Source organism: Priestia koreensis, assembly GCF_001274935.1.
Taxonomy (GTDB): domain Bacteria; phylum Bacillota; class Bacilli; order Bacillales; family Bacillaceae_H; genus Bacillus_AG; species Bacillus_AG koreensis.
In genome coordinates this window covers 173015-400500 of the sequence record NZ_LILC01000023.1, presented here as the reverse complement: position 1 = coordinate 400500, position 227486 = coordinate 173015, and the positions used below count along the sequence as shown (strand labels likewise).

231 protein-coding genes, 1 tRNA gene, 1 other RNA gene, 8 pseudogenes and 1 riboswitch (1 of these 242 cut by a window edge) are annotated in these 227486 nt (G+C 40.0%); of the genes and pseudogenes, 183 read left to right on the top strand and 58 right to left on the bottom strand.

Features of this window, described 5'->3' with window-relative positions; genetic code table 11:
* Positions 1-34: 34 nt before the first annotated feature.
* From AMD01_RS24275 to AMD01_RS17995, 40 genes and pseudogenes are all read left to right on the top strand, one after another.
* Positions 35-379: a hypothetical protein gene (locus AMD01_RS24275; RefSeq protein WP_425415151.1), complete on the top strand. Its 345-nt coding sequence runs from the start codon at positions 35-37 to the stop codon at positions 377-379.
* A gap of 4 nt (positions 380-383) precedes the next feature.
* Positions 384-641, top strand: a complete 258-nt coding sequence (locus tag AMD01_RS18200; RefSeq protein WP_053402866.1) for a hypothetical protein — start codon at positions 384-386, stop codon at positions 639-641.
* A gap of 167 nt (positions 642-808) precedes the next feature.
* Positions 809-1096: a hypothetical protein gene (locus AMD01_RS18195; protein WP_053402865.1), complete on the top strand. Its 288-nt coding sequence runs from the start codon at positions 809-811 to the stop codon at positions 1094-1096.
* A 57-nt stretch (positions 1097-1153) separates the two neighbouring features.
* The gene (locus tag AMD01_RS18190; RefSeq protein ID WP_053402864.1) at positions 1154-1387 is read left to right on the top strand and encodes a hypothetical protein; all 234 of its coding nucleotides are present in this window, start codon (positions 1154-1156) and stop codon (positions 1385-1387) included.
* A gap of 405 nt (positions 1388-1792) precedes the next feature.
* Positions 1793-2248: an immunity protein YezG family protein gene (locus AMD01_RS18185; protein ID WP_053402863.1), complete on the top strand. Its 456-nt coding sequence runs from the start codon at positions 1793-1795 to the stop codon at positions 2246-2248.
* Positions 2249-2436: 188 nt separating this feature from the next.
* Positions 2437-3105, top strand: a complete 669-nt coding sequence (locus AMD01_RS24810; protein ID WP_245638975.1) for a hypothetical protein — start codon at positions 2437-2439, stop codon at positions 3103-3105.
* Between the two features lie 583 nt (positions 3106-3688).
* Entirely contained in the window at positions 3689-4648 is a 960-nt protein-coding gene (locus AMD01_RS18175) for a hypothetical protein (protein ID WP_053402862.1), read from the top strand.
* Positions 4645-4905: a hypothetical protein gene (locus AMD01_RS24805; RefSeq protein WP_053402861.1), complete on the top strand. Its 261-nt coding sequence runs from the start codon at positions 4645-4647 to the stop codon at positions 4903-4905. Before AMD01_RS18175 ends, AMD01_RS24805 begins: the two co-directional genes overlap by 4 nt.
* The gene (locus AMD01_RS18165) at positions 4905-5165 is read left to right on the top strand and encodes a hypothetical protein (RefSeq protein ID WP_053402860.1); all 261 of its coding nucleotides are present in this window, start codon (positions 4905-4907) and stop codon (positions 5163-5165) included. The genes AMD01_RS24805 and AMD01_RS18165 overlap by 1 nt, the downstream gene beginning before the upstream one ends.
* A 156-nt stretch (positions 5166-5321) precedes the next feature.
* Positions 5322-5883: pseudogene (locus tag AMD01_RS23715) on the top strand (HNH endonuclease).
* A 17-nt stretch (positions 5884-5900) separates the two neighbouring features.
* Positions 5901-6368 (top strand): DUF2004 domain-containing protein, encoded by a 468-nt coding sequence (locus AMD01_RS18150; RefSeq protein ID WP_053402857.1) that lies wholly within the window; start codon positions 5901-5903, stop codon positions 6366-6368.
* Between the two features lie 767 nt (positions 6369-7135).
* On the top strand, positions 7136-7558 hold the full coding sequence (locus tag AMD01_RS18145; RefSeq protein ID WP_053402856.1) for a hypothetical protein: 423 nt from the start codon (positions 7136-7138) through the stop codon (positions 7556-7558).
* Between the two features lie 26 nt (positions 7559-7584).
* Positions 7585-7947 carry a YxiF family protein gene (locus AMD01_RS24610; protein WP_425415150.1) on the top strand — a complete coding sequence of 121 codons (363 nt, stop codon included), beginning with the start codon at positions 7585-7587 and terminating at the stop codon, positions 7945-7947.
* Between the two features lie 20 nt (positions 7948-7967).
* Entirely contained in the window at positions 7968-8477 is a 510-nt protein-coding gene (locus tag AMD01_RS18135) for an ankyrin repeat domain-containing protein (protein ID WP_053402854.1), read from the top strand.
* 63 nt (positions 8478-8540) lie between these two features.
* Positions 8541-9047 (top strand): hypothetical protein, encoded by a 507-nt coding sequence (locus AMD01_RS18130; protein WP_053402853.1) that lies wholly within the window; start codon positions 8541-8543, stop codon positions 9045-9047.
* Positions 9048-9555: 508 nt separating this feature from the next.
* Entirely contained in the window at positions 9556-9972 is a 417-nt protein-coding gene (locus AMD01_RS18125) for a hypothetical protein (RefSeq protein ID WP_053402852.1), read from the top strand.
* A 457-nt stretch (positions 9973-10429) separates the two neighbouring features.
* Positions 10430-10798: an HNH endonuclease signature motif containing protein gene (locus AMD01_RS18120; RefSeq protein ID WP_053402851.1), complete on the top strand. Its 369-nt coding sequence runs from the start codon at positions 10430-10432 to the stop codon at positions 10796-10798.
* Positions 10785-11255 (top strand): SMI1/KNR4 family protein, encoded by a 471-nt coding sequence (locus AMD01_RS18115; RefSeq protein ID WP_053402850.1) that lies wholly within the window; start codon positions 10785-10787, stop codon positions 11253-11255. The genes AMD01_RS18120 and AMD01_RS18115 overlap by 14 nt, the downstream gene beginning before the upstream one ends.
* A 409-nt stretch (positions 11256-11664) precedes the next feature.
* Positions 11665-11868 (top strand): hypothetical protein, encoded by a 204-nt coding sequence (locus AMD01_RS24550; protein ID WP_053402849.1) that lies wholly within the window; start codon positions 11665-11667, stop codon positions 11866-11868.
* A 194-nt stretch (positions 11869-12062) separates the two neighbouring features.
* On the top strand, positions 12063-13211 hold the full coding sequence (locus AMD01_RS18105) for a suppressor of fused domain protein (protein ID WP_053402848.1): 1149 nt from the start codon (positions 12063-12065) through the stop codon (positions 13209-13211).
* A gap of 280 nt (positions 13212-13491) precedes the next feature.
* Positions 13492-13836 carry a GH-E family nuclease gene (locus AMD01_RS18100; RefSeq protein WP_083446604.1) on the top strand — a complete coding sequence of 115 codons (345 nt, stop codon included), beginning with the start codon at positions 13492-13494 and terminating at the stop codon, positions 13834-13836.
* A 19-nt stretch (positions 13837-13855) separates the two neighbouring features.
* Positions 13856-14272: a hypothetical protein gene (locus AMD01_RS18095; RefSeq protein WP_053402846.1), complete on the top strand. Its 417-nt coding sequence runs from the start codon at positions 13856-13858 to the stop codon at positions 14270-14272.
* Between the two features lie 11 nt (positions 14273-14283).
* Complete coding sequence (locus AMD01_RS18090) at positions 14284-14706, top strand: hypothetical protein (protein WP_053402845.1); 423 nt, start codon at positions 14284-14286, stop codon at positions 14704-14706.
* Between the two features lie 242 nt (positions 14707-14948).
* On the top strand, positions 14949-15410 hold the full coding sequence (locus AMD01_RS18085; protein ID WP_053402844.1) for a toxin-antitoxin system YwqK family antitoxin: 462 nt from the start codon (positions 14949-14951) through the stop codon (positions 15408-15410).
* 1 nt (position 15411) lies between these two features.
* A complete protein-coding gene (locus tag AMD01_RS18080) occupies positions 15412-15801 on the top strand; it encodes an immunity 22 family protein (RefSeq protein ID WP_053402843.1) in 390 nt (129 codons plus the stop codon).
* 761 nt (positions 15802-16562) lie between these two features.
* A pseudogene (locus tag AMD01_RS18070) lies at positions 16563-16792 on the top strand (SMI1/KNR4 family protein); the annotation flags it as partial.
* A 990-nt stretch (positions 16793-17782) separates the two neighbouring features.
* Positions 17783-18277, top strand: a complete 495-nt coding sequence (locus AMD01_RS18060) for a hypothetical protein (RefSeq protein ID WP_053402842.1) — start codon at positions 17783-17785, stop codon at positions 18275-18277.
* An 80-nt stretch (positions 18278-18357) separates the two neighbouring features.
* Positions 18358-18741: a ribonuclease toxin immunity protein CdiI gene (cdiI, locus tag AMD01_RS18055; RefSeq protein ID WP_053402841.1), complete on the top strand. Its 384-nt coding sequence runs from the start codon at positions 18358-18360 to the stop codon at positions 18739-18741.
* Between the two features lie 465 nt (positions 18742-19206).
* Positions 19207-19681 (top strand): annotated as a pseudogene (locus AMD01_RS18050) (immunity protein YezG family protein).
* A 141-nt stretch (positions 19682-19822) separates the two neighbouring features.
* Complete coding sequence (locus AMD01_RS18045) at positions 19823-20233, top strand: hypothetical protein (RefSeq protein ID WP_053402840.1); 411 nt, start codon at positions 19823-19825, stop codon at positions 20231-20233.
* A 257-nt stretch (positions 20234-20490) separates the two neighbouring features.
* Positions 20491-21000 (top strand): Imm6 family immunity protein, encoded by a 510-nt coding sequence (locus AMD01_RS18040; RefSeq protein ID WP_053402839.1) that lies wholly within the window; start codon positions 20491-20493, stop codon positions 20998-21000.
* Positions 21001-21382: 382 nt separating this feature from the next.
* Complete coding sequence (locus AMD01_RS18035; protein ID WP_053402838.1) at positions 21383-21673, top strand: barstar family protein; 291 nt, start codon at positions 21383-21385, stop codon at positions 21671-21673.
* A 47-nt stretch (positions 21674-21720) separates the two neighbouring features.
* Entirely contained in the window at positions 21721-22206 is a 486-nt protein-coding gene (locus tag AMD01_RS18030) for a DUF6985 domain-containing protein (RefSeq protein ID WP_053402837.1), read from the top strand.
* 214 nt (positions 22207-22420) lie between these two features.
* Positions 22421-22906 carry an immunity protein YezG family protein gene (locus AMD01_RS18025; protein WP_053402836.1) on the top strand — a complete coding sequence of 162 codons (486 nt, stop codon included), beginning with the start codon at positions 22421-22423 and terminating at the stop codon, positions 22904-22906.
* 21 nt (positions 22907-22927) lie between these two features.
* Positions 22928-23455, top strand: a complete 528-nt coding sequence (locus tag AMD01_RS18020) for a hypothetical protein (RefSeq protein ID WP_157052786.1) — start codon at positions 22928-22930, stop codon at positions 23453-23455.
* A 25-nt stretch (positions 23456-23480) separates the two neighbouring features.
* A pseudogene (locus AMD01_RS24545) lies at positions 23481-23889 on the top strand (hypothetical protein); the annotation flags it as partial.
* A 69-nt stretch (positions 23890-23958) separates the two neighbouring features.
* Positions 23959-24258: pseudogene (locus AMD01_RS18010) on the top strand (contact-dependent growth inhibition system immunity protein).
* Between the two features lie 264 nt (positions 24259-24522).
* On the top strand, positions 24523-24774 hold the full coding sequence (locus tag AMD01_RS18005; protein WP_053402834.1) for a hypothetical protein: 252 nt from the start codon (positions 24523-24525) through the stop codon (positions 24772-24774).
* A 489-nt stretch (positions 24775-25263) separates the two neighbouring features.
* Positions 25264-26079 carry a DUF4397 domain-containing protein gene (locus tag AMD01_RS18000; RefSeq protein ID WP_053402833.1) on the top strand — a complete coding sequence of 272 codons (816 nt, stop codon included), beginning with the start codon at positions 25264-25266 and terminating at the stop codon, positions 26077-26079.
* Between the two features lies 1 nt (position 26080).
* Entirely contained in the window at positions 26081-26689 is a 609-nt protein-coding gene (locus tag AMD01_RS17995) for a class F sortase (protein WP_169775988.1), read from the top strand.
* A 624-nt stretch (positions 26690-27313) separates the two neighbouring features.
* On the opposite strand, the gene AMD01_RS17990 is transcribed toward AMD01_RS17995, so the two are convergent.
* A complete protein-coding gene (locus AMD01_RS17990; protein ID WP_053402831.1) occupies positions 27314-27790 on the bottom strand; it encodes a GNAT family N-acetyltransferase in 477 nt (158 codons plus the stop codon).
* 136 nt (positions 27791-27926) lie between these two features.
* Between AMD01_RS17990 and AMD01_RS17985 the strand changes: the two genes are divergently transcribed.
* The 7 genes from AMD01_RS17985 to AMD01_RS17955 all read left to right on the top strand — a co-directional run bounded on the left by AMD01_RS17985 (position 27927) and on the right by AMD01_RS17955 (position 32461).
* Positions 27927-28325, top strand: a complete 399-nt coding sequence (locus tag AMD01_RS17985) for a hypothetical protein (RefSeq protein WP_053402830.1) — start codon at positions 27927-27929, stop codon at positions 28323-28325.
* Positions 28326-28363: 38 nt separating this feature from the next.
* Positions 28364-28657: a hypothetical protein gene (locus AMD01_RS17980; RefSeq protein ID WP_157052785.1), complete on the top strand. Its 294-nt coding sequence runs from the start codon at positions 28364-28366 to the stop codon at positions 28655-28657.
* Positions 28658-29318: 661 nt separating this feature from the next.
* Positions 29319-29717 (top strand): YwqH-like family protein, encoded by a 399-nt coding sequence (locus tag AMD01_RS17975; protein WP_053402828.1) that lies wholly within the window; start codon positions 29319-29321, stop codon positions 29715-29717.
* Positions 29714-29992, top strand: coding sequence for a YwqI/YxiC family protein (locus AMD01_RS17970; RefSeq protein WP_053402827.1), 279 nt, complete (start codon positions 29714-29716; stop codon positions 29990-29992). Before AMD01_RS17975 ends, AMD01_RS17970 begins: the two co-directional genes overlap by 4 nt.
* 26 nt (positions 29993-30018) lie before the next feature.
* Positions 30019-31446, top strand: a complete 1428-nt coding sequence (locus AMD01_RS17965) for an LXG domain-containing protein (RefSeq protein ID WP_053402826.1) — start codon at positions 30019-30021, stop codon at positions 31444-31446.
* 24 nt (positions 31447-31470) lie between these two features.
* Complete coding sequence (locus AMD01_RS24540) at positions 31471-32190, top strand: hypothetical protein (RefSeq protein ID WP_211263406.1); 720 nt, start codon at positions 31471-31473, stop codon at positions 32188-32190.
* The gene (locus AMD01_RS17955; RefSeq protein WP_053402824.1) at positions 32183-32461 is read left to right on the top strand and encodes a DUF4176 domain-containing protein; all 279 of its coding nucleotides are present in this window, start codon (positions 32183-32185) and stop codon (positions 32459-32461) included. Before AMD01_RS24540 ends, AMD01_RS17955 begins: the two co-directional genes overlap by 8 nt.
* Before the next feature lie 173 nt (positions 32462-32634).
* Here the strand turns inward: AMD01_RS17955 and AMD01_RS17950 are convergent, their stop codons facing one another.
* Positions 32635-32976: an SdpI family protein gene (locus AMD01_RS17950; protein WP_053402823.1), complete on the bottom strand. Its 342-nt coding sequence runs from the start codon at positions 32974-32976 to the stop codon at positions 32635-32637.
* Between the two features lie 248 nt (positions 32977-33224).
* Here AMD01_RS17950 and AMD01_RS17945 point away from each other — a divergent pair, with 248 nt between their 5' ends.
* Positions 33225-33659: an SMI1/KNR4 family protein gene (locus AMD01_RS17945; RefSeq protein WP_053402822.1), complete on the top strand. Its 435-nt coding sequence runs from the start codon at positions 33225-33227 to the stop codon at positions 33657-33659.
* A 124-nt stretch (positions 33660-33783) separates the two neighbouring features.
* Here the strand turns inward: AMD01_RS17945 and AMD01_RS17940 are convergent, their stop codons facing one another.
* Positions 33784-34332 carry a TetR/AcrR family transcriptional regulator gene (locus AMD01_RS17940; protein WP_053402821.1) on the bottom strand — a complete coding sequence of 183 codons (549 nt, stop codon included), beginning with the start codon at positions 34330-34332 and terminating at the stop codon, positions 33784-33786.
* Between the two features lie 226 nt (positions 34333-34558).
* On the opposite strand from AMD01_RS17940, the gene AMD01_RS17935 reads away from it, so the two are divergent.
* From AMD01_RS17935 to AMD01_RS24790, 6 genes are all read left to right on the top strand, one after another.
* Positions 34559-35314, top strand: coding sequence for a carboxymuconolactone decarboxylase family protein (locus tag AMD01_RS17935; RefSeq protein ID WP_053402820.1), 756 nt, complete (start codon positions 34559-34561; stop codon positions 35312-35314).
* A gap of 111 nt (positions 35315-35425) precedes the next feature.
* Positions 35426-36289 (top strand): aldo/keto reductase, encoded by an 864-nt coding sequence (locus AMD01_RS17930; RefSeq protein ID WP_053402819.1) that lies wholly within the window; start codon positions 35426-35428, stop codon positions 36287-36289.
* Positions 36290-36339: 50 nt separating this feature from the next.
* Positions 36340-36750, top strand: a complete 411-nt coding sequence (locus AMD01_RS17925) for a cupin domain-containing protein (RefSeq protein ID WP_053402818.1) — start codon at positions 36340-36342, stop codon at positions 36748-36750.
* Between the two features lie 268 nt (positions 36751-37018).
* Positions 37019-37720: a hypothetical protein gene (locus AMD01_RS17920; RefSeq protein WP_053402817.1), complete on the top strand. Its 702-nt coding sequence runs from the start codon at positions 37019-37021 to the stop codon at positions 37718-37720.
* A gap of 123 nt (positions 37721-37843) precedes the next feature.
* Entirely contained in the window at positions 37844-38119 is a 276-nt protein-coding gene (locus AMD01_RS24795) for a hypothetical protein (protein ID WP_245638972.1), read from the top strand.
* A gap of 30 nt (positions 38120-38149) precedes the next feature.
* A complete protein-coding gene (locus AMD01_RS24790; protein ID WP_245638977.1) occupies positions 38150-38326 on the top strand; it encodes a DUF4367 domain-containing protein in 177 nt (58 codons plus the stop codon).
* A gap of 168 nt (positions 38327-38494) precedes the next feature.
* On the opposite strand, the gene AMD01_RS17910 is transcribed toward AMD01_RS24790, so the two are convergent.
* A complete protein-coding gene (locus AMD01_RS17910) occupies positions 38495-39664 on the bottom strand; it encodes an MFS transporter (RefSeq protein WP_053402816.1) in 1170 nt (389 codons plus the stop codon).
* 281 nt (positions 39665-39945) lie between these two features.
* Here AMD01_RS17910 and AMD01_RS17905 point away from each other — a divergent pair, with 281 nt between their 5' ends.
* Positions 39946-40836 (top strand): LysR family transcriptional regulator, encoded by an 891-nt coding sequence (locus AMD01_RS17905; RefSeq protein WP_053402815.1) that lies wholly within the window; start codon positions 39946-39948, stop codon positions 40834-40836.
* Between the two features lie 35 nt (positions 40837-40871).
* A pseudogene (locus tag AMD01_RS17900) lies at positions 40872-41189 on the top strand (SMI1/KNR4 family protein); the annotation flags it as partial.
* A 97-nt stretch (positions 41190-41286) separates the two neighbouring features.
* On the opposite strand, the gene AMD01_RS17895 reads toward AMD01_RS17900, so the two are convergent.
* On the bottom strand, positions 41287-42126 hold the full coding sequence (locus AMD01_RS17895) for a nucleotidyltransferase domain-containing protein (protein ID WP_053402813.1): 840 nt from the start codon (positions 42124-42126) through the stop codon (positions 41287-41289).
* A 447-nt stretch (positions 42127-42573) separates the two neighbouring features.
* Here AMD01_RS17895 and AMD01_RS17890 point away from each other — a divergent pair, with 447 nt between their 5' ends.
* From AMD01_RS17890 to AMD01_RS17880, 3 genes are all read left to right on the top strand, one after another.
* The gene (locus tag AMD01_RS17890) at positions 42574-43038 is read left to right on the top strand and encodes an SRPBCC family protein (protein WP_053402812.1); all 465 of its coding nucleotides are present in this window, start codon (positions 42574-42576) and stop codon (positions 43036-43038) included.
* 19 nt (positions 43039-43057) lie between these two features.
* Complete coding sequence (locus AMD01_RS17885) at positions 43058-43753, top strand: endonuclease V (protein WP_053402877.1); 696 nt, start codon at positions 43058-43060, stop codon at positions 43751-43753.
* A 206-nt stretch (positions 43754-43959) separates the two neighbouring features.
* Entirely contained in the window at positions 43960-44919 is a 960-nt protein-coding gene (locus tag AMD01_RS17880; protein WP_342667004.1) for a GGDEF domain-containing protein, read from the top strand.
* Positions 44920-44983: 64 nt separating this feature from the next.
* Here the strand turns inward: AMD01_RS17880 and AMD01_RS17875 are convergent, their stop codons facing one another.
* Both AMD01_RS17875 and AMD01_RS17870 read right to left on the bottom strand, forming a co-directional pair.
* Positions 44984-47578 (bottom strand): polynucleotide kinase-phosphatase, encoded by a 2595-nt coding sequence (locus AMD01_RS17875; protein WP_053402810.1) that lies wholly within the window; start codon positions 47576-47578, stop codon positions 44984-44986.
* 2 nt (positions 47579-47580) lie between these two features.
* On the bottom strand, positions 47581-48933 hold the full coding sequence (locus tag AMD01_RS17870) for a 3' terminal RNA ribose 2'-O-methyltransferase Hen1 (protein ID WP_053402809.1): 1353 nt from the start codon (positions 48931-48933) through the stop codon (positions 47581-47583).
* Positions 48934-49358: 425 nt separating this feature from the next.
* Between AMD01_RS17870 and AMD01_RS17865 the strand changes: the two are divergent.
* From AMD01_RS17865 to kynA, 3 genes and pseudogenes are all read left to right on the top strand, one after another.
* Positions 49359-49634 (top strand): annotated as a pseudogene (locus tag AMD01_RS17865) (amidase); the annotation flags it as partial.
* A gap of 117 nt (positions 49635-49751) precedes the next feature.
* Positions 49752-51026, top strand: a complete 1275-nt coding sequence (kynU, locus tag AMD01_RS17860; protein ID WP_157052784.1) for a kynureninase — start codon at positions 49752-49754, stop codon at positions 51024-51026.
* 24 nt (positions 51027-51050) lie between these two features.
* Positions 51051-51899, top strand: coding sequence for a tryptophan 2,3-dioxygenase (gene kynA / locus AMD01_RS17855; RefSeq protein ID WP_053402806.1), 849 nt, complete (start codon positions 51051-51053; stop codon positions 51897-51899).
* 35 nt (positions 51900-51934) lie between these two features.
* Here kynA and AMD01_RS17850 read toward each other — a convergent pair whose 3' ends face one another.
* From AMD01_RS17850 to AMD01_RS17840, 3 genes are all read right to left on the bottom strand, one after another.
* Complete coding sequence (locus AMD01_RS17850) at positions 51935-52195, bottom strand: hypothetical protein (protein WP_053402805.1); 261 nt, start codon at positions 52193-52195, stop codon at positions 51935-51937.
* 21 nt (positions 52196-52216) lie between these two features.
* Complete coding sequence (locus AMD01_RS17845; protein WP_053402804.1) at positions 52217-52441, bottom strand: hypothetical protein; 225 nt, start codon at positions 52439-52441, stop codon at positions 52217-52219.
* Positions 52442-52955: 514 nt separating this feature from the next.
* A complete protein-coding gene (locus tag AMD01_RS17840) occupies positions 52956-54452 on the bottom strand; it encodes a UDP-N-acetylmuramoyl-L-alanyl-D-glutamate--2,6-diaminopimelate ligase (protein WP_053402803.1) in 1497 nt (498 codons plus the stop codon).
* A gap of 444 nt (positions 54453-54896) precedes the next feature.
* On the opposite strand from AMD01_RS17840, the gene AMD01_RS17835 reads away from it, so the two are divergent.
* Together AMD01_RS17835 and AMD01_RS17830 are read left to right on the top strand one after the other, a co-directional pair.
* Positions 54897-55472 carry a TetR/AcrR family transcriptional regulator gene (locus AMD01_RS17835; protein ID WP_053402802.1) on the top strand — a complete coding sequence of 192 codons (576 nt, stop codon included), beginning with the start codon at positions 54897-54899 and terminating at the stop codon, positions 55470-55472.
* 21 nt (positions 55473-55493) lie between these two features.
* A complete protein-coding gene (locus AMD01_RS17830) occupies positions 55494-58634 on the top strand; it encodes a bifunctional cytochrome P450/NADPH--P450 reductase (protein WP_053402801.1) in 3141 nt (1046 codons plus the stop codon).
* A 58-nt stretch (positions 58635-58692) separates the two neighbouring features.
* Here the strand turns inward: AMD01_RS17830 and AMD01_RS17825 are convergent, their stop codons facing one another.
* Positions 58693-59277, bottom strand: coding sequence for a GNAT family N-acetyltransferase (locus AMD01_RS17825; RefSeq protein WP_053402800.1), 585 nt, complete (start codon positions 59275-59277; stop codon positions 58693-58695).
* Positions 59278-59488: 211 nt separating this feature from the next.
* Between AMD01_RS17825 and AMD01_RS17820 the strand changes: the two genes are divergently transcribed.
* The 3 genes from AMD01_RS17820 (at position 59489) to AMD01_RS17810 (ending at position 61472) form a co-directional block, all read left to right on the top strand.
* Positions 59489-60514, top strand: coding sequence for a YjgB family protein (locus AMD01_RS17820; RefSeq protein ID WP_053402799.1), 1026 nt, complete (start codon positions 59489-59491; stop codon positions 60512-60514).
* 109 nt (positions 60515-60623) lie between these two features.
* Entirely contained in the window at positions 60624-60833 is a 210-nt protein-coding gene (locus AMD01_RS17815; RefSeq protein ID WP_053402798.1) for a hypothetical protein, read from the top strand.
* A 15-nt stretch (positions 60834-60848) separates the two neighbouring features.
* Positions 60849-61472, top strand: a complete 624-nt coding sequence (locus AMD01_RS17810) for a fumarylacetoacetate hydrolase family protein (RefSeq protein ID WP_053402797.1) — start codon at positions 60849-60851, stop codon at positions 61470-61472.
* 40 nt (positions 61473-61512) lie between these two features.
* Here AMD01_RS17810 and AMD01_RS17805 read toward each other — a convergent pair whose 3' ends face one another.
* Together AMD01_RS17805 and AMD01_RS24270 are read right to left on the bottom strand one after the other, a co-directional pair.
* Complete coding sequence (locus AMD01_RS17805; protein ID WP_053402796.1) at positions 61513-62445, bottom strand: aldo/keto reductase; 933 nt, start codon at positions 62443-62445, stop codon at positions 61513-61515.
* A 299-nt stretch (positions 62446-62744) separates the two neighbouring features.
* Positions 62745-62894: a hypothetical protein gene (locus tag AMD01_RS24270; protein ID WP_157052783.1), complete on the bottom strand. Its 150-nt coding sequence runs from the start codon at positions 62892-62894 to the stop codon at positions 62745-62747.
* 241 nt (positions 62895-63135) lie between these two features.
* Between AMD01_RS24270 and AMD01_RS17800 the strand changes: the two genes are divergently transcribed.
* From AMD01_RS17800 to AMD01_RS17750, 10 genes and pseudogenes are all read left to right on the top strand, one after another.
* Entirely contained in the window at positions 63136-64560 is a 1425-nt protein-coding gene (locus AMD01_RS17800) for an amino acid permease (RefSeq protein WP_053402795.1), read from the top strand.
* Between the two features lie 181 nt (positions 64561-64741).
* Positions 64742-67174, top strand: a complete 2433-nt coding sequence (locus AMD01_RS17795; RefSeq protein ID WP_053402876.1) for an S-layer homology domain-containing protein — start codon at positions 64742-64744, stop codon at positions 67172-67174.
* A 209-nt stretch (positions 67175-67383) separates the two neighbouring features.
* Positions 67384-68184 (top strand): ATP-dependent sacrificial sulfur transferase LarE, encoded by an 801-nt coding sequence (gene larE / locus AMD01_RS17790; RefSeq protein ID WP_425415149.1) that lies wholly within the window; start codon positions 67384-67386, stop codon positions 68182-68184.
* Between the two features lie 37 nt (positions 68185-68221).
* Positions 68222-68992 (top strand): nickel pincer cofactor biosynthesis protein LarB, encoded by a 771-nt coding sequence (larB, locus tag AMD01_RS17785; RefSeq protein WP_053402793.1) that lies wholly within the window; start codon positions 68222-68224, stop codon positions 68990-68992.
* Positions 68989-70422 (top strand): annotated as a pseudogene (larC, locus tag AMD01_RS24785) (nickel pincer cofactor biosynthesis protein LarC). The gene larB and the pseudogene larC overlap by 4 nt, the downstream one beginning before the upstream one ends.
* 29 nt (positions 70423-70451) lie before the next feature.
* Positions 70452-72209, top strand: a complete 1758-nt coding sequence (locus AMD01_RS17770; protein ID WP_053402790.1) for a sigma-54-dependent Fis family transcriptional regulator — start codon at positions 70452-70454, stop codon at positions 72207-72209.
* A gap of 199 nt (positions 72210-72408) precedes the next feature.
* Entirely contained in the window at positions 72409-73710 is a 1302-nt protein-coding gene (locus AMD01_RS17765) for a four-carbon acid sugar kinase family protein (RefSeq protein ID WP_169775986.1), read from the top strand.
* A 60-nt stretch (positions 73711-73770) separates the two neighbouring features.
* The gene (locus tag AMD01_RS17760; protein ID WP_053402788.1) at positions 73771-75036 is read left to right on the top strand and encodes an MFS transporter; all 1266 of its coding nucleotides are present in this window, start codon (positions 73771-73773) and stop codon (positions 75034-75036) included.
* 21 nt (positions 75037-75057) lie between these two features.
* Complete coding sequence (gene pdxA / locus AMD01_RS17755; RefSeq protein ID WP_053402787.1) at positions 75058-76062, top strand: 4-hydroxythreonine-4-phosphate dehydrogenase PdxA; 1005 nt, start codon at positions 75058-75060, stop codon at positions 76060-76062.
* 63 nt (positions 76063-76125) lie between these two features.
* On the top strand, positions 76126-77370 hold the full coding sequence (locus AMD01_RS17750; protein ID WP_053402786.1) for a nickel pincer cofactor-dependent isomerase, group 22: 1245 nt from the start codon (positions 76126-76128) through the stop codon (positions 77368-77370).
* A 37-nt stretch (positions 77371-77407) separates the two neighbouring features.
* Here the strand turns inward: AMD01_RS17750 and AMD01_RS17745 are convergent, their stop codons facing one another.
* The gene (locus AMD01_RS17745) at positions 77408-78019 is read right to left on the bottom strand and encodes a YitT family protein (protein WP_053402785.1); all 612 of its coding nucleotides are present in this window, start codon (positions 78017-78019) and stop codon (positions 77408-77410) included.
* Positions 78020-78220: 201 nt separating this feature from the next.
* Between AMD01_RS17745 and AMD01_RS17740 the strand changes: the two genes are divergently transcribed.
* The 4 genes from AMD01_RS17740 to AMD01_RS17725 all read left to right on the top strand — a co-directional run bounded on the left by AMD01_RS17740 (position 78221) and on the right by AMD01_RS17725 (position 81881).
* Complete coding sequence (locus AMD01_RS17740) at positions 78221-78667, top strand: Lrp/AsnC family transcriptional regulator (protein ID WP_053402784.1); 447 nt, start codon at positions 78221-78223, stop codon at positions 78665-78667.
* 173 nt (positions 78668-78840) lie between these two features.
* A complete protein-coding gene (locus tag AMD01_RS17735) occupies positions 78841-80013 on the top strand; it encodes a hypothetical protein (protein WP_053402783.1) in 1173 nt (390 codons plus the stop codon).
* Between the two features lie 37 nt (positions 80014-80050).
* On the top strand, positions 80051-81256 hold the full coding sequence (locus AMD01_RS17730; protein WP_053402782.1) for a M20 metallopeptidase family protein: 1206 nt from the start codon (positions 80051-80053) through the stop codon (positions 81254-81256).
* A 127-nt stretch (positions 81257-81383) separates the two neighbouring features.
* Positions 81384-81881: a DinB family protein gene (locus AMD01_RS17725; RefSeq protein ID WP_053402781.1), complete on the top strand. Its 498-nt coding sequence runs from the start codon at positions 81384-81386 to the stop codon at positions 81879-81881.
* 45 nt (positions 81882-81926) lie between these two features.
* On the opposite strand, the gene AMD01_RS17720 is transcribed toward AMD01_RS17725, so the two are convergent.
* Together AMD01_RS17720 and AMD01_RS17715 are read right to left on the bottom strand one after the other, a co-directional pair.
* Complete coding sequence (locus AMD01_RS17720; RefSeq protein WP_053402780.1) at positions 81927-82940, bottom strand: AI-2E family transporter; 1014 nt, start codon at positions 82938-82940, stop codon at positions 81927-81929.
* Between the two features lie 128 nt (positions 82941-83068).
* Positions 83069-83659, bottom strand: a complete 591-nt coding sequence (locus AMD01_RS17715; RefSeq protein ID WP_053402779.1) for a TetR family transcriptional regulator C-terminal domain-containing protein — start codon at positions 83657-83659, stop codon at positions 83069-83071.
* Positions 83660-84049: 390 nt separating this feature from the next.
* On the opposite strand from AMD01_RS17715, the gene AMD01_RS17710 reads away from it, so the two are divergent.
* The 8 genes from AMD01_RS17710 (at position 84050) to AMD01_RS17675 (ending at position 91590) form a co-directional block, all read left to right on the top strand.
* Positions 84050-85696 (top strand): M4 family metallopeptidase, encoded by a 1647-nt coding sequence (locus AMD01_RS17710; RefSeq protein WP_053402778.1) that lies wholly within the window; start codon positions 84050-84052, stop codon positions 85694-85696.
* Positions 85697-85870: 174 nt separating this feature from the next.
* A complete protein-coding gene (locus AMD01_RS17705) occupies positions 85871-86224 on the top strand; it encodes a preprotein translocase subunit YajC (protein ID WP_053402777.1) in 354 nt (117 codons plus the stop codon).
* Positions 86225-86237: 13 nt separating this feature from the next.
* Positions 86238-86444 carry a hypothetical protein gene (locus AMD01_RS17700; RefSeq protein WP_053402776.1) on the top strand — a complete coding sequence of 69 codons (207 nt, stop codon included), beginning with the start codon at positions 86238-86240 and terminating at the stop codon, positions 86442-86444.
* A gap of 3 nt (positions 86445-86447) precedes the next feature.
* A complete protein-coding gene (locus tag AMD01_RS17695; protein ID WP_053402775.1) occupies positions 86448-87998 on the top strand; it encodes a glycosyltransferase family 2 protein in 1551 nt (516 codons plus the stop codon).
* A gap of 74 nt (positions 87999-88072) precedes the next feature.
* Positions 88073-89518, top strand: a complete 1446-nt coding sequence (locus AMD01_RS17690) for a glycosyltransferase family 2 protein (RefSeq protein WP_053402774.1) — start codon at positions 88073-88075, stop codon at positions 89516-89518.
* 58 nt (positions 89519-89576) lie between these two features.
* The gene (locus tag AMD01_RS17685) at positions 89577-90284 is read left to right on the top strand and encodes a DUF554 domain-containing protein (RefSeq protein WP_053402773.1); all 708 of its coding nucleotides are present in this window, start codon (positions 89577-89579) and stop codon (positions 90282-90284) included.
* A gap of 164 nt (positions 90285-90448) precedes the next feature.
* Positions 90449-91093 (top strand): TetR/AcrR family transcriptional regulator, encoded by a 645-nt coding sequence (locus AMD01_RS17680; protein WP_053402772.1) that lies wholly within the window; start codon positions 90449-90451, stop codon positions 91091-91093.
* A 74-nt stretch (positions 91094-91167) separates the two neighbouring features.
* A complete protein-coding gene (locus AMD01_RS17675) occupies positions 91168-91590 on the top strand; it encodes a hypothetical protein (RefSeq protein ID WP_053402771.1) in 423 nt (140 codons plus the stop codon).
* A gap of 219 nt (positions 91591-91809) precedes the next feature.
* Here the strand turns inward: AMD01_RS17675 and AMD01_RS17670 are convergent, their stop codons facing one another.
* On the bottom strand, positions 91810-92226 hold the full coding sequence (locus tag AMD01_RS17670; RefSeq protein ID WP_053402770.1) for a hypothetical protein: 417 nt from the start codon (positions 92224-92226) through the stop codon (positions 91810-91812).
* Between the two features lie 177 nt (positions 92227-92403).
* Here AMD01_RS17670 and mutT point away from each other — a divergent pair, with 177 nt between their 5' ends.
* The gene (gene mutT, locus AMD01_RS17665) at positions 92404-92799 is read left to right on the top strand and encodes an 8-oxo-dGTP diphosphatase MutT (RefSeq protein ID WP_053402875.1); all 396 of its coding nucleotides are present in this window, start codon (positions 92404-92406) and stop codon (positions 92797-92799) included.
* A gap of 113 nt (positions 92800-92912) precedes the next feature.
* Entirely contained in the window at positions 92913-93233 is a 321-nt protein-coding gene (locus AMD01_RS17660) for a hypothetical protein (RefSeq protein ID WP_053402769.1), read from the top strand.
* 181 nt (positions 93234-93414) lie between these two features.
* Here AMD01_RS17660 and AMD01_RS17655 read toward each other — a convergent pair whose 3' ends face one another.
* Entirely contained in the window at positions 93415-94053 is a 639-nt protein-coding gene (locus tag AMD01_RS17655; RefSeq protein ID WP_053402768.1) for a nitroreductase family protein, read from the bottom strand.
* A gap of 60 nt (positions 94054-94113) precedes the next feature.
* Positions 94114-94548, bottom strand: a complete 435-nt coding sequence (locus AMD01_RS17650; RefSeq protein ID WP_053402767.1) for a MarR family winged helix-turn-helix transcriptional regulator — start codon at positions 94546-94548, stop codon at positions 94114-94116.
* Positions 94549-94782: 234 nt separating this feature from the next.
* Here AMD01_RS17650 and AMD01_RS17645 point away from each other — a divergent pair, with 234 nt between their 5' ends.
* On the top strand, positions 94783-95778 hold the full coding sequence (locus AMD01_RS17645; RefSeq protein WP_053402766.1) for a LacI family DNA-binding transcriptional regulator: 996 nt from the start codon (positions 94783-94785) through the stop codon (positions 95776-95778).
* A gap of 96 nt (positions 95779-95874) precedes the next feature.
* On the opposite strand, the gene AMD01_RS17640 is transcribed toward AMD01_RS17645, so the two are convergent.
* From AMD01_RS17640 to AMD01_RS17625, 4 genes are all read right to left on the bottom strand, one after another.
* Positions 95875-97488 carry a HEAT repeat domain-containing protein gene (locus AMD01_RS17640; protein WP_053402765.1) on the bottom strand — a complete coding sequence of 538 codons (1614 nt, stop codon included), beginning with the start codon at positions 97486-97488 and terminating at the stop codon, positions 95875-95877.
* Between the two features lie 80 nt (positions 97489-97568).
* A tRNA-Ala gene (locus tag AMD01_RS17635) sits at positions 97569-97641 on the bottom strand.
* Between the two features lie 93 nt (positions 97642-97734).
* Positions 97735-98253: a hypothetical protein gene (locus tag AMD01_RS17630; RefSeq protein WP_053402764.1), complete on the bottom strand. Its 519-nt coding sequence runs from the start codon at positions 98251-98253 to the stop codon at positions 97735-97737.
* A complete protein-coding gene (locus AMD01_RS17625) occupies positions 98250-98723 on the bottom strand; it encodes a hypothetical protein (RefSeq protein ID WP_053402763.1) in 474 nt (157 codons plus the stop codon). Before AMD01_RS17625 ends, AMD01_RS17630 begins: the two co-directional genes overlap by 4 nt.
* 180 nt (positions 98724-98903) lie before the next feature.
* Between AMD01_RS17625 and AMD01_RS17620 the strand changes: the two genes are divergently transcribed.
* Complete coding sequence (locus AMD01_RS17620) at positions 98904-100433, top strand: alpha/beta hydrolase family protein (RefSeq protein WP_053402762.1); 1530 nt, start codon at positions 98904-98906, stop codon at positions 100431-100433.
* Positions 100434-100474: 41 nt separating this feature from the next.
* Here AMD01_RS17620 and AMD01_RS17615 read toward each other — a convergent pair whose 3' ends face one another.
* A complete protein-coding gene (locus AMD01_RS17615; RefSeq protein WP_053402761.1) occupies positions 100475-101479 on the bottom strand; it encodes a DUF3231 family protein in 1005 nt (334 codons plus the stop codon).
* Between the two features lie 166 nt (positions 101480-101645).
* Between AMD01_RS17615 and AMD01_RS17610 the strand changes: the two genes are divergently transcribed.
* The 4 genes from AMD01_RS17610 to AMD01_RS17595 all read left to right on the top strand — a co-directional run bounded on the left by AMD01_RS17610 (position 101646) and on the right by AMD01_RS17595 (position 105334).
* On the top strand, positions 101646-101885 hold the full coding sequence (locus AMD01_RS17610) for a hypothetical protein (protein ID WP_053402760.1): 240 nt from the start codon (positions 101646-101648) through the stop codon (positions 101883-101885).
* A 128-nt stretch (positions 101886-102013) separates the two neighbouring features.
* A complete protein-coding gene (locus AMD01_RS17605; RefSeq protein ID WP_053402759.1) occupies positions 102014-102745 on the top strand; it encodes a TspO/MBR family protein in 732 nt (243 codons plus the stop codon).
* A 211-nt stretch (positions 102746-102956) separates the two neighbouring features.
* Positions 102957-104327 (top strand): PTS transporter subunit EIIC, encoded by a 1371-nt coding sequence (locus AMD01_RS17600; protein WP_053402758.1) that lies wholly within the window; start codon positions 102957-102959, stop codon positions 104325-104327.
* Positions 104324-105334, top strand: coding sequence for a MupG family TIM beta-alpha barrel fold protein (locus tag AMD01_RS17595; protein WP_053402757.1), 1011 nt, complete (start codon positions 104324-104326; stop codon positions 105332-105334). The genes AMD01_RS17600 and AMD01_RS17595 overlap by 4 nt, the downstream gene beginning before the upstream one ends.
* A 29-nt stretch (positions 105335-105363) precedes the next feature.
* Here the strand turns inward: AMD01_RS17595 and AMD01_RS17590 are convergent, their stop codons facing one another.
* Entirely contained in the window at positions 105364-105894 is a 531-nt protein-coding gene (locus AMD01_RS17590; RefSeq protein WP_053402756.1) for a GNAT family N-acetyltransferase, read from the bottom strand.
* 141 nt (positions 105895-106035) lie between these two features.
* Here AMD01_RS17590 and aldA point away from each other — a divergent pair, with 141 nt between their 5' ends.
* The 5 genes from aldA to AMD01_RS17570 all read left to right on the top strand — a co-directional run bounded on the left by aldA (position 106036) and on the right by AMD01_RS17570 (position 110675).
* Complete coding sequence (gene aldA / locus AMD01_RS17585; RefSeq protein ID WP_053402755.1) at positions 106036-107487, top strand: aldehyde dehydrogenase; 1452 nt, start codon at positions 106036-106038, stop codon at positions 107485-107487.
* A gap of 141 nt (positions 107488-107628) precedes the next feature.
* Positions 107629-107772, top strand: coding sequence for a hypothetical protein (locus AMD01_RS24265; RefSeq protein ID WP_157052782.1), 144 nt, complete (start codon positions 107629-107631; stop codon positions 107770-107772).
* Between the two features lie 113 nt (positions 107773-107885).
* Positions 107886-108353 carry a GNAT family N-acetyltransferase gene (locus tag AMD01_RS17580; RefSeq protein WP_053402754.1) on the top strand — a complete coding sequence of 156 codons (468 nt, stop codon included), beginning with the start codon at positions 107886-107888 and terminating at the stop codon, positions 108351-108353.
* A gap of 112 nt (positions 108354-108465) precedes the next feature.
* The gene (locus tag AMD01_RS17575) at positions 108466-109185 is read left to right on the top strand and encodes an N-acetylmuramoyl-L-alanine amidase family protein (RefSeq protein WP_053402753.1); all 720 of its coding nucleotides are present in this window, start codon (positions 108466-108468) and stop codon (positions 109183-109185) included.
* Between the two features lie 257 nt (positions 109186-109442).
* Entirely contained in the window at positions 109443-110675 is a 1233-nt protein-coding gene (locus AMD01_RS17570; RefSeq protein WP_053402752.1) for an L-lactate MFS transporter, read from the top strand.
* Between the two features lie 46 nt (positions 110676-110721).
* Here AMD01_RS17570 and AMD01_RS17565 read toward each other — a convergent pair whose 3' ends face one another.
* The gene (locus AMD01_RS17565) at positions 110722-111903 is read right to left on the bottom strand and encodes a CapA family protein (protein WP_245638970.1); all 1182 of its coding nucleotides are present in this window, start codon (positions 111901-111903) and stop codon (positions 110722-110724) included.
* A 326-nt stretch (positions 111904-112229) separates the two neighbouring features.
* Here AMD01_RS17565 and folD point away from each other — a divergent pair, with 326 nt between their 5' ends.
* Complete coding sequence (gene folD / locus AMD01_RS17560) at positions 112230-113087, top strand: bifunctional methylenetetrahydrofolate dehydrogenase/methenyltetrahydrofolate cyclohydrolase FolD (protein ID WP_053402751.1); 858 nt, start codon at positions 112230-112232, stop codon at positions 113085-113087.
* 39 nt (positions 113088-113126) lie between these two features.
* Here folD and AMD01_RS17555 read toward each other — a convergent pair whose 3' ends face one another.
* Positions 113127-113393, bottom strand: coding sequence for a hypothetical protein (locus AMD01_RS17555; protein WP_053402750.1), 267 nt, complete (start codon positions 113391-113393; stop codon positions 113127-113129).
* Positions 113394-113590: 197 nt separating this feature from the next.
* Between AMD01_RS17555 and AMD01_RS17550 the strand changes: the two genes are divergently transcribed.
* The 18 genes from AMD01_RS17550 (at position 113591) to AMD01_RS17475 (ending at position 133935) form a co-directional block, all read left to right on the top strand.
* On the top strand, positions 113591-114832 hold the full coding sequence (locus tag AMD01_RS17550; RefSeq protein ID WP_053402749.1) for an EAL and HDOD domain-containing protein: 1242 nt from the start codon (positions 113591-113593) through the stop codon (positions 114830-114832).
* Positions 114833-114903: 71 nt separating this feature from the next.
* Positions 114904-115137: a YuzF family protein gene (locus AMD01_RS17545; protein ID WP_053402748.1), complete on the top strand. Its 234-nt coding sequence runs from the start codon at positions 114904-114906 to the stop codon at positions 115135-115137.
* A gap of 196 nt (positions 115138-115333) precedes the next feature.
* A complete protein-coding gene (locus AMD01_RS17540; RefSeq protein ID WP_053402747.1) occupies positions 115334-116230 on the top strand; it encodes a manganese catalase family protein in 897 nt (298 codons plus the stop codon).
* A 99-nt stretch (positions 116231-116329) separates the two neighbouring features.
* The gene (locus AMD01_RS24260) at positions 116330-116473 is read left to right on the top strand and encodes a hypothetical protein (protein WP_157052781.1); all 144 of its coding nucleotides are present in this window, start codon (positions 116330-116332) and stop codon (positions 116471-116473) included.
* Between the two features lie 217 nt (positions 116474-116690).
* Entirely contained in the window at positions 116691-117449 is a 759-nt protein-coding gene (locus AMD01_RS17535; RefSeq protein WP_053402746.1) for a DeoR/GlpR family DNA-binding transcription regulator, read from the top strand.
* On the top strand, positions 117446-118360 hold the full coding sequence (gene pfkB, locus AMD01_RS17530; protein ID WP_053402745.1) for a 1-phosphofructokinase: 915 nt from the start codon (positions 117446-117448) through the stop codon (positions 118358-118360). Before AMD01_RS17535 ends, pfkB begins: the two co-directional genes overlap by 4 nt.
* A gap of 13 nt (positions 118361-118373) precedes the next feature.
* Complete coding sequence (locus tag AMD01_RS17525) at positions 118374-120248, top strand: PTS fructose transporter subunit IIABC (protein WP_053402744.1); 1875 nt, start codon at positions 118374-118376, stop codon at positions 120246-120248.
* A 177-nt stretch (positions 120249-120425) separates the two neighbouring features.
* The gene (locus tag AMD01_RS17520; protein ID WP_053402743.1) at positions 120426-121808 is read left to right on the top strand and encodes an aspartate kinase; all 1383 of its coding nucleotides are present in this window, start codon (positions 120426-120428) and stop codon (positions 121806-121808) included.
* Positions 121809-121952: 144 nt separating this feature from the next.
* On the top strand, positions 121953-122516 hold the full coding sequence (locus AMD01_RS17515) for a superoxide dismutase family protein (protein WP_053402742.1): 564 nt from the start codon (positions 121953-121955) through the stop codon (positions 122514-122516).
* Between the two features lie 184 nt (positions 122517-122700).
* On the top strand, positions 122701-122841 hold the full coding sequence (locus AMD01_RS24535; RefSeq protein ID WP_169775984.1) for a hypothetical protein: 141 nt from the start codon (positions 122701-122703) through the stop codon (positions 122839-122841).
* A 180-nt stretch (positions 122842-123021) separates the two neighbouring features.
* The gene (locus tag AMD01_RS17510) at positions 123022-123993 is read left to right on the top strand and encodes a S8 family peptidase (protein WP_053402741.1); all 972 of its coding nucleotides are present in this window, start codon (positions 123022-123024) and stop codon (positions 123991-123993) included.
* A gap of 152 nt (positions 123994-124145) precedes the next feature.
* Positions 124146-125648: a phytoene desaturase family protein gene (locus tag AMD01_RS17505; protein WP_053402740.1), complete on the top strand. Its 1503-nt coding sequence runs from the start codon at positions 124146-124148 to the stop codon at positions 125646-125648.
* A 132-nt stretch (positions 125649-125780) separates the two neighbouring features.
* Positions 125781-126746: a nucleoside hydrolase gene (locus AMD01_RS17500; protein WP_053402739.1), complete on the top strand. Its 966-nt coding sequence runs from the start codon at positions 125781-125783 to the stop codon at positions 126744-126746.
* A gap of 24 nt (positions 126747-126770) precedes the next feature.
* Positions 126771-128264 (top strand): histidine ammonia-lyase, encoded by a 1494-nt coding sequence (hutH, locus tag AMD01_RS17495; protein ID WP_053402738.1) that lies wholly within the window; start codon positions 126771-126773, stop codon positions 128262-128264.
* Between the two features lie 6 nt (positions 128265-128270).
* Positions 128271-129932 carry a urocanate hydratase gene (gene hutU, locus AMD01_RS17490; protein WP_053402737.1) on the top strand — a complete coding sequence of 554 codons (1662 nt, stop codon included), beginning with the start codon at positions 128271-128273 and terminating at the stop codon, positions 129930-129932.
* Complete coding sequence (hutI, locus tag AMD01_RS17485; protein WP_053402736.1) at positions 129929-131185, top strand: imidazolonepropionase; 1257 nt, start codon at positions 129929-129931, stop codon at positions 131183-131185. The genes hutU and hutI overlap by 4 nt, the downstream gene beginning before the upstream one ends.
* The gene (hutG, locus tag AMD01_RS17480) at positions 131182-132120 is read left to right on the top strand and encodes a formimidoylglutamase (protein WP_053402735.1); all 939 of its coding nucleotides are present in this window, start codon (positions 131182-131184) and stop codon (positions 132118-132120) included. Before hutI ends, hutG begins: the two co-directional genes overlap by 4 nt.
* A 102-nt stretch (positions 132121-132222) precedes the next feature.
* On the top strand, positions 132223-133935 hold the full coding sequence (locus AMD01_RS17475; protein ID WP_053402734.1) for a methyl-accepting chemotaxis protein: 1713 nt from the start codon (positions 132223-132225) through the stop codon (positions 133933-133935).
* A gap of 315 nt (positions 133936-134250) precedes the next feature.
* Here the strand turns inward: AMD01_RS17475 and AMD01_RS17470 are convergent, their stop codons facing one another.
* On the bottom strand, positions 134251-135561 hold the full coding sequence (locus AMD01_RS17470; RefSeq protein ID WP_053402733.1) for a MerR family transcriptional regulator: 1311 nt from the start codon (positions 135559-135561) through the stop codon (positions 134251-134253).
* 281 nt (positions 135562-135842) lie between these two features.
* Between AMD01_RS17470 and AMD01_RS17465 the strand changes: the two genes are divergently transcribed.
* A complete protein-coding gene (locus AMD01_RS17465; RefSeq protein ID WP_053402732.1) occupies positions 135843-136655 on the top strand; it encodes an HAD family hydrolase in 813 nt (270 codons plus the stop codon).
* A gap of 66 nt (positions 136656-136721) precedes the next feature.
* Here the strand turns inward: AMD01_RS17465 and ssrS are convergent.
* A non-coding RNA gene (gene ssrS, locus AMD01_RS23700) (6S RNA) lies at positions 136722-136902 on the bottom strand.
* Between the two features lie 212 nt (positions 136903-137114).
* Here ssrS and AMD01_RS17460 point away from each other — a divergent pair.
* The 4 genes from AMD01_RS17460 to AMD01_RS17445 all read left to right on the top strand — a co-directional run bounded on the left by AMD01_RS17460 (position 137115) and on the right by AMD01_RS17445 (position 138809).
* Positions 137115-137456, top strand: coding sequence for a YunG family protein (locus AMD01_RS17460; RefSeq protein ID WP_053402731.1), 342 nt, complete (start codon positions 137115-137117; stop codon positions 137454-137456).
* 122 nt (positions 137457-137578) lie between these two features.
* The gene (locus AMD01_RS17455) at positions 137579-138154 is read left to right on the top strand and encodes a TetR/AcrR family transcriptional regulator (RefSeq protein WP_053402730.1); all 576 of its coding nucleotides are present in this window, start codon (positions 137579-137581) and stop codon (positions 138152-138154) included.
* Positions 138155-138160: 6 nt separating this feature from the next.
* Positions 138161-138493 (top strand): DMT family transporter, encoded by a 333-nt coding sequence (locus AMD01_RS17450; RefSeq protein ID WP_053402729.1) that lies wholly within the window; start codon positions 138161-138163, stop codon positions 138491-138493.
* Position 138494: 1 nt separating this feature from the next.
* Positions 138495-138809, top strand: a complete 315-nt coding sequence (locus tag AMD01_RS17445; RefSeq protein ID WP_053402728.1) for a DMT family transporter — start codon at positions 138495-138497, stop codon at positions 138807-138809.
* Between the two features lie 35 nt (positions 138810-138844).
* On the opposite strand, the gene AMD01_RS17440 is transcribed toward AMD01_RS17445, so the two are convergent.
* Positions 138845-139297: a hypothetical protein gene (locus tag AMD01_RS17440; protein ID WP_157052780.1), complete on the bottom strand. Its 453-nt coding sequence runs from the start codon at positions 139295-139297 to the stop codon at positions 138845-138847.
* Positions 139298-140037: 740 nt separating this feature from the next.
* Between AMD01_RS17440 and AMD01_RS17435 the strand changes: the two genes are divergently transcribed.
* On the top strand, positions 140038-141564 hold the full coding sequence (locus AMD01_RS17435; protein ID WP_053402726.1) for an MDR family MFS transporter: 1527 nt from the start codon (positions 140038-140040) through the stop codon (positions 141562-141564).
* Between the two features lies 1 nt (position 141565).
* Positions 141566-142231, top strand: coding sequence for a PadR family transcriptional regulator (locus AMD01_RS17430; protein WP_425415148.1), 666 nt, complete (start codon positions 141566-141568; stop codon positions 142229-142231).
* 13 nt (positions 142232-142244) lie between these two features.
* Here the strand turns inward: AMD01_RS17430 and AMD01_RS17425 are convergent, their stop codons facing one another.
* A complete protein-coding gene (locus AMD01_RS17425) occupies positions 142245-142844 on the bottom strand; it encodes a hypothetical protein (protein WP_053402725.1) in 600 nt (199 codons plus the stop codon).
* A gap of 267 nt (positions 142845-143111) precedes the next feature.
* Between AMD01_RS17425 and AMD01_RS17420 the strand changes: the two genes are divergently transcribed.
* The 3 genes from AMD01_RS17420 (at position 143112) to AMD01_RS17410 (ending at position 146317) form a co-directional block, all read left to right on the top strand.
* Positions 143112-143342 carry a DUF2187 family protein gene (locus AMD01_RS17420; RefSeq protein ID WP_157052779.1) on the top strand — a complete coding sequence of 77 codons (231 nt, stop codon included), beginning with the start codon at positions 143112-143114 and terminating at the stop codon, positions 143340-143342.
* 159 nt (positions 143343-143501) lie between these two features.
* Positions 143502-144389 (top strand): ATP-binding protein, encoded by an 888-nt coding sequence (locus AMD01_RS17415; protein WP_053402723.1) that lies wholly within the window; start codon positions 143502-143504, stop codon positions 144387-144389.
* Positions 144390-144400: 11 nt separating this feature from the next.
* Positions 144401-146317 (top strand): vWA domain-containing protein, encoded by a 1917-nt coding sequence (locus AMD01_RS17410; RefSeq protein ID WP_053402722.1) that lies wholly within the window; start codon positions 144401-144403, stop codon positions 146315-146317.
* Between the two features lie 233 nt (positions 146318-146550).
* Here the strand turns inward: AMD01_RS17410 and shc are convergent, their stop codons facing one another.
* On the bottom strand, positions 146551-148404 hold the full coding sequence (shc, locus tag AMD01_RS17405) for a squalene--hopene cyclase (protein WP_053402721.1): 1854 nt from the start codon (positions 148402-148404) through the stop codon (positions 146551-146553).
* A 111-nt stretch (positions 148405-148515) separates the two neighbouring features.
* Between shc and AMD01_RS17400 the strand changes: the two genes are divergently transcribed.
* Both AMD01_RS17400 and AMD01_RS17395 read left to right on the top strand, forming a co-directional pair.
* Positions 148516-149571: a C45 family autoproteolytic acyltransferase/hydrolase gene (locus AMD01_RS17400; protein WP_053402720.1), complete on the top strand. Its 1056-nt coding sequence runs from the start codon at positions 148516-148518 to the stop codon at positions 149569-149571.
* A gap of 116 nt (positions 149572-149687) precedes the next feature.
* Positions 149688-151754 carry a putative bifunctional diguanylate cyclase/phosphodiesterase gene (locus tag AMD01_RS17395; protein ID WP_053402719.1) on the top strand — a complete coding sequence of 689 codons (2067 nt, stop codon included), beginning with the start codon at positions 149688-149690 and terminating at the stop codon, positions 151752-151754.
* Between the two features lie 33 nt (positions 151755-151787).
* Here AMD01_RS17395 and AMD01_RS17390 read toward each other — a convergent pair whose 3' ends face one another.
* Positions 151788-152306, bottom strand: a complete 519-nt coding sequence (locus AMD01_RS17390; RefSeq protein WP_053402872.1) for a hypothetical protein — start codon at positions 152304-152306, stop codon at positions 151788-151790.
* A gap of 202 nt (positions 152307-152508) precedes the next feature.
* Here AMD01_RS17390 and AMD01_RS17385 point away from each other — a divergent pair, with 202 nt between their 5' ends.
* From AMD01_RS17385 to AMD01_RS17340, 10 genes are all read left to right on the top strand, one after another.
* Positions 152509-154644 (top strand): Z1 domain-containing protein, encoded by a 2136-nt coding sequence (locus AMD01_RS17385; protein WP_053402718.1) that lies wholly within the window; start codon positions 152509-152511, stop codon positions 154642-154644.
* A 110-nt stretch (positions 154645-154754) separates the two neighbouring features.
* A complete protein-coding gene (gene bluB / locus AMD01_RS17380; protein ID WP_053402717.1) occupies positions 154755-155411 on the top strand; it encodes a 5,6-dimethylbenzimidazole synthase in 657 nt (218 codons plus the stop codon).
* Positions 155412-155559: 148 nt separating this feature from the next.
* Positions 155560-156945 carry a hypothetical protein gene (locus AMD01_RS17375; protein ID WP_053402716.1) on the top strand — a complete coding sequence of 462 codons (1386 nt, stop codon included), beginning with the start codon at positions 155560-155562 and terminating at the stop codon, positions 156943-156945.
* Positions 156946-157062: 117 nt separating this feature from the next.
* The gene (locus AMD01_RS17370) at positions 157063-158109 is read left to right on the top strand and encodes a M42 family metallopeptidase (RefSeq protein WP_053402715.1); all 1047 of its coding nucleotides are present in this window, start codon (positions 157063-157065) and stop codon (positions 158107-158109) included.
* A gap of 72 nt (positions 158110-158181) precedes the next feature.
* Positions 158182-158667 carry a DUF4825 domain-containing protein gene (locus AMD01_RS17365; protein WP_053402714.1) on the top strand — a complete coding sequence of 162 codons (486 nt, stop codon included), beginning with the start codon at positions 158182-158184 and terminating at the stop codon, positions 158665-158667.
* Between the two features lie 104 nt (positions 158668-158771).
* Entirely contained in the window at positions 158772-159608 is an 837-nt protein-coding gene (locus AMD01_RS17360; RefSeq protein WP_083446599.1) for a hypothetical protein, read from the top strand.
* A 185-nt stretch (positions 159609-159793) separates the two neighbouring features.
* The gene (locus AMD01_RS17355) at positions 159794-160855 is read left to right on the top strand and encodes a M20 family metallopeptidase (protein ID WP_053402712.1); all 1062 of its coding nucleotides are present in this window, start codon (positions 159794-159796) and stop codon (positions 160853-160855) included.
* A gap of 70 nt (positions 160856-160925) precedes the next feature.
* Positions 160926-161705, top strand: a complete 780-nt coding sequence (locus AMD01_RS17350; RefSeq protein WP_053402711.1) for a transglutaminase-like domain-containing protein — start codon at positions 160926-160928, stop codon at positions 161703-161705.
* A gap of 184 nt (positions 161706-161889) precedes the next feature.
* Complete coding sequence (locus AMD01_RS17345) at positions 161890-162822, top strand: peptidylprolyl isomerase (protein WP_053402710.1); 933 nt, start codon at positions 161890-161892, stop codon at positions 162820-162822.
* A 17-nt stretch (positions 162823-162839) separates the two neighbouring features.
* Entirely contained in the window at positions 162840-163571 is a 732-nt protein-coding gene (locus AMD01_RS17340; RefSeq protein WP_053402709.1) for an N-acetylmuramoyl-L-alanine amidase, read from the top strand.
* 41 nt (positions 163572-163612) lie between these two features.
* On the opposite strand, the gene AMD01_RS17335 is transcribed toward AMD01_RS17340, so the two are convergent.
* Both AMD01_RS17335 and gpmA read right to left on the bottom strand, forming a co-directional pair.
* Positions 163613-164947 carry a TIGR00366 family protein gene (locus tag AMD01_RS17335; protein ID WP_053402708.1) on the bottom strand — a complete coding sequence of 445 codons (1335 nt, stop codon included), beginning with the start codon at positions 164945-164947 and terminating at the stop codon, positions 163613-163615.
* 136 nt (positions 164948-165083) lie between these two features.
* Positions 165084-165830, bottom strand: a complete 747-nt coding sequence (gene gpmA, locus AMD01_RS17330; protein WP_053402707.1) for a 2,3-diphosphoglycerate-dependent phosphoglycerate mutase — start codon at positions 165828-165830, stop codon at positions 165084-165086.
* A gap of 338 nt (positions 165831-166168) precedes the next feature.
* Here gpmA and AMD01_RS17325 point away from each other — a divergent pair, with 338 nt between their 5' ends.
* Both AMD01_RS17325 and AMD01_RS17315 read left to right on the top strand, forming a co-directional pair.
* Positions 166169-167695 carry an NCS1 family nucleobase:cation symporter-1 gene (locus tag AMD01_RS17325; protein ID WP_053402706.1) on the top strand — a complete coding sequence of 509 codons (1527 nt, stop codon included), beginning with the start codon at positions 166169-166171 and terminating at the stop codon, positions 167693-167695.
* Between the two features lie 667 nt (positions 167696-168362).
* Entirely contained in the window at positions 168363-168563 is a 201-nt protein-coding gene (locus AMD01_RS17315; RefSeq protein WP_053402704.1) for a cold-shock protein, read from the top strand.
* 98 nt (positions 168564-168661) lie between these two features.
* On the opposite strand, the gene AMD01_RS17310 is transcribed toward AMD01_RS17315, so the two are convergent.
* Complete coding sequence (locus AMD01_RS17310; RefSeq protein ID WP_053402703.1) at positions 168662-169156, bottom strand: CarD family transcriptional regulator; 495 nt, start codon at positions 169154-169156, stop codon at positions 168662-168664.
* A 217-nt stretch (positions 169157-169373) separates the two neighbouring features.
* On the opposite strand from AMD01_RS17310, the gene AMD01_RS17305 reads away from it, so the two are divergent.
* The 11 genes from AMD01_RS17305 (at position 169374) to AMD01_RS17255 (ending at position 180188) form a co-directional block, all read left to right on the top strand.
* Entirely contained in the window at positions 169374-170597 is a 1224-nt protein-coding gene (locus tag AMD01_RS17305; RefSeq protein ID WP_053402702.1) for an acyl-CoA dehydrogenase family protein, read from the top strand.
* A 15-nt stretch (positions 170598-170612) separates the two neighbouring features.
* Positions 170613-171386: an SDR family oxidoreductase gene (locus tag AMD01_RS17300; protein ID WP_053402701.1), complete on the top strand. Its 774-nt coding sequence runs from the start codon at positions 170613-170615 to the stop codon at positions 171384-171386.
* 68 nt (positions 171387-171454) lie between these two features.
* Positions 171455-172030, top strand: coding sequence for a TetR/AcrR family transcriptional regulator (locus AMD01_RS17295; RefSeq protein ID WP_053402700.1), 576 nt, complete (start codon positions 171455-171457; stop codon positions 172028-172030).
* A gap of 59 nt (positions 172031-172089) precedes the next feature.
* Entirely contained in the window at positions 172090-172968 is an 879-nt protein-coding gene (locus tag AMD01_RS17290; protein WP_053402699.1) for a 3-hydroxyacyl-CoA dehydrogenase family protein, read from the top strand.
* Complete coding sequence (locus AMD01_RS17285; RefSeq protein ID WP_053402698.1) at positions 172968-173747, top strand: enoyl-CoA hydratase; 780 nt, start codon at positions 172968-172970, stop codon at positions 173745-173747. Before AMD01_RS17290 ends, AMD01_RS17285 begins: the two co-directional genes overlap by 1 nt.
* 11 nt (positions 173748-173758) lie before the next feature.
* Complete coding sequence (locus tag AMD01_RS17280; RefSeq protein ID WP_053402697.1) at positions 173759-174184, top strand: acyl-CoA thioesterase; 426 nt, start codon at positions 173759-173761, stop codon at positions 174182-174184.
* Positions 174185-174186: 2 nt separating this feature from the next.
* Positions 174187-175242 (top strand): phosphotransferase family protein, encoded by a 1056-nt coding sequence (locus tag AMD01_RS17275; protein WP_053402696.1) that lies wholly within the window; start codon positions 174187-174189, stop codon positions 175240-175242.
* Positions 175243-175252: 10 nt separating this feature from the next.
* Positions 175253-175981, top strand: coding sequence for a 2-phosphosulfolactate phosphatase (locus AMD01_RS17270; protein WP_053402695.1), 729 nt, complete (start codon positions 175253-175255; stop codon positions 175979-175981).
* Complete coding sequence (locus tag AMD01_RS17265) at positions 175978-177723, top strand: acyl-CoA dehydrogenase family protein (protein WP_053402694.1); 1746 nt, start codon at positions 175978-175980, stop codon at positions 177721-177723. Before AMD01_RS17270 ends, AMD01_RS17265 begins: the two co-directional genes overlap by 4 nt.
* Positions 177724-177735: 12 nt before the next feature.
* Positions 177736-178488 (top strand): SDR family NAD(P)-dependent oxidoreductase, encoded by a 753-nt coding sequence (locus AMD01_RS17260; RefSeq protein WP_053402693.1) that lies wholly within the window; start codon positions 177736-177738, stop codon positions 178486-178488.
* Between the two features lie 29 nt (positions 178489-178517).
* Entirely contained in the window at positions 178518-180188 is a 1671-nt protein-coding gene (locus tag AMD01_RS17255; RefSeq protein ID WP_053402692.1) for a long-chain fatty acid--CoA ligase, read from the top strand.
* A gap of 36 nt (positions 180189-180224) precedes the next feature.
* Here the strand turns inward: AMD01_RS17255 and AMD01_RS17250 are convergent, their stop codons facing one another.
* Positions 180225-181280, bottom strand: coding sequence for a lactonase family protein (locus AMD01_RS17250; RefSeq protein ID WP_053402691.1), 1056 nt, complete (start codon positions 181278-181280; stop codon positions 180225-180227).
* Positions 181281-181439: 159 nt separating this feature from the next.
* Here AMD01_RS17250 and AMD01_RS17245 point away from each other — a divergent pair, with 159 nt between their 5' ends.
* Entirely contained in the window at positions 181440-182090 is a 651-nt protein-coding gene (locus AMD01_RS17245; RefSeq protein ID WP_053402690.1) for a peroxiredoxin, read from the top strand.
* Positions 182091-182101: 11 nt separating this feature from the next.
* On the opposite strand, the gene AMD01_RS17240 is transcribed toward AMD01_RS17245, so the two are convergent.
* Together AMD01_RS17240 and AMD01_RS17235 are read right to left on the bottom strand one after the other, a co-directional pair.
* The gene (locus tag AMD01_RS17240; protein WP_053402689.1) at positions 182102-182587 is read right to left on the bottom strand and encodes a hypothetical protein; all 486 of its coding nucleotides are present in this window, start codon (positions 182585-182587) and stop codon (positions 182102-182104) included.
* Positions 182588-182591: 4 nt separating this feature from the next.
* The gene (locus AMD01_RS17235) at positions 182592-183371 is read right to left on the bottom strand and encodes a hypothetical protein (RefSeq protein WP_053402688.1); all 780 of its coding nucleotides are present in this window, start codon (positions 183369-183371) and stop codon (positions 182592-182594) included.
* A 196-nt stretch (positions 183372-183567) separates the two neighbouring features.
* Between AMD01_RS17235 and fumC the strand changes: the two genes are divergently transcribed.
* A complete protein-coding gene (gene fumC, locus AMD01_RS17230; RefSeq protein WP_053402687.1) occupies positions 183568-184956 on the top strand; it encodes a class II fumarate hydratase in 1389 nt (462 codons plus the stop codon).
* A 39-nt stretch (positions 184957-184995) separates the two neighbouring features.
* Here the strand turns inward: fumC and AMD01_RS17225 are convergent, their stop codons facing one another.
* Both AMD01_RS17225 and AMD01_RS17220 read right to left on the bottom strand, forming a co-directional pair.
* Positions 184996-185439, bottom strand: coding sequence for a threonine/serine exporter family protein (locus AMD01_RS17225; RefSeq protein ID WP_053402686.1), 444 nt, complete (start codon positions 185437-185439; stop codon positions 184996-184998).
* 21 nt (positions 185440-185460) lie between these two features.
* On the bottom strand, positions 185461-186219 hold the full coding sequence (locus AMD01_RS17220; RefSeq protein ID WP_053402685.1) for a threonine/serine exporter family protein: 759 nt from the start codon (positions 186217-186219) through the stop codon (positions 185461-185463).
* A 244-nt stretch (positions 186220-186463) separates the two neighbouring features.
* Here AMD01_RS17220 and AMD01_RS17215 point away from each other — a divergent pair, with 244 nt between their 5' ends.
* Entirely contained in the window at positions 186464-186850 is a 387-nt protein-coding gene (locus AMD01_RS17215; protein WP_053402684.1) for a DUF948 domain-containing protein, read from the top strand.
* A gap of 119 nt (positions 186851-186969) precedes the next feature.
* Here the strand turns inward: AMD01_RS17215 and AMD01_RS17210 are convergent, their stop codons facing one another.
* Together AMD01_RS17210 and AMD01_RS17205 are read right to left on the bottom strand one after the other, a co-directional pair.
* Positions 186970-188469 carry a sodium:solute symporter family protein gene (locus AMD01_RS17210; protein WP_053402683.1) on the bottom strand — a complete coding sequence of 500 codons (1500 nt, stop codon included), beginning with the start codon at positions 188467-188469 and terminating at the stop codon, positions 186970-186972.
* Entirely contained in the window at positions 188466-188672 is a 207-nt protein-coding gene (locus AMD01_RS17205) for a DUF3311 domain-containing protein (protein WP_053402682.1), read from the bottom strand. Before AMD01_RS17205 ends, AMD01_RS17210 begins: the two co-directional genes overlap by 4 nt.
* 415 nt (positions 188673-189087) lie before the next feature.
* Here AMD01_RS17205 and AMD01_RS17200 point away from each other — a divergent pair, with 415 nt between their 5' ends.
* The 5 genes from AMD01_RS17200 (at position 189088) to AMD01_RS17180 (ending at position 192924) form a co-directional block, all read left to right on the top strand.
* On the top strand, positions 189088-190413 hold the full coding sequence (locus AMD01_RS17200) for an extracellular solute-binding protein (protein WP_053402681.1): 1326 nt from the start codon (positions 189088-189090) through the stop codon (positions 190411-190413).
* Between the two features lie 53 nt (positions 190414-190466).
* Complete coding sequence (locus AMD01_RS17195) at positions 190467-191348, top strand: carbohydrate ABC transporter permease (RefSeq protein WP_053402680.1); 882 nt, start codon at positions 190467-190469, stop codon at positions 191346-191348.
* Positions 191345-192166, top strand: a complete 822-nt coding sequence (locus tag AMD01_RS17190) for a carbohydrate ABC transporter permease (RefSeq protein WP_053402679.1) — start codon at positions 191345-191347, stop codon at positions 192164-192166. The genes AMD01_RS17195 and AMD01_RS17190 overlap by 4 nt, the downstream gene beginning before the upstream one ends.
* A gap of 167 nt (positions 192167-192333) precedes the next feature.
* Complete coding sequence (locus tag AMD01_RS17185) at positions 192334-192531, top strand: helix-turn-helix transcriptional regulator (RefSeq protein WP_053402678.1); 198 nt, start codon at positions 192334-192336, stop codon at positions 192529-192531.
* A 3-nt stretch (positions 192532-192534) separates the two neighbouring features.
* Entirely contained in the window at positions 192535-192924 is a 390-nt protein-coding gene (locus AMD01_RS17180) for a hypothetical protein (protein ID WP_053402677.1), read from the top strand.
* Between the two features lie 86 nt (positions 192925-193010).
* On the opposite strand, the gene AMD01_RS17175 is transcribed toward AMD01_RS17180, so the two are convergent.
* Entirely contained in the window at positions 193011-193535 is a 525-nt protein-coding gene (locus AMD01_RS17175; protein WP_053402676.1) for a type 1 glutamine amidotransferase domain-containing protein, read from the bottom strand.
* 139 nt (positions 193536-193674) lie between these two features.
* On the opposite strand from AMD01_RS17175, the gene rpsN reads away from it, so the two are divergent.
* A complete protein-coding gene (gene rpsN / locus AMD01_RS17170; protein WP_053402675.1) occupies positions 193675-193944 on the top strand; it encodes a 30S ribosomal protein S14 in 270 nt (89 codons plus the stop codon).
* A 31-nt stretch (positions 193945-193975) separates the two neighbouring features.
* Here the strand turns inward: rpsN and AMD01_RS17165 are convergent, their stop codons facing one another.
* The 6 genes from AMD01_RS17165 to AMD01_RS17140 all read right to left on the bottom strand — a co-directional run bounded on the left by AMD01_RS17165 (position 193976) and on the right by AMD01_RS17140 (position 198993).
* Positions 193976-194158, bottom strand: coding sequence for a FeoB-associated Cys-rich membrane protein (locus AMD01_RS17165; protein ID WP_053402674.1), 183 nt, complete (start codon positions 194156-194158; stop codon positions 193976-193978).
* Between the two features lie 3 nt (positions 194159-194161).
* Positions 194162-196156: a ferrous iron transport protein B gene (gene feoB, locus AMD01_RS17160; RefSeq protein WP_053402673.1), complete on the bottom strand. Its 1995-nt coding sequence runs from the start codon at positions 196154-196156 to the stop codon at positions 194162-194164.
* Positions 196156-196386 (bottom strand): FeoA family protein, encoded by a 231-nt coding sequence (locus AMD01_RS17155; protein WP_242175471.1) that lies wholly within the window; start codon positions 196384-196386, stop codon positions 196156-196158. The genes feoB and AMD01_RS17155 overlap by 1 nt, the downstream gene beginning before the upstream one ends.
* Positions 196387-196486: 100 nt before the next feature.
* Positions 196487-197284, bottom strand: coding sequence for an ABC transporter ATP-binding protein (locus tag AMD01_RS17150; protein ID WP_053402672.1), 798 nt, complete (start codon positions 197282-197284; stop codon positions 196487-196489).
* A gap of 105 nt (positions 197285-197389) precedes the next feature.
* The gene (locus AMD01_RS17145) at positions 197390-197752 is read right to left on the bottom strand and encodes a P-II family nitrogen regulator (protein ID WP_053402671.1); all 363 of its coding nucleotides are present in this window, start codon (positions 197750-197752) and stop codon (positions 197390-197392) included.
* Between the two features lie 14 nt (positions 197753-197766).
* Positions 197767-198993 (bottom strand): ammonium transporter, encoded by a 1227-nt coding sequence (locus tag AMD01_RS17140; protein WP_053402670.1) that lies wholly within the window; start codon positions 198991-198993, stop codon positions 197767-197769.
* A 421-nt stretch (positions 198994-199414) separates the two neighbouring features.
* Between AMD01_RS17140 and nhaC the strand changes: the two genes are divergently transcribed.
* Positions 199415-200818 carry a Na+/H+ antiporter NhaC gene (gene nhaC, locus AMD01_RS17135; protein ID WP_053402669.1) on the top strand — a complete coding sequence of 468 codons (1404 nt, stop codon included), beginning with the start codon at positions 199415-199417 and terminating at the stop codon, positions 200816-200818.
* Positions 200819-200846: 28 nt separating this feature from the next.
* Here the strand turns inward: nhaC and AMD01_RS17130 are convergent, their stop codons facing one another.
* Both AMD01_RS17130 and AMD01_RS17125 read right to left on the bottom strand, forming a co-directional pair.
* Complete coding sequence (locus tag AMD01_RS17130; RefSeq protein ID WP_053402668.1) at positions 200847-201497, bottom strand: GntR family transcriptional regulator; 651 nt, start codon at positions 201495-201497, stop codon at positions 200847-200849.
* Positions 201498-201766: 269 nt separating this feature from the next.
* Positions 201767-202579, bottom strand: a complete 813-nt coding sequence (locus AMD01_RS17125; RefSeq protein WP_053402667.1) for a hypothetical protein — start codon at positions 202577-202579, stop codon at positions 201767-201769.
* Between the two features lie 139 nt (positions 202580-202718).
* On the opposite strand from AMD01_RS17125, the gene AMD01_RS17120 reads away from it, so the two are divergent.
* On the top strand, positions 202719-203270 hold the full coding sequence (locus tag AMD01_RS17120; RefSeq protein WP_053402666.1) for an HD domain-containing protein: 552 nt from the start codon (positions 202719-202721) through the stop codon (positions 203268-203270).
* A 31-nt stretch (positions 203271-203301) separates the two neighbouring features.
* Here AMD01_RS17120 and AMD01_RS17115 read toward each other — a convergent pair whose 3' ends face one another.
* The 3 genes from AMD01_RS17115 to AMD01_RS17105 form a co-directional block, all read right to left on the bottom strand.
* Positions 203302-203712: a DUF4183 domain-containing protein gene (locus AMD01_RS17115; RefSeq protein WP_053402665.1), complete on the bottom strand. Its 411-nt coding sequence runs from the start codon at positions 203710-203712 to the stop codon at positions 203302-203304.
* Positions 203713-203739: 27 nt separating this feature from the next.
* Positions 203740-204159: a DUF4183 domain-containing protein gene (locus AMD01_RS17110; RefSeq protein ID WP_053402664.1), complete on the bottom strand. Its 420-nt coding sequence runs from the start codon at positions 204157-204159 to the stop codon at positions 203740-203742.
* Positions 204160-204271: 112 nt separating this feature from the next.
* Positions 204272-205480, bottom strand: a complete 1209-nt coding sequence (locus tag AMD01_RS17105) for a DUF4183 domain-containing protein (RefSeq protein WP_053402663.1) — start codon at positions 205478-205480, stop codon at positions 204272-204274.
* Positions 205481-205748: 268 nt separating this feature from the next.
* Positions 205749-205848: riboswitch (purine riboswitch) on the top strand.
* 215 nt (positions 205849-206063) lie between these two features.
* Here AMD01_RS17105 and AMD01_RS17100 point away from each other — a divergent pair.
* The 5 genes from AMD01_RS17100 to AMD01_RS17080 all read left to right on the top strand — a co-directional run bounded on the left by AMD01_RS17100 (position 206064) and on the right by AMD01_RS17080 (position 211885).
* Positions 206064-207131 carry a BMP family lipoprotein gene (locus tag AMD01_RS17100; protein ID WP_053402662.1) on the top strand — a complete coding sequence of 356 codons (1068 nt, stop codon included), beginning with the start codon at positions 206064-206066 and terminating at the stop codon, positions 207129-207131.
* Between the two features lie 101 nt (positions 207132-207232).
* Complete coding sequence (locus AMD01_RS17095) at positions 207233-208762, top strand: ABC transporter ATP-binding protein (protein WP_053402661.1); 1530 nt, start codon at positions 207233-207235, stop codon at positions 208760-208762.
* Positions 208759-209820 (top strand): ABC transporter permease, encoded by a 1062-nt coding sequence (locus AMD01_RS17090; protein WP_053402660.1) that lies wholly within the window; start codon positions 208759-208761, stop codon positions 209818-209820. Before AMD01_RS17095 ends, AMD01_RS17090 begins: the two co-directional genes overlap by 4 nt.
* On the top strand, positions 209817-210776 hold the full coding sequence (locus AMD01_RS17085; RefSeq protein ID WP_053402659.1) for an ABC transporter permease: 960 nt from the start codon (positions 209817-209819) through the stop codon (positions 210774-210776). The genes AMD01_RS17090 and AMD01_RS17085 overlap by 4 nt, the downstream gene beginning before the upstream one ends.
* A gap of 146 nt (positions 210777-210922) precedes the next feature.
* The gene (locus tag AMD01_RS17080) at positions 210923-211885 is read left to right on the top strand and encodes a quinone oxidoreductase family protein (RefSeq protein ID WP_053402658.1); all 963 of its coding nucleotides are present in this window, start codon (positions 210923-210925) and stop codon (positions 211883-211885) included.
* A gap of 47 nt (positions 211886-211932) precedes the next feature.
* Here AMD01_RS17080 and AMD01_RS17075 read toward each other — a convergent pair whose 3' ends face one another.
* Positions 211933-212355, bottom strand: coding sequence for a pyridoxamine 5'-phosphate oxidase family protein (locus AMD01_RS17075; RefSeq protein ID WP_053402657.1), 423 nt, complete (start codon positions 212353-212355; stop codon positions 211933-211935).
* Positions 212356-212625: 270 nt separating this feature from the next.
* Here AMD01_RS17075 and AMD01_RS17070 point away from each other — a divergent pair, with 270 nt between their 5' ends.
* From AMD01_RS17070 to odhB, 10 genes are all read left to right on the top strand, one after another.
* The gene (locus tag AMD01_RS17070) at positions 212626-212865 is read left to right on the top strand and encodes a hypothetical protein (protein ID WP_053402656.1); all 240 of its coding nucleotides are present in this window, start codon (positions 212626-212628) and stop codon (positions 212863-212865) included.
* Between the two features lie 127 nt (positions 212866-212992).
* Complete coding sequence (locus AMD01_RS17065) at positions 212993-213439, top strand: OsmC family protein (RefSeq protein ID WP_053402655.1); 447 nt, start codon at positions 212993-212995, stop codon at positions 213437-213439.
* Between the two features lie 281 nt (positions 213440-213720).
* Positions 213721-214899 (top strand): branched-chain amino acid ABC transporter substrate-binding protein, encoded by a 1179-nt coding sequence (locus AMD01_RS17060; RefSeq protein WP_053402654.1) that lies wholly within the window; start codon positions 213721-213723, stop codon positions 214897-214899.
* 109 nt (positions 214900-215008) lie between these two features.
* The gene (locus AMD01_RS17055) at positions 215009-215995 is read left to right on the top strand and encodes a branched-chain amino acid ABC transporter permease (RefSeq protein WP_053402653.1); all 987 of its coding nucleotides are present in this window, start codon (positions 215009-215011) and stop codon (positions 215993-215995) included.
* Between the two features lie 9 nt (positions 215996-216004).
* Entirely contained in the window at positions 216005-217288 is a 1284-nt protein-coding gene (locus AMD01_RS17050; RefSeq protein ID WP_053402652.1) for a branched-chain amino acid ABC transporter permease, read from the top strand.
* Between the two features lie 10 nt (positions 217289-217298).
* A complete protein-coding gene (locus tag AMD01_RS17045) occupies positions 217299-218072 on the top strand; it encodes an ABC transporter ATP-binding protein (RefSeq protein ID WP_053402651.1) in 774 nt (257 codons plus the stop codon).
* 11 nt (positions 218073-218083) lie between these two features.
* Positions 218084-218791: an ABC transporter ATP-binding protein gene (locus AMD01_RS17040; protein WP_053402650.1), complete on the top strand. Its 708-nt coding sequence runs from the start codon at positions 218084-218086 to the stop codon at positions 218789-218791.
* Between the two features lie 166 nt (positions 218792-218957).
* Entirely contained in the window at positions 218958-219896 is a 939-nt protein-coding gene (locus AMD01_RS17035) for an extracellular catalytic domain type 1 short-chain-length polyhydroxyalkanoate depolymerase (protein WP_053402649.1), read from the top strand.
* A gap of 365 nt (positions 219897-220261) precedes the next feature.
* The gene (sucA, locus tag AMD01_RS17030; RefSeq protein WP_053402648.1) at positions 220262-223144 is read left to right on the top strand and encodes a 2-oxoglutarate dehydrogenase E1 component; all 2883 of its coding nucleotides are present in this window, start codon (positions 220262-220264) and stop codon (positions 223142-223144) included.
* Between the two features lie 24 nt (positions 223145-223168).
* Positions 223169-224443, top strand: coding sequence for a 2-oxoglutarate dehydrogenase complex dihydrolipoyllysine-residue succinyltransferase (gene odhB / locus AMD01_RS17025; RefSeq protein WP_053402647.1), 1275 nt, complete (start codon positions 223169-223171; stop codon positions 224441-224443).
* 162 nt (positions 224444-224605) lie between these two features.
* On the opposite strand, the gene AMD01_RS17020 is transcribed toward odhB, so the two are convergent.
* Positions 224606-225850: a glutamate-5-semialdehyde dehydrogenase gene (locus tag AMD01_RS17020; RefSeq protein ID WP_053402646.1), complete on the bottom strand. Its 1245-nt coding sequence runs from the start codon at positions 225848-225850 to the stop codon at positions 224606-224608.
* The gene (gene proB, locus AMD01_RS17015) at positions 225843-226970 is read right to left on the bottom strand and encodes a glutamate 5-kinase (protein ID WP_053402645.1); all 1128 of its coding nucleotides are present in this window, start codon (positions 226968-226970) and stop codon (positions 225843-225845) included. Before proB ends, AMD01_RS17020 begins: the two co-directional genes overlap by 8 nt.
* Before the next feature lie 427 nt (positions 226971-227397).
* Between proB and AMD01_RS17010 the strand changes: the two genes are divergently transcribed.
* On the top strand, positions 227398-227486 hold the beginning of the coding sequence (locus AMD01_RS17010; RefSeq protein WP_053402644.1) for an ABC transporter ATP-binding protein. Its footprint extends 928 nt past the window's final position; 89 of the gene's 1017 nt are visible here — the first part of the coding sequence; its start codon is at positions 227398-227400; its stop codon lies beyond the right edge, outside the window.

Genomic DNA, 227486 nt, shown 5'->3' with positions numbered 1-227486 from the left:
ATTCTAAGAATCTCAAGATGCCTCAAAGGCGAGTATTCAGAGTAGGATCTGGAATTTAGATAGTGGTGGGGTTAAGGATACAAATAAAGCTACTTCTAAACATAGCAACAGGAATATAAAAGATATAGACGCTTATGATGATATTGAAAACTTCTTAGGTAAAGGAAAACAAATAGATATCAATCCTTTTACTGGAAAAAAAGACATGGATAGAATATTTGTGACACAAAAGGATGGTTCTGTCCGTGCTTTTAGGATTGGTGACCATGAAATGAGAAGTCCTAATAATCACCATTACCATTTAGAGCAATGGGATAAAAATGGTAACTTCATTAGACCAGACCAATCTGTAAAAATTAATAATTCAAAGAAGAGGTGACCAAATGCTAGAGGAAATTGATGGTGCCAAAGTAATTAAATATACAGAGACTGATGAATTTGGTTTTATTGAATATGAAGATGGAGAAAAAAAAGACATCCTAACACTAGCAATATGTAATTATGATAATAAAGAAGAATATTATTTGTTTGCATGTGATAAGCAATTCAATGTATTAGGAGATACTCTGCATGGTTCGGTTGAGGAAGCAATGGACTTTGCTAAAAGATACTATGAAAAAGAAATGATAGATTGGAAGTAATTAACAAATAACAAACCCTTGATTGGCTATACGCCTTTCAAGGTTCTTTTTTGTGGGGCTACCCAGTACCGAACAAACGACCTTTTGCACAGAGAGTACACATAACCCGTGTACTCTCTGTACAATATTTTTATGAATTATCTTGTCCGTAAAATTTGTCTGAAAATATGTCCTATTTAATACTTTTTACTTTTCGTAATGTTGATAAATTTAATATTGAAGACGCATATGTCAAACCAAAGCATTTATCAACACCTAAAGGTAATGGAGCTAAGTTTTTAGGGAATTCTAAAGGTGCTGCCGAGCAAATATTGAAGGATTCAATGAAAAGTAGAACAGTCCAGTCAATAACAGATAATGGATTAACTAAAATGGGAAAACAGAGTTATTCAGTAATAATTGACGCTGGAAAAACTATAGGAACACAGGGAAAAAACTTAATTAAAGTTGTATGATCAGAAGATGGAGGCATGTTATCAGCTTATCCAATAAAATAGAAAGGTGAGATTATTATGAATGTTTTAAAAGGATTTTTGCAGGCAGAAATTAATACACAGGAATTATATAAAGATATAATGTCTTTTATAACTTCATATCATATCAGATGTGGAGAATTTGAAGGAAACGAATATATAATAAAAAAAATGGATCAAACAAATTTTATTTTATTTCCGGAATATATAGATGCAGATGGTGAAAGAGAAATACACGGAGCAATATCAGTTTATAGAAATACAAGTAATTGATGTAAATTAGTAGTATCTAAGAAATGATTACAGTTCGAAAACGTAATCTCATTGAAAAGAGTAACCCTCATTAGTAAACTTTCATGAGTGTACCCCATAGGGTGAATTTTCGAATAATCCTATTTAACTAATTAAAAGCAAGAAAAAATAATAGCGTGTTTGAAAATATATACTTCATGAGGGTAGTACCATCATGGAGTTTTATTTTAATACAAGGCTAGGAAGAAAAGTGTGAGAATTTGGCGAGATAACATTTTACAGGGCAAGGGTACTTATACTTATACATGGAATGGCTAACAAACTAACAAGAATTACAAAGCTTGTGGGGGTAACAATGGGTAACGTGTAAGACTGTTTCTTATACTGCTTTGGCATATAAATTAATCTAAGGAGTGGAAAAGTAGTATGAAAGAATTTGAGGATGAATTTAGTGAATTACAAGCAGATATGATATCCATATGTATGGAATATGCTGAAGATCGAGCTGATAAAGTCTATGTTTATGCTTCATGTGAGGAAAGTATTTTTTCGAGCAAGTTCTTTTATTTAGTTAACAATAAGTATGTAAAGCCTCATAAAATGAATGATGCATTGGAGGACGGTGATGAAAGATACGATGTGTCAACAGAGCGCCAGTTTATGGTTTTAGATATACTAAATGAAGATATCGAAAAAATTAAAGTATTGTGTAAAGAATATGAAAGAGACATGCCAACAGAGATGAAATTAATTTATGATGTTAAGAGTGGAAACTTCAAAGCTGAATACAAGTATGAATTAGTTTATACGCATGATGAGATTAAAACGGCAACTCATATTTTTAATGATTGGTTTGAGGAAGTAGAAAATAATAATCTTTAGATTGTTTGTAGTTAAAGATATGCTTGAATTTGTGAATGATGCTTGAAGGTTATACCATCCTGAAGTTATATAACTATGTTCTAAGGAAATTAAACATGCCTGTTGCTATGAAAATAGGTTTAGAAATGAATTGATTTATATAGTTAACTAAAAAACACTTGCATAATGAGAAGGGATTTTTCAACTATTTGGATGCCAATGGAATTCCATATAAAGTGGAGAAAAAGGAACCATATCCTTCTGTCTCGGGTGTATACGATGTGTATTACAAGATAGGAAAACAAGAACGTGGTGTATATACAAGTGAATTTAAAGCATCAACTCATAAAAAGACAGTTTACGATGAAAATGTGTTTACTGATGAACAAATGTATAAATATTGTCAAGTGGCAATGGATAACGGTACTGAATATTTAACTAGAGGTGGGCAACAGGTAATACAAGGCACATCAAATGGATTAAAATTCGAAGGATGTAAAAATCCAACTACAGGAGAAATAGAAAGTGTATACCTTAGGAGGGGTTGCATGTTAATAGACAAGCAGCCAGTCATCCAAGATTTTTTTTCTTTTTTGAAGAGTGATTTACTCTATGTACTAGAGTGTTTATCCAGGGGAGAGCCGTGGCAAGATCATATGATGGGATATGAACTTCCAGAGCATTCTGAGGAGATTGAATTTAAAGAAGGCATAATGATATTCATTAACACAGCATCATATAAAGAAATTATTATGAACAGTTCTGATTTCTATGGTTGTTTGAAAGAAATCTGTATGGAATTTGTTGGTGAAAATCAAGAACAGAAAATCCAAGTGTATGTACTTATGGACAAGATAAAGACTGTTTTAAATTTGTGAAATTTTCACACTGAGTTGATTAAACCTATCAACCTACCAAAATACATGAAAAATAGGGAAGTCTACTTGAAACAAACTCTGAGAGCACCGGATTTTATGAATTTCCGTCAAAGAAATAGATGAACCAGATTTTAAGAGGGGAATTGTAACCTTTTAATCCTTGATTGGCTATATTGTCACTCCCGAGAAGAACAGAATGGACCAAATGAACAATAATTGTTTAAGAATCAAGACTTTATGAAGTGCTATTTTAACGCTAATGTAATAAGAACGAGAATAGGCGAGATGACATTTTACTTATATGGGACCACTTATGGATGTCAGAGGGATGAAACACACGAGGTTAAACAAGTTAAAGGGTTTAAACGTTACGTTTGCTATGTGGTAAAAAAGATATCATACTGTCAATACTAAACTAACTTATAAAACTTGCAAATATTTATAAACTTAAAGCACTTGATTGTCTATAACAGGCGACAAGTGCTATTTTATACTTTCCAAATCCTTATTTCTTTGTGTTTTGTTCAGTGCAAGCGAAGTCTATCAGCTCACAAAAAGGGCCGATGCTGAGGATGTCGCGTATGTGAAGAAAAAGAAAGCCGAGCGCAAAGCGCACGCTGACCGTGTTAAAGCCAAAAAAGAGGCGGCCCTTGAGAAAAAGCGCTTAGCGGAAGAGGCGAAGTTAAAAGAGACATTAGGGGTTCTTGCGCCGGGTGTGGATGCGATGAATGCGATTGCAAATAAGTGGAATGATCCCACAAAAACCATCTCAAAAAAATGGGATGACGCATGGTATGATATCTATGAATGGCGAGACAACACAAAGAAGGATTTTCAAGAGGGCTGGAAGAGTCTTCAATATGGTACGGGTGATGCAGTAGAAGAAACCTGGAATGACCTTAAGCATACGGTTCTGCATCCAGTGGACACGTACAACGCAGTCAAAAAAACGATTGAAGTCATTGCACATGATCCTCTTGCTTCCGGTCAAGCTGTGTGGGAAGAAGTTAGCCAAAATTTCCGGGAAAAGGTGATCAAAGGTGATGCCAATGACCGCGTTGAGTACATCACACATGCTCTAACCGGCCTTGGAATCTCAGCTGTTGGTGGAAAAGGCTTAGACAAAGTCGTCAAAGGACTAAAAGCGACCAAATCAGGGGATAGTGAGTCCTCTCATTCGTCTAAAAACCGCCTACATCAGCACGTCCAATCCATTTCGCATCGCACACAATATGAACTAGAGCGGATCTTGCAATCACCATTCGCCTACGCTGGAAATACACGACCGATTAGCGGTACCAAAGACTTGATTGAACAAGTGGATAAGAAATCGGTGATGGTTGAGTCTAGGGGTGAGGGTACGGGTAAGAATGATTATGTGGAAGAAACAGGTCGCCTTGGTGGTAAACACTATAGTGAAAAAGACTTGAGACTTTTAGGCAATTATCTTGAAAAAAGAGGAGTAAAACTCAAGGTTGGAGATGAGTTTTTGCCACAGGAAAAGGAGGAGGCTTTAACTATAATACTGGGGAACTGGTATTGAAAAGTAACCCCACACTATATGAAGTTTGGCATGAATTGTCACACTATATTCAATATAAACAAATCGGGAAAGAGGCTTATTCAAATTTGCCTCGTACTAGCGGACCAGTTCCAATGAATGATTTAACAAAATTCAATGCTCCTGAGCAATTTGTTTATGATATGTTATCAAATAACCCAAAAAGATGGAATTCCTTAAACGAAGCTGAGCAACTACATGCTAACTGGTATATAACACAATATGGAGGTATTCGATAATGAAGTTATCGAGAGAAAGAGCAGAACAACTGGCGCTTGAATATGTAAATAAAGATAGGAATGAAAACTTCAAATTAGAACTAATAGGTGTGGGAATATCTAGAATTTATCCGAAATATTGGGCTGCTACTTTTGAAGTTAGAACTTCACAAGGGGATATTTTAGAGGGGCCTTTACTTATACTTGTGGATGATGATTTAGAAAAAGCAATGAGTTTAGAAGAGGCTGTCGAATCTCACATAGCTAATAGAGATAAGTAAAGTAGCCTTTCAGAACCAAATTGAATGAACCTTGATTGGCTAAATGCCTTTCAAGGTTTTTTACTTTAATATTATAATAAATCAGCTGATATTTGTATGAGATAATAAGAAAAATTAAGTAAGTTATCTAAGGGTACGGGTAATAGTAGTGCCGACATTCCGCCAACCTTCAAGTAAGAGAAATTTGCTAGTTCCTATGAATCAAAGGGTTAATCAGACGTTTGCACAGGTTAATCCGAGGGTTGAATTTGAAGGAATCAGAGGAGAATCTTTATGTACACTTAAACCACCACCAGATCCAAAATTGAAACGTATATTCGATGAGGCGGGTATTGAAGGTATCCAATATAAAAATGGAGTTCCTGATTTTTCGCCAGTATTAAAAGCACAGTTGGAAATCGATCATATGTTAGGTGGGAATGGAAAGCGAGGAACAGATGTTAGAAGGGCTAATTTTGCTCAAGTAAATTAAAAGCTAGCAGACGAGCTTAATAATTCTCCTGAGATGGCTCACGAATTTGGAATGCAATCTGCTGAAATTAAAGCCAGGGATATAGAAAGATATGAAAAAAAATACAAATTAACATGGCACGAATTGAATGATGTTAAAACAATACAGCTTGTACCATCAGTGATCAACAGTAAATTTGGACACATCGGTGGAGTAGGAGAGATAAACGCAGGAGCCTTTGGGCCCGAGGGGTTTGCCAATAAATAAAAAAGGAGAATTTAATAATGAAAATAAATGATGTGGTTTTTGGTGAGCTTGAATATAATTATGGATGGGTTAAGTACACTACCATTGAATTTTGTGGAAAAGAAGCTGAAATAGCATTAATGGTTAAAGGTGAAGAAGACGGTAAGTTTGATGAAGAACAATATAGTGCTTATACCTCATTAGTGCAAAATTGGGAACGATTACAGCAAGGTTTTTTACAAGCAATAGTAGACTCTTACAAACTAGAGCGTCAAGAACTAGGGTATGACATTGAAGTTAATGAAAATTATCCGCAAATCGAAACAACTAATCAATTACTTGAGATGATAACTTTAGTTGGAATTGTTGTTCCGTATGGAGATATTAATGAAGATCGAGATATTGGGATAACCTTCGATTGTACATGGGACACAGAAAATGGGCTAGGGCTTCGTCTATTAAATGAAAAAGTAGCTGAAGTGGGTTACCAAGATGTTGCAATTTGAAATAAGCTGTTAAAAAGTAAAAACTCATAATGGTTGTACCGTCAGGGAGTACTGAGCGTAATGATAGAATAGAAAAACGGAGTACGAGCTTAGGCGAGATGACAATTTATTTACAAGGACCACTATGGATGGCATAAGCAACAAACACACGAGGTTAAACAAGCTAAAGGGTTTGAACCTTACACTTTCCATGTGGTAAAAAAGATATCATACTATCAATACTAAACTAACTTATAAAACTTGCAACTATTAATAAACGTAGAAATTTTATAAACCTAAAGCACTTAATTGTAAATTAAAGGAAATAAGTGCTTTTTTGTGTTTTAGCGTAGAAGTAAGTTGGTATAAGGGTTGTATTCTTTTTTTTAGTCGTCGTAAAAGTACGTTTTAAAGGGTTTACGTTACGAACATGTTATCCGGACCGTATAAAAGCCAAAAAAGAGGCATCCATTGAGAAAAACCGGTTAGCGGAAGAGGCGAAAAGAAGAGAAGAGAAGAGTTAGGGTTCTTTGCGCCGTTTGCGGATGCATGGGATGATTAAGCACAAAACAGCCTACAAATTACCGATAGTGCAAGAAAAAAGAAGTAGTTTAATAGGGTGGTAACATGGTTGATTTTTTTATTTATAAGAAAATACCATAACCAAGCATAAGGTTCAAAATGGACTGCACAGATAAAAATCGGAAATTAACAGCTAAAATTAGATGGAACATGGACAAAAAATCAATCTTTAAATGGGGTTCATATTCCGATAGAAGGGAAAAAATATGGATATGAATGAAATTAAGAATCTACCTGATAGAATACCAACTGAAACACTAATATCAATGTTTCAAAATGTATTAGATCAATTTAGAAATAATAAAATTCCAAAAAATATTTTTTTATTAATGCTTAGTCAACTAACAGACAGGCAAGTTATGACATACGAGTTATTAAGAAGTGATATAAGAAATGATATTGATAGAACTCTCTCTAAATTATGGAATACAGATTCCTATGATGAAGTAGATATTATTCTTTCTATTGTAGTAAATCTCGGTCTGGAAATTTGCTTCAATAAAATAAAAGAATCACTGGAACAGTATAAGGATATAGATACATCAATCCTAGATGAAATACAGGAAACAATAGATGAAGTAGGTGAGAATATCTCTAATCCGTATGATAGTTTGGAAAAATTTAAATAGTCTGTTGCGCTTTTTGAAAAAATGAAATAGAAGCAGTATTGGTTAATGTTAATGAAGTATTTAGTTACTTAAATGAAATCATGGAGTTAACAAAGTTTTTAGTTGGATATGGAGATTTTATTCTAGTTGCAGAAGATGAAATTCAGCCGGGTGGTAAAAAGAGTGGGCCTGCCACGATACTTACAGATCCTAATACGGGAACGAAATTTCGTATTCATGCAACACCAGGAGAAGGTACACTGTATTTCAAGGTGCAAAATAATGGTGGAAACTATTTAAACCAAACGGGTGGTTTCCCTTCAAATGCGACTAAAAAAGAATTAGGAACTCGTGAAAAAATGGTTGAAATGCTTAAACTACTAGGTGAAGAAGCAGCATCAATGAAATAAAGATATTTTAGGAGGTTTCGATGGATAATAAAGAAAAAGTAATAAAAATCTATGATTTAATTAAGAATGGTGATATAGAACAAGCAAAAGAGATAATTATTACTAACAAAAGTTTACTTAATTTTGTAACACCTTTTGGAACGTGGCTACATGTTGCGACTAGAGCTGGTGAACTGGATATGATAAAATTTCTAGTTAAATCTGGTATGGATATTAACATAAACGAAGGTGTACCAAAGTCAGCGCCTATTGCACATGCGGCTAGTGAAGGTGAAATTAATATTGTAGAGTACTTATTTGATAAGGGTGCAATATTAGATGTTGGTGACCCGAATAGGAATCCTTTATTCTCAGCGATTTATGGTGGGCATCTTGATGTTGTAAAGTATCTTATTCAGAATGGTATTGACATTACTGTTAAGTATACAGGAGATACTATGAAAGATATGGGAGCTTATGAATTTGCTATTGAAAGAGGACAAGTAGAAATTGCTGAATATTTGAAGCAGAAGATGGATGAAAAAGAATAAAAAAACAAATTTTCCCCATTTTCCTTATGTTCCAAGAAAATAAATATTAAGTAGGTGAGATACTTGAGTAATTTGTTGTATCATGCATATTTGCCTGAAAATCACAAACATCATGTTTCTCTGGAAGAAATCATGAGTGGTGGCATTAAATATTCTACTAAGTCAAATAATAGATATAGTAATGGTGGCAGAGTGAAATTTGAGATAACAGAACTATTAAGACCTTCCAATACACCTGATTGGCTTAACTTTAAAGAAGCAATAGGTGTTGATATAACCAATCGTTTTTCCAAATCGTTTTGCTTTCCTATATTTACGGGTAAAATCCTAGTATTTGATGGTGATATTTCCCTTTCGATCTATGACCAAGCATTCTATGAGGATTTTAAAGACTTTGATGAGGAAGCTTTAAATTTTGATACTGGAGAAACTATTGAATATTGGATTAAACAATACTGGAAAAGTATGATGACACTTGAAGACTATTTGATAAAGAAACCCTATTCAAAGCCACAAGTGTTACTTTTTGAATCTGTACCAAAAGAAATTATTCAAGTATGTGAAGAGTAGACTTGTAAACCTTAATTGGCTATAGCCTTTCAAGGTTTTTTTGACATTTAAATTAAAAACTCATGATGGTAAGGAAAAGCATTGGCAGGTTCATGATAAAAGAATAAAAGACTACCATACATACTACTCGATCTATATTTGCATAAGAGAATGACAAAGTTCGTCGCGACAAAAAATGGGTAAAATAAAATGGAGTCAATATACTACCTTGACTTATAAAATTTGGATCGTATTTTAATAGTGCAGCTGTAGACATAACAAGGATAGATGGTAAAAAACTAAAATAACATTTGGTTATAATGGAGCTAGAAAAGGACAATTCAATCAAAGTGTAATGGTTTTCGTCAATATAACTTTTGAATAAATAGGGAGGATACTTATGCAGAATTTATCGGATGCATGGGATGATTTATCAGGTGGTGTTCAGAATGGAAAGATTCAAACAATGATGACAACTTCTTCAAAAAACTTTTTAAAACTGCAATAATAAGGGTATAGGGAGGTAATTATGCCTAGAGCTAGAATTAATGAAATGAAATATCATGGATATGAGAGGCTCTACTTATTGGAGTTGAAAGAATCAAATAGTAAAGTCTGGGCGTATGGTTTAGAACATGATAATTATGTTGAGAGTGGATTTGAAATTATGGAAAAAACAATTGAAAAAGAATGTGATTTTTCAATAGAGTGGGTTAATAAAATTAAGGTAGCTAGCTTTGATGATGACGAAATTATCCAAGGTAAACTAGGCTCATCTCACACAGTTTGCAATGTTACTATTTCAAAAGTAATAGACTTAGACTTATTTGAATTTTTTAGTGAAAGATTAGGAACAGTTGTCGTAGAGCTTGAAAATGACGTTGATTTCTTGGAAGTTGAAAGTAAAGTTTCATTTACAGGAAACCTGCGTGTGGATTTTATTTAAATTCTATCTACCAGATGAATGATTATATAGGTGGTTGTCTTATGACAACCGCTTTTTTATTGTTAGAGTTTAAGATTACAACATAGAGTGCGGATGAAGCTCTTTTATCTTCTAAAGGGAGATTTATAGATTTAAAATTAGAGTCTGATTATGCTAAATATCTTACACGTAAAGCAAAAGAGGGAAAACCTCAAAGAGATAGGATAGGATGGAAAGAAGCAAGAGATTATTGGTTAAATGATTCTCCTATGTCACGGGGTAATACATTTAATAAAAAATCGGTTTTCAAAGATTGGTATTCTTGAATGAAGTACATTTAAGTGATGGGAAGCGATTAGATTCTTATGATCCTGTAAAAGGAGAAATAATATCTAGAAAAGCTGCAAGTTTAGAAGATATAGATTGATCTGCATTTGAAAGTTACTTAAAAGAAATTTGTGTTATTGGTGGAAATGGATTGAATTATAGACAAAGAAAACAGATTAGATTAGAAGCTATAGAGAAAGGTTTAATATTAGATGTTCCGTTTGAAGATGGAACAAAATACCATAATTTTTCTAAAGTGAAGGGAGTAATAGAAAAGATTGACTATCTACCAGAGGAATTTTGGAGGGGGACGGATAGAGAACAGTTTAATTGGGTAGATAGTAGAATTGAAGGCGGAAGGCCTAAGGGAATGACGTGGCATCATTCTGAAATTGATGGAAAGATGGAGTTGGTTCCATTTGGTATTCACAATATTATAAATCGTAAAGATGGACGAAGCTCTCGACATTGGGCACATATAGGTAAGAGACGGGGAGGAATTAATAATGAGAATAGATGAAAAAACTAGTATTAAACCTTTTCCGAGTGATGAAAGAATAGCTTGGTTCGAACAATCATATAGTATTAAATTACCACAGTCATATATTGATTTTTTAAAAAGGTATAATGGGTCTACACCTATTACTAATGTATTGAAGTTTGATAGGCAGGAATATGTAATAGAAAGGTTTTTATGTTTATTGGATAATCCCAAAGAACATTTAGAAGATGGATGGTATGACTTAACATCTGTTTTAACGCAATTAGATGGTAGGCTTATTGATGATGAAGAATTAATTGGTATGAATGTTATACCAATAGCTGCTATGTTTGCTGGGGATTTTATTTGTTTAGATTTTAGAAATAGTGTGGATCCTGAAATTGTTATCTGGGATCATGAAGAATCGGAAGAATTAGAGCCAGTAACGACAGTGGTTGCGAGTGATTTTGAAGAATTTCTAGCTATGTTATCATGACAACTAAATAGAATTAGTTATAAGGTATTATTTGTCGTGAGACACAAAAGGTGTCATACCGTTTTAACGACGTAATAAAATGTACAAATTTAGAACCAACCATGAAAGCGTAGAAAATTAATGAACATCAAGCACTTGATTGTCAATGATGGCAACGAGTGCTTTTTGCGTTTTAACGCAGAAGTAAGTTGGTATACGTATAATTTTATAAGTGTATTAAGTGCTAAATTTTATAGACTGTAATTGGCTTTGTAAAGTGTACGATGCTACTAGAGAAAAACTATTGTAAAATTAAGGGTTATATTCTTTATTTGACAATCAAAATGAAACCCCGCCGGCAAACAACCGTCGATCTGTCCATCCACCTAAACCAGTCGTAGAGAAGGTTTCAAAAGCGCAGCTAGAGAGTGTGAAGAAAAAAAGCGCGCAGTATAAGGTTGATGGGAATCGAAAGGTTGAGCGGATTGATAAGGGTACGGTTACTAAGGATGTAGACAAAAGCGATTATGGAGCTTATTTGAAAAAATATAGGAGATCCTCAAAAGATATGTATGATCAGCGTGCGCATCATATTGTATTTAAAAGGGAAATGGAAAAGCCTAAAATAAATTAGTTGAAAAAAGGAACATGATATTGACCTGATTTTAAAACTTAAAAATATTATTTGGTCTCCTAATAGCTGGTATTAAAGCGCTTAGAAATGTTTTTGATCACCTAAAAAAAGCAGGGGATGCTAGTGGAGAGAGATGATATATTGGAAATGCTTAATAAACTTGGAGATATTGTCAAAAGGAGGAAGTAATTAAGATGGATAGTAAGCAGGTTGCAAAAGAAATCCGATCATCTATAAAAAATGGCAATGTTGAAAAGGCGGCTGAATTAATTGGTTCTAATATAGAACTTTTAAATATGATGACACCTTTTGGGACATGGCTTCACGTTGCTGCTTCTAGAGGGAAGTTGGATGTAGTAAAAAAACTAGTAGAACTTGGGTCAAATATAAATACGTTAGGTGGCATGTATGGGGGTGGAGCATTAAACGAAGCTGCTTCTGAAGGGCATATTGATATAGTAAGATATTTATTGTCATATGGAGCCAATATGGACACAAATGAGCCGGAAAGGAATCCATTGTTTGGTGCAATTAGTAACGGGCATGTGAATATTGCGAGACTGTTAATTGAGAGTGGGATAGATACAAACGTTAAATATAGTGGCGAATCCATGAAAGATATCGATGCATTAACCTTTGCAAGGGAACAGGGTCAACTAGAAATTGTAAAGTTATTAGAGAACCAAAGAGAATTGAGGACTACTATAACCGAAGTAAATGATAATAATCAAGATGATCATGATGAAATTTTAGAGCATGTGACTAAATACTTTGGAACTATCCAAGATACGATAATTGAGATTGTTCCTGGTAATAAAGTTTCAGTTAATATCCATATAATTTCTCCATCAATGAATAAAGATTTTGTAACTCTGGTAACTACAGGTATGAGTGATGTATCTATGGGTTATTCAAATGAAGAAAGCGAGTTCAAATATGCAGAATTGTTATTGAAATTGCCTTCGAGTTGGGTAGTTGGGAAAGAGAATATGGAGGACAAAAACTATTATTGGCCTCTTGAATGGTTAAGGAAAGTAGCTCATATTCCACATATCTATGATGGATGGCTTGCTGAAGGGGTTATTCTTCCCAATGGAGAACCCCCACAGCCATTTGCATTGAATACAAAATTGTCATGTATAATGGTATGTCATCCTAGAGAATTCGGACTAGATAACGTTCAAGTTGAGCAAGGAGATATCACTATTTATACACTTGTTCCTATTTATGAAGAAGAAAGAAATCTGGCGTTAGAAAAGGGTTATGAGTACCTGCTTAAAAAAATGAATGAGAAAGGTATCTCAGATGTTTTAGATATAAACAGGATAAATGTTGGTTTATAGTAAGAATGATAGATATTATTTAACGTAATAATGCGACGTTAGACAGACTGATTATAGTCAGATAACACTGTAATTATTCTGTTTTTTTTGTTCATTTAACTTAGTGCTTGCTTGTTTTACTAGAGTAGCAGCATGCTTTTTTGATGTTAGAACGAAAAGTGAAAAGAAAATTATAAGTTTATAAGTCTACTCAGGGTACGTGTGAAACTCCTAAAGGTTATTATCAAGATGTAAATAGGAAATTAAACCAGTTGATGGGGGGTACGCAAGTAGTAAAGAAGTGGGTTTACCTGAACCAAGTGGCATAACAAAACGCTCCAAAACGGGTAAAGAAGTAATGGAAAGAATGCAAAATGAAATTCCACCAAAAATCAGTACAACACGTGATGGTGAAATAGAATTTATGGCAAGTGATAATAAATGGTATCCAATAGATCAAGTAGAGATGGCTCGTTTAACAGGTGCAGTTTCGTGGTGGAAAAGTACAGGAAGATATTATGGAGCGAAGTCCCCAGAAGTTAGAGAATGGATGTTAGACTTCAATAAATATGTATTAGATCATTATAGGTTAAATCGATCCGCAGGTGCAAAGTTAGATGAAACCTACTTGTCACCAAATAAATGATTATTGGGAGGGATTTATATTGGAACTCAACGATCAAGTGTATGATCGAATTGTGAAATTGTGTAACGAGGGAAATGCTTTTATTGAAAAAGGGCAAGATGATAAGGCAATAGAGAGTTATATAGCTGCTCTGGATTTGGTTCCGTTGTCAAAGACTGATTGGGAAACAAGTACATGGATTTATACAGCATTAGGAGATACTTATTTTTTAAATCGTGAGTATGAGAAAGCAAAAAGTAATTTATATCATGCACTAAATTGTCCGGATGGTATTTCAAATCCATTTATTTTACTGAGACTTGGAGAGAGTTTATTTGAGTGTGGAGAGCTTAATAAGGCTAAAGAGTATTTGTTAAGAGCTTATATTTTAGAAGGGTATAAACTCTATTATGATGAGGATGAAAAGTATTTTGAATTGATTAAGGATATGATTTGAGGAGGATAAATATGGCTATTTTACAATCACCTATAAAAGAAGAATTTGAAAGTCTATTGGAAAAAAGTAATGAACAATTTAATGACGGTAACTATAATGATTCTATTGTGTTATTAGAAGAGGTATGGGATATAATACCTAATCCTAAAGGTATTTATTGTGAAGAGAGTTGCCATTTAGTTAAGGATATTATCTCTACTTGTTTTATGGTAAATGATTTAAAAAAAGCAAAGGAGTGGGCATATAACATATTTTTAACTGGATTTGCACGTATAGATTCCGGTGACAAGGAATTTATTGCAGGGAAAGTTGCTTTTGAATCCGATGATTTAGAAACCGCAAAAGAATTTTTTAGCATTGCCAATACAAAATCAGAAGGTAGATGTTTTGTGAATCCGAAGAATACTAAGTATCTTAAATTTTTGAAAAGTTAAATGCTTAGCTCCGTAAAAGGAATTTAAAGATAGATTTAGTGAATTATAAAGGTTACAGCATTTACATACAGGAGTGACAAAGTATGGTCTGTAATTAATTTTACAAACAAGTGCTTCGAATTTTATCACTCATGTAGTACATTCGGGTAAAAAATTAAAATCAGCTGGTATGGTGATGCCAACCTGTCCATATTGTAATTTTATTACTGAAGGATTTGAATTTAGTTCAGAGGTGAAAAAGATTGGAAAGTCAAATTGATATATCAAGTAAAGAATATGTTATAGAACATGGAACTGACTTTGACGGAAATTTATGGTTTACATCTTATAGTGATGAAGTTTTAGATAACCCAGAAGACGAGAACGGTAAACCTTTTACCGGTTTAGCTTACGAATTATATGACAATGGTAATTTGATATATTATGCAAATTATATAAAGGGTTTTATCGAGGGTGAGTTAATAGAATTCTATAAAAATGGAAATTTAAAATCAGTGAAAAATTTGATTCATGGACAAAGTAATGGTGCGGAAAAAATCTGGTATGAAAGTGGAGAATTAAAATTTGAAGGAAAATATAAATTTGGGATAGCTCTCTATTATACAGAATGGGATGAAGAAGGTCGTATCACAAAGCAAAAAATTTCCCCTACAGAAACAGATTTAAAATTGATTAAATCCGTTTCTAAAAATGAGGAGTTATAATATGGAATATAGTGGAATGGCTTCAGTATGGTTTGGAGTTTCTAAATCGTTTGAAAATCTTAAGGAGTATGTTGATATAGAATATACGGAAGATGGAGATTCAATAGACTCAAAGTTTGGCACAAACTTTGAATTTGGTTATTATGATGAAGATAACATTGAAATTTGTTTTTATGAAAATCCTAAAAATAATGTAGACGATATTTTAAATGATTTTTCTTATAGCGAACTAATTATTCCTAAAATAAAAGAGTTAATAAATGGCGATAAATTAGCATACAGTATTAATTCTGTTATTGTACTCTATGATTTTCAATACAATGAAGCGAAAAGTGGAGATGAATCCGAAAATATAGAAATTAAATTTATTGGTACTGTACCATACAAATAGCTCATCTAAGTTCGGTAGCTTAAACGTACTATTTGTCATGAAATACAAACGATTTCATGTCCTCAGTATTAAAATTGTACGTACAAATTTAAAGCGACTAGTGACTTGAAAACTTAGAAAACATGTGAACTTGAAGCACTTTATTGTCGACTAAAGGCAACGAGTGCTTTTTACTTTAAGGTTTAGGGTATGAGTAAAGGTACTCGAACTTAAAAATGAAACCGACCAATGAAAGAACTGCAGCATATAAAAAAACTATGACAAAAGCAGTTAGATAGTTACCCCTTTATAGCAGGAACCCTAATAAACTAAGAAATTTTTTAGGGAAAGTAGTAGATGGTTATACAGGAATTACTACTCATTATACATTTACATCTAAGAAAAAGAGGGGGAACTCATAAAGTCAAGTATGATAAAGAGGGTTACACCGTTTTTAAATTCAAAATATAAAGAATTTTGATTAGAGTCATATATATAGATCCTGAATTAGCACCGTTTAAATATCTCTCGCGAAAATTATATGACGATATAATGAAAGATCCAAACCCAGCAAAATAATTCAGTCAAACAGAGATTGAGTTATTCAAGTTAGGGAAGAAGGCAAAATCAATCACATTACATCATTAAGAGGCTAGTAAAATGCAACTTGCTGATTACGACGAACATCAGGTTGCGGGTCATACAGATGGTAGCGTAATTTGGGATAGTAGAGATGACGGCTGAACAGGTAAACAGAAGAATATTGTTTTGGGGATGATAAAATGAGCAGAGTAACTTGGTTATTTACGGACGGAGCGATAGCTGAGCAAGTAATTATTGCTGTGGAAAATTCATTTGGTATCAGATTTCCAGATGATTACCGTGAATGCATCAAAAAAATAACGGCGGTTATCCTGATCCAAATATTTATGATATTGATAATGATGAGGGTGGAGCAGTCTTTGATTGTCTATTAAGTTTTACAAGCAAAGATGCAAATATAGAAATTGTTTCTTGCATTCTTGGTGGTCATGATTGTAAGGCAGCACTACTAGAAAAAGAACTTCCTGATGCAGAAGTAAGTTATAGTGTTGAGTATGAGGACGAACCTTCAAGAGATCGGGGAAATGCTGAATCAGCTAAAGGGCTTAAAAGTCAAAGGAGTGAAAGTATGGATTTTGACATCCGAGAGATACGAGAATATTATGACTCAGAAACAAGAGACTATGATTTTAATGACTTAGTTAATTTAGGGATAAGTGTTGAAAATGCTGATTTTATGATCAATATTGGAGTACCAAAAGAATTTGGCGATTTTACATTCTATGATTTCCCGAACTTCGGAAAAATAGTAATTAAAGAAGGGGAATTTATCAAAGTAGGTCATTGTGCGCCGAATGAATATGGACTTTACTTAAAAGAAGGGAGCGATGAGCTTTTCATTAGTTCTTCCTTACACGATCCTTTCATTTATACACTTAATCAGAACTTAAGAACGTTCTTCTTGTTTCATTTGATTAGGCAGGAACTATCAATGGAAATGAAAAAAGAAGGTGTATTTACTTCATATGACTACGCTGTTGAGTTAAGGAAGGTGTATGAGCAAATTGACCCCATAGCAATGGAGGAAGTAGAAGGATATTGGTCACATTTGATAGAAGACTATGAAACCCTATGAATTGCGTGATAGAGTCTAGAGTTATCCTTTAGAAGCTGCTAGTGTATGGTTCAACCGTAATATTTCAGTGATAATATCACGGTTTACCTTGTTTTTAGGATGAAAGCGTTAGGTAAATGACGTCAGAAGGAGTAAAGTATGAAAATAGAAATACTCAATGATTCCTACTATACAGGATTTGAGGGCGAGCCTAAATATTCACTATTTCTGACCTTGAATGAAATATGCCTTTCAAGTTTTTTTAGTATCAAATAAATGGTTACCATTCAATTACATATAGACACATTATTCATGTATAAAAAGACAAAGGAAGATGGGGTGTAAGTGGAAAATTTAGAGATTATATTTACTGATTTTAATAAGGGGAAAATTGATAAATTAATTTATGAAGAGCTTAAATTATCTACATTAAAACTTAAATCATCACATTTTTATGATAATATTTCAGAAAAAGATTTGGATTTTTCTGAAGTGAAAAACATAGAAGAAGTTTTATCACCGAAAGGTACAGGAAATATATTTTTAGAGGAATTGAAGTTAGGTATCTTATTAAAAAATGTAGTAATAGTTTTCTCATTTGATGAACAATATGGTGACATCGTATTTAACTTTCCTAAAAACGAAATATTAACGGATGAGACACACGATCATAAGTTAAGGTTGAAACAGTTGGTCTATTTTCTAGTGAACTTGAAAAAAAATTATGATATTCCAAAAATTATAATTGGTTATGAACCTGCAACTGATAAAGATACTTTGTTGATAGAAATTAATAAGGTAGCTAATTATGATGAAGAAATAGAAAAAATACTTTCTTAGATTTTTTAGTTCAGTGATAGAGTACCTAAATGTCGGCCTATAGCGTGAATAAGCTGAAGAGGTAGAGTAGGTGAATTAATATGAATAAATACAAAGAATTTATTAAAACAATGAAACGCGAACATTTAAATAACGCGGCAGTTATTGATGTTTTAAACATATATGTAAATGGACATAATTTCGTAAAACGTTTAGAAGATTTTAATAATAAAAAGGGGGAGCGTCGAGAATATAACGGAGTAATTTATTCAGATGAATATGAAAAAGATGATGAATCTTATTTTGGACAAAATAAGGTCTTATTTTATTCTGGGGATAGCGATGATGACTGTGATATTGTGAGCTATAGTGAATTATACCAATATCTGCGTGCTGCATGTAAATTTTACATAGAGAAAAACTTTGAAAAGAAAGAGATCATTGAAGAACTGTTGATGAAGCTTAAAAACACATATGCTTATTGAGTAAGTAATAGTAAAAGCGTTTCTGAATTAATCCAGAAACGCTTTTTTTCTTGCGAATGATAAAAAATGGCTAGACAAATTACAAAAACAGCTTGAACATTATGGTAAACATACGTCATATATACTTCATCATAAACAGCCTATAGATAGAGGTTGAGAAATATACAATCTTAATCATTTAATTATTACTTCACCAAAGAAGAAAAATGTGTCCTAGAGAAGGTATGATTTTCTTATGAGATAATAAAAAATGCATTGTACATAAAGATAAATCACTAATGAAAGCAAAATAATAGCAGATGAGTAGGAGCGCGTGAAGGTAATAAAATAGTTAATAAAGGGATGAAGGACGTAAGACTAACTGGCAGCAGGACAGAACAAGACATAAGAAAGTAATAGAAATTTAAGTTATATGACTGATTAGCAATTAGTTGTGTTTACTAATAAATTAGGAGACGGATAGCAATGAGTTTTGAAACAGAATTAAATGAGTTATATAAAGAAATTGCACAGCAGGTTGATGATATGATTCCAACTGAATGGAATAATGTTTATTTTAATGGTGAAGTGAAGGAGGGAGAAGGAGGAGTTTTTTTCTTTTTTACGCCCAAAGGTGAGGACCAACATATCTTTTCACATTACAAAAATATATAGTATAGATAAGAGAGCTTATAATAAAGAACTACATAAATTGTTTCAACTCACTACCCAACTTCAAAAAGTTTTTACTAATTATCACCAAGATCCCTGGTTTTCAGTGACATTCATCTTAAATGATACCGGTAAATTAAATGTCCATTTTGATTATACAAATTGGCATGATAGTGAATTTGGGCCAACAGATAGAATTAAGTATTTTGAGTATAAATACATAAGTCAAAACAAAGAACAGCTAGATTTAATGGAGAGAATGAAGAAATTTGAAGAGAAGAGTATTTGAAGTAGGAAGAAAATAGCTACTTTTGAGTGATTTACCTGCAACTTTAATTGGTTAAATGCCTTTCAAGATTTTTTGGTAGAACTGAATGAGATGATAAAGTATCTAAAATTCTCTGTTTTAGTAAATAGAGGAGGAAAGTGAATGTACGAAAAAGTAGATGCAGAATTGTCTGAAAATGGCACAGATAATTATTTTTATGATGATGAATTTATGTATGTGCAAGAATTGATGAGTGAGTTTACTACTATTGATTGGGAGAATTTAATTCGAGGATTAAAAGATAGAGATGATAACTATAAAATTAGATTAGCCTACTGTATAGAAGAAGATAACGGAGTATATGGATTTAATTTATTATTAGATTTACTTAATGAGAGTGATGAAGTGGCTGAATATGCAATAGATTCTTTACGTTCTTTTGATGGTGAAGAGTATAAAAAAATAATTGCTTCTAATAAGCAAATAAAGGAAAAAGTAGAGGAATTACTGAAAAATGCTAGTTTACCTATTGAAAGGATTTTAAAAACATTTTTACAACAAAACAAATTATAAACTTTCGTAAATATTATTAAACTTAAATTAAAGATAGGAATATAAAAAATATTGAGAAAAATAAAAATTAACACAGCACGAATTGAATGATGTTAAAACAATACAACTTGTACAATCAGTAAAACTAGATATGTAAAAAATGTTGATAGTGAATACTTGTTTAGTAAAGGTAAACAAATTGGTAAAGAAGGATATAGACAACATTTTTGTGCAGCAATTAGATGAAACTTTATGTACAGTAGGAATAGGGGGGAATTATGGAGAATATAGCAATCAATAATTTACCAAAAGAAGTTAAAGTATGCTTTGTTTTAGCAGTTGCTGAGAGAATATTTTCTGTAATTCGCAAGGATGATGAACGATATTCAGATGGAAGAGAAGCTTTGGATAGATGTTGGTTATGGGTTGAATCACATGCTGTTACTGGAGATGCACTATATGAGCTTATTGATCGCGCAGACTTTACGGGGATTTCAGAATTTGCCGAGGAGGAACTAGATTTGAATGTGGCTAAAGTGTGGTCGTTATTAGTTGATGCGGTCGCTTATACTTCTTGGGAAGCCTATAAAAATGAGAACGCAAAATATTTACCGCAGTCATTAGAAAGTATCTCAATCAATAGTATTTCAATTTTCTTACATAGCGCAGTGGAAACCAGCTTTATTACGGTAGAAGAAATTGAACAAATGGCAGCCGTTATGACTAATTATCGGAGTGAAAATACTGAAATCCCAACAAGACGAGAAGATTTTATCAATATATTTTAAGTGGGGATTGAATGCCATAAATGAAAAACACCTGATCAGAAAAAGGAGTTATTTAATAGAAAAAAGAAAAAATGATTATAAATAACTTTTATATTCTACACCGTATAACTAATCTATTGCCCACTTCTAGGCCACTATTTAGAAAAATCCTGCACAATTTTCTTTCATAACGACATCCTTATCATTAAATTTTTATATGTCGTATACCTTAATTTGCTCTTGCTTTGCAGCTTTTTTAATACTGAAAATAAGATTATTCCAGGGCATGGCTGCTTGTATAACGAATGAAGACTAATCTAATTGAAAAGATTAACATCTAAAGATATCTTTAAGCGATTGACAGGAAACCAGTTCATAAGACATGAGAGAAGGCGGTGTATGAATGACACAAGAAAATGAAGGAAAACAAGATACGCTCATGTTGGATGTGAGTGTCGTTCAAAATTCAACGGAACTTTATCGTTTGTTAAAAGAATACCTTGAATTACCCTGTTTCTATGGAATGAACTGGGATGCAATTACTGGACTAATTGAATTACCTGAAACTTTGATTTTTAGAGGGTGGAGAAACATTGAAGAAAAATTACCAAGAGATTCGCACATCTTTATTAACCTCTTAAATGATTTTAACGAACAATATCCACATCGGAAATATAAAGTCGTTTATCAGTAATATGTGGAGTGCAAATTAAAGTCATTGATGTTGGGAGGATGAATACAGTGACGAGGATTCATGATGAATTGTTTGGAGAACTTGAATATGAAAAAAAATTTTGGCGAGGCGAAATGACTATTAAAATGTTTAATGTGGAGAGAAAAATATGGTTGAGTGTTGATGGACATGAAGACGCTGATTTTTCAAATGTACAAAGAGATGCTTTTCGTAATTTTGTTCAAAGTATGAACTATATTATAAGCGAGGCCGAGAAGGAAGTTTATGCGTACTATAATGAGAATGTCGATGAATATAGAGAAATATTAGAAGAGGAATTACAAGAAAATAAAATTGCTCCTAAGATAGATTTTTTAACTAGATTAGCAGAATTAGTAAAGCCTACTGAATTAATTGTAAGAAGAGTAAGGAAGAATGGTAAGAGAAGATTGGGGTTATTGTGCGATGTGTCTTGGGAAATGGAGGATGGATTGGGTATAAAAATTGAAGATGAAGTTGTAGAAGAGGTAGGATATCAAGATATAGTTCTATAAATGTATAAAAAAATGGAGGGGGGAAATCAAAGCTAGTACTTGATTCAGAATCTAAGTATCAAGTGCTTTTTTTCATATCATGGAATTAGTTGAGCACCGCGAAAAATAGTTGGTAATAGAACTAGTTAATTAGAAGCGACTTAATTAACTAGTTAAATGAAGGAAAAAAACAAGTACAGATTAGTGATACAACATAAGTGAGGAGGTTACGGAAATGAATTTTGAAACTGAACTAAATGAACTGTATAGACAGATCGTTCAACAAATTGATGATATAATCCCAATTAAATGGAGCAATCTTTATTTGAATAGTGAAGTAAAGGATAAAAATGGCGGTGTCTTCTTCTTTTTTACGCCTATTGACAGCAATGAATCAGTGTATTCTCATGATATCCCATATATGTATCTAATAGAGGAAAGTGTCTATGACAAGGAACTTCATAAATTGTTTGAATTAACAGCTAAATTGCAGCAGATATTTATTGATAATGACCAACAACCTTGGTTTTCTGTGACACTATTACTTAATTCAGTAGGAAAACTAACAATCCATTTTGATTATACAAATTGGTACGAAAGTGAATTTGGTCCAACAGATCGAATTGACTATTTTGAGTATAAATACATAAGTAAAAACAAAGAACAACTAGATTTAATGGAGAGAATGAAGAAATTTGAAGAACAGAAAAAACCGAACTAACCGAATCTAAACGATGAAGTGATGATGAGAAAGGTGAAAATAATGTTCAACATTAGTTTTAAAATATTTGAAAATGATGGGGCAGTGGAAAAGGAGATCAATGGGGCAGATGGGTATTTCCAATTTGAAATTTGTGATGAAACCTACGGTATATTAATCACTGAAAATATTGATGAGTTTTCAGTTTCTATTTATTGGTGGTTGAATTATTTTTTAGAAGCAGTATTGATTTTGAAAACTGAAAATTATGTTTTAATCAGTGATATTGAAAAGCCTAAGATTTGGATTGAACTGTTAAAAGAAAAAAGTTTAGTGAACATGAGTAAAGTTACGGCTGATAAACCTGAAGGAAGTGGAGCAATCGAAACAAAGGAAATGCCAAATTTAATCCACCAGTATTGGAAAGATAAACGAATTAGTTATGAGATCCTTAAAACGGAAGTAGTAAATAAAACTAAGTTATACATTGAAGAGTTAAAGGTATTAAACAATGAACTAAATAAAGATATTTTGCATTTGGAAAGTTTAATAGTAGAAGTTGAAAAATAAATTCTTTCATAGCTGTAGTCATGCAGGAACAGCGCAAATGTGTTGGCCAGTACCTTATCCATGGAATACGGAATGTGAAGGTTTACTAGTGTGGATGAATATTTCTTCACTACCGATACCAGTGGAGTTTTGTCCCAACGGTCCTTTAGCTTTAGGAGCTAAAACATATTTTGGTGGTCGTATATTGGACATGTTTGGTAAAGATTTATTGTTAAATAGTCCAGGTGTTGTATCAGAATTGTCTTGGGGCGGTATTTGCATAGATCTTTTAAAGGATCCTTTGAGTGCTGATAGTGATACATTGCTTGATAATTGGTTACACTCAAAAATATTTAGAGACGGCTCAAGTAATAGCTATACCGAGTTTTGATGAGGATCGGATTGGTGTATCTTATTCTCCAAATGTCGTTTGGGAAAACGATCTTAAAAGGTAAACCAAAGGAAGAGATAAGGGAATTATGTTCTAATGGGCTGTAAGGAGTAATAGCAAAGGATGAGGTGTTATATTGTCTTCTAACAAACTAGGAGAACCTGTTTTTCAATTCTTGGCTGGAAATTTTCATCAAGATATTGACTCACCAGAACAGGCTCTATAACAACTGTTAACAGAGGGAAGTAAAGAGTATTTGGAATCTGCTATTGTCTTTTTAACAGATTTTATTGACGGTGAATGTTCAGAGATAGAAAAGAATGAATACATTCAGTCTTGTGCAGATGGCGTGTATTTTCCCGCTGGTTTAGAACCAATTCAGTGGTTATGTCAGGTTATTGAGCAAATAAGAAAATCTCTTCACACAAAATAATATCATGATAAAACTTTTCAAGTTTTTAATCTAGCTCTAATTAAAGCACACACTATTATTAGACAAATGTACAAGTAATAAGGGGGCATAAGCTGAAATAATTTCATTGAATAAATGCTTATGGTCACTTTTCCAATGACTTTAAGTCAGCGAAAAGTGAAGGATGACAGATGACTTGTTGAATCATTAATTAAAATAACTAATGACCGAGTAGAAGAATAAGTATAAGAACGTTTGTGAAATTTGTGCAGGGAGAAATAATTTTTGGGTGCGTATGTGCTGTTATTAAAAGAATATGAGAATGATGAGATTGTCATCTACAGTTTTGGACCAAATGAAAACATGATGGGTAAAATACAACTAAATAAAGTAAGTAAGAAATTTTCTGATTTAGAGCCTATCGCACATCCAAATATTCCAGCTAAGTTTTATTATGATCGAGCTTCTCGAAGACTGGCGGTATGTCTGCTTAGAGAAGGTAGGGATTTTCCAGAAAGAACAGCTTTTGAGTCATAAAAACGAACTTTGAATTGAGAATAATGAACCAACAGGCTGGTTTGTTTAAGAATTGAGCGCTTATAATAGTACCGTGTAGTTCTCTGAGCGGTAACAAAAGATATAATGTGGAAAATTAGGCTTACCTAAGAAAATAGACGGATGCAAAGCACTTGATCGCCTGAAGTAGGCAGAGGTGCTTTTTATTTTAAGGTGTCCGCAGAGCGTAGGAGTAATACTTTAAAAGTTAGAGTCAATGGCATTAGAGCTATTGGCTTTTTTCTATGGTTATCATGGAAAATATAGTTAGAGAAAATAATTCACCAACATTAGATACTATTCTTACATAATATTTAAAAGGTATAAATTCGTTGTTTCGATGTCTAAAAAAGCTTAAAAAACTTCTTCAGCACATTCACAGCATCTAAAGCGTTTACATTTTGTATAAGTTTTGTTTATATTTAGTACAGGACGAACGTCCCCTAAAAAAAACCTACGAGGAGTGGAAAAATGAAAAAAATCTTTTCAGTAATGGCGGCAATGGTTTTATTATTGGTATTCGGAACAGGGGCTGGTGCTTCTGCGGCCGGAAATGATGCAATGGTTCGAATCGTTCATGCTTCTCCGGACGCTCCGGCAGTTGATGTTGTGGTTGACGGGAAAACAGTTGTTGAAGGCGCTGCATTTAAAGCTGCTACAGACTACATGATGCTTCCAGCGGGAGAACATAAAGTTGAAGTCTTTGCGGCAGGAACAGTTGCTGACGGTAAGCCCGTTATCTCATCTAATTTAACCGTGGAAGCTGGTATGGCTTATACGGTAGCAGCCATTAACAAACTTGATTCTCTTGAACTAAAAGTATTAAACGACGATTTAAATGTAACAAAAGGAAAGTCAAAAGTTCGCGTTGCACATTTTTCACCAGATGCACCTGCAGTTGATGTAGCCGTTAAAGGTGGGGATGTCCTTTTCCCTGGAGCAGAATTTAAAGGAGTAACACAGTACTTAGAAGTAGATCCTGGATCTTATGATCTTGAAGTAAGAGGTGCGGGAACAAAAGACGTGGTTCTTGATCTTGCAGGAACAGAGCTAAAGGCGAATATGTCTTATACTGTCATTGCAGTCGGACTTGCAAAAGGCGAACCAGCTCTTGAAGCATTAGTACTAGCTGACCCAGCTATGATGCCTTCTGAAATGCCGAAGACGGGAATGGGTGGAACAGCTGACACTCAATCACACAACTACCTACCAGTAGCAGCGGCAGCAATCCTTGGATTAGGTGCTCTGATGGCATATGGAATTAAGAAAAAAGCAAGCAGTCATTAAAATGGCAGCTCTTGTTCTCTTATTGGCAGGATGTTCTCAGGCTAGTAAGGAGCCAGTATCTGATGTAAACGATACCAAGGTCGAACAAGCTTCTGCTGTTTCGATGGCATCTGATCAAGCACCTACAAACTTGAAACCAATGAAGCAGGCTGAAGCAAAAGGGGTTAAACCGGTTCGAATTAGTATCCCGTCTTTAGGTATACGCGCTGATGTTGAATCCGTAGGGCTTACTTCACATGGTAAAATGGAGCTCCCCTCTGATGACAAACGGACTGCATGGTATGAAAACGGGGCTCAGCCAGGGGAACAGGGTAATGCTGTTATAGCTGGACATGTTGACAACAAGACAGGACCATCCGTATTTTTTGATTTGAAAAGGATCAAGCCTGGAGACAAGATTATTGTTTCCGGAAAAAGTGGTGAAGAGCTTACGTTTATTGTTCAGGAGAAGAAATCCTATCCGTATGATGATGCACCCATTCCTGCGATATTTGGTTTTAGTCAACAAAGAAAGCTCAATTTAATTACTTGTACCGGTGATTTTGACCGTAAAAAGAAAACGCATTTGAAGCGTCTTGTGGTAACGGGGGTTTTAACAGAAGAAAGATAAAACCCCGCAGCATGATGTTGAGAAACTGATAGTGCATCAAGAAAACCCCCGAACGGAGAAATTAGTTCGGGGGTTTTAATGTTCTACAGACAGGTTACACCGGAATAGTTAATCCATTCTCGATGTCATTAACCATACGCTATCATAGATGTGATAGACGCACTTTTCCCGAGGTAGAACTGATAAATCACTGGTGGAACAAACAGATATAAAAGGGTGATAATGAGTTAATCTATAATTTGTAGCAAACGCTTGTTTAAGAGATTGATAAATAAGTAAACATTTATATGGATTGAGGTTGAAGATTGTTAAGTGAATTAAGTGGTGAATGTAAGCTAATTGTAAATACAAAGTAAGACATAAGAATATATTTTTTTAGACTCTATACTACGCATAACATGGATATGAGCATTTTTTTAGATTTTTATGAATTAATGGATCAAAGAGTAGAAGGAAGAATTGATCGAATGAGTAATGTATTTTTAATGTTTGGTGAACAGGGGATAAATGAAAGTTTGAAAGGTATCCATTTTTATAATTACCTTATAACTCGTAGACACAGTTGATTGTCTGTATCAACGTAAATAGAGCCATTCCTCAATGGCCCTTATTGTTCACGTGTTGTTAGTCTAGTAGAGGAACTACGGGTAATTTTTCGTATTTAAACAGAACGAGTTTGGCTGTAACCTGAACTTCTTTCGTTTTTTTATATCCAAATTTCTCATAAAAATAGTGATTTCGAAAGCTTAAATAAGGGGTATACAAAGTCCATAATTTCACATCGGAAAATTTCGCCTCTAGAAATTGAAGAGTAGCCGTACCAGCTCCTTTGTTTTGATGAGAAGGAGAAATGAACACCTTGCTAATATGCATCCGCTCATCGTTACCTCTTACATCCATTGCACCAATTATCGTATCATCGTCTAAAATCGTAAAGTGATGGTATTTTCTAATGTTTTCCGCTAGTTTTTCATCTGTTTCACAAGCAGGATTTGTTTCCACATCCTCGTATTTTTCTAAGTCTTCTTGAAAAGAGGCTTTTTGGATGGGAAGCAAGCATTCTATATCTTCTAAAGTTGATCTTCGAAACGTTAACGCCATCTTCTCTCCTCCTAAATTATTGTTAATTATATCATTATATGTTATTTGGAAGAATATTCAATATTACGGATTGAAAATACCTACTTGATGCTAATGGTCTGAGCGCTAATAAACTAACGAAAGGGGGAAGAGAATAGTGAATAGAAAATATGAGCTACAGGAACGCAAAGAAGATATTGATCATTTAATGTCTATCTATTTTGATTTTATAAATGGAACATATTTAGAAGTGGCATTAAAATGCTTTGCTGCAAGAGAAGGCTATGGACAAGAAATCATATTTGCCTTTTTTCATTCCGATTTAGATGACTTTGATTCGGCACATTTACCTAGACCTTTAGATGACAAACATGTTTTGATTGAGCTAGGTTATCCAGCCGTGGAGATAGAACAGCTGGCTTTTTTAGATTTTAAAACGTTTTATCATTACCTGGAGGAAAACGTCAAAAAAGAAGTGGAAATAAATCCGGAAAAAACACGGCTAAACGACTTATTAGCTGAAGTAAAGTGTAGCTTGTATGATCGTGCTTTTTAAAGAAGTGAATAAAAAAGGTAAGAAATACGGTGGAAATTATGAAATTGGTTAATACATGTCTTTCAAATCATGAATTAAGTGTGCAGGAGATAAAAGCAGTCTGTGACCTATTCAAAGAGCACTATGATGAGAAAATAGAAGTAAGTCGTTATAAATATGAAGACCGGAACTATTATGAAACAGATTTTGATTTGGTTGAGGTAGATTTTTATAAGGAGCGTATTCATACGAGCATTCAAACATTAATTACGATTCATGAACAGGCTATTGCTTTAATAGATCAGCCTATAGAAATAATTGTTGCGAATGATGATACAGACACAGAGATTTGATTATTTGATGAGATTGGAGAAACACAAAATATCAGTTCAAAAAACAACAATATCCATCTTTACTGTAATAGTAAACTAATTTTGTGTTTTTCTGTAATAGATGTAAATAGTTAATTTAATTGCATTTATTGCAAAAATATATATCAAAAGTCTTGTTGTAAATGATAGCAATTACTAAAAGTCGTATTGACTCTTTGAATAATTTGTATATCTTGTAATTATTAGGTTATGGTTGGAATGTAAATATTTAGGTTTTTTCGGTTGTTAAAAGGGTAGTTTAGATAGTAGAATTGCCGGAAAAAGATTTGGTTCATAGATATATTTTTCTTAATTCATGCCAAATTAGCACCTGCTGCATGCGGAAAGATTTAGTGGCTTTTTTTTTATAGTTATTACACAAAGTAGTTCACAATTTGGAAAGTTTTATGCTAGAGAACAAGTGCTTAACAATTAAATGCACAAATAAGCATTTTTAGTAAAAAAGTCATTTTGAAAATTAGGGAATATAAGGAAAAAATGCTTATTCATCTTTTTTTTATACGTGTTACCCTAATAGTTATAGATAAAGAAAATAGCCGTAACTTGTTATTCAATGAGGAAATTATAACTAGGGCATATAATAAAAGGGTAGACAAGACGAATGTAAAGTAGGTGTAAATAGGTGACTGAGCAATACATAGCGTATTTGCAATCGCAAGTAGATATTAAGAGGAAGTATATAGAAAAGTTGAATATTTGTAAGACCGAACTAATTGAAATTAAATCGGATTATGGAGAAATGGCTGATGAATGTATGGACCCAGCATTATCAGCGTCCACATGGCATGGTACATTAGCTACTCAATTTGACAATATTAGAAGAGATGGCTTTCAGGCTGCTTATATAGAACTTACAGGAGAGAAAGTGAGTGAGCTTATTACCTCAATTTCTCAAAAAATAACTGAAATACAGCAAGAGATTGCAAGTTTGCAAGCAAGCATTATGCATGCTCAGCAAGAATTAAATGAGCAAAAAGAATTAGAGAAATTGAATGTTTCAAAAGGAGTTTCCAAATTATGAGCAAAGAAATTAAAGTTAATTATGCCATCGTTGAAAAATCTATTAGCGAGTTAGAAGCAGCCGGCCAAGAATTTACAGCTAAATACCCTTTTCACATTGGAAATGGAAACACAATGGATCTGGTTAATAAAATTAACTCAATTAATGCAGATTTGCAAACGATTGTATCAACCTATCAGACACTTTTAGTACAACATGCAAAATTAACGTCACAAGCAATCGACAAAATGAAAGAGGCAGACCAACGTCTTTCTACAGATATGAGGGCGGAATAAATACAAGGGAGAGGTACAAGGTAGGGATGAAAACGTTACAAAACGAATCACTTATTAGCGGAATTGAGGCTACACTAAAAACTATTAAATTAAGTCGTATACAACTAAAGACAGTTGCTAAAAGTATTCAAGCCATTATAGGATTAGAAGATGAGTTGAAAGGTAGCGGAGGTAACTCGATTCGAGCCTTCTACCAAGAATGTCACGGAACATTTCTTGTAATGTATGAAGCGCTTTTAGCTACTTATGAATCGAACTTAACTGAACTGAAGTCTGCAGTTAAAGGCTTTGAGTCGGATGAAAGTGGAGTCGTTGTAGAAGGATTCTTACACACTGATCTTCAAAACGGTCTAAAAAAAATGGATCAGAAAATAGATGCTTTTGCTGAAGAAGTTAGTACCTCTATTGCTAAAATAAGCGAAATTCTTTCTTTAAGCGTACCTGATCAAACAGAATTTCACTCTGAAATGAATGCTTGCGTGAAAAAAATAACGAAAACGATTGAAGACTTACATACGCTAGATAGTGAACAAACGAACGCGTTGGGTGGAACAAGTAATGATGCAACAGCTCTCCTTAAGCACATTAACGTACTTAAAAATGGATTTACGGGCGGGTCTTCAACGATTACAACCTATCTCACTAAAACTAAGAAGCAAGAAGACAAGCAAGAATCTGAGCCTATTAGTGGTGCAAAAAATGAATTGAGAAATCAACTAATGGAAACAGATGCTATGAAAAAGCTTAAAGATACAAAAGCGTTTTTAGAGGATATACCTTTAAGCGATAATGATATGGTTAGTCTAGATCTCTTAGCACCTATTGGATCTATTGGAAATTCAATGGGCCTTAGTATGGATATGAAGGATATGAAGGAAGCTTGGCAACAAAAGAATATGGGTGTAAGGGTAAAAAAATCAACCTACATAAACCCAAGAACTGACAAAAAAACAGTTTCGTATAAAATTAAACAGGGGAGACACTTGGAGATTAAAGGGAAAAAGTATGACAAGACTTATATTGATAGTCAAAGAAAGAGAGGCACTCTTAAAAATTTGAAAGTTGCTCAGTATGTTGATGCTCTTGAAGGAGCAAAGGCAAGTTTAAAAACGGGTCCTGCTTGGCTTACAGTAGGTGTAACTACGGGCTTGGATATGAAAGAAAATATTCAAAATGGAGAATCTGCTGAGCGAATTGTTGGAGATGCAGTTGTTGATATTGGTATGGGTGCAGCTGGGATGGCAATTGCTGGCGCAGCTACTGCGCTGGCAGTGGGAACTGTAGGTGCACCATTATTAGTAGGAGCAGGAGTAGGGTTTGTCGCAGCCACAGCTTTTACTTATTTTACTGAAGGGTTAAAAGCAAAAGTGGGGAAAGAAAAGAAAAGTCTTTCTGATTTGGCCAAAGACGGAGTGTGTAAAGGCTTAAAAACAATTAGCAGTTGGTGGAAATAATAAGAGGTGATATAGAAGATGAAATTGAATCCCAATGCAGACCGCAAAGATATTCCACGTCATTTATTAGGACAGCTCATATATGACAATACATTTATGCGGTTTAAATTTACAACATTCTTTGTCACGTTTGTTCTCATTGGCTTATTGACCCTAGGGCCATTAGTATTATTTCAAAACAAAGTGACTCTTTACATTGTGTCCTCACTAGTAGGACTTTTAGTCATTCTCAATTTTCGTGTCCTGCTAACGAGAGAAGAGAATTTTAAGTATTTGACGACATTGTATTTAGGGTTTGCCGGTTTTGTAGGAGCCATGGCCTATTTTATAACGTCGCTTCAAATAGCTAAAACAGCAGGTGTTTCATCAGTCATTTATTATATAGTTGCAGCGTTTTTCTTTTTAGTGAGCTGGTATGTGTTTATCTATATTCAATCTAAAAACTATAAAATAGAGCCGCCTGTTACAAAAAAAAATAAGGCATCTCTTCCAGTTGGGCCATGGATTTTTTTTGGAGGACCTTTAGGATATGTAGTTGTACAATTTTTACTAGCGGGCAACCAGTATTTTTTGCAATTGTTCATGACATTTATGTATCAATTTTTAGCTATATTCTTTGTTTATATGGGTGCGAAATTTTTATCTCAGTGTTGGTTTATGTTACAAAACCGACATTTAGTAAAACGCTTAAATAATGAAAGAAAAAACAAAAAAATGGCAAAGAGGCGCACGAAAAATGTCTAATCTATTATTACCAAATGGTTCCGTTGTACTGCTAAAAGGCGGGGAAAAAAAACTTGTCATTTACGGCAGAAAGCAAATGTCTCTTGAGGGAGATGATGAAATTTTTGATTATCTCGCTGTGCCTTTTCCAGAGGGATTTATTAATCAGGAATATACGTATGTGTTTAATGAAGAAGCTATTGAACACATTATTTTTAAGGGATATGAGGACGAGGATGAGCGAAATTTCCAAGAGTTTTTAGAAGGTGTCAATCAAGAAAAAACACAATAATGGTTTAACAAAAAAGAGTAAGTCCTGCAGGACTTACTCTTCTTTGTTAGGACATCGTGTTATTGCTAAATAAATCATTAGAGAGGTAAGCGCATGACATAAGATTCAAACATATAATTGAACGATATTTTACATGACACCATACTTTTGTTGTCTATAGCAGTGGGGTAAAGTTAATGCGAAGCAAACGCTCTTAATTTCTTTTCAATTAAAATGATAGGCAGTATTAATACAATAATTCCAAGGATTGCATTAAGCAGCGACGTTGCATTTGATGAATAGGGTGAGAGAAGTGCAACTAATATATTGACGAACAGTAATAAAACACCGAGTTGAAGAGAATACGTCCCCAACAATTTTTGGGAGTAGTTCCAGCTTTCTTGAGAAGATTGAGAGCGAGGAGATCTGTATCCGTACAAAGAATTAATATTCTGTGGTGGTTTGAACGTGAAAATTACCCCCACTGTAATCATAAGGATTGGGATAATAAAATCAGTCGCCAAAGATAAAATCATTACATTACCTCCGTCTGTTTTAATATCGATTCAGCCTTATTTATGGAAAGACCGAATCGATTGACTCTTCTTTATATCCATCGTAATAAATTAGAGCTGGTTCTTCTATTATGCCACAAAAAAATGAGTAAGGGATTTTCCGTTAACATTTAATAGGAAAATTTTAAGTGACTTTCACTATAAAGAGTCGGCCGAGTTCTTAATAAGTTAGTCCTTAACAGAATGAGTTCCAGAGGGAGAAGAAGATAATGACAAAAAATGAGATGCGAAATCTGTTGCACAACATTTTAGAACTAGAATCAAAAAAATTGGATATGCCTTCAGTAAGTGATTGGATAAGAATTGAAAAAAAGTTTAATCACCGGTTTTCAAGGGAGTTCCGATTTTTCATTGAATTAATGGCGGAGTATGATTTTCCTGGTGAAATTTTAAATGTTTCTAGTGGTCGAACTAACGGAAATGATTTCATCGAATGTACGTACGATATTGAAAGACGGCACGGAGAGTGGGAGGAGGGGCTCATTCCTTTTTATAGCATCGGAAACGGTGACTTCTTTTGCCTTCTGACAAATGAAGAGGTCAACGAGGTGGTTTATTATTATTCACATGAAAACAGCGGTATTGAAAAAGAAGCAGATGACTTTCAAGAGTGGTTAATTCAACTACCATTCTTTTTGAGGTAAGAAGTCCGTTAAATTCCTTTTTGTAGCAAACATTACAGGGAGTAACACCTTCCGTAGATCATCTTATATTGACTCGTAAATCCTAAAATATCCTCTTTATATGATATGAATAGAAACTTGGACGTCAGTCCAAGTTTCGATCAAGCAATGCCCCTGTTTGTTCTGCGATCACTTTAGTCGGAATATGCATGCCGTTTTTAAACCACCATTCTACTGTTCCGACCATTGCTGAAGAGAAGAATTGAATTGCAATTTCAGGACTTAGCCCGTGATTCGCTCCTTTTGTTGTATCCACTTCAGGGCCAAATTCTTGAACGACCAAGTCTAAAAAGCGACTACGAAAATAGTGAGCGCCTTTGCTTTCTAGCATAGTCGAAAAGAATAGATGATGTTCCTCAAAATAGTCAAACCAAATGTAATTCCCTTCCTGAAACGTTAAATCAGCTGCTGAATGGCATAGGTCTCTCAGATTGTCCATATGTTCTTCAATCATCTTATCCAATAAATCATATTTGTCCATATAGTGAAGATAAATGGTTCCTCGATTTACATTTGCTCGGTCCGCAATGTCTTGAATCGTAATATCATCAAAACGTTTATCAATCATTAATTCAGTTACTGCCTTTTTAATAGCCTCTTGGCTTTTTAGTATCCTACGGTCTACTTTCGCCATGTTAAAACCTCACTTTTTTCAAAAGATATTCAACAACATATAGCAATTTGTTGAGTAATCAACGAATTGCGTTGCATTGATTATTGAGTATCACTTCTTTTTCTTTATAATTATAAACAGATGTTGATTAATGAATCAATGTTGATTAATGAATCAATGTTGATTTTAGACAAGGACATGCTATGTCGAAGCAATAGAAAAAGTACGTGTAACAGGAGGAATGCTGATGAGCCGTATTGATAAGAGTAAAGAAAAATACACGGAGCTGTTTGGGTATGGAATGCCGACTACACAAGTTACAGATCCAGAATTTCAAGACATTCTAAACCACTTTATTTTCGGAGAAGTGTTTTATGAAGGTAACTTAGAAGACAAGGCGCGTGAATTAATTACCTTGGTGGTTCTAACGACCAATCAGACGATTCCTCAATTAAAAGCGCATGTACAAGTAGCATTAAATGTCGGACTGACGCCTGTGGAAATTAAAGAGGCTGTTTATCAGTGCGCTCCGTATATTGGGTTTCCTAAAACGTTGCATGCTATTACGGCAGTGAACGAAATCTTTGAAGAAAATCAGATTTCGTTACCGGTAGAGAGTCCAAAAACAGTAAATGAACAGAATCGTCTACAAAAGGGTCTTGCTAAGCAAATAGAGATTTTTGGGGACGTTATTCAAACGATGCAAAAGAATGCTCCGAAAAATCAAAAGCATATACAAGAGTATCTATCAGCTTTTTGCTTTGGAGATTTTTATACGCGCAGTGGGCTAGATGTAAAAATGCGAGAGTTGTTAACATTGTGTATCATTAGCGCGTTAGGAGGTGCGGAAAGTCAAGTGAAGTCACATGTACAGGGGAATCTTAACGTGGGAAATGATAAAGAAACGTTAATTGCAGCAATGACTCACTGTCTGCCGTATATGGGTTTCCCTCGAACATTAAATGCATTAGCTTGCATTAATGACATCATTCCTGAAAATTAAGGGAAGATGATAGGGTTGATTCACAGGTTCTAGTGTAAGGAAAGAACAAAATGATAAGAAAATAGATAAGACAATTGATCATATGGAAAATGATCTAAAGGAGAGGAAAACATGTTTAATCAAACTCATACGTTCTCAAATAGTGTAAAAATTCCACTCGTAGGTCTTGGAACGTGGCTTCTTGATGATGACCAGGCAGCACAGGCTGTTCGTGATGCAGTATCTGCTGGGTACCGTCATATTGATACGGCTCAGGCTTATATGAATGAAGCAGGAATCGGAGAAGGAATTCGTTCTTGTGGGATCGCAAGAGAGGAACTTTTCATTACGACAAAGGTTGTGGCAGAAGCAAAAACGTATGACGAAGCCGCGAAGTCAATTGAGGAATCGTTAACAAAATTGGGAATGGACTATATTGATCTTCTCATTATTCATAGCCCACAGCCTTGGGTGGAGTTTCGTGAAGAAAAACGCTATGACAAAGAAAATCAAGCGGTATGGAAAGCGATGGAGGATGCTTATAAAGAAGGAAAAGTAAAGGCAATTGGTCTGTCTAATTTCCTTCAAGATGATATTGAGAACATTCTAGAAAGCTGTGAAATCAAGCCGATGGTCAATCAAATATTGGCACATGTTAGCAATACGCCAATAGATGTAATTGAATTTTGCCAAGAAAAAGACATCCTTGTAGAGGCTTATTCACCGATTGCCCATGGTGCGGTTCTTAATAACAAGGAAGTGAAGGTAATCGCTGATAAGTACGGGGTATCTGTTGCGCAGCTTTGCCTACGCTATGATATCCAGCTTGGTCTTGTCGTCATTCCGAAGACAGCCAATCCAGAACACATGAAAAACAATTTAGAGATTGATTTTGAGATTAGCGAGGAAGATATGGAGACGCTGAAAAATGTAGAACAAATTCAAGATTACGGTGAACACAGCTACTTCCCTGTATTCGGCGGAAAGTTAACGTAATAATTTGAGTTGAAAAACAACTCATCTTAATTGTTAGAGGAGGGACAAAAATGGCAAAACATGAAGAGATAAAAAACGGTGTGATTTTTCCAACGGGAGAAAAAAATGAGGTGTATTCACAGTTTTTTGTTGGACAAAGCTATCTGAAAACGTTAATTTCAGATCCTAAAGTAAACGTTGGGGTTGGTAATGTGACATTTGAACCTGGCTGTCGAAACAATTGGCATATTCATCGCGATGGCTTTCAGCTTTTATTAGTCACAGGCGGTGAAGGATGGTACCAGGAAGAAGGGAAACCTGCGCAGTTTTTAACAGCTGGAGATGTGGTCGTCACTCATGACGGTGTGAAACATTGGCACGGTGCAGCAAAAGACAGCTGGTTTGAACACATTGCGATCACATCAGGAACACCAGAATGGCTAGAGGCAGTAACAGACGAGGAATATAACAACGTAAAATAAATAGGATTAAATCAAAAGACTTATTGATCTATATATAATAGGATCATTAAAGACTTTTAAATAATATGGTGAATGGTCGCAATGACAAATGAGGTTTAATAGTATCTTTTTAAGGTGTATCAACAGAAAAGTTGATACGCCTATTTTTTCGCTTTAGCAATACATTTAAAGGTGTTATTACGATTTGACATATATAGCTTTTATTCGTTTTATGACTACATTACATTTCCGTGGGTTTAGTAGGAAACACTAAAATGAGGTGTTGTCTGTGAAGACTTGTATCAGTTTTCTAATTGGATTCCTTCTTTTGCTTCCCGGTAGTATTACAGCCGCAGAAAATGATGGATATGAGATGGTTAGCCGTAATAGTGAAGAAAATATCACTCTTTACAGCAAGAAATTGGAGGGACTATACAGAGGATTAAAAATAAATTTTAAAGGTGGTATCTACACAAATCCTTTCTGGAATAACGAAACAAATCCCACTTATGCGCCGCAAATTTATTATACCGACATTAACCATGATCACAAGAAAGAGCTAATAATTATCTTAACTACAGGATATGGAACGGGTGTCCTGTTGGAAGAGATCCATGTGTTTCATATCATTAACAACGAGTTATTTGAGGTTCTTGTTGATAATCCTTTAGCCGTTGTTTATAAGAATGTAAGAACGAAGCTATCAAATGTAGAAGCGGAGATCCGTACAAGAGAAAAGAACTATAAAGTAGATATAGCGCCTGTTGAAAGTAAACATGGAAACCTATTTGACGATGTAGCCTTCGGAAGTATTGTAGATTATGAAGTAATCCACAATACTCTCATGGTTAGACTAAGTGGTCAAATATCAGATGCGGGTTTTCTTGGAGATATTGTCATGGGGTATGCGTACAAAAATAATATGTATCAAGTACAAACAATTCAATTTTATCACAGCATTAAACAAAATCCTTTTTACGGCCCTCTGTAATGGTAAATTGGAAGAAAAGGCTATTATCTATACGCAATATTAAGCAACCAAAGAACGGTTTACTAATAGGTGACAGTTCAGTGTACATTGCTGCTGTATTTCCAATTCACTTGAGGTGATAAATTGAAAACCCTTATTCGTGTATTCGTTATTCTAACTTTGTTGTACCATTATCCGGAGTTAACGGTTGCTAAAGAGATTAAGTATAATCATGACAGTAAAACGATCTCTGAAATAAAGAAAGAAGTAGACTTTACGGTTTTGACTCCTGTCAATATTCCAAATGATTGGACGTTAGATATTAAGACATCACCTTGGATAATGCTTCATTATATGGATAGCAAGGATACCGAGTTGATGGTCGCTATTCATCTCAGAAGGGTATTTCCGCTATGTTAAAAAGATTTTCCTTATGCTCAACAGGTAGATATTAACGGACACAAAGGTTATTTTCAGGGATGGGAAGATAGCGGTAAAGTAGATAAGAACGGAAATAAAATTACTGGCGGTTTACTTCATTGGACGCAAGGCGGAACTTATGTAGAGATGAACAGTTCAAGATTATCGAAGGAACGAATGTTAGAAATCGCAAGGTCAATGAAATAGCGTTGTAAAAACCTACTTTAAAGACTAAAAAAAAGCAAGGGAGAACCAATTCCATTGCTTTTTTTGTCTGCTGATTTATTGCTGATCGGAAACGTCTGTTCACCAGTGACCGTGTGGATTAATAGGGGAGCCTAGACGAGACTCCCGTAAAAAAATGAAATGCATGACTTATTTAGCAAGTTGTGTGATCGGACGATTCATGTAATTTCTGAGCCAAACAAAAATAATGCTTACGACTAACGATAAAATCCCTACTAGTACAACGTATTGAGTCCCTAACACTGAAATGAACGCTCCCCCTACAGCTGTTCCAATCGTTGTTCCTAAGTTAACGGAAGATAAAAATAATCCATTTGCAAAATCAGGGGCTTCTGGAGCTGCGGATGAAATCCAATATTGATTAATATTTGCACCAATCCCTGCGAAAATCCCCCAGACGAGTGTCATAATTGCCATCAGCCATGTAAATTGGCCAATAAAGAATAGAAGGAGATAAACCACTCCTAGTGCAAAAGGAAAAATAAAGACGGTTTTAATCGGTTTTTTGGCAAGTAGCTTCCCACCAACAATGTTTCCAATCATATTTGCGCCACCAAATAGAACTAATATGAAGCTAATGATGTTTCCGGAGATATGGGTTACGGTTTTAAGATACTCAGCAAGATAGCTATACACCCCGAATATGGCTGAATTAAATAAAAGGACCGCAATAATGGAGAGCCAAACAATGGGCTTTTTCAATACACGTAATTGCGCTCCATAAGACAGCTTTTCTTTGACAGGTATCGAAGGGAAAAGTGCCCATGTCGCGATAAATACGATCGCATTGACAATCGCGAAAAATGCCATGGATGCTTGAAATGAAATAGTACTTGCAAGAAAACTTGCGATTGGAACCCCAAGTACCATACCCGCAGACACCCCGATAAACACTTTTGAGATGGCCTTTGAAGCATCCTTTTTATGAACGGAATTTGCAGCCATTGTAAGTGCGGCTGAAAAATAAATAGGGTGAAAAATAGCTGGAACGATACGAGCGATTATGGCAACGGTAAAGTTTGCTGTAACTATTGAGACGATATTACTTACGACGAAAATGCCGAGTACAACTAGCATGGCTTTTTTACGATTGATTCCTGAGAACAACAGTGGCATCGTCGGTCCAGCGATCGACACAGTAAGCGCAAAGAGACTGACGAGCCGGCCAGCTTTTGATACGCTAATGTGAAAATGATCCGCAATGTAGGGAAGTATTCCAACAACCCCCATCTCGGTGTTGATGATACCGAAAGCTCCTAAAGTTAATACGAATAGGAGTAACGTATTTTTCTTAGACATAAATGGATGACCTTCTTTCTAAAATGTTTAAATTTCTCGCTGTGTGAAGGTGTAAATAGAATGGATTTGTAATTATTACGTGAACGTTAAATGTCATTGTTCAAACGTGAGATCACCTGAGTGCAAGGAAGGAGCATTCGTATTAATTCCAACCACCTTCGTTGTCCCCTATTTTAATGGCGATTTTTATATATAGAAAATACTTATATCTTATATCTTGAAATGCTTGATAAGCATTTCTTTGTTATGTACACTAACTATAATAAAGAGGAGGGACTTGTATGGAGCTTCGAGTGTTGAGGTATTTTCTTACTGTTGCTAGAGAGGGAAATATTACGAAGGCGGCTAATTTTTTACATGTTACGCAGCCCACTTTATCGAGACAGTTAAAAGATTTGGAAGAAGAGCTTGGAAAAAAACTCTTTGTTCGTAGCAGTCATAGCGTCATTCTCACAGAGGAGGGTATTATTCTTCGAAAGAGAGCAGAAGAAATTCTGAATATGGTGGATAAGCTAGAGGGTGAATTTAGTTCAATGGAAGAAACGTTGAGCGGCGATGTCTATATAGGGGGTGGCGAAACGGAGGCGATGAAGCTGATTGCGAAGGTGGCAAAAGATTTGCAGCTACGTTATCCAAAGATACGCTACCATTTGTATAGTGGAAATGAAGAAGACATCACTGAACGACTTGATAAAGGATTGCTTGACTTTGGTCTTTTAATTCAGCCAGCGGATCTTTCCAAATACAATTATATAAATGTACCTGCCAAAGACGTATGGGGCGTGGTGATGAGAAAAGACAGCCCTCTTGCCGAGAAAGAAACTATTGAAGCAACGGATTTACTAGAGCTACCACTTATCTGCTCACGGCAGGCGATGAAGCAGACGTTTTCAAAAAATGAATTCGCCGATTGGTTTGGGGAGGATTTTCATAAATTAAATATCGTGACGACATATAATCTCGCATTTAATGCGTCTCTCATGGTTGAAGAAGGAATAGGCTATGCGATTACACTTGATAAAATCGTAAACACATCGGAAAGTAGTAGACTATGTTTTAGACCGTTACATCCACGTCTCGAATCAGGGCTAAACATCGTTTGGAAAAAGCATCAGCTTTTTTCCGCAGCGGCGAATGCTTTTTTACAAGAAATGAGAGGAGAATTTTCTTAACGTGAATAAGCTTTTGAACGGGACGGTTACGGGAAAGCTTTAAACAATTTCTTCAAAGCTATGGTTCAGGAGGAGTGGGGGAAGTAATCGTGTTAGGGTTAAGGGAGGCGGAATTGGTTTCAACACCATCGTTTGTTGAGCAGTCTTTAAGATTTAGGACCATTCTTCCGAAGGGATATGAGAATTTTGTTGTCATTGGAATAGATGGTGCGGGGAATCCAGTAGGTTTTAGTGATTCTGATGGAGGTATCATTTCATTCGATTTTGATTTTGGCGGAGACAAGTGGATTGCTAGCAGTTTTGAAGAGTATATAGAAAAGGCGCTTAAGGGAGAGATTGGAATTCAGTTTTAAGGATGAATTCAGATCAGGAGGATTATATCTATGGATTTACCAATGAAGAAAAGAGTCTTACCGCAATGAGCGCCAAGACTCTTTTGGTGAAATTATATTACGCTTGAACGCCGTTTTGCGTATTGAATGCCACATTTGCCTCAGCTTCAATAAAGGTTAGAAGTTCCACAAGATCTGTTAGTCTTTGTTTGTTGTCATTGTAGTGACGGATAGGCTGCCGTTTTTTAATACTAATGGCTTCCTGAATAAGTTCATGGAATTGTTCAGGCAGGACATCAAGTCCATATAATCCAGCACCAATTTTACTAGTGATATCTTTCTCCTTCAGCGTGTAAAGCTGACGAAGCATGCCGAGTGAACACCATTCCACGGCTTCATCAAGTTGTTTTGTTACGCTCTCTTCATGAGCAACTGCCTCTATAAAAGCTAGCTGCTGTTTTAGCTTTTCAACGGTACCTTTCCAATACGTATTTAGGTTATTTATCACATATGGAAGAACGTGATCCATTTCAATTTTAAAGTCAATTAGTTGCGCAGATCCATAGACGTGAATGCCTCGGTTTGTTACCATCCACCACGTAACAGGATTAAGGTCTGAACCAAATCCATTTGTATGCAATTCCTTATTAAAATACGTGAGTAAAAAAGATCTCTCATCTTCTAACATGCCAATCTCACTTTTTAAAATATATGCCCCCATAATATCCGTATCAGGAAGGATGACTTCTACTTCTTTATGCGCTTCTAAAATCAGTTCTCTACCTTGTGCGCAAGGCTGTTCTTTTAAAATGGCGATAAAATCAATGTCGCTAGAGCCTTCAATAAAAGCTCCTAGTGCAACAGATCCGTATAAATAAATCCCTTCTACTTCAATATTTCGCTTATGTAGTGCCTCCGTTAGCAAATCAATCGTTTTCTTTACAACTTTCGGTATCATATACTTCTCCCTTTCTAGTCCCTTGTTGTCTTTGTTCATTCCAATTATTGGTTATATTTGGTGTTTTTTCAAGCGGAATTTGTTTTACACACGCAGAGCTTGTTACCAAAGAAGTTTTGGTAGCTACATTTATAAATTGTATAATTGTCTTTATTTAAGGTTTTTTAACAGGAGAATTTACGGTGCAAAACAGCTCGTTTGTAATAGAGCTGTGCTCAGTAAGCTTCACAGGAATTATCGCCTTTATGCTGTCAGCAGGAATCTTACTTAAGAGAGATATGCTCGTTTAGTAGGTAGACAGAAGTAACCATTACCCTTAACGTAAAACAAGTAGGAAAGCCTTGGTCTGAAAGACTGAGGTTTTTGTTTTTCGCTTTATAACCGTCTGAACCTTAGCGGAAATGGTATAGTTATAAAAAAGCTATCGTGAGCAAAGGAGAGATTTCGTTGCCGGTCATTATTCATCGAATTTACATTGATGCTCCTACCTGGCTTTGCTTTGATTTAGCGCGAAATGTTGATATTCATATGGAAACGACAAGTGAGACAGGAGAACGAGCTGTGGCTGGGAAAACGGAAGGGCTGATGGAAAAAGGAGATACGGTTACGTGGGAAGCGAAGCATCTTGGTGTAAGACAACGGTTGACCGCTCAAATTGTGGAAATGGAGCGCCCTACGATGTTTACGGATGTCATGGTAAAAGGAGCGTTTCAATCCTTTACGCACGTTCATAAGTTTCATGAGCATGATAATGGAACAATGATGACGGATACCTTTTCTTATAAATCTCCTTTTGGCCTTTTAGGTGTATGTGCCGATCTCCTTTTTCTTAAGCGATATATGCGACGATTCATCGTGCAACGAGCACAAGAGCTGAAGCGAATTGCAGAAGAATACAAAACACAAAGATAAAAGGTATGGTGAACATGCAATGAACAATCATTCTGAAAGGCAGCTACGTGCGATTCAAGATGAGTATCGAGAAAAAATCTCCTTACATAATACGTTTGAAAAACAACAACTAGCGCTAGTAGCAGGTGTTGATATTGCGTATTGGACTAACGGAGAAACAGATTATGGTGTGTGCTGTATACAGGTTCTTGATTATCAAACGAAAAAAGTTGTTGAAGCGGTAGAATATGTAGGGGAGGTAACGTTTCCTTATATACCAGGCTACCTAGCATTTCGAGAGCTACCGCTCATTAAAGAGGCGATAAAAAAGCTAACGAGCGCTCCAGACCTTTATATGTTTGATGGCAACGGCTATTTGCATCATCGAAATATGGGGATTGCCACACATGCATCCTTTGAACTTGAAAAGCCAACGATTGGCGTCGCAAAGACGTATTTTAAAGTTGGAAACGTTGATTTTATAATGCCGGAAAATAAAAAAGGAGCGTATACCGATATTGTTGTGGATGGCACCATCTACGGCCGAGCTCTTCGGACACGTGTGGATGTAAAGCCTGTGTTTCTTTCATGTGGAAACTGGATCGATCTCGATACGGCTACAGAAATTACGATGTATTTGGTGGAAAAAGAAAGCCGTCTGCCTGTCACCACACGGTATGCAGATCTTGCAACATATGAAGCGAGAAGAATGTATAATAACAGCGAAGGAAAGTAGAAGGGCTACTTGATAAAGGTCTAAATGCAAGCGATCTAATTTTAGGTGGGCAACGAAAAGAAAAAAATGGTAAAATGATAGAAGAGATATATGCTGTTATAACGGTCTACACACTGCTTGACCATGTGAAGGCAAGTCATACCTTTAGTTTAGCGTATATATCATAGATGATAAGAGTAGTCCACGATATGATATATAAAATTGGGGTGGTAATATTGACGATAACAATACAGGAACTACACTTATACAGTAACTTTAATGAACTAGCAACCGATATATTAAGTTTGGCCAAAGAAATTTTGCCTGACCGTTTATTATACCTTAGTGCATTTACCGAAAATGAACAGGTTGTGCTGCAGCTCTCCGAGGAAAATGATTATATTGGCATTGAGGAAGGTATGTCTCTTAATCTTCAGGACACGGTTTGCTGTCGCATTGATTTTCAAAGCGGAATGCCTTTAATATTTGAAGACATTAGTAAAGAGCCTTGCTTAAATGATCTTAGAGAAATATTGACGGACGTTAATATTAATTCGTACCTTGGTATTCCAATAGTGCTTCGAAACGGGCGAATATTTGGTACACTTTGCGCCGTTCATCAAGACGCCAAAACGTTTAATGAAAAAAGCATCAAAATGGTGGAACGAATTGCTAAGATGTTTTCTTACTATTTAGAGTTAGAGAGCGTGGCTTATCGTGATCATTTGACAGGATTATATAATCGTCGTTTTCTAGACAAAATGTTTCGGGAAAATGCTTCGTTCGCAGGGTCTATTCTTTTTCTTGATTTAGACGGCTTTAAAAAAGTAAACGATGTATATGGACACGAAGAAGGGGATAGCGTTTTAAAAGAAGTAGGTGATCGAATTCTCTCAATTATTGACGTGAAGAAACTACCGGCAACGGCGGTTCGTCTCGGAGGAGATGAGTTTATTCTGCACATTTCAAAGCACCTGACCAATGGGGAACTGGCTGATTTAGCCGATTATATACTTCTTCAGCTGTCAGCTTGGGATGATCGTCTTCAAGATGTGAATTTATCTGTGAGTGTGGGCATTGTTCCGTATGAGGCTGGTGGTTCTAATTTGGATAGCTTGTTAAAAAAAGCAGACGATGCGTTATATGAAGCAAAGAACAGTGGCAAAAACACGTATTGCTTTTGGTAGCCTGCTCATTATTAAAAAGCATGAGAAAAAACGCTGTGCGAAACGTTCGCACAGCGTTTTTTCTTTATAATCGGGGATCAACGGGATCGGACTCCATTGCTAACGTACCAAGAACACACTCGTGAACGCGTTCTGTCGTTTCTTCATCCACAAAACGTCGAACGCCTTCTAAACCAAGAGAAAATTCCATTAGCGCAAGTTTTTGCTTTTTGGATACGCTCCGCTCTTTTAATCGTTTTAGATTCTCAGGTAGCAGGTAGTCCATTCCATAAATGATGTTTAAGTATTTCTGTCCGCGTACTTTAATCGCAGGCTGAATCACCTTTCCTTTGACGGAGGTGAGAAACGTTTCTGGTTTAATGACAATTCCTTCATGTCCGTCACTTGTGATGTCCTCCCACCATTTAATAACTTCCTCTTCGCTGTCTTCATCTGAAATGATCATAAAATCAGTTTGGACAAACAAATCCACCATTTGAGAAAATGCTTGATTCATTTTCATGTGCCACGTGTGGGGTTTATGAAAGAAGGTGCTGTTGCTGTGTGCAAGCACATGAAATGGTGCAATCTGTATACGATTAATATCCTCAACGTCCCAGCAATATTTTTGAAAGACATCTTTAAATTGTTCAGCGTGGTCAAGTTTCTGTTCGTACTCGTCCACCCATGACTCAAGTTCAGGTGTAGCTTGGAGGGTGTTTTTAAGTTTTGCTAGCAGCATGCTTCTGTCTAATAGAGCGTGTTCTGCTACATGTGCATACTGATTATTAATAAGCTCTTTTGCTTTCAAATTCCAAGGCATAATTTCCGCATCTAGAAGGACGTATTCTGTATCATATTTTTCAAAATAACCGTGCTCACGAAGACTTTGGTTTATTTGTAAAAGGACATTTTTCTCCGTGTCCGCTTTGAAAAATCGTCTTCCTGTTCGCGTATAAATGGTTCCTAATGTTTCCCGACCGATATGTTTTTTTGCAGCCTCTGGATCTTTAAAAAGAAGCAGTATTCCGCGACTCCCCATATGCTTTTTCTCAGCGACCATAGTTGTTATACCAAGCTTTCGGTAATACTCAATCGCTTCCTTTGGATGCTCTAGATAATCAGGCAAAGGAGAAGGAGTAGGCGTAGGACTCATCGTAGGTGGGATGTACACCAGTTCTTCAATTGGCACTGTGAAATGAGACACCGTGTCGAGCGCTGGGATAATATGCTCTTTTGGAATGCGAACGTCGTTTGAATCTCGCGTTGAAACAGAATAGCCGTTTAAGAACTTCGCAATGTTCGGTGGATTTAAGCGCTGTGCTGCAAGTTCCTTTAATGGATTTTGCTCGCTGTTTGAGTAATCTTTTTTCGCCTGTACTGCTACAAATTCTTGTTCCGGATAGCGAAGCGCTGTTAGTTCTCCACCGAATACGACGCCTTGGTCGATATTTACCGTATTGTGTACAGTCAGCGGTTTCTTTTTCGGATCGTGTCCCCATACGATAAGAGTTGATGTCGCGTGATGAGTGGACCAATCTTTTCGAATTGGTTTTCCGCTTTCATGAAATCCATCCGACTCGCCGTAACGACAGAAATCGGAAATAATTTGCGATTGTTTTCCGATAAATTCATCTTTAATTCCTGCGTGTGTACAGACAAGGGTCGCCACCCCGTTTTTCGTTAAGATGTAATGAGAAGGAGTATTCATCAGCATTTCTTTTAAATTCTGTTTTAAATTCGCTGTTTCCTCGTTACCAGATTCTTGTTGAAACTGCTGAAGTTCCTTTTCAACCCGTTCATCGCCATGACTTAACATAACGTTGCGACCGTCAAGCCAGCGAGCAATCTTCCAACCGTGGTTGCTATCAATCATGTAGCCAAGCCCTTTTTTAATGTGACGACTGAAAAACGTCATCGTTTGAAGTGATTTTGGTCCACGGCTCATAATATCACCGAGTGATAAAAACTTGCGGCCTTCTGGATGAATAAAGTAGGATTCCTCATTTTTTTGATACCCAAGCTTTTCTAAAAGTTCAATCATTTCATCATAGCACCCGTGGATGTCTCCGATAATATCAATACCGTTTGACGCATCAATTTCCAGAGGATTACGTTTCTCTCGAACAAATGTGAAGTTCTTGTCGTTTGAAAGAACATACACAGAGCGATAGCCTTCTTTTTTCATAAAACGTTTTTCACGCTTGAATACTTGATACTGTTGCTTGATGCGACGTTTGCCTCTTGGGTTGTCCCGATTTTGATCACGCGCTAATAACGTATCTTGATCAACGTCTAATACGATAGCGACGACAGGAACATGGTGGCGTCTTCCCATCTCAATATATTTTTTTCGGTCATCGGGATGAAGGTGTGTAGCATCAACAAATGTAACTTTGTTAAGCTTACATCTTGCTTCAATTAGTGAGTCCATCAGCGTAAATGCTGCTTTTGAAATTTGCTGATAGTGATCGTAAAGTACATCTGCCTCGTCTTTTGGTCTGTTTGTCCAATCCATGAATTCAATATCGCTTGTCAGAACCCGAAACGTATCAGAGCTTACCACTTCTGATGAAAGAATTTGCTGTTTCTGAATGAGTTCTTGTATAAGCGTGGACTTTCCACTATTAGAAGGACCAACGAATAATATAATTCCTGAATAGGGGATATAGAGATTCATCGTTATTGCTCCTTTCTGGTGAATATACACATTTGTGTTGGGGTTCCGTATTCGTCGTGTTTGGTGCCGATGCCATTAAATGCAAGCTGGTAGTTATTCTGATGATTTTGGGTATCACACCACTGTGTAAACTCATCGCGTGACCACTCAAACCGGTGATCATCATGGCGGTAATCTTTGCCGAGATTGTACACAGAATTGTAGTCTGCATTTGGCGTCGTAACGATGAGCGTACGTGGTTGATAGTGATGGAGAATTGTATCCATCACTTTTGGTAGGCGATGCTCATCAATATGCTCAATAACTTCGCATAAAATCATCACATCTTTTTTCATGAATCGCTCATCGTAGTAAAAAAGGGAACCTGTGATGGAAGTAGGAAGTAGAAACCCTTCTTCAGCAGAAGCTTTTTCAAATCGATGTCGTGCTTGAAGAATAGACCGCTGTGAAGGCTCTACTGCGAGAATTTCCTTCACCCCCTCTACAAATCCAAGCTGAACCGACAATTTTCCTTCACCAGATCCAAAGTCGACGATATGCTGGTGAGCTTCTAACGATTGAATAACCTGAATAATTTTCTCATAGCGCTGGTCATTTAAACGAATAGAGGTGCTTACAGGCGGTAACTCCTCTGATGAAGATGTTGTGTTTTCTACTAAACGAATCATTTCTTTGAACCGAAGCCCACGTTCGAAGATGAAATTTCGTTCCGGATGCTTGTCTAACCATCCTTCTCCATACCGTGTGATTTTTTCCACTTCTTTTTCATCAATAAAATAGTGCTTATAGTTATCCAATACGGGAATTAAGACAAACAGCTGACGAAGCCCATTTTGCAACGTGACAAATCCCTCTAAGGTAATAGACCGTGCAGCGCTTTGTTTTGTCATTGAAAAGCGATAATCATTTGAACCGTATGTAACAGATACGGAATAGCCCAGCGGTTCAAATAGGTTTTTGATTTGCTCGTCTGACAGATCAGAAGCTAAAGGACCAAATTCAAACTGAAAGGCAAATTGATGATCCACCCATTTCTGATATTCTTCCTTCGGTTTGCCGTTTAGTGCCGTTCCAAGAGAAGTTCGTAAAAGCGTGCAAAAAATACTGCTAACAGCAAATTCGCGGTCGTTAATATAAGAAGTAATGTCGTATATTTCAGAACGATTTCTCGATAATTCAATTGAATCAGGCGTGACAAAAAACGTCACGTCCAATTTTTCTTGCGTACATGCTGTGTAAAACATTCGGACGAGGTGTCCGTTATGCATGCGTTCATACAGGTTGTTTGGATTTTTAGCCAATAAATATGAAATGGCATCTGCGTTTTCCCCGCTTGCTTTAATAGTAAGTTGCATAAAGACCCTTCTTTCATAAGTGAGTATAAAAGTGGATGTATGTCCAAATTTTCAAAATTCATGATATGTTAATAGATTACCATATATTGTAGAGATTACTTGTTTTAAAAGGGATTTTACGTAAAGAAGCATGAGCGCTCATCAAAATGTAGATTCAATCATCCGTCCAAATTGCTTTTGGATTTGTTAACGTAATATACTGCCACAGAAGGCCATGCGTGAAATTTGTAGGGGTAATCTATCCATGCTAACAATCGTTTCATTTTCATCACCTTTTAATAAAAATCTAATATTTTCCAATTAATAGTATGATAGATGCTTATGAAAGTAAATAGAGAGCGCGCATCTTTTGTAAAAGAGGAGAGAACGGAATACAAGGAGAACTAATAGGGAGACTAGGAGGTTACAATATTTCTAACATTCACGCAAAATTAGACGATTTGTACTATGCTCAAGAAGAAGGAATTGATTACACTCTAAAAAAATATGGACTAGATGCCATTGTGTTTCCTGCTTATCTAAACTCGACAATTAGTGCAAAGGCAGGTTATCCGTCGATCGCCGTTCCTGCTGGTTATCAGGCGTCTGAACGGCCATTTGGCATTACGTTTGCTGGTGGAGCGTTTTCAGAAAAGAAGTTGATTCAGCTTGCGTATGCTTTTGAGCAAAAAACGAAGCACCGAAAAAGCCCACGTTTTTAGCGTAGGCTGCCAGCGATGCACATGAGACCTTAACTACTTATGATATATGTGTTGACACTCCCATATTTTGCTTGATAACCTTTTCATATAGTGAACAAAACAAAGGGGATGAGAACAATGAAAGTAAGGACGATTGAGCAGGCGAAAGAGTTTGATCAACATGATTCGCTACGTCGTTTTCGAGAAGAGTTTTACATAAAGGAGAATTCCATTTATATGGATGGAAATTCACTTGGATTATTATCAAAGCGTGCTGAAAAAACGCTTTTAGCCTCTTTAAATGACTGGAAAGAACATGGAATTGATGGGTGGATGCAGGGGAGTTATCCGTGGTTCTCGTTATCAGAAACGCTAGGTGAGAAAATGGCTCCCTTAGTCGGGGCATTACCTGACGAAGTGATCGTTACAGGATCTACAACGGTCAATCTTCATCAAATTCTAGCTACCTTTTATCAGCCAAGAGGTGATCGAACAAAGATCTTAGCCGATGAGCTGACGTTTCCGTCTGACATTTATGCCATTCAAAGTCATCTTCAAACGCACGGCTATGAGCCAACAGAACACCTCGTACAGGTAAAAAGCCGAGACGGTCGTTTTTTAGAAGAGGACGATATTATTGAAGAAATGACAACTGAAATCGCACTTGTTATTTTGCCAACTGTTTTATACCGAAGTGGTCAAGTGTTAGATATAAAACGGTTAACAGAAGAGGCGCATAAAAGAGGCATTCTGATTGGTTTTGACGGCTGCCATTCTGTCGGTGCCGTTCCGCATTCTTTTAGTGAATGGGATGTCGATTTTGCTTATTGGTGCAATTATAAACATTTAAATGGAGGTCCTGGTGCAGTGGGGTCTTTATATGTGAACAAACGTCATTTCGGAACGTCGCCTGGTCTTGCGGGGTGGTTTGGATCACGAAAAGACAAGCAGTTTGATATGGAGCATATGCTGACACCAGCTGAGCATGCAGGCGCTTATCAAATCGGTACACCGCACGTATTAAGCGTAGCTCCGCTAATTGGATCGCTTGAGATCTTTGCAGAAGCAGGAATTGAAAATATCCGTCAAAAATCACTTCATATGACGCAATATTTAATGAGCCTGCTTGAACAAGAGCTTTCAGGATTTGAGTTTTATATTGGAAGTCCGCGCGAAGAATCTCGCTTAGGTGGTCATGTGAGTTTGGAGCATAAAGAGGCGGCTCGCATTTGTAAGGCTCTAAAGGAGAATGGCATTATACCGGATTTTCGTGCACCCAATATTATTCGACTAGCACCTATAGCCCTATACACAACCTACGAAGACGTGTGGAACGTGGTTCAGACGTTAAAAAGAATTATGACAGAAAAGCAGTATGAAAAATTTAAAAATGAGCGAGAAGTTGTGGCTTAATAAAATTAAAGGGGAAATAAGCTGATGACAAACGGGGAACAGAAAAGGTCAATGGAAGTAAAAAACCGAATTCAATCTGATTTTCAGCAGAACATGTCGTACGGAGATTATCTTCACCTGGATGAAATTTTAAGCAGTCAACACCGTCTCTCAGATCATCACGATGAAATGCTATTTATTATCATTCATCAATCTTCTGAACTGTGGATGAAGCTTATTTTACACGAGCTAAGTGCCGCGACTGCTTGTATCAAACAAAACAATCTTGAACCTTCTTTTAAAATGCTATCGCGCGTGTCACGTATTCAGCAGCAGCTGATTCAATCATGGAGCATTTTATCGACGTTAACGCCAGCAGAATATATGGAGTTTCGTGATAAACTCGGACAGTCATCAGGATTTCAGTCCTATCAAAACCGCTTAATTGAATTTGCGTTAGGAAATAAAAATGAGCACATGCTTGCTGTGTATAAACATGATCAGCCGCTGTATGAAAAAATGCAGGAAGCTCTTCGTGAGCCGAGTCTATACGACGCATCGATCCATGCGCTGGTGAAGCGAGGATTAAAAGTAGATGATGCCGCGCTAAGCCGTGATTATGCTAAAATGTATGAACCAAATGAAAGTGTCGAAGAAGCGTGGCTGACGGTTTACCGAGATGTTGAAAAATATTGGGATTTGTATGAGCTGGCTGAAAAATTAGTGGATGTTGGTCATCAGCAGCAAATATGGCGCTTTAATCATATGAGTACGGTTGAGCGTATTATCGGCCACAAGCAGGGAACGGGAGGATCATCAGGCGTCATGTACTTGAAACGCGCGCTTGATCAACACTTTTTCCCTGAACTATGGAATTTACGGACGAAAATTTAAGCACACAAAAGAGGGAGTACGAACAGTACTCTCTCTTAGTGTAGTTGCTGTTTTTCTTCGTTTCGACGGGACATCCTTACCGACCACACAACTCCACCTACGATGCCTGTCACTGGTGCTATATACGTAAGTAATCCAAACGCAAGAGCCATCCCAAATCCTCCAGCTACGCCACTTGACGGATCACTGTCATTTGGTTGGGAAACGAGGATGATAAACAAGAGAACCAACGGAATGACAACAGTCAGAACGCTTGTTACGAGAAATCCTGCAATGAAGTGAAGCATTTTTTTCATTCAATCTAACCTCCTTAGTAGCTACTCTCCGTTTTGAAGGGCCATGAATAAAAGTCCACCAACAAGCCCAACGACAATACCTAAAGCCCCGAAGCCAAACAATCCGTATACGATTGCGAAACCGAGTCCGTCTGCATCAGAAGGTTCATCGATGGAAGTTGAGAGAAACCAAATGACTAACAAGACAAAAGGAATTAAAAAAGTCATAAGGCCTGATACGAGAAAACCTCTCACAAAGTTGTTCATGCTTTTTCTCCTTTTTGTTTGTGATGAGTATCTTGAAGAGTATATACAAGATGCTATTATACAAATAATGTAAAATTTAAGATATCCTGCAAAAGACATAAATAAATGCGATGAAGAATAGTTAAAAATAATCAATAAAATGATGGGGAATTGTAACACTACACACTCTATTAGTTCTTGTCATTGTCATTTCAATTTTAGATGTGTTGGGAGAGTTATGGATAGGCATCAAAGTATCCCTTTTCATGATTTTCTATTCATACTTTAGCATTTTCTATATTTTCGTAGGATCTAAATATTTACATAAGTATTGGTTTATGACAAAAAATATTGAACTCGTAAAAAGGCTCAATGGGGGCAAAAGAATGCAACCTAAAAATAACCGTACCAAAAATGGTTAAGGTATTTTGCTCAAACGATTTACTCGTTTTTTAAAAGAAGGGGACAGCAAATGTTTCTAAGAAAGCGGAACAATATGAAAGGGCACCTACCATCCAAGGGAGGTGCCCTTCATTCATCCTTTTAATAATACAGATGCATAATAAGCGTCAATAATCGCTTCATCAGAATGAGGAATCGCTTCACCCTTCACAAGCTGAGCGCCGTTTATACAGCCGCTTGTTAAGAGAATAATGTCATTTTCTTCACCAAGAGATAGCGATGTTAGGACACCTTCTCTGCGAGTAGGAGCGCGATGGATGTTCGGGTGATGTGGATCAGAGAATCCTGCTATCACGTTGTCGACGATGATGTTTGGATCATGAAACCCTGGGTGATCCACCGTTACCACAATTTCATCAGCCTGTCCTTCTGCTACTCGAGCCATTTTTGGCATTTTATTAAAATCACGTATCCCAATTCCCGCAATCATTAGAATGAGTCGATTATGAGGAAGCTTTTTCACCTCGTGTAGGAGGCGTGTTAGTGCCACGGGCGTATGCGCGTAGTCTAAAATTACGCGCTGATTATTCGGCCCTTGAATAACTTGAAAGCGACCTTCGGGACTTTCAAGATTTGGGAGCACGTCCAAAATGTTTTCAATATGGTACCCGAGGAGAAGAGCCGTTCCGATGGCAGACAGGACGTTTGCGATGTTGTAATCTCCGTACACAGGAGCAAATACCTCATAGCGATTTCCTTTGAAATGTAAATCAAATGCTGTACCAGCGCTTGTCGTTGTTAGATATCGAGCTTGAAGCATAGCGGGAACGCCCTCTGAAATGCTGTAGGTGACCATACGTCCTGTGAACGTCTGCAATAAATCATCGCCCATTCCTTCATCTTCAACGTTGACAACCGCGCTCTTAGCCTGTTGAAACAATCTCATTTTCGACTGCTTGTAATGCTCCATTGTTTTATGGTATTCCAAGTGTTCTTCAGAAAAATTCGTATGAATGGCTACATCAAACGTCATGCCTTCTACGCGCTGTTGATCAAGGGCGATGGACGACACTTCCATAACGGCAGCCTGATCATGTAGAGAGAGAAGATCATGAAAAATGTGATGCAAATCTGTCGACTCAGGAGTAGTCGGTGTGCTTTTAGCGTATACGAGCTTTTGCTTAGACGACCAAATGCCGGTTGTTCCAATTGATCCTGTTGGCAAATGAAGAAGTGTTAGGAGAGACCTGACGTATGCAGCAACGGTGGTTTTGCCGTTCGTCCCCGTAACACCGATCGTTTTTAACTTATCATCTGAATTTCCATAGAAATATTTTGAAAAATGTGCCATAAAAAAGCGCACATTGTCTACGACTAGAAACGTACAATGTGGAAATCGTTTACTGAGCTGTTTTAATTGATAAGAGCTTGTCCCAACAACGGTAACGGCTCCCTTTTTCACAGCATCTGAAATATATTCATGACCATCATGGTTTTCACCTTTAATACTGAAGAATATACCGTCTTTTTGGACGAGACGAGAGTCATATGCTAAATGTGTAATGTATTGGGTTGTTGGTCCAAAAATTTCGTTAAATGGTAAATCTAGTTGTTCAAAATAAATATTCATACGCACCCTCACGTTTTAAATTTTTAAAAAAGGTAACACGTTTATCGAATAAAGGTAAATAGTAATGACCGTCTCAATGTGTTGGTAAATACAAGAAACGTCCAGTTTTCTTTTTATATTTACTATCTCAACTTTTTTGTCCTCATATTCATATACTCTTTTTTTGTTAAGATGAAACCTTTTTTAACAATTAATTAACTTCCATCTTTTCGAAAAAATAGATGATGGATAAAAATGGTTATGTAAAGTGCATAAATAATCAAATAATTTCAGGGAAGAATTGTTCGAAAAGTCTTAAAAATATTCCTTATTATGGTTAATATCTAGATTATTGGAACCTTTTGCTAAAAAGATAAAGGTTATCTTTTTACTCGGAAAAACATCTTTTCTATACTTAAAAGCGGAATGAACGTTCATTCCGCTTTTTTGAAAAGAGGTGAAGAGATGGGAGCGACATCCACAAAGCAAAGCGCTATATTTTCAGCTTCACTCGTTTTGTTTGCAGAAAGAGGGTTTGATGCAACAACGATTCCAATGATTGCAGAGGGTGCAAACGTTGGTGCTGGAACCATTTATCGCTATTTTAAAAACAAAGAGAGCTTAGTCAATGAGCTATTTCAAAAGTATGTAAAGGAATTCCTTGTTTGTATAGAAAAAGGCCTTTTGGTTCATCGCAAAGATTTTAGGGAAGGGTTTCATCATATATTTAGGGGAATGATTCAATTTACCGTTGAAAATCCCCGTGCACTGCGCTTCATTAAAACGCATAGCCAAGGTGCATTTCTAGATGAAAAAAGCTTGAAAGAATATGAAAAACTAGTCGATCTAGTGTGTGATTTTTTTCGAGAAGGTCAACAAGAGGGGGCTATTCGTACCCTACACGTGAACGCTCTCATTGCCATTTTATTTGGAAGCTTCATGGAAGTACATTCTCTGGTTGAAAGTCAGCATATTATCTTAAGCAAAGAGTTGCTAGATGAGCTTGAGGAAAGTCTTTGGGCAGCTATTAAACAATGTTAATAAGAAAAGAGAGTGATTGAAATGTCATTAAAACAAATTCCACAGCCAGAAACATTTGGCGAACTAAAAAACTTACCACTGCTTAATACCGAAAAACCAATTCAGTCACTAATGAAAATTGCACAGGAAATGGGCGAAATCTTCTTATTTGAAGGTCCAGGACGTACGACACGCTATGTGTCTAGCCATCGTTTAGTGAAGGAAGTATCAGATGAATCCCGTTTTGATAAAAACTTAAGTCAAGCGCTTAAAAACGTACGTGATTTTACAGGTGACGGATTATTTACGAGCTGGACGCATGAAAAGAATTGGAAAAAAGCACATAACATCCTTCTGCCGAGTTTCAGCCAGCAGGCGATGAAAGGCTATCACAATATGATGGTGGATATTGCCGTGCAGCTTGTTCAGAAGTGGGAGCGCCTAAATGCTGATGAGCACATTGAAGTTCCAGAAGATATGACGCGCCTAACGCTTGATACGATTGGACTTTGTGGATTTAATTATCGCTTTAATAGCTTTTATCGTGATCAGCCGCATCCGTTTATTACAAGCATGGTACGCGCATTAGATGAGTCTATGACGCGCCTTAATCGTGTTAACCCTGACGACCCGATGTACGACGAGCGTAAAGAGCAGTTTCAGAAAGATATTAAATACATGAACGATCTTGTGGATAAAATTATCGCAGATCGCAAAGAAAGCGGCGAAGAAGCGGACGATTTACTCACACATATGCTAAACGGAAAAGATCCGGAAACAGGAGAACCGCTAGATGATGAAAATATTCGTTATCAAATTATTACGTTCTTAATTGCTGGTCATGAAACAACAAGCGGATTGCTATCATTTACACTATACTACCTAGTGAAAAATCCAGCGATTCTTAAAAAAGCAGCCGATGAAGCAGCGCGCGTTCTCGTTGATTCTGTGCCATCCTATAAGCAGGTGAAGCAGTTAAAATACATTGGTATGGTTCTTAATGAAGGATTACGTTTATGGCCAACAGCACCTGCATTCTCGCTATATGCAAAAGAAGATACGGTAATTGGTGGAGAATATGAGCTGAAAAAAGATGATGAAATTATGGTTCATCTTCCGCAGCTTCACCGCGATCCAGCAATTTGGGGTGATGATGTAGAAGATTTCCGTCCGGAACGTTTTGAAAATCCAAGTGCTATTCCGCAACATGCGTTCAAACCGTTTGGTAATGGGCAGCGTGCATGTATTGGTCAACAGTTTGCCCTGCATGAAGCAACGCTTGTACTTGGGATGATCTTAAAACACTTTGATTTTGAGGATCATACGAACTATGAGCTGGATATTAAAGAAACGCTGACGCTCAAGCCAGAAGGATTTGTTGTAAAAGCAAAATCGAAGAAAATTCCGCTTGGTGGCATTCCAACCGCTAAACCAGAAGCACCAAAAGCAAAGCGTCAAAAAGCTGAAGATGCTCACAACACGCCGCTACTTCTATTGTACGGTTCAAATATGGGAACAGCAGAAGGCACGGCCCGTGACTTGGCAGATATTGCGATGAGCAAAGGCTTTGCTCCGACGGTTGCTCCGTTAGATGCATATGCAGGGAATCTTCCAACAGAGGGCGCTGTCCTTATTGTGTCTGCTTCGTATAATGGACATCCACCGGATAACGCGAGAAACTTTGTCGAATGGTTATCTCATGCCTCAACTATAGAGGGCGTTCGCTATGCGGTGTTCGGTTGTGGAGATAAAAACTGGGCAACAACATATCAGAAAGTACCTGCGTTTATTGATGAAACGCTTGAACAATTAGGTGCACATCGTCTTACAGATCGTGGTGAGGCAGATGCAAGCGATGATTTTGAAGGCGCATATGAGGAGTGGAAAGAGCATCTTTGGCATGATTTGGCAGATGCATTTGGTTTAGAAATGCCAGAAGAAGAGGTGAAAACGTCATCACTAACGCTAGAATATATTGATGGCAGCTTACAAATGCCGTTAGCCAAACAGCATCATGCGTTTAATGCTACAGTAGTGACTAATAAAGAGTTGCAACAGCCTTGTAGTGCGAGAAGTACACGTCATGTAGAAGTACAGCTACCTGAAGGCGTAACGTATCAAGAGGGAGATCATCTTGGAATCATTCCGAAAAATTACCCAGAGCTTGTAAATCGCGTGCTTACTCGTTTTGCTTTAGATGGATCTAGCCTTATTCGTTTACAGGCAGAGGAAGAAAAGCTTTCACACCTACCGCTTAATCGTACGGTAACGATTGAAGAGCTTCTTCAGTTTGTTGAGCTTCAAGAGCCGGTGACGCGCCAACAGCTCCGTGCTATGGCTGCTAAAACCGTTTGTCCACCTCATAAGGTAGAACTTGAAGCACTTTTAGAAAAAGAAGTGTACAAAGAACAAGTGCTTCAAAAACGTTTAACAATGCTTGAGCTATTGGAGAAGTATCCGGCGTGTGAAATGGAGTTTGGTGAGGTAATTGAATTGTTGCCAGCATTACGTCCGCGCTACTACTCAATTTCTTCCTCTCCGAAGAAATCAGAAGGGCAACCAAGCATAACAGTTAGTGTAGTAAAAGGAGACTCTTGGAGTGGAAACGGTACGTACCAAGGAATTGCGACGACCTATTTATCACAGCTTCGAGAAGGGGATTCGATTACGTGTTTTGTATCTACACCACAATCAGGATTCTCCTTACCAAGGGACTCAAAAACGCCCGTTATTATGGTAGGACCAGGTACTGGAGTAGCACCATTTAGAGGATTTGTACAAGCGAGAGAATCCTTAAAAGAAAATGGGAAAGCGTTAGGAGAAGCACATCTTTACTTTGGTTGCCGTTCTCTCAATGAAGATTATCTCTATCAGGAGGAATTAGAACATGCGGAGAAAAACGGCATTGTCACACTTCATACCGCTTTTTCACGTATGAGCGATCAGCCTAAAACATATGTACAGCATTTAATGGAGCACGACATTAAACATTTAATCTCCTTGCTGGATGATGGTGCACATTTCTATATCTGCGGTGACGGCAGCCAAATGGCTCCTGACGTAGAACGTACGTTAATGAGTGGTTATCAAACCGTTCATAATGTGAATGTAGAAGAAGCGAGAAAATGGTTGCAATCTCTAGAAGAGAGTGGCCGATATGCGAAAGACGTTTGGGCAGGATAACAACTATTAATTTTCTACAAAACTAGAAGCCTTCTCCTTCAATAGGAGAGGGCTTCTTTCATAACAGCTTTTCATAACAAACGCACTCGTGTACGCGTTTGAACTGTCCCATAACTTCTTCTTTTTGATTTCCTGCGTAATGAGCAAAGGCTTGGATCGGATATAGGTTCTTGTATATACTTTGTATGGATTGATCCATTTCTGCTTGTTTGTCTATGAACACGTGCAAATAGGAATCTACTAATGCAAAGTGCTGGTTTTCATACCATTTCCGTACCCACTCATCATCCCTAGTCCACGCTTCTAAGCGATTTAACTCATGCGTTTTAGCCAGCTCTTCTCCCTTGTCCAAAAGGCGTGTGGCAATTCCTTGTCGCTGAAAGTCAGGATGAACGGCAATGTGCCAAATCATTCCCCCTAACCCCGATCCTCTTGAACAAACGCTACGTTCTGTTATTTCGTACTCAATATCTAATAACCCAACAATCTGCCCATCCACTTCTGCGACTAGTTCGATGGAAGGATTCTCATAGCGTTCTTTTTCACGAAGCACATGGTCAAAATAAGCGGTATGTAAAAAAGATAGAACTCTGCATCGTAGCCAGCTCTCTTCATCTTTTAACTCATAAGGTCTAATAATCATCTCGTTTCCTCCTATGGTTATTTATTCCAATATATAAAAGAAGAAGGATGCTTGTCCATAGAAATGAAGAGGGTCGATGTAAAATCACCTTGTATGAGTTGACTGGTTAGAAAAGAATAGCATTAAATGAAGAAAGAGCGTGATGAACCGAAACGTTTAAAAATGAGAAAACCGTGGAAAACATATACTATCCTTAAAGGAGGAGATAGAAATGAGAACGATGAAAAAAGGAACTAAGTGGTTGGCTGCGACGGTGTTAGCTGGTTCGGCGCTAGGCGCAGGAGCAGTTGCAGGGGCGCAAACAACTCACAATGCTCCGACAAAAACGGTCTCTTCTACAACTCAATCAGAGGCCATCCAGAAGCTACATGACATTTATAAGTCTTCTGCAAAGGGTGCATTTCCAAAGGATGCGAAAAGCTTTACCCTCGGTACGGCTACAAAGGCGATCGTCCACAAAGCATGGGGTACACCAGAGAAAACGTCTAACGGGTACGATCTTTATCCAGCTAATATGGGACACCCTGGCTATGCCATTTCCTATGATGCCAAGGGGTATATTAAAGAGGTCCGGTACTTAGGGCGTAATGTTGAAGCTGATCAAGACATTAATGGCATTACGACCGCGACTCTTGTAAAAGAGCTCGGAAAACCAGAAAAAATCCTGACGATTCCAAAAACAAAGGAAAAAGATTACGTCTATCAAACCGGAAAGTACGAGCTTCGATTTATTGTGGGAACAAATGGAAAAGTCGACCACGTTAACTTAACATACGGTAACACGGCAGTGTCCGAGCAATCCGATGCGGTGAAAAAGCTGCACGCGATTTATGGTTCAGCCTATAAAGGAACGTTCCCGAATGATGCCCAGCAGTTTAAAGTGGGCGTAACAGCGAAATCAACAGTCTACAAAGCATGGGGAGCTCCTTACAAGGCTGAAAACGGTTATGACGTATACCCAGCAAATATGGGACACCCTGGCTATGCATTTTCTTATGATACAAAAGGACACATTAAAGAAATTCGCTATTTAGGACGTAACATCGAAGCTGACAAAGACATTAACGGCGTGACGAGCAAGGACCTAATGAAGGAACTCGGCAAACCTAAGCAAGTCATCATGTTAAAAGAAACAAAAGAGACAAAGTACGTCTATACAAACGGTAAATACGAAATCGACTTTATCGTTGGAAAAGATGGAAAGGTCGATCATGTGAATCTAAAGAATGCACAATAATGAAAGACACCAGAGAGCAACGACGACCATACTCGTTGCTCTTTTTTTCTGTGACATTCACAAGGAATTTTGAAATTTATAGCGAAATTTGAATGGGGGAGGTGACAATGTGGGACAGGTAGCAATCATCAACGAGGTTTTTCAAAATGATTTAACAGGAGAAGAAGTGCATGGACTAACCGTCATGGTCGAGGGACAGGTAAAAGAGATATTTGATCACCTTCTTTCAATCGATCCGACATATACACGCTATGACGAGGTTATGAGGGACGTGCTTTTTGAGGGTCTCAAGCAATTACTTCAGGGAAGAACACAATAAGAGGAGTGATACATAATGACCAATATTTACTGTGTGGGACGAAACTATGCTTTGCATGCCAAGGAGCTTCAAAATGATATTCCAACGGCTCCATTTTTATTTTTAAAACCTACGCACGCGCTTGTTTGTGGAGATGACCGGGAGATTGTCCTCCCAGGGGGGAAAGGAGATCTACACTATGAAGCAGAGCTTGTTATACATATAGGAAAAGAATATGAAAAAGGAATGACGGTCGATGAGGTAGTGGATCAAATGACCATAGGGATCGATTTTACCCTCCGAGACGTACAGACGGAGTGTAAGAAACAAGGAAAGCCTTGGCTACAGGCAAAAGGCTTCAAAAACTCTGCCCTCGTAGGATCATTCATTCCGTTTCCGGGGGAAGAAGAATGTAAGAAGACATTCTTCTCCCTTGAAAAAAACGACCAAACGGTTCAAAACGGCTGTATAAAAAACATGATTTTTACCCTTCAAGAGATCATTGACTTTACGGGGCTTCATTATGGAATTGGAAGAGGGGATCTAATTTTTACTGGCACACCAGAAGGCGTAGGGGCAGTGCAGAACGGAGATACGCTCCGTCTATTTTGGGGAGATCAGGAGCTTGGAAGCAGTCACGTACGAGTAAAAGGCGAATAAAAAAAGATTCCGACCGTTCGTCTGTCGGAATCTTTTTTTGTTATCTAAAAATACGATCTACTTTTTGAATGTCCGCTGGTGATAATTTTACATCTAATGTTTTTAGGTTATTTTCCACTTGAGCTGCACGTTTTGCACCCGGAATAATGGCATCAATTGCTGGCTGCTCTAAGTACCATGCAAGGACAAGGTGTGCGACTTCTACATGGTTTGCCTCCGCAATTTCACGAAGCGCGTCCACTTTTTCAAGATTTTTTTCGAAATTCTCTTTCTTAAATAAATCCATATCTTTTCGTAAATCGTCAAATGTGGTCTCTTTCGTATATTTTCCCGCTAAAAGCCCAGCTGCGAGCGGGAAATATGGAACAAATGAGATGTTATTTTCTGCAGCATATGGAAGGATATCACGCTCAGCATCACGTTGGAATAGGTTGTATTCACCTTGATACACATCAACATATCCATCTTTATTTGCCTCTTTTAGTTGGTCGATCGAGAAATTGGATACGCCGATTGCTTTAATTTTTCCTTGATCTTTTAGTTCCTTCAGTGCACCGACTGCTTCGTCCTTCGGTGTGTCCTCATCTGGGAAATGAATATAGTACAAATCAATATAATCGGTTTGAAGTCGTTTTAAGCTATCTTCGACAGACTGCTTTAAGTAAGCAGGGGAGTTGTCGATCACGACATTATTTCCGACAAATTTGTGTGCTCCTTTTGTTGCAATTACAATGTCACTACGACTGCCTGTCTCTTTTAGTACTTCACCAATCAGTTCTTCAGAACGTTTCGGACCGTAGATGAAGGCCGTATCTAAGAAGTTAATGCCTTTTGAAATAGCTGTGCGAACAAGGTCTTTTCCAACTTCTTCATCCAAATTTGGATAGAGGTTGTGTCCTCCTACTGCGTTTGTCCCTAATCCAATGGGATTGACGTGTAAATCAGTTTGACCAATTCGTACTTTCTTTACCAATTGCATCCACTCCTTTAAGTTTATGTACTTTTTATCATATCAAACAAGAGGAGTGAAAGAAAACTGATTGACCTTGCACTCAGGAAAAATAGGGAAATGGTTTGAAGAAAGACTAATTATCTTCCTATTAAATTTATGCTGAGGGTGAATTCCGTTCATTGGTCGTTTCGTTTCATGGAGATATGCAAAATGAATGCTTTCGTTTTTTCTCCTCAATAAAAATGGGACCGATAGTATAAGATAGTAAAGATTTATGAGCAGGTGGCATCTTCTTATTCAAAGATACTACCTGCTCTAAACTATTTACCTTCATCGTCATCATGAGGGAATTTAGAACGGGTGTTAGACTCACGAGCTGTTTGTAAAGAATGTGAAGATTTCTTTTGAGGTCGATCTAATAAAATAGCCGCTACGATACTAACTGCAACTAGCAAAAGTAACCACGTCAACACGATCTCCTCCTTCTTACATATATATGTAAATCATTTGGTATTTCTACATGTATTTCCTTTTTCTCTCTACTTAAAACAAGAAATGAACAGATAGAGGTTGACGAATTCATTTTCTCGTTTTATACTGTAGAAAGTCCAAACGCTTTAGTTCGCTAATGTGTTATCGAGAAAAAGTTAAAATTATGAAAAAATTGATGATAAACATTGTTTAGGAACGTATTGAAGGGAGAAATTGAGTATGAAACGAAACAAGTTAGGGCTGTGGCTATTAACCGCTCTCGTTGTCGGAAATATGGTTGGCTCAGGAATTTTTATGCTGCCTCGCTCGTTATCCGCTGCTGCTAGTCCGGCTGGAGTTTTGCTAGGATGGGCTGTGACAGGAGCAGGAGTACTAATGCTTGCGCTTGTATTTGGAAACTTGGCGATTCGAAAACCAGAGTTAAGCGGTGGTCCACAAATTTATGCAAAAGCATTGTTTAAGAAAAGTCGTACGTTATCCGTATTAGCTGGGTTTATGTCTTCATGGGGCTATTGGATTGGAAACATCGCAGGTTATGTTGCGGTTATTACAACGTTCGCTAGCTATTTATCCATCTTTTTCCCAGTGATGAACAGTAAAAATGTTTTGTTCACTGTAGGTGCCTTTGAATTAAAGGCAGGAAACGCTGTAACATTTGTTATTTGCTCGGTTCTTTTATGGGGAACACACGCGTTAATTCTCCGCGGTATTGAAAGTGCAGGTAAATTTAACTTTGTTGCGACAGTTGCAAAAGTAATCGGATTTTTCTTATTTATTGTTATTGCGCTATTTGCTTTTCAACAATCCAACATCGGCCCGTTTGTTGATACAAGAACAAGCGGTGGTGAGACAGTTGGTCTTTTAGGACAAGTAAACAGCGCAGCCGTTGCAACACTTTGGGCATTTATCGGGATTGAATCAGCAGTTGTATTCGCCTCACGTGCGAAAAAAGAAGGCGATGTAAAAAAAGCTACGATTTTAGGTCTCGTTATTTCATTAATTATTTACATCGGAATCAGTATTTTAACGATGGGGCTTCTAACGCAAAGTGAATTACAACAGTCACAAAACCCACTCGTTGACGCTATTTCGAGTATTTTAGGATCAACTGGCGGTAATGTTCTTGCAATCGTCGGTTTGATTAGCTTAATTGGTTCAACGGTTGGATGGGTATTATTAAGCTCGGAAGTTCCGTATCAAGCAGCAAAGCAAAATGTATTTTTCACCTCATTTACTAAAGTGAATGAAAAAGGAATGCCGACGGTGGCTCTTTGGATATCAAATGCCATTGCACAGGTTCTACTACTGTCAACGGTTTCTAACTCAATTGCGAGCGCCTTTGATTTCATTATCTACGTGGCTACGTTAGCTTATCTTGTGCCTTACTTAATCTCGTCTGTTTATCAACTGAAGCTAGGCTTAACGGGTGAGACATATGAGAACGGAAAGGGACGCGCGTTGGATATTGTCGTAGCAGTATTAGCTACCGTCTACTCAGCTTGGGTAGTAGTGGCAGGTACGGCAGATATTAAAACGTTCTTGCTAGGAGTTGCAATGATCGTCAGTGGCATCATTTTTTATCCGTTCTTGCTTCGATCGTTAAAAGGAAAAAAAGAAGAAAAAGATATAAAGCAATCTGCATAAAAAAACGCGGCCATAACGGTCGCGTTTTTTTAATTGGTTTCAGGTCATTTACAAAAAACATCAAACTTTTAATGTTCTTTTACGAATTCTCCACAGAATCTTAACAATTTCGCGCTTAAATAAGAATAGTGAATAAAACACAAATTGATAGGGGGACGTAAGAAGAATGAAAAAGAAATGGATGAGCAAAAAAAGTGCGACGGTTGCATTGGCGCTTGCTTTAACGATTCCAGCAATGACACCAGCGGCTGCAGCGGAGAGTAAACACTTGTCAATTGATTCGGTTCAATTTAATGGCATGGATACACCAAAGACGATTAATCAAATGGTTGATACATATACAACGGCATCGGTATCTGTGAAATACAGTGATGGACGCACAAAGACTTTTCCTCTTTCGTACAATCGCTTATTCAAATCAGAAGATAAAATTGCAACAAATAAAGGAGAGCTTATCGCAGCAGGAACACCGATTGATATGAACGGCAATCCGATTATCGATAAAGGTGTTCCGGGAAACAAACACTTTGTATCAGATGCACCGGATTCCAACAGCTTTTTAAAGCCGATCAACGGCAATTTATATATGGTGACACACTATGAATATGACACGTTTGATGCTGCCGGAAAGTCAGCATATGGATTGGTTCCCGCTTCAATGTCACTCACAAAGTTTTCACAGAACGAAAAAACAGGCGAATTGAAGCCGGAAAAAGTAACAAAAATTGATTTTTCAGATGTCAACGGTCTTTGGATTGCGTGTAACGGATCTGTTTCTCCTTGGAACACTCACTTAGGGTCTGAAGAATATGAGCCGGATGCGCGAACATTTGAGACGGACGCATCCTCATCTGCACGTACATGGACGGAGAGTTTTGCTAATTTGTATTTTGGTGACAAAGCAAAAGCGAACCCGTATTTTTATGGTTACATTCCTGAAATTGAAGTAAAAGAGGACGGAACAACAAAGGTACAAAAGCATTACAGCACAGGGCGATTCTCACATGAATTAATGAAGGTAATGCCTGATGAGCGCACGGCCTTTTTCGGAGATGATGGTTCTTATACAACGATGTTTATGTATGTGGCTGATAAGAAACGAGATTTATCAGCGGGAACTCTATACGCAGCGAAGTTTCATCAAACAAGTAAAGAAAACGGCGGATCTGGGAATTTAGAGTGGATTAAGTTAGGACATGCAACCGATAATGAAGTGAAAAAGATGATTGACGGTGGTGTGAAATTCAGCGACATTTTTGAAACATCTGATGCACCAAAAGATGGCTTTAAAGCTATTAAACAATATTCCTATGGTAAAACGGAATACTTAAAAGTGAAGCCAGGTATGGAAAAAGCAGCGGCCTTTTTAGAATCACGTCGTTATGCTGCGATGCTTGGTGCCACGTCAGAGTTTAATAAAATGGAAGGCGTAACGCTAAACGAGAAGGATAAGAAGGTTTACGTAGCGATTTCAGATTCTTCAAAAGGAATGGAACAGGATACAAAAGGGCAGGATCCGACCGATGATATTCAATTACCAAAGCGCTCGTCAGGAGTGACGTATCAACTTGATCTATCAGGAAATCATCTTGATCTTAACGGAGATAAGATCAATAGTGATTATGTGGCAGGGGCTATGTCAGGCCTAATTACGGGAGAGGATCTTCCAAAGCCAGACGGATATGGCAATACAGCGAGTACAGACAAGGTAGCAAGCGGAGATAACTTAAGTTATTCAGAGGATATGCGAACATTATTTATTGGTGAAGACAGCAGTCAGCATACCAATAACTTCGTGTGGGCGTATAACATTGATACGAAAAAGCTTTCGCGTATTTTATCGGTCCCAGCAGGATCTGAATCAACTGGGCTTTTATCAACCGGTGATCGAAACGGATTTAGCTATTTAATGAGTAACTTTCAGCATCCAGGTGACGAATTAGAAACGAAAAATATTACGGCTGTCGATAAAGCAGCACTGGAAAAGGAAATCTCAGAAAAAATTGGGATTGCTCAAACAGGAGGAATTGGTTATATTTCTGGTTTGCCATCGTTTACGAAGCTGCCATCTGCTTATCAGTTTAAAGACGTACCAAAAGGTCACTGGGCATACCCATACGTTTCCGATTTACAGTTAAGTAATATTGCATACGGTGAAACCGAACAGTCCTATGCACCCGCTCACCATGTTACGCGTGCACAATTTGCATCACTCTTAACACGTACGTTAAACCTGACGGCAAAGAGCACTGTACCGTTTAAAGATGTGACGAATAAGCAAGCAGCAACAGAAATTGCCGCTGCGTATGAAGCAGGAATTGTGAAAGGGAAATCTTCAAATCGTTTTGAACCGACTGCACCTATTACTCGACAAGAAATGGCTCAAATGGTGATGAACGCGTATGAAGTAAAAACAGGAAACAAAATTCCACATGCGTCGTCAACAAACTTTACAGATAATGGTCATATTACAAAATCATTTGTTTCTGCTGTTCAAGCGGCCTCAGATCTCCATTTCGTAGATGGCTATAAAGACGGAAGCTTTTTACCAAAAGATATCGTCACGCGTGCGCAAGCAGCTAAGGTAGTCGACCTGCTTTTAAACAGCAAATAAGAAGGATGAAAAGAAGCTCTGCGGGGCTTCTTTTTTATGTTGGGTTATTTTAAAAGGAAATGGTTATTTCTGCATCTTGTTCTTTTCATTTCGAGAAAAGTCACCTATAATAAAATAAAGTGTTGCAAAAATACACATTATTTAAAAAATATTTATGTTTCTATTAAGTTAGATATAAATTGCAACATAACTAAAGGGGGATACCGATTGTGAAGGATAAATGTAAGCGCTTAAAAGATATTTTACGTGAAATGGAACGGGTCGTTGTAGCATTTTCAGGGGGAGTGGACAGCACATTTTTGTTAAAAGTGGCTTATGACGTGCTTGGGAAGGACAATGTATTAGCCGTTACAGCTAATTCAGAGACGTATCCACAACGTGAGTTAGAAGAGGCAAAAATATTAGCAGACTGGATCGGTGTTCAGCATCAAGTTATTGAGACGTCAGAGCTTTCGATTCCTGGATACACAGAAAATGATCAAAATCGCTGCTACTTCTGCAAAAATAGCTTATTTGAACACGTTGTTCCAATTATGAAAGAAAAGGGATATCATAACGTCATTTATGGACTAATCGCAGATGATATGAATGAGCACCGTCCCGGGATGCGTGCTGCACAAGAACACGGTGTACGAGGTCCGCTGCAGGAAGCACAGTTGTTCAAAGATGAAATTCGAGCACTCTCAAAAGAATTAGAGATCCCAACTTGGAACAAACCATCTTTTGCATGCTTATCATCACGAATTGCCTATGGTGAAGAGATTACGCAGGAAAAGCTTACGAAGGTTGAAAAATCGGAAGAGTATCTACGAAACTTAGGTGTCCGCCAAGTACGTGTTCGCACTCATGAAGAGATTGCGAGAATAGAGGTAGAGCCAACTGATATGTCGCTTGTGTTAGCTAATCATGATGACATTATGAATCAGCTTCAGCAGTTCGGCTATAAATTTGTGACGCTGGATCTTCAGGGATACAAGAGTGGTAGCATGAATAAAGTACTGTCGATTTAATGACACGAGACAATTATAGAATAATGGAGATGAGAACATGGGAAACGAGCAGCTAGATCAGATTTTAAATGAAGTGAAAAATGGTTCTGTCAGTATAGAGGAAGCAAAAAAACAAATTCGTGCTTTTGATGATATGGGGTTTGCCAAAGTCGATTCAACGCGTGAAAAGCGCACAGGTTTTCCAGAAGTTATTTATGGAGAAGGAAAGACGGCAGAGCAAATCATTCGAATTATTCAGTCGTTAAAGGGATCAACAAATCGTGTGTTAGCTACCCGAATCGATCAAATGAAAGCGCTACAAGTGATGGAGTCTGTAAATGATCTTGTATACAGTGAGACGGCCAGAACACTTTTTTGGAAGCATGAAGACGAGCCTGATGTTTTATACAACGGGTATATTGCGGTCGTATGTGCGGGAACGTCAGACTTACCGGTTGCAGAAGAGGCTGCGCTAACAGCAGAAGCGTTTGGAGCATCTGTGAAGCGTATTTATGATGTAGGAGTAGCCGGAATTCATCGCTTGTTTCATAACTTAGAAGATATCGAGAATGCGACGGTTACAATTGCGGTTGCAGGGATGGAAGGTGCGCTTGCAAGTGTGGTAGGAGGACTTGTTAGTAACCCTGTAGTAGCCGTTCCTACTAGTATAGGTTACGGTGCTAATTTCCAAGGATTGTCCGCTCTATTGTCGATGTTAAATGCGTGCTCACCGGGAATTAGCGTTGTAAATATTGACAATGGATTCGGCGCGGGATACTATGCCACGCTTATACATAAAAATATTCATTTAGGAGCGGAGAAAATATGAAAACATTATATATCGATTGTTTTTCAGGAATCAGTGGGGATATGACCATTGGTGCATTGATCGACTTAGGGGCTGATCCATCAGTTTTGAAAGCGGAACTTTCTAAGTTAAAGCTAGATTCAGAGTATGACCTTTCATGGAAAAAGGTAGTTAAAAATGGAATCTCCTCTACAAAATTTGACGTTCATCTAAAAGAACTGCACGACCATCATAGCCACGACCATGAGCATAGACACGAAGGTCACAGTCATGATCACGAACACAGACACGAAGGTCACAGTCATGATCACGAACACAGTCACGAAGGTCACAGTCATAGTCATGATCATGAACACAGTCACGAAGGTCACAGTCATAGTCATGATCACGAACATAGTCACGAAGGTCACAGTCATAGTCATGATCACAAACACGGTCACGAAGGTCACAGTCATAGTCATGATCACAGACATTATGCAGACATCGTGCAAATTATTCAAGAGGCAGGGTTTAACGAAAATGTAGAGAAGCTTGCGCTTACGATTTTTGAGAAAATTGGACGTGCAGAGGCTAAAATTCATCAAATTCCGTTTGAAAGCGTGCATTTTCATGAGGTGGGGGCTATTGATTCAATTGTGGATATTGTCGGCACTTGTATCTTAATGGATCAACTTCAAGTATCGAAGGTCATTTCGTCTCCGGTTCCAGTAGGAAGTGGGCAAATGAGAATGGCGCATGGTATTTATCCGGTTCCAGCTCCTGCTGCCCTCGAAATCTTGAAAGGCATCCCGCTACGTGCCACAGATCAAGTAGGGGAGTTAACGACCCCAACTGGTGCTGCAATTGTGGCTACGTTAGTAGACGCATATGGGACAATGCCTTCTTTTAAAGTGACAGACATTGGTTACGGAGCAGGAACGAAGACGTTTGTGCATCATCCTAACGTACTTCGTCTTATCCTTGGGGAAATAGAGGAGTGAGAAGCCATGTCCTTTTCACATAAAGAGGAGCATGTGGATTACGACATGTTGAAGCTAGAAGTGAACTTGGATGATATATCAGGTGAGTGGCTTGGATACGTTATGGATCAGCTATTTGAGGCAGGAGCAAACGATGTTTTTTATACGCCGATCTATATGAAAAAGAATCGTCCAGGTGTGATGCTTCAGGTGTTGTGCAGTACGCAATTTTTAGAGGAGATTGAACGCATTGTCTTTCAAGAGACGACTACGCTTGGTGTTCGCTATTATGGGGTAAACGTTCATCGTCTAGAACGTAGCTTTTATTCGGTTAACACACCGTGGGGAGAGGTAGCGGTAAAAAAGGGAACGTACAAAGGAAAAGTCGTGCAACACGCTCCTGAATACGAGGACTGCAACAATATTGCTCGGACTCACCGTGTCCCACTAAAGCACGTCTATCAAGAGGTGTGGAAGCAAATTCAAAATTGAACAATGATGGCAATAAAGGTGGATGGGATATGATTAAAGCATTAGTAATTGCCCCGTATCAAGGGATGATGGAGCTGCTGAAGGAAGTAAGTCGAGAGGTAGAAGGGGTTGAAATTCAGGCTGAACTAGGTAATCTGCAAACAGGTGTTCAAATTGCTGCACGAGCAGAACGTCAGGGAATTGATGTAATTATTAGTCGTGGGGGAACGGCATCGATGATTCAAAGCGCTGTTCATGTACCCGTGATTGATATTCAAGTATCTGGGTACGATGTGCTTCGCATTTTAACACTCGTTAAAAGCTTTTCTGGAAAGTCAGCGATTGTCGGTTTTCCAAATATTTCTCAAGGTGCAGCAACGATTTGCAAGCTGCTAGATTTTGATATTGAGACGGTAACAATTCATCATGACCAGGATGTAACAGAGAAGCTTTTGGCACTAAAAGAGAAAAATGTGGAGGTTGTCATTGGTGATGTTGTCACCGTTGAATACGCAAAAAAGTTAGGTATGACAGGTGTTTTGATCACTTCAGGTCGTGAGGCGCTCATGAGCGCCTTTGACGAGGCGAAGCGTGTATACAAGGTGTTTCAGGCTTTGAATAAAGATGTTTCGCTATACCGATCTATTTTAGAGTTTGATGAGCGAGCGATTGCGATCATGAATCAACAAGGTGAGCTGGTCTATTGTAATAGAGTGTTTAATAATCAGGTGGGGGAGAAGATAGCAACCCTCAATGAAATGAATGAAGTCGTCCACCGAACAATAGCAAGTCAGCATGTGGAGGAAGCGTTATTGTTTATTGAAGGTGAATTGTGGAACGTGGTTTCTCGTCTTGATGGAGAAAACGTTTTGTTATATCTTGAACATTACACGCCTACACTTGACGATAATCAGCAACGGTATGAACAGGCAATTGATGTTCGCCAGACTCTTCCTCCTATGGTGTTGAGCGGGAAGAGCGGCGCAATTGAAACTGTTCACAAATTGGTCCAGGAGCACGCACAGCATCCGGAACCGATTTGGATCAGTGGAGAACCTGGTGTTGGAAAACAGGTTGTCGCTCAGCAAATTTATTCATTGTCAAAACGACAGCCGTTTGTGATTATTCGCGGAAAGCAGATGAGCAACGATTTGTTAAGGGCTCTCGTGAGTCAAGCCTTTTTGGCACAATATAAAGATGCCGTAGTCTTTCTGAAAGATATTGATTATCTTGACTTGGTGGTTCAACGGAATTTCTATGAATATATCTGTGGTCAAAAGAACCGAGGGTCTATTAAGTGGATAGTGTCTACTACCGGGGATATTGAAAGTCAAATAAAAAAAGGATTGTTTTTAGAAGAGTTGTATCGTGAGCTTGGAACAATTCGTATCAACGTACCTCCATTGCGACATAGACCGGAGGACATTGAGCATTTGATTCAATTTTTTATTTCCGACTCTTATGCTACGTTTGGAAACGAAGTGGTAGGAGTTCGAAAAGATGCACTAGATCTTTTCGTTTCCTACGAATGGCCAGGAAATGTTCGTCAATTAAAAAAAGTGATTGAACAGCTCATTGCTCAATCTTCAGGCTATTATGTAGAAAGAGAAGATGTAGCAAGCGTACTGCGAAGCCAGCACGCCTATACTCAAAGAGACTTTGAGCACCATATAAAAATTGATGGAACATTGGAAGAGATCGAAAAAGAGATTATTTCAAAAGTGCTAGAGGAAGAAAATTTTAATCAGTCTAAGGCAGCAAAGAGATTGGGAATTAATCGTTCCACGCTGTGGCGCAAGCTAAAATGAAGCTTGCGTTTTTTTTTGAGGATCTTTTTCGTTTTAAAAGTGTTGCATTATGAAACTATTTTTCTGATTTTACTAATAATCATGTTAAAGATATTGCTAAATAAAACATATTAACTTAACATACTAAATGTAAGCGTTTTATTCGTGTTGGAAAATGAAACAAAACAAAATAAAAACAAGTGTGAAAGGAGGGGGAAAATTGAAAAAGTTAGCGGTTATCGCAGATGATCTAACAGGTGCCAATGATACAGGCGTACAGTTTGCAACGAAATCGAAGCGAACGGTGGTTTTCTTTTCAAAAGGAGACGAGTCGTTGCAACATTTAACAGGGGATGTACTGGTTTTTAATTCAGATAGTCGAGCCGTTTCGCCAACAAAAGCCCATCAAATCGTAAAAGCATTGGCGCATGAAGTCAAACAGGCAGGAATATCAACTGTTTTCAAAAAAATCGATTCAACGCTCCGAGGGAATATTGGAGCAGAGATTGACGCCATTTTAGATGTATTTGCTTTTGAAGTAGCCCTCGTTGTCCCCGCTTTTCCAAAAGGAAAGCGTACAACCAAAATGGGAAGACAATATGTAAACAATGTACCCGTTGAGGAGACAGAACTGGCTCAAGACCCAAGCTCTCCCGTCTTGAATAGTGATATTAAAGAAGCCATTAATGAACAAAGTTTGCGAAAGGTGGACGTTATAACGTTACGAGATGTCAGACAGGGGAATTTACGATTAATCAGTAAAATGAAGACGTCTATGCAGCAAAAACATGCGCGGATTTTAGTCATTGATGCAGAAACGGAAGAAGATCTAGCAACAATTGTCAAAGCTTCAGAAGATCTGGATGGACCATTTCTATGGGTAGGAACAGCTGGAATTGCCGGTCACTTAGAAGGAGACGGGGAGCTTGTTCAGAGGCAACCGAGCTTTAAAAGCGATGCCCCGTGTTTATTAGTGGCAGGCAGTGTTAAGACCATTACGCATCAACAGATACACAAACTAAAGCAACACATAGGCATCCAAGAAGTAATCATCTCTCCTGAGAAGCTTTTACATAATGAGAGTAAAGAAAAGGAAATTCAGCGTGTGATTCAAGAGAGTTCTCGCTTCCTTGCATGTGAGAGTGTCATTGTATCGACCAACATTGAAGTCAAAGTCATGCAGGAAATTGATAAAGCGAAGGAAAAGATGAAGCTTACAAATATAGAAGTAGGTGCACGTATTGCGGAGGCAATGGGAGAAGTCGCGAAATCATTAATCGAGAAATTTTCGCTTAGTGGGGTCATTTTAACCGGAGGCGATATCGCAACATCTACGTGTACAAAGCTTGAAGGAACGGGAATTGAGGTAAGTGGAGAGGTAGAATCTGGTATGCCATACGGACGTTTACTAGGGGGGAAATACGACGGCTTACCACTTGTAACCAAATCAGGGGGATTTGGTAGTGAAGAAGCATTTATAAAAGCTATTCAGTTGCTAAAAGGAACAGTTGAAACCGCTTAAAATGATAGCGTATTCTTTTTGTCAATAGCTAAATTTAACAGGGAAGATGGGGGATTTTTTATGGGTTCATCAAAATGGATGAGAATTATTCCGGTAGCTTTTGTGATGTATATGCTGGCGTACGTCGATCGAATTAACGTGGGGATATTAATGCCTTACATGCAGGAAGATCTACACTTCAATGCATCAGCAGCAGGAGATATTGCAGGCATATTCTTCATAGGATATTTAATTTTTCAAATTCCAGGAGGGATTTTGGCAGCCAAATGGTCAGCGAGAAAAGTCATCTTTATTCTCATGATTTTGTGGGGTGTTTGTGCGACATTGGCAGGCTTTGTGCAAACAGAAGGGCAGCTTAAGCTCGTTCGTTTTGCGTTAGGAGTAGCAGAAGGAGGCGTTTGGCCAGCGGTGCTTGTTCTTCTAGCAAACTGGTTCACAATTAAAGAACGCGCGCGTGCTAATGCGTTTTGGATGGCGTGTTTACCCGTGTCAGCAATGTTAATGGCACCTCTCTCAGGTGTATTACTGAAATATTTCGAATGGAAGACGGTCTTAATTCTTCAAGGACTACCACCTATTCTTTGGGCATTTGTCTGGTATGCACTTGTAAAAGATAAACCATCAGATGCAACGTGGATGAAATCAAAAGAGAAAGAAACGTTGCTGTTAGACTTAGAGAAAGAGCAAAGAGGAAACGTCGAGTCAGAAGGGTATCTCGCTGCGTTTAAAAACAAAACGGTTTGGGGCTTAGTAGTAATGTATTTTCTGTGGATGACAGGATTCTACGGATATACGCTTTGGGTGCCAAGTGTAGTCGGAACGATCTCAAAAGATTCGGTTACGGTAGGCTGGTTAACGGCCATTCCATTTACATTTGCTTTAATCGGAATGTTGTTAAATTCGTACTGGTCTGACAAACGAATGAATCGTATTCAGCACGTAGCAATTCCGTTAATTATTGCAGCTATTTCGATGGTAGCCGGGCAATTTGTTTCATCACCTGTTCTACAGCTCGTTTTACTGTCTATTACGGCAATCGGTGTATATGCGCCTTATGGTCCGCTATGGGCGATTCCAACGGCGATTATTCCAGCAGGCGTAGTCGGAGCGGCACTTGGACTTCAAAACGCGATTGGGAATTTAGGGGGATATAACGGACCAAAATTCTTTGGTGTATTAAAGGATGCAACAGGCAATTACCATGCAGGATTTTACTTCCTAGCAACGGCATTGGTCTTAGCAGCGGTTATGACATACGTATTAGGTAAAAATCTAAACACTGAAAAACCAACAGCCGTACCCGCAAAGAAAAATCACTCAGCTTAAATCAAAAAGGAGGAAAAGAAAATGTCGACGAAAACGAATCTTCCCCGTATTGCTATTACAATGGGAGACCCCTCAGGAGTGGGACCTGAAATTATTGCAAAAGCCCTTCAAGATCAGGAAGTATATCACCACTGTGAGCCGTTTGTGATTGGAGACGCTAAACGACTTGAACAAGCATTTGCCATTACAAACAGCTCCTTAACATGCAAAGTCATTACAGACGTAGATGAAGCTTCTTTTCAATACGGTGAGATCGATGTGATGGATTTAAACCTTGTATCGGATTCTCTTCCGTGGGGAGAGGTTTCTGCAGAAGCAGGAAATGCTGCTTTTCATTATCTAGAAAAGGCTATTCATCTAGCAAATAAAGAAGAAATTCAAGGGATTTGTACGGCGCCCTTAAATAAGGAGGCCCTCCACAAAGCAGGTCATATGTATCCAGGCCACACAGAGATTCTAGCAGAGCTTACAAATACAAAAGATTTTGCTATGATGCTGGCTGCCCCAGGTCTTCGAGTTATTCACGTAACAACACACGTCGGTTTAATTGATGCTATTCATAAAATTACGCCTGAGCGTCAGTATACGGTCATTAAGCTTGCGCATGAAACGCTACAAAAAGCAGGAATTTCTTCTCCCCGTATTGCTGTGTGTGGCATTAATCCCCATGCCGGTGAAAATGGTTTGTTTGGAAATGGCGAAGAGGAAGAAAAAATTGTTCCAGCGGTTAAAAAAGCACAAGAAGAAGGAATTGATGTAGTGGGACCACTACCAGCAGATACGCTCTTTTTCCGAGCGCGTCGCGGGGACTTTGATATTGTGGTTGCGCAGTATCATGATCAGGGACACGGACCTATTAAAGTGTTAGGTTTAGAAGCCGGAGTGAATATTACAGTCGGATTACCAACGATTCGTACAAGCGTGGATCATGGCACGGCCTTTGACATTGCAGGAAAAAACATTGCCGATGAACTATCTTTGAAAGAAGCAATACGTATGGCAATTGATCTTGCACCACGTCTATAAAATTTAATAGATAAAGAGATTGATTCACTCAATCTCTTTATTTGTCATAAGGAGAGAGAAATAATGTCGTTACCGAAATTTGCGAAAATTAGACAGAGGTTTAGCGCAACGAGTATTACAGATATTGCAACGTGTATAGAGGAAGAGTTTCAAAAACAAAATGCCACACAGAAGATTCAGCCTGGAATGGAAATCGCGATTACAGTAGGAAGTCGTGGGATCGCAAACATTCCACTAATCGTCAAATGTGTAGCAGATGAAATCAAAAAGAGGGAAGCTGTTCCGTTCATTATCCCTGCTATGGGTAGTCATGGGGGAGCTACAGCAGAAGGACAAGTCGAGGTATTGGAGGGGTTAGGTGTAACAGAAGAGTCAACGGGCTGTGAAATTCGCTCTTCTATGGACGTTGTTGAAGTAGGCGAAACGTCAGCTGGTATCCCGGTTTATGTTGATAAGTATGCGTATGAAGCAGATGGAATTATTGTGATGGGACGTGTTAAGCCGCATACAGATTTCAAAAGTGAAATCGAGAGCGGTGTGTTAAAAATGGCTTCTATTGGCATGGGGAAACATAAGCAGGCTCTTGCTCTACATACATATGGTATCCACGGAATCCGGGACATGATGCCTGAAGTTGGGAAAGTAGCTATGGCGAATTCAAAGACATTATATGGGGTTGGAATTGTCGAAAATGCACATGAAGAAACGGCCATTATTCAAATGATGGATCCGCTGCACATCGAAGAAGAAGAGAAAATGTTATTAAAAAAAGCGTTTGAACTTATGCCGAGTCTACCTATGAAAGAATTGGATCTGCTCATCGTAGACGAAATTGGGAAAAACTATAGTGGGACAGGAATGGACACAAACATTATTGGACGTATTCGGGTGCTTGGAGTGAAGGAGCCTGAAAGTCCTTCTATTAAATACGTTCTCGCTTCTAATTTAAGTGATGCAAGCCACGGTAATGCACTAGGTATTGGGCTAGCAGATTTAACGACAAAACGTCTATTTAATAAGCTAGATTTAAAGAAAATGAATGAAAACGTGGTGACAAGTACGTTTTTAGATCGGGCGAAAATTCCGATTGTACTCGATAATGATCGTGAAGCAATTGCTGCTGCTCTCCGTGCTAACTGGGGTGTTGAGGATGAAGAGGCGAGAATTGCGCGGATTCCAAATACGCTTCACATCGGTGAGATGTATGTATCCCAAAAAGTATATGAAGAACTGAAGGATCACGAAAACATTGAGATTATAGAGGAGCTTATGGAACTATCGTTTGATTCAGACGGGTATTTAAGCTGACATAAAGAAAAGCATCGCACAACTGCGATGCTTTTCTTTATGAAGCAGATTGCTGTAAAGGTGGCGTTTGAACCGTTGCGTCATGACTACTAGCAATACGATGTTTAAAATAACTAATGATATAGGAAGTAACCGCAATAGACAGGATAGAGAGTAGTCCACTAACGAGCCCTACTGAGTATGCGCCGATTAGGACGACGATCACATCAAATGCAAAGTTTATTTTTCCAGGGTCCCACCCCCACTTTTTTTGACAGAACAGTGCTAAGATATTTGCACCACCAAGGGAAGCTTTGTTCAAAAACAAATACGCTAATCCGAATCCAATTAGAATTCCACCTGCGATAGCGCCCGGAAATGATAAAATTGTAAAAGACGGTAAAAAGTGATCTAAGCTCGTCATAATAGAAAGAAGCGTGACGGCTAAGATAGTAGATAACGTGAATTTCCATCCCATTCGCACAAAAGAAAAGATGTAGAAGGGAATATTAATGAGAAAAAACCAAGTTCCAAACGAAAAATGAGTAAGGTAGGACAGATTTAGTGATAATCCTGCTGTTCCACCTGTCACAACATGAGAATGCTTCAAAAATATAACACCAATACTTGTGACAAGACATCCAATAACAATCGCAAAAATTCGTTTCATATTTGACTTCCTTTCGTAAAGAAGAAAAGGCGTATTTGAAGAGCCAGTTCGCTAGGAGGAATTTAGTTAAATGAATCCATATATATATGATAAAATAGAAAAAACGACTTTTATATGGAAAAATGAATCTATTTCTTCATATTTACCTTTATTATGCATAAAATTAGGTTTCTATATATTCATTTTGTAAGGAGTGGAACGATGGATCGAATAGATATTGATTTATTGGAATTGTTGCAGGTTAATAGTCGTATGACAGTGAGTGAATTATCCAAGAAATTAGCACTGAGCCGACCGAGTGTTACCGAACGTCTACATCGACTTCAGGAAAAGGGAATTATCGAAGAATTCACAGCGCGCGTATCTCCGGCAGCAATCGGTCGAGAAACGCTGCTAATTATTCAAGTAACGGAGCTGAAAGTTTCTCATCATGAATTTGAGAATACAATGATGCAAGATTTAGATATTATTGAATGCCACCGTGTAACAGGGGAAGTGAGCTATGTAATGAAAGCAGCAGTGACGGGCATGGGAGGACTGCGTGTTTTGGTCGATCGCCTCATTCCGTATGGAAACATTAACACGTCGATCATCCTAACTTCGCCTGTCCCCTACCGGCATCTCGTACCGAAAGTCGAAATCGAATAGTATCGGATCTGAATTGACTAATTTATTTTAAATATTCTAAATATTGTAATAAAATCTAACAATTCACTAGACAAGCAAAGAATTCTCTTTTATGATTGAAAGTATAAATTTGGTAATGGATTAAAGGAGGGGCATACAATTCATTGTCAAATAAATGATAAGGAGGAGATATTTTGCTTGATCAGCCGGTCATTGCCACTATGCTCATCTTAGGAGTAATCGTTATTGGGGAAGTGATTTCAATTTTAACAAGAGCACGAATTCCGATGCTCTTAGTCTTTTTAATTTTGTATCTAGGGCTATTGTGGACGGGCATTTTTCCAAAGGACCTAGCTGAAAAATCAAATTTTGCAACAGTTGGAGTCATTTTAACAGCTCCTCTTGTTGTACATATGGGAACGTTAATTCCTTTGAAAGTAATGAAAAAGCAGTTTAAGGCCGTTCTCATTGCATTATCAGGAGTGGTCGTTTCAGGAGGACTCATTTTACTTGTTGTTTCAGTCGTATTTAATTACAAAACGGCCGTTGCGGGTGTTGGGCCACTAACGGGGGGACTTGTTGCTTTTATTCTTACTTCTACTAAGTTAAAAGAGCTTGGACTAGTCAGCTTAATTACGATTCCGGTACTCGTTATGGCGTTTCAAGGTTTGATTGGAATGCCGCTTGCGTCAAACTTTTTACGAAAATATGCCTTTAAGCTAAGAGACGCAATTGACAATAGTCAGTACGTAGCAGCGACTGTCGACGCTTCTGCGATAGAAGAGCCAATTGTGGAAGTGACAAAGAAAGAATCCCGCTTTAACTCCCCTGTCATTTTATTATTTAAGCTATTTATCGGAGGGGCTCTTGCAATCGTTTTGGAACATTTTACAACAATTAGCTACAGTTTATGGTGCTTAATCATTGGAATCATCGGAACAAGATTTCATTTCTATGAAGAAAGCATGATGGAAAAAGCGAATGCCTTTAGTGTTGGAATGCTTGGAATGGTATTTAGTGTTGTGCTTACGATGGGGAGTATTACACCGCAAATGTTGGTGGAGTATTTTCCACAAATTTTATTAATTTTACTTATTGGCGCATTCGGTATTATTGCCGGTGGATGGATCAGCTCAAAATTGTTAGGGTGGCATCCATATAAAGGAATTCCAGTTGCGCTGACCGCTATGTTTGGTTTTCCAGGAGACTACATATTGTGTGATGAAGTAAGCAGAAGCGTAGGACGAAATAAAAAAGAACAAAAGCTTATTTTTGATGAGCTGTTATCATCGATGCTAGTAGGTGGGTTTACCACCGTCACGATCGCTTCCGTCATTTTAGCAAGTATTTTAATGAGAACGATCTGATTTTAAAAGACTGAAAAATCTGAAAGGTTGTGGAGACATGGAAGCATTGTATAAAAAATTAGATGAGGTATACGAGGAGATCGTTTCAATAAGAAGACATTTGCATCAATATCCGGAGTTATCTTTTCAGGAAGTAGAGACACCAAAATACATTGCTGCGTTTCACGAAGAATTGGGGAATGAAGTTCATACAGGTGTCGGTGGAAGAGGCGTTGTTGCTTACTTAAAAGGAGGAAAGCCAGGACCAACCGTTGCTTTGCGAGCAGATTTTGATGCGCTGCCTATTCAAGAAGAAAATGATGTTCCGTACGCATCCAACATTCCAGGTGTGATGCATGCATGTGGTCACGATGGACACACTGCTTCTTTATTAGGGCTTGCCAAGGCGCTAAAGGAGATCAAGCAAGAGCTTCCAGGAACGATTGTGTTCATTCACCAGCATGCGGAAGAAAAGCCACCAGGTGGTGCGATTGCCATGATTGAAGATGGTTGTTTAGAAGGTGTTGACGTTGTATTTGGTACACACTTGGCTTCGGTAGCACCAGTAGGCTGCATAGGATACCGAGTTGGGCCTGCAATGGCAGCAGCAGATACGTTTGAAATTCGTATCCAAGGTCAAGGTGGGCATGGTGCTCAACCTCATATGGCTAAGGATAGCATCGTAGCTGGAGCGCAAATTGTGATGGCTCTTCAGCAAATTGTGAGTCGAAAGGTGAACCCATTAGAGCCTGCAGTAGTCACAATAGGCTCTTTTGATGCTAAAAACGCACCTAATATTATCGCAGATAAAGTGGTGTTAGAGGGTACGGTACGAACATTTAATGAAGAAGTACGTACTCTTATTCAAAAGGAAATTGAAGAAATCGTTTCAGGAGTATGTAAAGCAAGTGATATGACGTATGAATTTATTTACCACAAAGGATACCCAGCGCTTGTTAACCATCAAGTGGAAATGGATTTTATTAAAGAACTTGCGGGAGAAGTTCCAGGCGTTGAAATGATTGTAGAGCAACCTGCTCAAATGGGTGGAGAAGACTTCGCTTATTATCTTCAACATGTGAAAGGAGCCTTTTTCATTACGGGGGCGGAATTAAAAGGACGTGAGCAAACGTACCCACATCATCATCCGAAATTTGATATTGATGAGAGAGGACTATTAATTGCTGCGAAGGTGCTAGGAAAGGCAGCTGTTACGTACTTATTTGAGAATCAAACGTCCAAACCAACAGAAGCCGTACGCTAAACAAAAAAGACAGGTGTTTGTTACCTGTCTTTTTTGTTTTTATAAGCATAGTAATACATATGTTGCAAGCATTTGTGCTAGACTGTTAACAGCTTACTACATTGAAAAAAGAAGGGCTGAGAGCAAAATGACGCAAACAAATACAGCATTTCGCGATGCACTTGTAAAATCATTACGAGGAGAAAGGGGTCACCTTCCAACGATCAATGCCATCACTGATCTTACAGTCGATCTTGCTTCACATACACGAGAAGAAATTCCGTATTCTATTTATCAGCTTGTGAAGCATATGAGCTACTGGCAAGATTTCTTGTTAGCGTTTGCTAAAGGAGAAACGCCTGAACGACCAAAAAGTGCGAGTGAGAGCTGGCCTAAAGAGGCATCTCCTGCAGATGAAGAAGAGTGGAAAGCAACGATTCAGCACTTTTGTGATGGAATTGATGAAGCGTGTGAGTTAGCGGAAACGCTAGCGATTGACCAGCCGCTTGCCGTATGGCCAAGTGAAACACCTGGTGGCCTACTGCGTAACATCGCTTCTCATAATAGCTATCACTTAGGAGAAATTGTTCTCATGAGACGTTTAAACAAAGCATGGCCACCACCAACAGGCGGCTATCCAGCGTAATATAAAAAGAGCTAGAAAGGTTTTGTACCTTTCTAGCTCTTTTTTTCATTCTTTGCGTTTCACACCTAATAAATCTAAGAAGAACATGAAGATGGGAACACCAAGAATGAGGCCCCAAATTCCTAAAAAATGCTCCGAGAAAATGAGAATAATAAACGTATAGAAAATCGGTAAATTCGTTTTAGCAGACATTAATTTTGGATTCAATACATAGCTTTCCAACGCATGAAGGACGGCAATCATAACGAGAACGGAAACGACCTTGATCGGTCCTCCGATTGTATAAGCAATCGTGCAGAGCGGAATGAGTGATACAAATACCCCTGCTACTGGAATGAGGCCAAGCAAGAAAATCATAATTCCTAGTCCAACGAGCTGTGGGAATCCTAAAATCCATAGTGCAATGACAGACAAAATGGAATTGATCAGCGCAATTAAAAATTGAACTTCAATGACAGCTCCGAAAGAACCAATAAATTTTTGTCCAAAATACTCTACTTCACTAAAGAACCAGCCAAGCTTACTATGTTTGAACTTTGACGTGAAGTTAATAATGCGCGATTTTTCTAAAAGGAAAAACAAGCTGAGTAAAATCGCAAGAAGCACTTGCAAGCTAATCGTCCAAATATTTGTTAAGTACTGATAGACAAAATCTAGATTTTTTTGAATGTCTTCAGGAGACACAATTTTCTTGGAACCATCTACGATAAACGTTACGACAGGATTAGTAGGTGGGTTTTTATAGAACTTCATAATATGAGATACAAGCTCATGAATTTGTGTATTAATAACTGGTATGTATAGGTAGATCGTTAATCCAAAAGCAAAAATAATGAGAATGTATAATGCGAGTACAACAACTGAAGGGCTAATCGGTACAAATTTCCGCAGATGACGTGTAATAAACTGCTGAAGTTTGCCCATTAAAAAGGTAAGTAAAAACGTAAAGAGTACCAAATGAAGCAAGCTTCTAATAAGGAACAAAATAAAAACAAGCAGAACGAGTGTTAAGATTCGTATGAACCCTTTGTTCTGTGTTAAGTTTCGAAAGATTGACATATATTTCCTCTCTCCAATCCACCTATGTGACGCTTTTTACAATAAGACGACGTACGTATTCAATCAAACGATGATCAGTCAGCACGATATCATTTGTTTAGTATATGTTAAAAGACCTTGTCTATATGTTAGACGGAAATGCCTTCTAACAAAGTATGAATTGCTTCTTTATATAAGGTGAGGGCTTGCTCCGTACTTAGCTTGTACGCGAATAAACCGATTCCTGAAAGCAGTCCTTCTAAAATCATACTTAAGATAAGTAAATCTCTTTGCTTAAACTCATTGTTTTGCATGCCTTCTTCTAAAATCTGCTCATATAGCCTCAAGTGGTGCTTCATTAAAGCATCAACTTGATTTCGTACCTCCACTTTTACGAAGGAACTCGTCCAAAATTCTTCCATCGCTTTTGTGAGAGGGTGTTTGAAATCATGAAGTACAGTATGTTCGGCTAGGCCATACAGCTTATCCGTGCAAGTACGGAAAGAAGATACCTTGCTTTCCCACTGTTCTTGCCAATGCGTGTGCCAATCGTTCAACAAGTTTAAAAATAGGTTTTCTTTGTTGCCAAAATGGTAGTAAATATTTCCTTTGCTGACTCCTGTAGATGACACAATATCTTCAATTGATGTAGATGCGTAGCCACGTTCGCTAAAGAGGATGGTTGCTTTATCGAGAATGAGCTTTTTTGTTTGCTCACTGGCCTGTTGCTTCTTATTCATTCATTGCACCTCATTCTAAACTGAACGTTCGGTTTGTAAAAATTATAAGCCTTTTTTCCGCTTTCTGCAATCATTTTATATGGAATAAGCACTGAAATTGCGGTCTTTTCAATCTTTATGAGTGATAAAGGGAAAATAAGTAAAAAAACCTATATTGATCAATGAGACAATAAAATAAAAGTAGAATGAAGATCTAATATCCTTCTTTTATCACCTGTTCTTTCTGGTTAAAACGACTTGAAGTAGGATGTTAGTTGCAGCTTAATAGAATGGTAGCGATGACACTGCGGTCTCTTGCAACTTCATAATATGGTAGACTTGTATAAAAGTGGTAAAAAACCATTTTAACTTGTTCTATGAGCATGATTAATTTCAAAGGAGAGTATGCGTATGAAGAAAAAGATGAAGGTCATCGCCTCTATTACATTAGCAACAGGGGTAATTACAGGTACAGCAAGCTCTGTTTTTGCTTCCACAAAAGCAGTTGATCCTCACTATAAAACTCCTACTTATTTAATTGAAACATGGAAGGCTCCCGACTATTTAAAGCAGTTAACGAGTAAAAAGGAACTCGTATATCACTACCTATCAAGCAAACGCCAAGAATTTAAGATTACGAGCAGTGCTAAAAACTCATTTAAGATACTAAAGGAAGAATTTGATCAAAAAACAAAAACTCGACATTTTCGTTTAGTCCAAACCTATTCGAATGTACCGGTTTATGGCACGAGTCAAACTGTATCGTTAGATCAAGAGAACAACGTGAAGTCATTTATGGGAGCGGTTGTTCCAGAGAGTGAGCAGCGTTCTGTAAAGACGAAGCCGTCACTTACAGCTACGAAGGCCGTAAAGATAGCGAAGCTCGATATTGAAAAACAAATAGGTAAGGTAGAGCATTACGATGGAGACATTGAACACGAATTATACATCTATCCATATAAAGGAAAGGACTATTTGGCCTATGCGATAAAAGCTTCTACTGTTGATCCAGAGCCAAGCTACTGGCACTATTTTGTTGACGCTCATACAGGGAAGATTATTAATAAATTTAACGCCATTGATCAAGTGCAAGGAACAGGCAAGAACTTGACAGGTGAAGTGAAAACATTTGAAGTGGCAAAAAAGAACGGATACTACTATCTAGCAGATGAGACGCGTGGAAATGGAATTAACACGGTCGATGCGAAGCATGTCAATTACATACTGTTTTCGTTATTATCTCAATTATTTGGAGTGACGGGATTAGAAATTCGTGAAAAGTCTCCCACGTTTACAGATCCAACGGCAGTCGATGCCCATGTGAATGCGGAAACGGTTTATGACTATTATAAAAAGACGTTTGGACTCAATTCGTACGATGGAAAAGGCGCAAAAATCATTTCGTCTGTTCATGTGGGAAAAGAGTGGAACAACGCAGCATGGAACGGAAAACAGATGATTTATGGTGACGGAGACGGGGAAACATTCCGTCCGTTCTCAGGGGCACTTGATGTGATTGCTCATGAATTGACGCATGCTGTAACAGAAAAAACAGCGAACTTAGACTATCAAGGAGAATCTGGAGCGCTTAACGAATCCATGTCTGATATTATGGGCGCAATGGTCGATCGAGATGACTGGGAAATCGGTGAAGACATATACGTGCAAGGTGAGAAAGCGCAGGGCCTGCGTTCGTTAAAAGATCCAGCGTCTATCCCCAATCCTCTAAATCCGAAAGAGGGTTATCCTGATCACTATAGTAAGCGATACACAGGAGAAGAAGACAACGGGGGCGTGCACATTAATTCTAGTATTAACAACAAAGCAGCTTACTTGATTTCTGAAGGTGGCACTCATTATGGAGTAACCACACAGGGAATAGGAAGAGAAGAAACCGAGCAAATCTATTATCGAGCGCTTACGAAATACCTAACGGCCACTTCTAATTTTAGTGCGATGCGTCAGGCGGCTATTCAAGCTGCTCGTGATCTATATGGAAAAGATTCAAAAGAAGTAAAAGCGGTTGAAGATGCCTATCAAGCGGTAGGCGTTCAGTAATTTTACAAAAAAGCCGATCAAAGTAAGTACTAAATCTATTAGATTTAATCGATAAAAATAGTCTTTTTGTACGCCTTTTGATCTATCACCACCTCTATTGCCATTGTATATATTATACAGTGGCTCTTTTTATGGCTGCAAAACGATAGAGAAGAAGCTAGAGGGGGTACATTTATGTTTTTTTGTTGGTGTAAAGCACTTTTTCATAGATTCGAAAAACTACTATTTTCAAACCGATTTGGCGATTTTATTGAGGAACGTACGCAAAAGGCGGTTGAAGATGTTGTCTATTCAGAATCATTTAAAACGTATTTACTAGATGTGATAAAAGCTTCACAATCTTCACCATTTAAAGAAATTGCCGAGCAATACTTAGGTGATCGTGTAGAGGTTGTGACAACAGGTGGTGGAATACAAGGCGTCGTAAAAGAGGTTGGAGACGATTACCTATTATTAGAAGAGTCCGCTACTTCTGTATTAATTGTTCCATTTACGAGTGTACTAACCATTCAAGAGGCGAATGAATAAGGAGGGAAACAAAATGATAGAAGATACGTTACGTAGTTATGTTGGATTTTCCGTAGAAGTTGTGACGCCGCTTGATTTGGTAAAAGGGACATTGCTAGCGGTGACGAGTAGTACGATCGTTGTGCAAACACCAGGGGATGACTACGGACCGCCGAAAAATGTCAACGTACTATTGCCGGTTATTTCATACGTTCGTGTGTTAACAGACGGAGGAGTCTGAACCATGAATCTATCCGTTATCATCCCAGCCTGTAATGAAGAAGATACGTTACCGCTTATCTTAGATGAGGTGCAAAAATTACATCCTTTAGAAATCATTGTTGTGGTAAATGGATCAACGGATAATACGAAACAAGTAGCAGAAAAGTATGGCTGCAAGGTCATTGAATATGCAGAAAAGCTAGGGTTAAATATTGGAAGATCCATGGGAGCAAAAGCAGCGATAGGAGAGGTGCTTCTTTTTTTGGACGGTGATATTCCTGTTCCACATAAAGAATTATTGCCATTTATTGAAGCGATTGATGAAGGGCACGATATTGCGCTAAATGATTTATCGTGGACGTTAAAGAGAAAAGTGAGGCCTCACCCAGTTGCTGTAGCAAAATATGCACTAAACCTATTTATGAAACAAGAGCAGATGAGTGTACAAGCGTTGACCGCCGTTCCTTTTGCTATGAAGCGCACAGCGGCCGAAACGCTAGGCTATGCGTTGCATGCTGAGCCCCCGCTGGCTCAAGTTGAAGCAATATTAGCAGGAATGTCTATTGTGGCTCCTGCTGTAGTGGATGTTATTTACACAAACAAGGCGAGAGAAGCGCATCAAGAGAAAATTGAGAACTCTCCTTTTCCACTATCCACAAGTGAAATTATTGGCGATCATATGTTAGCCATTCATCATCTAATCGAGAAGAAGGGAGTACGTGGCGGGCTTACGGACGCGGAGCGAAATCGATTATATCCAAAAGTTTATTTACCGAAGCGGCCAGAGAAAATAGCGTGCAGCGCCATTATTCCCGTTGGCGAGGAGAAAGAAACGATAGAAGCTGTCATTACGGAAGTGAAAAAAGCTGGGGTTGAAGAAATTATCGTCATTGCAAACGGATCAGATGATGAAACGGTGCAAATAGCTAAAAGTCAAAACGTCGTTGTCATTGAATTTTCGGAAGCGCTTGGACACAATATTCCCCGGGCTATCGGAGCGATGTGTAGCAGTGGAGACGTCTGCTTATTTATTGACGGTGATATCGTCATTCAATCGGAAGATCTTCTGCCTTATATAAAAGCGGCTGAGCAGGGAGTGGACGTTGCGTTAAACGATCTGTCCTGCTTGCTTGATCAAGTGTATCCACTTCATTCAGTTAGCGCAGCAAAATATTTTTTAAATATTGCGCTGAAGCGTCCCGATTTGACCATTAATACGTTGACTGCCGTTCCTCATGCCATTCGGCGAGAGGCATTAGAAAAGATTGGCTATGATTCCCTTATGGTTCCTCCACTTGCGCACGTATTGGCAATTAAAAATGGGTGTAAGGTAGAACAAGTACATTTTGTAGATGTAGCTCGAACCAATCGTATTCGCCGTGATCACATAAAGGTCAACGGCATAGCAAAATCAACTGAGCGTATTTTAGGCGATCATATAGAAGCACTCGCACTGCTACTAGAATTAACCGATCACAGAGGGGGATTTCCTCGAAAACCTCGTCGTTTGGATTTGCTTGAGGAATTTCTTAACGAAAACAACACTAATCAAGAAAATCTTACGAATGAATGAGTCTGTTAATTAAAGGCTGATTCTTTTTTTCTTTAAAAAGAGGGGAAGTATTTTTTGAAAAAGGAGATGGTAGCATGAAAAGCGTAGCGATTTTACTAGTAACAGAGAGAAGTGTACACCCAAATTTGCTACCGGTCATTCAACATCTAGCCCCTGTGGAAATGTGGTGTATCAGCCACAGTGAACAGCAGTCTCCAAAGGAATGTCACTGGTCTCCAACAGTAGAAGCAGCGATTCATTTGATTAATGCAGAGGTCCTCCTATTTTTAAATGGAGATGGTAGCTATTCTCTTCGGGAGCTTTCTCTCTTTCTCAATAGCATTTGCTATGGTCAATGTGATATAACATGTAATCGCCTAAAAAGCGCTACATCTCTAGATGTGTGGGCAAGCGTATACTATGAATGGACGTCACTTCCTTTTCTACCTATTTCTCCATATTTGGATTTTCCGGTAGCCTGTACGAGAGAACTTGCTCAAACTGTCGCAGATCGAATAATAGATAATCCCCTTTCTGTCTTTCGTCAGGTAGTCGCTTTAAATTACCGTATTCACCATTATCATCACGTTTCGTATGAGAAGCCATTTATCCCAGCTTTTTATAGTGCTTTCGGATCTATGCTTACGTATGAAGAAAAACGAAAGCTCACCCACCTGCTTGCTTTTTTACAGGAGAGGCTTTATAAGAAAGGGAAACGGGGGGGCTATTCTGATGGTGGGCGCCTGTTGCAGGTTCATGAGCAAGGGGCATACTCTGTAAGAGAAGGAATCTATAAAAAGGGTGAATCATATTATGGCGATCAAAAGCTGTCCGTCATTATTCCTGTAAAAAATGAACAAGGAACGATTCAACAAGTGATAAGGGAAGTAAAAAAGCTTTGTCCATACGAAATTATTGTCGTTGTTAACGGTTCAACAGACCAAACTTATTCCTTAGCGGCTAAGGAAGAGGTCACCGTTGTCAAGTATGAGCACGCACTCGGGCATGACGTAGGAAGAAGTATAGGCATTAAGTATGCAACAGGTGACATCCTTCTATTTGTAGACGGAGATTTTTTAGTATTGGCACAGGATTTATTTCCATTTGTGAAGGCTGTTGAGTCCGGCGTAGACATGGCTCTTAATGATTTAAAGCTGTCTTCTAATGTTAGTCATCCTGTGACATCTATTAAACAGATATTTAACTTGTTTATTAATCACAAGCATTTGGGAATTTCCTCTCTCACGGCTGTTCCTCATGCGATGAATCGTCGTATTCTTAAGTATTGTCGGGAAGAGGACTTTATGGTACCCCCGCTTGCACAGGCGATAGCAGCGAAAAATGGATTTCACATTGAAGCAGTTCATTCGGTCGATATTAATCCGTTGAATCGAATTCGTCCTGGGGAAAATCAAGTAGCAGACGGCTTAGCAAGGACCGGTGAGCTCATCATAGGGGATTATATAGAAGCTTTTCATCATCTCCTTACAGAGGGATGGGATCAATCTAGCACTCACTTCTATCGAAAAAGATATTTCTAAATATTTCGTTTAGTAGTATGATAAAACGTATATGTATAAGGAAAAGTGAGGATGCTAGATGGTGCTTCTTGGAACGCTTGTAAACGGATTAGGAATTGTCTTAGGGACGCTCCTTGGCAATTTGTGCCGAAGGATTCCTGAGAGTATGAAAGCAACGGTCATGCAGGCAATTGGTCTTGCAATTGTTGTGTTAGGTGTACAGATGGGATTAAAAAGCAATCAATTTTTGCTCGTTATTTTAAGCTTAGTACTCGGTGGAGTGATTGGAGAATGGCTTAAGATTGAAGAAAACCTTACCAAACTAGGGGCATGGATTGAGCGTAAAGTAGGCGCTAAAAACGGGGAAAGTAAAATAGCAGAGGGGTTCGTAACGGCGACGTTAATTTTCGTCGTTGGAGCGATGGCCATTATAGGTGCACTAGATAGCGGGATTCGAGGTAATCATAATGTACTGTATACAAAAGCTGTAATGGATGGATTTATTTCGCTACTTTTAAGTACGACACTCGGTCTTGGCGTCATTTTTTCCGCTATTCCAGTTGTTCTCTATCAAGGAACTATTGCATTATTTGCCGCTCAGATTAACCAAATGATTTCTCCTACCCTTATGACTGAATTAATTGCGGAAATGACGGCAACAGGAGGCGTCATGATTTTAGGAATTGGATTGAATTTGATGGGGATCACCAAAGTGAAAGTTGCAAATTTACTTCCGGCTATTCTTCTAACCATTGTTCTAACTGTTGCGCTTCAAACATGGATGTAGAAGACCTCATTTTAGAGGTCTTTTTTATTTTGTGGTTTAGGCTGATTGCAAAGAGGGAAAGGTTCGGTAACAGGTGGTGCGACGTAGCATATTTAAAATGGACAATGCATAGGCATTATAGTAACTTATCATTCGATAAGTTTGAAACGTAGGGGAGAATGAACATGGTCAAGGGAAAGCGCTCTAGCCAGTCGGGAGCAGAAAATGGAATTGAAACACGAAAAGTAATTATTAAAACAGCACGCGCACTGTTTATGGAGTACGGATATCGTGCGGTATCGACTAGGAAAATTGCAGAGTCTTGTGGCATCACGCAACCTGCGCTTTATCATCACTTTCCTAATAAACAGTCAATTTATTTAGAAATGCTTCGTAACGACCTCTTAGAAATGAAAACATCGTTGCAACATATCGTTCAAAGCTGTGATGAAATGAAAGAATCGTTAGCACGCATTATTTATTTCTTACTTGAGCGATATCCGTTTAATTTGCATCAGCTTTTTCATGATATTGAGCATGAGGTAGCTGAGGAACATCATGAGACCATTCAAGAATGGTGGCGTAGCGCTTGTCAGCGTCCGATTGCTTCTTTGTTTGAGGAAGGGATTAAAAAGGGAGCGATCTATTCGGAAGGAAATAATAAAATAGACGCCGAACGTTACTCATTTCTGTTAATGAATGTGCTTGGCCAAAGAGATCAGAGGCCGTGCAGCCGGAAAGAGTTAAGCGAGCGAGCCACATTTTTGGCTACCTTTATTCTCTACGGTGTATCATCAGAATCGCGACCAACACCAAATAACGAGAGTTAACAGCTCTCCATGTATATAGCTTATCAAACGATAAGGAACATGTATTTATTTTTTACATAGTAGGAGACATGAAAATGCCGAATATCAATTTCTCATATTTTATTAATCAGGAATTAACCACCATTGAAAACGGAACTCCTTTTCCACTTCGTTTTACATTTACGGACGGTGGAATGTGCGTAGAATGCTCATGGCGAATTAGAAGAAAAGGGAGAATTATGGTAGGACATCATGACTTTCATCACGCACGCTCAAGGAAAGAAGCGCTTCAGCAGTTAAAAGACTTGTTGGTCGCTCAGCGAATAAAAGGTGTTTCGTTGCATGAAGAATTTGACCTTTTATGTGTCCAGTTTTCAAACGATTGCGTCCTAGAAGTTTTTCAAGATAGCTACTGCTTTGAAGGGTGGGAGCTCTTTGGAGCGAATGATTTTTCTGTCATAGGTCTTCCAGGAGGAGGGTATGAAGCATATCGAGGTGAGCATCTGTGTGAAGACTAACGTAAAAAGTTCAAAATCAGTGATTCTGAACTTTTTAGAGGCTGTCACAATGTAAATAACCACATGAGAAACAATACGATGGCGATCATGAGCCAAATAAATGAAATCTTTTTTTTTTTGCCGTGTTTTTGTTCCCCATTAATAAGGTAATCACAGCTCCTATTACTAAGAGAATAAGAGTCATCACGATTTTATTATCCACTGAAATCACTCCTATCACTATGCGAATACGACTTTGAAAATGACGTAAAAGCGATATCCCGTAATGGCTACCATAACGGCAAGCGTGGCAATGAGAGCGTACCGGAGTTTATACAAAAAATAAAACTTGTACTCACGGGGATTTTGCCATTTTTTTATATCCTCTTTGATACGGAAGATTAAGATGCCGACGAGAGGAAGCACCACAAAAAATACGATGGTCAACAATAAAAGTTGATCAAAAAAGTGCATGTGTTGGCTTGATAAAATCGAGCGGAAAAACTGCGCGATGGTTACTAAAAAAACGACCGCGAGCGAACAATTATTAATAAATAAATCGGTTCGCTTTTTTCCTTTCTTTATATCTTGCTTTAACGAAAATGGAATGATTACTAGTAGGATGAGAGAAGCTACTAACCACCAAATACTGTGCATGCTGATTTCTCCTTTTTTAATGGTTTATACAACTGGTTATATATGTAAGTTTTGCTAAGTATACGTTCTTAATTTGTAAAAGGTTTCATTTTTATAAATTGAGAAATGAAAAAGACGATTGAAATAGTGCAGCGTTATGATAGATTAAGGATATACGTAAGGAAAGGGTGAGAAATGATGAAGAAGCAAATAAAAGTTGTAGGGGCCGTCACGGTAAATGGCGAGGGCGATATTCTATGTGCGCTCCGCTCGGCGGAGATGAGCCTTCCAAACTTATGGGAGTTTCCCGGGGGGAAGATTGAACAAGGAGAAACGCCTGAACAATCTCTTATGCGTGAGATAAAAGAAGAGCTCGGATGCACGGTTGAGGTGCAGGAGATGATTGAGGATGTTGTGCATGAATATCCGGCAGTAATTGTTCAATTACTTACATATCGAACGAAGATTATCGAAGGAACGCCACAAGCAAAAGAGCATGCAGAGCTAAAGTGGGTTTCTCCTAGTGAATTAGAACGGTTAGAGTGGGCACCGGCAGATGTTCCGACGATTCATAAGTTGCTCGGTCGTGGCTAATTCTTTCTTCACTCTTCCTTGTCATACTGTCTGAATGCAGGCCACATGTGATACAATGTGTACATGCGGCTCTCTGAAATTAGCGAGCGAATGGAAGTAGGAGTTGAAGGTTGTTGAAGGAAAAGGAAACACTGAAAAAAGCAGTCAAGAAGATGACCGCTGTCGCCATTATTTACATGGTCATACATATTGCGTTATTGCTTATAACAAGCGTGATGCTTAAAACGACGGGCAATATTGTTTACTACCAGGTTAGAGAAGTAGGAAGCTTGATTCTAAACGCAGGATGGCTCGTGCTCCTCATTTATCTGAAAGAAAAAATATTCGCCGTGTACTGGAAATCAACGTCACCTGTCTTTAGAGGGATCTGGTGGGTTGTTTTTGTCCTATTTGCGTTCAAAACGGTGTCGTTATTTGTTCAATGGCTACGTTAAAATAGACGAAATTCTCTTAAGGAGAGTTTCGTCTATTTTTTATGGGGATTTGCAATCAGAGATTAAGCCTGTAGCAGTGAAGCAAAAGGTGAGTGGAAAGTAATAATGGTCTTGACTGATTTCAATGTGCCTCCGTGTTCACATAAAAAAACTCCAATGGAAATCATTGGAGTTTTTTTGCTTATCTAAATTGAGCAATCTTTTCGAATGGAAGGCGGTATGAAGGGTAACCTTCTTTTGTACCTTTCCCAATTGAAAGAAGCATAACCGGTGCATGGCGTTCTTTATCAATACCAAATACGTCAGCGATTTGATCTTTTTCGTAACCACCAATTGGATTTGTTTCATATCCATGTGCACGAGCAACAAGCATTAATTGCATTGTTACAAGACCAGCGTCAATTAGAGCTGTTTCTAAATTTACTTGGTGAGGCATGTTGTCGTAATATGCTTTAATTTTACCAAGCTGCATATCTTTTACGTCTTGTGGCATATAGCCATGTGCGACCATTTGCTCGTAGATATGATCCACGTTTTCGTCTGCTTTAAGATCACCAAAGATAGCGATCACTGCTGCAGATGTTTCAACTTGTTCTTGGTTGAAGCGTGCAAGTGGAGCAAGCTTTGCTTTTGCCTCTGGGCTGTCGATAATAAGAAAGCGCCATGGTTGCATGTTAACAGAAGAAGGAGCAAGCGTTGCTTCCATGATGATTTCTTCCATTTCCTCACGGCTGATTTTTACTTTTGGATCGTATACTTTTACAGAACGACGTCCTTTTACTACTTCATTAAAGTCATTTGACGGTTTGTTGATATTCATAAATTAATCTCTCCTTCATGTGTACTAAGATGACTATCAAACATTGAGGTGATAAGAAGGTCAAGACTCAATTTGAGATACATTGTCTATTATGCGATCTAACATGGATAAAAGGGTAGAACGCTCATCGTTACTAAAATCTTGCAACATGTTTTCTAAAAATCGAGCTCGCTCACTTCGGTAAGAAAGAATCTGTTGACGACCTTTAGTCGTTAGTCTGACAAACGTAACGCGGTTGTCGTCTGGATTTTTTCTCCTTGAAATCATTTCAATTCCCTCAAGGTGTTTTAAGTGTCTGGTGATGGCTGCACTATCAATTTTAACGTCTTTTTGGAGGGCTGATTGACTAATTTCATCGACTTCATATAAGTGATGAAGCAAATCAAGTCGCGATTGTCCCATTCCCGTACAACGTTCAAATTTCTGAGTGACTTGTTTATTTAATTCATAAAAATGATATAAAATCGCCATTTCTTTAGAGCATGTATGGGACAACAATACCTCTCCTTTTAACTATCTAAAAGTTGATGAGTTAATAATTGACCTATCAATGATTGATCTATCAACTAATATAAAGAAGTGGCTGAAAAATGTCAAGGATAAGAATAAAAGACAGAACATTTCGTTTTTTAAAAAGCTATCTCAGTGGATAACACGTACGATTATTTTACTCAGGACGCAAGTCGTGTATACTTGTAATGAACTGTTAAAAGGACGGAGCTGACACGAATGAATACAACAATCGCAGATATTGCTAGGAGTGCGGGTGTGGCAAAAAGTACGGTTTCCCGCTACCTCAATGGAGGATCTGTAAGTGCAAAAACGAAAAAGAAAATTGAGCGAGTGATCTCAGAAACAGGCTATATCCCTAATTCGTTTGCACAAAGCTTGAAAGCGAAACGAACGAGTATGATCGGAACGATTGTGCCAAGACTAGACTCCTACGCCACTTCAAGAACGTTAATGGGGATCGATGAAGGACTGCGTGAGATGAATTATCAAATGCTGATTGCAAATACCAATCTTAATCTTGAACGAGAAATCGAGAGCATCTATGACTTTTCAAGGCGAAAAGTAGCAGGAATTATGTTGCTTGCTACTCAAATTACGCCTCTTCATTTGAAGGCCTTTCAAGAAGTTGATTTGCCTCTTTTGCTCATTGGACAGCACTACGAAGGTATCCATAGTTTGGTTCATAACGATTATGAGGCAGGGATGAAGGTTGGACAATACATTGCTGAGATGGGACACCGAAAGATTGCCTTCTTAGGGGTATCGGAAAAAGACATTGCGGTCGGACAAGTACGCAAAGCAGGTTTTCAACGAGCGTTTCTTGAAGTTGAGAATACGGACATTCGTTTTTTTGAAACGGGCTTTAGTATGCAGAACGCTTTCGAGCTCACATCACGTATTATGGAGGAATTTTCGCCTACTGTTATTGTAGGAGCAACCGATAACATTGCTCTCGGTGCTTTAAAAGCTGCGAATGAGAGGGGATTGCGTGTGCCAGATGAATTATCCATCACAGGGTTTGGAGGATATGAGGTAACGAGTATTATGCATCCGTCTTTAACAACGATGAAGTACTTTTACAAAGATGCAGGGAAAGAAGCGGCAATGCACATGATTCGATTAGTAAATGAGAAGGAAGTGCCTTTACTCACATATTCTCATTATCAATTACTCGAGCGTGATAGCGTCTTGAATGTGATGATTAAGAAATAAAACAAGCGCGCAGGGGAATCCTTTACGCGCTTGTTTCTATTTAATCCCTAACTAAACGTTTAGCTAAGGTACCATGTAAGGAGAAGTGAGGCAGAGTTAATGCCCGAGTTGTTTTAATTCCATTTGGCGCATTTCATCCGTAAGAGCAGGCATTTTTTTAATTTCTTCGCGTAGACGCATTTTCTCTCCCTCGCTAAAAGTAAGGAAAAACGTTCGATTATAATGTGATAACCACCAAACAATGATCTCTTCACTAAGCTCTTGAATGAGCGGTTCGCTTAATTGACGCGCTCTAATCGTGTAGTAGAGACAATCTCGTTTCAACGAGTGTTTAAAAAGCAATAAGAGTCGTTTTTTACGTACCACAGAAAAAGTATTAATGAACAAGTCCCAAAGCTGATGTGATAGCTCCTCGTTTAAAAACGGAATTAGCTGTTTCGCTCCTTCCTTTGAAACGCTAGGAGAAGGATCAAGAAGCGCCTGTATGAATACGGTTTGATTAGAAGAATGTAGTCTACCGATTGAACGAACGGCTGCTTTTCGTACCTTTACTTTAGGGTGCAGAAGAAACGGTTCAATGAGTGGTATGCATGACGCTGCTCCGATTTCACCAAGACCTAAAATGGCGGAAGGGGACGTTTCTTCATACGGCCGTTGCGACAAATAGCTTGCATAAAAAGTGTGGAAATCTTCTCGATTAAATACCGATCGTAAATAAAATCGCGCATATTCCCGGATAGAAGCGTGACGATCGAGCAAAGCGTGTTCTAAATATGCTTTTGCTTGATCTGGAAAGCGTTCCATAATGGCATGCAACGTTTTTCTCCGAAGAGGCATATACCTATGCACAGAAAGTGACTTGATCCGTGTATAAACAAATGATTGGTCATAATGGTTAAGAATCGTTTCACCTGCTCCAAGGGCAATAAGAGCATCGGTGTTTTGTAATGCACGTGTTAAAAACTCGGTATCATATTGGTGGTGCTGAAGAAAAAAACGAAAACAAAAGCGTCTCGTGAACAGATCTTCATGATAGGTGCCGTTGTGCACGGCTGTTTGGCATGACGCTGATTGCAGCAATAATTCAATTTCGTCAATAATCATTTTATCTGTTACATTTGGGTAATTGCGAAGGTGCTCCACCAAATAAATAGCATCCACAAAATACGGAGATAATTCAGTCTGTAAGTTGTTGCGTAATCCTTGCAGAGCCCGTTTTTTCGTTATCGAAATATGATCATTCAGTCTCAGCAACAAAAACGGAATGGCTTGTCCCTGTGGCTGAGCGCTAAGTATTTTAACCGCTTCTTCACGCACGTATCCGTTTCGATGAAAGCTACAAAGCCCCAAAATTGTCGCATCGACTGGGTTATCTATCTGAAAAGTCAGTAAGTGAGAGGGAAGAAGATGATCCCATGTTTGCGACCATTTATGATAGAAGTTCATTTCTTTTATAAGTTGTTCAAGTTCAATCCATTGCTTACAAGCGCTTTGCGCAAGAATGTAATGGATGGTACGTTTAGTCACTTCTGCAATAGCAGCGTTTTGATGAAAAACAAACGGAAGCAAAAAAGGAATAACTCTCACGTTATCTTCATGCTGTAGGTGTTGAATTAACTCAACTTTATCATGGTTATGCTTAAAGAAGATCGAATGTTTCTGATAGAGTTGGTTAATAATCTGGTGAGCTTCTTCCGATAATGGTTTCAAATTCAGCGCCTCCTTAGCTAGTCAAAAACCAATTCATATGAACAAAACCCGAGCGACGTATCGCTCGGGTTTCAAGGTAATGGAGACTATCGGGATCGAACCGACGACCTCTTGCATGCCATGCAAGCGCTCTCCCAGCTGAGCTAAGCCCCCGTAAAAGAAATATCTTCCTATATTTTATGCGGTGAAAGAGAATTCTGTCAATAAAAAAATGAAGAAATCAGCGCTGGAAAAGGACTACCCCGCTTATTTCTTCACGTGCTGTCGATATTGTTGAATGTAATACTTCATCTTTTCTAATAAGAAAATAGTGATCGGTATAATGCATAAGTAAAACAAAAAAGAATAAAACAAATGCCACCCGGTATAAACAAAAACACGAAACCATACGGATATCCCCTCAAAAATAGTTGAAAAAAGGGTAGCAAGCCCGATAAACAAAAGCGTGTGCCAGTTTTTCTGACGCCATATGTCATATATATAATAGACTAAGTAACCAAATAGAGGATAAACGAAAAGTTGTAACACAACATCAAACCACTCGTACTTTTCACGGTCTTGAAAGTCGTATAGATTTTTCTTATATGCGCCCCCTAATACGTGGTCAGCAACAATTGCAACTGCTGCTATGTAAAGAAGGAGCAGAGCCGTAATAATAGGTGGAAATCGCTTTGGAAGCCAAATAAATAAAGCGGCAACGATTAGTAATGAAACAAGAATGAACCATTCGTTTTGATCGAATTGAATTGGCGGATATAAAATCATAGCGATGATTGCTTTTCTTTATGAAGTAAGGAATAAAATAGTGGTTGTACAGATAGGGTCACACAAAAGATGAAGGTCCAAATACCAAAGGTCCATTGTATACGCCACCCCGTTGCATAAAAAAGATGAAGGTGGTAGTGCAAAATATCACATATACTAATTGTTATAATGCCAATCATGCTCAAGCCAACTTTTTGCCATACGCGCGTATGAGCAACAGCTAAGTTAATAAATGTAACGATCATAAGAGGAAATAAAAACGCTTTACTAATTGAAACAGCTGCAAATAAAGGGATTGTGCGCGCGTGTTGAATGAGCTGAAGATTTTCGCCAGAAATATCAAGCCAAATATGAATGAACAGTAGTGAAACTAACCAGCATCCAGCTATTTCGAAGATAGTTAGCTGTTGTCTTAAGTAGAGAATAACTCCGAATAGGAGTAGTAGAGAAGCCACAAATAAGATCGCCACGCATATCATCCTTTATCAATCGGTAATAATTAAAGCTTTTCCTATTTTTTTCATTTAATTCTACCTACTAAGTACCTGCAGGTAAAAAATAATAATGTAAAAAAATGTAATATTACCCATGTGTATCGCTAATCACGAGCGTATAATGAAGATAATCTTACGTAAAGGAGGGTATTCGCCTTGAAAAGAAAAATGGTCACGCTTACAATTTTTTCTTCGTTATTCTTTTCAACTACGATGATGACAGATCAACCAAAAGCATATGCAGAGGAACGTACATCCATTCTTCCTGGCTCAGAAGACACCCAGGTATCTTATTTTGACGGAATAAACGGAAACTGGCTGACTACGAAAAACCCAATTCAGTATAAGGCAGCTACTTTATACGGAAATATTGGCCTTGTTCCATATAACTGGGGACAGCAGTCAGATAGGAGTGGATGGTATGAAGTGTACAAGCCAGCACCAATCAAAGGTACACAAATCTCTGGAAGGTTTGAAGATGCAAAGTTTATCATACGAATCCCAGAAGATTGGAATGGGAAACTAGTCGTTTCTGGTATTCCAGCCACAAGAAATGAAACATCCACTGATCTTTTATTCAGTGATTATGTACTAGAAAAAGGCTATGCATTTGCTGCTATTGACAAAGGCACGCAGGGAGAAGAAGATCCAACCGATCCACTAGCCAAAGTCAAAAATGCACTTGCAAATGACGATGATTCCGTGGCTGAATGGAATGAACGTTTTCGACAGGTTACAAAGGCCGCTCAGAATTACCTCAAAGACCATCACCCGTCTCAATTAATTGCAGCTAGAGACCAATCAAACACCGCTTCTCACCTCATCAACAAGGATCATCACATCCCTACTTATGCAATCGGCATTTCAAACGGAGGATATGTGGTACGCTATGCTCTAGAGCACGATAAGCTTAAGATTACAGGGGAGCCTCGCTTATTTGACGGAGGTGTCGATTGGGAGGGGGTGCTTTGGACAGAAAAAGAACCCAACTTAATTAGTTCGTTGACTACGGTTGTAAATTCGGCAGGAGACGCTCTTTATGGAAGTGGAAAGAACAAAGAAAAAGCGCTTAAAAATATGTACAAAGCGGGTCTTCCGAAAGGATCAGAAGCCCTTTGGCCATACCACGACCAGGTGTATTGGTTTGTCACACTCAATATTTACCGTGATCATTTTGATCCCAGTGCTCCAAACCGATTAAATTGGCGTGATTATTTGAACTTTACGCCATCAGGGCAACGAGATCGTACGTACGATTGGATTTTTAAAGATTATCGCTATGAGCAAAGAAAACGATTGATGCGTGACAACATCCAAAAGGTTGCGAATACAGGGGATATTGATGTTCCGTTAATTAGTTTCACTGGTACAATGGATGCTCTCATCTTTCCAGATGTCCATGCAAAAGGGTATGAAAAACTAGTGAAAAGAGCGGGTAAACAGGATCTGCACCGGCTGTATATGATTGAAGGTGGCAATCATGTCGATAGTTTAGTTTGGAATCCATCCGCAGATGCAACTAAGAAGCTGCAGCCACTGCTTCCTTACGCACATCAGTCGTTTGATTTGTTAATAGACTGGGTGGAAAACAAGAAGCCCGCACCAAAAAGCCACGATGTCAAAAGGCCCCAAAATGCTCTGCGCGTAAGAGATTTAAAAACGGGTAAAGAAATCAACCCATACTGACAGGTAAGAGGGAGATGCCACGCTTGCATCTCCCTTTTTTATTATGATGACAGGAAGTCACGATTTGAAGCAAGAGGAGGTTGCTCAAGCCATCCTTTTTCAATTGCGATTTTCGTTCCTTCTCCTGCAAATCTTGCCGTTTCAAGAGAGAGGCGGGCAAACATAAGAGAAAGATCTTTTCGAGCAATTTGCGATAGAGCAGAACCGTAATTCGCGAGACCACTCGCACTTGCGAGTCCTGTGTGATAAAGCATTAGCTTTTCAGAAAACGGTGGAATTCGAGACTCTGTTACTTCTGGGTCCCAAAGCTGTGGGGAAGGCAAGTCCTCATCTGTTAACGTATGAATAAAGAGGTCAATGTGTTTATGCGCAATTTTACGACCTCGAACGAGATATGTGCGCAAATCGACCGAGGTGGAAGCTTGGCTGAATCCGATCATAAGCGACTTTCCAAGCATATTTGTATCCAAGTTAATATAAATAGACTTAATTTCTTGCGCAGTTACCGGACGATTTTTACCACGGATTTTACCCAAAAAAGATGGATGATGAACGAAATGAATTTCTTTTGGAATGGGAATGCTCGGCGTCCGGATTACGATCCCTTTTTCCAATAGATATTCAATCGCTTGATTAAATACGTTTGTGTATTCCTCGATGTTTTGAATAAAAAATTCCCGCAGATCTCTTCGGTGAGAGCCAAACAGTGCCTCCGTGTACAAAATGATCGATCCTCGTGCCATTTCTTTCATGTAGAAGAGATAAAACTTATCTGAAAACATTCGAGGCGCATCTAGAAAAACATCCTGCTCACTAAATCCCGCAGGAGCAATCATTCCTTCTTGTTCGAACAGCTTTTGATAGCGAACGAGCCTCTCATCTAATCGTTTTTTGTTCGCCTCAAGCAGTGTTCGAGCATTTGAGTCTTCTACAGTTGATAGAAAACTCGTCATCACACAATGTAACATCGTTTCCCCGATATACCCAGACCACAATCCACTTACTTCTCCAGCGGTTAAGGTTACAATACGTCCGTCGTTATTCATGTTCGCACCTCATTACAAAAGTTATGCTTCTTAGTGTCATCATGTAGGAGAAAAATATGTGTGAAAGTTAGTGAGGTCTGTTCCGGTGAATAAAAGAAGAAAATGATGTGATGTCCAAACCAAAGCCTTTTCGAGCGATACACTAGTAAAAAGGAGATGAAATAGTATGAAGCCCTTTATTACCATTAATGGATTTTGTGTTCAAACGATTAGTCAGAATGCGAACATTAATTTTGGTGCGACACGACAAGAAAGTCATACCGCAAATAACATTTTAATTGGAAATGCTTTTTCAGTTGGGAATTATTCGCCCGTCTATCAGCGCGTATGCAATCGTGTTTCACAGCGAAACGTTCAAAATCAGACAGAAACTGGCCAGGCAGTTAACGACAACAACTCAATTTAGATGTAGCTAGGCTAATTTGATTTTGTTCATCATATATGTGTAAAGAGATCGGTGAGTATGCTCAACGACGAATATCGAAATTGCTTGAAGGGTACAGAAACAATAGAAACACTTAAAGGAGTGACAAGATGAAAAAAGGAACGGGTCTTTTTATTGCAAACGTTGTGGTCTTTTTAGCTGTGTTAATCGTTAATTACACGATGGCAGTCGGACAAAATATTGGCGGAATAAGTGGGGAAATTAATTATCTATTCAAACCTGCCCCGTACGCCTTTTCCATTTGGGGTCTTATTTATCTTCTGCTTGCTGTGTGGATTATTCGTGCCTTTTTTACAACAGGCGAAGAAAGAGATGTGTATCAGAAGATTGGCTTATGGTTTCCACTTAACTTACTTTTAAATGCGCTATGGGTCATTGTATTTGGTAAGGGGCATATTGTTCTATCCGTATTTGTTATTATTGCCCTTCTACTTACACTTATCGTGATTTATACCATCATTCAAAACTCAGTTGTACGCAAAATTTTGCTTCGTACCCCAATTTCCATTTACCTCGGATGGGTTTCAGTGGCAACGATTGTTAATATATTTACGGTTTTGACTTACAAAAATGTGGAATCACTGCTAGGGCTTGATCAGCTCACATGGACCTTGATCATGCTTGTGATTGGGGGTTTGCTGGCCATTTACTTTACGTTCAAAAACAAGGACATCGCGTATCCGCTTGTTGTTGTTTGGGCGTATATTGCCATTATTGTGGAACAAAAAGACATGCCGTCAATTGTCGTAACAGCATGGATTACGATTGCAGCCATTGCCGTTGCCATTTTAATTGAGTGTGTACGAAAAATAAAGCGTTGATCGAGAAGCCATCAGGCGGGTGATCTGTTGGCTTTTTTCTATACCATTATTTGAAAGCGTTAACAATTAGGTATTTAGAACTATTTACACATAAAATTATATTTTATAAATTATAAATAATTAATGAAACAAAATTTTAAAAGGTGTATAATTATTATCAGAAATATCTGTATAATTAGAAAGAGAGAATGAAAAAAGAGGGGGAACAAGCATGGCGGGGAAAGATTATCAAAAGCTCGCACGACAAGTTCTTGAACATGTTGGGGGAGCTAGTAACGTTGCTGAATACGCACATTGTATGACGAGGCTTCGCATTAAGCCAAAAGACGAATCAATGGTCGATCAAGCAGCGCTCCGGAAAATTGAGGGTGTAATGGGAGTTGTACAAGAGGATACGGTCCAAGTGATTGTCGGACCAGGGGTGGTAAATGACGTTTACCATCAATTTGATCAAATCGTAAAAGCAGGCGGTGGGTCAGGCGTCGATTTAAAAGCGCGGGCTACCGATAAGAAAGCTGAAATTTCAAAGAAAAATGCAACACCCTTTAAACTATTATTACGACGTATTGCAAGCATTTTTATTCCGCTTATTCCGGTTTTAGTTGCGTCTGGACTTATTAGTGGTATTACAAAAGCACTTATTCAAGCAGAAGCTATATCCGATAAATCAACTCTAGCAATGTTATTGACCGTTATTGGATCAGGTCTCTTTGGTTATTTAGGTATTTTAGTAGGGATGAACGCTGCAAAGGAATTTGGAGGATCACCAGCACTTGGTGCGATGGCCGGAATTTTGATCATCAACCCGGCCATTGCAGACATTAAATTATTCGGTGAAAATCTGTACCCGGGTCGCGGAGGACTCATTGGTGTATTAATGGCCGCTATTTTTATGGCGTTTATTGAAAAAAGGATTCGTCGTTTCGTCCCGAGTGTAGTCGATATTATCGTGACGCCAACGATTACTCTATTAGTGACGGGAATTGTCACATACGTTGTGTTTATGCCTGTTGGAGGATTTATTTCCGAAGGAATTACAAAAGGGTTGCTAGCAATTTTGGATACAGGAGGCGTAGGAGCGGGCTTTGTATTAGGAGCTACATTCCTCCCACTCGTTGTAACCGGATTGCATCAGGGGCTAACACCTGTTCACTTAGAACTCATTAACTCGATCGGAAACGACCCGCTTCTTCCGATTCTTGCAATGGGTGGTGCAGGACAGGTTGGAGCAGCCTTTGCCATCTACATGAAAACGAAAAAGAAAAAGCTAAAGCGTGCGATTTTTGGATCACTTCCTTCTGGTGTATTAGGGATCGGGGAGCCGCTTATCTTTGGCGTAACGCTTCCACTTGGTCGCCCGTTCTTAACGGCCTGTCTTGGGGCTGGAGTAGGTGGCGCATTTCAAGCTTATTACCATGTTGCTACTAGCGTTGTCGGAGTATCCGGTCTTCCATTAGCCTTTATCGTAATGCCAACACAAGTATTGCTCTATATTGCAGGTCTTGTCATTGCTTATTTTGCGGGCTTTGCGTTTACGTATTTCTTTGGATTTAAAGATGAAATGGCGAGTGAGTTTGATTGATTGGCATCTCCTTTTACTTGCAAGATCCATATGCACATAAGCGATTAAAAGAGGCAGGTGAAAGCGGTATTCGTACTGCTTTCACCTCGCTTCATATTCCAGAGGAGACGGGCGACTTAGCAAAAAAAGCGAAAGAACTGTTATCACTAGCGTGCGAGTTAGGAATTAATGTCTATGCAGACACGTCCCAATCCACGCCTTCGAAGTTGGGGCTAGAGAGTTTTCAAGACTTGTTGAAGCTAGGAGTGAAGGGGATTCGACTTGATGATGGATTCGATCATGAGACGACGCTATCACTAGCAAAGCACTTTAAACTTGCGCTAAATGCCAGCACGATGACAAAGCAAGAGCTAGAGGATCTGTTGAAGTTAGGGATTTCGCCTAAACAACTCCTTGCATGGCATAACTTTTATCCAAGACGTGAGACGGGGTTAGATGAGGCGTTTTTTGTGAATCAAAATCAATTTTTACGTGATGCTGGGGTTCGAGTTGCCGCGTTTGTCCCTGGAGATGGGGAAAAGAGAGGACCATTATTTGAAGGTCTTCCGACACTCGAGAATCACCGAGGGGCGAAACCTTTGAACAGTGGGATAGACTTGAAGTACATGGGTGTAGATGATGTGTACATCGGAGACCCAGGGGTAAAACAAGAAACGCTAAAAGCACTGGTGGCCTACGATGAGACCCAAACGCTTTTCTTACGTATACAATCGTCGTATTTACGAGAAGGCCGCTATCAGCTCCGCTTTGATCAAGCGCGTGACGTATGGAGATTTTTGGACACACGTCAAACTGAACGGGTAGATGCCCATCATACAACTGAACGTCCTGTTGGAAGCATTACGATGGACAACCACCGTTACGGGCGCTATCAGGGAGAGATTCAGCTTGTTCGTTCACCGCTTCCATCTGATGAACGAGTCAACGTGATTGGAAAAATAGTAGAGGAAGATATTCCGCTGCTGCATTATGTAAAGCCTGGCCAAACCATTCAATTATACAACTAACCAATAAGACGTGCCCAAACGGGTACGTCTTATTTAATAGGCATAGTCAGATGAATATCAAGCGGTTCTTTTAAAAACAATGCGGGATCTACGTGCTTTGCAATGGTGAAGCCGTAGCGGAAGTAAAATCCGAGCGCTGAATTTGTTTCAGTGGCTGATACATAAAGCTGCATCGCCCCTTTTTCCTTTGCACGAAAAACAACGTGATCGATCAAGCGTTGTGCCACTTTTTGTCGTCTATACCCATTGCTAACATAGAGAAAAGCCATCTGGAGCGTTTTCTCGTGCATAGGAAGCCACTCGCCCCCTAACACCGCAACGCCTATTAAACGATCTTGATCAATAGCACCAACAAGGTGGCCGTTATTTTTAATAATAGGAGAAAGAGTGTGGATAATCTCAGAAATCCCCTCAGGTGACCAATTTGGAATCACTTTTTTTCGTTCTTCTTTTGCTAACGTTTCATTTTTATACGTATAAATGGCCTCAATTTCTTCTGTTCGGTCAATTTCTTTAATGCGCGGAAGCCATGAGAGGTCGAGCTCTTTAACTGTTATCATCTCGTTCTTCTCCTTTGTTATCCATAACTTTATCCTACTATGTTCGCTCATCAATGTGCGAAATCCTGTAAAAAGATGTTTAATCAAAATAACCTAGTGGAACAATTCAACTAGTCAGAAACCACGAAGGAGGCATTTTATATGCTACAACATAAACTTTATATTAACGGTGAGTACGTAGAATCAGAATCAAACGAATTTATTGATGTATTAAACCCTGCTACGGAAGAAGTAATTGCACGCATTCCGTCTTCGACGGAAGGAGACGCAGATCGTGCCGTGCAGGCAGCATATGAGGCACAGAAGGAATGGGAGAAAGTACCTTCCAATGAGCGCGGGAAAATTGTCCGCAAGTTAGGTGATAAGATTAATGAACGAAAAGATACGTTTATAAAGCTTCTTATTGAAGAACAGGGAAAAAGCTATGAGCAGGCAACCGGCGAAGTAGAAACAGCGATTGATTATTTCTACTACATGTCAGAATGGGCACGACGAATTGAAGGTGAAATTCTACCAAGTGACCGTCCAAATGAGAACATCTTCATCTACAAGCGTCCCATCGGAGTCGTGGGTGGTATCGTCCCGTGGAATTTCCCCGTATTTATTCTAGCGAGAAAGGTTGCTACGGCTCTAATTGCTGGTTGTACGATCGTATTAAAACCAAGTCAGCAAACGCCAAACACGGCCGCTGAATTTACAAAAATTGTGGACGAGATGGACGAACTTCCAAAAGGCGTATACAACTACATTACTGGAAAAGGCTCGACGATCGGAAACGCCCTTGCTACACATCCAAAAGTCGCGATTGTTACGATGACAGGAAGCGTTGGTGCTGGTGTGAAGGTGATGGAAGCGGCCGCTAAGAACATTACGAAAGTAAATCTAGAGCTTGGCGGAAAAGCGCCGGCTATCGTAACGGCAAACGCTGATGTCGATTTGGCGGTAGAAAGCATTAAGCAGTCTCGTCTTACAAATGCAGGGCAGGCATGCACAAACGCTGAGCGAGTATATGTTCATGAGAGCGTGGCAGAGGAATTTATTAAAAAAATTACGGAAGCAATGAAAAATACAAAGCTTGGCAATCCACTCCAAGATAAGGAAGCCGACATGGGACCACTTGTGAGTGAAGACCGTCTGAACACGGTACACGAAATGGTGGAAAAGGCCGTGAAGGAAGGCGCAGAGATTGCAACCGGTGGTAAGCGCGCTTCGATGGAAAAAGGCTTCTTTTATGAGCCAACGGTACTGCTGAACGTAAAGCAGAACATGGATATTATTCAAGAGGAGATTTTTGGACCTGTTTTACCAATCATGACCTACAGCAATCTAGACGAAGCAATCGAACTAGCAAATGATTCTGATTTTGGTCTTTCATCATCTATCTACACAGAAAACGTTCATGAGGCAATGCGTGCTGCGAACGAATTGAAATACGGAGAGACGTTTATCAACCGTGAAAACTTTGAGGCTATTCAAGGCTATCATGCAGGACTTCGTAAGTCGGGTCTTGGCGGCGCTGATGGAAAGCACGGACTTGAAGATTTTCTTGCAACGCACGTCGTGTATATGCAATACAAACAAGATTACAAGTAAAAAAAGGGCGCGGGAGGGCGTCTTTTTTATGTAGCGGTCTTTTCATAATTTTTTCTGCTTCGCACACGAGTTTTCTGTTGTTTACACATATACATACTATATAAAGATGATTTAAATAAAATATAAAAGGATGTGTATGAAATGGAGGTTCAGGTTAGCTATCACATTATCTCACATTCGTGTGGAATCATAACGGTTGCTTTGTGCGTGAATAATAAGATTGCTCATATATTAGCGGGAAAAGACGCTGTTATTCAGCAAAAGCTTAAAAAACTATTTGACTAAAGTCTCATTTTCCCTGTCCCGTTCTGAACTATTTTACAATTAAATGAGGATAGTGATACATTAATAATAGAAAAGACAGAGCTTTCAAAATGGGGACAAGGGGAAAAAGAAAAATGCCAAAAAAGATAAAAATGAGATGCGAAACGTTCTATCGATTAACTAATCTAGGGGTAGATTATCGACATATTGATAGTGAGAAAGATTTAAATCTTTTGAGTCGAGTTATGTATGACAGCTATAAAGAGAAGGAAGAAGAAGAGCTACAAGACACGAAAAGTGAACTTCAACAGACGTTTGAAGGTCGATATGGAAAGTGGCTACCTCAATGCTCATATGTGATTGAGAATGAAGGTCTACCAGTCTCTGCTACCATTATTACGCTGTTTGAAGGGGCACCTCTTGTTGCCTATACGTTCACTCATCCTACATACAGCAACAAGGGGTACTCAACCTTTTTATTACAAAAAAGTATTAATCGTCTCTTTGAACAGGGCTACAGCTACGTATACTTGGTGGTTGGGAAAGATAATCATTCTGCTAGACACCTTTACGGGAAAATTGGATTTACAGAAATGACATAACGAGTTTGGGATTAGCCGTGTCCACTTTTTATTTTTCACATACCCTATAAAGAGCAATGACTCATACGTAAAGACTGATAGAATCATTGTTCAATAGGAGGTGGATCCGTTATTGAAAAAGGTAATGTTAGATCCAGGGCACGGAGGAAAGGATTCTGGTGCAGTAGGAAATAGTCTGAAGGAAAAGGAAATCGTATTAGCAATTAGCCAATATGCGAAACGGTTTCTTGAAACGCAGTACCAAGGTGTAGAGGTGCGTCTGACAAGAGCAGACGATCGCTTTATTCCATTAAATGAACGTGCACAGCTCGCAAACGATTGGGGAGCTGACGTGTTTGTTTCCATCCACATCAATGCAGGTGGAGGAAGCGGCTTTGAAACCTTTCGCTCAAAATCTGCAAATGACCTCACGGTGACCCTGCAGAATACGCTCCACAATGAAATTTTAAAGAGTATGAATATAGTAAGTCCCATCAAAGATCGAGGCCGACAGCAGGCAAATTTTCTCGTCCTTCGTCAAACGGCTATGCCAGCAGTATTAACGGAAAACTTGTTTATTGATAGCGGAGATAGTCGTCAGTTAAAAGATCAAGCTTTCTTAAAAGCGACAGGAGAAGCGCACGCAAAAGCTATTGCTACTTTTTTGAAATTGACTGCCGTGCCTTCAAAAGGAGGGACCGAGGTGAGCCCGCAAAAAGGCTATAGTACAGAACTAGCAAAGGCGGTAGAGTGGGCTAAAAAAGAAGGGATTTCGGATGGTCAGCGGGTAAATGAACCCGCGACACGCGGTGAAATTCTTATCATGCTGTACCGAGCTCTAGCGAATAAGTAAAGTAGAAACAAAGAGTAAACGCACTGACATGGGATTCCATGTCTTTTTTGTGATTTCATAATAAAATGTTGCAGTTAAATGATAATGAGACGATGTGGATGTGTGGTATTGATAAATGCGTGAATAGTCCCTATATTCATACTTGAGTATACTTCTTAAGTATGATACTTTTAAGATAATTATCTTATCGTAGAAAATTCTAAATATTCAGTTAAAAAATCTCTTTCAATTAAACTATTTGAAAGTGGGGGAATTCAGTGAGAGAGAACAAAGGTAAATGGGGAGTGGTAGTAGCAGCTATGTCCATTCACCTTTCAATTGGTTCAATTTATGCCTGGAGTGTGTTCACAAAGCCAATCATGCAGGAATTGAAATGGGGTTTGACGGAAGTGAGTCTTGCGTTTAGCTTAGCGATTCTTTTTTTAGGTTTGTCTGCCTCTTTTTCGGGTCATTTGATCGCGCGAATTGGGTCAAAAAGAGCACTGTTATTATCTACCATGCTCTTTACAAACGGAATGATTGGAACCGGACTAGCAATTAACTTAGAGTCGTTGCCACTTGTGTATTTGTTTTTCGGTTTTTTAGGCGGTATCGGTCTTGGGATCGGGTATATTACCCCCATTTCGCTTGTCATTCAGCTCTTTCCTACTAAAAGAGGCCTTCCTTCAGGTGTGGCAATTATGGGGTTTGGTTTGGCTGCTGTTATTGCGAGTCCCGTCATGCAAACGTTGATTTTACGCATCGGAATCGCTAATACGTTCTTTTTTATGGGTATCGTGTATTTTATCATTATGTTCACAGCGAGTATGTACATATCTTCACCGAAAAAACTAGAAATAGAAAGTGGGAAAGACGTTCAGCGAGAGGAATTTCCTAGACAACTTATTCAAACAAAACGCTTTTATTATTTGTGGATCCTTTTATTTTTAAACATTCTATGTGGGATTGCGATTTTATCTATTTTTTCTCCGCTGACACAAGAGAAGTTCCATATTAGCGCCGGAGAGGCTGCATCACTAATCGGTGTGATTAGTTTATTTAATGGATTTGGCCGTTTGTTATGGTCTTCCCTATCCGATTACATTGGAAGGCCGAATACATATGTATGTTTGTTCATCACACAGTTTATTGTCTTTGTATTTCTTTTAATCGGGGTAGGATCACCGTTTTTTTACATATTGGTTTCAATCGTGATGGTTTGTTATGGTGGGGGTTTTGCAAGTCTACCTGCTTACATAAGCGATATATTTGGGATAAAGCAAACCGGAATCGTACATGGATACATGCTGACAGCGTGGGCAGCGGCAGGTTTGATCGGACCGATTCTCACTTCATGGCTTAGGGAGACGACAGGTGGATATACGGTCAGTTTATTCTTTTTTAGCGTTTTTATGGGAGTTGCCATGATTCTAGCTCTTCTTTTAAAAAGAGATTTAAAGCGAAGGGAAAAGAAGCAAGATCAAACTCTTTCTTCAACGGTAAATTTATAGTTTGGATAAAATTAATAAAAGCCTCCTGATAACCAGGAGGCTTTTATTAATTTTTGCTAGCCGGCAAAAGTTCACCGTCCGTACTGAAGTGAGCATTATAAGATAGGCGAGATAGCTTTTGAAAAATGTACTGATTGTATGCTTGATCCTGTAATCGTGGCTGTCCATTTGAAATATTGGCAGGTACAACGCTCGAAGTGACTTTTCCGTTATCGATCGTCATGTTCACAATCATTGTTTCCCTTCCTTTTGCGACAGAAGATTTTGTGAAAACAAAGTTGCCTAAGCTATAGTAGATCGGTGAACCTTTGTAAAGTTCAGCACCCATTAAGCAGTGACTGTGTGAGCCGATCACCGCACTGACTCCGGCGTCAATGAATTGCTTTCCTAACGTTCGGGCGTATTCTTGTGGGTAGTCAGCTAGCTCACGGTTCCAGTGAATCATTACAATGGTATAGTCCGCTTTTTTTACCGCTTTTTTCACATAGGACATCATTGGTTCAGTGTTGTAAGCTTCGGCAATTCCAGGTTGATCAGGTTTTGCAAACCAAGATCCCTCAGGAAGAACGTGACTCAGACCAAGAATGGCAATGGTCTTTCCATTCTTTTTAATATAATGAGCAGAGAACGCTTCTTTTTCATCCATACCAGCCCCAGTGTGACCGATTTTTTGCTCATCCAAATTGGTAATCGTGTCTTCGAGCGCATCCACGCCATAATCAAGCGTATGGTTGTTTGCGAGCGTTACGACGTCGACTCCTGCGTTTTTAACGCCTTGAAGTGTTTTAGGTTTGGCACGAAACGTAAATTGCTTTCCGGCCGGATTCCCACGAGTTGAAACAGATGTTTCAAGGTTAATGGCTGCAATGTCTGCTTTTTGGAGAATAGGTGCTACCTGCTGAAATGGATAATCGACCCCGTACTGATCAATGGCTTGACCAACATCTTTATCGAGTAGCACGTCTCCTGTGAATGCAAACGTAATTGGATCGTGCGGAGTAGGTTGACTAGGCTTAGGCTTCTTTACTATTGTACTTTGCTTCGTGGGCTGTTGTTTTACAGGTTTGCTAGACTGTTCACCTGCTGCTGGTTTTGATGTAGATTGAACAGAATACACCACGGTTATGACGATGAGTGCAACTAATATAGTTAGGAAACCTATGAATATCCGCTTATGTTTTGTTTCTCTCTTTTTTCGTTTCATGTCATTTCGTGTAGAACGCTTCATGCAAAAACCCCCCTTTCGACATGTATAATTACTAGTATTTGACTAATAAGGTCGAAATTCCTGCATAAAACATTTTTTTCTAGATGGTTAACTTCTAATGAGAGGGATACACTGCTTAATGTCCTATGTGGCATGACCCACTTTTTTAAAAGTATGGAACTATTACGCTGTAAAAAAATGAATTCCCTTTCAAAATAGGTAGATTTCTTCAAAATATCGCGAAAATCAAAAAATACACAATTAACATTTAACAAAAACGAACTTTTGTGTTAAATTATTTTGTATAGTTCGTAAATTGGTAACCTAACAGAAGAAGGAGCGAGATTATGACGGCCACTATTATTAAAGGAAAAGAAGTAGCGGTAGAAATTCGCGCTGCGCTAAAAGAAGAAGTTCAGCAACTTAGAGATCAGCAGATTATCCCAGGACTATCTGTCATTTTAGTAGGAGAAAATCCGGCTTCGCAGTCATACGTGAAAGCGAAAGCGCGTGCGTGTGAAGAAATTGGAGTTGCTTCTGAAGTGTTAAAGAGAGAGGTTTCTATCACTCAGGAAGAATTGTTAGCGGATATTCAGGCACTGAATGAAAATCCGAATGTTCATGGTATTTTAGTTCAATTACCTTTACCGAAACATATTGATGAAAAGGCCGTCCTAAATGCGATTGATCCTAAGAAAGATGTAGATGGATTTCATCCGATAAGCGTTGGGAACATGGTCATTGGGGATGAGTGCTATTTACCCTGTACACCTCATGGCATCATTGAACTGATTAAGCGCTCTGGTGAAACGATAGAAGGAAAGCATGCGGTAGTAGTAGGAAGAAGTAATATTGTCGGAAAACCAGTTGCAATGCTTCTTCTTCAAGAACATGCGACGGTAACGATTGCTCATTCTCGCACAAAGAATTTATCGGTTTTACTTAAAGAGGCGGATATTATTGTAGCCGCGGTTGGGAAACCTCGACTCGTGACAGCAGAGGACGTAAAAGAAGGCGCGATTGTGATTGATGTTGGAAATACATCAGAAAACGGCAAGCTCGTTGGAGATGTTGATTTTGATAGCGTAAAAGAAGTGGCAGGTTATCTTACACCTGTACCAGGCGGTGTGGGTCCCATGACGATTACCATGCTTCTGAAAAATACGGTTGAGGCGGCAAAGGTCATCCATCACGTAAGTAAATAATAAACAAGACCAGAGGACGCGTTCTCTGGTCTTGTTTGTTCACAGGAAATTTTTATGCGGACGAAGATAGCGCCTTACTTCTGCGAGGAGCTTTTTTTGCAGCGAAGGAATGGGTAGCGCAGCGGCAATGTCTTTTGCTACCGGATAAATGCCAAACTCATTAAAGCGAACGCGTAAAACCCCTTCAAATAAGATTTGCTCATGAATAAGATCAGTCATTTTGCTTTTTATAAACGCTTGTTTTGTTTGCTTGTCTACTTCAATTACTTCCTGTATACGAAAGGTGCATTTAAACTGTTCATCCATTCTATACGTCTCTCCTTGTTTAGCTTCATGTATATTATTTACCCTTATCATGGAGTAGAATAGTCGAAAAAGTAATAAAAATGGTTTTTTTTGCAAAAAAATATTTGTCGAATCGAGAAAAATTTAGGATAATGACAGTATGGGAAAATATGAGAGAGGGCGAACTGGAAGTGAAAGAATAGGGGGCTTTTTTTTACATGGAGGTTTTTGTTGCACGACAGCCAATATTTAGCTTATCAAAAGACGTAGTCGCTTACGAATTATTGTATCGACAAAGCCAGGAAAATCGTTTTTTAGGAATTGATGGTGATAAGGCGACAGCCGATGTACTGGTTAATTCTTTCTTAAATATTGGAATCGAGAAGTTATCAGAAGGAAAGCCGTGTTTTATTAATTTTACCGATAAATTACTTGTCCAACGGTTTCCAATTTATTTTAATCCTAATCATATTGTTATTGAAATTCTAGAAACGGTAAAGCCAACGGAAGAAATTATCGCTACCTGCAAGGAGCTTAAGCAACTAGGGTATCGTATTGCGCTCGATGACTATGACTTTCTAGAAAATAATATAGATTCTTACAAGCTTCTGCCCTATGCAGACATTATTAAAGTGGATTTTTTAAATACAACGATCGCCCAACGTGAGCGGATGTTTGAATCGATTCGTGCCTATCCTATTAAGTGGTTGGCGGAGAAAATAGAAGACAAAGAGACGTTTGAGCAGGCGGTAAGGGAAGGGTTTACCTATTTTCAAGGCTATCTTTTAAGTAAACCAAAGGTCATTAAGGCGCACGATGTTCCAGCATATTTTCGGACTTATTATGAGCTCATTCATCATTTATCAAAAAAAGAGCCTCAAATCGACCATATTTCGCAAATTATCGAGCAAGATCTCTCACTATCGTATAAATTGCTGAAGCTTATCAATTCACCTGCTTATCGAAGGCGCTCGGCCATCAAATCGATTCGTCATGCAATTGTTCTTTTAGGGTTAAATGAGCTACAAAAATGGGTGTATGTACTCATGATTCGCGAACAGCAAAGTATGACAAAAGAGATTCCAGAGGAAATCTTCAAAATATGCTTAACACGAGCTAAAATGTGTGAATCCATCGCGGATAAAATTGGTCAGAAGCATAATGGGTCCAGTTTTTTCCTAGCAGGGATGTTTTCGCTTATGGATGTTATTCTCCAAATTCCGATGGAGCAGGTTCTTCTCGATTTACCGATCTTAGAAGAGCTAAAGCATGCGCTTCGGGGAGGAGATAATCTCTTAAAACAAGTACTAGACTTAAGTTTGTCTATTGAACAAGCGCTGTGGACGCAGTTGAGTAACCATGCATCAAAACTATCTATAGAAGAAAGCGACGTTTTTCACGCCTATGTAGAGTCTATTGAATGGGCAAATGCTCTTTTTGAATTGAAAATTGTATCATAAAGCGTCACCCTTATAGGCGAGTCGACATAAACTAGAAGCGAATCAGGAATTAGAGAGGAGCTTTTATCGGTATGTCCTATGAGCAAGAGCGAGAGTATCAAACACCTTATATGGTTTCGGTTATTGATGCGTACGTGTATCAAACCCTTCAGTCTGTTATTGGTAAAGAAGTGGTCATTGAAACAACAAGAGGTAGTGTACGAGGAAAAGTAAAAGACGTAAAGCCTGATCATGTTGTAGTAGAAGCGAAAGCAACGCCATTTTTCATCAGAATTCAGCAAATCGTCTGGATTATGCCTAACTAAAAAAAACAGAATCTAGTTGGTTGTTGGAAGCACGTGGAATTTAGTCAAGAGGAAGGTGAGTAGTTGTCACCTTCTTTTTTTTGTTCGTTATCGGGTCAGGGGAAAAGGATTCGACAATGAGAATAGTTGAAAAGCGTGAATAGATGAATAGTACAATCTAATGCTTGAATACAACTAGGGATAAGGAGGGGTTGTAATGTTTAAGCGAATGGATCGGTTATTAATTGAATTGCCGAAGTCGGATTATCCAGATCCAAACGGTGCTGCGGCTGTTCAAGAACTTCTAGGTGGAAAGTTTGGGGAAATGTCGACCTTAAACAACTACATGTTTCAATCGTTTAACTTTCGACAAAAAAAGAAATACCGTCCTTTTTATGAGCTAGTGGCAAGCATTACCGCTGAAGAATTTGGTCATGTCGAATTAGTTACAAACGCTATTAACTTAATGCTAGAAGGAACAACGTTTAACGGCGATCCCAATCTCACCCCAATGCAAGAAGCTGTTGATAAGCGCAATACGCATCATTTTATCGTAAATGCTCAAACGGCTATTCCCGCAAATTCAATGGGGAAATCGTGGAGCGGTGACAATGTTTTTAATAGTGGCAATCTAGTGCTCGACCTTCTTCATAATTTCTTCCTTGAATGTGGTGCCCGCACTCACAAAATGCGTGTGTATGAGATGACGGACAATCCTGTTGCAAGAGAAATGATTGGGTACCTGCTTGTGCGGGGAGGCGTCCACGTTGTGGCATATGCAAGAGCGCTTGAAATGGCTACAGGAGTCGATGTGACGAAGATGCTTCCGGTTCCTGATTTGAGTAATGCCAAATTTGACGCAACGCGAAAATTTGAATCTGTTGGCACACATCGGAAATTGTATACGTTTAGCGATGAGGATTATAAAAGCCTCGGGCAGATTTGGAAAGGGCCGCATCCTGAAGACGGCAAACCGCTTGAAGTCATCCAAGGTACGCCACCAGGAGCACCTATCCCAGATTTAAATGAAGTGCCAGAAGAATTTGCTCCTGGCGTCAACCCAGAAGATTATCAAAAGATTGTCAAGAGGTTAATGGACGGAGCCGGATTATAAAAAAATTCCTTTTTATCACGAGTAACTTTTAGATGGCTACATATACTAGTAGAAATAGCTTCATCTATTTGCTTGATCAAAAGGAGGCGATTTATAGAAATGGAAAAAGCCCTTCAACAAGAAGCCAATGATAGCCTGAAAACATTTGCTGTAGGTCGTTTAAAGCAATTCGGTTACCGAGTAGCAATTTCAACCGTTGTAGCAAGCGGTATTTACGTACTAAGTTTATTAGTTGCGAAATAAAGCATTTAAATGAAATGAACGATTCTTTAACAAAACCTTCATTATCGTGAAGGTTTTTATTCATTTAGTGATGGTTTTTGAATGTTTTGTAGAATAAATGATGAATTTTTGGATGTTTTTGAATGAAAATGATTTTTTTTGATTGATTTGTAGATTTGTATATGGTACATTATACATACGTTAAAGAAATGAAAGCGTTTTAGAAGAAGGTGAAAAGGTGCTTACACCAGAGAGACATCAGCTCATTTTAGACGCATTAAAAGAAAAAGGTGTCATTAAGCTTCAAGAGATATTAGAACTGACAGATGCCTCTGAATCAACAATCAGACGTGATCTCAGTCATTTAGAAGAACGAAAATTATTAAAGCGCGTACATGGCGGTGCTTCCCTATTACAAAACAAAAGTGCAGAGCCGAGCGTTATTGAGAAATCATCCAAAAACACTCATGAAAAAAAGAAAATAGCTGAATATGCTGCAGGCCTTGTGAAAAACGGCGATTGCATATACATTGACGCAGGAACGACAACGTTCGAAATGATTCCATTTTTGCTTCATAAGAACGTGGTAATTGTAACGAATGGACTGCCACATCTGCAGGCACTCATGGAGCAGCAGCATCCTCTCTACTTAATAGGAGGGTCAGTCAAGCAAAAGACGGGTGCTCTCATTGGGCAAGGTGCTCTTGTCAGTCTTCAGCAGTATCGATTTGATAAATGCTTTATGGGCGTGAATGGGATTCATCCGGTATACGGATATACAACACCGGATCCTGAAGAGGCCTTAATTAAGAAAATGGCGATTGATTTATCGCAAAATGCATACATTCTTTCAGATGATTCAAAGTTCATGGAAGTAAGCTTTGCTAAAGTGGCGGATTTATCAGAAGCAGCTATCATCACGAATGCCACAAGTGAAGACTATACGATCCAAGCGAAACTAGAAGAGAAAACAGAAGTAAAGGTTGTGTCACCATGATATATACATGCACATTAAATCCATCCGTTGATTATGTCGTATACGTAGAAAATTTTGAGTTAGGCGGATTAAACAGAACGACTTCCGATGTGAAATCACCAGGAGGAAAAGGGATTAACGTATCTCGTGTCTTGAAACGATTGGGCTCTACAAGTAAAGCGCTAGGCTTTGTTGGTGGCTTTACGGGACGCTATGTTCAAGACTATCTACAAAATGAAGGAATTGAAACCGGATTCATTCAGGCAGAAGGCGATACGCGTATTAACATCAAGCTAAAAACAGGAGACGAAACCGAAATAAACGGACAAGGTTCCATGATTTCAGCTGACAATATTCAAGCTTTGTATGAGCAAATTGAACAGATGCAACGAGGCGACCTTCTCGTTTTAGCTGGAAGTATTCCTGCATCTCTTCCAAAAAACTTTTATGAAGAGCTGACTAAAAAGGCCGTAGAGAAAAATGTAGAAGTAGTGGTTGATACAAGTGGCAAAGCACTGCTAGATTTAGTGCCACACAAGCCGTTTCTTATTAAACCAAATCACCATGAGCTAGGTGAATTGTTTAATGTTGATATTCAAACAGTGAATGAGGCAATTCCATACGGTCAAAAATTAGTGGACATGGGTGCAAAAAATGTCGTGATTTCGATGGCAGGAGACGGAGCCTTGCTTATTAACGAAGCGGGTGTTTACCAAGCCAATGCACCAAAAGGAACGGTGAAAAATTCAGTCGGTGCTGGGGACTCATTGGTTGGAGGGTTTTTAGCTTCCTACTCACAAGATCAGGATTTGATGAAGGCTTTTCACCAAGGTGTGGCGTCAGGTAGTGCAACGGCATTCTCAGTTGGTCTTTGCACAGCAGAACATGTAGAAAAATTAAAAAAAGAGATAGAGATTACACAAAGAGGTTGAGGGGGAGATACGGATGAAGATTACTGAACTACTAAAAAGAGATACGATCATACTTGATTTGCACAGTACATCTAAATCTGATGTGATCGACGAATTAGTGGGTAAGCTTGGAGAAGCAGGAAGATTAGTCGATCGTGATCAGTATAAAGAGGCAATCTTAGGTCGTGAAGCGCAAAGTACAACGGGAATTGGTGAGGGGATTGCCATTCCACATGCGAAAACAGCGGCTGTTAAAACGCCTGCGATTGCGTTTGGTCGCTCTAAAGAAGGTATTGATTATGAATCGCTTGACGGACAGCCGGCTCACTTATTTTTCATGATTGCAGCAAGCGAAGGAGCGAATAATGCCCATCTAGAAACGCTCTCTCGTCTTTCTATGCTATTGATGGATGCAGATTTCCGTCAAACGCTGTTAAACGCTACGAGCGTTGACGAAGTAATCGCCGCTATTGATGCGAAAGAAAGCGAAAATGCGGAAGAAGAAGAGGAAGAAGTGCACGAAGCAGGGACGATCCTCGCTGTAACAGCTTGTCCAACAGGAATCGCGCATACGTACATGGCGGCAGATAGTCTAAAGGCAAAAGCAAAAGAGCTTGGACTACAAGTAAAAGTAGAAACAAACGGGTCAAGCGGAATTAAAAATGCGCTCACACAGGATGAAATTGAAAACGCTCCCGCAATTATCGTCGCAGCAGATAAACAGGTTGAAATGCAGCGTTTTGCAGGAAAAAAAGTCATTATTGTTCCAGTAGCAGAAGCGATTCGTAAGCCGCAACAATTGTTAGAGCAAGCTTCAAAAGGTGATGCGCCTATCTACCATAGCGATAAAAAAGCAGAAGGCGAAAGCACAGGTGCCAAGGAGCGTAAAGGGTTCTATAAGCATCTTATGAATGGTGTATCAAACATGCTTCCATTTGTTGTTGGGGGCGGGATTTTAATTGCGATTTCGTTCATCTTCTCACTCGTATTAGAAAAGAAATTTCCTGATAATGAAACGATCAAAACGATTGGTGAAACGTTAAGTATTATTGGCGGAGATAACGCCTTCAAGCTAATGGTACCTGTTCTTGCTGGGTTTATCGCAATGAGTATTGCTGATCGTCCTGGTCTTGCACCTGGTATGGTTGGGGGACTCATGGCTGTTACGGGAGGATCTGGATTCTTAGGCGGATTAATTGCCGGGTTCTTAGCAGGTTACATTGTAGTTGGATTGAAAAAAGTATTTAGCAAGCTTCCACAAGCATTAGATGGTATTAAACCAGTTCTACTCTATCCTGTATTTGGGATTTTACTAACGGGCTTAGTGATGCTGTTTGTTGTTAACGGTCCAGTTAAAGCCATTAATGACGGTTTAAATCATTGGTTAGGTAACATGGGAACTGGAAACCTTGTTTTACTTGGCTTAATTTTAGGCGGTATGATGGCCATCGATATGGGTGGTCCAATCAATAAAGCAGCTTTCACATTTGGGATTGCTATGATCGATGGTGGAAATTTTGCACCACACGCGGCGATCATGGCAGGAGGAATGGTTCCACCACTAGGTCTTGCTATTGCTACTACGCTATTCCGCAACAAGTTCACAAAAGCAGAGCGTGAAGCAGGTAAAACGTGTTATGTTATGGGATTATCATTCATTACAGAAGGAGCGATTCCTTTTGCAGCAGCAGATCCAGCCCGTGTTATTCCGGCATCGGTGATCGGTGCAGCAGTAGCTGGGGCGCTTGCAATGATGTTCCATATTCAATTACCAGCTCCACACGGTGGAATTTTCGTAGTGCCCATTGTAAGAGGAAACTGGTTGCTATACTTACTAGCAATCGTAATCGGTTCAATCGTGACGGCACTAATCGTCGGTCTATTGAAAAAACCAGTGAAAGCAGAATAATAAAAAATACCCTCTTTGAGCAGTAAGAAGCGCTTAAAGAGGGTATTTTAGTATAGAAATGACGTAAAGAATCGTTTTTGGAAAAATAAGATATTTTAGCACACAACCGCATTCAAGTGTGTTATGATAGGAAAATCAATTATTGAGAAGCTAAATAGATAAGGAAGTGTACGTCACATGAAAGTTGCAAAATTTGGAGGAAGCTCTGTTGCCAGTGCTGAAAAATTTCAGCAAGTCGCAAAAATTATCGGTGCTGACCCGAAACGAAAAATCATCGTTGTATCAGCACCAGGAAAACGATTCAATGAAGATACAAAAATGACGGATTTGCTCATTCAGTTAACAGGTGCTGTGGTATCTGGCCGTACATATGAAAAAGAAATGAAGCTTGTGTTAAATCGATATGAAGAGATCGCCTCACAGCTTTCCCTGAAACATACGCTAATTGAACAAATTGAGTCTTCACTCAACGGCCTAATCCAAGAGTATCAGCATGATTCATTACGTCTTGCAGATGCGTTAAAAGCGAGCGGAGAGGATAACAATGCGAAGCTAATGGCCGCGTATTTAAATGCGCTCGGAAAAGAAGCACATTACGTAAGCCCGAAGGATGCCGGGATTTTGGTGACTGATCAGCCTGGAATGGCACGTGTTCTTCCAGAGTCTTACGCGTTGCTAGAAAAACTTCGCGAGCGTTCGGGTATTTTAGTTGTTCCAGGATTCTTTGGCTATTCAAAACAAGGAAATATCGTCACGTTCCCAAGAGGTGGTTCTGATATTACCGGTTCCATCGTAGCAGCGGGCGTTCAAGCAGAACTGTATGAGAATTTTACAGATGTCGATTCTATTTATTGTGTAAATCCAACGATTGTTCCGAATCCGAAGGAAATCAAGGACTTAACCTATCGTGAAATGCGCGAGCTTGCTTATTCAGGATTTTCTGTTTTTCATGATGAAGCACTACAGCCGGTCGTAAAGGCTGGCATCGCGGTTTGCGTGAAAAATACAAACAACCCTGCGGCAAGAGGGACGTACATTGTCTCAGAGCGTAATTACAATGATATGCCTGTCGTCGGAATTGCAAGCGATAAAGGGTTCTGTAATATTCACGTGAGTAAGTATTTAATGAATAGAGAAGTTGGGTTTGGTCGTAAGCTTCTCGAGATTTTAGAAGATGAGCACATCTCATATGAGCACACCCCTTCAGGAATCGATAACATCTCTGTGATCATGCGAGAGAATCAGTGGACAAAGGAAGTGGAAGAACGGGTGATTGCTCGTATTCAAGCAGAGCTTGAAGTCGATGATATTACCGTCGAGCGTGATTTGGCGCTTGTGATGGTCGTTGGAGAAGGAATGAACAGCACGGTTGGTGTGGCCGCGAAAGCGACAAACGCATTCGCACGTGCCGGTGTAAACATCGAGATGATTAATCAGGGCTCATCTGAAGTGAGCATGATGTTCGGTGTAAAGTCAGCTTCCCATGACAAAGCGGTCCGAGCACTTTATGAAGTATATTTTAATGAAATTTTTTCGATTTCCTATTCAAACCTACACTAAATTACGAAAGCCCAAAGCGCATGCTATACGCTTTGGGCTTTTTTATTTACAATAATTATATTATGTAAACTTTAAGTAAGCACGTCTAAAATAGAAACAAATGTGAAAAAATGGGAGGGAGAAGATGAAAAAGGAGGAGTCCAAATGAAAATGAAATGGACGATTTTAGCTGCAGCCATCGTGATGTCGTTGGCCGGCTGTACAACGGAGAACAGCACACCAAAGGAAAAAGCAGAACATGTTAATGAAGCGACTGTTGCTCCCGTACAGGTAGAGATTAAAAGTGCAAAAGGAGACCGTGTTGGTGAAGCAACGTTAACACAGGAACAAAACGGCGTGCGAATCAAGCTGTTGGTACAAGGGTTAACACCAGGGAAGCACGGAATTCATGTGCATGAAATTGGGAAATGTCTGGCACCGGATTTTCAATCAGCAGGAGGACATTTTAATCCGTTCAAACGAGAGCATGGATTTAATAACCCAAAAGGCCCTCATTCAGGCGATTTAATGAATGTTGATGTTCGTGCAGATGGGAAGGGCGAATACGAAACGATCGCGCCGCTGTTTACATTAGAAGAAGGAAAGGAAAATTCGCTGTTTGATCTTGATGGCAGTTCGCTAGTGATTCATGCGGCTGCAGATGATTATACGAGCAACCCCGCTGGTAATTCAGGAGATCGTATTGCATGTGGAGTTATTCAGAAATAACATATATGTAAAAACAACTTGTCAATATATTCAGAATATTATATAATGAATGTAGACATATATTCCATAATTATCCTATAAAATGTAATGTCGTAATTGAAGACACGACTATTGATTGAAAAAGTCCTAGCAACTATATTGCCATTGTTGTGGGACTTTTTTTGTTTGAAAGGGGGTCATTACTGTGCTTGTGTGGGTGGAGCAGTTTTTGCAAGTCTTAGCTATAGCTGCCACAATTTTTACCACACTAACTGTTGGATTTAAAAACATAAAAGATTTACGTATCAAACAAAAAAACAAAAAAAGAAAAAGACGATTCTTGTAAAAGAAATCGCCTACGAAAAAAATCTTCTATCTACAGTATAATACATTTCACGAAAAAAGAAACGGTGTTTTTAAACATTTAGAGAAAAAATCGTGACAAAAGTATTATACAGGGGGATGGGGTAATAGGGATATATGTTGCGCTTTTAATGATTAAACTCAGGAGAAGGGAGCAAAAACAATGGCAAAAGTAGGTCTGATTCCTTATACTGTACAAGCATTAATGGATAGCGCAAAAGAGGTTCCACCTGGAGTAAAAATGATTGAGGCACCGCAGCTCTGGTCGAAAGGAATTCGTGGAAATGGAATTGTAGTCGCTGTAATTGATACAGGATGTGACATGGATCACCCAGAGCTTCAATCAGTCATTATAGACGGATATAACTTTACACCAGACCATAACGGCGATACGAAAAATTACGACGATAACAATGGTCATGGCACACATGTGTGTGGAACAATCGCGGCAGTGGAAAACAATGAAGGAGTCATAGGGGTATCGCCTAACGTCCAGCTGTTAGTGTTAAAAGTATTAACAGGAAAAGGCTCTGGTCAAACGGATTGGATTGTAAAAGCGATTGATTACGCCGTTAATTGGAAAGGTCCAAACGGTGAAAAGGTACGAATTATTTCGATGTCTCTTGGAGGTCCATCAGACGACCTGGAGCTGCATGAATCGATTATCAATGCGATCGAGAAAAACGTATTAGTCGTTTGTGCAGCAGGGAACGAAGGGGATGGGGATGAGCGAACGGATGAATTTTCATATCCAGGTGCTTACCAAGAAGTGGTAGAAGTAGGATCTGTCAGCCTTGAGGGGAAAATTTCACCGTTTAGTAACTCAAACGACAGCGTCGATCTTGTTGGTCCAGGCGAAAAAATTCTGTCCACCTATTTGAATGGTCAGTATGCCGTGTTATCTGGGACGTCGATGGCCACTCCGCATATTGCCGGTGCAGCAGCTCTCGTCTTACAAGAGGAAGAGAAACAAAAGGGACAAGCTCTCACTGAGGCTGAGTTGTTTCAGGCGCTAATCAAACGTACGGTTACGCTAAATTTCAATCGGAACTTGCAAGGAAGTGGTCTTGTGAAGCTTGTGTCATACGGTAGCAAGAAGGACGAGGCCGTGACGGTAACGGGAAGTAAAAACTAGAAATGTAGTTTCGATGATCGATGAGCATGTAACTAGGAGGGTAAGAAACTCCTAGTTACATGCTTTTTCGTGTGAGCCGATTGAAAGCATAGTAAAAATTGTGGATAAAAAGGGGACACTATACAATAGGAAAAAAAGCGGAGGTGGTCAATATGAAACAGTCCGTCATTATTGTTGGAGGCGGAATTGGAGGGCTAACAGCTGGTGCTCTACTAATTAAGGCAGGATACGAGGTGACGATCTTAGAGGCATCGAGAGAATGGGGAGGCTGTGCAGGGAAATTTCAGCGCGGTGATTTTCGTTTTCCTGTTGGAGCCACGCTTGGGATGGGGTTTGAAAAGGGAGGTATTCATGAGCGGATCTGTCGGTTTTTGGGCATTGAGATCATGACGAAACGACTCGATGAAGTAATGATCGTTCATACCCCTACAAGGTCTATTTCGTTTCAAAGCGACCGTCAGCAACACGTGCAGGAGCTTCAGCGCTTATTTCCACATGTAAAAGAAAAAATAGCCGCATTTTATGAAGATGTACGGGGCATTGCAAAAAAAATACGTGCGCTCATGGAGCATTTACCGATTTTACCACCTTCAACGTTTCGTGAATGGAGAAGGCTTGTACAATCGTTAAGTCCCTCATCACTTGCGCTTCTACCACTCTTTTCGCAAACTCTCAAAGACTTACTTAATAAGCACGGTCTTTTAGAGGAGGTAGACTTTGTTCATTTTCTTGACGGGCAAATTATTGATAGCATGCAAACAACAAGCGACGACTGTTCCTTACTTCTTGGATGCATGGCCATTGATATTTATCATGAGGGGGCTTTTTATGTAGAAGGGGGCTTGTATCAGCTAGCGGAGAAGCTCGTTTCATACAGTAAGGAGCACGGTGGAACGCTTTATTTAGGGAGGAAGGTGACGCAGATCGAACAAGGTAGCGTATGGAAGGTAACGGATCATAGAGGGCGTGTGTACGAAGCAGAGCACGTTGTGTGTAATGTTCCAATTCAAAATTTAACGCAGCTGTTTTCGGCCGAGGAGATGAAAAAGATGCCTCCAAAAATCCAGCATCGTCAAGATACGAGACAATGGGGAGCTTTCACACTGTACCTAGCATTAAAAGAAGACGTGATTCCAGATGACATGCCATTGTTTCAGCAGGTAATTACATCGAGTGAGGGGGAAATGACAAACGGGGAACACCTTTTTTTATCTCTGTCAGATAAAGAGGATCGTAACCGCGCACCTACAGGGTATCGAACACTGACGGTATCTACGCATATTCCCCTTGATGACTGGAAAAATCCGGCTACATATGATGAGCAAAAAAAGCAGCTGAACGAAAAAATGAAAAGGGGCATTCGAACCGTCATTCCTCGTCTAGAAGAAGGCGTTATTCATGAAATTCCAGGCGCTCCGCGGGCATGGGAACGGTTTGTTCAACGCTCTGGTGTGGGGGGATTTCCACAAACCAACGAGTATGCTCTTTTTCAAGCTATCTCTCACCGTACGAAGCTAGATGGATTGTGGCTATGTGGAGATACGGTTTTTCCGGGAGCAGGAACGATCGGTGTATCCGTTAGCGGCTATCACGTGTACGAATCCATTAGTAAACGACTGGATTTGTTAAAAAGAGGAATGTGGAGAAGCAAGTAGTGAATATAGTATAGCGTGAAGCAAATCAGCAGGGAGTCGTTTCCTGCTGATTTGTTTATGTTCAGAGAAAATGCTCTATTTTTACTACTAGAGACATATAAAAATAGAAGAGAGAGGGAGGGGAGATAGGCGATGAGTCATCGTGAACAAATCAACGTACTTATTTTTTCAGACCCTGGTGTAGATGATGCATTTGCGCTTGTTTACGCCATGCTAAATCCGACTTTTAATATCGTGGGCATTGTGAGTGGGTATGGAAACGTAACAAAAAACGAGGCGGTTGCGAACACCGCTTATTTATTGACTGTTGCAAATCGAAAGGACATTCCGATTGTTGCAGGTGTGACGGGACCGCTATCTGGAGAATATAGCGAGTTTTATCCACAAATACATGGCGAAAACGGAATTGGACTATTGAAAATACCAAAAAATTTTCATGCACAGGCCTACAACTTTGATACGATTGGGAAAATCATTGATGCATACGCGCATAACCTCACCATCATTAACATTGGTCGCCTAACGGATTTAGCGATTTGCTTTATTCTTCATGGCGATGAATTTATGAAAAAAGTAAACGCTTTTTACGTCATGGGAGGAGCTTTTTTAGTGCCAGGAAACGTGACACCAGAAGCAGAAGCGAACTTTCACTCGGATCCTATTGCCGCTAATTTAGTGCTAGAACGTGCTCATCCAATCTATTTATGTCCTCTCAATATTACCAACCGCTCTATTATCAGGCCTGCTGTGATGAAGCAGATTATTGACCAATGCGAGAATCCATGTAAAACGATTTTTCACGATATGTACACCTTCTATTTTAAAGCATATGAAAAACTTTCACCTGGTATCCAAGGAGCCCCACTTCATGATGTGTTGTGTGTGAGCGCGGTGGCTAATCCACGTATGATTCAATACGTAAAAAGAGCAGTAACGATTCAGTCATTCGGACCAACAAAAGGAGAAAGCAGCGCAGACTTTCGAGCCAAACCTACTCAAGTAGAGGATGAGAAAAAGGAATTTATTGGGCTGGATTTTGATGAAACGGTGTTTATAGAGGATTTTGTAAAAACGATGACGCGTAAAATGGATCATTAATCGTATCGAAAGGAGGGGAATACGGTGATTGAGCTAAATGGTCATACGCTATCAATGAATGACGCAAGGCGTGTGCTTTTTCAGAAAGAGTTGGTTTCAGTCCATGAAGATGCGTGGGAAAACGTCAAGAAGAGCCGTCTAGCCGTGCAAAATATTGTTGAACTAGATCAAGTCGTATATGGCGTCACGACAGGGTTTGGAAAGCTGAGTGATGTATCGATTCCATCGAAGCAGGTAGAAAAGTTACAGCTCTACTTAATTCGTAGTCATGCTTGTGGGGTCGGAGAGCCATTTCCTGAAATCGTGTCACGAGCGATGCTATTATTACGGGCGAATACGCTTATTAAAGGATATTCAGGCGTGCGCGCGGAGCTTATTGAATGTTTACTTCAATGCCTAAACGCGTCGATTCATCCTGTTATTCCACAGCAAGGATCACTCGGAGCAAGTGGTGACCTTGCTCCTTTGGCGCATCTCGCGCTTATGCTTGTTGGGGAAGGAAAGGTATATACGAGCAAGGGAATTCGACCTGCTGAGGAGGCTCTTAAAGAAGCCGGGATTACGCCACTGATCTTGCAAGCGAAGGAGGGACTGGCTCTTATTAATGGCACGCAGGCTATGACAGCTATGGGACTAGTTGTCTATTTAGAAGCAGAGAAGCTCATGCGTCAGCTAGACGGAATTGCGTGTATGACATTAGAAGGGTTACGTGCAATTACGGACGCTTTTGATGAAGACATTCACATAGCAAGGGGGTACGTCGAGCAGATCGAGACGGCAGAACGGATTCGCACGATTTTAATAGACTCAAAGCTAACCACAAGGCAAGGAGAGCTTCGGGTTCAGGATGCGTATTCGCTTCGTTGTATTCCGCAGGTGCACGGGGCGACAAAGCAAGTCATGAGTTATGTGAAAGAGAAGCTGCTTGTGGAAATGAATGCGGCTACTGACAATCCTCTTATTTTTTCCGATGCTCATAAGGTATTATCGGGAGGGAATTTTCACGGACAGCCCATTGCTTTTGCAATGGATTTTCTAGGAATTGGATTATCAGAACTCGCCAATATTTCAGAGCGCCGAATTGAACGACTTGTAAATCCTCAGCTCAATGATTTACCGCCATTTTTAAGTCCATCGCCTGGTCTACAGTCAGGTGCGATGATTATGCAGTATGTCGCAGCCGCTCTTGTATCTGAAAACAAAGTGTTAGCACATCCCGCAAGCGTCGACTCGATCCCCTCCTCTGCGAATCAAGAAGATCATGTGAGTATGGGAACCATCGGTGCTCGAAAAGCGCACGCTATTTTAATAAATGTACGACGAGTAGCGGCCATTGAAGCGATCTGTGCCATGCAAGCGGTGGAATACAGAGGGATTCATAAAATGAGTTCCGTCACGAGAGACTTTTACGAAAAAATGCGCAAGGTTGTCCCATCTATTCAAGAAGATCGCCCCTTTTCAGAAGATATTGAGCGGCTAAATGATTGGCTAATAGACGATGAACCATTATGGAAGTGAGGGAAAATGACGATGAAACAAATTCAAGCGGCACGAGGCACGAGTTTGACATGCAAGGGCTGGGAGCAGGAGGCAGTACTCCGAATGCTGATGAATAATTTAGATCCTGAAGTAGCGGAGCATCCAGAGGAACTAGTTGTGTACGGTGGAATTGGAAAAGCAGCACGAAACTGGGAGTCATACGAAGCGATTGTCAGGCAGCTGCAGCTTCTTGATCATGATGAAACGCTCCTTATTCAGTCTGGAAAACCAGTAGGCGTAATGAAAACGCATGAGGAAGCACCGCGTGTCCTTCTGTCAAATTCTGTTTTAGTTCCTAAATGGGCGAACTGGGAGAGTTTTCGTGACTTAGAGCAAAAAGGACTTATGATGTACGGTCAAATGACTGCAGGAAGCTGGATTTATATCGGGACGCAGGGGATTTTACAAGGAACATACGAAACATTCTCATCGCTTGCAGCACGGCATTTTCAAGGGTCTTTGAAGGGTACTTTAACGGTCACGGCGGGCCTTGGGGGAATGGGTGGAGCACAGCCTTTAGCGGTTACGATGAACGGCGGAGTCGTTATTGCTGTAGACGTAGATGAATCAAGAATCGAAAAACGTATGGCGACTCGTTACTGTGATAAACAAACATCGTCGATTGAAGAAGCTATTTTATGGGCAAAAGAGGCAAAAGCTGCGGGAAAAGCTTTTTCCATTGCGCTGAAGGGACATGCTACAGACGTATTGGAGTATTTACATGCGCATAACGTGGAAGTGGATGTAGTGACGGATCAAACGTCTGCTCATGATCCTCTATATGGATATATTCCGGATCAGATGACGATTGAGGAAGCGGCACAGCTACGAAAAACGAATCCGAATGACTATACAAAAGCAAGTAAAAAAAGTATGGCTCGTCACGTTCAGGCAATGCTTGCTCTTCGTGACAAAGGAGCCGTTGTTTTCGATTATGGGAATAACTTGCGGCAAGTAGCCAAGGATGAAGGAGTAGAAGAAGCGTTCTCATTTCCTGGATTTGTCCCTGCTTACATTCGTCCTCTCTTTTGCGAAGGGAAAGGGCCTTTTCGCTGGGTGGCCCTATCAGGTGATCCAACCGATATTTATCGAACCGATCAGCTCGTAAAAGAATTGTTTCCAGACCGAGCAGATTTGCACCGGTGGATCGACCTCGCACAGGAAAAGGTCGCGTTCCAGGGCCTACCGGCAAGAATTTGCTGGCTTGGATACGGAGAGCGTGAGAAATTTGGATTGGCTCTAAATGATCTAGTCCGAAAAGGGGAGCTTAAAGCACCAATCGTTATTGGTCGCGATCACTTAGACTGTGGATCTGTCGCTTCCCCTAACCGTGAGACGGAAGCGATGAAGGACGGAAGTGATGCGGTAGGAGATTGGGCAATTTTAAACGCGCTCCTGAATACAGCAGCAGGAGCAAGCTGGGTTTCCTTTCATCACGGAGGAGGCGTCGGAATGGGATATTCTCTTCATGCAGGCATGGTTGTTGTAGCAGACGGGACGGACCGAGCGGAGCGAAGATTAAAACGTGTGTTAACGACGGACCCAGGAATGGGCATTCTTCGCCACGCTGATGCGGGGTATGAACAAGCGAAGAGTGAAGCGGAAAAACATGGGATTACGATTCCGCTTATGGAGAGAGAGCAATGAGATCGTTTGACTTGATCATTACAAACATCGGTCAATTGCTTACGATGGATTATGGGATAGAAGCACCTCTTCAGGGTAAGAAAATGAACCAATTAATGGTGCAAACAAACATGGAAATCGGGATTGTGGATGGACGTGTGGCATCTATTCGAGAGTGGGAAAATGACGGCTCTTGGACGGCCAAAACAGTGATTGATGCAAGCGGAAAGCTTGTTACACCGGGGTTGATTGATTCGCACACCCATCTTGTATTTGGTGGCTCAAGAGAACATGAGATGGAGTGGAAGCGTCAAGGGGTATCTTATTTGGATATTTTGGAGCGAGGTGGGGGGATTCTATCAACGGTCGAGGCAACAAGAGCGTTAGATGAAGAGGCTTTGTTTGAAAAAGCAGCAAAGCACTTGGATCAGTTCTTACAGTACGGTGTGACAACATTAGAAGCGAAAAGCGGCTACGGACTAAACATCGAAACGGAAATGAAGCAGCTTCGTACGGCAAAAAACCTCCACGATGCACATCCAATTGACATTGTTTCCACTTTTTTAGGTGCGCATGCTGTCCCGAAGGAGTACAAACAAAATCCGGACGATTTCTTACAAGAGATGCTTCTATCACTGGATCTTATTCAGCTAGAAGGGCTTGCTGACTTTGTAGATATATTCTGTGAAACGGGCGTGTTCTCAATTGAACAATCAAGAGCTTATTTAACAGAGGCTAAGAAAAGAGGCTTTCGCCTGAAAATTCATGCAGATGAAATCGATCCATTAGGGGGAGCAGAGCTCGCTGCTGAGCTCGGAGCCACTAGCGCAGATCATTTAGTCGGAACGACTCGCACAGGAATCGAGCAGTTAGCTTCTCAAAATGTTATTGCGTGCCTGCTACCAGGTACCTCCTTTTATCTTGGAAAAGAAAAAGGAGCGAGTGCAAGAGACATGATCGATGCGGGAGTAGCTGTCGCGCTTGCAACGGATTTTAATCCAGGCAGCTGTCCTACTGAAAATATTCAGCTTATTATGACGCTTGCATCGCTTCAATTAAAAATGACCGCTGCTGAAATTTGGAATGCTGTGACGGTAAACGGAGCCTATGCGATTGGCAAAGGAGAAGAGTTAGGAACAATTAGAAAGGGAAAGCAGGCGGATATTGTCATTTGGAATGCCTCTAATTATCACTATATTCCTTATCACTACGGAGTCAATCATGTTCATTCCGTTATTAAAAAAGGTCAGTTAGTATGGGAGAATAGCCGATGATTCATTTAACACAACCGGGGACTTTGTTTCAAGATCAGTATGTAACACGAGCAAGTGAGCTACTACAAAAATGGCAGGGAGAAGGCGTTCATTCTTATGGGCTAATTGGCGTTCCATTAGCCAAAACGTCGATTAGTCATTCAGGTGCTCATCTGGCGCCTGCGGCTTTTCGTCAATCTTTAAGCGGTTTTACAACATATGCAACAGAATCGGGATGTGATTTGCAGCGGGAGAGGATCATCGACTTTGGTGATATCGCTATGCACGCAACGGACGTTATAGAATCACACAAGAGAATTAAAGACACCCTCTACGAACTATTGCAGAAAAACGAGAAGCTGTTTCCAATTATCATTGGTGGTGACCATTCTGTAAGTTATCCCGCTATCGCTGCATTTCAACAGGCACGAGGAAAGACGGCCGTTATTCAATTTGATGCGCACTGCGATGTAAGAAATCTCCATGATGGTGGTGTAACGAACGGGACCCCTTTTCGCAAGCTCCTTGAAGAAAAACACATTGAAGGAGATTATCTGTATCAAGTAGGAATACGCAATTTTGTTAATAGCGAGGCATATATTCATTATGTGAAACAGGCCGGTGTGCGAATGGTAACGATGGAACACGTTACGGCAGTAGGCATTCAAAATGTGATGCAGAACATTTTACACGAGGTTGAACAAAAAGCAGATCATTTATACGTATCGTTAGACATGGATGTGCTTGATCAAGCCTATGCACCGGGATGTCCAGCAGCAGCCCCGGGGGGTATGTCATCTTCTGTATTAATAGAAGCATTAAGCTTGATTACGCGCTCTCCTCTGTTTTCAGGTATTGATCTAGTCGAAGTAGATCCCACCGTCGATTTTCGGTCGATGACCAGCAAACTGTCCGCTTACATGGTTCTCTCCGTTTTAGAAAAACGAATAAGATAAAGAAGCAGATATTTTCTGCTTCTTTTTTTGTGAAGCGCTAACAAAATAGGAAAAAAGACCGAAATATACAGAGGGAATTTACTTTATACACCGGAGGAACTTATGAAGCTACTTAAATACTTATCCATACGAAAAAAGATGACGGTATTGTTAATCATTGCCTCATTAGCACTTCTCATGAGCAGTGTTATTACGTTTACATCGTTAAAAAAAGTTATTGATAACTCTGAAGTGATGTACAACCAGCGAATGAAAGCAAACGACTGGATTAGTGAGATTCGCTACAGCATTCGGGCATCAGAAGGGTATTCATTAGAAGTGATGCTATCAAATGATGAGTCAGAGGAGGCTGGCCTGCGAGATAGTATTGCCCGTTTGAAATCGACATCAGGCGTCTACATAAAAAAATATGCAGAGCTTCCGCTGTCAAAAAAAGAGCGTACTATGCTAATCAGCACGCAAAAAACATTCGAACATTATCGCATTGAGCGAACAAAAGCACTGTCACTTGCGTTTGATGGGAAAAACGACGAAGCTTACAGCTACTATAAAAATAATGTAGTACCAACGCGAAATGCCGTTTATCAATCACTTGATATTATTGCAAACAGCAACAAAGATAAAATGGAAGAACTTAATAAAAAGAGTAAAGACGATGCATCAAGGGGAATTATGATTTTGGTTATTTCCACTCTAGTTGCACTTGTATTGATTATCAGTGTAGGAATGATAATTGTACGTACGATCACAAAACCGCTAAAAGAGATTCAAGGACTTATGGCTCAGGCTGGGCAAGGTGATCTAACGGTCCGAAGCACACATAAAGGAAAAGATGAGCTAGCGAAATTAACGGAAGACTTTAACGCGATGCTGACAGGATTAGGATCTATTTTAATTACGGTCCATGAGAGCGCCGTTAGCCTTACTCATACGTCAGAACAATTGTCTGAAAAGAGCGATCACACTAGACAAGCCGCTGTTAATTTAACTGAAAACATTGAAGAGCTTGAAGAAGGCGCTATTACGCAGCGCACAAGTACAAATGAAAGTGCACGAGCAATGGAAGAGATGGCAATTGGAATTAACCGCATTGCTGAGTCTGCTTCTACAGTTTCAGAGTCGGCTGTGAAAGTGTCAAAAGACGCGAAGAGTGGAAATGAACTGGTGCAGAACACGATTGAACAAATGGTTTCTTTGCAGCATTCCGTTGAAGAAACATCGGGTGTAGTGAAGCGCCTAGGCGAACAGTCTGCACAAATTAGCCAAATTGTGGACATTATTACGTCGATTGCGGAGCAAACGAATTTGCTATCGTTAAATGCCGCGATTGAAGCAGCACGAGCAGGTGAACATGGAAGAGGGTTTGCCGTTGTTGCAGATGAAGTGAGGAAATTAGCCGAAGAATCCAAGCGCTCGGCTGAGCAAATTACGACCTTTATTCAGCGCATTCAGCAGGATACGGAAGAAGCCGTTAAAATGATGACAAAAGGATCAGCAGATACAACAGCGGGAATGAAGGCTGTAAGTCAAACGGGCGAATCATTTAAGCTGATTGTTGAGCAAGTTGAACGAGTTGCCGAGCAAATTGAAGAAGTATCCGCTATTTCAGAAGAGATGGCGGCGAGTTCAGAAGAGATTTCGGCTTCAGTTGTAGAGATGGATACCATTGCAGACGTATCGTTGGCAAATGCCTCTGAGATCAAAAATTTAACGAATACGCAGCTTGGATCAATTGATAATATTTCAAGCTCGGCTGTATCTCTTCGCCAAATGGCGCAGGATTTAAAAATGATTACTGAATTATTTAAGTTTTAACTACTGACCCCGCACATTCATGTGGGGTCTTTTTTGGATAATAAGAGAACTTTTTCATCGGGTAGTAGCCAAGTGAAGTACGCATTATATATATAGAGGGGAAACCTCAAGAAAATGATTATAGCGGAGGCATAAAGCGATGACAAAACGCAACCACAAATCAAAAGCAGGTATGCAAAATAAAAAAAGTTTGACTGAATTTTCAAGTGAGATCAGCGCCAATAAAAAAGAGACAAAAATTGAAAAATCTCGTCCATAATTAATAGAAAAACGGAAGAGAACGACGTCTCTCCCGTTTTTCCTTACATAGCTAGCTTACCAAAACTTCCACCATTTTGCTTTCTTTTCCGTTGCAGCGGCCGTTTGACGGAAGGTTTGAACAAAGTCATTAAACATTCTTTCACGAGAGGCAATGTCTTGCCTAAATTCCTTACGTTCTTTGTCCATTTGTTCGTAATAATAAATTCGCTCTTCATGAATCGAGTCTAACAGATCGTGAAGCTCTGTTTCAGACTGCTTTTGTGTTTTCGACATGCTTTCCACTAAAAATTTCACTTGATTCATCGCCACGGTAGAGGAACTGGAAAAACGGTCGAGAATATAACGAACTTCTTTTGAATTTTCTTCGCTTGATTTTGAAATGTAATCAATCAAGTCTTTGAGCTCTTGCGATTGATCATCAGACAACTCACTCATTTCTTGAACAAGCTGTTTTACCTCATCCAAATCTTTATGTGAAGCGTCCGTTAATTTATTGAGAAGGGAACGCATTTCTTCTTTTTGCCCTTCTTGCGATGAATGAATTTCGTTGACCGTTTTTTGCAGAACTTCTGTTTTTTGTTCCGTCGTTTCTGATATATTTTCAAGCATATACGACATTTCTTCAAAGTTTGATTCCTGAGAGCGAATCAGTTTTTTTGAAATCCCTTTCATTTCGTCAGCCGTCCGTTCGGATGATTCGGCAATAAAGCTTCCCACGGTTTCCATCATTTCATAGGTTTGTTCCGTTCCTTTTGTAATTTCATTGCGAACGTCACCGAGAATTTCATTGCGAACTTCGTTGCGAATTTCGTTTCGAACCTCTTGAATAAGCTCTTCTTTAAAGGAGTGAAACGCCTCAAATACATCTTTGAAATTTTGAACGGTTTGAATCAGTTCTGCCTGGACGATGTCTGTCGGAACCGAAGCTTCAACTCGCTTTGTTTCTTGTTCGACCATTTCTTCCTCATGAAGCGATGAAACGACTTCACAAGATGGTTCTTCCTGCATGACTTCTTCAGCCGCTGCTGATTCTAAAATAGTGTCTACGTCCACTTTGTCTATATTCACAAGTGGTGAAGGAGAAGGGGGTTCTGTATAAGCTTCTTCACACTTTTCTATTTGTTCCTCCTTTTTTATTCCCTTTGCTTTTCTGACGTATGACTGAATTTCCTCTTTGGAATATTTCTTTGAGTAAAGTTCTTTTAACTCTTTTAAAAATAATAGTTCAGCATCTGTATAAAAACGCGCGCCTTGCTTCGTGCGGGGGATAAGTAAAAGTCCTTCTAAGTCCTTTTCCCATTGTTTGATAATACGAGGCGGAACCTTGATTTTTTTAGCTGCTTCTTTCATCGTATATGCTTGCATAATATGAATGACTGCCTCCTTTTTTGCGTCTCCCTTTGGTCATACATGTGCTGAATTTATGTAGATTCGCTAGTTATTTACATGGTTATTCCGCATGAATAAGCACTTTTTCCTGCAAGGTGACAAAGGTTGTCAAAACTAGACGTAATTAGCCGCCTTTTTTCTTAAAATCGATAAATTCCGCCAAAAAAAATTGCGTATCTCTGAAGCAGCATAAACTTTTAAACGTATGTAATAAAGCGTATAGTAAAGAAAAAGAGCTGTGAAAGAAGGAATAAATCATGACGATAAAAGTAATAGTGTTTGATTTAGATGGAACGTTGTATGAAGACACGCATCATTTTGAATATTTTGCTAAGAAACTTAGCACACGTTTAAATAACGCCGATGGATTTATGAACCAATATTATGAGGCTGTAGAAGAGAAGCACACGCTAAAGGTAGGTACGGTCTATGATCGGGAAAATGATCGCATTTTAATTCAAAAAGAGGGGCGTGTTTTAGAAGCTTTTCAGTGGGACGGAACGCCGCTTTTACCTGTTGAAGAATATTATCCGAACGCCATTACGTTTGATTTTAAAACGATGCAGAGTATTGGCGATCTATGGGGGGTTCCGATTGCAATTGGACGACATTTTGGGCTTTCGTCTGTCGAAATCAACGAAGCTTTTTTAGAAACGAGACGCTATATGATGAGCGATGAATTCGTCATGTCTCCAGTAAGGGGTCTAGCAAATACCCTAGAAGAATTAGCTAAGACGAAAAAGCTTGTGCTGATGACGAATAGCCCACAGGTAGACAGTGAGCGAATTGTGGAAAAGCTAGGACTTAAGGGGTTGTTTACATACGCTATTTTTGAAGCGAAAAAGCCTGTTAAAACAGAAGAACGTCTTCGAACCATTGCGTCACATTTTGGAGTAGAAACAGAAGAAATGATGAGTGTAGGAGATAACTGGATCAATGAAATCAATCCGGCACGGAAGCTTGGATGCAGCACAATTTTTATTGATGTTCATCAAATTGGAGATGCAAGAAGTGCAGATATGGTCGTGCATCAAGTATCAGAATTAGTAACATCTCTGCAGTTAATATAGGAAAAGGCCCCTTTGCTTTATGCGAAGGGGCCTTGCTGTATTTTGTATAAGAGTATAGAGATTAAAGTACTCCCCACTCAACCGTAACTCAAGTGTTCCAAGACCCGCACTTAGCAGGTGGGTGCTCTCATAGAAGCATTTAACGTCCTTCTGGCCAGAAGGCATGTTATCCGCGACTAAATGTTGAACTCCCTTAGAACAATCAAAGGTTTGAAACAGTATGAGTATACGGGAATCGCAGGTAAGTCGCCTATTTAGTAGGCGAGTATTAATATATCACCCTTTTCGGTGAAAGTAAAGCATCAAGTTTTGTTGTTTAATTTTTTGATCGATAAATCTGCAAATGATGGAGGAAATAAACGAAAAAGGGCGAAATAAGAAACAAGACATTAAAAGAATTGGAAAAAAGCAGGTAAAGAAGACGTTCGAAATCCAATAAGCGGTTGTGAGGGAATGTAAATGAATATGCAACAACAGATTAAAGTATATGAAATTCTATATCAAGTATGGTCAAAGGAATCGAGCTCTAAATGGACGAAAGAAAATCCTGCTAAAGGTCAGTGTGGTGTGACGTCACTAGTAGTTCAAGATTTATTTGGCGGTGACATCTATAAAACAGACGTAAGGGGAAGCTGGCATTTTTATAACATGATTGAGGGAAAACGATATGATTTTACAGCTTCTCAATTCCTTGAGCTGCCACTTTACGAGGATCAACCTTCTTCGAGAAATGAAGCATTCGAAGACACGAATCATGAACAGTACACATATTTAAAGGAGCAAGTAATGCAATTTTTATAGCTATTTTAGCAAAAGAACCTTTCTTTTTCGATGAAAGGGTCTTTTTTTCTTGCGATTTCGTTTTACAGTTGCTACACTAAAAACTAACGATCGTTAGTTAGTTTTGTGAGGAGGATGACAAAATGGGTGCAAAAGAAATTAAACATGAAGCAGCTTTTCTATTTGCAGAGCGTGGATATGATGGAACATCAATGTCAGACATTGCAAAGCGTGTCGGGATTAAAACACCATCGATCTATACACACTTTAAAGGGAAAGATGACTTGTTTCTGTCTATTCTAGAAGAGTCTGCGATGAGCGAATTAGTCTATGTACGCCAAACCTTTCAGCAGGAGCATCCGTTCAAACAGATGATTAAAGATTTATTTTACAGCTATGTTCATCGTTATCGTGAAGATGTGATGCTACGCTTTTGGATTCGCACAAGTTTTTTTCCACCTCATGAGCTAGAAAAGAAAGTCGTAAGTAAATTCAATCATTACTTAGATAAACTAGAAAACGAATTAAAAGAAACATTCCAAGAGGCCATTATCGATAAAAAAATCAATGATATTGATCCAGAGCGCACGGCGACCGTTTTCGTAGCGTTGCTTGATAGTGTCTTTATTGAACTGTTATACGGTGGATACGAAAGCGTTAATCGTCGTGTACATGCGCTTTGGACCTTCTTTTGGGAGAGTTTACAGACGAAGGAGTGAGTCCTTATGAATAAGTATTGGCTTTTAGTCATTGCGGCATCTTTCTGTGAGGTTGGATGGGTGGTTGGATTAAAGCACGCAACTAACATAGGAGAGTGGATGGCGACTATCTTGGCCATTGCCGTAACGTTTTGGGCCCTTACGTATGCATCAAGCGTCTTGCCGACAAGCACGGTATATGCGGTATTTGTTGGGCTAGGAACGGCTGGGACAGTCGTTGCTGAAATGTTGTTTTTTGGGGAAGTAGTAAATTGGCTGAAGATTTGTCTAATAGCAACTCTGCTTATCGGTGTCATCGGTTTAAAAGTGGTGACAAAAGAAGAGGAGGCGACGGCATAGTATGTCTTGGATCGCGCTCGTAATCGCTGGATTCTGCGAAGTAGCAGGCGTATTTACAATGGCAAAGTTGAACGAAACGAAAAATAAGTTGTACTTAGTGTGGCTAATTTTAGGCTTTGCGGTCAGCTTTTCTCTTTTAACCTATGCAATGAATACAATTGCGATGGGAACAGCATATGCCGTATGGACTGGAATAGGGACGGCTGGAAGTACGATTATCGGGATGCTTTTTTTACATGAGCCCCGAAATGTGAGTCGTGTTTTTTTTACAGCCCTTGTCCTCGCATCCGTAGTTGGCTTAAAATTAATTGCGTAAAAAATGCCTTCAAGAGCGCTCTTGAAGGCATTTTTTTATAGTTCATACGGTTCAGGTAGGGGTTGTTGACTACTTTCCTCGTTATTGCCTACACGCTCATTAATCCTTTTTTTGATCAGTTCGTATTGAGAAATAAGATTGAACTGATTTTTCTTTTTTGTTTCACATGTTAAAAATGTTGTTTCACCATCGCGGCTCGTAAAGAAAATCGTCAGTCGTCCAAAATAGTAGTTGGTAGTAGCTCCATCAGACGTTTCTTCTTTTTCAATGAGCTTATCAAACGTAGCTTTTTCCACGCGAACAAGAGGAATGATGGCAACATCGTTGATCACGATGCGGTCATTGTGCAGAGCTATTTTTGATAGAATGGTTGGCGAAATACGCTCATCGCCATCGATGTGCCCATAAACTTTTAGTGAGTTTTGAGCAAGCTCATATGTGTCGTTTGCTGCTGTTTTTTTCGAAAATAGGATAAGAATAACGACCAACAGGAATATACCTACAAGGATGAACGGAAGAGTCAATATCAATACACCTCAATATATTTTAGGATCCACTTGTTTGGTCGGCCCTAACGGAAAGGCTGTTAGGGCCGACCAGACAAGCATAAGCGACTGTCGCCCTCCCTTACGGGCTGCCGCCAGTCGCATATGCAAACCTTTTTGGGGGAGTGCAGGGATGTCTGGATTGCCTGGCGGATCGTGCGTTTTAGTAGGCAGGGGGAGGGCAAGTTAGTTTAGTGATGAATTGGCTGGTAAATGGACGCCCTGCGAGGCGGGCTGTTTTTTGAGTACCTGTAAACCTTTTGTGGCGAGTACAGGTAGAGTGAGACATGTTATAGAGCAAGCAAGTTGGTAACGGGCACCCTGCACGGCGGGCTATTTTTGAGCACCTTTAGACCTTTTAGCGTGAGTATAGGTAGGTTGTAAATGGGCTGTGGTTTAGGCTCAATATTTGGTTTAGATACGTATACAATTCGCCTCGGTTGGAGGGAATTCCTGTTTTAAAACGTAGGTCTAATACACTATTTTTACAATATTCCATCTTTTTCGTCAAGCTTTCGACTTTTAAAGTAGAAAAAACAAATAATGTGTAGGAAAGCCGGTTTTTGTGTCAAAACATTTTTGTGCTTTTCAGCACATTTGTGTGTTGTTATATACTCAAATTTGAGTATAATAAACGATGTAATTATATTTTAAAATCAAAACGTAACGAAGGGAGTGTTAGTATGGTTAAAAACGAAAATCATTTGCGTTTTGTCGTTGCAGGCTTGCTTTTAGGTATTTTAATGTCCGCAATGGATAATACGATCGTTGCGACTGCGCTCGGAACAATTGTCGCTGATTTGCACGGAGCGGATCAGTTCGTATGGGTCACTTCTGCTTATATGGTTGCGGTTATGGCAGGGATGCCGATTTTCGGGAAATTGTCTGATATGTATGGACGCAAACGTTTTTTCCTTTTCGGTTTATCCATCTTTTTACTCGGTTCCATTTTGTGTGGAACCGCTCAAAGTATCGTGCAATTAAGCATTTATCGTGCCATTCAGGGAATTGGTGGGGGTGCGCTTATGCCGATTGCGTTTACCATCGTTTTTGATATTTTCCCACCTGAAAAGCGCGGTAAAATGACGGGACTTCTTGGTGCAGTGTTTGGATCTGCTAGTGTGTTTGGACCTCTTCTTGGAGCATACATTACAGAATATATTAACTGGCACTGGATTTTCTACGTGAACGTTCCAATCGGTGCACTTTCTTTATTTTTCATCGTGCGCTTTTATCATGAGACAGCGAAGACAACGAAGCAAAACATCGACTGGTGGGGCGCTATTACGCTCGTCATTGGAGTAGTAAGCGTGATGTTTGCGCTTGAGCTTGGCGGAAAAAAATATGATTGGTCTTCGTGGCAAATTATTACACTGTTTGCGGTATTTGCGGTGTTTATCATTGGATTTTTTGTTGCAGAAACAAAGGCGAAAGATCCAATTATCTCGTTTTGGATGTTTAAGCGCCGTTTGTTTGCTACATCTCAAGTTCTTGCTTTTTTATACGGCGCCACGTTTATTATTCTAACGGTCTTTATTCCGATTTTCGTTCAGGCTGTATACGGTGGTTCTGCTACAAATGCAGGACTCATTTTAACACCGATGACACTTGGATCAGTGGTTGGTAGTGCAATTGGTGGGATCTTTCAAACGAAAACGAGCTTTCGAAAGCTTATGTCAATCTCCATTATTGCGTACATCATTGGGATGTTCTCGTTAAGTACGTTAACGCCCGATACGGCTCGCTGGATGTTGACGATCTTTATGATTTTAGTCGGATTTGGAGTTGGGTTTTCATTCTCGCTTCTTCCAACAGCGTCAACGCATAAAATGGAACCGCAGTATCGCGGCTCTGCGAACTCAACGAACGCGTTTTTCCGTTCACTTGGAATGACGCTTGGAGTAACCATTTTTGGCTCAATTCAAGGCAATACGCTTGCTGATAAGCTTAAAGAGACGTTTGCTGGCATGGGAGGCGCAGCGGGCAATTCGTTTAGTAGCGCGAATTCACAATCGCTGTTTGAGCCTGCCACACGTGCTAAAATTCCGGCACCTATTCTTGATAAAATTGTGGATGCGATGTCTTATTCTATTACACATTCATTCGCACTTGCTGTTATTCCATTGCTAGTTGCAGCGGTTGCTGTTGCAATGATGGGGAATAGTCGTATTGAAATTAATCAAACAAAAGAAGCATCTACATCAAAGTAGGATGGAACAGAGCACCGGTCCTATGCCGGTGCTTTTGGCTTTTCTGGCAATGAGCCAAATTTTGAAAAAAGGTGATAACGTTATGAGCATCCCTTTGGTTATTCTCGGGTTATTAATGGAAGGAGATAAGCATCCTTATCAAATCCAGCAAATCGTAAATGAGCGCCAAATGAAGTATTACATAAAGATGGCGCACGGCTCACTTTATTATGCGTTTGATCAGCTAGAAAAGAAAGAATATGTTGAAATTGTGGATGTTATTAAAGATACAAATCGCCCTGACAAAACGATCTATCGAATTACAGAAGCGGGGAAAAAAGAGTTTGAACAGCTGTTGATGAAACAGCTAGAAAAAAAAGAGCATATGCAGCGCCCGATCTATGCAGCTCTTACATTCACGTCTTATGCCGATAGCGAGGATGTTTTACACGTGTTGGAAAAAAAGCGTGAAGAGGCGTCAAGTTTGCTTAAAAAAATGGAATGGCTGTATGCGCGTAAAGAAAAGGAAGAGGAAATTGCGAAGCTCTACATTGTTATACGGGTTATTATGCATTTGAAAGCTGAAATAACATGGTTGGAGCATTTAATAGAAGAAACGAAGCAAGGACGTCTTCAGCATAAAGATCTACCGATGCTTTCAACGAGCCTTTTTGGAGAAAATAGCTAAACAAGACATCGTTCTACTGAGGACGATGTCTTGTTGCTGTTAATAATAAACAAGGACCAAGGATGGGCAAAAAGCAGAGAAAGCTTTTGTAACCTTCTTTTCGTATGAACCAGAAAATATAAAAGGAGGCAACAGTCAGAACAAAAAAGTCCACGGTCATAATGCTGATGAATTGTGACGATTGAAAAGCCTCGGTATACTCGTTAATAGAACCCTTGATGAAGCCATATCCATACAAAAGACACGTTCCGATTAAAAGAGCAAAAGAAAATAGTCTAGATGACAAAAGTGATCTTAATGGGGTAAAAGCACGTTTCGTTACTAGGCGACTTCGGGAACGTAAAAAGAGGTAAGGAAGTATAGCAAAGGCCCCAAGGCCAAATGATAGGAGAACAAAGGGCCATGCAGGAATGACGCGGTCGTCCACTCTTAACAATAAGAGTGCAAATAGAATCGGAAAGATCCCTAAACTAGAAAACATCATGATAACAAGGGGATCGATCATTTGAAATTGTCCTGAAACAAGATCGCGAAAGATCCAATCTGTACTGATCCCTTCTCCTGGTGCGAAAAAAATAGCATAAAGAACAAATAATAGCCAGATCCAAATCATTGAATGTGCTCCTTTTTTCGTTTCTCAATCGGTGTTTTATTCCCTATTTACGGAAAAAGAAACGAATTTTACCGAAATGACCGTTTTTTCTTTACATAAAAGGCTCAAATTAGTTAGAATGAGTCTAATAAATCCATGTTCTAAATAATTGATAAAAAGATGGATCTAATCAGTTCCATAATGCAAAAACGCCGTATTTAGAAGATAGGTGGACAATTAGTTTTAAATTCGGATGAAATTGGGAAACTAACAGCAAAAGGAGGAAGTATGATGGCTGATGAATTTGTGAATGATCAAGACGCTACGAATGAAAAAGCGAACAATGTAAAAGAAGGAAGTAAGATTGAAGTAAAAAAAGGTCAATGGAAGGGACGAAAAGGAGAGGTGTTTATCGTTCGCGATAACTCTGTGCTTGTGGACCTAGGTATTGACTCTGAAACAAATGAACCTATTCGTACGGTTGTTAATCACCGCAATTATAAAGTTATCAAAGAATAAGTTTATGACATACAAAAGCGAGGCCAAAAGCGACAGTTCATTTTGGCCTCGCTTTTGCTTTCTTCATAGAGTAAAGGGTCTCTTCATTGAGAAGGAGACGTTTTTTTAGTAAAATGTAGGGATGAAAGTAAGTTTTTAAAGAGAGAAAGGAATTCATATATGTCATTTGATTATACTACACTACAATTTCCGCAAAAAATTAGAGAGTTAATTGAACAACGTAAGCAAACTAGTTCTACTGAGGATCAGCTTTTAGTCGGACAAGGTGGCTACACGCCATCAGATGAGTCCATCTTAATAGATGCTGTTATTGCGTTATCGTTAGGGAAAAACGTTCTTTTGAAAGGTCCAACAGGATCAGGGAAAACGAAGCTAGCTGAAACGTTATCCGCTATCTTTGCACAGCCTATGCATAGCATTAACTGCTCGGTTGATCTAGATGCAGAGGCATTGCTAGGATTCAAAACGATTCAAGATTTGAACGGAAAAACATCCATTGAATTCGTGGCTGGACCGGTTATTCAAGCGATGAATAAAGGTCACCTTCTATACATTGATGAAATTAATATGGCAAAGCCTGAAACGCTTCCTGTTCTAAATGGAGTACTTGACTATCGTAAAATGATTACGAACCCGTTCACAGGAGAGGTTGTAAAAGCTCAATCTGGATTTGGTGTCATTGCAGCTATTAATGAAGGGTACGTGGGGACAGTTCCATTAAATGAAGCACTAAAAAACCGCTTTGTCGTTATTGACGTACCTTATGTACAAAGTGAGGCGTTAACAGAAGTATTAATAGTACAGTCACAGCTAGAAGATCAGAAGCTGATTGCAAAATTTGTGTCATTGTCTGCGGACTTAATTACACAAGTTCGTAATGGTCAAGTATCAGAAGAGGCAGCATCTGTACGTGCTTTGTTGGATACGTGTGATTTAGCTGTGTACCTGCCACCGCTACGTGCCATTCAACGAGGCATTATTGAGAAGCTAGAGGATGATCGCGAGAAAGCGGCTGTTCAAAATATTGCTGAAACGATTTTTGAGTAAGGTGTACTCACATGAAGTTTATTAAATTTAATGATAAAAATGTTGATTCCTTCTTGTTTATGGAGTTAGCAGATTTAACAAAAACCTTAACCAAGGATGAAGAAATGGAGATTGAATATCGCGTTTCTTCGTACTACGATCCACTACAAAAAAAGATTTACTTAAGTCATTTTTGGGATAACCGTCCCCGTATGGATATGGTAAACGGGTTGAAAAGTGACGTCTTTTTGCGTAGCATAGGCACAGCAAAGCACACGGACTTTCAGGTAGTTCGTGCATTTGTGACGGCTATTCGTAAAATGGAGAATCGAAGTTTTGCAAAGCAGTTGTTTATGCTTTTAGAAGATATTCGTCTCGAGGAGCTGTGTAAGCACGAGCGACCTGGTACGAAAAAAACGTTTGGAACGAGACGAGCCGTTTATCGTAAATATTTTGAGAGTCAAATGAACGTGAACCTCGTCAAAGGTGTATACACGGATGCCTTTTTCAGTGCGTGTTATTTAATGCTCACAACGGAAAATCCGTTTGAGGAAATTCCATCGATCACCGAGTCTCTAGATCTTGCTACGCCGTTCATCCGAAGTGAAATTTCAAAAGCGTATGAAGCAAAGTCAACGAGCGAGATTGCAACCATTTGTCTAGAGGTTATGGATGTACTAGAGGATATCGTTGAAAAAGACATGCTCAATCATTATTTCCATTTAGCAGAGCTTGACTATGAACAACTTGAGCAAGGCCTGACAATGGACGACTTGAAGCGCAAACCAAAGCTTGCGAATGATGATGTATTAGAAACGGATAAAGACGGTGACGAGGATATCCATGATGAAACGATGCCAACATGGCACCAGGAGACAAGTGAAGCGACAAAAAGCTTCTTGCAATTTGATCTCGAACAAGGATCAAAAACGGATCTAATGGGTGAGGGCGTTCGTGAAGGTGATGATGGTGATCAGGCACTAGGCATGATACAAGGGTCATCACAGCAAACGTCAAGAAACGATTATTCTAAGCTTGAGGCCATGGAATCTAGAAAAGGCGAGGAGAAGTCAGGTAAAGACAACGAATTTGGACGAGAAAACCGGTTTGCTTTTCCCGTCTTTAAAGATCCAATTCCTTCTACGTACGAACAAGTTAGAGCATATGAAGAAAATAAAAAGAGCATTAGTCTTTATCAGAAAAAGCTAAAGCAAATGATTGAAAAAACGCTCGAACATAAAAAAATTCTACCGAGAACCGATTTGCAGTTTGGTCGTTTAAATAAAAAGCTGCTTCGATTATGGACAGATGACAATCCGCGCCTATTTTTAAAGAAGAATCAGCCTTCTTCGAAGATTGATGCCGTTTTTTCACTGCTTGTGGATTGCTCGGCATCCATGTTTGATAAAATGAACGAAACGAAGCTAGGCATTACGCTGTTTCATGAAGCGTTAAAATCGGTTCAAGTTCCTCATCAAATCGTTGGATTTTGGGAGGATACGAACGATGCAACGGAAACAAGTCAGCCGAACTATTTTAATACCGTGATCGATTTCACGTCGTCTTTAAAGCGTTCAAGCGGGCCTGAAATTATGCAGCTAGAGCCAGAAGAGGATAATCGTGATGGATACGCGATTCGTCATATGACAAAACGATTGCTACAGCGCTCGGAGGAACAAAAGTTTTTACTCGTCTTTTCAGACGGAGAGCCGGCAGCAAATGGCTATGAGCAAAACGGTATTATTGATACACATGAAGCCGTTCTTGAAGCACGTAAGAGAGGCATTGAAGTTATTAACGTGTTTTTATCCAACGGAGAAATCGATGAGGCACAGCAAAAAACGATTCAGAATATGTATGGACGCTATAGCATTCTTGTGCCAAACATTGAAGAATTGCCAGACGTGTTGTTTCCATTACTGAAAAAGCTTCTTCATAAAAGTATTTAACGAAACTGGTCTGCCTGTTTAGGTGGATCAGTTTTTTTGCGATAAAAAAGCCTAGATGAAGCTACTCATCTAGGTTCAAAAGGGGTTGCTACGAAACGTAAAGGAGTCTTATGGAGCTCGCTTTGTGTAGAGACGATAAAGCAAGTCAAAATAAGTACATGTTTAGTATAAGGTTGAAAGACGTTACGTGCGTGTAAACTTTTTAAACGTTTTGTCTAGCGCATGTAAAGGCACTAGGCACGCTGATAATGTGATAGAGCGAGAAGTGGATAAATGTGCTCATAGCTATGATAGCGAATGTAGAATTGTCCTGGAAGCCCGATACCTGTAGGATAATAAATAGCTTCTTTTTTGTGTGCGTCTTTTAATAGAAAGTGAACGCCTTTTTGTATGGCTTCATCTTCTTTCGGTAATAGCGCAAGAAGAGCATCGAGAGCCCAAGCCGTTTGTGACACGGTACTAAATGATAGAGGAATGTATTTTTTCATCTCTGCACTTTGACACGATTCGCCCCATCCTCCGTCATCGTTCTGAATGCTCTTCAGCCAGCTTGCGGCTCTTTGCATCGACTTCTGTGTTGGTTCTACTCCGACAGCCCGTAGACCAGTCACAGCTCCCCACGTTCCGTAAATATAGCACGTGCCCCATCTTCCATACCAAGAGCCGTTCTTCTCTTGCTGTGAAAGCAACCACTGCACGGCACGTTTTGCAGTTGGATGATGTTGCTTCATATCTGTAAACGTACCAAAGTACTCTAGTACTCTTCCTGTTAAATCCGCTGTTGCAGGGTCTGTCGCCGCATCTTTTGCATTATCAAGAGGCAAATGTGTAAGAACACTAGAGTCCGTGTTTTTCTCAAAGGCCGCAAAGCCGCCGTCGCGATTTTGCATCGATAGAAGCCAAGCGTTTCCTTTTGTCCAGTTGAGAAGAAAGGACCCTTTCGAAGAAGTTCGTGTCAAGGCACGCAGTACAGCAGACGTATCGTCTAAGTCTGGATTTAACGTATTGCTATCTGAAAATCCCCAACCTCCAGGTGGAATATGTGAGTTATGCACGGACCAATCCCCATAAGCGTCGTGCTGCCTTCTGACCAAATAGTGATTTGCAGCCGTAATCATTGGATCATGATATTCAACGCCCGCCTCTTGTAAAGCATAAGTGAGCAGTGATGTATCCCATACAGTGGACGTTGAATTTTCAATATACAACTCATTTTCTTGTAAGGACTTTGCGTGCTCGAGAATCCCTTTTAGCGCGTGACGGATAACAGGCGTTCGTTTGTCATAGCCAAGTGCTAGGAGCGCATAAATCATAAAAACAGTCGAACTTACGTAGCTGTACAGCGTTCCGTCGCGCTCAATTCGCTGTAGCATATAGTTTTCCGCTTCTTTATATCCTTTTTCATGAATGTAAACAGGCAGGGCGGCTATTTTTTTCATTTCGTTTGTAAGAAGCTGAACAAAAGATCGATCTTCACCTACTAACCAATCATCTTCTTCGTAAGTGCGAAAAAAGGATGATATGCGTGGAGAGGACAAGGAAAACTTTTTGTTTGCTGCGATCATCATTGGAACGAAGTGGATACGCGCGTAGGCACTCAAATCAAAAAAGTTAACAGGTGCGTAAGAAGGGATTAGTAGAAAGCTCATGGGAATATAAAAAAAGGAAGGCCATTTGTATAGACCGTTTACAGCTAACATCCACTTAGTCATAAAGTGAGCCTTCGCGATACCACCATTTTGCTCAATGAATTTTTTTGCTTTTTTCATATGTTTGTCTGATTCTTGTTCATCACCCGCATATAAAAGAGCGGTGTAAGCTAAGACTGTGCTAGTTAGATGCCCTTTTTCATCAGGAGCTGTATTCCAATAGCCGTTTGGATGCTGGCGATTTCGTATGTAGGTAGCTAGCTGCTTAATAACTTTTTCTTCTTTTACTTGCAACGTTCGCAAAAGTATAATGACAAATGCATTTGTCATTATACTGCCTTCAAAGCAAAACCGCCATGTTCCGTCTGATTGCTGCCATTTACGAAGCTCTGCAATTCGTTTTTGTATATTTTGTTGGACAGTTGTTGTTGAAATCATTTCTTTCACCTCTTTCTACACTGTATTCAAAAATGAAGTGGTTATGAAGGCAAGAAATTTGCGTCATCGAGAAAGATTGAGGACAATGAAAGCAGGAGGAGAGGATAGAACATGAAAGAAATCCAAATTGATGTAATACAAGGAAAAGGGAGTTATTATGACCTTGGCCTCCTTGAAGGAACCCATCATCGAGATACACCTCTTTATGAAAATCACCGGAAGAGACGGAAGCGTTCCTTACGTAGCTACGAGACAAAAATGAATGAGGCAAAAGCTTACTACGATAGATTCGGGCCAGGAATTTGGGACGAGCTACGTGGTCTTGCTGATGGGCTAGGATGGACGCTTGAAGAGACGGTTCATGAATATAGTGGTTATCAGGCAGAATGGAAAAAATCCGGGTGCTCTGCAATGATGCAGGATGGATTTTATGCACGAAATTATGATTATCATCCAAAAACCTATGAAGGACGCTTTCTTTTGTGGAAGCCTGAAGATGGCTATGCAAGCGTAGGATTTGGGACAAGAATGATCGGACGTATGGACGGAATGAATGAAAAGGGGCTCGTAATTGGCTATCATTTCGTGAACAGACGTCGTCAAACAGACGGATTTATTTGCTGTGCCATTGCACGTTTTGTTCTCGATACGTGTGCAACCACAGAGGAAGCCATTGATGTTATCTCACGTGTCCCTCATCGTCAAGCATTCAATTATTCCGTGTACGATCGAGAAGGGAAAGGCGCGATTGTGGAGGCTTCGGGACGAGGAGTACACGTGACGAGGGGAGCTGCTTTAGGGTGTGCCAATCATTTTGATTACATGACAGAGGAAAATCGTCATCATCTCGTAGAGTCTAAAGAGCGGATGGCTCATATTGACGAACAGATTGGACGTTCACTTACTCCATATGAAGCGTATGAGCGATTCAATCAAAAAGAGTACGGGATTTTTAAGGAAGACTACAAAAATTCAGCGGGGACGCTTCATACGGTTGTCTATGTTCCCGAAACGCTGCAAGTACTCATTGGAGCAGGGAGAAATGCAAAGCCATTGTCTCTATCTTTTTCAAACTGGCTGAATGATTCGCCATTTCTTGTCAAAAAAATAAAAGGAACGTTTGCAACAGATGAAACGTTTCCATTCGAAGAGCCATTACGTTTTTAAGCGTAGTGGCTTTTACTTTGAAAAATTTCCTCGGCGACACTAGGTCAAGAGCAGTGAGCATGCCATGTGGAATTCATATGATGTAGTTACAACAGTGGATTAAAGGGAGGGAAGTTATGAGGAGAGACAGGGAGTCAAAACGAACGGTATTAAATGTATTAAAACAGATTTCAAAAAGCTTTCATACAAGTTTTGTGATTACAGACCCCTCCTTGCCAGACAACCCCATCATTTTTGCCAATCAGTGCTTCGAAGAGCTTACAGGCTATGAAAGAAACGAGTATCTTTATCAGAATTGTCGACTTCTTCAGGGGAGAAAAACAAATTCACGCGTAAGAGCTCAGATCAAACAAGCTATCGCTGAACAGCATTCCGGTATATTTGAAGTGCTAAATTATAAAAAAGATGGATCAGTTTTTTGGAACGAATTGTTTATTAATCCCATTTTAAATGACCAGGGGCACCCCTTGTACATTATTGCTATTCAACACGATATTACGAAACGAAAGCAAACTGAGATGATGGTTGAGGTGCAAAACAAGGTGTTAAGGGAAATTGAAGCGGGGATGTCGTTAAAAGAAGGCTTGATTTGCATTAAGGAGGTCGCCAACTTATTTTTGCACGACTGCGGAGAGTGTATCATTGCTGTAGAAGATGACCACACGCCTCTCTCGTTGACAACAGTAGGAGAAGATGAAGCTGGATTAGAGCCCCTCCTTTCCTCTCAAAACCCACAGAATGTCATACTAAATACGATACGTTCTGTCTCCTCGTTAATTTCAGTCATGTTTCATTTTGATTCCTCCTACATGCCAACAGATGCAGATCACGCCTTTTTAGAGCTCCTTTCTTCTGGCGTAAAAAATGCCGTTGAAAAATCGCAAAAGCAGCAAAGTATTCAACAACTCGTGTATTATGATCAGCTCACAGGTCTTCCAAACTTAGATTATTTCAAAAAAATTGGGAGCGAACTGATCGGGGAAGCAAAGGAGAGGAACACAAAAATTTTCGTTTTGCTGCTAGACGTGGATCATTTTAAATTAATTAACGATCACTTTGGTCACGAAATGGGCGATTTTATTTTAAAAGAGTTAACAAAGAGGCTTCAGCAGTGCACGGCAGGACACTATGAACTGGCGCGTTTTGGCGGAGATGAATTTGTCATGGTAGGAGAGTTTGAGTCTGAGGCACATGTTCTTGAGCTGCTTCAATGCATATTTCGGGAAACAGAATCACCCTTTTTACTTGATGAGAAGGAGTACTACGGATCATCAAGCGTTGGGGTAAGCGTATTTCCGATGGACGGAGGAGAAATAGGAGAGCTTTTGAAAAATGCGGACATTGCCATGTACATGGCTAAGAGAAAGGATAATGAAAAGTATGCGTTTTTTCAGCGACAGCATGGGGTAATCGCAGCTGAAAACTTCTCACTTGTTCGAGATCTTCACAATGCCATCATTAATCAGGAGTTTGTCGTCTATTATCAACCAAAAGTGAACATGATCACACGGAAAATTATTGGTTTTGAAGCGCTCGTAAGATGGATTCATCCAGAAAAGGGGATCATCTCACCTGACCGATTTATACCACTGGCCGAACGGCACGGCAAAATCATTGAAATTGAACACTTAGTGCTAGAACAAGTATGTAGGGATCAAAAAGCATGGCTAGATAGAGGATATGACCTGCGTAAAATAGCGGTCAATATTTCCGCTACCCAATTTTTTCGTTCCAATTTTTTAGAGGTCTTTCAGTCGATTTTACAGCGGTCTGGCATTAAAGCGAGCTGGCTGGAGCTTGAAGTAACCGAAAGAATTGCTATGACGGATATTCAGAAATTAATTCCGATTTTAAAAGAGCTTCAAACGATGGGAGTCTCTCTTTATATTGATGATTTTGGTACGGGATATTCGTCTCTACGCTATCTTCAGCAACTGCCGCTTTCAGGCCTGAAGATTGATCGATCGTTTATTTCCGACATCAACAGCAACAGCGGGAATTTGTCTATCGTGCGCTCTATTATCCAACTAGCAGTGAATTTAGGATTAACGATTGTCGCAGAAGGGGTTGAAACGACTGAAGAGCAACACGTTCTTATTCAATGTGGATGTATAGAAGCACAAGGATATTACTACGGGAAGCCAATATCAGCAGCTGAGATAGATAATCTCCTGAAGACGTAAAAAAAGAGAAGCGAGGTTGCTTCTCTTTTTTTATCAGGCGTTTCCGTCATTCCACTCAATTTCACCGCTTTTTTCATCGTAATCAACCGTTACGTTGAAGTCATGTTTGGAATAAAAATGAACGAGGCGCTCGACGTGATCCCAATCTCGTTTGGCAATATCACCTGTAATAAAGGGAATGTTTTTATCTCGAGCAATTTCTTTTAAGAAGTTCATGCAAATCGATCCGTACCCTTGATTAGCAGGGCCTTTAATATCGCCGATATGAATCGTATCTTCTTCTTTATATTGTGCCAAGATGGAAAAGTCCCATGTACCTCTATAAGCACGCTCACAGTCATTCACCATAAGCTTACAAATGTTTCCGTCATCAACCGCAGAAACAATGACCCATTTGTCATCCTTTGTTTGATCAATTCCAACAATTTCTGCGTCTTTTGCGATTTCCTTCATGTTTTCTTGCATACGAAAAAGCTGGAATTCTAGTTTTTCAAATTCCTCTTTAATTTCTTCAGGTTCACGAACATCTTCTTCAAAAGCTGATTTTATCATAGCCATAGCGATCAGTCTCCTTTCATATGGTGGCGATTTATCGTTTGCATAAGAGAGGGCAATATATATCCGTTCATTTCACACAGTTGTCTATTCTACTAAAAAAATAAAAATCATGCAAACAAAGCACTTTCCATTTGAGCAAACAAACGTTTCGAGGTACTATGGAGGATGTGAGTAAACGGAAAGAAAGAGTGACTTTATGAAAACGAACGGAGTATGTTATACTCATTTACAGCGAAAAAATCAGTATGAAAAAGAGATGAAAGCTTGCATTGAGCAAACGGTAGAATTGTTGCAGCGTCATACAACGAATGAACGAAAACCGGGGATGCTGCTTGGGAAAATCCAAAGCGGAAAAACGCGCACATTTATTGGGATTACGGGATTAGCCTTTGACAACGGATATGATGCAGTAATTGTGCTAACAAAAGGCACAAAAGCTCTTGCTCAGCAAACATATGAACGATTAAAAGAAGAATACAAAACGCTCTCAGAAGCAGACTGCGTTCAGGTGTTTGACATTATGAAGATTCCAACAAACCTTATTGCTTATGAGCTAGAGCAAAAATTAGTGTTTGTCGTGAAAAAGGAAATTCATAATATGAAACGACTTCATGACGCGCTGTTGCGCTATCCACAGCTCAAAGATCGCAATGTGCTTATTATTGATGATGAAGCAGATTATGCAAGCCTTGGGTTCACGAAGACGCAGCAGGAGACAACTGAAATTAAAGCCATTGCAGGACAAATTGATGAACTGAGAAAGGAAGTTAAAAACAGCGCTTTTCTCCAAGTGACGGCTACACCGTATTCGCTCTACCTACAGCCGGATGAATTGAAGGTGTCTGAGACGTCCCCTGTTTTTATGCCTATTAAACCAGCTTTTACGGTGTTAGTCCCAATCCCATCTACCTACATTGGAAGCGAGTATTACTTTGAAAACGAAGCGGTGCGAAAAAGCTTATTTGTACCTATTGATGAAAGGGAGCTTATGGCGTTAAAAAAGCCTGATCGTCGCCGTTTGAAGCTCGAAGAAGTACTAACGAGCAAAAGCATTGAAACATTGCGAAGGTCTGTGCTTTCTTTTCTAGTAGGAGGAGTTGTTCGCAGACTCCAACAGCGTAAAGAAGGAAAGACGTTGGAAAAATATAGCTTTATTATTCATACACAGCAGGCAAAAGCCTCTCATGACTGGCAGGAGAATGTTGTCCTCACATTAAAAGAAAGGCTAGGACAGCTTGCGGTTGATCAGCCAGTTGCTTTGCAGCAGATGCTTGAGAAGTGCTATGAGGAGATGGAGACAGCGCTTGAGAGTCCCCCGCCTAAGCAGGACGTCGTATACGAAGCGCTTTTTATGCTTCAAAAAGACTATCTTTTGGTTACGACAGTAAACTCTGAAAAGGAAATGAACCAGCTGTTAGATGAGCAGGGGCAGCTCAAGCTTCGCGCACCGCTGAATATTTTCATTGGCGGACAGATTTTAGACCGTGGCATCACAATTCGAAATTTAATTGGTTTTTACTATGGACGAAATCCGCGTAGCTTTCAACAGGATACCGTTTTACAGCATTCTCGAATGTTCGGTTACCGATCTCCGCAAGATCTCTCCGTCACGAAATTTTATACGACGGAAGAAATATACGAAGTTATGGAAAAAATTCACGATTTTGATACGGGGCTGCGTACGGCTTTTGAACAAGGTGGGCAAAACCAAGGCGTTGTCTTTATTGAACAAGACTTTTCAAGTAGATTGATTCCTTGTTCACCTAATAAGCTGCTATTGTCGCAAACAACGACGTTGAAGCCGCTTAAGCGAATGCTTCCGATCGGATTTCAGACGGGATATAAAACATACATCGCAAAAACTGTGAAGGATCTTGATCGCCGTATTAAAAGCAAATGGATAGAGAAGAAACCGTTTTTGATCGACATCGAAGAAGCCATTGACTACGTTCGACTAATCAAGCAGACCTTTGATCAACAAGAAGGAAAACAGTGGGATGAAGACGCATTTATTGCAAGCATGTCTTTTTTGTCTCGCTACACGAATTCTAAGCATAAAGGAAAAGTCTGGTGCGTCGTTCGATCAGGACGAAATATGAGCCGAGTACGGGCAAATGGCCGAGTTGAGGATGCGCCTGATACGACGGCAAATGGAAATAGTGAATTAACCGTCGCGAAGAAGCTTGCGCAACGAATTCCTGTCCTCATATTACTCCGGCAAAATGGTCGGGAAGAAAACGGCTGGAGAGGTTGTCCGTTTTGGTGGCCTGTTCTCGTCACGCCTAAAAACACAAAAACAGTCGTATTTTCTCGGGATCTTACAAAAAGCTAGGTCGTCTAAAAGGCATCTAGCTTTTTGTCTGAATTAAAACCTTTACAAGCCTGACCAAAAAAAGGGATAATAACGGTAATAGGCATACACAAAGAATGGGGGAGAGGTATATGTTAAGAGATGAAGAAAAAGAAGGCGTTTACAAAGCGATTGAGAACCGTCGGGACGTGCGAAGTTTTTTATCGACACCTATTCCTGACGAGAAACTACAAAAGTTGTTAGAAGCAGCACATCATGCTCCCTCTGTTGGATTTATGCAGCCGTGGAACTTTATTATTGTGACAAACGAAGAGACAAAAGAAAAGCTGGCATGGGCAGCCGATAAAGAAAAGCGAGCGCTTGCCATTCATTATGAAGACAAGCAAGAAAAAGAAAGTAAGTTTTTGTCTTTAAAGGTACAAGGATTAAAAGAAGCTCCGGTTACGATCTGTATTACGTGTGATCCAACAAAAGGGGGCTCACATGTGTTAGGCAGAAACTCCATTCCAGAGACGGATATTTTATCAACCGCTTGTGCCATTCAAAATATGTGGCTCGCTGCCTATGCAGAAGGACTTGCGATGGGCTGGGTTAGCTTTTACAAGAAAAATGACGTTCGCGATATTTTAGGCATTCCGCCACATGTGGAGCCCATCGCCCTGTTATCGATTGGCTATACGGAGGATTATCCAGAAAAGCCGATCTTAGAGAGCGCGAACTGGGAAAAGAGACGGATGCTTGATAGTTTGATTTTTAATGAAAAATGGGATGTAAATCAGCACAGCTAAGGGGTTAGAGAAAAGCCATTGCCTTTATACGGCGACGGCTTTTCTCTTTTTAATGCTCTTTTTTAAAACTTTTTTTAAAAAAAGTGATCCAAATAAAAATCTCCTCCGTTAGGTAATCAAACAGTGAAATTCGAGGAGGAAAAAACACATGAAAAAATCATTTTTAGCCGTACCATTAAGCGTATCACTTTTACTTCCAACAGCTGCATATGCAGCGGATATGAATCACAGCGGTAATCATCAGCAGATGACAACAAAAGAAAATACGAAGATGATGAAACCGACAGTTAGTTCACCGGCAGCCGACCTACGCGCGACGCTAGATGAATTATTATCAGAACATTCTTACTTAGCGGTTGTTGCGATGCAAAAAGGAATTGACGGTGCACCAGACTTTGAACAAGCAGCAGGTGCATTAAATGAAAATACAAACAGCCTCTCAAAAGCGATTGCGTCTGTATACGGTGAAGCAGCAGGAAATCAATTTAAAGAAATCTGGGGCAGTCATATCGGCTATTTCGTTGATTATGTAAAAGCAACAGGGGCAAAAGATGAAGCAGCAAAACAAATGGCCATTAAAAACTTGGATCAATACCGTGTCAAACAAGCTGACTTTTTGGATAAAGCAACAGAGGGGCGCTTAAAAGCAGCTGAACTTCGCGAAGGGCTGAATATGCACGTTCACGAGCTTTTATCAGCATTTGACAACTACGTAAAAGGTGATTACACAACAACATACAAAAGCGTACGCGAGTCTATCAATCATATGTACGGAGTGGGAAAAAGCTTCTCTTGGGCAATTACAGATCAGTTTCCTCAAAAATTTAACAATACAAAAGTAGATACAGCGGCAGTAGATTTACGTGAAAACCTAAATAGCCTTCTGTCTGAGCATGCGGCACTTGCTGTGCTAGCGATGCAAAAAGGAATTGACGGCGCGAAGGATTTTGAAGCAGCAGCAGGAGCATTAAATCAAAATACGGATGATCTTTCAAAAGCGATCGCGTCTGTATATGGTCAAGCAGCAGGAGATCAATTTAAAACGATTTGGAGCAGTCATATCGGCTACTTCGTTGACTATGTAAAAGCAACGGGAACAAAAGATGAGGCAGCAAAACAAATGGCGATGAAACAGCTAGATCAGTACCGCGTAGAGCAAGCGAAATTTTTAGATGATGCAACAGGTGGACGTCTAAAAGCGGCCGACCTTGAATCAGGACTTAAAGTGCACGTGGACGAATTGCTAAAAGCATTTAACACGTATACAGAAAAAGACTACGCTACAACATACCCAACGATCCATGAGGCATATGAGCATATGTTCATGGTAGGAGAAGGGTTATCTGGTGCAATTGTCGATCAGTTCCCTCAAAAGTTCCAAAGTCAAATGCCAACTCAAATGCCGAAAACAGGTATGGGTGGAACAGCCGAGTCTGGCATGAGCAATTCAATGATTGCATGGGGAGCGGTAGCATTTGTGCTCGCCGGTGCGTTTGCGACAATTATCGTACGCCGTAATCGTCAACAGGGATAAGGAAAGAGGGAAAAAGCGATGGATGAATTCCATCGCTTTTTTATGTGGACAAACAGCGTATTTCCATGCATTTGGTGTATAATGGTAGTATACATAAGCAGTAAAGGAGAGGTACATATGACATTTTCAGCAGATAAAACGATTGAACTTATTGAGAAATTGGTTTCCATTCCAAGTCCTTCAGGCTACACAGAAGAGGTGATTACATACGTAGAATCTCTTTTAAAAGAACTCAACGTAGAAACAAAGCGTAATCGAAAAGGTGGATTAATTGCTACCATCCCAGGCCAGAATCAAGAGCAACATCGTATGCTTACAGCGCACGTCGATACGTTAGGGGCAATTGTGAAAGAAATTAAAGCAAGTGGACGACTCGTCATCGACTTAATCGGGGGATTTCTTTACAACTCCATTGAGGGAGAGTATTGCCAAATTGCTACGTCAGCTGGAAAGGTGTATACGGGAACAATTTTGATGCATCAAACATCTGTTCATGTATACAAAGATGCTGGAAAAGCAGAGCGCAATCAAGCGAATATGGAAGTAAGAATTGATGAAGTCGTTAAAAGTGCAGAGGACGTTCGTAAGCTTGGAATTGAAGTAGGAGATTTTGTTTCATTCGATCCTCGTGTACAGGTAACGGAAAGTGGATTTGTAAAGTCCCGCCATCTAGATGATAAAGCAAGCGTTGCTATTTTATTAGAAGTGATTCGCCAAGTAAAAGAGGAAGAATTGCAGCTACCATATACGACGCATTTTTTAATCTCAAATAATGAAGAAATCGGCTATGGAGGAAACTCAAACATTTCGCCTGAGACGGTCGAATATTTAGCCGTTGATATGGGGGCGATTGGAGACGGTCAGGCAACAGATGAATACACGGTTTCTATTTGTGTGAAAGATTCAACTGGACCATATCATTACGGTCTTCGTCAGCATTTGGTTAGTCTTGCGAAGGAAAATAACGTTGAGTATAAGCTAGATATTTATCCACATTACGGTTCAGATGCATCTGCGGCGATCCGAGCAGGACATGACATCGTCCACGGCTTAATTGGTCCTGGAATTGATTCTTCTCACGCATTTGAACGCACACATAAAACGTCGATCGAGCATACAACAGCATTGATCTATCATTATATTCAATCAAAAATGGTGCTGTAAGCAATATAGCAATGACGTCTTAAAGGAGATTTTCCAACTCGTTCTCAATGAGTAAAGGAGGAATCGTGCACAATGAAAAAGCTCAGCGTGTATGTGCTAACGTTCGTATCCGTCATTTTATTTGTGAGTGGGTGCAGTCAGAGTGAGACAGAAAAATCAACGGTCTTCAAATACAAAGATTCGTATGTTGGCAATAACAGTGCAGTTATTAACATCACCAAGCAATTAAAGCATGGAAAAGAACTAAAAGAAATTTCTCTTCAAACGCAGAAGAAGCCTTATGGGGTTACGCTCGATTATAAGAAAATGAGTGAGAACGTCACCGAGAAGGAGCTAAAAGATACCGCTATATCGAATGCCACTTTTCTATTTGCGCTTATTAAAAATGTTGATACGGTTACATTTAAGTTTCCAAATCAAGATTTAACAGTTTCAAGAGCAAAACTAGAAGATTGGTACGACGTAACTTTGGGAGACTACAAAAAGGAAGAGGAATTAAGAAAACTGATCAAAAAGCAGTTAAAATCAGATCAGGAAATGGATGCTGTTTTTTCATAAACGAGCTGACCGCGCTAATAGACTTGGCGCGGTCTTACATGTGGAATAGTTGACTTCTTCCGCGTTTTCAATGAAAATGAGTTCAATAAGAACAGAGAGATAGGATGAAGAGATTGAACGTATTAAACACCTTGTGGAATTTGTTTCTAACCTCAGGACTTCAGTTGCTTTCGCTGCTAGGCGTTATCATAGGAGTCGGTTTTTTACTAGGATTTTTACAAAACTATTCTCGATCCTTTATCGCAAGCGCATTTGGGAATAGAGGCTTTTTGCTAACGGCCTGGATTGGGACGCCTATTCACGAATTTGGGCATGCGGTGATGTGTATCGTTTTTCGTCATGATATTACGGACGTGCAGTGGTTCCCAAAACGTGCTACGGACGGTCATTTAGGATATGTGAGTCATCAATATAATCCTCACAGTCTTTATCAGCGAGTAGGAAACTTTTTTATTGGTGTGGCACCTGTGCTAATCGGTATTGCCGTTTTAGTGGGAGGCCTTTACTTGCTTGTCCCACCTTCCTATGACACGCTCATTCACTATGTGCAAACCGATGTAAAAGCAGAGGGATTTACAGTAGCAATGTTCCAAAAAGCACTACTTGCAGGCGTTGTATTGTTGAAGAGCTTGTGGAGTATGGACTATCTGATAAGCGTCAAATTTTGGCTGTTTTTATTTCTCGCTATTTGTATTTCGACGCATATTGCGTTAAGTACAGCTGATATAAAAGGTGCGACAGACGGTGTCATCGCCATTTTTATTTTACTTATCGTGCTCAATGCGATTTCGATCTGGACACCGTTGCAGGCAAATAAAGTGATTGATGTGCTAATTAGCTATAATGCGTATGTGCTCGCTTTTTCTAGTATTGCGCTGCTGTTTTCCGTCCTAACGTGCGTGATAAGCTTTAGTATTAGTCGAGTGAGATTTTGGTCGTAAAAAAAGGAAAACGAAGCAAATCGTTTTCCTTTTTTATAGGTTGCGAAATTTTTTTGAACGACTTTACTCTTTTCCTGAGGTAAGTTCTGTTCTTGTGTTCTGTTTCGTATTAAAGTGTGATAAGTTAAAATAGTCTAAATATTTAAAGATACATTGTAGCAAAGTACCAGCAGGAGATGATTTCAATGGTCGATGCCATATCGTTACTAAAAGAGTTAGTTAAAATTGATAGTTCAACAAAAGAACTGGCAAATGAAGCGGTACATTTTTGTGAGAAGTGGCTCGCTTCATTTGATATAAATGCCACCGTTTTAGAGAACAACGGGTTTCTTATGCTCGTAGCAGAGATCGGAAGCGGTGAGCGCACGCTGATTTTAAATGGCCACGTAGATGTTGTACCAGGAAATGAGGATCAGTTTGAGCCATATGTGGAAGGAAACAAGCTATACGGAAGGGGCTCCGCGGATATGAAGGCAGGTCTCGCGGCTATGATGGGGGCATTTGTAGAGCTAAAGAATGATTCCTTACCATGTAAGGTGCAGCTTCAAATTGTTTCCGATGAGGAAACGGGGGGCTTAAACTGCGCACAGTTTTTAAGTGATCAAGGATATCTTGGTGATTTTGTTATTTGCGGTGAACCGACTCAGCTTAATATTGGACTGCAAGCAAAGGGAATTGTACAAGTTGATGTAACGATTAAAGGAAGCGCTGCTCACGGAAGTCGTCCGTGGGAAGGAGATAACGCCATTCAAAAGGCACTTCGCGTTTATGAAGAGATCTTGAGCTTGCCTTTTACGAAAGAATCTTCACCCATGTATGAGAGGCCTTCTGTGAATCTAGCAAAAATTAGCGGCGGTGATGCTTATAACCGCGTACCAGATATGTGTGTGATATCTGTAGACATTCGCTTTCTTCCGGAACAAACGAAGGAGCGCGTGTTGGCTGAGCTAAACACCATTTCAGATATTGCAAGCATACACGTGCATTCGGATGGTGATCCAATTGCAACGAAAGAAGACGACCCATACGTCCAAAAACTATATTCGATTGTCAACAAAACCTCTCATGAAGCCATTCTGTTTGGTCAGCACGGCTCAGCGGACGGCCGCTTTTACTCTCGTTTTGGCATACCAGCAGTTGAGTTTGGTCCAAGAGGTGCCCATTGGCATGGCGAAAAAGAGTACGTTGAAATCGACTCCGTTTATCTTTATCAGGATATCTTAAAAAAGTTGGCTCACTTATTTTAAGAAAAGCGCTTGCTTAAGGGCGCTTTTTTTTGTATTTTATGTTAAAATATTCCAGTTAAGGGGGATAACGATGACAATAAGTATAGAAATTGAAAAAGAGATTACGAGTAAACTTAATGGTTCTACTAGTACTGCTGAAAGAGTTGCGCGTTTGTTCTCATGGATTTGCAACGAGTTTCAGTGGGTTGAAACAGATTATGTAGACCGGAGCTTTGAAGAGATTATGCAGCGAAAGGCAGGTAACTGCGCCGAGCAAGCGAAAGTGGTAGAAACGTTACTATCTTACATAGGTATTAAAACAAGGTGGGTGCTTGAGATCAACGCTCAACCGGACTATATAGAAAGACAACAGTTCGCCGAGCAACTTGTTGCCGAGCAGGGAAACTTCTATTCCATTTTCGGTTTAAATCATAACGACCACCGTTGGATTGAATACTATGATGCGGATCAGAGGGACTGGTGTCCACTAGATACGTCGTTTGCTATTTTAGGGATTGAATCGTTTATGGAAAAGCGGCTGGGCTTTTATCATCAGTCCATACCCTCTACAGAAGGAATTATTCCGTTTTGCTTGTTTGCTTTAGATGCCAACCATCAGCCGTTAGAAGAACGATCCAGTGAGTATCTCATAAAGAAATTTCCGTTTTCTTTTAAGGAGAATTCAAGTTCGACAGCGATCTGGAAAGAGTGGGAAGCATTAATTAACGAACTAACGTTACTTGGTATGAAGACTTACAAACAGGAGGTTAATTTTCATCTTCATCAAGATCAGGTGAAGAGATTTGTACAAGTATATGAAGAAATCAAACAGCTTCAGGTTGCTCAAAAAGTGGAGACGATTCAAAAGTAGGTCGTTCGGTTCACATAATGCAAGATAGACGATCATGACGCATCTGTTTTCTGAAAATCGACGGGTGAATTAGCGAATTACGGCAGGTAATTCGCTTTTTTATTGGCTATTTTCTCAATACAGTATAGCAATACGGGGTGATACACTTTAACTATACGCACGGAAGATATGAGGGAATGAGCTTATGAACAAAAAAGCGCAAATGACGATTGGTTGTGTTCTGCTTGTCATTGCTGTTGGAGCGTCAGCGCTTGCTATTTCTTATCTCTATCACCCTATTTTATATGTAATAGGGGGAAAAGTGGTGCGCACCAACGATTGGCAACATATCAAGCACTTATACATAACCAATGATCAAGAGGAAGAAAAGATGCTAGAGATGAGGAGTTTAGAGGATCTCGTCGTAACAAAAGGAAAAGAGATGAACATCAAAGCCAACCCGCGAGAAATTCAAACGCAGCTAGAGCAACTGGGGAAAACAAGTACTGAGCGAGCGAAAGCCTTGAAAGATTTGAACATGTCAGAGGAAGAAAGCGTTCAAAGCATTCGACGTTCGACTATAGGCTTTAAAGTGAAAAAAGCCATTACTGAAAACGTCAAGGTGTCAGAACAGGAAATGCAACAGTTTTATACTGATCATCAGCAGGCATTTATGGTACCAGTGTTTCGAACAGTTACGTATATGCAGTCCGATCATCCATTACCGAATGTAAATAAAAATACGATGAAGTCTTTGAACCCTTCTTCTCGTATGAAGGTGGTTCGACAAGAGCTTGTTTCATTTGAGCAAATGAAAGGTGAAGTGGGGGAAACGATTGCGCGTAACATGTTTCGTGCTCCACTTCATGAACTCCAGGGACCTATTAAAGAAGGTCCTCTATATTATTGGATACTAGTAGAAAATGAAACAAAAGAAGAAGTGCAAGCTTATCCACAGGTAAAACCAAAAATCTATTCCACGCTCTTAATGGAAAAACAAAATCGATATTTTCAACGCTGGTTAGAGAAGCAAAAGGAAGTACAGGACTACCAGATTTATCCTGAACATCTTGCCGCGACAAAGTGGAACGGATTCTGGGAGGACTTTTTTATGAATATACGCTTACTTGTTAAATAAGAAGAGGGGGAACGAGAATGAAAAAAAGATATGTCAGCACTGTTTTACTTTCGATGAGCCTATTGTTTAGCACACCTGCTTTTGCGGCAAAAGGAGAAGTAGCGGATGAAGCAAACTGGGATGTGGCTCCTGCACCTTCTAACTATAATCCAGCGTTAAAAGAAAAGTTAGATAAGCAAGGAAAAACAAATGGCGTTTCAACTCTTGCATCAAATCCTGTAATAGTCATTGATCCAGGGCACGGAGGAAGTGATTCCGGTGCGGTTGGCAACGGGCTTCAAGAGAAAAATCTTACGCTTGATATTGCGACTCGTGCTAAAAATTATGTCGTGGCAAATTATCCTGCCACTGTTTATATGACAAGAAGCTCAGATGCCACGGTATCATTAGAAGACCGCGCATCTTATGCGAATAACCTAGGAGCTAGTTTTTTTGTTTCGATGCATATTAACAGTGCAACGGCAACAAGTGCAAATGGACTTGAAACATATAATTATTACGGTAGCACAAACGGAGCGCAGCTAGCAACGAGCGCCTACAACAAGCTTAAAACGTCCTATTCATCGCTTCGAGGTGTCAAGGAAGCAGGTTTTTATGTTCTTAAGTATACGAATATGCCTGCAATGCTAGGGGAAACAGGTTTTATTTCTAATAGCACGGACGCTGCTAATCTCGGAAGTGCATTGTTCCGTCAAAACCTTGCCACCCAGTATGCGCAGGGAATGCACGAATATTGGTGGGGATTTTAATGAAAAAAGGTGACGTCCAAAACGGAGCGTCACCTTTTTTGTTAGAAAAACGTTAAACCGATGCCGAAGATTATACCTGACACAAGAAGAGTCGTGACACAGTAGCCCATAATATCACGTGCCCCTAAGCCTGCGATGGCTAAAGCAGGGAGCGCCCAAAATGGCTGTGCCATGTTCATCCATGCTTCTCCATAGGCAATGGCCATTGCTGCTACGCCGGGATCGACGTGTAGTTTCGCTGCCGCCTCCATAATAAACGGGCCTTGAACGACCCAGTGTCCGCCACCTGAAGGGACAAAAAAGTTGATAACTCCCGAGCTAAGAAAAGCGAAAAACGGGAATGTAAATGGATTTGAAACGGATATAAAGGCATTTGTCAGCATGCCTCCAAGCCCAGAAAGCTCCATCATTCCTTGAATACCAGCATAGAACGGAAATTGAATCATAATACCTGCCGTACCTTTAGCCGCATTTGCCACGGCATTCATGTATGAAAGTGGCGTTCGGTGAAGAAGAAGGCCTGTTGTAAAGAACAAAAGATTGACGGTGTTAATATCAACTTTCGCACCGTTTTGTACGAAATAATACACTAGGTAAGAATAGCCTAAAAGGGCAATTAAGATACTTAATATCTGACTATTTTCCATACGAACAGCAAACGTTTTTTTCTCCGTGTCCGATTTCGTTGCTAACACAGTAGAAGCCGTTTCTTCTTCTGCTAAAAGGCGTGGATCAATTTCAACCACGTCTTTTCCCGTTGGCATCATGAGCCTAGTCATAATAGGTAATACAATTAAAAGACCCAACGTAATAAATAAATTAAAGCCTGTGAAAATAGTTTGCGAGAGTGGAATAATACCTGTCATTTTCTCTAACGGATTCCCAGGGGTAGCGGCAACGAGTGGGACAGAACCTGAAAGACCGCCGTGCCATGTTAAAAATCCAATGTACGCACAGGCAATTAAGAAGCGATAATCAGATCCTGGCACGCGCTTGGCAACTTCACGTGCAAAAAGAGCACCAACAATTAGACCAAACCCCCAGTTAATAAAACAAGCAATCCCAGAGCCAAGCGTAACCAATAGTACACCTTGGGCAGGAGTATTGGCTAAATTTGCGAGCTTAACAAGCCATCTTTTCACAAGGGGAGAACTTGCTAGTGCATGCCCCGTTACGAGCACTAAACTCATTTGCATGGCAAAAGCAAGCAAGTTCCAAAAGCCGCTTCCCCAAAATTCAACCATTTCAATCGGACCATGGGACGTAAAGATGATTCCAGATGCAAATAAAATGAGCGTGAGAATGAGCGCAAAGACGAATGGATCTGGTAAAAAACGTTGAACAATTGCTGTGAAGAAATTGGATAACGCTTTCATTTTAAACCTCCTAAAGGAAATGTATTATGTAGGAGAAGGTCTTGGTGCGTTAATGCGCTAATAATATACAAAATTATACAAAAAATCCCCTAGATGAATAGGGGAAAAGGTCGGATTGTCGATTAATAAACCTCTTTTACGATCTATGCTTTTCGATATAGGTGTCGATTTCACCTTCGGGTACTTCGCCTTCGATTCCTAAGTAGAAATGGCGGATGGGTTTTAAGTCCTGATCAAGTTCATACACAAGTGGAATGCCTGTTGGAATGTTTAAGTTCGCAATGCCGTCTGGTGAAATGTGATCGAGATATTGCATCAGACCTCTCAGCGTATTACCGTGAGCCGAAATTAGTACTTTCTTTCCTTCTTTAATACTTGGAGCAATCGTTTCATGCCAATATTTAAGCATTCGTGCTTCGGTATCTTTTAAGTTTTCAGTAAGTGGGTACTCTCCGTCCTGTAATTCTGCATAACGTGGGTCATCGGCTTCATAGCGATCATCGCTTTTTTCTAATGGAGGCGGCTTAACATCCATAGATCTTCTCCACTGATGAACCTGATCTTCTCCATATTTTTTGGCTGTCTCTTCTTTGTTAAGACCTTGCAACGATCCGTAATGACGCTCGTTCAATCGCCACGATTTATATACGGGAATCCATTCTAAGTTCATTTCATGCAGCACAATCCAAAGCGTCCGAATCGATCGCTTTAAAACAGAGGTATAAGCTAAATTGAACTGGTAACCATGTTTACGCAAAATTTTCCCTGCTTCGCGCGCCTCCTGAAGGCCACTATCTGATAAATCAACGTCTGTCCACCCCGTAAATTTATTTTCTAAATTCCAAACGCTTTTTCCGTGTCGAATCAATACTAAAGTATACATCGCTTCGCCCTCGCATTTTTTCTATTTTTTGATACTATTCCCCGATTCGGTATCTTTTTATCATCGTGTACAAGGATTTTTAAAGCCGAGATGTCAGGAGAGCTATCAAATAACCTATAAATAGTGACATTATGGCTACAAAAGAGAAGGAAACAGCAAAAAAGATTTTACATTATGTCCGATGGAGGAATAGCTTCCGTGCGCTATAATGAATCAAGCTACTGAGTTTGAGAAATACACGGCTTAAAAAATCAGAAAATTTAAAAAATAAAGGAGTGAACATCACCAAAATCTATTTCAATTTTAGTCAAGAGATGGATGAAAAGAGGAGGTTTACGATGAAAACACAGGTGGAGAAACAGGGAATAGTGACGTTAACAGATGAGGTTGCGGCAGAGCTCAGTACAAGTTCACTGTGGAATGAAGACTTGCGTCCGACCACTTTTGCTGAACATTCATGGAAGGGAATTAACTTTGCGACGCTGTGGATTGGGATGTGTTTATGTATTCCAGCTTATACGATGGCAAGTGGAATGATTACGCTTGGAATGAATTGGTGGCAGGCCATTGGCACCATCTTTATAGGAAACGTTATTGTCCTTATTCCGATCTTGTTAAACTCGCATGCCGGAACAAAATTTGGTATTCCTTATCCGGTTTTTGCACGGCTTTGGTTTGGAGATAAGGGCGCTCATATTCCCGCGATGGCAAGAGCTATTGTGGCAGCAGGATGGTTTGGAATTAACACATGGATCGGAACCGGGGCCATTGACACCCTTTTGGCGGCTTCTTTTTCCGGATGGGCTAACTTACCTGGACATACAGCCATCATCTTTGCGCTATTTTGGCTCTTAAATGTAGGGGTAGCATACAAAGGACCTCAGGCTATTAAAGTTTTAGGCGCCATTTCAGCACCGGTAGTAGGAGTATCAGCAATTATTTTACTTATATGGGCGTTTACTCGATCCGGTGGCTGGGGGCCGATTTTAGAAACACCATCAAAATTTGAAACAACGGGCGCTTTTTTGAAAGTGTTCTTTCCAGCATTGACAGGCGTTATTGCGTTTTGGGCGACTCTTGCCCTCAACATCCCTGATTTTTGTCGATATGCCAGAAATCAAAAATCGCAGATGGTGGCACAAACGTTGTCTCTTCCACTGACAATGAGTATTTTTTCATTCATTGGCATTGCCGTGTCGTCTGCAACCATCGTTATTTTTGGCGAAGCGCTATGGGACCCTGTTCAGCTCATTGCAAAGTTCCCTCCGTTTGTAATCTTTTTAGGAACCGTTGTAATTGTACTTTCTTCTCTTACGATTAACGTAGGAGCCAACGTAGTAGCGCCTGCTCGTGCAATTGAGAACTTGAACCCAAGACGGATTACGTTTGCGATGGGGGCATTAATTACAGGACTTTTTGCAATCTTGCTACAGCCTTGGTACATTATGTCCAATTTCGGTAACTATATATTTGGGTGGTTAGGAACGTATGGAGCGTTACTAGGACCAATTGATGGAATTGCGATTGCTGATTACTGGCTTGTTCGAAAGCGACAAATGTCGCTAAAAGAATTGTATGATCCGAATGGACGCTACAGCTATTCGAGTGGCTATAATAAAAACGGTATTTACGCCTTAATTATTGGTGTACTTATTCCTGCTTTAGGACTCGTTGTTGCACCTCTACATTTTCTTTGGGAAAATGCATGGACCGTCGGGTTATTCATCTCAATCATTGCCTATACGTATTTAATGAGAGAAGATAAAAGCGTGTTAAAAGCAGGGGAATATGAGCAGATTACTTCTGTCGACACTGCGGTACCACCGAGCAACGATCAGTCGTCTCAGCCAGGAATCTCTCAATAACAGCAAAAAGGATCGCCTTTCTACTAGAGAAGGGCGATCCTTTTTGCTGTTTTATTTCTTTTTAATGTGATTCTGTTCATCTTTTTTGTTCCTATTTGGAAAGCGGCTAAACACCCACCGTAGAATAAGATAAATAAGAACTAATAGAATAAAACTAACTACTAATGACTGATCTTTTAAAAAGGGAAAGACTAACCCTACAATAAAAATATATAAAATACCGAAAGTAAGACTTCGTGACATATTTTCTCTCCTTCAATAAAGCGACGTTCAATTTAAGCAACTTTGTTTAGTATAACACGTGAAAAGAGGAAGTTTAAAAGGTGGGGGCTTAAATTCATTACAATTTCTTGAACATCACCGGATTAAGTAGCCAAGAAATCGTTGAAAACAGCAGGTTTTTCACTATTCTAAGCCGTATCTCTTAAAATAGTGAAAAAACCCCATGTAAATATCAAAGAATGTCAAAGAAGCATTGCTTTTAAAAAATAGTTATGGTAGTATCAAGATGTACTTATTAAAGACATTATATCGGTAGTTAGTATTCGCATGTTATGAGGGGTTATATTTCCAATGACATGTAATCCGTGATAGCATGCGAATCTTTCTTTAATGCTTTATAGTTAGTAAGTATAAATCTTAATGTATATTTTTCGGAGGTAGAAACATGAACACAGGTACAGTAAAATGGTTTAACGCAGAAAAAGGTTTTGGATTCATCGAAGTTGAAGGTGGAGAAGACGTATTCGTACATTTCTCAGCTATCACTGGTGAAGGTTTCAAAACTCTTGAAGAAGGTCAAAAAGTAAGCTTTGACATCACTCAAGGTAACCGTGGCGACCAAGCTGCTAACGTAGTAAAACTTTAATTTGATATTTAAAAAGGCTACTAACCAAATGGTTAGTAGCCTTTTTTTATTGTTTAATATTGAAACATGTGCAGTGATAATGGAGGTAAGGTTACACACTAGAGGCGGATTTTTGTGCTCAATAGTTCTGTAGCTTGATGCTGAGACATCCCTTTTACAAGACCTAATTCACTTATCAATACTTTTCGGGCATTTTCAAGCATGTGTTTTTCACTAGAGTTTAACGCTTTGGATTTATGAAGGTGAGAGAGGTCGCGAACTACTTCAGCGCAAGACTGCATATCGCCTGTTTTCATTTTTTCCAAATTTGTTTGGTAGCGTTGTTTCCATGAAGGTAATGTAACGCAATCGGCGTCATCAAAAATTGCCATTACTTGGTCAAGTCGTTGAATATCGACAACGGAACGAATTCCGGCAGTTTCAATTTTCTTTTTTGGAATCATGACCTGCATATCATTCACAGGCATTCTGATAATGTAATATTGCTGTATTTCACCTAATATTTCACGGTCTTCGATTGCTTCAATCGTCCCAGCGCCATGCATGGGGTAAAAAATATGATCACCAATTTGAAACAAATAAGCCACCTCCAATTAATCTATACTTAACCATATCATAAAAAATAAATAATATCAAAATTAATTATAATAACATTTTATAACTTTGAAAGTCAACAGATAGAAGGCGGTAGAATGCAATTCGGAATTAAAATGTAAATATTCAGAATATTATTTGTATATTTTTGATAAACATTGTATGATATTGGTGTAGTACATACCAACCGGTTAGTTAGTTTGGAGGAGTGATAAAATGAATTTTTCGTATTCACAAAAGGTCATTCAGCTACAGGAAAAGTTAACAACATTTATGGAAGAGCATGTGTATCCAAATGAAGCTCGCATCGAGGAATCGTTAAATGAACAATCGACCAGATGGTCTATACCGCCTCTCATGGAAGAGCTAAAAGAGAAGGCCAAACAACAAGGGTTATGGAATTTGTTTTTACCTCATAGTGAACTTGGAGCAGGATTAACAAATGTAGAATATGCGCCTTTATGCGAAATTATGGGACGATCAATGATTGCTCCTGAAATATTTAACTGCAATGCGCCTGACACAGGTAATATGGAGGTTCTTGAACGGTACGGGACCCCGCAGCAAAAAGAAGAATGGTTAATGCCGCTTTTACGCGGAGAAATACGCTCCTGTTTTTCGATGACCGAGCCAGATGTTGCGTCAAGTGATGCGACGAATATTCAGGCCAGTATTGTTCGAGATGGTGATGAATACGTTATTAATGGCCGTAAGTGGTGGTCATCAGGAGCAGGAGATCCGCGATGTAAAATTGCGATTGTGATGGGGAAAACAGATTCCTCAGCGCCTCGCCACGAGCAGCAGGCAATGATTCTCGTTCCGCTTGATACACAAGGAGTAACAATTGAGCGAATGCTTCCTGTTTTTGGTTATGATCATGCGCCACATGGTCATGCAGAAATTACGTATGATAATGTTCGTGTACCGGCTTCAAATATCATTTGGGATGAAGGAAAAGGATTCGCGATTGCGCAGGGACGTCTAGGACCAGGGCGCATTCACCACTGTATGAGACTCATTGGATCAGCAGAACGTGCGCTTGAAGAATTATGTAAGCGTGTACAAAAAAGGGTTGCGTTCGGGAAACCACTATCCAAACAGGGTGTTGTACTCGAATGGATTGCCGACTCACGCATTGAAATTGAACAAGCAAGATTATTAACTTTAAAGGCTGCTGCGATGATGGATACGGTCGGAAATAAAGAAGCGAAAGCAGAAATTGCCATGATCAAAGTCGTAGCGCCAAACATGGCGCTTCGCGTATTAGACCGCGTCATTCAAGCATTTGGTGCCGCTGGTATGAGTGAAGATGTACCGTTCGCTGCTCATTGGGCAAACGCGCGTACCCTGCGTCTTGCGGATGGACCTGATGAAGTTCATCGCGCGCAAATCGCGCGATTAGAATTAAAAAAACACGATGTACAGCTACAGCGTGTCTGAATGGGGGAATAAGGGATGCACGTGCAGTCATTATTTGATTTAAAGGGAAAAACAGCTGTTGTCACAGGCGGAGGTCGTGGAATTGGGGCTCAAATGGCTCAGGCACTGGCAGAAGCAGGTGCAAACGTAGTCGTATGTTCACGAAAAATTGAGGCCTGTCAGCAAGTAGCAGAAGAGCTAGGAAAAACGGGCGTAGAGGCGATGGCGATTCGCTGTGACGTTTCGAATCCAGAAGAAGTGAACGAAGCCGTCACAGAAATCGTCGCTAAATTTGGGAGCATTGATATATTGGTGAACAATAGCGGTGCTACGTGGGGAGCTCCTGTAGCGGACATGCCCCTCCAAGCATGGGAGAAAGTCATGAGCGTAAACGTAACGGGAACCTTTTTAATGAGTCAAGCAGTAGGAAAGCATATGTTAAAACAAAAGTCAGGAAAAATTATTAACATTGCTTCTATTGCAGGTCTTTCGGGAACAGATCCGCGCTACATGGATACGATTGCTTACAATACGAGCAAAGGAGCTGTTATTACTTTTACGAAAGATTTAGCGGTTAAATGGGGAGAAGCAAACATTCAAGTGAATGCCATTGCGCCAGGATTTTTCCCAACCAAAATGTCTCATGTCATCATGGAACATGGAAAAGATTATTTTCTTAATATGACGCCACTGAAACGTTTTGGTGGAGACGATGATTTAAAAGGTGCAGCGGTCTTTCTTGCTTCAAAGGCTTCTGATTTTATCACCGGTCATACGCTTGTGGTGGACGGAGGTACGCATGCGCTTTAAGTACTCTTTCAATTAATAGTCATATGATATACTGGTAGACAAATGACTAGATGAGTGAGGCTATCAGAATGAAAGACAGAATTTTCGAAAAGAGTATCCTATTATTTGGAGAGAAAGGGTTTAAAGAAACGTCCATTCAAGATATTGTAGACGCGCTAGAAGTAACAAAAGGAACGTTTTATTACTATTTCACAAGCAAAGAAGAAGTGCTGATGGAAATTCATCTTCACTATATTAATAAATTGTTAGAGAAGCAGAAGGAAATTTTGCAAGATTCATCGAAACAATGGAAAACAAAGCTTTATGATCTCGTGTATATTACGATTCAAGGCATTGAAAGAGAAGGCTTGAGCGCCAAAGTGTTTTTTCGCGAAATGAAGCATCTTAAGCACGAAAATTTAGAAAAAATTGTTCAAAAACGAGACGAGTTTCGACTTCATTTTCAAACGGTTCTTGAAGAAGGCGTAAGAGCAGGTGAGTTTAAACAGGATCTTGACGTATCCGTCACGGCGCTAGCCATTCTCGGAATGACCAACTGGAGCTATTTTTGGTTTGAACCGGGCGGTCGCTTAAACGAGGAGGGCGTTTCGACAGTCTTTCTAAAGCTCATATTAGAAGGAATTGAGAGTAGCATTCCTTCATAAAGAAGGAATGCATAACTTTCACATACTAACTGGTTAGTTAAAAGAAGGGATGGGAGAAGATGAGTACAATCGAACGTATTTGTGTAGTAGGAGCAGGACAAATGGGGCATCAAATTGGGATGCTTTGCGCGCTTGGTGGCTATGAAACGATTATTCAAGATGTAAATGAAAGCGCTTTAGAAAAGGCGGAGGCAAGCTTGCAAACCATTATGAACAAATGGGTATTAAAAAACAAGTTATCTGAAGATGAAAAAGCAGCGGCTTTTTCCCGCCTTTCATTTCAGACGAGCCTTGAAAAAGCCGTGAAGCAAGCTGACTTTGTGATTGAAGCGGTGGTGGAGAAGCTAGATGTGAAGAGAGAAGTGTTCCAAAAGCTTGATGAGCTAGCGCCCTCGCATGCTATTCTTGCCTCCAATAGCTCAACGATTGTGAACTCCCTTATTGCAGAGGCAACGACACGACCTGATAAGGTGGTAAATATGCATTTCTTTTTCCCACCACTAGTCATGGATTGCGTCGAAGTCGTAAAAAGTGAACAAACGTCTGATGAAACGGCTGCAAAAACAATGGAAGTGTCGAAAAACATTAACCGCACAGCCGTGTTGTTACAAAAAGAAATATCGGGATTCATCGCCAACCGCATTTTAGGTGCTCTGCAACGTGAAGCCGTGTATTTATATGAAAATGGCTATGCAAGCTTTGAGGATATTGATACGATCTGTCGAAAAGCACTCAATCATCCAATCGGACCGTTTGAGCTAATGGATTTATCGGGAATCGATGTCGGCTATTTCGTTATGGAGCAGCGCTATGCAGAGACGAATGATCCATTAGACAAGCCTGCTGCGTGTATTGAAGAAAAAGTAAAAGCGGGCGAACTTGGCCGGAAAACAGGAAAAGGCTGGTATGAATACAAGAAAGAAGGAGTGAAAAACTAATGGGTTTATTAGTGAAAGTAGAAGTTGAAAATCGTTTAGGAATTGTGACGATTCAAAATCCACCGCTAAACGTAATGAGCAAGCAGGTAATTGAGGAGTTAGATCAGGCGTTCAAAGAACTTGAGACAAATGAAGAAGTAGTAGCAGTATTATTAACGGGACAAGGACAAAAAGCGTTCGTCGCAGGAGCAGATATTAAGGAGTTTCCACAGTTAATGGGACATCCGCATGCACGGGCTTCGTTCGAAGAAACGCATGCGGTATTAAATCGAATTGATGACTTTCCTAAGCCAACGATCGTTGCGCTGAACGGAATGGCATTTGGCGGTGGGCTAGAACTTGCTTTGACATGTGATATGCGTATTGCAGAGGAGCACGCCTTGCTTTGCGTTCCTGAAGTAAAACTAGGACTGTTCCCAGGAGCAGGTGGAACACAGCGTCTCCCTCGTGTAGTTGGAGAGGAAAAGGCAAAGGAAATGATGTATACGGGTGAGCCAATTACGGCAAAAGAAGCGCTACGAGTAGGGTTGGTTAATTATGTGGTAGGAAGCGGTGAAGCGGTTGACAAAGCAAAAGTATTGGCGAGTAAAATCACGCGTCATTCCTTACAGTCTCTATCACGTATCAAAAAGGCTGTAGACGATGGCCTTGGCGTACCGTTAAAAGAAGGCTTACAGCGTGAAGTGGAACTGTTTGAAGAGGTGTTTCAAACAGATGATATTAAAGAAGGCGTCTCAGCATTTATTGAAAAGCGTCAACCGGTGTTCTCTCACAAATAAGGAGGGTATGTATGAAGCATCTCACGTCGATTACGACTAGATTACAAGAAACAGATGCGCTAGGTCATATCAATAATATCAGCTACTTCATTTATTTTGAGGAAGCACGCATCGATTTTTTTAAAACGCTTGGATTTGCAGATTCTGCTTCAAATTGGCACTATATCTTGGCTTCAACACAGTGTAATTTTCGAGGTCAGACGTACTTTGATGAAAGAATTACGGTAGAAACGACCGTGAAAAACATTGGAAATACCAGCATGAATCTTCACCACGTCATTCGAAGGGAAAAGACGGGTGAAGTACTTGCTGATGGACAGGCCATTGTTGTGTATTTCAACTTTATTCATCAAAAAAGCGAACGCATTCCAGAAGGATTAAGACAAATGCTTGCCCGGTACGATTATGAGGACGAACCGTTAGAAAAGGGTGTGTAAGAATGGCGCAGATTATTCCCGTACGAAAAGGTGAGGAATTAGATACGAAAAAGTTGGAACAATTTTTACAAGAAAATGTATCTCTTCCTTCTTCTGATCACCTAGTGATTGAGCAATTCGGAACAGGGGCTTCGAATTTAACATATACGTTGAAAATAGGAGAGTGGGAAGCTGTTCTTCGCCGTCCTCCGCTAGGTCCTGTTGCACCTAAGGCTCATGACATGGAGAGAGAATATCGAATTTTACATTCCCTTCATTCGCTTTTTCCATACGTTCCAAAGCCCTATATATTCTCAGATAATTCTTCGATTGTAGGAGCGCCATTTTTTATCATGGAACGCAAGTATGGCGTAACGCTTGATACCGAATTTCCCGCTACCGTTGAGGAGAGCATTCGTATTAATCAACACGTATCTGAATTAATGGTCGATACGCTTGTTTCCTTACATGAAGTGGATTATAAAAAAACAGAGCTTGTGAATATAAGCAAACCAGACGGCTTCATGGAAAGACAGGTTCATGGTTGGATTCAGCGCTACGAGCGATCAAAAACCGATGAGATTAACGAGGTAGATATGCTCGTAAAATGGCTTGCATCACGTATTCCCGTTAACACCGAGGCGACTGTTATTCATTATGATTACAAGTTAAATAACGTGCTGTTTACACCAGACTTAAATGAAATGACGGGCGTATTCGATTGGGAAATGGCGACCGTTGGAGATCCGCTTGCAGACTTAGGCGTGGTACTTGGCTATTGGATGGAGGACAGTGACCCACCGATGCTCAAAAAAGGGTTCGGTAAACCGCCTGTAACGGTAAGAGACGGCTTTTACTCACGAAGTGAATTTATTGAACGCTATGCAAAGAAAAGCAACCGGGACGTGTCAAATATTTCCTACTATGAAACGTTTGCTTACTTTAAGCTTGCGGTCATTTGTCAGCAAATCTATTACCGCTATAAAAAAGGGCAGACAAATGACAAGCGGTTTGAGCACTTTGGAACCTTTGTCCGCACATTAATTGGACATGCGTTAGAAACGAGTATACGAAAATGAGGAAACATCTATGAAAATACACGTGCTATTAAAAAAAGAAGAAATTAACCCGATTATGACGGAAGGAAAAGTGGTGGTGGTGCTAGATATATTACTAGCAACCTCCACCATTACAGCAGTGTTAGCGGAGGGAGCAACGTATGTTATTCCTGTTCTCAATGAGCGAGAGGCGAAAGAAACATTTGTGTCTTATCCAAATGCTCTATTAGTAGGGGAATACGAAGGAAAGACGATTGAAGGCTTTTTGGACCCCAACCCAACCCTCTTGAAAAAGAAGGTAAGTGGACAAGGAATCATTTTATCGACAACAAATGGGACGGTAGCAGTCCGAAAAAGTCGTCATGCCAAATGTGTGTATGTAGCGTCTCTGTTAAACGGAGAAGAAGTAGCGAAAAAAATCGCCACGCTCCATTCCGAGGATACAGTTCTTGTTGTATGTTCAGGCTCTTCTGACCATTTTTGCTTGGAGGATTTTTTAGGGGCTGGTTACATAGTGAAATCACTGAACATGTTGTGCGAAAGCGCGGAACTAACAGATGCTGCTCTTGCTTCACTACTATTTTATGAAGAAATGAAGGAACAAAAGGAAACCATTTTATCTCGCTCAAGAGTGGGACAGATGCTAATGAATTATGGCTTTGAAGAGGAAATTCATGAAATTGCTGAACTTAATAAGTACCCCATCGTGCCGATATTCGATGGAGAAAAAATTATTGCGGCAAAGGAGAGAATGAAATGAAGACGAAGTCAAATGTAGCAGGTGGTCATTTTTTATATGCAGGAACAGAATCCACAGGTATTTTTACTCCAGAAGATTTTACGGATGAGCACAAAATGATTGCTCAAACGGCCAAACAATTTATTGAAAAAGAAGTAGATCCTCATAAAGAACAAATCGAAGCGCAAAATATTGATCTCATTGTATCGCTGCTACGAAAGGGAGGAGACCTTGGTCTTCTGGCGCACAGCATACCAGAAGAATACGGAGGTCTTGGCTTAGACAAGATTAGCAAAGGTCTCGTCGGTGAAGTGATTGGCCGTACGAGCGGATATGGTGTTGCTCACTCCAACCATACATGCATTGCCACATTGCCTATTACCTACTTTGGAACCCCTGAACAAAAGAAAGCCTATTTGCCAAAGCTTGCAAGCGGCGAATATCTAGGTGCTTATTGCCTCACAGAGCCTAGTGCAGGATCAGATGCGCTAGCAACCAAAACAACCGCTGTTTTAAATGAAGAAGGAACTCACTATGTATTAAATGGAACGAAAATTTATATTACGAATGCGGTATTTTCAGATACGTTCATCGTGTATGGAAAAGTAGACGGAAAACACTTTACCGCATTTATCGTAGAGAAAAATTTCCCCGGACTATCGCTCGGCCCTGAAGAAAAGAAGATGGGAATTAAAGGATCATCGACACGCTCTGTCATTCTAGAAGACTGTCTCGTTCCGGTCGAGAACGTACTTGGGGAAATTGGAAAGGGACATCATATTGCACTGAATGTGCTGAACTTAGGACGCTTTAATCTAGGATCGGCCTGTATGGGGGCATCCAAGTATGCGTTAGAAACAGCCCTCAAATTTACGACAGAACGTCAGCAGTTTGGTCAATCGATTGCAGACTTTGCGGCTACAAAGGAAAAGGTGGCGAAGATGGCAACGCGTATTTATGCAGCGGAGTCACTGCAATATCGTACAGCAGGACTACTAGAGGATGTGTTAGGTGGTTTGTATACGACCGATGATCAAAAGCAAGTTGCCAAGGCGCTCAGTGAATACGCGATTGAATGCTCGGTGTGTAAAGTATACGGATCTGAAACGCTTGATTATGTAGTAGATGAAGCACTTCAATTGCACGGCGGGGCAGGGTTTATAAATGAGTATCCGGTTGAACAAATGTACCGTGATTCTCGTATTAACCGCATCTTTGAAGGAACGAATGAAATTAATCGTCTTTTACTGCCCACACATCTCTTCCGAAAAGTTCAAAAAGGTGAGCTTCAGTTAGAGAGCGTCATCCAAGAAGCATTTAATCATTTGCGTGAAGAAGCAGGGAATGACTCAGAAATGCCAATGAAAGATAAGATCGCACTACTGCGAGACGTTTTCTTAATTTGTGCAGGATTAGCTCATCAAACGCTTGGAGAGCGTCTGGTGCAAGAGCAGGAAGTATTAATGAATCTATCAAATATGGCGATTGCGCTTTATGCGGTTGAATCGGCATGGTTGCGTATGGAAAAAGACCCTTCATCTGAATTAAAGGCAGCTTTAACGACAGCACTGATGGAACAAACCATATTAGAAGTAGATGGGTTATCAAGACGTCTTGTGAATGATTTGGCGAAAGGAAAGGATAAGAAAGAGTTACTCCGTCTTTTCCGTGAAACGATTGGTAAAATAGAGCTTCAAGATATGATTACGGTAAATCGTAACATTGCTGCGGCTCAATATGAAGCGAACCACTACAAGTGCTAAGGGGGAAGAAACATGCGCTTTGACAACAAAGTAACGGTTATTACAGGAGCGGGCAGTGGTATTGGTCGAGCCACGGCGGTTGAGTTAGGAAAGCAGGGAGCGAAAGTTGTGCTAGTGGGGCGTACAAAGGAAAAATTAGAGGAGACAGCGGCCCTTCTAGAAGGAAACGGAGACGTTTTTCCAGCAGATGTAACGTCAGAGTCTGATGTGGAAAATTTAGCTTCTTATGTGAAAGAAACCTATGGACATTTGGATATTCTGATTAACAACGCTGGAGGCTCCGCACAAGGGAAAATTTTGAACCTATCAAGCAGTGAGTGGGACTATGTGCAAGATATCAATCTGAAAAGCGTGTTTCTCGTCTCCAAGATGCTTGGAAATGTAATGGCGGATCGACAAAGATCAGAGAACGATCGAGCGATTGTAAACGTCTCCTCCTTATCGGGTCATAAAGCAGGAGCTCACATCCCACACTATAGTGCAGCAAAGGCAGCAGTGATGAATTTTACACGAGCACTCGCCTTCGAACTGGCACCGTATAAAATTCGCGTGAATTCTGTTTCGCCTGGTTTCGTGGAAACGCCGCTTACAGAAGACGGTCTGCAAAACGAACGCTTTAAATCATCGATTGAAAGAAATACTGCCCTACAGCGCGTTGGAAAGCCTGAGGAAATTGCAAAAGTCATTGCCTTTGCAGCATCCACAGACGCTTCCTATATGACAGGAACTGATTTATTAGTAGATGGTGGCTGGTTAATTGTTTAAGTCCAATTTTTAAAAGGAGTGTTTCCTATATGGTAAACCATTTTGCGTATTGGCCAAAACGACTTTCAACATCGCTTAGTATTCCTGAGACAACATTGTATGATAATTTAGTAGTCGCTGCAAAGCGTTATCCACATAACGAAGCCGTCTACTATTACGGTGCTTCTTATACGTATCAGCAGCTTCTTGAGGAAGTTGATAAAGTGGCAGGGTTTCTTCAACATACGCTGCACGTAAAAAAAGGGGACCGTGTTCTCCTCTATATGCAAAACTCTCCCCAATTTGTCATTAGCTATTTTGCTATTTTACGAGCTAATGCGGTTGTAGTGCCTATTAATACGATGAATACGACAGAAGAGCTCGCGTTTTATATGACGGACTGTAGCATGAAGCATGCGATTGTCGGACAAGAGCTCTGGCCACGGGTGAAACCGTTTCTTCATTCACATCTTGAGGCAGCGATTGTGGGTGCCTATTCGCACTATTTGCCTGAGAAACCAGATTTTGAAGATCTCCCAAAAGAAGTGGCGATGGCAGCTATTCCATTCAATGAGAAAGGCGTCTATACATGGGGAAATGTTCTTCAAGCAGGGTGCTTACCAAAAAAAGATGAGGGTTCACCGGATGATTTAGCTGTTCTCCCATATACATCGGGAACAACAGGTCTTCCCAAAGGATGTATGCATACGCATCGCACCGTACAAGCGAACGTAATTGGAGGCTATCACTGGATTAACATTACGTCAAATTCACTCAGTTTGCAGACGTTGCCGCTTTTTCATGTGACAGGAATGACAAACAGTATGCTTGTTCCCATCTATGCAGGGGCGTCGATGGTCATTATGACCCGCTGGAACCGTGAATATGCTAAGCAAATTATTCAAACCAACAACGTTACGCATTGGGTGACCATTAGTACGATGCTCATTGATTTTCTTTCAAATAAGCAACTGCTAAAAGAAGATTTAAGATCGCTTGTGAACATTACAGGAGGAGGAGCTCCTTTACCTGAGGCGGTAGGTCAAAAGCTCTTCCAGCTGACGGGCATTCAGTTTTTAGAGGGCTACGGATTATCCGAAACCATTGCGCAAACCCATCTTAATCCTCCTGATCATACGAAGTTACAGTGTTTAGGTATACCGGTATTTGATGTGGATGCTCGTGTAATTGATCCTATTTCCTTAAAAGAGTTAGGCGATAACGAGGAAGGTGAGATTATCGTACGGGGTCCTCAAGTATTTAAAGGGTACTACAACCGTCCTGATGAAACCAAATACTCGTTCATCGAATTAGACGGAAAGTCCTTCTTTCGAACCGGCGATATCGGTAGGCAAGATCAGGAAGGGTATTATTTTATGGTTGACCGAGTGAAACGAATGATTAATGCCTCCGGATTTAAGGTATGGCCATCTGAAGTGGAAAATACGCTCTATAAACATCCCGCAATTCAGCAGGCATGTGTGATCGGGGCTCCTGATGCGCACCGCGGCGAAACTGTAAAGGCGTTTGTTATTTTGCAGGAGGAAGCGAAAGGAAACGTGACAGAAGACGACATCATTGAATGGGCGAAGAATCAAATGGCGGCATATAAATACCCACGCATTGTTGAATTTAGAGATGCGCTCCCAACCACTTCAAGCGGGAAAATCCTATGGCGACAGCTGCAGGAAGAAGAAACGAAAGATGAAGTGACGTATTAACATAGAAAAAACAGAGGGATATCCCTCTGTTTTTTCTTATGCATGCAAGAACTTTACACACACTGGCTCCGGAACCGGAACGGATTGGAGAAGAGTTAGTTTTCCACTCTCTGCATCACGAGAAAATAAAACCAGGTTATTTGACTCTTGGTTAGATGCCACCACGAAGTTTTCAGATGGATCTAAGACGAAGTCACGTGGCCAGTTTCCTTCTGTTGACGTATGTTCAACGAAGTCAAGCTGTCCGCTTGCTTGATTAATCCAAAATAGAGCAATGCTGTTATGCCCACGGTTTCCTGCATAAAGGTAGCGACCATCAGAAGAGATATGAATAGCGCTTCCTTGGTTATTTTCCGTAAATCCTTCTGGTAGGGTGGAGAGGTACTGAATTTCTTCAAAGCTACCATTTTTTTCATTGTAAGCAAGGACAATAACTTCAGAGCTTAACTCTGTCATCACATACGCCCATTTTCGATTTGGATGGAAGACAAGGTGTCTTGGTCCGCTTCCTGCTTTTACTGTTAAGCTATGAACTTGTGTAAGCTTTCCATCATTGAGTTTGTACGTCAGAATTTTATCAATTCCAAGATCGACTGCTACAACAAACTTCTGATCAGGGGTAAATCCTGCATAGTGTGTATGTGCTTTCTCCTGGCGTTCAGGATCAAGACCTGACCCTTCGTGTCTGACAACAGAAATGGCTTCTTCTAATGAACGATCCTGTTGATCAACGATAAAAGTTTCAACAGATCCACGATGGTAATTCGTCGCAAGCACGGTTGCAAACTTTTTATCTACGCTTACATGACAAGGTGGGGGACCTTCAAGCAAGCGATGATTTAAATACGAAAGGTTCCCTGTTTCAGGATTCACTTCGAATGAAGCAACTCCGCCTAGGTCCCCGTCTTTTTTGACAGAATACAGAGACTTATTGTCTTTTGTAATTGCTAAGTATGTAGGGTTTTCAATTTCTGCAGCTAGAGCTGTTTGACTTAAACGTTTTTCAGCTGTATCTAGTGAAAAAGTATAAATTCCTTCACTATCACCTCTCGTATAAGTACCAACGTAGCCAATAAATGTGTTTTTTGCCATGTACAGATGCTCCTTTTTCGGGTTATATCGCTCTCATTATAGCATAATTGCATTCATCTACATAAAGGACAGACTTTCCTCGCTCGTCCCTTTAGATAATAGTTTACCTCTTTTACAACCGGGTAAACTAAATACATCATATTTAGGAGGAATACGAACATGTTCGAAGAAGTGACTGAAACCATTGCCATTCCAAGGCTCGGGGATAAAGCACCTAGCTTTGAAGCCGTAACAACCAAAGGTAAACTAATGCTCGAAGACTATCGTGGAAAGTGGCTTATTTTATTCTCTCATCCAAGCTCCTTCTCACCGGTGTGTGCAACGGAGCTCGTTGGTTTCCAAGAGATTTATCCTCTTTTAAAAGATTATGGCGTCGAAATATTAGGTTTAAGCGTCGATAGTTTATCTGCTCATCTTGCTTGGCTTCGGGGCATTGAAGAAAGCTTTAATACAAGCATAGAATATCCCATCATCGCGGATAAGGATCAGAGCGTGGCAACAAAATATGGAATGATTATGCCTGGTGAGAGTCACACTGAAACCTCTCGTGCAGTGTTCATTCTTGATCAAGAACATGTGATCCGTTCAATCATGTACTATCCCATCAGCACGGGACGAAATATGAAAGAGCTGGTTCGCCTTGTACAGGCGCTACAAACCGCACAAATGCATGACGTTTATACGCCTGCTAATTGGGAGCCTGGTGATAAAGTATTAGTCGCGCCACCTAAAACACAAGATGACATGGGAGGATCGAGTGAGGAAGGCGTCGAGCAAATCGATTGGTACGTAGGGAAAAAGATACTATGAGTTAGGGCAGCTTAAGAGCTGTCTTTTTTGTTCTCTTCCCCATTAATTATGGCAACTCCAAGAGCAAGATGATCCCACAAAATTTGCTCCACTTCTGCTGCTACTTTCCCTGAGCACTCAACAATTAAAATAACTTCTGTTGGTTTTGAAGAGCGCTCGCCTTTCAAGGGCTTAAAGAGCTTAAAATATCCCCATTTTATTGCTAAGCCGATTACAAATCCTGTGGCGGCCCCAATCAGTCCCCAATAAATAGGCCCCCATGCCAGCTTGAATCCTATACTTGCCCCAATTACGCTAAGAGCGGTTGCTAATCCCATCGCTAGATCAATGAGAGAGACACCGTCAGCATAGTGGATCGTATCGAATATCTTCCGTTCACTTTTTCGAGTGTTGAGAGGCACGGCGAAAATGTTGTGTGAGTTAACACCTCGTTCTTCAAGTGATGCAATCGCTAGCTCCAAAAAACTAGAATGTTCGAAAGTAGAAAAAATTTGCATGTGCTTACTCCTTTTTTCGTGATGTTTGAATCTTGAAAGAGGAGCATTGATAGTTCGCTCTTAAATAATGACGCTGCTCAATTTCAAACAGTTTGTTGTTTTCAATCGTATTCATGTATGCATCAAATACAGCAAAGCCATAGAGTGATGGAAAGAAAAGAAGCCATTCGCCACGAATTGCGTCCGTTGAGCGCTGAATATCGCCTTGAAAAAGCAAAATAATGGCTTCTAAGGCATGCGAATAATAAAAGAATACAACAGACCATACAATGACGAAAAAAGCCGTTACGATTCGATGTACATATAGCTGTCCCAATCCTGGGGCAAAAAGTGACCACATGAAGGCAACCAGAGGGGATCGTTTATCTAAATAGTTAATTTCCATTGCGCCAATTTTAAAAGGTGAAAACTTATTATCCTCATGCTGAGCCAATACATAAATGCGGTTTAAGTCTACGGTTGTACGGTAACTATCCCATATGGCAAAAATATAGACCGGAATATAAATAAGTAGCCAGCGCGTATCCAATATGTCTTTCGCTAATTGTATTTTTCCTTCAAATGAATAAATCATTGAAAAATTAATGTTGGATTGTGTGTTAACGACGACCTCCCAAATAAACAGTGAAAATCCTCGGAGATATTTTGATAAAAGCAAATGCCCAAAACCAGGAAAGGCTGCTGACCACCATGCCACAACATACGGATTTCGTAGGTGAATTTGAGTAGTACCGAGTAGGCTTACATAGGCGGTTGTGCGTCTAGTTTTTCGTTGATTGTTCATAAAAAACGTCCTTTAATAAAGTAAGAATCGTGTTTATTATCTTCTTCTATTCTCATTTTATTCCATTGGGCTTTTGGGCTTTAGGATTAGCACATAACAAGTTTAACAAGTTGTTCAGTAGGAAAAAGTGATACTATTCAGGAATAAAAATGAGAAAATAAATGTAGATCGCGTACATAGAAAAGGAGACGAGAAAATGGAATATCGGGTTGAACGAGATACGTTAGGTGAAATAAATGTACCAAAGGAAAAATTGTGGGGAGCACAGACGCAGCGGAGTAAAGAAAATTTTCCGATCGGTCATGAAACGATGCCGCTTGAAGTAATTCAAGCCTTTGCGCTTTTGAAAAAAGGTGCTGCGATTAGCAATCAAAAACTTCATAAGCTGTCAAATGAAAAAGCAGAAGCGATTACAGAGGCAGCAGACGAAGTATTAGAAGGAAAGTGGAACGAACACTTCCCGCTTGTTGTATGGCAAACAGGAAGCGGGACCCAGTCAAATATGAACATGAATGAGGTGCTTGCTAATCGAGGGAATCAGCTTCTAGAGGAAAGGGGGAGCAGTGAACGACTTCATCCAAATGATGATGTTAACATGTCTCAAAGCTCAAACGATACGTTTCCGACTGCTCTTCACGTAGCAGGTGTTCTGGCGATTGAAAACAAACTTCTTCCGTCGCTACAAGTCCTGTCAAAAACATTTGAAGAAAAGATGAATGCGTTTCAAGATATTATCAAAATAGGACGCACACATCTGCAGGATGCCACGCCGTTAACACTTGGACAGGAAGTAAGCGGCTGGCATCACATGCTGATTAAAAGCGAGAGCATGATTCAAGAGAGCGTTCAGTACATGAAGGAACTAGCGATTGGCGGAACAGCCGTCGGTACAGGAATTAACGCCCATCCTAAGTTTGGTGATTTAGTCGCAGAAGAGATTAGTGGATTCACAAATAAGCCGTTTACGTCTGCTAGTAATAAATTTCACGCGCTCACGAGTCATGATCAAGTTGTGTATGCACACGGAGCTCTAAAGGCATTAGCTGCGGACCTCATGAAAATAGCGAACGACGTCAGATGGCTAGCAAGCGGCCCGAGAAGTGGAATTGGGGAAATCACGATTCCAGCCAATGAGCCGGGAAGTAGCATTATGCCTGGTAAGGTAAATCCAACCCAAAGTGAAGCACTTACGATGGTAGCGGCGCAGGTTTTAGGAAACGATGTGACGATTGGGATTGCGGCAAGCCAAGGAAACTTTGAGTTAAACGTGTTTAAGCCCGTCATTATTTATAACTTTTTACAGTCCGTTCAATTATTAAGCGATGCGATGCACACGTTTAATGACAAATGTGCGGTTGGAATTCAGGCGAATTATGAGACGATCGACCATAATGTAAAAAACTCTCTTATGCTTGTAACAGCTCTCAATTCACAAATTGGCTATGAGAATGCGGCTAAAATTGCCAAGTTGGCTCATCAGGAAGGAACAACGTTAAAAGAAGCAACGTTAAAACTTGGGCTGCTCTCAGAGGAAGAGTTTGACTCATATGTAGATCCTAAAAAAATGATTTCACCACAGGAATAGAAGAGAAAAATAAAAAACGCAGAGCTTTCTGCGTTTTTCTTATGCTCTGGCATTCAGTTTTGTTCGTCGTATTAGCTGGTTAATAACTTCAGAGAACACAATTCCAATTGCAATGGAACCTGAAATCATAAATGCTTTGGCAGCTAATCCGATTGCCATATTGTAATCATTTTGTACGAAGTTTCGCATGGCATCATAAGCCAATCCTCCAGGTACAAGCGGGATAATTCCTGCAACGGTAAAAATGATAATCGGTGTTTTGTAGTATTTAGCAAAAAGCTGACTAATAACAGCGATAAAGAATGAAGCAGTAACAGTGCTAATGACTGGGTCCATACCATAGGAAGTCATCGAAAAATAAACAACCCAGCCAATCATCCCAACAAAACCGCATTTAATGAGTGACTCTTTTGGAACATTAAATAAAATAACGAAAGCTGCTGAAGCAATAAAACTCGTAATGAGCTGTTCAACTATGCTCATGCGATTCCTCCTCTCACGTCTTTAAAAAACGGTAAAAATAGCTGCAATACCTGCACCAATGGCAAATGCCGTTAAAAAAGCTTCTGCTCCTTTAGATAGGCCTGATATTAAGTGTCCAGCCATTAAATCACGTACAGCATTTGTAATTAAAAGCCCAGGTACTAATGGCATGACAGAAGAAATAATGATTTTATCCAACTGACTACCGATTCCCACATAGACAAATAAAAACGAAATGACGCCGAGTATAAGGGATGCCGCAAACTCGGAGATAAATTTAATCGGAATTAAGCGCTGCAGTGATACAGAGGTGATAAATCCACAGCCTCCTGCAATCATCGCAGGTGCAAAATCAATCCAAGAGCCTTGGAACATAATTAAAAAACAGCCGCTTGAAATGGCTGCAGCAAGTATTTGAAGAACGAAAGGAAAGGGCATCGTAGAAGATTGAATTTCTTCGAGGGCCTCGTAGGCATCTTCGAGTTCGATTTCACCACGACTAATTCGTCTTGAAATACTGTTGACCAGCGTCACCTTTTTTAAGTCGGTCGTGCGCTCTGAGATCCGAATGAGTTTTGTTTTCGTTGGTTCTTTCGTTTCAATGGAGAACATGATGCCAGTAGGCGTCACATAGCTATGCGATTTCGGAATTCCGAATGAAGCAGCGATACGCTCCATTGTATCTTCTACGCGATATGTTTCGGCGCCACTTTCTAGCATAATCTTACCTGCTAAAAGGCTCACATCCATGATGTCGTATCTGTTTAATTTTTCTTGCATCGCATTCGCTCCAAACGTCTAAAACTATGTTTCATCTTCCAGCATTCAGTGTATAAAAAAATAGGTGGTAGATGCAATAGAAAATTTTATATGTAAGCGCTATAAAAGTGATTTTTTTAAAATGCCATTATTGTGACATCTTTAATACTAACATACCCTTCGTGTAATTCTTCATAACATCGTTTTAATTTTGATACAATAAGGGTATATGAAAAGCAATGTCCAACGATTAGGAGGAGTGCAAATGATCATTGTATACATAAGTATCGCCGTTGTCGTTTTGGCGATTATTTACTTAGGAATTGTGGCGGTCAAATCATTAAAAGAACTGAAACCGACTTTAAATCATTTAAATGAAACATCTGCTCGTATGCAGGCGAAGGTGGACGCCATCAAAAATGAAACGAATCAGCTAAGCGTGACGACATCAAAAATTCAGCAGGATGTGGCGTATAAGAAAGAAACGTTTCAAGGTATCATCACGTCTTCAAAAGAGACGCCAAAGCTTATGAAGAAAATTTGGACTAACGGAAAGCCAGCTCCTCAAGGAGAGCCTTTCTATCACCAAATTGACCGTGTTGTGGATAAGGTGCTACAAATTGGAAAGCGTCGAAAAGCGAAAATGAGATAAGAGCATGATACATCTCGTATCTTTTCTTCGCGCAAGGGATGTACGTTTCCTCATTGTGAGCCTAACCTGATGCCTACACATAGATGAAAGACCATACAATTCGTATGGTCTTTCATTCTTTACGCTCCTTTATTCACTTGATTGTCTACTGCTTTTGCTGGGCTAAATAAGAATCGCCACACAGAATTGCTTGTAAATTTCTTTGCCTGCTTGAACAGTGGGTTGAAAATAACGAGTGCAAGAACATTTGCGCTAAGCCCCCAGAACCCTTCATAAATACCAAGCGAATGGCCGGTTGAATACACCGTGAATGTCGTCGCTACTCCGACAATCAATCCGATAATCGTCGCTTCTCTCGTCTGTTTTTTCCAAAACAAGCTGATGACAATGGCAGGGAAGATCTGAACCATACCAGAAACGCCTAATAACTGTAGCGTAACGAGCGCCGTCGGGAAAAGAAGTCCAAATAATAGTGCAAGACCGATTACGACAAATACCATTGAACGCGTAATCATTGTTAAACGTTTTCCCTGAACGGAAGGATTAATTAGATCACGGTAAATATTATTAGCAAATAGGTTGGATGCTCCGACTGCCATAATGGAACACGGAATAAGGGAAGCGAGTGCGATCGTTGCGAACGCTAAACCTTGCATCACGCCGCCATAAGACGTTTGAATAAGCGTTAAAAGAGCAAAACGTGGGTCAGTTCCTTTTGGTAGCACCAAGAAGGCGATAAACCCTAAAAAGATAACTAAAATTAAGACGATGTTATAAAGAGGTAAAAAGATCGCATTTTTTCTCAACGTGTTCGCATTTTTTGCTGTGAACACGCCTGTTGCTGCATGTGCCCACATAAATAGCGCAAGTGATGAAACAAGAGCGGCACTAATAAACCACGGAATCCCTTTTGGTCCATCTGTTGGGATGGTTAACAGCTGTGGTGCTTTTGTACTTAGCGTGTCCATCATCGAACCCCAGCTGCCAAAATGTATGATCGGAAGGGAGACAACCATAAATAGCATAATCACCCAAACTAAAATGTCTTTAATAATAGCCGTATAAGTCGGTCCTTTAATACCACTAAAGAATGTATAGAGTGCAACAAGTAAGAAGGAGATGATAACAACGACTTGTACGTTTATGTAACCCGTTCCAGCTGCGCGCAGTGTATCTTGAATTCCGTTCAGTTGAAGGCAAATATATGGAATAAGCATTAAAACGCCTACAATTGCGATCAGAGCCGAAAGAAGTTTACTATCAAAACGTTCTCGTGCATAATCTGCGAGCGTAGTCAATTTAAAATTGTTTGCTACGTTCCAAAGCTTCGGTAAAAAGAAATACGAAATAGCAAAAGCCAAAACAGAGTACGGAATAGCGAAGAAAGCCAGACTACCACCTGTATACGCGGTGCTTGTTAGTCCTAAAAAGGTGTACGCTGTATACAAATCAGCCCCAACTAAGAGCCAAACGAGAAGCCCTCCAAAACGTCTTCCGCCGACCGACCACTCTTCAACAGAACTCCGAGACGCTTTGTCCCGTCCTGCCAAAAAGCCAATGGCGATGACAACTAATATAATTCCTGATGTGATCAGCAGTGCTGTTAAATTTCCCTTCATGATTCAAACCTTCCTTCCTTTTGATGAACTTTATAAATTCCCCATGTACAAACGGGTGTAAGAATGATCCAAGCAAATAACCAAAAGTGAAGAAGCGGAAGGCCGAGGATAATGGGATGAATTCGATTCATAATGGGTAGTAACCCAAGCTGCAGAGCAAAAGGTAGGATAAATAGTAAGAAAATTAAAACTTTTTTATTCATATACGTTCCTCCTGATGTGAAATAGAATAACTAGATTCATAATGTTTATTATCATAGCAACATTGTTCAACAAAAACAATACAAAATAACGAAAAAGTCTGATTAATTTAAATAATTTGTAAATGTTAGCGTTTACAGTCCTTGTTAGGTCTATTGTCTTGTTTGAACGGAATCGTTGGACCTATTTTGTTTGATTAGTTCGAATTTTCTTGAAATAAATTATTTTATTGGATATTATTTACATATACCAGTTGTGAACCAAAACATGCGAATGCTTCTTTAAAACACTGCATTGTGACAACATATTTAATCTTCAAAATCGCAGAAATAGTCATTTTTCCTCCAGGTTATGCAACATATCTCAATAAAATAAGGTGTTGGTTCATATCTGGTTTTAATCGAAAGGGGATATGAGATGAAAAAGGTTGTCATTTTTTTGCTCATTTTGTGTATGGGAACAATGGTTGGTTGTTCGAGCAAATCATCTAGCTCAGGCGGAAAAAAAGAGATTACGGTTATGATGTTTGAAGGTGGATTTGGATCTGATTGGGTAAAGAAAAGCGCGGATGAATATATGAAGCTACATAAAGACGTAAAAATTAAGATCGAAGCAAGTCCAGACATTCACCAGCAGCTACAGCCGAAGTTTTTATCTGGAGATGTACCAGATCTGTTCAATCCAGGACCTTCCTTTGATGTTCAAGGGATTATCGCAAGTGGCGAAGTGCTGTCTTTGAATAAGGCTTTAGAGAGTAAGGCCTATAATAAAAAAGAAAAATGGTTGGATACGTTTAATCAAAATCAATTTCAAGTAAAGATGGATGACAACTATTATGGCATTCCGTCTGTCTTCTCACCGGGTTATGTATGGTGGTATGATCAAAAGCTGTTTGATGATAACGGCTGGGAGCTTCCTAAGACGTGGGAAGATTTGTACAAACTAAGCGCTGAGGCAAAAAAGAAAAACATTTCTGTCTTCTCCCTTCAAGGTAAATCAGCGGGCTACTATTTCTACGGCATCTATCTACCTTTAGTGGAGCGAATTGGCGGAATAAAAGCCATAGAAGGTGCGTTTAACTTGGAAAAGGGCGCATGGGCGTCAGAACCATTTCTAAAGGCAGCCGAGGAAAGTGTCAAAATGATGAAAGAAGGGCTTATACTAGATGGCTCGATGGCTCTTTCACATACGGAGGCACAAACGTTATTCTTTCAGCGAAAAGCGCTTTTTGCTATGGCAGGAACGTGGCTTGAAGGGGAAATGAAAGATGTGATTCCAGATGACTTTAAGCTTCGCGCCATTAATCATCCGGTCTGGGCAGATGGTCCTGCAGATGAGCAGGGATACGCTCCAATTTCAACCGGGTGGGGTGGAGCATGGTACATTCCAAAGAAAGCGAAAAATCAACGTGAAGCCATTCAGTTCTTAAAATATCTTTCTAGTAAAGATCAAGTAAATGAAATGGTTAAATCAAGAGGGCTAGCAAGTGTTGTAAAGGGAACGGAAGAAGCGATTCAATCGGAATCTCTGAAAAGTGCATTGGCGATTACGGAGAAAAATAAAACCTATGCACCGACAGCAATCAATGATTCATATCCTGAGTTCGCAAAAAACATTACAAATGCCTACCAGAGCTTATTGTTAGGCGAAATGAGTCCGAAAAAGTTCATCGAGTATATGGAAAAGAAAGCAGAAGAAGTGAAAAAGGATGATTCGATCCGTAAGCTAAAATACGATTTTTAATGAAGAAGGGCTCTTTGGAAACAAAGGGCCTTTGTTTTAGAAAGGGGATTGTTATGGCGAGAAAGCGAGAACGAATGATGGTTATTGTCTTTTTGATTCCAGCGCTCGTTTTGTACGGTCTGTTTGTTTTGTATCCCGTTTTGAATGCGTTTGTAACGAGCTTATACAACTGGCGGGGAATAGGGGAAAAAACGTTCATTGGCCTACAAAACTATCAAAAAATGATGCATGATGAAAACTTTATTAATGCGATTTGGAATACGGGTAAATATGTACTTCTTCAGCTTCCATTAATGCTGGTCATAGCCGTGGTGCTTGCGATGCTAATGGCGTATTCCATAAAGCGTACAAAGTGGGTGGCGTTTTATCGCTCCATATTGTTTTTTCCATACATTTTACCATCTGTGGCAATCGCGATGCTCTGGTCAGCGGCTTTTAACCCCATAAGCGGATTGTTAAACTTACTATTAGAGGCAATAGGGTTAGATGCTCTAAAAGCGGAATGGTTAGGACAGGCGCGCACAGCCTTCGGGTCTATCGTATGGGTGAACATTTGGCATACGGTCGGATTTTATACCATCCTATTATTCGTCGGGGTACTAAATATTTCACAAGAGGTCATTGAAGCGGCTGAAGTGGACGGAGCAAATCGCTTTCAGACAAGCGTGTTTGTCATTTTGCCGATGCTAAAGGACGTGTTGATGGTCGCGGTGATCTTTATTTTAATTAACACGCTTAAAATCTTTGAAATGCCGCAGCTTTTAACGGCAGGTGGACCGAATCGCTCGACTGAACCACTATCGCTTTATATGTTTCAACAGGCATTCTCAAACTACAACTTTGGTTATGCATCCGCTCTTGGCGTTGTGTTCTTTACTCTGATTTTAGGGGCGACTGTTCTTCTCATGCGACTTTCGAAAGGAGAGAGAGCATGAAACGATCAAAAACGATGCACGTTGTCATGATACTTGTCACGCTTCTTATTGCTATTCCTATTTTATGGGTCTTTCTCAATTCCTTTAAAACATCCAAGCAAATTCTCACCGACCCGTGGAGCCTACCGGAGTCTATTACACTAAAAAATTATTTAAACGCGTGGGGAGAAGGAGGACTTGGCGTTGGATTTATAAACAGCGCGTGGATTACGCTTTTAACGGTTTTTTTAATCGTGCTTATTTCTTCTATGTCTGCGTATGTACTTGCTAAAAAAATGTTTCGATTGAAGCGCGTCATTTACCTGCTCTTTTTAATGGGGCTGATGCTGCCGACTTTTCTAGCGATGACACCTTTATTTCTTTTGTTAAATGACATGAACTTGCTCAATACATATGCAGGATTAATTATGGTGTACGTGGCGTTTTCACTGCCGTTTACCATTTTTATGCTAACAGCCTTTTTCAGACAAATCCCTTCTAGTCTAGAGGAAGCAGCGATCATTGATGGCTGTGGGCCGTTTATGGTGTTTTGGCGCATTGTGATTCCGCTTGCTAAGCCTGGGCTTATTTCTGCAGCTATTTTTAACTTCGTCGGCATATGGAATGAATACGTGCTAGCGCTCATCCTTATTAGCGACGATGAATCAAAAACGCTCCCCCTAAAGATGGCGAACCTTATGATGGTTCAGCAATATCGAACGGACTATGGGTCGCTCTACGCAGGAATTATTTTGTCCATTATTCCGGTCATGCTGTTTTATTTGTTCTTTCAGCGACAGTTAATTGAAGGGTCTGTCGCAGGGGGGATTAAGGAGTAAAGAAGAAATCGGTTAATTGGGGAGATGACCAATCCCATTTTTTATTTTGATTGAATAGGTAGGAAACAAACAAGGTGTCAAATATATTTGACACCTTGTTTGTTTTGTCTTAAAATGGGGGTGTAAAACATATTTTACATTATTTTGAATGTAAGGGTGCGGTTCGTATGCAAAACCGAATAAAAGAATACCGTGAGCAGAAAGGGATTTCACAAGGTCAGTTAGCTGATTTATGTAGCGTAAGTAGACAAACGATCAACGCAATAGAAAATAATAAATATGATCCAAGTTTGCAATTGGCTTTTGACTTAGCAGAAAGCTTAGGAGTGAAAGTGGATACTTTGTTTTTAAATGAGGAGAGATGAAGGTTGAGTACGCGGAAAATCAGTGCAATGATTATCGGAATCGCTACTTTAGTAGTGATCGGCTATGCCGTTTTTAAGTTTTTAACAGGAAAAGAAGTTGGTTTTAATGAAGTCGTAACAATTGGAGCGCTGTTAATGATTTTTTTACCCACTATTACGTGGGGCAGTAAGGAAGAAAAAGACGGTATCTTACAAGAAGAAGAGCTGGGACAAAGAATTACGGAAAAAAGCTCGAAAATTAGTTATTTTACGCTTCTGTGCTTTATTTGGATTGCTGTGGCGGCAGATAAATTGATCAATGGTACAATCAATGTCTTTCTATTGGCGATATTAGGTTTAGCGATGTTCACTTTACCACTGGTTGAATTTTTGGTAGCGAAAAAGTATCAGTAGTACATACAACTAGAATCCATCTCATTAATGCTATAAACGATTGTTTTATCGTAAAAAGGTAGGCGTCGATGATGACGCCTACCTTTTTATTTTGCTGCAAGCTGATCTGCAAATTCTTTTGCGTATTCTGGTAAATCAGGTGGGCGACGGCTTGAGATGATATGTCCATCTGTAATGACCGGAACGTCGTGCCAAATAGCGCCAGCGTTTTCCATGTCATCTTTAATACCCGGTGTGCTTGTAACGTTCACCCCGTTTAAAATACGAGCAGAAATGAGTACCCAGCCAGCGTGGCAAATTTGGCCAATCGGCTTTTTGTACTCATCCATATGTTTGACCATGTTCAGTACGGATTCGTAGCGTCTTAGTTTATCAGGAGACCACCCTCCAGGAACTAGAATCGCGTCATAGTCAGCAGGGTTAATTTCATCGAATGAACGATCAGATGTGATCGGTACGCCGTATTTCCCTTTGTACACGGTGTTCGCTTTTTCTCCAACGATATGAACAGTTGCACCTTCCTCACGCATGCGTAGAACAGGATACCATAGTTCAAGATCTTCAAATTCGTCGCTTACTAGTTGAATGATTTTTTTTGATTGTAATCGCATATGTACACCTCCAACGACAGTATATCATTAGAGAGGGAAGAAAGAAAAAAGAGAGGCTTTTTTATTGTAGTATTCAAGCAAGTATGGTTTAATTATTAAATCGTAATTATTACGATTTAATAGAAGGAGGAATATCAACATGGCCAAAAAATCCAAGGTTATCAAACAACAAAAACGAGAAGAGCTCGTGTTAAAATACGCGGAAATTCGCAAAGAATTAAAAGCGAAAGGAGATTATGAGGCGCTCCGTCAGCTACCTCGTGATTCATCGCCAACGCGTTCGGATAGCCGCTGTAAGGTAACTGGAAGACCTCGAGGGTATATGCGTAAATTTGATTTGTCGCGAATTGCCTTTCGTGAATTAGCACATAAAGGTCAGCTACCTGGAGTAAAAAAAGCAAGCTGGTAAAATAAAAAGCGCTCATCGCGAGCGCTTTTTTTTATTTCATATCCTGTAACATGTTATGACGCTGTTCAGGTGTAACAACTGAACAACCGGACTGACATGATTTATTTAACTCGCACGCGGCGCATTTCCCTTGACGACTGCGTTTGACAAAACGAACGATCATAAAAGTCGCATATGCAAAGATCACAATTCCTAATAGAATACTAGCAAGCATGTTTTATCCTCCTAACCCTACCAAACGTCCAATTTGGTAGACAGCAAGTGATAAGATGTACGCAACAATTAGTGCGTACACAATCGAGAAGGCTGTCCATTTTTTAGAGCCTGTCTCTTTTTGAATAACCGCTACCGTTGCTAAACACGGTGTATACAGCAGGATGAATACTAAGAAGCTGTATGCAGAAAGCGGTGTGAAAAAGTGCGGAAGCAGCGTTTGTAGCGATTGACCATCTGGGACGAAATAGAGGATGTTCATCGTTGAAACAACTACCTCTTTTGCTAAGAAGCCAGTAATAAGAGCAGATGCTGCCTGCCACGTGCCGAAGCCTAGAGGTGAGAAAATCGGAGCGAATACGCCCGATACAATCGCCATAAAGCTTTCATCAATTGGAACATTTGCTCCGTGTGGCCCTAAGTAAGAAAGAAGCCAAATGAAGACACTCCCACCGAAAATAAATGTTCCAGCTTTGCGAACAAAGCCTTTTCCCTTGTCCCACGTACTGCGAAGCAACTGTTTCCACTGCGGGATATTGTAAGGGGGCATCTCCATCACAAAATAAGAGCCTTCGTTTTTTAATACCCATGAAAATAGCTTTGCTAAAATAATGGCTACTACAATGCCTAGTACATACAAGGATAACACAATCGCTGCCTGGTGGTCTTTAAAGAAAGCTGCCACAAACAAGCTGTAGACAGATAGCCTTGCCGAGCATGACATTAAAGGCGTAAGTAAAATCGTAATAAGTCGTTCTTTCGGCTGCTCAACCGTTCTTGCCGCCATAATGCCTGGAACATTACAGCCGAAGCCGATGATTAATGGAATAAACGCTTTTCCGTTTAATCCAATGGATTCCATTAAGCGATCCATTACAAGTGCGACACGTGCCATGTATCCTGAATCTTCAATGAGCGAAATAAAGAAAAATAAAATGAAGATTTGTGGTACAAACACAAGCACGCCGCCAACACCGGCAATGATCCCTTGCGTGACGACCGCTCGAATAAAGTCCGTTGCGTTTATTGCGTTTAACAACGAGTCAGCCCAATTGGATAGAGGACCGGCGAAAAAAGCATCGAGCTGATCAGAAATAGGCGTGCCTAACCAGTCAAAAGTGAGCTTGAAAATTAAAAATAAAACGAGTAAGAAAAAAGGAATGCCTAGCACCTTATGAGTTGCGACACGGTCAATATATTCTGTTAAGGGCAATACCTTTTTTTCTACTGGCTTCAACGTTGCTTCCTGTAAGAGCTGCTCAATAAACTGCTGACGATTGTGATGAATAAGGTCAGCAAGGAACGTTCCTTGCTCTGTTATCTGCTCAAAAGCGGACTGCCTGATGGAAGCAAGTTCTGGATACCGCGATTCAATATAAAGCTCGACAGATTCGTTATTAGAAAAGTATTGCAGAGATAGCCAGCGTGAGAAAGAGCTTGGCTGATCAATCATAATTTCTTGTGCGCGTTCAATATGTTCTTCAATTAGCTGATCATACGGCAAGAAAAAGCTATGAGCCTTCGGTGTATAAGATGCAAGATACTGGTTGATTTCTTCACAGCCTACACCTTTTCGTGCGACCGCTGTAAATACTTTCGTCTGTAGACGCGTTTCCAATACATCCGTATCCAGTTCGACACCTTGTCTTTTTGCAAGATCGACCATATTTAACACCATGATTAGCGGCTTGCCAAACTCTAATAGTTCAATAGTTAAATGGAGATTTCGCTCTAAATGTGATGCATTGACAATATTTAAAATATACGAAAACGATTCTTCTAAAAGAAAGTTTGTTGCGACTTCTTCATCTTTTGTTAATGGATTCAGTGAATAGATGCCTGGTAAGTCAACAAGCGGTTGCCCGGTTGACTTTAGCATTCCGACCTTTTTTTCAATCGTCACGCCGCTCCAATTGCCTACGTATTCATATGACCCTGTAAGTTGATTGAACAATGACGTTTTTCCCGTATTAGGGTTTCCGAATAAGGCTGCCTGCATTAAGCTAACTCTCCTTCAATGTAACCGGTATCTTTTCTGCGTAGTCCAATGAGCTGACCAGAGGCTTCAATCATACACGGCCCCCCAAACGGACAGTAGCGGCGAACGCATACGCATTGACCTTCAGAAATGCCCATATCTTTTAAACGTCGCTTTGTTACCGGATGTAAATTTGATAAACGTTGAATTTTAAAGCTTACATTTGGTTTAATTTCGCTAAGTTTCATCATTTATGTAAGTCACCCTTCGACATTGATAATCATTATCATTAAATTCATCCTAACGTAGAAAAGACATTTTGTAAACCGTCTTTTTAGGTGGTGAGCACATTTATGTTATAGGCACAGATCGTTCAATAGAAACGTAGGGACGTTTTTGTTGCCAATGAACATGGACTTGCTGATCAAAGAATGAGCTGAGCGTGCTAGAAGTAAGCAATTGTTTAGTTTCCCCGTGATTGTACAGTTGGCCGCTTTTTAAAAGTAGGGCATGTTTAAAGCAGGGAAGAATTTCCTCTGTGTGATGGGTCACATAGAGCAATGTCGGACCGTCGGATCGCTCACAAAGACCCTCGATAAGTGAGAGTAGCTGTTCGCGTGCAAATAAATCGAGGCCTGTACAAGGCTCATCTAGGATAAGTAGATCAGGGTTCGACATGAGTGCACGTGCGATAAGAATCTTTTGTTTTTCACCTTGAGAGCAGGCGCCGTAAGAGCGGTTCGCAAGATGTAGGCAGCCTACACGTTCAAGAAGAGCAATAGACGAATCGATATCTTCCTGTGTGATGTCTTCGTATAATCCGATGGATGCATACTTTCCGCTTATCACAATTTCTTGGGCGAGTTCTGTAGGGTGAATTCTCTCTTGAAAAGCGGAGCTGACCCAACCGATCGATTTTCGCAGTTCAGGAAGATTAGTTGATCCGAACGGATGTCCTAACACACGAACTTTTCCTCTAGATGGCCAAATGTAACCGTTAATCATATTTAACAGCGTGGTTTTACCTGATCCATTTAATCCAAGGAGAGCACAGTGCTCGTTTTCCATGATTGTAAAAGAGAGGTCTTGAAGAATAAGGTGAGTTCCTCTTTGGTATGTAACGTGTTCTAGTTCAATAATCGGTTTCAAATCAATCACTCCTAAGATCTGAATAATTTTTATTATCAGTCTATTATACAAGTAAGTGGGGGAGACATCAAAAAAGGAAGGTACCTTATGGCACCTTCCTTTTAGTTATTTAGTGTTTTGAAGAGCATCGTAGCCTTCTTCACCTGTGCGAATTTTGATCGCGTTTGTTAATTCATATATAAAAATTTTCCCATCCCCAGGTTTGCCTGTATTGCATACTTTCCGAACCGTATCAACAACATCTTGAACGGGTACTTTACAAACAACGGTTTCTACTTTAATTCGTTCATACATCGTGTTTTGTCGTTTGACACCGCGATATACTTCAGGAAGACCTTGCTGCAAGCCGCATCCAAGAACGTTTGAAACGGTAATCCCACTTACACCAATCTTTGCTAGCTCACTCTTTAACTCTTCAAATTTACTAGGACGAGTGATAATCTCAATTTTCGTTAACACATCAGCCATTTAAATCACCCCTTTTACATACTTGCATCATGGTATGCTCTTTCCCCGTGTAATGTAATATCTAATCCTAATGATTCTTCTTCATCTGTAGCGCGAATGTTTGTAATAAAGCTGACCACTTTAATGATGATGAACGTGACGACTCCAACGAAGAGGTACGTCGCAACAATGGCAACTAATTGTTTTAGAAGGAGACTAGGATCACCATAGAACAACCCGTCTGCGCCACCTGAGTTAACCGATGTGGTGGCGAATAAACCAGTGGCAATTCCGCCCCATGTTCCGCCGATACCATGTAAACCAAAAGCGTCAAGCGCATCGTCATAGCCAAGCTTAATTTTTAACCAGAATACGCCCCAGTAGCAAATAGCGCCGCCGATTAAACCAATTAGGAGAGAAGCAAAAGGTGTAACGAATCCGCATGCAGGTGTAATAGCAACTAGACCAGCAATTGCACCAGATACAGCTCCTAAAAGCGTTGGTTTTTTCGTAATGAGCCATTCGACTCCAAGCCAGCCGATAATCCCAGTTGCTGCTGCAGAACTTGTGTTAATAAATACGGTCATGGCTACATCATTTAGTGTTAACGTACTTCCTACGTTAAAGCCGAACCAACCGAACCAAATAAGCATACCACCTAAAAGCGTAAGCGGAAGGTTATGCGGAGCTGCTGCAGCCGTATTTTTTCTTGTGCCAAGTACGATTGCTAAAACAAGACCAGCCACACCGGATGAAATATGAACGACGTTTCCGCCAGCGAAATCTAACGTACCAAGTTCACGTAACCATCCTCCGACACCCCATACCCAGTGAGCAACAGGTGCGTACACAAGTAGTGACCATAAGATAGTAAAAAGAATAAAAGCGCCAAATTTCATACGTTCTGCAAATGCTCCAGAAATCAGGGCTGTTGTTAGTACAGCGAAGGTTAATTGAAACATCATATACAAGTTATGCGGAATAGTTTCACTATAGTCACCGTTTGGCTTAAAGCCTACATCTTTTAAGCCGACCCAATCAAAACCGCCAATAAAGGCGTTTCCGCTTGGATTGAACGCGAGTGAATATCCAACTAACACCCATAGCACAGAGACAACAGCGATTGATCCCATGCTGTACATGGCTGTACTAAGGACATTTTTGCTTCGCACCATACCTCCGTAAAATAGTGCGACTCCTGGAGTCATAAGCCAAACAATTAAAGTAGCGAAAAACATAAATACTGAATCACCCATATGCATCATCAATTCCCCCTCATAGTATGTGTGTAATTATGACTATCTTATGTTAGTTTTTATAACATGTTGTGTTATATTTTGTATCATATGCCACTTGTGGAGAAATTTCAATCACTTTTTTTAAGAATTCTGTAAATTTATTCAAGTAAAGTGAAAAAGGGAGGGAAGATTAAGGAGATAAAATTCCTTATATGAAAGTAAAGAAAGCGCTATCTTATAATAGGAAGAAACGCATAAATTTTTTTTGAAAAGAGCCGGTATTGAAAGGTGATTAGATGAAAGCTAACCTTGTGCTGAAGCCTATAACTCTGTATAATCAAAAACTGTGTTGAAAAAGGGGAGCTGCTAATTTGATAGGGATTGGCAGATGAAGGTGTGAAAAGTACATAGGGGATGGGGAGACTATTACATCAGGAGGTCACAGATGAAACAAGTACGTTTACCATCAATGTTTGAAATTGTATGTGTACTGACTCTGTTTTTACTGATCGTGTTTTCATTCACGTCTTATTTCGATCTCCCTATTCAACTGGCCTTATTTATCTCATGGTTTTTAGCCATTATTTTAGGCTTGCGATTAGGGTACCGTTATCAAGATTTGCAGGGCATGATTACAAAAGGAATCTCAAACGGTCTAGAGGCCATTTTAATCTTAGTTTCCGTCGGTGCGTTAATCGGAACGTGGATTGCTGGAGGAGTGGTACCAACTCTTATTTATTACGGATTTGAATTCATTCATCCGAGCATTTTCCTGCTTGCTACGTTAGTGATTTGTTCGATTACTTCTCTTGCGACTGGAACGTCATGGGGGACGGTTGGAACAGCTGGTATTGCGATGATGGCGATCGGACAAGGATTAGGAATTCCACTTCCGCTCGTTGCAGGTGCGGTGCTTTCTGGTGCCTATTTTGGTGACAAGCTTTCACCGCTGTCAGACAGTACGGTGCTTGCTGCTTCAATGTCGAAAGTTGACGTTATTTCGCACGTTCGAGCAATGCTTTATTTGGATATTCCAGCCTATATTATTACGGCCTTACTCTTTACTGGAGTAGGATTCAAGTATGGTAGCAAACATGTAGACTTAGATAAAGTTTCATATCTTCAAGGGCAGTTGACGAGCACGTTTGATATTCACGTTTGGATGTTAATTCCTGCTGTATTTGTCATTGTCATGCTCGCGCTTAAAATGCCGTCGATGCCGACGATTGCAGCCGGATCGCTTCTTGGTGTGCTGTGGGCCGTTTGGTTTCAAGATATGTCCTTTGTCAAAGCGCTTGGTACGGCTTACAATGGTTTTTCCATTGATACAGGTGTTAAGTTTATGGACGATCTGTTAAATCGTGGCGGTATTGAAGGAATGCTTGGCTCTGTAGCTGTCATTATCTTCGGACTCGGCTTTGGTGGACTGTTGGAGCATTTAGGCGTGCTCAAAGTCATTGTCTCGAAGTTTCAGCACAAACTACATTCTGCTGGTAACGTAACGCTCTCAACGCTTATTGTAGCGCTACTAGGTAATATTTTCGGGTGTGCGATGTATGTATCGATTATCTTAACCCCTAAAATTATGGAGGACAGCTACGATAAGCTTCGTATCGACCGCCGGGTTCTCGCACGTAATGCAGAGGTTGGTGGTACGCTAACTTCTGGAATGGTTCCGTGGTCTGATAATGGCATTTTCATGGCTGGTATTTTAGGTGTCTCAACGCTATCTTATTTGCCGTTTATGTGGTTAAGCTTTGTATCAATTCTTCTTGCGATCATATATGGCTACGCGGGGAAATTCATTTGGTATACGGATAAACCGGCTGAAAACACGCAGGTTTCATAAAAAAAAGACCGCATTTTTGCGGTCTTTTTTATGTTCCTTGTACGCGGAGATCACCGATACTGTGCTCCATATGCTGATCAATAAGGGAGAGAAGTTCATCGCTATCTCCGTTTTCAATCGCTTGTACCATATGTTCATGTTCGGCAAACCGCGTATTATCCGGGGAATCGATGTGGTAAAAGGTATCAAGTAAAAAAAGATACACGTTCATCTGATTAAGCATCTGCTCCATATAGCGGATCAGGAATTTATTTTCACTTTTTTTCGCTAGAAATAGATGAAATTGCTTATTGATTCTGACGTAATCGTGTAGATCTTTTTGTTCGTACGCCTTTTTTTCTTCGTCTAAAAGCTTGTGGAGTTCAGTGAAATCCTCTTCTTGCACCTTCGGTAAACCATATTTAACCGAAAGATATTCAAGCTCTTTGCGAAGATCGAAGAATGCTAAAATTTCTTGAATGGTTGGCTGTACGACAAATGCACCTCGGTTTGGAATCATTTCAATTAATCCCTCTGCCTCAAGTCGTTTAAAAGCGAGACGTATGGGAGTACGGCTAACTTCGAGTTCTTTTGCAATCGCTTGTTCCGTTAACTGCGTGCCAGGTGCAATGCTTCGAGATAACAAACTGTTTTTTAAATGCTGATACACGCGACGTTCAATCGTGTCTCGTTCACTCACAATGATCACCTCTTAATTCAAATAAATTTGATAAAATATGTAGAAGAATAAACTATTTTTAACAATCATGCATTAGAGAGCTACTTTGTGTGAGGAGATGTCTTCAAGGTGGGAGGGTAACACTTATATAGCCTGAAAGGCATAAAGACCTTGAGTAAGTGTAGTATATCACAAATTAAAATGCACATGAATGAAATTACCTATAAGAGCTCGGATAAGGCTTAAAAATAAAAATTACCCGCTACCTAAGCTTGGCGACGGGTAATTTTTTATTCACGGTATAGATTAGTGATTTTCCATGTAGTGCCCGTATAATGCAGATCGGCTGCGTACGAGACTGTTTGATTATTAGCAAGCTTAACCGAAAAATGACTTGTCTTTTGATCAAGCAAATTCGGGTTAGAATCTACATACTGAAAACTAAAATCTTTGATGTGAAGCTGTTGAAGTGCTTTTGCGTCTGAGCTTTCATCACTTTCAAAAAATCCGGAAAGGTTTTTCTGTGGCTGATCTCGTATCGTTTTTAAAACGGTAATAATTAGCTTTTCAGCGCTCATCGGCTCACTTGCTGTTCCATCGCGTGTGATGATCATCTCATGATAACCAGATAGCTGAATCGTATTACGAGATAAATAGGTAAGTTTCATCGCGCCGAGTGATTTCCCTGTGGATGTAAATATGTCTAGGCTTACGACGGGTTGTGCATTAGCGGATTGTGTGGCTTTTCCGATTTTATACAGACCGTCTAATCGATCATGCCGGCTGCTAGAATAGAAGGTGAATGTGCCATTATACCCCAACTGCTTTTCCTCTTGAAAGGTTACATCCGTCCACGTCCCGTTATTGGCTGACCATTCACCGCGGAAATCACGCTTTGGACTAATAGACTTTTCGTCGTTAGAAGAAGCGGATGAAGTTAAAGTCGGCAAGATTGAGTGTAGCTTTTGATCCGACGCAAAAACAGAAAATTTTTCTGCTAAACTCGTCTTCAGAGACGATGGGAAGGAGTAATAAATATACATCCAAAGTGAGAGGTTAAGGGCGAATAGCAAAAGAATCGATAGATTTGTTTTTTTACTCATGGTTGTAGTCTCCTCTCTATCTTTGAGTTTTTTGTCAGCGCTCAAGTTCGAAGTATAATCAATACTAGTTATCGGCTGTATTTCGTAAAAATACATAGATTACGATAAAATAATGGAGAAAAGAAAGGGGAAAATGACGATGAATTTACTAGATCAAGCAATCGAGTTTGCGGCTGTCGCTCATGACGGTCAATATCGAAAAGGAACGCATATTCCTTATATTATGCATCCAGTGGCTGTAGGATTCGCGTTGCAGCGGTTAGGATGTGAAGAACCTGTTGTGATTGCAGCTATTTTGCACGATACGGTTGAAGATACGGAGGTAGAGCTTATCGATATTGAAACACGCTTTGGCACTGAAGTAGCACGGCTTGTTCAAGGAGTAAGTGAAGAGGATAAGGGATTAACGTGGGAAGTTCGGAAGCAGCATACAATTGAGGCATTAAGTGAAGCAGATGAAGGCGTAGCGTTAATTACGATCGCTGATAAAATTCATAACCTTCGTTGCATCTTAGAAGAATTCAGGGAAAAGGGAGAGCGGGTATGGGAGAAATTTAACCGCGGGAAGGCGTTACAAGAATGGTATCACCGGTCGATTTATGAAGCCACCTCAACTCTTCAAACAAAAGCGGTTCAACAGCTTAGAAGTGAATACAAGCAGTGCATAGACGTCATTTTTCACGCCAAATAAGCTCTGCGTACAGAGCTTATTTGGCGATGGTCTATTTTTGTACATTTGTTTGAATGGAAAGCGTACTTCCGCTTCCATTTACCGTTGTTTGTGCTTGATCGAAGCTAATGATTTCCACAACAATCGGAATTCCAAGTGACAACAGTGCTGTTGGGATCGTTACATAAAAAGGGGTAAGATTCACGTTGGAATTAACGGCCAAGAGTTGATTGACGTAAATGTTGTAATAGCCATCCTGTGGAATTGGAAATCCAGAGCTTGGAACGGGATTGCCTTGTGCGTCTTTAAACGATGTATAAGGAATTTGACTAGATAAAAGACTAACGACGGTAGCCGTATATTTGTAGGATTTGACGTTCACGTTCGTCTTACCAGATGATTGAACGGTTCCAGAAGCGCTAGACTGTGCTTCAATAAACATTTTAATTAATTTTGGAGGCAATTCAAATTCCCCCTTCATCATAGAGGTTTAGGTTTCAATCGTCGTGTCCACTTGAAGATTTGCAAGGTCAGCCGTCGAAGTAGAGGTTGTACTGCTAAAATCAGCAAATTCCACAACAACCGGTACGCCTACGGTTAGAAGAGCTCCGTTTACGGTTAGGGTGCTATTGCTTAGCGTTGTAAGTCCGTCTTGTTGCAGAACGCTGTTAATGTACACGTTGTAATAGCTTTCTGCATCAAGTGTAGGGAAGGCGGTCACCGCATTTCCGTTATCGTCGACAAATTGTGTGGCGGGAATGGATGTATCGGTTGTTAATAGATTTCCAGCAATCACGGTGGCATAGTAGCGAGTTACGTCGGGTGTGACGGTTGTATCGGTTGTAACATCGACGCTTCCGACAACGCTAGAAGTAGCTTGTATGAAAAGCTTAATTAATTGTGCAGGCATACGAGAATCTTCCTTTCGTTGATAAAATGACTGCTTGTCAAGTTGGTCTGAGCAACGCATGAAAACGACTGCTCATCTCTTTATCATATGCGTTTTTCGTTGGTGTGGTTCGTTACCACGCCTCAAAAATAGTAATGTATTCAACGATGATCGGACTATTTACAAGTGGCGGATCATCAACAAATAGCAGTTCTCCCTCTTTGAGAGAATAGGTAGGAGGGGGCTGAATCATGCCGTTTACATACACATTAACAAGTGTGCATTGATTGGGATTAAGAATGGCGCTAGAACGGTCAATTAGTGATGCTTCTTGATCTGTATAGAACCGTTTTACACCATCTGAAAAAGCAATATACATTTCGCTGAATCCGTATGCTTTGTTGATGCGTGCAGTTGGCGCAAGTACGATGCGTTGAAAGATCACCGGATGATGTAGAGGTGGTGGATCAAGTGCGTAGATGGTGAGGAGAGAGTCAGCTTGGTAGATAGAAGAAGGTTGAATACAACCATTCACATACAGCTGCTGAAGCAAAGCACGTTCAAAAGGAAAGTCGAGATGAAAAAGAGAATCGCATCCATTACCAGCAGTAAAGAAGAATTGCTGTTGAATAGGAACGAGATCGTTCATTAAGGTCGATGAGTAAAACGAATGAAATTGTAAAATGACGGGCACACCTTTTAAAGGGATATCCTCTGTCAGAAGAGTTACTACACCTTTGTTATATGCATACGAATGTGGAGGCTGTAGCACACCGTTTACGTACAAATTGGCATAGCTGACCTCACTCGGATCGGGAATGGATACGGAGTTATAGAGTGCTAGCGCATTCTCATCAGTAAATGAGGCCGTGAGTCCATCTGCAACACATACAAAATAGCTTGTTTGTCCTTGGATTTTCTTTTTATGTAGAGGAACCAAGGGAAGAGAAACGCTCTGAGATAGGCAGAAGGGACGACAAGATGTCTCGTTCTGGATCATCCCGCTAGCCTCCCAGTAAAACCCTCCTTTAGACAAATCGGAAATCGTCAATGAAGATACATGAAATGAATCCAAAGATACGGTGCACATCTCGTTAGGCACATCGTCGAAAAGATCAGAGCATGAGCGAGAGGAAAAAATTTGCCGACCAACTTCGTCACCGCTGTGAGTAATGAGAAGAAGAAAGTAAATGCGGGCAGAAAGAGAATACGAATGCTGATTGTCACCGCAACAAATACTTAACCAGTTCTCATCAAACGATGAGGTATAGCAACCATCTTCATCGACGAGATAAACGGCGAAGGTAAACGAATCAACAGTGAGTGTATCAAGAGGAATCATGGCATTTTACCTTCTTTCTGCAGACATTTTAGTCCTTCTTATTAGCCCGTAGACGTCGTATATGGGTACTAAGAGTGCATATTTTACTATATGCCTCAAACATGTACTTTATCCAAATAAAAAGTGTTAATGATGGGGAGATAGTGAACATTTGGGGAGAAAAAGTTTCACGTCGTTAGGAAAAATGGTATTGACACTGAAAAAAGTTCTTGCTATATTACAAGAGTATTACGCGATGAATTCAAATTATTTGTCGTTATGATATCAACAGCTAATTGAATAAACTTCTCATATATCCTTAGGAATTGGCCTAAGAGTTTCTACCCAGCAACCGTAATTGCCGGACTATGAGTGAAATACACATATAGCAAACTTTTTATTGTACGATAATAAGTTTGCGCCAATTGCCATAGGCAATCGGCCCATCAATGAAAGTCTAGATGGATATATTTCACTTTTACGTCTCGCAAAAGGTAGAAATATAACTCATCTAGGCTTTTTCTATTTTCAGAGGTCAGACGTCAGATATACAACGTCTAAATAGAGGAGCGTAATATACACATACATTTTGGAGGGGTACAACATGAAAAAGAGATGGGCTTTAGCATTACCAGTCGTTTTAGCAGCAGGAACAGTACTAGGAGCGTGTGGAAAAGGAGCAGGATCGAATTCATCTGATTTTCACATCGGGATGGTGACCGACCAGGGCGGGATTGATGATAAATCATTCAATCAGTCTGCATGGGAAGGGATCGAGAAGTACGGAAAGGATCATGATATGAAAAAAGGGACGGACTTTAAATACATTCAGTCTACGTCTCAATCAGAATTTGAGCCGAACCTATCTAAATTTGTTGATGCAGATTATGATTTGACGTATGGAATTGGGTTTTATCTAGAAGATGCCATTCAGCAAATGGCGGAAGAAAATCCAAAATCACGATTTGCTCTAGTCGATAGTTTACTGCTTGATAAAAATTCAAAGCCCGTCTTTTTAGATAACGTTGTAAATATTACGTTCCGTGAAGAACAAGGTTCCTTCTTAATGGGAGTTATTGCAGCGAAGCAAACGAAAACGAATAAAGTTGGTTTTGTAGGTGGCGCCAATTCTCCATTAATTAAAAAATTCGAAAATGGCTTCAAAGCCGGCGTTAAAGCGGCAAATCCAAAAGTAGAAGTATATTCACAGTACGCAGGAAGCTTTAACGAAGCAGACAAAGGATCAACGATTGCTTCTGCTATGTATGACAAAGGTGCAGATGTCATTTATACAGCAGCCGGTGGAACAGGAAACGGTGTGTTCACAGAAGCGAAAAATCGCAAGAAAAAAGGTCAAGACGTTTGGGTTATTGGGGTAGACCGTGATCAGTATCAAGAAGGAATGCCAGAAAACGTAACGCTTACATCGATGGTGAAACGTGTCGACGTGGCAACATACGATATTTCAAAACGTACGGAGAAGGGGAACTTCCCTGGCGGAAAAGAAATCGTATACGGATTAAAAGAAAATGCAATTGGACTCTCTCCAACGAAGAAAAATTTATCAAAAGAAGAATTAGCAGCTGTAGATGAGTGGAAGAAAAAAATTAGTGACGGCGAAGTGAACGTTCCAAAAACAGACGATGAGTTTGCCTCTTTTTCTGTTAAGTAAAGGAGGAATGAAAAGGTTGTCTACGAGAAGATTCATATCTCTTAGACAATCTTTCTTTTTTAGTCGGGTTATTTCATCTATTCATAGAAAGAGGGATACGAGTGGATTACATCATTGAAATGCTGAATATTCGAAAAGAATTCCCTGGCATCGTCGCAAACGATAATATTACGCTTCAAGTAAAAAAAGGAGAGGTTCATGCGCTTCTAGGCGAAAATGGTGCTGGGAAATCAACTCTTATGAACGTGCTCTTTGGTCTTTATCAACCAGAAAAAGGCCAAATTAAAGTAAAGAATCAAGAAGTAAAGATTACCGATCCGAACGTAGCAAATCGTTTAGGTATCGGGATGGTTCATCAGCATTTTATGCTCGTTCAAAATTTCACGGTCACAGAAAATATTATTCTAGGAAGCGAACCGACAAAAAATGGTCGCTTACATACGGAGCATGCGGCCCAAAAAATCGAAGAGCTTTCGCGCCAGTATGGGTTATCGGTCGATCCATACGCCAAAATTGAAGACATTTCGGTTGGCATGCAGCAGCGGGTAGAAATCCTAAAAACGCTGTATAGAGGGGCAGAGATTTTAATCTTTGACGAGCCAACGGCAGCACTTACACCACAAGAAATTGAGGAACTCACTCAAATTATGAAACGGCTCGTGCAAGAAGGGAAATCGATTATTTTAATCACCCACAAGCTAAAAGAAATTATGTCCATTTGTGACCGCTGTACCGTCATTCGAAAAGGCGTGGGAATTGGAACAGTTACTATTTCTGAAACCAACTCTGACGAACTAGCTTCTCTTATGGTCGGTCGAGAAGTTCAGTTTAAAACAAAAAAGGAAAAAGCGAGACCGGGAGAAGCTGTGCTACAAATTCACCATTTGGTTGCAGAAGACGCACGTGGTGTAAAAGCTGTTAATGACCTTGATCTCACTGTCTATGGTGGTGAAGTACTAGGAATCGCCGGAGTAGATGGAAATGGTCAAACAGAATTGATTGAGGCGATTACGGGACTTCGGAAAGTGAAGGAGGGCTCAATTCTGTTAAATGGCCGAGAGCTATCAACCCTTTCTACTCGTAAAATTACAGAACTCGGTGTTGGACACATTCCTCAAGATCGTCACAAGCATGGTCTTGTGCTTGATTATTCCATTGGTGAAAATATTGGACTACAAACCTACTATAAAAAGCCGTATGCCAAATGGGGATTGTTAAACTATAAAACGCTTTTGAAAAAGGCGAAAGAGCTCATTGTGGAATTTGATGTTCGGACACCGAGTGTGAACACACCTGCTCGCGCATTATCAGGTGGAAATCAACAAAAAGCCATTATTGCACGTGAAGTAGACCGCAGCCCTGATTTACTTATTGCCGCTCGGCCTACGAGGGGATTAGATGTAGGAGCAATTGAATTTATCCATTCGCGACTCATTCAGGAACGAGACAAAGGAAAGGCAGTATTACTTGTATCCCTTGAATTAGATGAAGTGATGAACGTAAGCGATCGAATTGCGGTTATGTATGAAGGGAAAATAGTGGACGTTGTAAACGCAGATGAGACAACGGAAAAGGAGCTTGGATTACTGATGGCTGGTGGTAAACGAGAAGGGAAGGGGGAAGTGAAATGAGAAAACTGTTAAAAAATAATCTCTTTTTAACGATTATCATTCCTCTTTTAGCCGTTGTACTCGGCTTGTTAGCAGGTGCCATTATCATGCTCATAGGTGGATATGACTCTGTACTTGGCTATACGTCTTTATTTGAAGGAATGATTGGTAGCCCTAAAGCGTTCGGCGAAACGATTCGCGCTATGACACCGCTCGTGTTAGCGGGAATTGCCGTCGCCTTTGCCTACAAAACAGGTTTATTCAATATTGGGGTGGAAGGGCAGCTTTTGGTAGGGTGGCTAGCTTCTGTGTGGGTCGGCTATGCCTTTGATCTACCAAAGGTGATTCATCTTCCGCTTGCTATTTTAGCAGCGGCGGCGGCTGGTGCACTTTGGGGATTCATCCCTGGTCTACTGAAAGCGCGATTTAAGGTACATGAAGTCATCGTTACGATTATGATGAATTACATTGCTTTGTATATGACAAGCGCTATTATTAAAGCCAACTTGTATGCAGGGAATGAAAAATCATACAACATTAAGGAAACGGCGTCTCTTGCTTCACCTTACCTGCAGTCTATAACAGATTACTCGCGTATGCATTACGGAATTGTGGTGGCCCTCTTAATGGCCGGTATGATGTGGTTCTTATTAGAGAAAACGACGAAAGGCTACGAACTCAAGGCTGTAGGTTATAATCAAAATGCTTCTCAATATGCCGGAATGAGCGTGGTGAAAAATATGGTGCTTTCGATGTCCATATCCGGTGCTTTTGCTGGTCTAGCAGGTGCGATGGAGGGGCTTGGAACGTTCCAAAATATGACGACGTTATCTGCTTTTACAGGGACAGGGTTTGATGGAATTGCGGTAGCTCTATTAGGAGCGAATCATCCACTAGGAATTGTACTCGCGGCGTTCTTGTTCGGGGGATTAAAAAGCGCAGCACCTGAAATGAACTTTGTTGCGAACGTACCCTCTGAGCTCGTTGGGATTATTATTGCTCTGATTATTTTCTTTGTGGCATCAAGTTATTTCGTTCGCTGGCTGCTTAGCCGCTTTGTGAAGGAGGACCAAGAATGAACATAGTAGAAATTTTAGCCATTATTATTCCGACTGCTCTGTATTCTGCTGCACCACTCGTCTTTACTGCCCTTGGCGGCGTATTTAGTGAACGATCAGGTGTTGTCAATATTGGATTAGAGGGGCTTATGCTTTTTGGGGCGTTTACGAGTATTACAACGACACTTCTGATGCAGGATTCCGTCGGAAGCGTGGCACCGTGGCTGTCGATTGTAATTGCTGGCATTGTGTGCGCGCTGTTTGCTATCATTCATGCCTTTGCGAGTATTACGCTAAAAGCAGATCAGGTTGTCAGCGGTGTGGCACTGAACTTTTTAGCCAGTGGTTTATCTGTTTTTATCATCAAGCAGCTGTTTGGAAAAGGACAAACCGATTTTATTACGTATCGAGTAGATAAAATCGACGTTCCAGTACTTTCTCAGATCCCTGTACTCGGTAAATGGTTTTTCTCTTCGATCCCTGTTACATCTTATCTTGCGATTATACTAGCCTTTGTCTGCTGGTACGTCTTATACAAAACGCCGTTTGGGCTTCGTCTTCGCTCGGTTGGAGAGCACCCGATGGCAGCAGATACAATGGGAATTAACGTCATCAAAATGCGGTATATTGGCGTTATTGTTTCTGGATTTTTTGCTGGAATTGGTGGAGCCGTATACGCAACGTCTATTTCAGGAAACTTCTCTGCGACGACGATTGCTGGGCAAGGATTTTTAGCGCTTGCGGCGTTGATCTTTGGGAAATGGCATCCGCTTGGAGCAATGGGTGCGGCGATCTTTTTCGGTCTCGCTCAATCACTCAGTATCACCGGGGCACAGATTCCTGTGTTACAGGATATTCCGTCCGTATACTTACGAATTGCGCCGTACGTCCTAACGATTCTAGCATTGACAGGATTTGTTGGACGAGCGGAAGGACCTAAAGCACTCGGAACATCGTATGAAAAAGGAAAGAGATAACATAAAAAGCGCAGTGTTGACGGAACTTTCTCTTATGAGTCGTTCATGTCACATTGTGCTTTTTATTTAGAAGGGATTGCTTGCATTTATACGTAAACTACTATTAAATGAAAACGATATAATTTAACGAAAAAGAGGTAGAACAGATGAAAGCACTTGTATTTAAAAAATTTGGTGGACCGGATGTATTAACATACGAGACGATCCCTGATCCTATTATAAAAGAAGACGAAGTTCTTGTGCGTATGGAAGCAATTGGCCTGAACTTTGCAGACGTGTACCGCCGCAAAGGAAATTATCATTTAGTCGGCAATCCTCCGTATATTTTAGGATACGAAGGTGCGGGAGTGGTGGAAGCTGTTGGGAATTCGGTACAAGGATTTAAAAAAGGTGATCGCATCGCGTTTGCGGATGTACCACATGCGAACGCTGAGCTTGTTGCTGTTCCGAAGGACAAAATCATTCCTATTCCTGATGGTATCTCGTTTGAAACGGCTGCATCCTTGCTTTTACAAGGATTAACCGCGCACTACTTAACAAAAGACAGCTACAAAATTCAAGAGGGTGACGTAGTTCTTGTCCACGCGGCTGCTGGCGGTGTTGGTCAGCTTCTCGTTCAAATCGTAAATCTATTAGGCGGGACGGTAATCGGGTTAACGTCTTCACCAGAAAAAGTAGCAAAAGCGAAAGAGCTAGGAGCTACATCTGTTTATTTATATGAAGAAAACTGGGTGGAAAAAGTGAAGGAAGCTTATCCAAACGGCGTTGATGTAGCCTATGATTCTGTCGGGGCGACGTTAATGGATAGCTTTTCATCGGTGCGAACAGGCGGAACGGTCGTCTTTTACGGAATGGCAGGTGGAGATCCAGCTCCTGTTGATCCACGCATGCTGATGGATACGTCGAAAACATTGACAGGTGGAGATCTGTGGAACATTTTAACGTCACATGAGGAGCGCGTTATACGATCATCCGAATTGTTTACATGGGTATTAGAGGAGAAGCTGCGTTTGCCAGCTCCTACAGTCTTTGCACTACGAGATGGACAGAAGGCTCACGAGTATTTAGAAAGTCGAAAGAGCACAGGGAAGATTTTATTGCTTCCTTAAGCGGTGTCCTTGCATAAAAAAAGAAGCGCATCGAAGCGCTTCTTTTTTTATAATTCTAATGTTTGTGGATCTTCTTTTTTGCTGTTCATAAGGCGAATAGAAGAAGGTTTAATTTTTAGGACCACATAGTGTGGATCGTTTGGTCCGTCAAACCATTCGTCAAAGTTATCTTGCCAAAGCTTTTTCTTTAAGTCTTCAGATTCCTCGACAGATGCCGTACCTTCTACCTCAACGTATAAATCCCCGTATCCTTCGCCGTTGTAGCCAAGTAAGATATGAACGTTTGGATTTTTTTCAATTTCGTCTGTTTTATGTGTTTGATCGCTTGTTGGTGTGTACAAAGTAAAGTCATCATTGAAAAACGTCATATAGCGCGTATGCGGCTTATCGTTTACCACCGTTGCTAATGTCCCAATTTTGTTTTCTTCCATCACTTGCTCAATTTTTGTCTTTAACTCTTGTTGGTTCATCTGTATCAGCTCCTAATATGTAATGTTAGTATGTGTATTCCTCAATTGAATGAGCGTTAAACCTCTCTTTTACAGTATGTCTTATAATGAAAAGAACATGTGCTTGGACGGATCGGTCTTTACTACTTCAGGTGAAGCATTCATTTCTACTTTCCGAAAGGTACGGGATCTCGTGAAAAAAGAACGCCCTTATGGTGGAAAAGGCTTTGCAAGAAGACTAAAAAGAAGTAAGGTAGAAAAAGGAATACAAAATAGAAATGAGGTCTCACGGTGAATCTAACTGAAATGGAACACCAGCTGACAAAAGGAACAAAACGAAGAGCGCATGTGATCGGACTCGTCCTCGCCCTTCATTTCGTTTTAACGGGATTTTGGATTTTTCAAAATGAGTGGTTTTTCGCTTGTATAAACGGTACGTGCATGTTAGTAACGATCCCGGTCATTTTGCGCCATTTAGCGATGGAGAAAAAACGTATGAAGCAAATGGAGCGACGAAAAGAATTTTTATAATCACTATTCTCAACAATTAATTCCCTCTTTGTTTAAAAGCGAAGAGGGTTTTTTAGGCACCTTATTTTACTATTTGTGCGTTACAGATTAGAATAATGACGAGCAACCTTGTAAAGGAGAATAAAACATGGCAGAGCATCACTTTCATTTAAAAGCAGATTGGCCGGGTGGTCGAAACGATGTTGGTACACTAACGGCTGACCGTCTTCATACAAAGATATCAATTCCTCCCGAAATGAACGGACCTGGGGTAGGAACAAATCCAGATGAAATGCTCCTAGGAGCAGCAGCAACGTGCTATATCATCACCCTTGCTGCAATGTTAGAAAGAAAAGGGATTACTCCTCTTTCACTATCATTGGATTCAGAAGGCGTTGTCGACGTCACAAACGGTGTATTTACCTATAAGAAAATTATTCATCGACCTCTTCTAGAACTAGATCGAACGCTAACGGATCAGCAGCTTGACACGGTTGAAATTTTAGTCGAGCAGGCGGAAAAATCTTGCATGATTTCCCGTGCAATTCAGGGCAATGTAGAGCTAGAACTAGATCCAATCATTAACGTGAAGTAACAAACAGCCAAACCCACAAGTGGGTTTGGCTGTTTTCCTTTGAGGAAATGAATCTTTCGGATGCTAAAATTTTCGGTTTGTTAAATAATATCAGAAAATTTTAAATTTTCTAAAAACTATGTCAGAACCTCTGACATAGTAGATGCATAGTGTCAGGACATCTCTTATAATTAGAAAAAAATTACTATAAAACAAAAAAATGTATGCTAGAGGTGGTGGTGTCCGCTATATACATAAGGTAGTAAGTCCTAACAAAGCATCTAAATATGAGGGGGATTTTAATGCTTACGAAGAAGATTATGTCGGTGGCGCTTATGTCTACACTTGCAATGGGTATTATGGCAGGGTGTTCTGGAGCAAAGGATTCATCTGGAGGAGAAAGCAACGGAAAAGTAATTAAAATTGCAACTCAGTCACCGCTGTCAGGTGGAAGCGCAACGCTTGGAGACGCAATTAAGCTTGGAGCTCAGCTTGCACTTGAGGAAGAAAAATCGGCGTTTGACAAATTAGGATACAAGCTCCAGCTTGCACCTTATGATGACCAGGGCGATTCGAAAAAAGGCGTTGCCAACGCTCAGCTTATCGGATCAGATAAATCCATTTACGGCGTAGTGGGCCACTTGAACTCTGGTGTTACAATTCCATCATCAGAGACATACGAAAAATACAATATCCCAATGATTTCACCAGCGAGTACCGCAACGGACGTAACGGATCGTAAATTGAAATCCGTTAACCGAATCGTCGCTCGAGACGATTTCCAAGGACCAGCAGGAGCGAAATATGCGGTAGAAGAGCTAAAGGCGAAAAATATTTTCATTGTTCAAGATAAAACGGCTTACGGTCAAGGATTAGCGGATGCGTTTAAAGGCGCGGCTGAAGAGCTAGGCGCAAAGATTCAAGGATATGAAGGAATTACGGTTGGGGAAAAAGATTTTAACGGTGTGCTGAACCAAATTTCAGCTGCGAAACCGGATCTTGTCTACTTTGGTGGACTTTATGCAGAAGGTGGACTACTTATTAAGCAGGCGCGTGATAAGGGAATTAAAGCGAAATTTATGGGTGGAGACGGACTAGATTCTTCTACACTAGTCGATATCGCAGGGGAAGCTGTAAAAGATACGTATTTAACGTCTGTTGCAGGAGATGCAAGCAGCACAAAGTTTGCGAAAGATTACAAAGCGAAATTTAATAAAAACGTTGAGTCATATTCAATCTATGGCTATGATTCCATGAAAGTAATGCTACAAGGAATTAAAAATGCGATTGAAGACAACAATGGAAAACTTCCTGATCGTGCGAAAGTACGCGATGCAGTAAGAGCCATCACAGATTACAAAGGAGAATTAACACAGGTAGGCTTTGATGACAAAGGCGATAATAAGTTTGCGAAGATCTTCATCTATAAATTTGATGAAGCGAAGTATCCGGCAAAACAAGAAGGCGAAATTACGCAGTAATAGTTGAACACAAAAGCACCCGATGGCTGTTGAAACGGTCAAAAAACCGTGTCGATTCTGACATCGGGTGTTTTTTTACACCAAATTATACGTAAAGGAAGGGAACGGTATGCTGGATCAAATTCTTCAAACATTGCCTCAAGTGTTAATTGATGGTCTTACTCTCGGAGCTGTATATGCGGTCATTGCACTCGGATATACGATGGTATACGGAATTTTAGAGCTCATCAATTTTGCTCACGGTGAAATCTTTATGACAGGGGCGTTCATTGGAACCGCTATTTTAATGACATTCTCTGGTCTTGGCTGGCTCAGTGCGTTGCCAGCTGTTATTGCACTCATTATTGTTCTTGTTTTAACGAGCTTAGCAACAGGCGTTTTAGGAATGGGCATTGAGCGTGTCGCTTACCGTCCGTTACGGAAGGCGTCGAAGCTCATCGTTCTCATTACAGCGATTGGCGTTTCTTTTTTGCTACAAGATCTTGTGCGTTTTATCTCAGAATTAAAGAATGGAAACTATATTGTGAATACACCAGCGCTATTTTCTGGGCAAATCAACGTGAAAGCCTCGACGCTTATGTCTTCATTTAATGACGCAACGTTTAAAGTAACGTTTATCGTTGTACTAATAGTAGCTGTTGTCATGATGATTGGATTAGAGTTTTTCGTTAATAAATCAAAATGGGGCATGGCAATGCGTGCAGTTGCCCAAGATCCTGATACAGCTTCATTAATGTCAATTAACGTGAACAAAGTCATCTCACTTACATTCTTTATCGGTTCTGCTCTAGGAGGAGCTACAGGTGTTTTATTTGCTCTTCACTATGGAACCATTGATCCTTATATTGGCTTCATTTTAGGACTTAAGGCCTTTACAGCTGCAGTATTAGGCGGGATTGGTAATATTCGCGGGGCGATGTTTGGCGGCTTGCTACTCGGCGTACTAGAAATGTTTGCGGCAGCAAACTTATCGATTATGACAGGAAACGTATTTGGAGCAGAGTACAAGGACGTGTTTGCCTTTGCAATTTTAATTCTTGTGCTTATTTTTAAACCAGAAGGGTTGCTTGGAAAAGCAGTCGTAGAGAAAGTGTAGGTGAGGAAGATGAAAAAGCTGCTAGATGCATTAAAGGTAAACAAACGTGCACAAATCATTTTGTTAGTATGTTACATCGCCATTACGAGTCTGAGCCTCTTTTTTGCTCAAAAGTCCGTCATCGCATTCCTCTTGTTGCTATTTTCACTGCTGTTGCTTTACTATACGTCATTTCAAAATCGAACGAAATGGCTGATCGCAGGACTGATATTGGTTGTGTTGCTTCCCTTGTCAGCTAGTCAAGGAGATGCCTATCAATCTTACATGGAGGTCGCAACGCTCGTTGGAATTTATGTGGCAATGGCACTTGGGCTTAACATTGTAGTCGGTCTTGCTGGTCTGCTTGATCTTGGATTTGTCGCCTTTTTTGCAGTAGGAGCATACACGTATGGGATTTTTGCCACTGCACAGGCTGCTAATTTTATGCCTTTTGGTTCATATCCACTATCAGGTGAAAGCTTTTGGGTGTTCATTTTACTCGGATGTTTTGTCGCAGCGCTATTTGGTATCCTGCTCGGTATACCGGTTCTGCGCGTAAAAGGGGATTATTTAGCAATCGTAACATTAGGGTTTGGAGAAATTATCCGGATCATTTTCAATAATTTAGACAAGCCCATCAACATTACGAACGGTGCAATGGGACTTTCATCGATTACACCACCAGAAATTTTTGGAATCAAGCTTATTTATCCAAATCAATTTTATTTTGTCACGCTGGTTATTCTACTATTTGTCATTTTTACGGTAAGGCGCTTGGAGCATTCCAAGATTGGACGCTCATGGAAAGCGGTAAGAGAGAACGAAATTGCTGCACAAGCAATGGGGATTCCACTTGTTCGCACAAAGCTGTTAGCCTTTGCTATCGGTGCTTCCTTTTCAGGAATGATGGGAGTCGTATTTGCGGCGAAGCAAACGTTCGTTGACCCGACAAGTTTTACTCTGTTAGAGTCGATTACCATTTTGGTGATGGTTATTTTAGGTGGGATGGGCAGTGTTCCAGGCGTTATTTTAGGAGCCGCATGCGTTACTATTTTGAACTTACAGGTATTGACAGAGCTTACAGATTGGTTCAACCAGCTCAGTCTAAATGGAGTCATCACAATCCCAGACGCGCTTTCGCCAGCTAAAATGCAACGATTTATTTTCGGCGCATTGCTCATTATTTTTGCGCTTTACCGACCGCAGGGATTAATACCGAGTAAAAGCGTAACATTCGACCTTAAAGATCTCAAAGAAGAAGATGATGAGACGATCGCAGTACCTGCCAATAAGACGGAAAAACTGAACGCTTAGGGAGGATCTTATGAGTACGCTACAAGTGAAAAATTTAACGAAGACTTTTGGGGGGTTAACCGCAAACTCAGACATTACGATGGACGTAGCGCCAAATTCGATTACGGCCGTCATTGGACCTAACGGAGCGGGGAAAACGACCTTTTTTAATATGATTACAGGCGTGTATCAGCCAACATCAGGAGATATCATTTTAAATGATAAATCCATTGCGAGGTTAAAGCCTCATGAAGTATCGAAGCGTGGCATTGCCCGTACGTTTCAAAATATCCGATTGTTCGGAGATGTAACCGTTCTTGAAAACGTCATGGTTGGTATGCACAATCACTTGAAAGTAGGGCTAGTAGGAACACTGCTTGGACTTCCAAACGTTCGCAGACAGGAAAAAGAAGCGAAAAAGGAAGCGTATCGTCTGCTCGAATACGTTGGGTTAGAAGCCTTCTACAATGAACTTGCAAGCAATCTTTCCTACGGAGCACAGAGACGTTTGGAAATTGCACGGGCATTGGCAACCAAGCCTTCTCTTCTTTTATTAGATGAGCCGGCAGCAGGGATGAATCCAAGAGAAACGAGAGAACTGACGGCTCTCATTAATCGAATCCGGCACGAGCTTGATGTGACGATTGTATTAATTGAACATGACATGAAGCTTGTGATGGAAATTTCCGATCATATTGTTGTACTTGATCATGGAGAGAAAATTGCTGAAGGCAAAGCTGACGATATTAGAAATCACCCAAAAGTCATTGAAGCTTACCTTGGTAAGGGAGCCGCTACATTGTAGGAGGGAAATTCATGAGTTTACTAGAATTAAAAAACATTGAAACGTATTATGGAAAAATTCAAGCGCTAAAAAATATTAGTTTGACGGTCAATCGTGGAGAAATTGTCACGTTAATTGGTAGTAACGGAGCAGGAAAATCGACAACGCTCAAATCGGTGAGCGGCCAGGTCAAGCTAGGTGCAGGATCCATTCTTTTTAACGGAAAAGACATTACAAAGCTCCCTGCGCATGATACAACGCTCCTAGGAATTGCACACGTCCCCGAAGGAAGACGCATCTTTCCACGTATGACAGTGAAAGAAAACTTGATGGTCGGTGCATTTGGGGTGAAAAATAAAAAGCAGGTTCAAGAACAGCTTGAGCGAGTATTTTCCTATTTTCCTAAACTGAAAGAACGTCTCGATCAAAAGGGCGGAACGATGAGTGGAGGTGAGCAGCAAATGCTTGCCATCGGTAGAGCGCTTATGATGAAGCCGGACCTTCTCATGCTTGATGAGCCGTCGATGGGACTTGCGCCGATCATCGTTGAACAAATCTTTGAGATTATTAAAGAGTTGAATAACGAAGGAATGACGATCTTGCTAGTGGAGCAAAATGCGTATCAGGCGCTACAAATTGCTCATCGTGGATACGTGATTCAAACAGGAGAAATAATCTTGCAAGGACCAGGTGAGGAACTTCTTCACAACAATCAAATACGTGAAGCATATCTTGCTTAGAAAAAAGGCACAGAGAATTCGTTCTTTGTGCTTTTTTTCATGAAATAGACATAGCGAAGGAACTTTTACAATAAATAATAAAAATGAAAGCGTTTTACTATTTGTGGAACCATTCAAGAAACGATACGATACATATAAAGAAAACAAAGCTTTAAGATAGGGAGGGATGTTTATTGTGAACTTATCTGGAACGTTTGAAAAAGGTTATATGAGCGGTCGGTCCTATTTTTTATATGAGCCAAGTCATCTTGAGGAAGGTAAGACTTATCCCCTTGTAGTAATGCTACACGGATGTAACCAAAGCGCAGAAGAATTTGCAAGAGCGACAAAAATGAATGAAGTGGCTGAAGAGGAAGCGTTTTTTGTTCTGTATCCAGAGCAATCACAGTGGGCGAATCCGCGAAAATGCTGGAACTGGTTCGAAACCTACCATCAAAAACGCAAGCGCGGGGAGCCTATGATGATTGCCAATATGGTGAGGGGAGTAGAACGACTATATCCTGTTGATTCCTCTCGCATATACGTCGCAGGGCTTTCTGCAGGAGGCGCAATGAGTGTCATTATGGGAGCAACCTATCCAGATTTGTTTGCCGCTGTTGGGGTCAGTGCAGGTCTAGAGTACGGAGCGGCGACAAATATTTTAGAATCCGTTCAGGCAATGGAACGCGGAGGACCCTCTGCAAAAGTACAAGGAGTAAAGGCATATGAGGCAATGAAGGAATATGCTCGTCCGGTCCCGTTAATGGTTTTTCATGGAGACGAAGACAAGCGTGTTCATGTCGTAAACAGTGATCAAATTATTATTCAGTGGTGCCGGATGAACAATTTAGCTGCTCTTCACGAGAACGAAGGGTGGATTGACGACGAAACCGACTATATTTCGACGCACACTTCGTTAAGAGGGCGTTCATATACCCGCTACGTCTATAAAAACAAAAATGACGTCTCTTGGCTTGAAAAAGTCATTGTGCATAAAATGGGTCATTGCTGGGCTGGAGGAAGTGGAAGTGAAAAATACACCGATTCAAGCGGTCCGAATGCGAGTAAAATGCTGTGGAATTTTTTAAAACAGTGGAAAATACCCTCAAACAGTGTAAACGAATAAAACGCTGTTTGAGGGTATTTTTTGTCCAAACGTTTACTAGTTTGTATGTTTAGTTTACATATACCGACGTAATCATTATTATACTAGGAAAAATCCTTACAAAAGGACGCTTTTTTTTGATGAAAAATATATCCGAGTTTCTACATATAATAATATGGTCGCTTATGAAAGGGTTTACCACAAGGAAAAGAAATCTTTTAAAAAAATTTTCATTATTTTTATAAAAATATGATTTTATGTTTTGAGGATTTTGTCAAACAGTGTTAAAATAGGGACGTAGGAAACAGTAGTGACGATCAATAACATCGCTCACTGCTCATTATTCTCACAATCCGAAACGATTAGGGAAAGTTGGGGGTATTCTCATGTATAAGCAGACAACAAAGGGAGACGAACCGTGGCAAAAGTTTTTAGGACCAAATCTTGGTTACGTCATGGATATGTACGAACATTATGTAAACGACCCTGAATCCGTGGATCCAGAGTTAAAAGAATTATTTGAACAATATGGACCACCTACGGCATCTGAAACAGCCGAACAATTTGATCGAAAGACTTCCCATGAAAACGCAAATGAAAGCGTTAACCAGGAAGGACTTTCCAACGTGTATAAGGTAGCTGCTGCTGTGAAGCTAGCAGAAAATATTCGAACATATGGTCATCTGTATGCAGATATTTATCCACTTCACAACAATCCAGCAGAAAAGGATTTATTACAGCTTGATACATATGATCTGACGGAAGCTGATTTAAAAGCAATTCCGGTCAACCTGCTATGTAAAAATGCACCCGAACTTGTTCAAACTGGATGGGATGCAATTCAATACTTGAAAGCGCTCTATACAAAAGCGATTACGTTTGAATTTCAACACGTACACGAACAAGAAGAAAATGCATGGTTAACAGAAATGGTGGAGTCGGGATCTATTTTCCGCACCATGTCTACAGAGAAAAAATCTGCTGTACTAGAACGTTTAACAGAAGTGGAAGAGTTTGAAAAATTCCTTCATAAAACGTTCGTAGGACAAAAACGATTCTCAGTAGAAGGACTAGATGTATTAATTCCGGTACTGGATGAGATCGTGGCAGAGTCCGTGCAAGTTGGAGCAAAAAATATCAATATCGGTATGGCTCATCGTGGACGACTAAATGTGTTAGCGCACGTTCTTGGAAAGCCATATGAAGCAATTTTTGCTGAATTCCAGCATGCACCAAACAAAGAGCTTGTTCCTTCTGAAGGATCAACAGGCATCAACTATGGTTGGAGCGGAGACGTTAAGTACCATTTAGGTGCGGATCGTCAAATTAAGCATGACCGCATCGGCCGCGCTCGCTTAACGCTTGCAAATAATCCAAGTCACTTAGAGTTTGTTAACCCTGTAGTGGAAGGTTTTACAAGAGCAGCGCAAGAGGAGCGTACAAGATCAGGATTCCCAACGCAAGACGTGGAAGAGTCCTATGCTATTTTAATTCACGGTGATGCAGCCTTTCCAGGTGAGGGAATTGTTGCAGAAACGTTAAATATGAGTCGCCTACGCGGCTATCAAACGGGTGGAACGATCCACATTATTGCAAATAATATGATCGGATTCACGACTGAGAGCTATGATTCTCGTTCAACAAAATATGCAAGTGATCTAGCAAAAGGCTATGAGATTCCAATTGTTCACGTCAATGCGGATAATCCGGAAGCTTGTCTTGCAGCTGCATACTTTGCCTATGAATATCGTAAACGCTTCAACAAAGATTTCTTAATTGATTTGATTGGGTATCGTCGTTTCGGACATAACGAAATGGATGAGCCTTCTACAACACAGCCGAAGCTTTATGAAATCGTTCGCAAGCATCCAACAGTGCGTGAGATCTATGCAACGAAACTTCAAGAGCAACAATCTCTTTCATCTGAAAAAGTAGAAGAAATCAATCAGCGTGTCCAAAATAAATTACAAAAGGCTTATGAAAAAGTTCCAAACAAAACCGTTCATTCTGGCGTATTGCTTCCAGTGGTGAAAGAGCAGGCTTTACCTGAGCTTCCAACAGCTGTTGATGCAGATACACTTCAAGAGCTTGGTGAGCATTTTGTACAGTGGCCTGAAAACTTTAAAGTATTCCCGAAACTAGCTCGTATTTTAGAGCGACGTTCTAAAGCTTTAAAAGAAGATGGGAAAATCGACTGGTCTCTTGGAGAAGCGCTCGCATTTGCGACGATTTTACAAGACGGAACACCAATCCGTATTACAGGTCAGGATTCAGAGCGTGGAACGTTCGCACAGCGTAACATCATGCTTCATGATATCAATACGAACGAGACGTATTCACCGCTTCACAAGATACCTGAAGTAAATGCAACGTTTGCCGTTCACAACAGTCCGTTATCAGAAGGATCTGTCATCGGTTTCGAATATGGCTACAACGTGTTTGCACCAGAAACTCTTGTGTTATGGGAAGCGCAGTTCGGTGATTTTGCTAATGCGGGTCAAGTACTATTTGATCAGTTCATTTCGGCAGGAGAAGCGAAATGGGGACAAAAATCAGGAATGGTTCTTTTACTGCCACATGCCTATGAAGGCCAGGGACCTGAGCATTCAAGTGGTCGCCTAGAGCGCTACTTGCAATCGGCTGCTGAAAATAACTGGACAGTTGCAAACGTAACAACAGCGGCACAGTACTTCCATCTTTTACGCCGTCAAGCAGCGGTGTTAAATACGAAGGATGCGCGTCCGTTAGTCGTTATGACGCCGAAGAGCCTGTTGCGTAATCCAAACTCTGTATCAGATCTTGGAGAATTAACAGCTGGTTCATTCCAAGCGATTCTTGAAGAGCCGCTTTTAGGCAAGAACTCTGCTAAAGTTGAGCGCGTTGTACTTGGAAGCGGAAAAATCACGGTTGATTTAAAAGAAGCCGTGCAAGATCAAGCGGAAGAGTTAGATTGGGTACACATTTTACGTGTAGAAGAAATCTATCCATTCCCAACGGAGCAAATTAAAAAGGTGTTAAGCCGCTTTGATTCTTTAAAAGAAATTGTGTGGGTTCAAGAAGAGCCAGCTAACATGGGATCTTGGTCATTTGCAGAACCGAGAATTCATGAGCTAGCACCTGAAGGAGTTAAAGTAAGTTACGTGGGACGTGAACGTCGTTCAAGTACGGCTGAAGGGGACCCAACTGTTCATAAAAAAGAACAGCAACGTATTATCGACAACGTGTTAACAAGACAAGAAATCACGATTGAAAACGCAGTTACTCGCTAGGTAGACAGAAAGGGGAAAATTAAAATGCCAGAAATGAAAGTTCCAGAATTAGCCGAATCCATCTCAGAAGGTACAGTTGCACAGTGGTTAAAGCAAGTAGGGGAGCAAGTTGAAAAGGGAGAATACATCGTTGAACTTGAAACAGACAAAGTAAACGTTGAGTTAATGGCCGAGGAATCTGGCGTATTAACACAGGTTCTAAAAGAAGCGGGCGATATCGTGAAAGTAGGAGAAACAATTGCGATGATCGATGCAAGCGGAGAAGCAGCAGCAACGGTTGAAGCAACTCCTGTTCAAGAAGCGCCAGCAACAGAAGCGAAGCCTGAAGTGAAAAATGAACAGGCTGTGCCAGAGCAAGCAAAAGGTCCAGCAAAAGAAGAAGCGAAGCAATGGACAGTAGCTTCTCCAGCTGCTCGTAAATTAGCGAGAGAGCGCGGAATTGACTTAAGTCAAGTGCCAACAGCTGATCCGATCGGCCGTGTGCGTAAGCAGGACGTTGAAACATATCAAACACCTGCACCGAAGCCAGCAACTTCCAACTCTTCAGCTGTACCAGCGGTTGAACCAGCGAAAAAGACGGATGCAGAGGATGCAGCGAAGCCAGTTGAGCGTGTTCGCATGTCTCGTCGTCGTCAAACAATCGCAAAACGTTTAGTAGAAGTACAACAAACAGCAGCAATGCTAACAACGTTTAACGAAGTGGATATGACAGCGGTAATGGACATTCGTAAGCGTCGCAAAGATAAATTCTTTGAGCAACACGATGTTCGTTTAGGATTCATGTCATTCTTCACAAAAGCAGTCGTAGCAGCATTAAAACAATTCCCGCTGTTAAATGCTGAAATTCAAGGTGATGAGCTCCTACTCAAGAAATATTATGATATCGGTGTTGCAGTTGCAGCTGAAGAAGGCTTAGTAGTACCAGTTGTACGCGATGCAGATCGTCTATCATTTGCAGGCATTGAAAGCAGTATTGGCGACCTAGCGGTAAAAGCTCGTAACAATAAATTAAGTCTTAAAGACTTACAAGGTGGAACATTCACAATCACAAACGGTGGAGTATTCGGTTCTTTACTATCGACTCCGATCTTAAATGCTCCTCAAGTTGGGATTTTAGGAATGCATAAAATCCAACTTCGCCCAGTAGCAATTGACAAAGATCATTCTGAAAACCGTCCGATGATGTATATCGCCCTTTCATATGATCATCGTATCGTTGACGGAAAAGAAGCCGTAAGCTTCCTAGCAATGGTGAAGGATTTACTTGAAGATCCAGAAACATTACTATTAGAAGGCTGATTGTAATAAAAAAAGGCAACCATTTGGTTGTCTTTTTTTATTTTAAGAACTGTTTTTGGTGAGCATAAAAAAGAGCCTATTCATTCTTAAAACGCTGCTACATCAATAGGAAATAAAAAAACGAGAAGCTATTTTATACTTCTCGCTCATACTCGCTTTTATTCATGATTCCCGAATTTGACCCGTTCCTTTAACAATGGATTTTGTTGTGGTCAATGCTTTAAGCCCCATCGGTCCTCTGGCATGAAGCTTTTGTGTGCTGATTCCAATTTCAGCGCCAAAACCGAACTGCTCGCCGTCAGTGAAGCGGGTAGAGGCATTGTGATAGACAACCGCTGCGTCAACTTCTTGTAGAAATTGATCTACGTGTTCTTGCGTTTCGCTAATAATGGCTTCCGAGTGCATCGTGCCGTACTGATCGATATGAAAAACGGCGTGATTTGTATCGTCCACAATTTTAGCAGCAAGAATAGGAGCTAAAAATTCATTTTCCCAATCCCACTCTGTTGCTGTTTTTACGTAGGGGAACATGCTTGAGAGTACTTCATCTCCTCGTATTTCAATATGGTGCTGATGAAGAAATTCAATGAATGGCCGCGTATGTGGCCAATTCTGATGAATGAGAACCGTTTCAACTGAATTACATACAGATGGACGCTGCATTTTCGCATTCAAGACGATGTCACACGCCATATGAAATGAAGCGGTCTCATCAATAAACATATGACAATTTCCAACGCCTGTCTCTAGAACAGGGACCGTGGCTTTTTGAATCACGTTTTGAATAAGGCTAGCACCGCCTCTCGGAATTAAGACATCTAAATATCCGTTCAGCCTGAACAATTCTTCAGCTGTTTCGTGACTCGTATCTTCCAAAAGCTCGATCGCATGAGGAGAAATTTTACTTTTACTTAGCGCCTGTTTCATAATATGAACGAGCGCGCGATTGGTATGAATAGCTGATGAGCTTCCTCGTAACAGTACACAATTTCCTGTTTTTAAACAAAGTGCCGCTGCATCAACTGTGACATTAGGTCTTGCTTCGTAGACCATCCCTACAACACCAAGCGGAACACGGATGGATTGGATAGAAAGTCCGTTGGGACGATTCCATGACTCAATTGTTTCACCGATAGGATCATTAAGCTCGACAAGCTGAATCAATCCTTCAATTATTTGTTGAATGCGTTCTTGGGTTAATAAGAGACGATCAAATAGAGAAGGAGACCAGTTCGCTAGCTTTCCACCTTCAATATCTAGCGAATTTTCTTGTAAAATATAATCCTGATTGCGACGTAACTCGTCTGCGATCAGAAGAAGCGCATCATTTTTGGCTGCTGCTGATTGTTTTTGTAAGCTCTTCGTTGTTTGGTTAAGAATACGTGCTTTTTCCATCAATTCACTCATTTTTGATTCCTTCCTTTCGCACTGTAATCCATTGATCTCGATGAATAACGGCTGCCTTTTTGCCATTTATTAATGTCTTTGCCTCAAAACTAGAAAGCCCTTTGATAACATCAATTTCTGTTGACGAATAGGATACTTGGCCTTTACCGATTAACTTATTGTCTTTATTGACAACTTCAACGATCTCATTGGCACGAAATGTACCGCTTACTTCTTCTATACCCGCTGGAAGGAGACTTTTATGCTGGTAAATTAAAGCTTTTTCAGCTCCGACATCGACTCTGATCTTTCCAGCGATCGGTGCGTGGTGAGCAATCCACTGCTTTTTTGTTTCCATTTGGGTTTGAAAGGGACTGCCAATATACGTGCCGTCGCCTTTCCCTTCTATAATATCAAGTAACTTTCGTTCATGATTTCCTTTCCCGACGAATACACTTACACCTAAGGAAAGAGCGGTTTGAGCTGCCAATAATTTAGAACGCATGCCCCCTGTTCCAACTGCTGATTCACTGTCACCACCAAGAGCTAAAAGTTCCTCTGTTAAAGAGGGGATGAATGAATATTTCTTTGCATGCGGATTTGTAAAAGGATTCTCATCATATAATCCATTAATGTCCGTTAAAATAATGAGAGCATTGGCGTGAAGAAAGCCGCTTACAAGTGCTGATAACATGTCGTTGTCACCAAAAGTAAGTTCATCGGTCACGACAGAGTCATTTTCATTGATGATTGGGACGGCTCCGCCTTTTAATAATTCCGTAATTGTTGCATATATATTTCGAAAGAGATACTGCTCATAAAAATCCCCTCTGGTAAGTAATAGCTGAGCGGTTGGAATATGATAAGGAGCAAATGCTTTGTTGTAGCCCTCCATCAACAGTCCTTGTCCGACTGCAGCTGAGGCCTGCTTGGCAGCAAGCGTTTTTGGACGTGTCGCATAGCGAAGCGCTGAAAAACCGGCTGCAACAGCTCCAGAAGATATTAAAATGACCTCGTGGCCCTGGTTTTTTAAAAGTTTTATGGCTTTAACATGTTCTTCAAGTTTTTTGTAGGAAAGCTTCCCTTCAGATGTTGTAAGAGAGCTACTTCCTATTTTGACGACAATTCGCTGTTTTTTCATCTCTTCACCTCATTACACATATAAAAAAGCGATTCTTTCGTCCTAAAAAAGGACGAAAGAATCGCTTCCGTGGTACCACCTTTATTGATGCCGAAGCACCCGCTTGATCCTGTATCGTTGGAGGGACGGCTTATGTTTTCATAAGCTAGCTTGAAAGGGCAGGTTCAATCTGATGAACGTAAGGAACTTTGCAGCCTGTGAGTTCCATTCTCTTCTACGTATTTCATAATTTACTAATCCCATACTTTTAATGTATTAATGTTAACAGTAATTATCTAGAAAACACCTCTATTTGTCAATTAATTGTTAGAAAATTTTAAAATAAAATTATTTTTGAAAGAAAAAGAATGTATTTACAGAAATAGACAAATTCATATATAATTGATTTTCTGGGTTTGAATTCGCTTACAAAAAAGGGGATGTACGAATGATTGAAGTCAAAAACATCAGCAAGAATTACCGGATATTTGAACGTGATCCCGGGCTTAAGGGAGCTATAAAATCGCTTTTTCATCG

What these genes read in the sequence shown, in the direction of transcription:
- AMD01_RS18200 (WP_053402866.1), top strand. Translation starts at nt 384, where the DNA reads ATGCTAGAGGAAATTGATGGTGCCAAAGTAATTAAATATACAGAGACT.
- AMD01_RS18195 (WP_053402865.1), top strand. Translation starts at nt 809, where the DNA reads ATGTCCTATTTAATACTTTTTACTTTTCGTAATGTTGATAAATTTAAT.
- AMD01_RS18190 (WP_053402864.1), top strand. Translation starts at nt 1,154, where the DNA reads ATGAATGTTTTAAAAGGATTTTTGCAGGCAGAAATTAATACACAGGAA.
- AMD01_RS18185 (WP_053402863.1), top strand. Translation starts at nt 1,793, where the DNA reads ATGAAAGAATTTGAGGATGAATTTAGTGAATTACAAGCAGATATGATA.
- AMD01_RS18165 (WP_053402860.1), top strand. Translation starts at nt 4,905, where the DNA reads ATGAAGTTATCGAGAGAAAGAGCAGAACAACTGGCGCTTGAATATGTA.
- AMD01_RS18150 (WP_053402857.1), top strand. Translation starts at nt 5,901, where the DNA reads ATGAAAATAAATGATGTGGTTTTTGGTGAGCTTGAATATAATTATGGA.
- AMD01_RS18145 (WP_053402856.1), top strand. Translation starts at nt 7,136, where the DNA reads ATGGATATGAATGAAATTAAGAATCTACCTGATAGAATACCAACTGAA.
- AMD01_RS18135 (WP_053402854.1), top strand. Translation starts at nt 7,968, where the DNA reads ATGGATAATAAAGAAAAAGTAATAAAAATCTATGATTTAATTAAGAAT.
- AMD01_RS18125 (WP_053402852.1), top strand. Translation starts at nt 9,556, where the DNA reads ATGCCTAGAGCTAGAATTAATGAAATGAAATATCATGGATATGAGAGG.
- AMD01_RS18115 (WP_053402850.1), top strand. Translation starts at nt 10,785, where the DNA reads ATGAGAATAGATGAAAAAACTAGTATTAAACCTTTTCCGAGTGATGAA.
- AMD01_RS18105 (WP_053402848.1), top strand. Translation starts at nt 12,063, where the DNA reads ATGGATAGTAAGCAGGTTGCAAAAGAAATCCGATCATCTATAAAAAAT.
- AMD01_RS18090 (WP_053402845.1), top strand. Translation starts at nt 14,284, where the DNA reads ATGGCTATTTTACAATCACCTATAAAAGAAGAATTTGAAAGTCTATTG.
- AMD01_RS18080 (WP_053402843.1), top strand. Translation starts at nt 15,412, where the DNA reads ATGGAATATAGTGGAATGGCTTCAGTATGGTTTGGAGTTTCTAAATCG.
- cdiI (WP_053402841.1), top strand. Translation starts at nt 18,358, where the DNA reads ATGAATAAATACAAAGAATTTATTAAAACAATGAAACGCGAACATTTA.
- AMD01_RS18045 (WP_053402840.1), top strand. Translation starts at nt 19,823, where the DNA reads ATGTACGAAAAAGTAGATGCAGAATTGTCTGAAAATGGCACAGATAAT.
- AMD01_RS18040 (WP_053402839.1), top strand. Translation starts at nt 20,491, where the DNA reads ATGGAGAATATAGCAATCAATAATTTACCAAAAGAAGTTAAAGTATGC.
- AMD01_RS18035 (WP_053402838.1), top strand. Translation starts at nt 21,383, where the DNA reads ATGACACAAGAAAATGAAGGAAAACAAGATACGCTCATGTTGGATGTG.
- AMD01_RS18025 (WP_053402836.1), top strand. Translation starts at nt 22,421, where the DNA reads ATGAATTTTGAAACTGAACTAAATGAACTGTATAGACAGATCGTTCAA.
- AMD01_RS18020 (WP_157052786.1), top strand. Translation starts at nt 22,928, where the DNA reads ATGATGAGAAAGGTGAAAATAATGTTCAACATTAGTTTTAAAATATTT.
- AMD01_RS18000 (WP_053402833.1), top strand. Translation starts at nt 25,264, where the DNA reads ATGAAAAAAATCTTTTCAGTAATGGCGGCAATGGTTTTATTATTGGTA.
- AMD01_RS17995 (WP_169775988.1), top strand. Translation starts at nt 26,081, where the DNA reads ATGGCAGCTCTTGTTCTCTTATTGGCAGGATGTTCTCAGGCTAGTAAG.
- AMD01_RS17990 (WP_053402831.1), bottom strand. Translation starts at nt 27,790, where the DNA reads ATGGCGTTAACGTTTCGAAGATCAACTTTAGAAGATATAGAATGCTTG.
- AMD01_RS17980 (WP_157052785.1), top strand. Translation starts at nt 28,364, where the DNA reads ATGAAATTGGTTAATACATGTCTTTCAAATCATGAATTAAGTGTGCAG.
- AMD01_RS17970 (WP_053402827.1), top strand. Translation starts at nt 29,714, where the DNA reads ATGAGCAAAGAAATTAAAGTTAATTATGCCATCGTTGAAAAATCTATT.
- AMD01_RS17965 (WP_053402826.1), top strand. Translation starts at nt 30,019, where the DNA reads ATGAAAACGTTACAAAACGAATCACTTATTAGCGGAATTGAGGCTACA.
- AMD01_RS17955 (WP_053402824.1), top strand. Translation starts at nt 32,183, where the DNA reads ATGTCTAATCTATTATTACCAAATGGTTCCGTTGTACTGCTAAAAGGC.
- AMD01_RS17950 (WP_053402823.1), bottom strand. Translation starts at nt 32,976, where the DNA reads ATGATTTTATCTTTGGCGACTGATTTTATTATCCCAATCCTTATGATT.
- AMD01_RS17945 (WP_053402822.1), top strand. Translation starts at nt 33,225, where the DNA reads ATGACAAAAAATGAGATGCGAAATCTGTTGCACAACATTTTAGAACTA.
- AMD01_RS17940 (WP_053402821.1), bottom strand. Translation starts at nt 34,332, where the DNA reads ATGGCGAAAGTAGACCGTAGGATACTAAAAAGCCAAGAGGCTATTAAA.
- AMD01_RS17935 (WP_053402820.1), top strand. Translation starts at nt 34,559, where the DNA reads ATGAGCCGTATTGATAAGAGTAAAGAAAAATACACGGAGCTGTTTGGG.
- AMD01_RS17930 (WP_053402819.1), top strand. Translation starts at nt 35,426, where the DNA reads ATGTTTAATCAAACTCATACGTTCTCAAATAGTGTAAAAATTCCACTC.
- AMD01_RS17925 (WP_053402818.1), top strand. Translation starts at nt 36,340, where the DNA reads ATGGCAAAACATGAAGAGATAAAAAACGGTGTGATTTTTCCAACGGGA.
- AMD01_RS17910 (WP_053402816.1), bottom strand. Translation starts at nt 39,664, where the DNA reads ATGTCTAAGAAAAATACGTTACTCCTATTCGTATTAACTTTAGGAGCT.
- AMD01_RS17905 (WP_053402815.1), top strand. Translation starts at nt 39,946, where the DNA reads ATGGAGCTTCGAGTGTTGAGGTATTTTCTTACTGTTGCTAGAGAGGGA.
- AMD01_RS17895 (WP_053402813.1), bottom strand. Translation starts at nt 42,126, where the DNA reads ATGATACCGAAAGTTGTAAAGAAAACGATTGATTTGCTAACGGAGGCA.
- AMD01_RS17885 (WP_053402877.1), top strand. Translation starts at nt 43,058, where the DNA reads ATGAACAATCATTCTGAAAGGCAGCTACGTGCGATTCAAGATGAGTAT.
- AMD01_RS17875 (WP_053402810.1), bottom strand. Translation starts at nt 47,578, where the DNA reads ATGAATCTCTATATCCCCTATTCAGGAATTATATTATTCGTTGGTCCT.
- AMD01_RS17870 (WP_053402809.1), bottom strand. Translation starts at nt 48,933, where the DNA reads ATGCAACTTACTATTAAAGCAAGCGGGGAAAACGCAGATGCCATTTCA.
- kynU (WP_157052784.1), top strand. Translation starts at nt 49,752, where the DNA reads ATGAAAGTAAGGACGATTGAGCAGGCGAAAGAGTTTGATCAACATGAT.
- kynA (WP_053402806.1), top strand. Translation starts at nt 51,051, where the DNA reads ATGACAAACGGGGAACAGAAAAGGTCAATGGAAGTAAAAAACCGAATT.
- AMD01_RS17850 (WP_053402805.1), bottom strand. Translation starts at nt 52,195, where the DNA reads ATGAAAAAAATGCTTCACTTCATTGCAGGATTTCTCGTAACAAGCGTT.
- AMD01_RS17845 (WP_053402804.1), bottom strand. Translation starts at nt 52,441, where the DNA reads ATGAACAACTTTGTGAGAGGTTTTCTCGTATCAGGCCTTATGACTTTT.
- AMD01_RS17840 (WP_053402803.1), bottom strand. Translation starts at nt 54,452, where the DNA reads ATGAATATTTATTTTGAACAACTAGATTTACCATTTAACGAAATTTTT.
- AMD01_RS17835 (WP_053402802.1), top strand. Translation starts at nt 54,897, where the DNA reads ATGGGAGCGACATCCACAAAGCAAAGCGCTATATTTTCAGCTTCACTC.
- AMD01_RS17830 (WP_053402801.1), top strand. Translation starts at nt 55,494, where the DNA reads ATGTCATTAAAACAAATTCCACAGCCAGAAACATTTGGCGAACTAAAA.
- AMD01_RS17825 (WP_053402800.1), bottom strand. Translation starts at nt 59,277, where the DNA reads ATGATTATTAGACCTTATGAGTTAAAAGATGAAGAGAGCTGGCTACGA.
- AMD01_RS17820 (WP_053402799.1), top strand. Translation starts at nt 59,489, where the DNA reads ATGAGAACGATGAAAAAAGGAACTAAGTGGTTGGCTGCGACGGTGTTA.
- AMD01_RS17810 (WP_053402797.1), top strand. Translation starts at nt 60,849, where the DNA reads ATGACCAATATTTACTGTGTGGGACGAAACTATGCTTTGCATGCCAAG.
- AMD01_RS17800 (WP_053402795.1), top strand. Translation starts at nt 63,136, where the DNA reads ATGAAACGAAACAAGTTAGGGCTGTGGCTATTAACCGCTCTCGTTGTC.
- AMD01_RS17795 (WP_053402876.1), top strand. Translation starts at nt 64,742, where the DNA reads ATGAGCAAAAAAAGTGCGACGGTTGCATTGGCGCTTGCTTTAACGATT.
- larB (WP_053402793.1), top strand. Translation starts at nt 68,222, where the DNA reads ATGGGAAACGAGCAGCTAGATCAGATTTTAAATGAAGTGAAAAATGGT.
- AMD01_RS17770 (WP_053402790.1), top strand. Translation starts at nt 70,452, where the DNA reads ATGATTAAAGCATTAGTAATTGCCCCGTATCAAGGGATGATGGAGCTG.
- AMD01_RS17760 (WP_053402788.1), top strand. Translation starts at nt 73,771, where the DNA reads ATGGGTTCATCAAAATGGATGAGAATTATTCCGGTAGCTTTTGTGATG.
- pdxA (WP_053402787.1), top strand. Translation starts at nt 75,058, where the DNA reads ATGTCGACGAAAACGAATCTTCCCCGTATTGCTATTACAATGGGAGAC.
- AMD01_RS17750 (WP_053402786.1), top strand. Translation starts at nt 76,126, where the DNA reads ATGTCGTTACCGAAATTTGCGAAAATTAGACAGAGGTTTAGCGCAACG.
- AMD01_RS17745 (WP_053402785.1), bottom strand. Translation starts at nt 78,019, where the DNA reads ATGAAACGAATTTTTGCGATTGTTATTGGATGTCTTGTCACAAGTATT.
- AMD01_RS17740 (WP_053402784.1), top strand. Translation starts at nt 78,221, where the DNA reads ATGGATCGAATAGATATTGATTTATTGGAATTGTTGCAGGTTAATAGT.
- AMD01_RS17730 (WP_053402782.1), top strand. Translation starts at nt 80,051, where the DNA reads ATGGAAGCATTGTATAAAAAATTAGATGAGGTATACGAGGAGATCGTT.
- AMD01_RS17725 (WP_053402781.1), top strand. Translation starts at nt 81,384, where the DNA reads ATGACGCAAACAAATACAGCATTTCGCGATGCACTTGTAAAATCATTA.
- AMD01_RS17720 (WP_053402780.1), bottom strand. Translation starts at nt 82,940, where the DNA reads ATGTCAATCTTTCGAAACTTAACACAGAACAAAGGGTTCATACGAATC.
- AMD01_RS17715 (WP_053402779.1), bottom strand. Translation starts at nt 83,659, where the DNA reads ATGAATAAGAAGCAACAGGCCAGTGAGCAAACAAAAAAGCTCATTCTC.
- AMD01_RS17710 (WP_053402778.1), top strand. Translation starts at nt 84,050, where the DNA reads ATGAAGAAAAAGATGAAGGTCATCGCCTCTATTACATTAGCAACAGGG.
- AMD01_RS17705 (WP_053402777.1), top strand. Translation starts at nt 85,871, where the DNA reads ATGTTTTTTTGTTGGTGTAAAGCACTTTTTCATAGATTCGAAAAACTA.
- AMD01_RS17700 (WP_053402776.1), top strand. Translation starts at nt 86,238, where the DNA reads ATGATAGAAGATACGTTACGTAGTTATGTTGGATTTTCCGTAGAAGTT.
- AMD01_RS17695 (WP_053402775.1), top strand. Translation starts at nt 86,448, where the DNA reads ATGAATCTATCCGTTATCATCCCAGCCTGTAATGAAGAAGATACGTTA.
- AMD01_RS17690 (WP_053402774.1), top strand. Translation starts at nt 88,073, where the DNA reads ATGAAAAGCGTAGCGATTTTACTAGTAACAGAGAGAAGTGTACACCCA.
- AMD01_RS17685 (WP_053402773.1), top strand. Translation starts at nt 89,577, where the DNA reads ATGGTGCTTCTTGGAACGCTTGTAAACGGATTAGGAATTGTCTTAGGG.
- AMD01_RS17680 (WP_053402772.1), top strand. Translation starts at nt 90,449, where the DNA reads ATGGTCAAGGGAAAGCGCTCTAGCCAGTCGGGAGCAGAAAATGGAATT.
- AMD01_RS17675 (WP_053402771.1), top strand. Translation starts at nt 91,168, where the DNA reads ATGCCGAATATCAATTTCTCATATTTTATTAATCAGGAATTAACCACC.
- AMD01_RS17670 (WP_053402770.1), bottom strand. Translation starts at nt 92,226, where the DNA reads ATGCACAGTATTTGGTGGTTAGTAGCTTCTCTCATCCTACTAGTAATC.
- mutT (WP_053402875.1), top strand. Translation starts at nt 92,404, where the DNA reads ATGAAGAAGCAAATAAAAGTTGTAGGGGCCGTCACGGTAAATGGCGAG.
- AMD01_RS17655 (WP_053402768.1), bottom strand. Translation starts at nt 94,053, where the DNA reads ATGAATATCAACAAACCGTCAAATGACTTTAATGAAGTAGTAAAAGGA.
- AMD01_RS17645 (WP_053402766.1), top strand. Translation starts at nt 94,783, where the DNA reads ATGAATACAACAATCGCAGATATTGCTAGGAGTGCGGGTGTGGCAAAA.
- AMD01_RS17630 (WP_053402764.1), bottom strand. Translation starts at nt 98,253, where the DNA reads ATGATTTTATATCCGCCAATTCAATTCGATCAAAACGAATGGTTCATT.
- AMD01_RS17615 (WP_053402761.1), bottom strand. Translation starts at nt 101,479, where the DNA reads ATGAATAACGACGGACGTATTGTAACCTTAACCGCTGGAGAAGTAAGT.
- AMD01_RS17610 (WP_053402760.1), top strand. Translation starts at nt 101,646, where the DNA reads ATGAAGCCCTTTATTACCATTAATGGATTTTGTGTTCAAACGATTAGT.
- AMD01_RS17605 (WP_053402759.1), top strand. Translation starts at nt 102,014, where the DNA reads ATGAAAAAAGGAACGGGTCTTTTTATTGCAAACGTTGTGGTCTTTTTA.
- AMD01_RS17600 (WP_053402758.1), top strand. Translation starts at nt 102,957, where the DNA reads ATGGCGGGGAAAGATTATCAAAAGCTCGCACGACAAGTTCTTGAACAT.
- AMD01_RS17590 (WP_053402756.1), bottom strand. Translation starts at nt 105,894, where the DNA reads ATGATAACAGTTAAAGAGCTCGACCTCTCATGGCTTCCGCGCATTAAA.
- aldA (WP_053402755.1), top strand. Translation starts at nt 106,036, where the DNA reads ATGCTACAACATAAACTTTATATTAACGGTGAGTACGTAGAATCAGAA.
- AMD01_RS24265 (WP_157052782.1), top strand. Translation starts at nt 107,629, where the DNA reads ATGGAGGTTCAGGTTAGCTATCACATTATCTCACATTCGTGTGGAATC.
- AMD01_RS17580 (WP_053402754.1), top strand. Translation starts at nt 107,886, where the DNA reads ATGCCAAAAAAGATAAAAATGAGATGCGAAACGTTCTATCGATTAACT.
- AMD01_RS17565 (WP_245638970.1), bottom strand. Translation starts at nt 111,903, where the DNA reads ATGAAGCGTTCTACACGAAATGACATGAAACGAAAAAAGAGAGAAACA.
- folD (WP_053402751.1), top strand. Translation starts at nt 112,230, where the DNA reads ATGACGGCCACTATTATTAAAGGAAAAGAAGTAGCGGTAGAAATTCGC.
- AMD01_RS17555 (WP_053402750.1), bottom strand. Translation starts at nt 113,393, where the DNA reads ATGGATGAACAGTTTAAATGCACCTTTCGTATACAGGAAGTAATTGAA.
- AMD01_RS17550 (WP_053402749.1), top strand. Translation starts at nt 113,591, where the DNA reads ATGGAGGTTTTTGTTGCACGACAGCCAATATTTAGCTTATCAAAAGAC.
- AMD01_RS17545 (WP_053402748.1), top strand. Translation starts at nt 114,904, where the DNA reads ATGTCCTATGAGCAAGAGCGAGAGTATCAAACACCTTATATGGTTTCG.
- AMD01_RS17540 (WP_053402747.1), top strand. Translation starts at nt 115,334, where the DNA reads ATGTTTAAGCGAATGGATCGGTTATTAATTGAATTGCCGAAGTCGGAT.
- AMD01_RS24260 (WP_157052781.1), top strand. Translation starts at nt 116,330, where the DNA reads ATGGAAAAAGCCCTTCAACAAGAAGCCAATGATAGCCTGAAAACATTT.
- pfkB (WP_053402745.1), top strand. Translation starts at nt 117,446, where the DNA reads ATGATATATACATGCACATTAAATCCATCCGTTGATTATGTCGTATAC.
- AMD01_RS17525 (WP_053402744.1), top strand. Translation starts at nt 118,374, where the DNA reads ATGAAGATTACTGAACTACTAAAAAGAGATACGATCATACTTGATTTG.
- AMD01_RS17520 (WP_053402743.1), top strand. Translation starts at nt 120,426, where the DNA reads ATGAAAGTTGCAAAATTTGGAGGAAGCTCTGTTGCCAGTGCTGAAAAA.
- AMD01_RS17515 (WP_053402742.1), top strand. Translation starts at nt 121,953, where the DNA reads ATGAAAATGAAATGGACGATTTTAGCTGCAGCCATCGTGATGTCGTTG.
- AMD01_RS17510 (WP_053402741.1), top strand. Translation starts at nt 123,022, where the DNA reads ATGGCAAAAGTAGGTCTGATTCCTTATACTGTACAAGCATTAATGGAT.
- AMD01_RS17505 (WP_053402740.1), top strand. Translation starts at nt 124,146, where the DNA reads ATGAAACAGTCCGTCATTATTGTTGGAGGCGGAATTGGAGGGCTAACA.
- AMD01_RS17500 (WP_053402739.1), top strand. Translation starts at nt 125,781, where the DNA reads ATGAGTCATCGTGAACAAATCAACGTACTTATTTTTTCAGACCCTGGT.
- hutU (WP_053402737.1), top strand. Translation starts at nt 128,271, where the DNA reads ATGACGATGAAACAAATTCAAGCGGCACGAGGCACGAGTTTGACATGC.
- hutI (WP_053402736.1), top strand. Translation starts at nt 129,929, where the DNA reads ATGAGATCGTTTGACTTGATCATTACAAACATCGGTCAATTGCTTACG.
- hutG (WP_053402735.1), top strand. Translation starts at nt 131,182, where the DNA reads ATGATTCATTTAACACAACCGGGGACTTTGTTTCAAGATCAGTATGTA.
- AMD01_RS17475 (WP_053402734.1), top strand. Translation starts at nt 132,223, where the DNA reads ATGAAGCTACTTAAATACTTATCCATACGAAAAAAGATGACGGTATTG.
- AMD01_RS17470 (WP_053402733.1), bottom strand. Translation starts at nt 135,561, where the DNA reads ATGCAAGCATATACGATGAAAGAAGCAGCTAAAAAAATCAAGGTTCCG.
- AMD01_RS17465 (WP_053402732.1), top strand. Translation starts at nt 135,843, where the DNA reads ATGACGATAAAAGTAATAGTGTTTGATTTAGATGGAACGTTGTATGAA.
- AMD01_RS17460 (WP_053402731.1), top strand. Translation starts at nt 137,115, where the DNA reads ATGAATATGCAACAACAGATTAAAGTATATGAAATTCTATATCAAGTA.
- AMD01_RS17455 (WP_053402730.1), top strand. Translation starts at nt 137,579, where the DNA reads ATGGGTGCAAAAGAAATTAAACATGAAGCAGCTTTTCTATTTGCAGAG.
- AMD01_RS17450 (WP_053402729.1), top strand. Translation starts at nt 138,161, where the DNA reads ATGAATAAGTATTGGCTTTTAGTCATTGCGGCATCTTTCTGTGAGGTT.
- AMD01_RS17445 (WP_053402728.1), top strand. Translation starts at nt 138,495, where the DNA reads ATGTCTTGGATCGCGCTCGTAATCGCTGGATTCTGCGAAGTAGCAGGC.
- AMD01_RS17435 (WP_053402726.1), top strand. Translation starts at nt 140,038, where the DNA reads ATGGTTAAAAACGAAAATCATTTGCGTTTTGTCGTTGCAGGCTTGCTT.
- AMD01_RS17430 (WP_425415148.1), top strand. Translation starts at nt 141,566, where the DNA reads ATGGAACAGAGCACCGGTCCTATGCCGGTGCTTTTGGCTTTTCTGGCA.
- AMD01_RS17425 (WP_053402725.1), bottom strand. Translation starts at nt 142,844, where the DNA reads ATGATTTGGATCTGGCTATTATTTGTTCTTTATGCTATTTTTTTCGCA.
- AMD01_RS17420 (WP_157052779.1), top strand. Translation starts at nt 143,112, where the DNA reads ATGATGGCTGATGAATTTGTGAATGATCAAGACGCTACGAATGAAAAA.
- AMD01_RS17415 (WP_053402723.1), top strand. Translation starts at nt 143,502, where the DNA reads ATGTCATTTGATTATACTACACTACAATTTCCGCAAAAAATTAGAGAG.
- AMD01_RS17410 (WP_053402722.1), top strand. Translation starts at nt 144,401, where the DNA reads ATGAAGTTTATTAAATTTAATGATAAAAATGTTGATTCCTTCTTGTTT.
- shc (WP_053402721.1), bottom strand. Translation starts at nt 148,404, where the DNA reads ATGATTTCAACAACAACTGTCCAACAAAATATACAAAAACGAATTGCA.
- AMD01_RS17400 (WP_053402720.1), top strand. Translation starts at nt 148,516, where the DNA reads ATGAAAGAAATCCAAATTGATGTAATACAAGGAAAAGGGAGTTATTAT.
- AMD01_RS17395 (WP_053402719.1), top strand. Translation starts at nt 149,688, where the DNA reads ATGAGGAGAGACAGGGAGTCAAAACGAACGGTATTAAATGTATTAAAA.
- AMD01_RS17390 (WP_053402872.1), bottom strand. Translation starts at nt 152,306, where the DNA reads ATGATAAAATCAGCTTTTGAAGAAGATGTTCGTGAACCTGAAGAAATT.
- AMD01_RS17385 (WP_053402718.1), top strand. Translation starts at nt 152,509, where the DNA reads ATGAAAACGAACGGAGTATGTTATACTCATTTACAGCGAAAAAATCAG.
- bluB (WP_053402717.1), top strand. Translation starts at nt 154,755, where the DNA reads ATGTTAAGAGATGAAGAAAAAGAAGGCGTTTACAAAGCGATTGAGAAC.
- AMD01_RS17375 (WP_053402716.1), top strand. Translation starts at nt 155,560, where the DNA reads ATGAAAAAATCATTTTTAGCCGTACCATTAAGCGTATCACTTTTACTT.
- AMD01_RS17370 (WP_053402715.1), top strand. Translation starts at nt 157,063, where the DNA reads ATGACATTTTCAGCAGATAAAACGATTGAACTTATTGAGAAATTGGTT.
- AMD01_RS17365 (WP_053402714.1), top strand. Translation starts at nt 158,182, where the DNA reads ATGAAAAAGCTCAGCGTGTATGTGCTAACGTTCGTATCCGTCATTTTA.
- AMD01_RS17360 (WP_083446599.1), top strand. Translation starts at nt 158,772, where the DNA reads ATGAAGAGATTGAACGTATTAAACACCTTGTGGAATTTGTTTCTAACC.
- AMD01_RS17355 (WP_053402712.1), top strand. Translation starts at nt 159,794, where the DNA reads ATGGTCGATGCCATATCGTTACTAAAAGAGTTAGTTAAAATTGATAGT.
- AMD01_RS17350 (WP_053402711.1), top strand. Translation starts at nt 160,926, where the DNA reads ATGACAATAAGTATAGAAATTGAAAAAGAGATTACGAGTAAACTTAAT.
- AMD01_RS17345 (WP_053402710.1), top strand. Translation starts at nt 161,890, where the DNA reads ATGAACAAAAAAGCGCAAATGACGATTGGTTGTGTTCTGCTTGTCATT.
- AMD01_RS17340 (WP_053402709.1), top strand. Translation starts at nt 162,840, where the DNA reads ATGAAAAAAAGATATGTCAGCACTGTTTTACTTTCGATGAGCCTATTG.
- AMD01_RS17335 (WP_053402708.1), bottom strand. Translation starts at nt 164,947, where the DNA reads ATGAAAGCGTTATCCAATTTCTTCACAGCAATTGTTCAACGTTTTTTA.
- gpmA (WP_053402707.1), bottom strand. Translation starts at nt 165,830, where the DNA reads ATGTATACTTTAGTATTGATTCGACACGGAAAAAGCGTTTGGAATTTA.
- AMD01_RS17325 (WP_053402706.1), top strand. Translation starts at nt 166,169, where the DNA reads ATGAAAACACAGGTGGAGAAACAGGGAATAGTGACGTTAACAGATGAG.
- AMD01_RS17315 (WP_053402704.1), top strand. Translation starts at nt 168,363, where the DNA reads ATGAACACAGGTACAGTAAAATGGTTTAACGCAGAAAAAGGTTTTGGA.
- AMD01_RS17305 (WP_053402702.1), top strand. Translation starts at nt 169,374, where the DNA reads ATGAATTTTTCGTATTCACAAAAGGTCATTCAGCTACAGGAAAAGTTA.
- AMD01_RS17300 (WP_053402701.1), top strand. Translation starts at nt 170,613, where the DNA reads ATGCACGTGCAGTCATTATTTGATTTAAAGGGAAAAACAGCTGTTGTC.
- AMD01_RS17295 (WP_053402700.1), top strand. Translation starts at nt 171,455, where the DNA reads ATGAAAGACAGAATTTTCGAAAAGAGTATCCTATTATTTGGAGAGAAA.
- AMD01_RS17290 (WP_053402699.1), top strand. Translation starts at nt 172,090, where the DNA reads ATGAGTACAATCGAACGTATTTGTGTAGTAGGAGCAGGACAAATGGGG.
- AMD01_RS17285 (WP_053402698.1), top strand. Translation starts at nt 172,968, where the DNA reads ATGGGTTTATTAGTGAAAGTAGAAGTTGAAAATCGTTTAGGAATTGTG.
- AMD01_RS17280 (WP_053402697.1), top strand. Translation starts at nt 173,759, where the DNA reads ATGAAGCATCTCACGTCGATTACGACTAGATTACAAGAAACAGATGCG.
- AMD01_RS17275 (WP_053402696.1), top strand. Translation starts at nt 174,187, where the DNA reads ATGGCGCAGATTATTCCCGTACGAAAAGGTGAGGAATTAGATACGAAA.
- AMD01_RS17270 (WP_053402695.1), top strand. Translation starts at nt 175,253, where the DNA reads ATGAAAATACACGTGCTATTAAAAAAAGAAGAAATTAACCCGATTATG.
- AMD01_RS17265 (WP_053402694.1), top strand. Translation starts at nt 175,978, where the DNA reads ATGAAGACGAAGTCAAATGTAGCAGGTGGTCATTTTTTATATGCAGGA.
- AMD01_RS17260 (WP_053402693.1), top strand. Translation starts at nt 177,736, where the DNA reads ATGCGCTTTGACAACAAAGTAACGGTTATTACAGGAGCGGGCAGTGGT.
- AMD01_RS17255 (WP_053402692.1), top strand. Translation starts at nt 178,518, where the DNA reads ATGGTAAACCATTTTGCGTATTGGCCAAAACGACTTTCAACATCGCTT.
- AMD01_RS17250 (WP_053402691.1), bottom strand. Translation starts at nt 181,280, where the DNA reads ATGGCAAAAAACACATTTATTGGCTACGTTGGTACTTATACGAGAGGT.
- AMD01_RS17245 (WP_053402690.1), top strand. Translation starts at nt 181,440, where the DNA reads ATGTTCGAAGAAGTGACTGAAACCATTGCCATTCCAAGGCTCGGGGAT.
- AMD01_RS17240 (WP_053402689.1), bottom strand. Translation starts at nt 182,587, where the DNA reads ATGCAAATTTTTTCTACTTTCGAACATTCTAGTTTTTTGGAGCTAGCG.
- AMD01_RS17235 (WP_053402688.1), bottom strand. Translation starts at nt 183,371, where the DNA reads ATGAACAATCAACGAAAAACTAGACGCACAACCGCCTATGTAAGCCTA.
- fumC (WP_053402687.1), top strand. Translation starts at nt 183,568, where the DNA reads ATGGAATATCGGGTTGAACGAGATACGTTAGGTGAAATAAATGTACCA.
- AMD01_RS17225 (WP_053402686.1), bottom strand. Translation starts at nt 185,439, where the DNA reads ATGAGCATAGTTGAACAGCTCATTACGAGTTTTATTGCTTCAGCAGCT.
- AMD01_RS17220 (WP_053402685.1), bottom strand. Translation starts at nt 186,219, where the DNA reads ATGCAAGAAAAATTAAACAGATACGACATCATGGATGTGAGCCTTTTA.
- AMD01_RS17215 (WP_053402684.1), top strand. Translation starts at nt 186,464, where the DNA reads ATGATCATTGTATACATAAGTATCGCCGTTGTCGTTTTGGCGATTATT.
- AMD01_RS17210 (WP_053402683.1), bottom strand. Translation starts at nt 188,469, where the DNA reads ATGAAGGGAAATTTAACAGCACTGCTGATCACATCAGGAATTATATTA.
- AMD01_RS17205 (WP_053402682.1), bottom strand. Translation starts at nt 188,672, where the DNA reads ATGAATAAAAAAGTTTTAATTTTCTTACTATTTATCCTACCTTTTGCT.
- AMD01_RS17200 (WP_053402681.1), top strand. Translation starts at nt 189,088, where the DNA reads ATGAAAAAGGTTGTCATTTTTTTGCTCATTTTGTGTATGGGAACAATG.
- AMD01_RS17195 (WP_053402680.1), top strand. Translation starts at nt 190,467, where the DNA reads ATGGCGAGAAAGCGAGAACGAATGATGGTTATTGTCTTTTTGATTCCA.
- AMD01_RS17190 (WP_053402679.1), top strand. Translation starts at nt 191,345, where the DNA reads ATGAAACGATCAAAAACGATGCACGTTGTCATGATACTTGTCACGCTT.
- AMD01_RS17185 (WP_053402678.1), top strand. Translation starts at nt 192,334, where the DNA reads ATGCAAAACCGAATAAAAGAATACCGTGAGCAGAAAGGGATTTCACAA.
- AMD01_RS17175 (WP_053402676.1), bottom strand. Translation starts at nt 193,535, where the DNA reads ATGCGATTACAATCAAAAAAAATCATTCAACTAGTAAGCGACGAATTT.
- rpsN (WP_053402675.1), top strand. Translation starts at nt 193,675, where the DNA reads ATGGCCAAAAAATCCAAGGTTATCAAACAACAAAAACGAGAAGAGCTC.
- AMD01_RS17165 (WP_053402674.1), bottom strand. Translation starts at nt 194,158, where the DNA reads ATGCTTGCTAGTATTCTATTAGGAATTGTGATCTTTGCATATGCGACT.
- feoB (WP_053402673.1), bottom strand. Translation starts at nt 196,156, where the DNA reads ATGCAGGCAGCCTTATTCGGAAACCCTAATACGGGAAAAACGTCATTG.
- AMD01_RS17155 (WP_242175471.1), bottom strand. Translation starts at nt 196,386, where the DNA reads ATGATGAAACTTAGCGAAATTAAACCAAATGTAAGCTTTAAAATTCAA.
- AMD01_RS17145 (WP_053402671.1), bottom strand. Translation starts at nt 197,752, where the DNA reads ATGGCTGATGTGTTAACGAAAATTGAGATTATCACTCGTCCTAGTAAA.
- AMD01_RS17140 (WP_053402670.1), bottom strand. Translation starts at nt 198,993, where the DNA reads ATGCATATGGGTGATTCAGTATTTATGTTTTTCGCTACTTTAATTGTT.
- nhaC (WP_053402669.1), top strand. Translation starts at nt 199,415, where the DNA reads ATGAAACAAGTACGTTTACCATCAATGTTTGAAATTGTATGTGTACTG.
- AMD01_RS17125 (WP_053402667.1), bottom strand. Translation starts at nt 202,579, where the DNA reads ATGAGTAAAAAAACAAATCTATCGATTCTTTTGCTATTCGCCCTTAAC.
- AMD01_RS17120 (WP_053402666.1), top strand. Translation starts at nt 202,719, where the DNA reads ATGAATTTACTAGATCAAGCAATCGAGTTTGCGGCTGTCGCTCATGAC.
- AMD01_RS17110 (WP_053402664.1), bottom strand. Translation starts at nt 204,159, where the DNA reads ATGCCTGCACAATTAATTAAGCTTTTCATACAAGCTACTTCTAGCGTT.
- AMD01_RS17105 (WP_053402663.1), bottom strand. Translation starts at nt 205,480, where the DNA reads ATGATTCCTCTTGATACACTCACTGTTGATTCGTTTACCTTCGCCGTT.
- AMD01_RS17100 (WP_053402662.1), top strand. Translation starts at nt 206,064, where the DNA reads ATGAAAAAGAGATGGGCTTTAGCATTACCAGTCGTTTTAGCAGCAGGA.
- AMD01_RS17090 (WP_053402660.1), top strand. Translation starts at nt 208,759, where the DNA reads ATGAGAAAACTGTTAAAAAATAATCTCTTTTTAACGATTATCATTCCT.
- AMD01_RS17085 (WP_053402659.1), top strand. Translation starts at nt 209,817, where the DNA reads ATGAACATAGTAGAAATTTTAGCCATTATTATTCCGACTGCTCTGTAT.
- AMD01_RS17080 (WP_053402658.1), top strand. Translation starts at nt 210,923, where the DNA reads ATGAAAGCACTTGTATTTAAAAAATTTGGTGGACCGGATGTATTAACA.
- AMD01_RS17075 (WP_053402657.1), bottom strand. Translation starts at nt 212,355, where the DNA reads ATGAACCAACAAGAGTTAAAGACAAAAATTGAGCAAGTGATGGAAGAA.
- AMD01_RS17065 (WP_053402655.1), top strand. Translation starts at nt 212,993, where the DNA reads ATGGCAGAGCATCACTTTCATTTAAAAGCAGATTGGCCGGGTGGTCGA.
- AMD01_RS17060 (WP_053402654.1), top strand. Translation starts at nt 213,721, where the DNA reads ATGCTTACGAAGAAGATTATGTCGGTGGCGCTTATGTCTACACTTGCA.
- AMD01_RS17055 (WP_053402653.1), top strand. Translation starts at nt 215,009, where the DNA reads ATGCTGGATCAAATTCTTCAAACATTGCCTCAAGTGTTAATTGATGGT.
- AMD01_RS17050 (WP_053402652.1), top strand. Translation starts at nt 216,005, where the DNA reads ATGAAAAAGCTGCTAGATGCATTAAAGGTAAACAAACGTGCACAAATC.
- AMD01_RS17045 (WP_053402651.1), top strand. Translation starts at nt 217,299, where the DNA reads ATGAGTACGCTACAAGTGAAAAATTTAACGAAGACTTTTGGGGGGTTA.
- AMD01_RS17040 (WP_053402650.1), top strand. Translation starts at nt 218,084, where the DNA reads ATGAGTTTACTAGAATTAAAAAACATTGAAACGTATTATGGAAAAATT.
- AMD01_RS17035 (WP_053402649.1), top strand. Translation starts at nt 218,958, where the DNA reads ATGTTTATTGTGAACTTATCTGGAACGTTTGAAAAAGGTTATATGAGC.
- sucA (WP_053402648.1), top strand. Translation starts at nt 220,262, where the DNA reads ATGTATAAGCAGACAACAAAGGGAGACGAACCGTGGCAAAAGTTTTTA.
- odhB (WP_053402647.1), top strand. Translation starts at nt 223,169, where the DNA reads ATGCCAGAAATGAAAGTTCCAGAATTAGCCGAATCCATCTCAGAAGGT.
- AMD01_RS17020 (WP_053402646.1), bottom strand. Translation starts at nt 225,850, where the DNA reads ATGAGTGAATTGATGGAAAAAGCACGTATTCTTAACCAAACAACGAAG.
- proB (WP_053402645.1), bottom strand. Translation starts at nt 226,970, where the DNA reads ATGAAAAAACAGCGAATTGTCGTCAAAATAGGAAGTAGCTCTCTTACA.